This is a genomic window from Streptomyces sp. ITFR-6 (assembly GCF_031844725.1).
Taxonomy (GTDB): domain Bacteria; phylum Actinomycetota; class Actinomycetes; order Streptomycetales; family Streptomycetaceae; genus Streptomyces.
Map to the genome: position 1 here is coordinate 4,335,589 of NZ_CP134612.1, position 230,686 is coordinate 4,566,274.

Below are 230,686 nucleotides of genomic sequence, written 5' to 3' on the forward strand. Positions count from 1 at the left end.
CCGGGGCGTTGTCCACCGACCGGTGGACACCGGGTTCCACCGGCCGGGGCTGCCGGGCGAGGGGCCTCGCGGACGAGCATCTACCGCATGAGAATACGACCCGTACGCATGGCCCGCTGGAGTGCGCGGCACCCGTGGAAAGCGATCGTCGGCTGGTTCGTCTTCGTGGTGCTGTGCCTCGGCGCGGGCATCGCCGCAGGCAACAACCCAGCCACCACCGAGGACTTCTGGGTCGGTGAGGCCGGCCACGCCGAGTCGATGGCCACCGACGCCGGACTCCAGCGCCGGCCCACCGAGCACATCCTGATCCGGTCCGGCTCCGGCCCCCTGGACAGCGCGGAGGCCACCGCCGCCGCCCGCGACGTCACCGCCCGGATGACCGCGCTCCCCGAGGTGGCGGAGGTCGCGCCGCCGGTCCGCTCGAAGGACGGCACGGCGCTCCGGGTGACCGTGGTGATGAAGGGCGCGGAGCTCGACGCCAAGAAGAACGTCGCCCCGCTCCTCGACGCCACCGAGAAGGCGGCCGCCGCCCATCCGGGGCTCATCGTGGCGGAGTCGGGCTCACCCGCCATCTCCCAGGGCGTCAACGACCAGCGCGGCAAGGACCTTTCGCTCTCCGAGCGCCTCACGCTGCCGGTCACGCTCGTCATCCTGCTGATCGTGTTCGGCTCGGTCGTCATGGCGGGCGTGCCGCTGCTGCTGGCGCTCTCCTCGATCGCCGCCACGATGGGCCTCGCCATGCTGGCCTCGCACCTGATGCCCGACCCCGGCGTCGGCACCAACATGATCCTGCTCATCGGGCTCGCGGTCGGCGTCGACTACACGCTCTTCTACCTCAAGCGCGAACGCGAGGAACGGGCCCGCGCCAAGGGCCGGCTCAGCCCGGAGGCGCTGGTGGAGCTCGCGGCGGCGACGGCGGGCCGCGCCATCGTGGTCTCCGGCCTCGCCGTGATCGTCTCCACCGCCACTCTGTACCTCGCCACCGACGTCATCTTCTCCTCGCTGGCGACCGGCACCATCCTGGTCGTCGCCGTCGCCGTGATCAGCTCGCTCACCGTGCTGCCCGCCCTGCTCGTGAAGCTCGGCCACCGCGCCGAACGGCGTGCCGCCAGGAAGGCCGCCCGGCGCGCCGAGCGCGGCGCACCCGCGGTGACGAAGCGCGCCAAGCCGGAGAACGGCCGGGTGTTCGGCGCCCTCATGCGCCCCGCCCGGCGGCACCCGGCGATCACCCTGTGCGTGTCCGTGCTGGTCATGCTCGCCGTCGCGGCGCCCGCACTGGGGCTCAAGCTCATCGACCCCGGCAAGGACACCTTCTCCCGCGACATCCCGGCCATGCGGGTCTACGACCGGATCACCGCCGAATTCCCCGAACTCCTGGTCAAGCACGAGGTGGTGACCCGCTCGGCCCCCGACCGGGCGCCCGAGGTCAGGAAGGCGCTGCTGGAGCTCGGGCGGCGGGCCCAGGCGGACCCGCTCTTCGCGCACGACGCGGAGCCGGTGCTGCTCACCTCCGACGACGGCCGGACCAGCGTGCTGGAACTCCAGGTGCCGCACCCGGCGCCCGCCGACGAGGCGATCGCCTCACTGAACCACCTGCGGAACCAGTACATCCCGTCCACCGTCGGCCAACTGGCGGGCGTGGAAACGGTCGTGAGCGGTGATGTGGCCCGCGGCCAGGACTATGTGCACCACGAGCGGAACAAGCTGCCGCTCGTCCTCGGCTTCCTGCTGCTGCTGACCTTCGTGATGACGGCGGCAGCCTTCCGCTCCTCGGTCATCGGCCTGATCGGCGTCGTACTGAACCTGCTCTCCGCGGCGGCCGCGCTCGGCGCGCTCGTACTGGTCTTCCAGGGCACCTGGGCCGAGAACCTGCTGGACTTCGACTCCCTCGGCGCGATCGCCTCCCGGGTGCCGCTCTTCCTCTTCGTGATCCTCTTCGGCCTGTCGATGGACTACCAGGTCTTCGTCGTCAGCCGGATCAAGGAGGCCATGGACCACGGGATGACGGCCCGCGAGGCGGTACTCGACGGCATCGAGCGGTCCGCGAAGGTGGTCACGAGCGCGGCGCTGGTCATGGTCACGGTGTTCGCCGCCTTCGTCTTCCTGCACCTCACCGAGATGAAGCAGATGGGCTTCTGCCTCGCGGTGGCGGTCCTGCTGGACGCCGTCATCATCCGGATGATGATCCTGCCCTCCGTGCTGCTGCTCCTGGGCGACCGCGCCTGGCGTCCGCTGCGCCCTTCACGGCGGCGTACGCAGCACATCGAACCTGCCGCTCCTTCCGTCCCGCACGTAATCTGACCGCCATGCTTCAACGGCCGCAGCGCCACGATCCGGTCTGGATCTGGGTGCTCCAGGGGTGGGCGGCGCTGTCCTGGGCGCTGGCCGCACTGGTCACCCTGATCACCCTGCTGGGAGGTACGCCTCCGGGACGGAAGCTCGGGCTGCTCGCGCTGATGGCCGTGCTCGCCCTCTGCTGCACGCTGGTGCGGCTGCGCCCCGGCAACCCGGTGCTCAGTCCGTACGGATATCTGGGCGTGCTCGTCGTGGTGCTGGGCGGCGTCTCGTACCTCGGGGACGGCTTCGGGGTGTTCTACACCGTGATGCTCACGCAGTTCATCGTCTTCGCGGACAGCCCGAGGGGCGCGATCCTCCTCACCGGGCTCGGCGCGCTGGCGATCACGGTCGGCGGCAGTCTGCGGGAGGGCGGGCAGGGCGGGGTGTTCCTCACCAACACGGTCTCCTCCCTCGCTGTCTGGGCCGTCGCCGTCGTGATGGCGGTCCTGACTCCGCGGGCGCTGGCCCAGCGCGACGAACGGGCGGCGCTGCGAGCGGAGTTGAAGAGCACCCAGGTCGAACTGGCCGAGGTGTACCAGCGCCAGGGCGCCGCGGAGGAACGGGAACGCCTCGCCCGGGAGATCCACGACACCCTCGCCCAGGGCTTCGCCTCCATCATCGTGCTGGCGGCGGCGGCCAGGTCCCAGCTGGCGGTGGACGTGGACCGCAGCGCCCAGCAGCTCCAGTCCATCGAACAGACGGCCCGGGAGAACCTGGCGGAGGCCCGGGTCCTGGTCGGTGCCGCCCCCAGCAGCGGGGTGGCGGCCGGCTCCGTCGCGACGACGCTCCGCCGCACCCTGGACCGCTTCACCGAGGACACCGGCCTCACGGTCACGGCGGAGCTGGCGGACGTCGAGTGCGACCAGCCGACCCGGATCGCGCTGCTGCGGTGCACCCAGGAGTCGCTGGCCAACATACGCAAGCACGCCGCCGCCCCGCTGCGCATCATCCTGGCCGACGACCACACCGTGATGCGCGCGGGCCTGGTCGCCCTGCTGGGTTCCGAGCCCACCGTCGAGATCGTCGGCGAGGCGGGCGACGGCCGGGAGGCCGTCCGGCTCGTCGAGCGGCTCCGGCCGGACGTCGCCCTGCTCGACCTGCGGATGCCGGTCCTGGACGGGGTGGGCGCCACCACGGAGATCCTCGCGGGCCCCACGTCCACCCGCGTCCTGATCCTGACCACGTACGAGACCGACGCGGACATCGAACGCGGCGTGGAGGCAGGCGCCACCGGCTACCTGCTCAAGGACGCCACCCGGGAACAGCTCTTCGACGCCATCCACGCGGCCTCCCGGGGCGAGACGGTGCTGGCCCCCCGGGTCGCCCAGCGGCTGGTGGCGAAGATGCGCCGGCCGGTGCCCGTCACGCTGACCGCCCGCGAGGCCGAGGTGCTGGACGCGGTCGCGGACGGGCTGTCCAACGGGGAGATCGGCCGGCGGCTGTTCATCGGGGAGGCCACGGTGAAGACCCACCTGCTGCGGATCTTCGCCAAGCTCGACGTCAACGACCGTACGCGGGCGGTCGTCGTCGCGATGAACGGCGGTCTGCTGCAACGTCGTTAGCCCCTCGCCACCGTGCACGGCCGGGTTCCCGCCCCGCCGTGCACTTGTCGTTTATCGATATGCTCCCCTAGGGTGAGCATATCGATATTCGATGGATGGGGGATGCGATGAACAGTCGGCTCACGAGCGTGCTGGCCTCGGTGACCTACTGGCTGGCGGTGCTCAGCGGCCTTGCCTTCCTCGGCAAGGGGGCCTCGCACATGCTGGACGACGGGGCGGTCTGCGTGGAGACGGGCTTCTGGGCCAACGCCCGGCTGGTGCCGGGTCTGCCGGTGGCGAAGGGCGTGGAGGCGGCGGGCAGCCTCACCCGGCTCTGCCGGAACAGCCCCTCGGCGGGTCAGCGCGCGGCGGACCTCGGGGGCGAGCTGCCCTGGCTGCTGTTCGGCGCGGTCACGCTGCTGCTCTTCTCCCGGCTGCTGAAGAGCGTGCTGAAGGAGGGGCCGTTCACCGAGCCGGTGGCCCGGCAGCTCACCGCTCTCGGCTGGGTCGTCGCCGTGGGAACTCCCCTCGCCGGGCTCGTCGTCGGGTGGTCGCGTTCCTGGCTCGTGGGGTCCATGGCGCCGGTGGTGGGTTCCGGTCCCGAGCTCTCCGGACCGATGGTTCTCGTGCTCGCCGGTCTCGCGGGTGTGATCCTTGGGAAGATCATGCGCGAAGGTGTCCGCATGCGGGAGGATCTCGAAGGGACCGTCTGATGCCCGAGGATGAAATCCATTCGATCCGCGTCCATCTCGACCGGCTGCTGGCCGAGCGCGGTATGACGCTCACCGAACTGTCCGCACAGGTGGGGATCACCGTCGTCAACCTGTCCGTGCTCAAGAACGGGCGGGCCAAGGCCATCCGCTTCTCCACCCTGTCGAGGATCTGCGAGATCCTCGGCTGCCAGCCGGGTGACCTGATCACTCACGAGCCCGCCGAGCAGGCCTAGGGCCCGTCGCCGGCCGGGCCTCGGTGGCGAGCGCCGTGCCCTGGCCGAGGGCGCCGTGGTCGTAGGCGCTCTCGGCGTGCAGGGTCTGGTCGAGGCCGGTGAGCTCCTCCTCCGCGGAGGCCCGCAGGCCCATCAGCCGGTCGATCGCCTTGCCGATCCCGTACGTCATGAGGAAGGTGTACGCCGCCACGGCGAGGACGGCGACGGACTGCCGGCCGAGCTGGGCCGCGCCGCCCCCGTAGAACAGTCCCTCCGGGCCGCCGGTCATCGTGGTGGTCGCGAACAGGCCGATGAGCAGGGTGCCGACGATGCCGCCGACGAAGTGGACGCCGACCACGTCCAGCGAGTCGTCGTAGTCGAACCGGAACTTCCAGCCGACCGCGTACGAGCAGACGACGCCCGCCGTGAGCCCGACCGCCGCGCCGCCCACGATGCCGACCGTGCCGCAGGCGGGGGTGATCGCCACCAGTCCGGCGACGGCTCCCGACGCCGCGCCGAAGGTGGTGGGGTGGCCGTCGCGCCGCTGCTCGACGAAGAGCCAGCCGAGCAGTCCGGTGCAGCCCGCGACGAGCGTGTTGAGCATCGAGGCCGCCGCCAGTCCGTTGGCGCCGAGGGCGGAGCCGCCGTTGAAGCCGAGCCAGCCGAACCAGAGCAGTCCGGCGCCGAGCATCACCATGGGCAGGTTGTGCGGGCGCATCGCGTCCTTCTTGAACCCGATGCGCGGGCCGACCACCAGGGCCAGCGCCAGCCCGGACGCCCCGGACGCGATCTCCACCACCAGCCCGCCGGCGAAGTCCAGCGCGCCCAGCGAGTCCTTGATCCAGCCGCCGGGCCCCCACACCCAGTGGGCGACGGGAGCGTATACGAGCAGCGTCCACACCGGTACGAGGACCAGCCAGGCGGCGAACCGCGTACGGTCCGCGATCGCGCCGCTGATCAGGGCGGCCGTGATGATCGCGAACGTCAGCTGGAAGGTGGTGAACAGCAGGGTCGGTACGCTGCCGGTGAGCGTGCCGGGGCCGATGCCCGCCATGCCCAGATGGCCGGGGCCGCCGACCAGGCCGCCGAACGCGTCACCGTCGAAGGCCAGCGAGTAGCCCGCGAGCAGCCAGACGACCGTGACCAGCGCGATCGACACGAAGCTCATCATCAGCATGTTCAGGACGCTCTTCGTGCGGACCATGCCGCCGTAGAACAGCGCCAGGCCCGGAGTCATCAGCAGAACGAGCGCGGTGGCGGCCAGCAGCCAGGCGGTGTCGCCTGTGTCGAGGCCTGCCGCGGCCAGAGTCACGGGGGTCACTCGTAGATCCCTCCTCGGTACGGCGTGCGGTCCGGTCGGCAGCCGGGCGACAGAGAGCTGTCGCGGAGCTGTCGGAGAGCGTGACCGGCGCGCGTTTCGTAACGAGGACCCTGGTGTTTCCGCGATATTTCGTTGCGGGGTGGTTGCCGAAATCTCACCACCCCGGGTACGGCGGGGGCCCGGCTCAGCAGCCGCCGCGGGCCCGCGACAGGCTGTAGACGGAATCCAGCCGGTAGGTGCCGCCCCTGGGCACGGTGAGCTCCGTCCAGTCACCGTGTCGCCGCAGGCAGCCGCTCGCGGCGTGCCCGCCGACCTCGCGGGCCCGCAGCCAGGGCGAGTACGCGAGCCGTACGGTCAGCGAGCCCGACTCCGGCACCCGGACCACCAGATCGGCCTCGCCGCCGCTCACCACGGAGGCCGGGGCCGGCACCAGGGGAACCGCGTCACGCACCCGGTAGACGGTCCAGCCGTCGTCCCGCCACACCCGCCGCAGCCAGGGCTGCCCGCCGCGCACCAGGGCCGCCTCCGCCTCCGCGGGGCCGTCGGGCTTCCCGTGGTGCAGCACGACGTACCCCACGGCCCAGCGGTCCAGCCAGGCACGGTAGGTGGCCGGGGACAGCGTCCCGTCGTAGAAGAGGCGCCCGCGCTCCACGTCGAGCTGCCGGTTCCAGCCGCGTGCCATGTTCACGTGGCGGGCCAGCACCGTCGCCTCGCGGTGGTTGCGGGCGGGGACGACCTCCACCCGGGTCCGGTCGGCGCCGAGCCGGCGCAGTTCGTTGACGACACCGTCGGTGCGGGCGGCCCAGGCGGGCACGTCGTTGGAGACCCGGAGATCGTCCAGGGTCTTGTCGGCCAGCCAGTTGACGGACAGCCCGAGGGCAACGGCGATCACGACCGTGCGCGTCCAGTTCCGTTTCCGGACGAGCTCCAGGAGCGCCGCGAGGAGGACCGGGACGGCGACGAGACCGAGGAGCCGCTCCACGTTCGTCCCGATCGGGGAGGCGACGAGGAAGACCAGGACGACGCCGACGGCGTACACCACGGCGCCGTAGCGCGGGACACGCCACCGCCGGCCAAGGGGCCCCGCGAGGGCCAGCGCGGCGCAGATCATCAGCGGCATCCACAGCCGGCCGCGGTTCATGGGCTGCTCGCCCTCGCCCGGGAAGAGCAGCGCGACCGCGCCCACGACGACGAAGAACGGCACGATGAGGACGACGCCCTTGCGCCACTGCCGGTCCAGGAGGTACGCCGCCCCCGTGACCACGAGGAACAGCCCCGCCACCGGACTGGCCATCGCCGCCAGCGCCCCGGCCGCGAGCGGGACCACGGTGCGGTGCGCGTACAGGCAGGCGACGAGACCGATCGCGACGCCCAGCGCGAACGTCGTACGCCCGGAGGCGACGTTGCACCACAGGGCCAGCGAGGCGAGCACCGCCGGAGCGAGCGGCCGGCGCGTCCCGGTGCGGACGAACAGCAGCGCGATGAGCCACGATCCGGCGATCCCCGCGGCCACCGAGACCGTGCGGACGCCGAGGAAGGCCATCAGGTACGAGGAGAAGACGCTGTACCCGGCGGTGTGGATCCCGCCGTACCAGGAGAGGTTGTACGCGGAGCCCGGGTGCCGGGCGGTAAATCCCGACCAGGCGAGCTGCGCGGCCAGATCGCCGCCTCCGGTGGCCAGTACGGCGGCCCACCACGCGTACAGCGGCACCACGACGGCGACCGCGACGAGCGGCACGAGATGGCGCCGCCACCACGGCGGGGCGGCCGGCTCACCGCCCCCGTCAGCCCGCAGCCGCTCGACGCCGTCACCCCTACCCGCTCGCACTTCCCCGCTGACACCCACCCGGACCACCCTAGAGGGTGCCCCGGGCGGGGTGTCGGCTGTCGGTCAGTCGGTCAGTGCAGGGTCCGCAGCATCGCCGCGTCGAACGGCGTGATGTCACCGGTGCGGCCGGCGAGGGTCTTCGCGGCCCACTCCGGGTCCCCGATCAGCCCCCGGCCGACGGCGACCATGTCGAACTCGTCGCGCTCCATCCGCTCCAGCAGCTGGCCGATGCCGGTGACCGTGGGGCTGTTGCCCTGGAAGGCGCCGAAGAAGTCACCGTCCAGGCCGACCGAGCCGACCGTGATCGTCGGCCTGCCGCTGATCTTCTTCACCCATCCGGCGAGGTTCAGGTCGGAGCCGTCGAACTCCGGCAGCCAGTAGCGGCGGGTGGAGGCGTGGAAGACGTCGACCCCGGCCTCGGTCAACGGCGCGAGCAGGGAGTCCAGTTCCGCGGGCGTCCGGGCGAGCTTCGCCTCGTAAACGTCCGCCTTCCACTGGGACATGCGGAAGACGATCGGGAAGGCGTCGGACACGGCGGCGCGGCAGGCGGCGACGATCTCCGCCGCGAACCGGGTCCGTGCGACGAGGTCGCCGCCGTAGGCGTCGGTACGGCGGTTGCTGCCGGACCAGAGGAACTGGTCGATCAAGTAGCCGTGCGCGCCGTGCAGTTCGATGCCGTCGAAGCCGAGCCGCTCGGCGTCGGCGGCCGCACCGGCGAACGCGGCGATGACGTCGTCGAGGTCCTGCTGCGTCATGGCGCGGCCCTTGGGCTCACCGTTCAGCGAGATCCCCGAGGGCCCGACCGGCTCGGCGTCGGCTACCGGCGGAGCGCCCTCGGTACGGGTGACGCCCACGTGCCACAGCTGCGGGATGATCGCGCCGCCCTCCCGGTGCACGGCGTCCGCGACCCGCGCCCAGCCCGCGAGGGCGTCCTCGCCGTGGAACCGGGGGACCTGGTCGCTGGTGCCCGCGGAGCTGTGGTCGATGTAGGTGCCCTCGGTGACGATCAGCCCGACTCCGCCGGCGGCCCGCCGCGCGTAGTAGTCCGCCACGTTCTCACCCGGGACGCCGCCGGGGGAGAACTGCCGGGTCATCGGTGCCATGGCGATCCGGTTGCGGGAGGCGAGCCCGCGCACGGCGAACGGGCGGGAGAGGGTGTCTGCTGCACGGCCGGCGGTCACGTCTGTCACGGTGTGTCCTGTTCGTAAGCGGAGGGAGTCTCCTCTTCCTCAACAGCCGCGCGTGCCCCCGGCATCCCCGCTCCCGGCCCGATGTGGCCAAGGTCTCCCGCGAGGGCCGGCGGGAGGACGGTGCGTGACCGGTGCGGCTGGACGGCCTCCTACCTGCCCACGTGCAGGTGGGACGCCCAGCGGGTGGGAACCCGTCGGTAGTCCTGGCGGAGTCTGCGCAGGGCGTGGTGCAGGGTGAGCGCGATGTGGTCGGTGTCGGGGGCGCCGTCGGGCCGCTGCGGAAGGTGGTCGTACACGTCGACGGCGATGTCGGCCGCGGCGTCGTCGGCGACCGGCCAGAGGGTGCCGATCACATGGCGGTAGCCCGCGATCTGGAAGGCCGAGGTCAGATGGATGGCCTCGGCCGCGAACCGGGGCCCGGGGGCGGCGCGTCCAGACCGAGGGCGGCCAGGACCGGTTCGGTGACGACATCCCACAGCCAGCCCAGGGCCTCGTGCACCGACTCCTGCGCGGCGCGCCGGCTCAGGCCGCCCGGGGCGACCGCCCGCACTCCGGTGAACTCGGTGTCCGAGGCGTCCAGTCGCAGGCGCGTGGCGCTGAGCCGGTCGGCCAGTCCGGGCCGGGCCGCCCGCAGGCCGGTCATGTCGGTACGGATCTCCAGCGCCTGGTCGAGCGGCAGGCCCCGGCCCGCCTCCAGCAGCCGCAGGGCCCGTTCCGGATCGTCCAGGCGCAGGACGCAGGCGGCCGCGTCCGAGGCGAGCGAGGCGAATCTGCCCAGCCAGTTCTCCTGGCTCCGGCGAAGGCCCGTCGGGTGGCCCGGGGGCTGGACACCGGCGCCCTCGGCCGCGCCCGTGACCTGATCTGCCTGGAGGAGCCGTGTTCCCCGACGTGGTCGGGGGACCGGATGGCCGCAGCCGGTACCCGCGTACTGCGGGCGTACGACCTCGATCTGGAGTCCGCCTGGCCCCGGCTGTGGCTCGTGGTGCCGGAGCGGTCCGGGCCGAACTGGTGGAGGCCCGCGAGAAGGTGGACACCGCGTTCCGGCTTCTCGGCTGGGGGGTGATGTACCTCCTCCTCGGCGTCATGTGGTGGCCGGCCCTGGTCATCGGCGGCTGCACCCTCGCCGTCGCCGGACGCCGTGAACGCGGCGCGCTCGACGCCTTCGCCACGCTGGTCGAGGCCGCGGCGGATGTGCACGGCCGCGACCTCGCGCTCTGCCTGGGCATCCCGTGCGAGGGGGCCTTCACCCGTGAGACGGGAGCGGCTGTCACCCGGGCCCTGCAGAAGCCGCCGCACGGGGGCTGACGGCACTCGGCGGCGTGGGCGGGTGCGCGGCCGGGATCGGGGACGGGATGGGCGTGCATTTCGCGCGACGGCCGCATTGCCTTGTGTTACGGCGAGTTGACGCACCGTCAACAATGTGACGAGGTCATGCCAGCATGCCGGGATCGCTTGCCCGGCCCGAATCCACCCCGTCATCGTCGGTTGCGGTGTACGGACCCCGTACACCGCAACCCGTGGCGCGTGGACCCCCTCGCGCCACCCTTCGAGGAGGACCTCGCGATGGCAGCACTACGCAACACCCGGCGGCGGATCGCCGCGTTGATCGCCACGACGACGACCGTGGCCCTGGCAGCCGCGGTCGGTGCGGCCTTACCCGCCCAGGCCGCCGCGCCCGAGGGCAGAGTCCTGCACGCCGGTTCCGCGGAGGCGGTCCCCGGAAGCTACATCGTCACGCTGAAGCAGTCGGCCGGGCTCAAGGCGTCCGCGGCCGCCGGCAAGCAGCTCATAGCCGGCTACGGCGGCCGGATCGAGCGCACCTACTCATCGGCGCTGAACGGCTACGCCGCGGCTCTCAGCAGCACCGAGGCCAGGCGGCTGGCCGCCGACCCGGCCGTCGCCTCGGTCGAGCAGGACCAGAAGGTCCACGCGACCGCCACCCAGAGCAACGCCCCCTGGGGCCTCGACCGCATCGACCAGCCGAACCTGCCGCTGAGCGGCACGTACACCTACCCGGACTCGGCGGGCGGCGGCACCACCGTCTACGTCCTGGACACCGGGGTGCGCATCACCCACCAGGAGATCAGCGGCCGGGCCTCGTACGGCTACGACTTCGTCGACAACGACACCACCGCGCAGGACGGTTACGGGCACGGCACCCATGTGGCCACGACCGTCGCGGGAAGCACCTACGGGGTGGCGAAGAAGGCGAAGATCGTCGCCGTGCGCGTCCTCGGCAACGACGGCTCCGGCACCACCGCCGGGGTCATCGCCGGGGTCGACTGGATCACCGCCAACCACGTCGCCTCGTCCGTCGCGAACGTGTCGCTCGGCGGCGGTGCCAGCACCACGCTGGACGACGCGGTGCGCAAGTCCATCGCGTCCGGGGTCACGTACTCCATCGCGGCGGGCAATTCCGGTGCTCCGGCGGCCAATTACTCGCCCGCCCGAGTCGCCACCGCGATCACCGTCGGCGCGACGACCCGTACCGACGCCCGCGCGAGCTACTCGAACTACGGCTCGACGGTCGACATCTTCGCGCCGGGCTCCGGCATCACAGCGGGCTGGAACAGCTCGGACACCGCCACCTACACCGGCGACGGCACATCCTTCGCCGCCCCGCACGTCTCCGGTGCGGCAGCGGTCTACCTGACGAACCACCCCGGCGCCTCCCCGGCGGCCGTGGCCTCGGCACTCGTGAACGGCGCGACCTCGGGCGTCCTGACGGGCGTCGGGTCCGGCTCCCCGAACAAGCTGCTCAAGCTCGTCCCGTAACGACCTGACGGCCGGGGGCGCGTGCGGGGCGATCCCCTCGCACGCGCCCTCGGCGCGCGCCGGGCGGTCCGGGCCGTGCCCGGCCGCAGCCCCGGGGTTCCGGCCGGCCCCGGTTGCCGGGCCGCCAGGGGCCGGTCAGCCGGCGTCGGCGCAGCAGGTGGCGCCGTCCAGGGCCGGGCTCTCGCCCATCCGGCCGGCGTCGGCCTTGACGACGTAGACCTCCCACGGCTCCTTGCCGGGGCCGTGGACCCACACCTTGTCCTGGAGGGCGTAGCAGCAGGAGGTGTCGTTCTCCTCGAAGGTGGCGAGCCCGGCGTCCTTGAGCCGGGTGGTGGCGGCGGTGACCTCCTCGGTGGAGTCGACCTCGACGCCGAGGTGGTCCAGGCGGGTCTCCTGGCCGGGTTCGCCCTCGATGAGGACGAGCTTGAGGGGCGGGGCGGCGATCGCGAAGTTCGCGTAGCCGGGGCGCCGCTTGGCGGGCTCGACACCGAACAGCTTGGAGTAGAAGACCACCGACGCTTCGAGGTCGGCGACGTTGAGCGCGAGCTGGGCACGGGACATGACGATCTCCCTGATCAGGCTGTATCGATCTCTGTCGATTCAAGCTTGCGTCGTGAATCGAAAAACGTCAACATAGAAGGATGTCGAAACAAGAGCTTGTGGTCCTCGGTCAGGACGGTGCCGATGACTGCTGCCCCACCCTGCTGACCGCCCCGCTGGCCGAGGACCGGGCGGAGACGCTGGCGAAGGTGTTCAAGGCCCTGGGGGACCCGGTCCGGCTGCGGCTGCTGTCGATGATCGCGTCCCGCGCGGGCGGGGAGATCTGCGTCTGCGACCTCACTCCCGCCTTCGAGCTGTCCCAGCCGACGATCTCCCACCACCTCAAGCTGCTGAAGCAGGCCGGGCTGATCGACTCCGAGCGGCGCGGGACCTGGGTGTACTACCGGCTCCTGCCGGAGACGACCGACCAACTGGCCGCCGTCCTCACCCGCCCCGCCGGGACGCCCTCGTGAGCACGGGTACGGGCACGGGTGCAGGTACGGGTACGGGTGCGGGTCCTGATGTCGGGCGTCGCACCGGCACTTCTGCCGCCGGGCCGGTCGCGGGGCGGCTGTCGTTCCTGGACCGCTTCCTCGCCGGGTGGATCCTCCTCGCGATGGCCGCCGGGCTCGGCCTGGGCCGGCTCGTCCCGGGGCTGGGGGACGCGCTCGCGAGGGTGACGGTCACCGGGGTCTCGCTGCCGATCGCGCTCGGCCTGCTCGTGATGATGTACCCGGTCCTGGCCAAGGTCCGCTACGACCGTCTCGACACCGTCACCCGGGACCGCCGCCTGCTGATCCCGTCGCTCGTCCTGAACTGGGTCGTCGGCCCGGCCCTGATGTTCGCGCTCGCCTGGCTCCTCCTGCCGGACCTGCCGGAGTACCGCACCGGCCTGATCATCGTCGGCCTCGCCCGCTGTATCGCGATGGTCGTCATCTGGAACGACCTGGCCTGCGGCGACCGGGAGGCCGCCGCGGTCCTTGTCGCCCTGAACTCCGTGTTCCAGGTGGCCGCGTTCAGCCTGCTCGGCTGGTTCTACCTGAGCGTGCTGCCCGGACTGCTCGGCCTGGAGCAGACCACCCTGGACGTCTCCGTGTGGGAGATCGCCCGCTCCGTGCTGATCTTCCTGGGCATCCCGCTGCTGGCCGGATACCTCACCCGCCGGATCGGCGAGAAGGCCAGGGGGCGCACCTGGTACGAGGCGCGACTGCTCCCTCGTATCGGACCGTTCGCCCTCTACGGCCTGCTGTTCACGATCGTCGTGCTCTTCGCCCTCCAGGGCGACGCCATCACGTCCGAGCCGCTCGACGTCGTCCGGATCGCGGTGCCGCTGCTGGTGTACTTCGCGGTCATGTGGGCCGGGTCCATGCTGGTCGGGCGGGCCGTCGGGCTGGACTACCCGAGGACGGCGACCCTGGCGTTCACCGCGGCGGGCAACAACTTCGAGCTGGCCATCGCGGTCGCCATCGCCACCTTCGGCGTCACCTCCGGCCAGGCCCTCGCCGGGGTCGTGGGCCCGCTCATCGAAGTGCCCGTCCTGATCGGCCTGGTCCATGTGGCCCTGGCCGCCCGCCGCTTCTTCCCCGGACCGGCCCCGGCGGACGGACAGGCCGACGGACGGGCTGCCGGAGGGGCCGCCGGTCCGGCGCCCCGTCGGTAGCTGACGTACGTCAGTAGATGCCGGTACGTCCGTCGATCGCCTCGCGGATGATGTCGGCATGGCCCGCGTGCCGGGCCGTCTCCTCGATCATGTGGTGCAGGACCCAGCGCAGATTCGGTCCGAGTGGTCGGGGTACGCGCACGGAGTGTCCAGCGGGAGGCCCGCGGCGATCTCCCGCGAAATGGCCGCCTGCTCCTCGAAGTACGCCGTCCAGTGCTTGACCGTGTCCCGCTCGTCGACGCGGAAGTCCTCGTCGAACCAGCCCTCTTCCGCCGTCTCGGGCCACTCACCGGGGAACACCCACCCCGCGACGATGACCTGGAACCACCGGCGCTCCCGGAGCGCCGAATGCTTGAGCAGACCCAGCAGGGACAGCGAACTGACCGTCGGCGTCAGGAGGGCGTCCGCGTCGGACGCCCCCTCGGTCTTCCGGAGGAGACCGGCGCGCTGCTTGTCGAGGAAGCCGCCCAGGGCATCCCGTTCGTTGGATGTGGAGAACTGTCCGGTTGCCATGTCCAACGACGCTACCGGACCGGTAGGACAGCCCGGGGCGGTGCGGCGCGGCCCGCCATGTCCGTTCGCTCGCAGGCGTCTTGCGGGGTTCGCGGGACCCGCGAACCTGTCGCGGATCGCCTGCGTTTGTCGCCGCCCCCCCCCTGCAGCTTTGTCCGCGGTCCGTAACGGAGGGATCTTGCTGGGGCGTTCGTGTGTCTTCATGGGGGCAGGGCATCGGCGAAGACAACAAAGGGGTGGGCGGACATGGCGAAGCACAAGGGAAGGGGATGGCACGGCAGGCTTCTCGCGGCGGCGCTCGGAGTGACGGCGGTGGGCGCGGCCACCTCGGTGTGGACCGCGCAGGCCGACACCACCGGAGGGCGGCAGCCGCAGGCGCGGGCCAGCGCCCCGGCCAACGGGCCCGCCGGCAAGGTCGCGGAGGACATCGCGCACGCCTCCGACCGCGGCGCCCGTGGCGTCAACATCACCATCGACGACGGCCCCGACCCGACCTGGACCCCGCAGGTGCTCCAGCTCCTGAAGGAGAGCGGCGTCAAGGCCACGTTCTGCGTGGTCGGCACCCAGGCCCAGGCCCACCCGGACCTGGTCAAGGCGGTCGTGGCGGGCGGGCACCGGCTGTGCGACCACACCGTCTCGCACGACACCGCCATGGACCACAAGTCCGAGGTCTACCAGTCCCAGCAGATCCTGGACGCCGAGCGCATGATCACCAAGGCGTCCGGCGGTGTCCGGCCGCAGTACTACCGGGCCCCGGGCGGCGCCTTCACCCCGTACAGCCGGCACCTCGCCGCGTCGCGGGGGAGGCGGCCGCTGGGCTGGAACGTCGACACCAAGGACTTCGAGCACCCCGGCGTGGCCGCGATCGTCGCCACCGTGAAGAGCGAGATCTCCAACGGGCCGACCATCCTCTTCCACGACGCCGGCGGGGACCGCGCCGAGACCCTCGCCGCGCTGCGCGAGGTGCTGCCCTGGCTCAAGGAGCAGGGGTACACCTTCGGCTTCCCCGTGCGGTAGCAGCCGAAGCCCTCCGGCACTGACGCTCTGAGCCCGTAGCCCGTAGCCCGTAGCCCGTAGCCCTTGGTCCCTGGCACCCCTGCCCCGCCGTTTTCCGAAGGCCCCGCACGAGTTCCCCCTCGTGCGGGGCCCGCCGCATTTCGCTATGCGGCCGGCAGGCACGGGGGCACCTGCCGGGACAGGGTGGCCTCCACCATCTGCAGGTCGGGGCCGCTGGACGTGACGATGAAGACCAGATGATCTCCCTCGGGGATCGCCGCGGGGTTGATCACGTGGTAGATCCCGCGGGAGTTCCGCTTCACCTCGTCGTTCGGAAGGACCTTGTCGAGCGCCTTGAGATTGGCGTGGTCGCTGTGGAACGTGGCGTGGCACGAGGCCGAGGGCGTCATGACGGCGGCGGGTACGCCGGCCTTGCGCAGCGTGGCCTGGAGCCCGGGGGCGCCCTTGCGGCGGAACAACTGCACGGCGACCGTGCCGCCCGGTCCGGACTTCACGGCGTAGTCGGCGTTGGTGACGTCGAGGCGGGTGCCCTCACCGGTGCGCGGTGTCGCAGTTGCGATGCCCGCGCCCGATTCCTGTGTGGCGGAGGCCTGCGGTGCCGGAGTGGCCTGCGTGGCGTCGTGCGGACCGGGCAGCAACGGCAGGGCGGTCACCACCGCGGCGACGGCGGCGGCCAGGCCCGCGGTGAACGCCACCCGGCGGAGCGGCGGGTGGAACCGGACCGGGGAGCGCCGACCGGTGGCGGCGGGCAGTGTGGCGGCGTGGTCGGCCAGCTCGCGGGCGAGCTCTTCCTTGAAGTGCAGGGGGGCGTTCACTGTGCGGCCTCCAAGAGGGCTTCGCTGGGGGTTCCGCGGTGGGCGGGACGGCTCGGCACGGTGCCGCGCAGCGCCTTGCGGGCGCGGTGCAGCCGTACCCGGGCGGCGGTCACGGTGATGCCGAGCGACTGGGCCGCTTCGCGGACGGTCAGCCCGTCCAGGGCGACCAGGTCCAGCACCTTGCGCAGCGGTTCCGAGAGCGCGGCGTGGGCGGACGCCATGTGCCGGGCGGCGCGGTCGGCGTCGATCCGTGCCTCGATGGCACCGAGGTCCTGCTCGTCCAGCAGCCGGTGCCCGCGGATCCGGGCCACCGCCCGCTGCTCGCGGACGCTGCCCTGGAAGTGGGCGTTCAGGACGTTGCGGGAGATGCCGTAGAGCCAGGCGACCGGTACGCCGCGCCGCGCGTCGTAGGTGTGCGCGCTCTCCAGGGCGGCCACGAAGATGTCCGCCGTCAGGTCGGCGGCGAGGTGGGGGTTGTCGACGCGGCGGGTGACGAACCCGAGCACAGCGTCGAACTGCTGCTCGTAGAACGCGGCGAAACCCGCCGGGTCACGTGCGGGTGGTGCTGCCGTACGGTCCGCTGCCACGGAATGCTCCTCAGGACGGATCGGAAGATGCGATCGCTTACACCTCTTCTTGGGAGCCGTGCCGGAAAACGTTACATCCGCCTCCTGCGGCCCGCCCGCCCCGGCCGTTCGCGCCGTCGTGGTGGGACAGCCGTGAGGGGCCGGGTGCCCTGAGTCATACTGGGGCGCCGGATCGGGAGGGGCGTACAGCGTATGAGGTATGGGGCGGACGGTGCGGGCCTGCCGGAACATATCGGCGGGTACACCGTGGAGCGGGAGTTGGGCGCCGGCGGGATGGGCACCGTCTACCTGGCCCGCTCCCGGGGCGGCCGTGCGGTGGCGGTGAAGGTGGCGCGCCCGGAGCTCGCGTCCGACCCGCACTTCCGGGATCGGTTCCACGCCGAGGTCGCGGCCGCGCGCAGCGTGGGCGGTTTCCACACGGCACCTGTGGTGGACGCGGACCCGGCGGCGGAAGCGCCCTGGCTGGCCACCGCCTACGTACCGGGCCCGACGCTCGCCGGACTGCTCGACGCCGAGGGGCCGATGGGCGAGGCGCGGCTGCGGCAGCTGGGCGCGGCTCTCGCCGAGGCGCTGGAGGCGATCCACCGCTGCGGCCTGGTGCACCGCGACCTGAAGCCCGGAAACATCATCATGGCTTCGGACGGCCCGAGGGTCCTGGACTTCGGCATCGCGAGGGCGCTGGAGTCACCCCGCCTGACGGCCACCGGGATGGCCTTCGGCACCCCGGGGTTCCTGGCGCCGGAACAGGCACAGGGCCAGGAAGTGGGCCCCGCCGCCGATGTGTTCGCCCTGGGCGCCGTGCTCGTGGCGGCGGCGGGCGGCAGCGCGTTCGGTGCGGGTACGCCGATGGGCATGATGTACCGCTCGGTGCACGAGGCCCCCGACCTGACCGCCGTGCCGGAGGGCCTGCGCCCGGTGGTGGCGTCGTGCCTGGCGAAGAGCCCGGACCAACGGCCGACGCTGGGGCACCTGCTGGACCTGATCGCACCGGCCACCGCGCGGTACTCCCCCACGGTGGCCGTTCCCCCTCCGCCGCCCCATGCGCCGCACATCCCCGCCCCGATGCATCAGCCCCCGGCGGGCTACGGAAGCGGAAGCGGAAGCGGATACGGCTACGGATACGGGGGTGGGGGCGGGGCGCCGCCACCCGACGACCTCGCCTTCCTGGCGGTCGCGCCGGACAACGCGCTCATGATCGACGAAATGGGCGTGACGATCGACTTCCGGTTCAGGTCGCTGCAGTTCGGCTGGGACGAGATCAGAACGGTCCAGTACGCGCCCGAGGGCCCCAAGCACCTCAGGGTCGTCGTCCACCTCCACGACGGCACGGCCCACCCGTGTCTGCTGGCCGCCCGCAGGCGGAGCCGCCTCAAGCAGTGGCTCCATGACCTGCCGATGATCCTGGCGTGCTTCACCTAGGATCTTCGGTCCGGGTCCGGCCTGATCCCCACGAAAGCCTCCGGCGGCATCGGGTACGCGTCACACAGCAGGGACCCGGCCCACCTCCGGCATGAGAGCCTCGCAGCGTGGCCACGGAAGCGGAGGCAGGGGAGCTGCTGCACCGGCGCGGCTGGCGGAAGGCGTTCACGGCCACCGGGATGGTGGAGGCGTGGGCCGCCCTGGTGGGCGCCATCGAGCGCGGCTACGAGCTCGACATCTACGAGTACACCAATGACCTCTACAGCCGGAACTGGCTGCACGAGGCATGGCTCCTGCTGGACGAGCACATCGTCCAGCTCCTGACCCCGAGGATCAAGGCTCTGGACGACCGGTACAAGGCCGCCACCGTCGACGACGACGGCCAGGCCCTCGACCACTTCCACCGCCTGCCCGGCCCGACCTGTGGTGGTGGCGACGACACCCCCGCGTCCTCACCGGAGACCTGGGCCACTCGCTCCGCGCGACCGGTGCCATCGGCGTGGCACCGGACACGTCCTGACCTCGGACTGACGGCCCGTCCGCCGGAACAGCCGCCGCTACCCCGCCGCCGCTGTCGCCGCCGATGCCTCGGCCAGCCGCTCGAACGTCTCGTTGAGTACCGTCCTGCGCGCGTCCTTGTACGCGGGCTTCGGCTCCAGCCCGTCGATCGTCCGCTCCCACACCGCGAGGAACGTCTCCCGCCAGGCCCGGATCACCTCGGGCGGCGGCAGGGTCACGCCCACCCAGCCCTGGCGGTGCAGGACGAGCAGCAGTTCAAGGTTGCAGGGGACGGCCACGCCCCAGTACTCGTCCTGCTCCAGCTCCACCGGATCGCCGCCCATCGCCTCCGTCACCTCGGCGACCAGCCGTTCGGCCAGCTCCGCGAGATGGTCCGCCGCCGTGTCGCTGTCGAAGTTGCCCGCGCCCCACGTACCCACTGTTCCGCCTCCGCGTTGTACGTCGTCGATCCCTTCCGCCATCACAGCAGAGGGCACTGACAGCGGGCGCCGCCCTGGAGCCGGCGGACAGCGGACAGGGCTCAACGCGCCGAGCCAGGAGTGCCCTTCGGGTCTGCGGACTCACGGAGGTCATCCTCGAACGCGTGGTGGAGCGTGTACCGCCGACGGCCGACGCCCCCGGAGGCGGGGTGCCGGGAGGCGGCTTCGTGGGCGGCGTCGGTCCATTCCGCGACGACCATGGCCTGTTCACCGTCCGGTGTCAGGTGGACGTGCGCGGCGAGCAGGCCCACCACCGTGTCGGCGGCCAGGCGGGAGCGTTCGGCGGTCCCGGTGAGCCACTCGCTCATCAGGGCTGTTCCGGCGGCAGGGCGGACGAGGTCCAGGAAGCGTGTCATGGACGTCGACCCTCAAGCATCAACCGCACTTGAGGTCAAGGCGCGTGCCGGGACGAGCCGAGCCGTGCGCCGGGACGGGCCGTGCGGTCGGGGACGCCCGCCGGGGGAGACCCGTCAGGCCGATGCCCCGCTGTCGACGACCAGGTCGGTGCCGACCACCGCGCCGGCCATGGGCGAGGCTAGGTAGAGCACGGCGGCCGCCACTTCCCCGGCCTCCGCGACCTGGCCGAGCGGGTTCTGCGACTTCACCCGCTCGGCCCGGTCGGAGTCGCTCTCGCCCGGCAGCAGCGACATGGGAGCGGCGGAAGCACCCGGGCTGACCGCGTTGATGCGGATGCCCTGGTGGATGTGGTCGAGAGCGGCGGCGCGGGTCAGCGCGGAGACCGCTGCCTTCGACGTGATGTACGGGGCGAGGTTCGGGATACGCAGGTGCGCGCCAAGGTTGGAGGAGACGTTGACGATGACCCCGCCACCGTTCTCCTTCATGTGGGCGATCTCGTGCTTCATGGCCAGCCAGACGCCGGTGACGTTGGTCCGCAGTACCGCGTCCCAGTCCTCCTCGCTCACCTCTCCGACAGGAACGGAGCCCCGGAGTATCCCGGCGTTGTTGACCGCGATGTCGAGCCCGCCGAAGCGGGTGACGCTCTCGTGCACGAGGCCCCGGAGCCGGTCCGAGTCGGTGACGTCGGCCGTGACGGCGGCAGCCGTGCCGCCGGCCGCCCCGATGAGGCGGACCGTCTCGTCCAGGGAGGCCGCGGTGCGTCCTGCGGCGACCACGGACGCGCCCTCGGCGGCGAAGGCGAGCGCGATCGCACGCCCGAGACCCGAGCCCGCACCGGTGACGAGCGCGGTCCTGCCAGTGAAGCGGTTCATTGTTCGGCAACTCCTGGGGATGGGAAGGGTGGTGCAGACGGCATATTTTTGACCGCTCATTCCAATATTTGGGCGTCACTATTTGAGCGTCACTATTTGGGCGTCATTACTTGAGCGTCACTATTCGGGCGTGATTTGGGCGTGCGGGAAGGTGCTCGCGGATTGCGGTGTGTGAGTCGGCCGCGCGCGGCTCAGGCGTTGGTGCCCCGGTCCAGCAGGGTCAGGGCCTGCTCTGTCGCGTCCCGCACCCGGGCGGGATCGCCGGACGTCTTGCCGACGATCCTTACGCCCTGCATGAGGACGAGCAGCATGCGGGCCAGCGCGCGCGGATCGCGGTCCTCCGGCAGCTCGCCCTGGGCCCGCGCCCGTGCGAGCGACGACTGCAGCAAGGTCTCGAAGTGTTCCCAGCTGATCTCGACCCGTCGGGCCGCCGCGGGGTCGTGCGGGGCCAGTTCGGCGGCCGTGTTGGTGATGAGGCAGCCGTTCGACCGGTCCGGGGCGGAGGTGGCCTCCGCGGCGAAGCGGCGTACGACCGCGCGCACGGCGGGCAGCGCGGGCCCCGGCCCGGACAGCTCGGAGAGGAGGAGCGGGTCACGCTCCTCCGCGTACCGGTCCAGGGCCTTCAGGTACAGCTCGTGCTTGTTGCCGAAGGTGGCGTAGATGCTGGCGCGACCGATGCCGAGATGCTCGACGAGGTCGGCGACCGACGTCGCTTCGTAGCCGCGCCGCCAGAACAGCTCAAGGGCCGACTGCAGCGCGGTGTCCGGATCGAATTCCTTGGTCCTGGCCACGTCGGAGACCGTAGACGAATACAGAACGACCGGTCAACAATCGCTTCGGGGTCGGCGCCAGGAAAAGCCGGTTGGCCAACGGGTGCCGAGCCGGAATGATCCTGATGCGCGGGGACGGGGGAGAGGGAGAGGGGTGGGCGATGGCTGACGTGTTCGCGTGTGCGCGGTGCGGTGAGGTGCTGACGGACCCGGTGACGCGGGTCGCGCTTCCGTCCCGCGCCCACCAGCGGTACGGACACGAGATGCTTCCGGCGCTGATGGATCCGGGCACGTATGCCGCCGATCCCGAGCCCTCCGGTCCGCCGTGGCGGCCGTGGAGCGAGGTCGGGCCGGAGGAAGCGGAAGCCCGCGGCGTTTTCGCACCGGTCCACGCGCTGTCCTTCGGCGCACCGGGGGCGGTGGCCGTCGCACCCGGCGACACACGGGGCACGGTCCTGATCCCGGAGCGGTGCGACGGCTACTGCCTGGGGCTGGACGGGCGGGACGGCCCGAACCTTGCGTGTGCCCGATGCGGTCAGCCGGTGGCGACCCGTATCGACTGCTGGCGGCCTCGGCGGGCGCTCCCGTATCGGTCCCTGACGGCCTCGTCGCCCAGACGTTCGCCCGCGCACTCGAAGCGCTGCTCCCGCCGGAACCATTGGTTCCGCCAGACCCGTTGGCACCGTCGGCTCCATCGAGTCCGTCACGTTCGTCGGCGAAGCGGGCGGCCCTTGCCGGACCGGGTCTGCCGGCCTCGGGTCCCGTTCCTGACATCGCCCTGGTCCCGCGGCATCCGCGTACGGGCGAACCGTGGCAGCCGCCGGGCGGCGCGGAGACCGTGCCGGTGGACGCCGATGTGTGGCAGGGGATGGCCTTCCCCCGCGAACCGCTGCCGGTCCCCGCGACAGGCGGAATGCCCGACGGAGTCCTCCGCGACGACCCCCTGCCGCCGTACCCCCACGTGCTGTTCCACCCCGACCAAAAGGTGCTCCTCCACACGCTGGCACGTCTGCCCGCCGTCCGTCAGCCGTGGCTGCGCCGGATCTACGACCGCGTGAGGCAGCACCCGTACGACCTCTTCTAGGCAGCCGCACCCGGCCACGGCACGGGGCTGCCCACCCGGTCGACGTGCCGTGCCGGAAGCCGGGGCCGCGTCAGCCGGAGTGGCGGGGAGTATGGCGACGAGGAGACCGCTCGGCCCGAGCCCCGCCCACGGGACGAGGGGGAACCAACATGCCCAGATCCCCAGGGAGTTCGAGGACTCCGCTCACCGTCACGAGCAGCTCCGGCGAGGGCAGTGGCGGCCCGCCCGGTGATCAGGGGTTCCACAATGCTCCTCCGGACATGAACGACGACGACGCCTCGCCGGCCCCGGGTACGGAGGCGATCTGCTGGCTGGATGTCGAACCGTCTGTCCGCACTGCCGGGAATCCTCCACGCGGAGACCGCGCTCACCGCACGCAGAACCAAATGCGCCGGCCCCTCCTCGCACGGCCCCGTGACGCATGGCGGGCACGCCGGTGCGGCCGGTACTGGCGCGGCCGGTGGCGTGTTTCGCCCTTTCAGGGCCACGCGTCACGCGGGTCTTCGCGCTGAGCCCAGGTCCTGCCCGGATCGGGCGGGTTGCCTCAGATCATGATGCAGCCGTTCTGCAGGGCTATCGCCCCGGTTGCCACGACGGCCATACAAACGAGGTGGTGAACGCAAGAACTCTGTGCATGCGCGAGGACCTTCCTGTCGACGATGGAGCGTGCGTCAGTCAGTGCCCGGTCAGCCGCAGGCCCACCGGCCCGAGAATCCGAAATTCAACCAGCGCCTCCGCTGGTTCTTCGGATAGCCCATGAGAATGGCACCAAGCGGCGAATCCCGCCATCACCGGTGCCACACATCGTGCGATCGCTTCCCATTTCTATGACCAACCCGAGCCGCTCCGGGGCAGCACCCGAAAAGGTCCGTTTCATCGGGCAAACCGGGCCCGGCCGGCCGGCCGAGAGCCGAGTGGGAACGCCCCGCCCGGCACGGCATGGCATGGCACGGCAGCAGGGTCCGGACCCCGTACGTCGTGGTCCGGACCCTGCGGCGGCGTCGCGTCAGCTCTGTGCGGTGTCGTCGCCCGTCTGCCCGGAGCGCTCGGCTCCGTCCTCGGCTGCGCTCTCGGCTCCGCCGGTCTTCTCGCGCATCTTGCGCACCAGCTCCGCCTTCTGGTCGGCGGCACCCTTGCGGTCGAGGTTGCGGTGCGGACCGTTGTTCTGCCGTTCGGCGCGGGACAGCCTCTTGCGCTGGCCGCCGCCCATGCCTACGGGGTTGTTGATGTTCTTGCTCACGGTCATGGGTTCTCCCGGAATGGTGTGAAGTGATCTACGGATTCATCGGTGGGGGACGGGCACGGCGACATCGGTGGACGTCAGCGGGAGCCCGTCACGCGCTCACTCGTAAATCGGCGTCTGGAAGAAGATGGCCGTCTGGAAGGACATGCCAAAGACGTTACCCGGTTCCGTCGGCCCCGCACACCAGCTATCGCCGCCCCGGCCCCGGCCGCACTTCCGGTCGGCAGCCGAGGCAGGCAGGGCCCGAACGAGAAGCGGCGCACATCGCGCGCGACGACACACGCCCGCGGCGGCTCCTCCGCCGCAGGGCGCCGTGGAAGGATCGCGGCAAGCCGGACACCACCCGATCAGGCCGGTTCGGGAACTCGGTGCGGGAGAGAAGAGATGTCCTTACCGGAACCTGAGCGCGAGGCCGAAGCGGCGGCGGCCATCGGCTTCGACCTCAGCGAATGCGTCCGGGAACCCATTCACCGGCTGGGCATGATCCAGTCCCACGGGACCCTGCTCGCGGTGGAGGCCGATACCGGCACCGTGGACACCGCGGCACTGAACACGCTCTGCCTGCTGGGGGTCGCCGCCGAGAAGCTGGTCGGAGGGCCCGTCACGCGGGTGCTGTCCCCCGAGCACTGGGCGGAGGCGCTCCAGATCTGCGCCGAGCACGACGCGGCAAGCCTGGTTCTCCCCGTCTCCCTCGATATGGCGGGCGCACCCAGGACGTTCGATGTGACCGCGCACCGGCAGGGGCCTCCGGTCGTTCTGGAGTGTGAGTCGCGCACCGTCGCGGCGCCGCGCTTCTCGCACTTCTACCAGGGGGTCCGGCGAGCTCTGACGCGTCTGCGGTCCTCGACGACAGCGGTCGAATGCTGCCGGGCAGCCACCCGTGAGATCAGGGCGCTGACCGGCTTCGAGCGCGTGGTCGCCTACCGCTTCGACGGGGAGAACGGGCCGGGAGAGGTGGTCGCCGAGGGCCACGAGCCCTGGCTCGGACTCTGGTTCCCCGCCAGCGACATCCCGCCCCAGGCGAGGCGGCTCTACCGCGACAACTGGATCCGGGCCATCGCCGACGTGGACGACATCAGCGTGGGTCTGCACCCTCCCCTCCGAGCCGGTTCGGGCCTGCCACTGGACCTGTCGGACTCCGTGCTGCGCACGGTGTCCGGCTTCCACCTGGAGTACCTGCGGAACATCGGAGTGAAGTCGTCGATGTCGGTGAGCGTCCTCCGGGAGGGCGAACTCCGGGGGCTGATCGCCTGTCACGGCTACACCGCTGTCACCATGCCCCCGGAACTGCGGGCGGCGTGCGAGTTCTTCGGCGTGGCCTTCTCCCTCCAACTCGCGGTCATCGAGGAACGGGAGCAGGTCGAGGCGCTCACCGCGTCCCGCGAGCGCCTCGACCGGATCATCTCCCGGGTCACGTCGGACCTGGAGGACTCACTCCTGGCAGGTGACAACGCCTTGAGGGATCTGCTGGACGCCGACGGCGCGGTGCTCTGCCGCGGTGACCGCAGCACCATCAGCGGGATGAGCGTTGCCCCCGCCCTGCTGGAGAACCTTCAGGCGCGCGCGGCAGGGCCGGCACCCGGCACGGTCTGGAGTACGGACCGCCTGTCCGAGGAGCCGGACCATCCCGACGCCATGATGGACGGCGGTGCGGAAGACGGTGCGGAAGGTGGCGTGGAGGACGGTCCGGCAGGGGCCCTGATGGTGACGCTGAGCCGCTCGGGCGACTTCCTCGCCTGGTTCCGCAGGCCCGTCCGACCGCCCGTCAATGGGCCACCGACCCCTCCAGGCCCGTCCAGGTCGGACCGCGCGGGCGACGCTGCTCCTGATCACCGTGGACGGCGTCAGCATGGAACCCCACTGCCGGCACGGGGACAGGCTGCTGATGCTGCGCCGGCCGGTGGCCAGGCTACGCCGAGGTCGCGTGGTCGTGCTGCGCGGCCCGTTCGGCGCGGCCGGAGCCCAGCGGACCGGCGAGGCGCGCTATGCCGTGAAGCGCCTGGCGGGCACTGGCCGGCCAGCCAGTGCCCGCTGGGACGGCCGGTGCTGGTCCGACAGTGCCACGGCGCCGGGTGGCGGTGCTGGGGGACAACGCTGCGCACAGTTCTGACTCACGGGAATGGGGGCTGCTACGTGCCGACCAGATCGGCGGAGTGGTCGTGGGCCGCGTCCGACGGGCGGCACTGCCGTAGCCCGTACTCCCGCGAAGCCATCGAGGCCCACTGGCTGTTGGATGGGAGCGCGTCGAACAGTGTGCTCCCTGCATTCAGGGCGTGATGGGGGCGCGACTGCTCGCAAGAGGGCCCGACAACAGAGAAGCCCCCCCCGGCTGTTGGCCTGGGGATTGTAGTTTCGAGCTGTGGAGCGGGTGACGAGAACCGAACTCGCGCTCTGAGCTCGGGAATCAAGGGCGCTTGGCAAGCCCAAGTCGATCTGACCTGTGTCTTTCCCCAGGGTGGGGTGGTTGGTCATGGTCCCTGGGATCCGTATCTGACCGGTGTCGTCCGCTCTGCTGGGCACGGACGGGGCACATCGACGGCAGGTCATCAATCTGAGGCCTTGTGCTGGAGTGGGCAGCCAGCCATGGCAGCCGACGGGTGAGTGGCTGTCGCGACGCGGCGCACTCGACTTCAGAAGTGTCGTGGCGGAGGCGGGCGGACTGTGGCCTCGGACCGGTCCGGCTCGGCGCAGGAGCCGTCCACCGGGCCCCCAGGCCGGGTCCGCCGGGGCGCCGTCAGCCGTACCAGAGTGAGCGTCGCCGCGAGGTACACCATCTGAGTGACGGTGCGGGGGAGCAGCTCGTCCCACCATGGGAGGTTCGGCTCCGACAGCGCCCACACCGCGTTGGCGGGGAACACGGCTACGAGCAGGGCGCTCAGCCCCAGCCCCGCCCAGGGGACGAATCTGCTCGCCAGCATGCCCAGTGCACCGGCGAGTTCGAGGATCCCACTCACCGTGACCAGCAGCCCTGCGAAGGGTAGTCGGCTCGGCACCATGTCGACGAGTTCCGCGCGCATGCCGACGAAGTGGACGGTTCCCGTCAGCAGGAACAGAGCGCAGAGCCCTGCGCGAAGGGCGAGCTCAAGGCCCCGATCGCGGTGGAACAGCATGGCGTTCGCCGCAAGAGTGACGCCGGACACGACGAGCAGGGTGATCAGAGGTTCCATGATGCTCCTCTCGACAGAACGGGCTGCGAGGCGTCACAGCAGCGACTGCGCTCGGCGCATGGTGTCGGTATCGATCTCCTGGATCCGGACGACGACGCCGTCCGGATCGGTGACGCGGATGCTGCGCCCGAAGTCCTCCTTGACGAGATCGTGCGCGTAGCCGGCGGCCGTGAGCCGGGCGGCGACATCCTCCAGCTTCTCGTCGGTGGAGAAGCCGAGTTCCACTGTCCCGGCCGGTCGGCCCTTGGAGACGGACGCGTCGTGGAGCCCGACCGCACCGGCCCCCGCGTCGAGGTGCGCCCAGACGGGCACGCTGTCCTCGGAACGAAAGATCAGGCCGAGCCCGGTGTAGAAGCTCCGGGACGCTTCGATGTCGGCGACATAGCGGATGGGCAGGACAGTGAGCATGTTCTCTCCTCGGCAGACTGCTGAGTGCGGCGGGTGGGCGCAGAGGGGGATTGCGCTGCGGGACCGAGCTCTCAGCCTCGCGCGCCGGTCAGCTTTCGAACGTAGAATCGGAGTACATCGGTGGAACAGGTGCATGGAAAGGGATATGACGGGGGATCGCGTCACACTCGACGCCACTGACCGGCGGATCATTCACGCGCTTCAGGTCGACGGGCGGGCTTCGTTCAGCCGCATCGCGGCAGTGCTGGACCTCGGCGAGCGCACGGTGGCCCGGCGCTACCAGCGCCTGCGCTCCCATCTCGCGCTCCGCGTCGTTGGCATTTCCGACGCGCGGCGCCTTGGTCACCTCGACTGGTTCGTCCGGATCCGCTCGATGCCCGAAGTGGTCGACTCGATCGGCGCCGCGCTTGCCGGTCGTGAGGACACCTCCTGGGTCGCCTCCATGGCCCCGGGAACCGAGCTGACATGCATCGTCCAGGCTGACCCGGCGGACGTCGACAGACCTGGCACCGCCTTCGACCAGCTCGGCCGCAGGAGGAATATCTCCTCCCTCACCGCGCAGTGCCTGCTCGCCCCGGTGGCCGGAGTCGGCGGCTGGGGCGGACGTCTCGGCGCACTGACCTTGGACGAGGAGTCCGAACTTGCCCCGAACACCGTCATGTCCCATGAGCGCGACGCCCGGGTCACACCAACTCCGGAGGACCAACGACTCCTGCGCCTGCTCGCCGAGGATGCCCGTACGAGCATCGCTGCACTGGCGCACCTGACAGCCACTCCCGAGTCCACGGTACGGCGCCGCGTCAACGATCTCGCCGAGAACGGCCTGCTGTTGTTCGAGGTCGAGATCGACCCCCGGCTCTACGGCCGCACGGTCGAGGCGATCTGCTGGCTGGATGTTGCACCGGCCCGGCTGGCCGCCGTCGGGAAGCAGCTCGCAACCCACGGCGAAGTGGCCTTTGCCTCCACGACGACCGGGCCGACCAACGTTCTCGCCTTCCTCGAACTCAGCAGTGCCGCAGCCTTGCACGATTACCTGACGGACCGGCTGGGAGCGCTGGAGGGAATCCGCCATGTCGAGACCGCGCTAACCGGCCGCAGAATCAAACGCGCCGGCCCACTCCTCGTGCGGCGTCGAAGCGCATGACATGTACAGGCGCACCGGCCCCTGGGGGCTCCGAAGTATTCGGTTGTTGAAAGGGCACGCCTCAGACCTTCGCGCGAACTTGGGGCGACCCCGGACACGCACACGACGGACCCGCATGGCTCTCGGACGAAGGTCAAGGCCCTGATCACTGACCAGGGGCCTTCATCAAAGAGCGGGTGACGAGAATCGAACTCGCGCTCTGAGCTTGGGAATCACCGGCGCCTACGGTTGCCCCGTGCGCCCTGACCTGCTGATACGTCACTCCGCAGGTGCTCCTGGTGTGGTCTCGCGGGCCCCGTGTTCACCGCTGTTGTCCGTCGGGCTGGGCATGGATGGGGCATGAGTGGCGGGGTGCTGCGGATATCCGTCGGGGTGCGCACCGATGGGCATGCCAGCGGGGATGCCAGTGCGCGCGCACGCTCACGATCTGGGGGAGCACTTCTGCGTGGAGAACTCCGAGACGGTGCGCCCGTGCTGTTCTCAAGGACCGGGCCTCCTCCATGTAGCCGCAGGTGAGCGCGAGGGGGACAACCGCAGCTTTCGGGCTTCAGGGACGCAGGGATCCGCGGCGGACGCCCTGCATACGGGCGCCGGTCAGCACGGCCCCGTCAGTCTTCGCCGAGATGAGGACGGCGTCCGTCAGGTCGGCGTCGGTGAGGTCAGTGCCGGTGAGGTCGGCGCCGACGAGCCTCGCGCCGCGCAGGGAGGCTCCGCAGGCCACGGCACCGGCCAGGCGGGCGCGGGAGAGGACGGAGTCGTCGGCATGAGCCCTCGTCAGGTCGGCGTCGCCGAGGTCGCAGAGGCCGGCGTTCACTCGGGTGAGTACGGCGCCCGCCAGGCTCGCCCCGCGCAGGTCGGCACCGGTCAGGAAGGCGTCGGTGAGGTCGCAGTCGGTGAGGGTGGCGCCACGCAGGTCACGCGTAGCCGAGGTGGACGCCTGACAGGTCCAGACCCGAGAGATTCGCACCGGCCAGTGGGATGCCGCCCAGGTCGTTATCGGTGCCCCACGGCTGCGTCCATGAGCGCACCATCGCGCGCCAGTCGCCGGTGCCCGCGGTCAGGGCGGACCGGAGCTCGACCAGGAAGGGCGCGTTCTCAGACTGAGCCCATCGCCTCCGTAACTCGGTTGCGTGGCTCTCTTCGTCCGGGATGCTGGGGGGAGTGGTCATGCGGCTGGCGTTCCGTCCCTCTTGTCACTGTTGTTTGATCTGGTGCAGGAAGCCCTTTACGCGATCCAGGTGGTAGACTGTTTCGTCGTACTTCTTGATGAGGACTTCGAGTTCTCGATCCGTCATCCCCTCCGGCAGTCGTTCCATCTCCTTCCAGAGGACCTTACGGACGTTCTCCAGTCCCTGCTGTGCCTGAGTGAGGGGATGTCAAGCACCTGGTCGGCCTGCATGCGGGTGAGCTTGCAGATCTCATGCGTGAGCGCCTTGAGCCCCCATACCTCTATGGCGAGTTTCGTTGTCGACGAACTGATCGACCTCGCCGGGCAATGTGTCGGTGGTGAGGAGACGCCACAACTTCGAGACTTGCCCCGTGATGCGGGCCGCCCGCTCGCGGTGCTCCTGCGCCTCCGGGACTTCGCTGTACCGGCGCAGGCGGAGGCGCATGTCTTGGAGGGCGGCCTGCACGTTCACCGAGCGGTTGCCGTCGGCGCAATCGAGGAAGCCGCGCCAGGTGGTCATGGCACCGTCGACGTCGCCTTGGCGTAGGCGTACGCCGCCGAGGTCGGCGAGGAGGAGGACGCGGGTGTCCAGCGCACCCTCACAACCAGGTGGAGCAGTCCTCCGCGGAGAACTCCGCGACCGCGGCGTCCTTCACGCTTTCAAGGTCCGGGATGTAGGGGCGGACGTCGGGAAGGGGTGTGCAGAACGTGATGTTGGAGGTCAGTGGCGCCTCGTCCGTATCAGCGAAGGAGAACGAGACGTAGGACTTCACCGCGGTGTCGCCGAAGTCTTCTTGGGCGCGCTGCAGGCACGCGGCGACGTAGGCCAGGCACCTCCGTACGAGGAGGGGCGCACGTTCGTCCGTCGCGGTGGGCAGGTCGTAGTCCGTCATTCCCCTGCCGTTGACCGTGGTTTCCTCCGCGAGCCGGTCGGAGTATGCCGGCAGGTCCTCGGGGAGGAGATCGGTCAGCACCCGCCCGCCGGCGGGCGTCAATGACCAGCCGCGTCCCACGACTTCACGGAACATAGGTGGGATGTCCTGGGAGCTCAGTCCTGCCGTGTCCGTCTCCTGCAGGAGCGCCCTCATTCGAGCATTGCTTCGCATGTCTAGCCCTCGCCGAGTGCGGCGAGCCCCTTTCTGATTCCTGCAAGGAAGCCTGGACTGCTCCCGACGGACTTCTCGATGCTACGCGGAAGGCCCTCGAACTTACCTGTCTCGAAGTCGTATTGGTACTTCGCGCCCTTATTGCTCTGGTCCTGGAAGTGCAACTGTCCGGCTCGCCCACCGGGATCGAGATTCTCCACGTCGATCCGGTATGGCCCATGATTCCACAACGTCTTGCTGGTGATCTGGGTTCCGTTGGCCCCGATCATGCCCTTCGCGTCGGGGTCCTTGATTCCGTAGAGCTCGCGGTTCGCCTCGATCCGCCGCTCCACGACGTCGGGGTGATACGGATCCTTCTCGAATCCAGGAGACGATGTGTAGCCCTCACGCAGAGGCTCGTACGGCGCCAAACCGAGTGGGTCGGACCACCGATGAGGGTTGGCGACGTAGGCGACAGCGTTCGGAGCCGGTGCCAGTCCGAGGGGATCGGGAGAGAGGTAGCGGGCAGTTTCGGGGTCGTAGTGGCGGCTGACGTTGTAGTGCAACCCGGTTTCAGGGTCGTGGTACTGGCCCGGGAACCGGAGCGGGGTGTAGGCCGTACTCGATCTGGACCAGGTGGTGGTTCCCCAGAGGGTGGCCCGTGTGCTCCAGGCCAGACCGCCTGACTCATCGATCAGCTCGGTGGGGGCACCAATCAGGTCGGTGGCGATGGCGAAGAAGCGTTCGTCGATCGCGGCGTCCGAGGAAGCCGGCGTCAGAATGCGTTCGCTCTGGGCCAGTGGCCGCACCCCGCGGTGGTCCCATGTCAGGGCGACGGTGTGAGGCACAACGTGCGAGGTTGTGGTCTGCTCACACAGCGTGTTGCCGTCCCAGGTGAACCTGGTCTCCTCGACGACCGTGCGCCCGTCCTCGGCGAGCCGTTGCTTCAGAGTGCGGCGCCCCAGAGGGTCGTACGAGTAACGCCACCGAGTGCCGTCCGGAGTGGCGACCCCGATGAGACGGTCCTCCGCGTCCCAGGTGTAGTGCCATGTGTCCGGCTTGCGGGACAGCCTCACCTTCTGGCGCAGGACGATGCGGCCGAGAGCGTCGTGCTCGTAGCGCACCCTGCCGGCCCGGGTTATGGCCGTGCCGTCGTACGAGCGGGGACCGACGGCCTCCGGCCCTGCATGGGAGGCAGGCCATGAGGCAGCTGCCTGGTTACCGGCGGCGTCGTACGTGTACGTCTCTTTCCAGCCGGCCGCGCTGACAGAGGTGACACGTCCGGCACCGTCCAGGTCGAAGTGACATGGACCGCGCAGTGTGTCATCCAGGTCTGTCAGATGCCCGTCCGCCCGGTAGGCGTAGGCGCGGCGGCGGAGAGTCCGGTCCCCGTGGCTGAACTGCTCCGCCGACAGGCGGCCCGCTTGGTCGAAGCTGGAGGTGAGCGTCAGGGCATCGCCAAAGACCCGTTGCTGTTCCCTGCCGGCTGCGTCGTGGGTGAAGGAGACATGGTGTGCCCCGGCGGTCAGGTGGGCCAGGTGGCCTGCGGCATCGTATCCGTACGTGGTTGACCGGCCGGTGGGCGTGACTCGGCGAGTTCGTCGGCCTGCGGCGTCGTAGGCGTACGTCATGACGCGGCCGTCGACCATCTCCGTCTTGACGCGCCCGGCACGGTCGTATCCATAGATGAGCTGGCCCTCGGGCCCGGCGGCCTTGACCATGCGCCCGGCGCTGTCATAGCCATACGTGGTTGTCTCGCCCGCCACCTCCTTCCGGACCACCCGCCCGAGAAGGTCGTGAGCGTAGTCAAGGCGTTCGCCCAAGAGGTTTGTCCGGCCGACAACCTGCCCCGCCGGGTCGGATTCGTACGTGAGGGTGCGCTGGTCGAAGTCTGTCTCGGAAACGAGCCGACCAGCCGCATCGTACGTGTATGACCAGGTCAACCCTTGTGGATTGGTGACCTGTGTCAGGCGTAGCTCGGCGTTGTGGACGAATTCGTGACGGGCGCCGCCCGGGTCCGTGCGGGCCGAAAGCAGATCGAAGTGCGTGTACTCGAAACGGGTGGTGCCGCCCGCGGCATCGGTGTGAGCGAGGCGGTTGCCCTCGCCGTCGTAGGTCCATGTCTCCGTAGCGCTGCCGGGACCCGTACGCGCGGCGAGTTCGCCATCGTCGCTCCACTTGAATTCGGTGATGGCTCCCAGCGGATCCGAGCTGCGGACCGGACGGCCGAAGGCGTCGAGCTGGAAAGAAGTCGTGGCGCCGAGCGGGTCTGTCAGCCGGAGCGGGAGCCCTGCAGGGTCACACAGGACCTCGGTCGTCCCCCCTGCTGCGTCCGTGACGGAGACATATCGACCACGGGCGTCGTAGGAATAGCGGGTCATGAGACCGGACGGACCAGTGAGCGCCGTCCGGTTCCCGCGGTCGTCGAACGTCTGAGAGGGCGGTATGAGACCTGATGCCCGATTCTTCGTTTCGTGCGGGACAAGCGGACAGGTTGTGGCGACGTCGGTCGACTATGGCCGGGGCTGGGTGAACAAGCCTGGCTCGGTCTCGGCCAGGATCCCGCGGTCGGCCAGCCGCTTGAGCTTCAGGCGGACGTTGTTGATGTTGTTGGGCGCGACCGTCAGGTCCATCGCCTCGCACACCTGCCGGGCCCGCAGCGGGTGGTCGGCCGCGGTGAACACCGCCATGATCTGCTGGTAGGCCGGATGATCCGGCAGCTGCGGCGCCGGCGGCGCGGGCGGCCCGGGGTCGGGCAGCTCCAGCAGTGTCTTGCGGGTGATCCGGACTTCCTCGGCGGCCCGGCCGAGTTCGTCGAGCTGTGTGGTCAGCTGCGTGATCTGTTCCCGCATCGTCCCGGCCTGCGCGGTGATCTCCCGTTCCCGCTCCTCCAGCCGCGCCAGTACCGCGCCGAGCGTCAGCTCTCCGCCGGTCATGCGGTGCGCCAGGCCGGCACGGTCGCCCCGGTCAGCCGGTGCAGTATCACCGCGGTCATCGCCCAGTACACCCGCGACTCCGAACTGCGGGGCAGATGCTCGTAGTCACGCACCAGCCTGCGGTGCAGCATCAAGATCCCATACGCGCGCTCCACCACCCACCGCTTGGCCTGGGGAACGAACCCGGTCTGCGCGGGGTTGCGCTCCACGACCTCCACCTCGATGCCTACCTTCTGACCGTGCGCGACGACGGCGTTCTTGAAGCCCTGGTCGACCAGGGCCTTCTCCACGGTGTCGGTGTCGGCGGCGACCTTGTCCAGCAGCGCGAGGCCGACGGCGTTCTCGTGCGCCGACGCGGCCGCAACGACCACTGCGATCACCAGCCCCGACACGTCAACGGCCAGGCCGCGCTTGCGGCCCGGTACTTTTTTTGCCGCGTCACGCCCCGCCGTCTGCGTGGGCACTCCAGCCGCCGCGTGCACGCTCTGGGTATCGAGCACCACCAGGCTCGGGTCCGCCTTCCGACGAGCCATTTCCCGCACTTGCCAGCGCAGCAGGTCGTGAATGGTCTGATCGATGCCGTCGTCACGCCAGGTGTAGAAGTAGTACTTCACCGCGCCGGGCGGCGGAAAGTCGTGCGGGAGCAGCTCCCACTGGCAACCGGTCCGGCCCTGGTAGAGCAATGCGTTGACGATCTCCCGCATCTCGTATCGGCCCTGATGGCCGCTGACCGAGGGATGCGCGGCCTTCCACGCGGTGATCACCGGCTCGACCAGCGCCCACTGCTCGTCGCTCACGTCGGTCTTGTAGGGCTTGCGCTCGCTCACGGCGACCAGCCCAACATGCCAATGACCACCGACCGGCCGGGATGCCCCACCGCCACACGTTCAGGCGACGACAAAACTCCTATGTACTCTCATTCCGCCCTCTGAGGGCCGAGCCCGACGTGTTCGGCCCGGTGGCCTCCGATCCCACCGTCTCTCGCCTCATCGATACCCTGGCCGCGGCCGGGCCCAAGGCGCTCACCGCGATCCGCACGGCCCGAGCGGAAGTGCGCTGCGGAGTCTGGGAGTTGGCCGGGGGCAACGGCCGGGCCGCCGACGGCAGCGTGATCGTGGACATCGACGGAGTGCTGGTCCTGGCGCACTCCGAGAAGCAGGACGCCACCGCGACCTGGAAGAAGACCTTCGGTCATCACCCCCTCGTCGCGTTCGTCGACCACGGCCAGGCCGGGGCCGGAGAGCCCATGGCCGCACTGCTGCGGCCCGGCAATGCGGGCTCCAACACCGCGAGCGATCACATCGAAACCACCCAACTCGCCCTGGCCCAACTGCCCAGGAACCTGCGGCGCGGACGCCAGACACTGATCCGCACCGACTCCGCCGGCGGCACTCACGCCTTCCTCGACTGGCTGACCCGCCGGGGCCGGTGGCTGTCGTATTCCGTCGGCATGACCATCACCGACGCCATCCACCAGGCGGTGCTGAAGATCCCGAAGGAGGCGTGGACGCCGGCCTACGACTCCGGCGGCACGGAGCGGCCCGGCGCCTGGGTCGCGGAGATCACCGACATGCCCGACCTGACCAGCTGGCCGAGGGGGATGCGGCTGATCGTCCGCAAGGGACGGCCTCACCCCGGCGCCCAGTTGCGCTCCACCGACCTCGACGGACTGCGGTTGACCTGCTTCGCGACCAACACCAAAGGCGGCCAGCTCGCCGACCTTGAACTCCGTCACCGAAGGCGGGCCCGCTGCGAGGACCGGATCCGAAACGCCCGCGACACCGGCCTGCGCAACCTGCCCCCGCACGACACCGCACAGAACCGGATCTGGCTGGAGATCATCTCCATCGCCCTCGACCTGCTGGCCTGGATGCCGATGCTCGCCCTGACCGGCGACGCCCGGCGCTGGGAACCCAAACGACTCCGGCTCCGCCTGTTCTCCGCCGCCGCGCAGCTCATCCACACCGGCCGCCGCCGCTGGCTCCGCTTCACCGCCAGATGGCCCTGGACCGAGGTCATCTCCCACGCGATCGACCGGCTCCAAGCCCTCCCGAACCCCGGCTGACCAGCTGGCCCGACCGTCCCGACAACCCGCACCACCACCCGGGAAAGTGGAACCCGGCGCACACCCGACGCGACCGTCGGGCCCTCGGCCCGCCCCGCACCCGAAAAGACTGCACCACCCCAACGCCAAGCAATCATCAGCAAACTGACGGGAACTCACCAATGATGAAGGTAAACGGGGCGAAGGCGGGGATCTCGTTGCTCTTGTCGGCGACTTGGCGCTGGGCCAGGACTTCTCCGGTGTGGGCCATCGCCGCGAGCGGGGTTATGGCCGTGCGGTCGCCGGTGCGCGAGCCGCGCACGGCCTTGCCGTCCACGGCGATCGGCCGCACCCCGCCTCGGGACCCCTTCGGGGGCCCGAGGCGGGGTGCGGCGGGCGTCGAGGAACTCGCCGATCGCGGTGTCCAGGAGGTCGTCGTCGAGGCGGGCCAGCAGGCGGCGGACGGTGCCGGGTTGGGGAACGGGCACGGTGCCGGTGAGCGGGTCGGGCGGGAAGCCCAGACAGCGCAGGGCCCACGCGGGCGCGTCCGCGAGCCACTCACCGATCGCGCTCAGGGACCGGGCCCGGCCAGGACGCCCGCGGCCACCGCGCTCACCAGCGCGTTCAGCGGGTAGCGCCGTCCGCGCGGATCACGTGGATCGGGCACCAGGGCCAGGAATTTGTGCAGGTCAACGGCGTCGGCCAGCGGGGCCGGCCCCTCGGCCAGGGCCAGGTGCTCCAGCGCGGCGGGCATGGGAGAGGATGTCGGGGCAGGCGCGGGCTCGCTCGGTGATCATGGGACGTAGACACTCACATGATCACCGGCCCCGTGCCTGTGCTGCATGCGGCAACAAACCTGTATGACACGGGACATGACACCCCATCACGCATAGACGCCGCAAAACCTCTTCACGCAATGCCCCTGCGACGACCGTGGCGTCAATGGCGTACTTGTGCCCGTGCACCCCAGCGCCTCTGAGGAGCTCAGCCGCCGCCTTCGCCGCCTGCTCGGTGACGGGCTCCACCTTGACACGGGACAGGACCCGAGAAGAGGGAGGTATATGCATCCCTTCGAGTATCACTGAAATTCTCGTGCACCTTCCGAAGAGAGTCGCACGCGGCGGTCATCAAAATCCATCGGTACGCTCCATGGTTTTTCGTACCGCATCCATCAGCTCTTCATCCGATAGGTCGTCAGGATCTTTGAGGGCCGGATCGATGGAATAGTCTTCCAACAGTGAGAAGATCTGATCGAAGGCCGTGAGGAGTGGGTCGCGGAGCCTCTCGCCGTTGTCCTGGGATGTGCGGCGAGCGTCCAGCCAGCCGCGGGCGAAGTCCGCTCCGCTGATGGACCCCGCGGTGAAGGCCTGCATCAGATTCACCTGACGAGCAGCGCCTGTTCCGGCGGGAATTTCCCGTGCGCGGGCCCAGGCGATGTGGCGGGGGGAAAATGACTGCGAGATGTCCTTGAGTTCCGGCCATCGCTTGGCTGCGGTGCGGACGTATCGTCCGAAGCGGGCTCGCCCCCCGTCCACCCCTTCCGGGACAGCGCCCTTCAGAAATCCTGCTGTTCCTGCTACTAGCACGTACCCGGGGCGGGGGAACAGAATCGCACCCTGCCGGTCCGACGAGGCAAGAAGGAGGGGAGGACCGAATCCAACCAATTCCGATGCCGCTATGTCTGGTGCAATCGGACGCCAGGTTCGGCAAGCAGTTTCGGACCCGATCGCCACCATTAGTACAGCGTCCGCTCCTCCCGTGCGGCAGCCTTCGGTGATGCGCTGGACCAGAGCGTCGTCCACGCGCGAGCCGGCAGGCACCGGAACGACGAGCTTGGCGCCGACGGCCAACCAGGCCGAGTTGTAATCCCCGAGGCTGGACAAAATCCCCAGCTGATCGGAGTTCGCTTCGCCCGGGATGTTGTAATCAGTCACCAAAGGAATCCCTTGTCGATGATGTCTTTAAATTGTTTGTCTCCCAATTTCCAGGCCGACCAAAATTTCCCGTCCGCGTGGAGCATCACCATTTTTTGGGTGCCTGGATTGATGAAACCCACGGCTGGTCCCTGGCCTCTGTAATCAAAGCGGTAAATTTTTGTCCCGTCTGCGGTTATATGGGAGCGCATGCTTTCTTCGAACCGTTTCAGGTTTGCTCCATTCAGATTGCCTTTCGCGTCCAAAAAATCGTCGCCATGTGCATGAAACTTCTTGCTCATTACTTTCTGACTCGAGAAGTCTGCCTTCTTTTCCCAGCCGCCGCGAGGGCAGGGGGCGAGGCCGAGTGGGTCGGACGATGAGTGGGGGTTGTGAACATAGGTGAATGCGTTGGGTGCCGGTGTGAGGCCGAGTGGATCCGGGGTGAGATAGCGGGCAGTCTCGGGGTCGTAGTGCCGGTTGAGATTGTAGTGGAGGCCGGTCTCGGGGTCGTGGTATTGGCCGGGGAACCGGAGTGGGGTGTAAGCGGTATTGGTTTTTCCCCAGGCGGTGGTGCCCCAGAGCGTTGTCCGAGAGTGCCAGGCGAGATTTCCGGACTCGTCAACGAGTTCGGCGGGAGCACCAATCAAATCCGTGGCGATCGCGAAGAAGCGTTCGTCTGTCGTCGATGGATCGGTGTCCGCAGCAATGATGCGTTCGTGCTGGGCCATGGGGCGTGTGCCCTGGTGGTCCCAGGTCAGAACGACCGGGCGGGGGAGGCTCGGGGAGGTGGTCGTCTGCTCGCAGAGGGTAGCGTCGTCCCAGGTGAAGCGAGTTTCCTCGACGACGGTCAATCCGTCGTCGCCAAGGCGTTGCTTGGCGGTGCGCCGGCCCAGCGGGTCATACCGGTAACGCCATCGTGTCCCATCCGGTGTAGTGACGGCGGTGAGACGGTCCTCGGCGTCCCACGAGTATCGCCAGGTGTCGGGCCTCCTGGAGAGGCGGGCCTTCTGGCGCAGGGTGATGCGACCAAGAGCATCGTGCTCGTAACGGACCCTTCCGGCACGCGTGATGGTCGTGCCGACGTACGCACGGGGCCCGGTGGCTTCGCTGCCCGGATGAGAAGCCGGCCATGAGGCGGTCGTCTGGTTACCAGCGCCGTCGTAGGAGTACGTCTCCGTCCAGTTCGCAGCAGTGACCTTGGTGACTCGACCGATCGCATCAAGATCGAAATGCCGACGCCCGCGCAGGTTGTCGTCGAGGTCTGTGAGATGTCCGTCGAGCTGGTAGTTGTAGGTGCGGCTCACCAGAGCGCGCGCGCCGTGGGTCAGCCGCTCAGTGGAGAGCTGGCCGGCCTCGTCGAAGGTCGCGGTGAGGGTCAGCGTGTCGCCGAAAGTGCGTGTCAGTTCGCGGCCTGCCGCATCAAGGGTGAAGTTGATGCGTTGGGTGCCCGCGTTCAGATGAGCGAGTCGGCCAGCGGCATCGTAGCCGTAGCTGGTGGACCGACCAGTGGGCGTCACACGTCGCGCACGGCGGCCAAGAGCGTCATACGCGTAGGTCATGACGTGCCCGTCGGTCATCGTTGTTCGGAGGCGTCCACCCCGGTCGTATTGGTGGGTCAGTTCGCCGTCCGGTCCGACAGCCCGGACCATGCGCCCCGCGTCGTCGTAGGCGTAGGTCGTTTCCTTTCCGGCGGAGGATTTGCGGATGACGCGGCCCAGCGCGTCGTGTTCGTAAGCGACGTTCTCGCCGAGCGGGTTCGTACGGGCTATTACCTGCCCTACTGGGTCACGTGTATAGGCATAGGTGCGGCCGCCGAAGTCTGTTTCCGATATGAGCTCACCGGCGGAGTCATAGGTGTACGCCCAGGTCAGCCCCTGAGGGTTGGTGACCTGGGTGACACGGAGTTCACTGTCGTGCTGGAAGGCGTAGCGCGCTCCGTCAGGATCTGTGCGGGTGGTGAGCAGGTCGAAGTCGGTATATTCGAAGTGGGTGGACCGCCCCATAGGGTCGGTGTAACTGGTGCGGTTGCCCTCGCCATCATATGTCCACGATTCCGTTGCGCCGTCGGGGTGCGTACGGCTGGCAAGCTCACCGTCAGGCGTCCACTGGCACACGGTCTCGGACCCCAGCGGGTCCGTGATGTGGACCAGGCGGCCGAAGACGTCGAATTGGAAGTGTGTGGTGGCGCCGAGCGAGTCGGTGACACGGACCGGGAGCCCTGCGGGGTCATGGAGCACTTCGGTCGTAGCTCCGTCCGCCTCGGTGAGAGAGACGAGCCGACCGTAGGTGTCGTATGAGTAGGAAGTGGTGCGGCCGGTTGGGTCGGTCAGTGCTGTGCGGTTGCCACGTTCATCGAATTCCTGATGCCATCGACTGCCGTCCGCATGGGTGAGCGTGGTGATGAGGCCCGATGCGTCCCGCTGAGCCCGCAGCTCGGTGCCGTCCGGCCGCCTGACACCGACGGGTCTGCCGGCCTCGTCGTAGGAGAACGTGGTGGTGTGCCCGAGCGCGTCGGTGTGCGTCAGCCGGTGCCCGTAGGCGTCGAAGGTTTCGCGGGTGGTGTGGCCGAGTGGGTCGGTGGTGGCCAGGACTCGGCACCTGCTGTCGACGAGATGACGGGTGGAGCGGCCGTCGGCGGTGGTGAGGGTAGTGGTCCGGTTGCCCGTGGACGGGTCAGGTTCGGTGTATGTCAGGGTGAGCTGGAAGTGGCCCGTCTCGCCGCCCTCCGCGACGACGCGGTCCCGGTCGTCGTAGGCGTAGCTGTATCGGCTGTTGTTGGAATCGATCCAGGCCGTGACCCTGCGGTGTTCGTCGTAGGCGAAGGTGAGGGCGGCGCCGGATGGTTTGGTGACGTTGGTGAGGTTGCCGTCGGTGTATCCGTAGGTGCGCAGGGGGAGGGCCGCGGTTGGGTCGGCGGTCGTGAGTCCGTTCTCGTCCGTCGTGGGGGTGAGCAGCGCCAGGCTTGTGACGAGTCCGTCTGCCAGTGCCAGCTTCAGGTGGTAGCCGGCGGAGTGGACCAGTGCCAGGGGTGTGCCGTCTTCGGTGCGGTCGAACGTGATGGTGTTGTTGTTGCGGTCGCTGATCTCGCTGAGCCAGGCGGTGCCGTCTTCGCCGGGGTCGATTCCGGGCGGGGCGTCGAAGTAGCGGGTGAGGCCGGTTTCGGGGTCGGTGATCGTGTAGTCGCCGGATGCGTCGCGTTCCAGAGTGTTGCGTGAGGTGCCGGATTCCGGGCGGGTGGGGAGCCCGGGTGCGGGGTGGGGGTAGGTGATGAGGCGGCCGTCGTCGGTGATGTGGATGACGCCGTTCGCGTCGATCTCCAGGTGTTCGTCGACGGTGGAGGACCAGGAGGGGCCGAAGAAGCGGCCTGCGGTGTAGCCGGATTCGACGCGGCGGGTGAAGGCGAGCGGCAGGACGCCGGGCAGGACCACATCGGTCTGGGGCAGGAACATGCGGCCCGAGGCGAGGTCGACCGGGTCGGTGCCCTTGGTGGTGCGTTCCTCGGGGGTGCGGTTGTGGGTGCCTTCGGGGGCGTCGTCGATGAGGCGGCGTGCTTTGTTCGCGTCCTGGGCGAGGTCGGCGAGTTCCTTCGCGGTGCGGGCTCCCTTGACCGCGGCGCCGCCGCCGCCGGTCGCGGCGGTGAGGACGAGGTCGGGGACGAGGCGGCCGAGCCCTTCGGCGGGGTCCTTCATGAACTCGGTGACCATCTGCCTGCCGGTGCCCCAGGGGTCGTTGGCGACCTGGACGAGTCCGGCGGCGGTGTTGTTCAGCGCGAGGGCGTACTCGGCGGGGTGGGTGAGGTTGTACGGGTCCATCGGGTTGACGGTGCGTACGAAGTTGAGGAGCCCGGCCGTGCCCTTGGCGACCCCGCCGACGAAGTGCGCGTTCATGATCTGGGTCTCGGCGAGCCCGTCCATGGCCTGCTCGGCGTAGCTCGGCTTCTTCGGCGCGGCGTCCCGTGCGGCGGCTACCGCGGTGCGGGCCGTCTCGGCTGCGGTGTTGCGCTGCGTACGGGCTTCCGCCAGCAACTGCTGGGCCTCCTCCATACGCGCCTTGCCGGGGTCGGTGAACTCGCCGGGCCTGGGCGGCAGCGTGGAGGGGTCGCGTTTGTCGGAAGGCATGGCGTTGTACGTGTCGACGGCCTTGTTGAACGTGTCGCACTTCTTCTTGTGGGCGTCCATCGCCTCCTCGGAGGCTTTGGTACCCGCTTTCCACTTGTCGATCGCCAACTGGGCCTGACCCTGCGCCCATTCGACTGTCCCGGCGAATGACTCCAGCGCGCCCGCGGCCTTCTCGAAGGCGTCGGAGGCCTTGAACCATTTCGGCGGCTCGATGGACACCGAGTCGCGGAACGCGTCCGCTGTTTTGCCCTTGAGCTCGGAGGCGTCCAGTCCCTTGAGCCCGCCGCCGACCTTGTCGAACGCGCCCTGCAGGGCTTTGAGATGACCGGCCGAGGAGCGGATTTCGGACGGGCTGCCGTAGACCAGCTTCTTCTTGTCCTCGGTCTGTCCGAGGTCCATCTCCTCGACCTCGGCGCCCATCCGGTTCGCGACCGAACGCGACTGTTCACGTACCCAGTCCGCGCCGGAGTCCCAGCCCACGTCCTCCAGCCGGTCGGCCGTCCAGTCCCCGGCGTCCTCGACCCGGTCACCGACCCACTTCGTGCCGTCCTCGACGGCGTCCTCGATGACGTCCGGAGTCAGATCGCTGACAAGATCCCCGAGTCCCATGGGTCAGTTCCCCCCGTTGTCCTGCTGCTGTTGGCGGGCCCGCTCCTCCGGGGAGGGCCCGAACGTCTCGTCGACCTGCCGGTCGAAGGCTTCCTGGTCGACGCCGAGCAACTGGTTCATCAACTCGGTCCGACGGCCGCCGTTGCCCTCGGTCACCAGGGCCCGGCCGGTGTCCTTCCAGGTCTGCCCGGCCTCGTCCCCCGCCCGCTCGAACGACTCGGGGCTGTAGTCGGGGCTCAGGTAGTCCGGGGTGAACACATCACCCCAGCCCTGCTTGACGACGTCGTCCTCGGACGCGTTCGGATTGCCCACACCGGCGTTGACCACGACCTTCAGCGTGCCCTCGATGTACTTCTCCTCCTCCCACAGGACCCCGGCGGACAGGCCCAGCTCCGCCGCGATGGCGTTGGCGTCCTGGACCAGCGCCCGAACCCCCCACTCCCACCGCTCGCAGAAGTCCTCGAACGTCACCGACAACCCGTAATGCCCGGCCTCCATACCGGTCATCGACAGACCCGACACCCCCTTGCCCAGGACCGCCCCGGTGCCGGAACCGATCGCCTCCAGCTCGTCCACCGCCGCCCGCAGACCACTGGTGATCTTCTGGACGCTCCCCGGATCTATGTTCAGATCACCCGCACCACCACCGCTCACAGCCCGCCTCCTTCGCCGTGGCACGGTGCGGCCGCCGAAGCATCCGTGTCCTGCTCGTCGATGGCGACCGCATCCGGAACGATTCCCGCCACTGGCGGGAAGAACATGGACCCGTCCGGATCGGCGATGTTCACCGCGACCCCGGCCGGCACCCCCATCGCCGGAACGATCTCGTCCAGCAACCGGGCACCCCGCAACTCCGCGAACTCCCACGACCGCCCGGCGCCCCCGCCACCATCGAGGGCGTCCCGCGCCTGAGCGAACCGGGCCAACGCCGCCTCGTCCGTGAACCCGCACACCCAGCGCACCCCGCCGGACCCCGCGGTCCACAACCCGCCACCTTCCAACGGCACCAGCACCAGCGCCCGCCGCAACTCCCCCAGCAGCGCCCGCGGATCACCCACCCCGGCCCGCTGATCCGCTATCCGCTCCGCCAGCACCGTCCCCTCGGCCATGAAGCCCCCGTTCACCATCCGCCGATCGGTCCCGAACACCGTAGAACACCACGTCCGCCACGCAGCAGTGGTTCCGTCGGGCTGACTGCTTTCGGCCGGTAGGGGCGTGAAGGTTGAGCGGGGTACACCTGTGTCGGACAGCCTGGCCCACGCGGGCCATCGTGCTGGGTGACGGTTCCGGCGTTCTCAGGGCACACCAGACGCCGGTAGCGCAGCTCACGGGAGAAACACCGTGGGCCAGACAACAAAGAAGCCCCGGCCACTGGCCAGGGCCTTCATTATGGAGCGGGTGACGAGAATCGAACTCGCGCTCTGAGCTTGGGAATCAAGGGACTGTAAAACGTTCGGTGTAACTCCCGATCATGGAAGATGCATCGATGACCAGCAACAACGTGACCGAGGCCGAGACTGTCGAGCCGTCTGAGCCGGTGCCGCCGAAGTCTGTGGATGACCGGCTGATCGACGAGCTCGTGGGCCGGGCTCAGGCCGAGGGCCTGCAGCTGACCGGCGAGGGCGGGCTGCTCCAGCAGCTGACGAAGCGACTCCTGGAGTCCGCTCTCGAGGGTGAGATCACCGACCACCTCGGCTATGACAAGCACGATCCTGCCGGGAAGAACGGCGGCAACAGCCGCAACGGGACCCGAGCCAAGACCGTGCTGACCGACGTCGGCCCGGTGGAGATAACCGTGCCCCGCGACCGCGAGGGTTCCTTCGAGCCGAAGATCGTCAAGAAGCGCCAGAAGCGCCTTTCCGGCGTCGACGAGATGGTCATCTCGCTCGCCGTGAAGGGCCTGACGACCGGTGAGGTCCAGGCCCACCTGTCCGAGGTCTATGGCGCTGAGGTGTCCCGTCAGACGATCTCCACGATCACCGACAAGGTCCTCGAAGGCATGGCCGAATGGCAGAACCGGCCCCTGGACTCGGTCTATCCGGTGGTCTTCATCGACGCTATCCACGTGAAGATCCGCGACGGCGCCGTGGCGAACCGGCCCATCTACGTTGCCCTGGCCGTCACGGCCGAGGGCCGGCGGGACATTCTCGGGCTGTGGGCCTAGCGACGGCGGCGAGGGTGCCAAGCACTGGATGCACATCCTCACCGAGATCAAGAACCGCGGAGTGAACGACGTCCTCATGCCCGTCTGCGACGGGCTCAAGGGCCTGCCCGAGGCAGTCGAGGCCGTCTGGCCCCGCACCACCGTCCAGACCTGCGTGGTCCACCTGCTGCGGAACTCCTTCCGCTATGCAGCCCGCCAGGACCGGGACAAGATCGCCAAGGTACTCAAGCCCGTCTACACCGCGGCGACCGAGGAGGCCGCACTCGAGCGGTTCGCGGAGTTCGCCGACACGTGGGGCAAGAAGTATCCAGCGATCGTCCGGCTCTGGGAGAACGCCTGGGAGGAGTTCACTCCCTTCCTCCGCTTCGACACCGAGATCCGACGCATCGTCTGCACCACCAACGCGATCGAGTCCGTGAACGCGCGGATCCGACGGGCGGTGAAAGCCCGCGGCCACTTCCCGAACGAGCAGGCCGCCCTGAAGTGCGTCTACATGGCGATCATGTCGCTGGACCCGACCGGCAAGGGCCAGGCCCGCTGGACCATGCGCTGGAAGACAGCCTTGAACGCCTTCGACATCACCTTCGACGGCCGACTCTCCGCAGCACGCCAGTAACCCTCAACAACCCGAGTTACACCGCTCGTTTGACAGACCCGGAATCAACGGTTCTTACGTTGTTGGAGGGGCTCTGACCTGCGATTTCGGAACGGGCAGGTGGATGGCTCCCGGTCTCTGGGAGCCGTATCTGGCCGCTGTTGTCCGCTCTGCTGGGCACGGATGGGGCACGAGAGCTGGCAGTGCGACGCGTGCTCCGGGCGGGCCGACTGGTCAGAGGGGGACGATGCGGACTTGGTTGCCGCAGAGCTTGGTCATGTCATCGCTGTCGGAGGTCAGCAGGGCGACGGGTTTCGGCTGGCGGAGCGCGACCTCGGCGACTGTGGCGTCGATGGCGTACTTGTGCCCGTGCAGTCCGGCACCTTTGAGGAGTTCCGCTGCTGCTTTCGCCGCCGCTTCGGTGACGGGCTCCACCTTGACGCGGGACAGGGCCCAGTTCAGGCGAGGCATGTTGGTGCGGGAGTGGCTGACCTCCACGATGGTGTTGGCCCCGATGACCAGGTCGGCTCCCATGTCGTGGAAGACCTGCAGCATGGCGAGGAGCTTGCGGTCCTGCGCGACCCAGGCGGACAGTCCTTCCGAGTCCAGGACGACGGTCTCGATGCGCTCGCTCACGCGGCGTCCGCGTCTTTGGAAGAGCCGGCGGAGCCGAAGATCCTCGCGCGGGCCTCGGCGAGCTCCTCGTCGCTGAAGCCTCCATGCTCTTCCTCGTGGCGGCGGAGGTCGTCGCCCAGAAGCTGGTGCCTGATCTGGCGGGCCACGGCTTCCGCTACATAGCCGGAGACGTTGTCCGTGAGCTTGCGGAGCTCCGCCACCTGGTCGCTGGGGAGCGTGACGGTGATGCGAGTCGTGGAGGACATAGGCCGAGCATACTGGAGTATGCGGGATGTTGCTGTGCGGTGCTTCGGCTGCTCGCGGGGGTAAGCGTCGGTTTCCTGATGGGGAAGCGAAAGGGCGTTTAAGACGCTGTTGTCTTTCCGAGTCTGACGACTGTGTTTTCGCTGGTCAGGGGTAGGGGCGGCGTCGGTGTGGGAGTGATGGGGTGTCGTTTCGTCGCTCTCGTGGAGGCCGTGGATGCCGTCGGTTGTCGGACTGCTGGAACAGCACGAGCTTGCCGCTCGTCGTCGTGTGGACGGGCTGCGTGAGGAAGCGGACCGCATCCAGGCCGAGCTCGCGGTGGCCGAGCAGGAGTGGTCGGAGTGGACGATCGCCCGCGAGCGTGTCGGTGCGGTGCTGTCCGCGCCGGGCGGTGACTCAGCCGGCGTGGGCGCCATTGACGTGCCGGAGGGTGTTGTGACGGGAACCGAGGTGGAGGCGTCTGCACCTCTGGTGGTGAAGGCGAGGTCGCAGGTTCCGATGTGGCGCGAGGGGCTGGCCGGGACGGCACTGTCGGTGGACTACCAGCGCATCCTGGCCGCGATCGAGGATCGGGGCCGTCTCGGTCAAGGGCCGCTGACCTGTCAGGAGATGGCCACTGCGTTCGGCCTGGACGTGGTGCCTGCCAAGGTGGAGGGGCTGCGGTCGAAGGCGAAACGCCTGGTCGCGCGGGGCTGGCTGGCCGAGTCGGCACCGGGCCGGTTCACCCTCGCGCGGAGCGTGAGCGGGCCAGGCGGCGGGTCATGATCATGGTCATCGACCAGTAGATCATCGCCTCGGCGCTGCTAATGGATCGTTCGAAGTCACGCACCAGACGGCGGCTTCGCATCAGGTGGGCGAAGAGCCGCTCGACGATCCACCGCTTGGGCAGCACCACGAAGCCGCGCATGTCGTCGCTCCGCTTGACGATCGCCAGGACCAGCGCGAGCGCGGCCAGGCAGTGCTTGACGAGGCTGCCGGTGTAGCCGCCGTCGGCCCAGACGAGTTCCAGCCGGTGGTGAGCGTCGGTCACCCGCTCAAGCAGCACCTTCGCGGCGGCGCGGTCGCCGATGTCCGCCGCGGTGACCATCACGCCCAGCAGCAGGCCGAGGGTGTCGACCACCACGTGCCGTTTGCGGCCGTTGATCAGCTTGCCGCCGTCGAAGCCGCGGCTGTCGGCGCCGACGACGGCGTCCGCCTTGACGGACTGCGAGTCGATCACGCCGGCCGTCGGTTCCGCATCTCGCCCCGACTCCTCGCGGACCCGGCCGCGCAGCCGGTCGTGGAACTCTCTGACCAGCGCGTGGTCGCGCCAGCGGCGGAAGAACGCATAGACCCGGTCCCACGGCGGGAAGTCGGCCGGCATGGCCCGCCACTTGATCCCGTTGTCGACCAGATAGCGGATCGCGTCCAGCATCGCCCGGTGGCAGTACGCCTCCGGCTGCCCGCCCCGACCTCGCAGCCAGCCCGGCACCGGCAGCAGCGGCCGGACCACGGCCCACTCCGCGTCCGTCATGTCCGAGGGATACCGCCGAACACGCTCCGGATGGTCGGCCGCATTCCCGAACCGGTGAGCGACACAATCACACGACAGAGCAGCCGAGTTGAACTCCACCGGCGCGAGCACGTACAACTGCGGCAACAGGGTCTCCTGGATCTCGGTTGGCTTCGCAACCCCGAGCTACCAAGAGGCCCTGCCTTCATGCCCGCAGCCGGCCACGGTCACCCGATCGAGACTCCCGTTCGACGCCCACCCCGCACGATCGGAACGACAACAGCTACTAAAGCTCCCTCAAAGTCACCACTCCGGCCACCTGGGGCAAGAGGAGACGTGTATCGGTCCTGAGCCGACGCAGCGCGACGGCCCTTGGCGAGGGGGCAGGCGCCACCCCCTGGCAGCTTGAATTTTCAGCACTGACCTCGTGCTCACCCCACCACCGGTAACCTCGCGGCAGCGTTCAGTGTCGAGAAGGGGGTGGGTCGTGACTGAGCAAGCATTCGGGATCGACAAGATTCAGCTGGTCAAACTGCTGCGGCGAGTGGCCGAGGGCGAAGCACAGCTACCGGAGTTCCAGCGCGGCTGGGTGTGGCCGGATCACAACATCATCGGCCTGCTCGCCTCGATCTCTCGTGGATACCCGGTCGGCACCCTCATGTTGTTGCAGACCGGTGGTGACGTCCGTTTCAAGTGTCGCCCGGTTGAGGGCGCCACTCCGCCACCGGGCACCGAACCGGACACCTTGATTCTCGACGGCCAGCAGCGGATGACCTCGCTCTTCCAGTCGCTCATGCTCGGCAAGCCGGTCGAGACACAGAACCAGCGTAAGCAGCGGATCACCGGCTGGTTCTACGTCGACATGGTCAAGGCTCTCGAGCCTCAGGCGGACCGTGAAGACGCAGTCCGCCTTCTGCCGGCGGACCGGGTGGTCCGCAGCTTCCGTGGCGATCTCATCGAGGACTACTCGACCCCGGAGAAGGAATACGCGGCCCGGCTCTTCCCACTCTCCCAGCTCTTTTCCAACCGTGATTGGAGCTACGGTTACGAGGACTACTGGAAGGATCAGGGGCAGGACGGCCGCAAGTGGTGGCGGGACTTCGAGGAGGCGTTCGTCCGCCCCTTCGAGCTCTACCAGGTGCCGGTAATCGAACTGGGGAAGCAGACCGAGAGACAGGCTGTCTGCCAGGTCTTCGAAAAGGTCAACACCGGCGGCGTCACCCTCACAGTCTTCGAGCTACTCACCGCCACATATGCCGCCGAAGAGTTCGACCTGCGCGACCACTGGAACAATGTGGTCCGGGCCGCGTGGAAGGCGCCGGAGTACCGCGTCCTCAAAGAGGTTGCCAACACCGACTTCCTGCAGGCAGTCACCCTGATGGCAACGGCTGCCCGGCGCGCTGATGCCGCTACCGTCGGGATTGACGAAGAGCGTCTGCCGCGAATCGGCTGCAAGCGCAAGGACATTCTAGAACTGGGTCTGGACGAGTACCGCCGCTACGCACCACTGGTCGTCAAAGGCTTCAAGGACGCGGCCAAGTTTCTCCGCCAGCAGTACCTCTTCGACACCAAGTTCCTCCCCTACGGCACCCAGCTGATCCCTCTCGCCGCGATCCTCAGCACGCTCGGCGAACAGGCCGAACCGGCCGGTGCACAGCAGAAGCTGGCCCGTTGGTACTGGTGCGGTGTGTTCGGCGAGCTGTACGGCGGCTCGACGGAGACCAGGTTCAGCCACGACCTCCCCGAAACCGTGGGCTGGGTGCGCGGCACTTGGGCCGAACCTCGCACCATCCGCGACGCCCGGTTCAGTGAGAGCCGCCTGCTGACATTGCGCACCCGCAACAGCGCCGCCTACAAGGGGATCTACGCACTTCTGATGAAGGAAGGCGCCGTCGACTGGCGGACTGGTGAGAAGACCGAGATCACCGAGTACTTCGCGGAGGCCGTGGACATCCACCACATCTTTCCGCAGGCGTGGTGCGAGCGGGAGAACATCGCCCGGGGCACTTACAACTCAATCGTCAACAAGACCCCGCTGACCGGACGCACCAACCGCATCATCGGCGGGACAGCGCCCTCTGCCTACCTCCCCAGGCTCGCGAAGAGCGCCGAGGTGGACGCGGACACCGTGGCCAACCACATTCGTACCCATCTGGTTGATCCTGCGCTGCTCGCCAAGGATGACTTTGCGGGCTTTTTCGAAGCACGGCAGCATGCTCTGGTCGAGGCCATCGAGACGGCCACTGGCAAGGCGGTCGTCACTGAAGACGGATATCCCGCAACCGGTGTGGTGGACGAGGGCGACGAAGACTGAATATCCGCCGGGTGCCGTGGCGGCCTCTCTGCCCGAGCCGTATCGACTACTCGCTGATCGGGCTCCTTGCCGTCAGTCGCAGCCGACGTACGGGCGGGGCCGGCCACGGACAAGAGTGCACGAGACCTGAGTCCGGTAAGCGCGTGGTCGTGCTGCTGAAGTTCCTGCGGAATGACCTTCAGCGGCACATGAGCCGGTACGCCGAGAAGGAGCGGACGGCCTGCTGTTCGTCAAGAGAGTGGCAAGCCGTTCCGCCGGTCCACCTTCGGGCGGAAGTGGCGCGCGGCTCGCTCGAAGGTGGGCCTTCCCGACGGCTTCCGCTTCTACGACCTTCGTCACACCGGGCGCACCCTGACGACTCGGTCCGGGGCCACGCTGAAGGACGCGATGGTGCGCGCGGGGCAGTCGACCGAGGGGGCCGCGCTGATCTATCAGCATTCGGACCTGGAGCGGCAGCGTGAGGTGGCGGCCGGCCTCGACCAGCTCGTGCGGGCCCGGCGTGAAGCGGCGGATGACCGGGCATCTGGCACGGATATGGCACGAGATACCTGAACTGGTCCAGACGACAAAGAAGCCCCCGGCCGCTGGCCTGGGGCTTTTTCATGGAGCGGGTGACGAGAATCGAACTCGCGCTTTGAGCTTGGGAAGCAACGGTTCTTGGACCGCTGAAGGCGCCCCGACCTGCGCTTTCGCATTGCTCGAGATGTAGGGCTAGGGGCTCTGGGGACCGTACCTGACCGCTGTTGTCCGCTCCGCTGGGCACGGATGGGGCACACGGGTGGGCGGTGCGACGATTCAGGCCGAGAGCCGTTCCGAGTCCGGGACGACGGTTTCGACGCGCTCGCTGACACAGCGTCCCAGCCCTTGGGGGGTGCCGGCGGAGCCGAAAATCTTCGCGCGGGCTTCGGCGCAGCACCAGTACAGTCGATCGGACCATGTGACGGTGGCCGTGGGCAGCATTTTCCTTGCGGTGATTATGTCCCGCTCCTCGCGTTCGCTTGGCTTTTCGCCCGGGTCGCGGGTGGCAAGCCGTACGCACTCGCCGACTCATGAGTCCTCATCGTGTCTCGGCTTGGGAGGGTCTCCCTGTGGTGGTGAGTGCGCTTTTGGGATGCTTGTAGGGCCTGCGGCTGTGCTGTGGAATGATTCGGCCCGGCGGATCACGGAGCCGTGCGGTGAGTCTGGTTGGGCAAGGCAGGCGCAGTCCAAAAGTGATCTCTTTGGACGCTCGCGTATATTCAGTGAATGAGCGAACAGCCCTATGTGCACAACGAGTTGCGTGGTCGCGTTGATGGTCCTGTTGTGCAGGCGGGCACTGTACATGGAGACCTCAACGTGAACGTTGCGTCACCCGCCGGGGCGCACGATGCTGACCATGCTGCGTTCCTGGCACGCCTTCGGGGGCGCACGCAGGACCAGTGGGCGGCCGAGGATGCTCAGAGGCGCCGACGCGAGGCTCTAGTGTCCTGAGTCGTTAATTCGTGTGCAGTATGCGGCGAGTGTGTCGAGGATGTCGTCGGCGGTCTTCGTCCAGACGAACGGCTTGGGGTTCTTGTTCCACTCGTTGATCCAGCGGCGGATGTCGCGTTCGAGTTCGATGACGCTGCGGTGGGCCGAGCGGCGGAGTTTGCGGGAGGTCAGCTCGGCGAACCAGCGCTCGACGAGGTTGAGCCAGGACGCCGAGGTGGGGGTGAAGTGCAGGTGGAAGCGGGGGTGCCGCAGCAGCCACTTCTTGACCGGTTCGGTCTTGTGGGTGGCGTAGTTGTCCAGGACCAGGTGAAGTTCGAGGTCCTTGGGGACGGCGGCGTCGATGACCTTCAGGAAGCGGAGGAACTCCTGGTGGCGGTGGCGGCGGTAGTGCTGGGCTATGACTGATCCGGAGGCGATGTCGAGGGCGGCGAACAGGCTGGTCGTGCCGTGCCGGACGTAGTCGTGCGTCATCTTCGCCGGCGTAGTCGGTGCCATCGGCAGGACGGGCTGGGTTCGGTCCAGGGCCTGGATCTGCGACTTCTCGTCCACTGCCAGGACCAGCGCGTTCTCCGGCGGCGACAGGTAAATGCCCACCACGTCACGGACCTTGGTCACGAACTGCGGATCGGTCGACAGCTTCCACGTCTCCACGATGTGGGGCTTGAGGCCGAACGCCCGCCAGATCCGCGAGACGGCCGACTGCGACATGCCCTGGGCCTGGGCCATCGAACGTGTCGACCAGTGCGAATCGCCTGTTGGTGGGCTCTGGCCCAGCGTCCTGGCGACCAAGGCTTCGACCTGCTCATCCGTGATCTTCCGCGGTGCACCCGAACGCGGCCGGTCCACCAGACCCTCCAGCCGGTCCGCGGCGAACCGGGACCGCCACTTGCGCACCGTCTCCCGCGAGACACCCAGGTCGTCCGCGACCCGCGCGTTCGACCGGCCCTCTGCACACGCCAGCACAATCCTCGACCGCAGCACCAGTGCCTGCGACGCCGTCTGCTTGCGTAACCAGCCCCGCAGCACGCTGCGTTCGTGATCGGATAGCTCCAGCGACAACGGCTTCGGACCAGGCATCGCCACACTCTACAACCGCACGCGAACTAACGACTCAGGACACTAGCTGCTCAGCTCGCCCGTTCGCGGAGGAGGTTCCGGCTCCTGTGCTGGGTTGTCCTCTTCGTCGCGATTCCGTCAGGAGCTCTGTGGGCCAGGACCGAGGGCGGGGCCTGGGCAACCGTTGTTCCGGCCTGTCTCGCGGGAATCGGGTTGCTGTCCACCTACGAGCATTGACTCATCATCTGAGGTGGTTGCTGGGGGGGGCAGACTCTCGTGCACAGGGGTGCGGCGCGTTGGGCGCGGGAGGCGCAGTCGTGCGGGGAGGTGCCACGGTCACCAGGATCACTCGTGTACGGCGGGAGGGTACAACGTACGGTAGTTGTCGGTCTGCAATCGTTGAGTGCCACGGGTAGGGTAGCTGACTCGATTGCTAGCAAGGGGGTTGCATGGAAGCCGAGTTGATGGCACTCGCTGCCGCGGGTGCAACGGCATTCGTTCAGCAGATGGCGACTGACTCGTGGGCACAGGCCCGTGATCGGATCGCCTTGTTCTTCGCGCGCCGCGGGGGTGGCGAAGGAATCGTGATCGAAGGCGAGCTGGAGACCTCGCGCGGAGAGCTTACGGCCGCGTTGGAGGCCGGTGACGAGCAGACGGTTCTGGACGTCGAGGCGGGATGGCGCACACGGCTGCGACGTACCTTGATCGCCAACCCGACCGCTGCTTCTGAACTTCAGTCAGTACTCGATGAACTTTCACCAAGGCGAGACGATCCACAGTTTGCGGATGTGCACAACACGATCAGTGGGGGTGTGCAGCATGGTCCCGTGGTCCAGGTCGGGAGTGTGGGTTCGCTCAGCTTCGGGCCGCCTCCCGAAGGAGGCTGGGGCAGTACTCAGGTGTGATTTCGTATTGGGCCTTAACATCTGAGCGTGGACTCATCTCGCAGAGAGCAGCCGGCCGTTCAGCACAAGACGGTCCAAGCGGCGAACGGGCTTGATGGCTCGACAGTGCACGGGCCCGTGGTGCAGGCGCGAGACATCCAGCAGCTAAGGATCACAGCAAGCACCTCAGCGCTGCTCTCGGAGCGGTACCAGGCTTACGAGGGCTTCTGCACCGTGTGGGAAGCACTCCAAGGGCAGATCCTGCGGGTGGCGACCTCGCTCTGGATCGTGAGGAGTTTCCATGAGTACCGGGACATGGTGTATCGCTCGGAGTCCTTGTGTCGCGATCTTGAGCTGCGGCATCGCAGAATCTCGCTTCTGGACGGTGGAGATGCGCCGTCGCTCCCAGTGCTGGAAGCCGCCAAGCAGGCCGTCCAGGCGGTCGGACCCCACATGTACGCTTGGGGCCGAGGCAACGAGGAAGCGGTGTCCAATGCTGAGGCCAGCAACTTTGCGTCATTGATGAGCCTCAATGACGCGGAGGCTGCGTTCGAGAGCTTCATGCAACGTGCGAGCGGCAGGCTCGGCGGTTGGAGTGGCAACAGGTAGTTCGATGCGACCGCTTTGGGCGGAAGCTACCGGTCCGGCCACGGCCAGCGAACAGGTTGGCCGCGCTCGCCCGTGAGTCGAGGGGCCCTCTGTCACTACCAACCGCCTGCAACCCGCCGTGTTCACTGCCGTTGATGTCAGCCACTGGTCACTACCACGACCACTTCCTCTTCCGAAGCTCCTGTTTCTTCGCTTCGGCTACCTACCTCTTACGGTCCGCCTGTGCGCGAGCCGTCCACCCTCCTTGATGTCCCCAGCACTGACCACTTGCCCAGGTCAGCCAGCCGCCTACACCGGCCTCACACCTCGGCTGAGTCATGCTCTCTCCCTTCTCTTCCCAGGCCCGCACAGAACGGGACAGCATCCTGCTGACGGCTCAGGCCGGGAAGGCGCACACAAGCGCACAGCAAGGAACACGACTCGGGAGGGCTCGCACGAAGAAGCCTTCCTCGCAGCTCAGGAGAGTGATGACTGCCCTCAGCGCTCGCCTCGACCACAGTTAGGCTGCGATCTACTCCTTGCGGACCTGCTGCACATGCGATCGGGTTGGCCAGCCGGATGGCTGACATCGTCGACATCCCCATATCGAATGTCAGCGGACCATGCCACGATGGCAGACATGGGAGACAACGATACGGAGAGGGCAGTCAAGGTCCCGCTACTGTGGGTGGGCCTTGATGACTTGCCCCTGCTCAGCTCGAACCAGGTGCTCACTCAGATTGATCAAGATCATGTCTTTCTGAGCTTCGGCACAGCGACGCCTCCTGTCTTGATGGGGGATCAAGAACGGGTTCGCGATCAAGCCAAAAAGATTAGCTACGTTCCCGTACGGGGGATTACCCGCCTTGCGGTTTCCCGGAGGCATCTCGATGAACTAATCGAAGTCCTCCAAAAGACGGCCGCTAAGTTCGATGCTCAGGAGGGAGAGAAGTGACCTCGACGTACGCCGTGTCCCTCGAGTCGACTACGAGCGCCTCCAGCGAATCCCTGGAAGTGTCAGGTAGGCAATCTTCGCTGAACTCTCGAGCGCATCTGGTCGCTATCCTTCCCGAGGTAGTTGAGGTGGACTATGCGGAGGGGGCTGAAATCTTGGATCGAGCCGCACGCAGGAAGCTTGGAATTTCCGGAGAGGAATTTATTCGACGCTGGGATTCAGGGGAGTACTCTGGCGATACGGAAAACGTGAAGGCTCAAGAGGTAGCTGACCTCCTTCCGTTCGTTCGGCCTGCGCAGGAAAAATGCCCGGTAGGACACCTCGCGCCGCCGTTGAGGCGTTTATGGAGCCGTTGAGGGCTGCCTCTTCCTGCATCACGATGTCGCAGTGGGTGTGCAGCTCCTTCAAGGGCGATCCGGTTGGGGAGACTCACACTGTCCTGCTGAACAGGGGGGATCCAGTCGGCTTCAAGATACCGGACAACAAGATCTTCCTTGAAGCGTCCATCAAGTTCACCGTTGCGAGACAGGAGAAGAACGTTCTAGGTCAGCCTGTGGGAACGGCTGATCGGTATAAAGTTTCAACTCAGGGCTACATGTATAGCCTCTCGTCGAGCGAGGATGAGGAGCAAATTGCTTGGCATTGGAACCCGAGTGGCTCCAGTGATGTGGAGTACCCGCACTGTCATATCGGAAGTGCGGCCCTGAATCCTTCTGGCCTGATTAAGAAGAAGCATCACCTCAGGACCGGGCGGATGACATTCGAGAGTGTCGTATTCAATATGATTACCCAATGGGGCGTAACTCCACGAAATCTGAACTACGAGGAGATCCTCGACGAAAATCAGGCCGCATTCGATAAATGGAAATCTTGGGGTTGACAGGCGGGCGCCTTCATGACACTTCGCAGTCTTCTGAACTAAGTTGGTTAGATCCTGTGAGGCGCGGGCGAAGGCTGAGGTGAAACTGCGCGCTCCCCCGACTCTCATCCCATCTGCCGTGGCCCCACGCAGCGCGGTCGCTCGGCTAGCCTGGTTCGACGGCAGACGGCATGAGAGTTCCCTATCGCGGCATCCCACGGCCGGCACTAAGCGCCCACGGAGCCCCTGCCCATCCTGGGCTTATTGCGCCCCCGCCGGAGGCGCGTCGGTGACGGTGAGCAACCGCGGGCATCGGGAACTCGGACTTACGCCTCTGGGCCTATCCCACAGCAGGGGCGGGCGTCGGCGGAGCGGGCCGGAGGCAGCGGCGCCCCAGCGGAGCTGGGAATCCCGCCCGGCGGAGCGCAGCCGGGTGCTTGATGAAGTAGGGAAAGTTCTACCACGCTGGGAGCAGGTGCCCGGCGCAGCTTGTGCGCCGGACGTGGCCGCCGCGCCCGCGTCCAACCGGAGGTCGACGGCCACATCCGGAGGCTGTCAGGCCGCAGCAGCGGCCTCACGGCCCCTTCGCGTCCGGCGGTGGAGGATTTCGTCGAAGGTGGCGCGGGCGCCCGTGGGGTCGATGTAGTGCATGGCCAGGAGCGCTGCGATGACGGAGCCGGCCAGGTCGTTCTGGACTTCGGACCAGGTGTGGTCGTCGTCGCAGGTGGTGAGGTCCTTCAGGCCGTGGAGGGCGTGCATGGCCTCGCCGGCTTCCTCGGCGACCTTGCCGATCTGGAGGGCTTTGAGTTCCTCGTCGGGGAGGTGGGCGCCGGCCGCTCGGCAGACGGCGGAGAGCTTCTCGATGTTGTCCCACAGGGTGTCCACGTCGGACCTCCGATCGATGGGTTCGGCTATTCCTGTGCGGGGCGTCCGAGCTGGCGTACGGTCCATCCGGCCATGCGCCAGGCGTCGGCGTCGATGAGGTTGCGGAGGTCGACGAGGACCTGGTCCGCGACCAGTGGGGCAAGGGCCTCGGGGTCGGCCTCGCGGAAGTGGGGCCATTCGGTGGCCAGGACGATCAGCTCGGCTGCTGCGAGGGAGACTTCGAGGCTTTCGCAGTAGTCGAGTTCGGGGTGGCGGCGCAGTGCGGTGGGCACGGCGTGCGGGTCGTGGACGGTGACGGTCGCGCCGCGCTGGTGCATCAGTGCGGCGATCGCCAGGGCCGGGGATTCGCGGACGTCGTCGGTACCGGCCTTGAAGGAAGCGCCCCAGACGGTGATGCGTACGCCGTCGACGGGGCGGCCGAGCGTCTGCTCGATGAGCTTCAGCGCGGCGGTGGGTCGGGATTCGTTGACCTCCTCTGCCGCACGCAGCATGGTCGCTGCCTCGTTGGCACCCAGGGTGCGGGCGGAGGCGGTGAAGGCGCGGACGTCCTTTGGGAGGCAGCCGCCGCCGTAGCCGGGGCCGGCGTTCAGGCCGCCGCGGCCGATACGGGGATCCAGGCCGATGGCCTCGGTGAGCTGCTGGACGTCGGCTCCGGCTGCGGTGCACATGTCGGCGACGCCGTTGATGAAGGAGATCTTCATGCCGAGGTAGGCGTTGGCGGCGCCCTTGATGAGTTCGGCGGTGGCGGGGTCGGTCACGAACAGCGGGATGCCGCTCGCCAGGAGGGGTGCGTAGACCTGGCGTACCGCGTCCTCGGCGCGGGCCGAGGGGACGCCGACGACGATCCGGTCGGGGCGCAGGGTGTCGTCGATGGCGTGGCCCTCGCGCAGGAACTCGGGGTTCCAGACCACCTCCACGTCCTCACCGGCCGGAGAGAGCCGGGCCAGGAGAGCGCCGAGGTCACGGGAGGTGCCGACGGTGACCGTGGACTTCCCGACGATGACGGTCGGGCGGGTCAGGTGCGGGGCGAGGGCGCGGGCGGCACCGAAGACCTGCCCGGTGTCGTAGCTCCGCCCGTCCGCGTCGATCGGCGTGCCCACGGCCAGGAAGTGGATGTCGGCGAACTCGGCCGCCTCTGCGAGGCTCGTGGTGAACCGCAGCCGTCCAGTGGCGGTGTGGGTGCTGAGGAGTTCGGGCAGGCCGTCCTCGTAGATGGGGCACTCGCCGGCGTTGAGGCGGTCGATCTTCGCCTGGTCCAGGTCCACGCCGATGACCTCGTGGCCGATCTCGGCCATGGCAGCGGCGTGGGGAATGCCCAGGTGACCACAACCGATGACGGATACGCGCATGGGGTCGACGCTCCTTTCCTTGCCTCTCGCCCGCCCAGGGAAGTCCGGGCCGGCCGGGTGCGTCACGCTAGCGCCAACACCCGGCGCGGCCCTCTTCGTGCAGGTGGCTCAACCAGTCTGCTGCTTGAGCAGGTTGACGAGGGCGGGCAGTGCCTCGGCGGCGGTCGCCCGGCACACCAGGTCGCCATCCTGGGGCCCTTCCAGCGGGTACGGCATGAACTGGCCGTCGCGCCAGAAGCCCTCCGGGTCCAGGTAGACGACCTGCATGCCGCGAGCGCGGGCGCGTGCCTGGACCTTGCGTCGGTCGGCGTGCAGGCCGACGACGAGGAGGGCCTTGGCGCCGTCCACCCACTCGACGTCGGGTACGGCCTGGTCGTAGCGGCGCATGAAGCACTCGTCGAGCCCGGCGCGCGCCGCGAGCACGTCGAAGTTGTTGGTGATGACCGGGCCGACGAGGTGACCGGCGTCCTTCAGTTCCTTCAGCGCCCACATTGCCGGAGTCGGTTCGGCCAGGAAGCAGGCGCGGAACATCTCCACGAACTCCGCAGTCTTCTCCTCCGGCTCCGTAAGAACCTCGTGGAGGAGCGTGTCCGCTGTCGGGGAGAGGGTGAAGCGGTGTTCCCGAGGCTCGTGGCCCTGGCGGTCGGTCACCCGGTAGATCTCGTGGAGCCGGTGCAGGGGCGGGATACCCGCCTCGACCGACGTACCGCAGCCGATCTCCACCTGGAACGGCAGCAGGTCCGCGAGGACGGACAGGTCTGGTACGCGGGTCGGTGTACCGGGTCGGTCCTTGCACCTGATCCCGGTGGAGAGGACGTTCCACGGCAGCTGCCGGACAGCGGGCGGCGGTGCGTAGGACACCGAGGCGATCTGCACGTCCAGGCTCCGGTAGCCGACGGGGAGGGTACGGCCCGCCGCCACGTCCTGGGGGTGGGCGTCGTGCTCGGTGATCCGGCACTTCAGATCCCGGCGTGTCCATAAGAATCCGCCAGGAGCCTCCTTCCAGCCGCCGGTGGCGAGCGAGTCCCACAGGGCGTCGTGGTGCGCGTCGATCTCATCCGCTGGAGCGGTAGCGGAGTGGTAGAGGTACAGGTCGGTCAGGCCGATGGCCGGCGCGGCGGTGGTGGGGACCAGGCCGTACCGGTAGCGGTAGTGGATGATCCGCCGCCGGGCGTCGTCGGCGGCCGTCCAGCCGCTCTGTTCGGCCGTGGCCTTCTCCTGCGTACGACGCCAGATGCCTTCCTCGATGTAGCGGGGTCGGTCGGCGTCGCCGAAGTAGGTCTTCCAGACCTGCTGTTGGTCGGGGGTGAGCTGGTCGATGACGATGTACGGGATGTCCATGATCTCTCCCTGGAGAATCACGCCTGGATGTTCCGGGTGCATGGCAGGCTCCGTTGGCCGGGAAGGTGGGGTGAACGACCCGGACAGTGGAGCGGAGTCAGCGGTCGGAGGGCGGGCTCGCGTCCGTTGAGACGGCGGCGGGCTGGTGACCGAGGCCGTTGAGGAGCGGGGCGGCCTGCTCACGCAGTGCCCAGGCCGGGCCCACCAGGCCGGCGACCGCCAGAAGCGTGAGCGCGATGCCTCCGCCTTCGGGGCGTACAGAGCGCGGCGCGGCTTTTCGGGCGTGGCGTCGTCGATCCCCGGTCACGGGGTGCCGCCGATGGCGCGTTCGTGTACGTCGACGAGGCGGCTGATCTGCTGGTGCAGCCACTCCACCTCGGCAGAGGTGAGGATGAGCGCGCCATCGAGGGTCGAGCCGTCATCCAAGTGGAACTCGATGGGAACCGATCCCTGCCTGGCCCGCGCGTCGTAGACCGCGTCCCGTCCGGCCGAGAGCGTGGCGTGGGTGGCCCTCACCGGCACGGGACGGAGCGTCGTTCCGTCGGCGGGCGCGGACCAGGGGACCCCGCCACCAGGCGGACGCAGGTGGAACGTCGTCGCAGAGCCCTCACCAGGGAGAGCGACTACGACACCCACACGGCCATCGCGAGCGCTGTCCGTGGCGAGGTCGCCGAGCAGTGGACGGAAAGGTGCCGCCGTGCCTAACTCGGCTCCCTGCGAAGGAAGATGAGAAGAACGTCGTCGCGTCATGCCCCGAAGTTAGGAACAGGACGAGCCTCGAATATGAGCCGGAGGAATACGACCCCTATCCGTCCAGGTGAAAGCGGTCGGACATGTGCCGCAGCTTCTCCCTCGTGGCTGCTCGTTCCGCGTAGACGATGCTGCGAAGCGTTGAACGGGCGATGGGGTGGTTCCGCACGAGCTGCGGCGCGATCCGCTCAGCCGTCTCCAGCTCGGTGAGGGCCCTTGCCCGGTTTCCGTCCCACAGCCAGGCCCGCGCCACGTCCATGTGGTGGTGACCCTGACGTGAGTTGGGCAGTGCCCCGACCAGGCTCGGGCTGGTGCGGCGGTTTATCTCCAGAGCTTTGCCCTGCTTGCCCATTTCCAGAGCCACGCTGATCGCGTGGATCTGCACGTTCCCGGCGGAGAATGTCAGCGAATGCCGGTCGTACACCGGTGCGCCGACGTACGCGTCCATGCGTTCCGCCGCGTCCTTCGCGTGTCCGATCCGGTCCTCCGCTTCCGCTGGACGGTTGGCCCGAGCGGCGGAGATGGCCGCTCGAAGCTGCAGCGTGCCCCAAGCCCGTACGGCCAGCGGATCACCGTGCTCGTACGGCTGTTGCACCGAGGCGATCGCCTTGTCCGAGAGGGTCAGAGCGTCGGCCCAGTCAGCCGTCGCCCACATGTCCCAGACGCGCATCCAGTCGGCGACGGCAGGCAGCACCGGGTCTCCCGACAACCTGGCTGACCACGCGGCCCGTTCGCACGCCATGGCCACCAGCTCAGGGTGTCCGAGGGCGTGTGCGGCGGTGTGTGCGAACTTGCAGCACACGGCGTAAATGGCGTACGCCTCCTCCCGCTCGTGTCCGTCCGATTCCTCCGCCAGGGCGCGCGCTTCCCGGAACAGGTCCGGGAGAACTCGGAGGATCGCGACGTTGGAGGCGGTGTCCCGCAGGCGGTGCAGCCGGGTCACCTCACGCCATAGCTGTGAGGCCGGTCGGGGAACCCCGCCGAAGACGGGAACGAGGTCGTAGCGACGTAGCTCGCGCAGGATCGACGAGGCGGCGATCTGCCACTGGCTGTCGTCGGGGGAGCTGCTGTACGGGCGTCCGATCAGGTCGTTCGGATGAATGTGCAGCTCTGCGGCCACCTGGTTGAGCAGGCCGACCCGGTCCAGCTCGATCAGTCCACGCTCCATCTTCGACACCCAGCCCTGCGACTTCCCGAGGGCCGTCGCCAGGTCGGCCTGCGGCATGCCCAGCCGCAGCCTCGCCCTGCGAGCGCGCTTGCCGATCTCCTCGGCTTCCTCCAGCATCAGGACACCTCCCGGCCGCCGGACGATCCGGCGCGGCCGCCGGTCTGTCCGTACAGAGTTCGTCTCTTGCACGGTACCCATGACGCGGCTTCAGCGTGAGACGAGCTGCAAGGACCGTCGGGGCCGCGGCCCGTGTACCGCTGTCCCGTCTTGAACGGCGAGTCCGAGACCGGAGGCACTTCTGTCCGCCATCAGTGCCCGGACGGCCATCAGGCATTGATTCCGAAGCCGCCGGTGCCGAACGACAGCGGATCATGGGGGTGAGGAACTTTCCACGTCGCGCACCGCCGGAGGCAGCCAGTGATCACCGTGACCGTCCTCCACCCTGGAACCATGGGCGCGGCGATCACCGCCGAGCTCGTGGCCGGCGGCCATGAGGTGCTGTCGGTGAGCAAGGGCCGCAGTGAGAACACCTGGGTCCGAGGGAGAGAGGCTGGTGCCACGGCGTACGACTCGCTCGCGGAGGCGCTGTCCCGAAGCGCGGTCGTTCTCTCGGTCTGCCCACCACAGGCGGCGGAGGACGTTGCGGCGGCGGTGGCCGCGCACGGTTTCGAGGGGGTGTACGTCGATGTCAACGCCATCAGCCCTCAACGCGTACGGCGCATCGCTGACGAGACCCGCCCCGGCTCCGCAGTTGTCGACGGTGCCGTTTTCGGTCAGCCGCCGGGCGAGGGGCGTGCCACACGGCTCTATCTCGCAGGGGTCGACTCTGCCGTTGAGCTGGTGGCGTCGCTGTTCACGGACTCTGCGCTGCACGTGTGCCGCGTCGGGGACACAGTCGGTTCCGCTTCCGCGCTGAAGATGGCCTTCTCCAGCTACCAGAAGGCCGCCCGCACCCTCGCCGGAGTCGCTCACGCGCTCGCCGACGCCCATGGAGTCGGTGATCAGCTCACAGCCGAAGCCGAGGTCATGATCTCCGCGATCCTCTCCGACCCGGAGTATCTACCGAGAGTGGCAGCCCGAGCCTGGCGCTGGGCGCCCGAGATGGAAGAGGTCGCCGATACGCTCCGCGCGGCTGACCTGCCCACGGACATGGCCGAAGCCACGGCTCGGGTGCTCGCCTACTGGGAGCGGGACAAGGACCAGTTCGACTTGCCGGTCGTGCACACCCTCTCCCAGCTCCGGTCAGAGAAGAGCCGTTGATTTGTTCACGCTGAGGGGTAGCCCCTGGACGATCACCTCCGCCGAGGGCGAGACGCGGAAATGGTGGGTGGGGCCGTCGCCGCAGGTTCGGGCGAGGGCACGTGGCGTAGTCCGGTGCTGCGAGCCTGTGCCGCCAGAGCTCGTCGACTGGGAGCCGGCCTCTGCGAGAGCCGATGTACGCGCCACGTGAGGGTGCGTGCTGGGGAGCGTGCGTCGTCGAGGGCTCGTTCGTCTGCTGCCTGCTGCAGCAGGCGTTTGGGGTCGTGGCCCACTGCCTCTGCTTCGGCCAATGCGGTGGTGAGCGCCTGCGAGGCAGAGTCGGCGAGGATCTGATCGGCGTGCGCCGGGGCGGCCTGGAGGATGAGGCGGACGTATTGGTCCGCAAGATTCTGGGACGGTCGGCGTTGGCCGAGGACCAGGAGGGGCGTGGCTGCCGTGTGGTCGTAGGCGGCCTGGAGGTGGAGCAGGCTCTTGTGGGCTGCGGCCACCTGTTGCTCGTGCTCTCGTCGGTCGTGCCAGCGTGCGGCGGCGATGACGGCGAGGAGCGCAGCGTCGAGGAACATCGCCAAGGCGGCTCCGTCTTTCGGCGCCGGCTCGCGAAGCATCGCCTTGACCGCGCCGCGTAGAGCACGAGCGTGGTGGTGCTCGGCGCGGACGCGCGAACGGGTCGCCCGCTCGAAAGCTGAGGCTGCTGAGCGGAGTTCGGTACGAATGTCCGGCGGTGCGGTCAGAGCTACGGCGTCGAGCGCTTCGCCGAAGGCGGTCAGGTGGGCCTGGGCGGCTCCGGCGTCCGGCTGGTCGAGGTGGTGGGGGATGCGCTCGGTGGCTGCGGTGGCTTGATGCCATGGGTGCGGCCTGAGGCGCCCCTCGGCGGACGATGGAACCTCTGCTGCGGCGAGACGGCTCTGGATCTTCGGGAGGGAGAGATCCGGCGCCAGCGTGGAACCGGAGAACCACACCGGTTCTGCTTTCGCGTTCCGGTCGTTCTCCAGGGCCACCTTGTAGCCGCGTGGTTCTCCTGAGGGGAAGTGCAGGACCTCGACGAGGACTCCCTTGGTGTGGGTGAGCAGACCGAGGAACTCGTCGGTATCGGTGGCGGCAGCCGCCGCTGTGCGGACCACGGTGCGCAAGCGTTCGCGGGCAGCCTTGGCATGGCCGTTCCGCAGGGCCTTCTCCCGTTCGGCGCGCTGGGGCCGTTTGGCGGCAGTGCGGTCACCGCGGATGACCCGTTGCAGCCCGTATTCCTTCTCGATGGCTGCGAGTTCGCGGTCAGCGGTGAGGTAGTCGTTCCAGTGACGTGCTGAGCGGAGGTCACCTCGTACCTTTGTGGCGGCGATGTGGATGTGATCGGGGGCGTGGCGTACGGCGATCCAGCGGCAGCCGTCCGGGTCGTCCGCCGGTGCGATGCCGGTGGCCGCGACGACGCGACGGGCGATGTCCGCCCAGTCGCCGTCTTCGAGGATGCGGTCACCGGGTGCCGCGCGGAGAGAGCAGTGCCACACGTGCTGCTTCGGGGTGCGGCCCAGTCGATCAGCTTGCTTGACGCGCAGGTCGAGGTCGTCGATGAGCTGCTTCCTGGCCGCCGAGCTGTCGTCGGCGCGGCCTGGGTCGGGGGCGTAGCCGTCCCAGGAGGCGACGAGGTGGGGGTCGGTGTGTTCGTTGGCGCGGCCTGGTCCGTAGAGGTAGCGGATGAGGCCGGCCGTGCTCTTGCCGCTGCTGATCTTGGCGATCATCGGTGGCTCTTTGTGGCGACGGCTTGGTTGGTGGCCTCCGCAATGTGGCGGACGGCGGTGCCGACCGCGGCGAGGGTGCGTTCGGCCTGGGCCAGGGTGGCGGTGTCGCCGGAGTGAGGGAGGTCGCCGGAGTTGAGCTTCCTGGCGATCTGGTTGATGTTGTGGCCGATCTTGGCGACCTCGCCACGGATTGTGGTGAGTTCGTCGACGTAGTCGTCGAGCGGGGTGCGTTGACCGGGCAAGGCGAGGTCCCCGTCGAGGTGGGCCATGACGACGGCACCGACGTAGTGGACGGCGGCGATGTTCAGCGAGCGGGCCTTGGCGACGATGTCCGCCTTCTCTTCGGTGCTGTAGCGGACATCGACGCGCGCGGTGCGCTGGGTCTCGTTGCGGTCGCGGCGGCGGGCGACGCGGTGGAGCGCGGCGGCTTCGGAGGCACGCGGTTGCGGCACGGCAGTGCTGGAGGTGTCGATGGGCTGATCCTGCTCGGGCGCCCCCTGGTGCCCGAGACCCTCCGCCACCCCCGGGGCGGAGGAACCTGCGTTGGACCGGCCCTTGGACGGTCCAACGCCATACCTTGCTCCGCCTGGGGCTGGGGTGGAGGTCAGGTGCCGAGAGGCGTGGGGGAGGGGGTGTGTGGACTGTTCGTGCATGAGGGGCTCTCTGACCGTACGAAGGGGAAGCCGTGCTCGCCCCGGCGATTCCGAGGCGAGCAGTTGGCGGGAGGGCGCGGGCCTACGCCGTGGTTCGGGCTTGGCCGAGCTCGGCCTGGAGGAGGTTCTTGACCTCGTCCAGGCGGGACCGCCCGATGCCGAGTCCATTGGCGTGGACGGCCGCCTCGATGTGGCGGCGAGAGATTTGGCCGCCACGTCCCAGGGGAGCCGTACGTCCGATCTCCACTGCCTGCTCGAAGGTGGCGCTCGGTCGGCCACGACGTTTGCCACGAGGCTGGGTGGGCTGAGACACGGACATCGCAGGGGCCTTGGCCACATCAGCGTCGGGCACCTGGGCCGGTGTAGGGGGCACCCCGTCTTCGGGAGAAGTGGCTCCGTCGTTGTGCGGCTCGGGGCGGGGCTTCGTTCGCGTGGGTCGGCGTTGAACGAGGAGGTAGAGGTGGACGGCTCCGGCCAGGGCGAGCGGGGCGATGGCGGAGATGGCCCCGACGGTGAGGTCGTCGAGAGCGAGTGCGCTGCGCCGGTTCTGCTGATTGAGGCGGATGGCGTGCAGGACGTTGGCCCAGATGCTGGTGGCGGTGGCGATGCCGACCAGTGCCGAGACGTAGAGGCGGGCGGACAAGGGCGCGGTCCGTAGGACGAGCAGGGAGCCGATCCCGATGAAAACGTCGATGACGAGCGGGAAGGCGTAGGTGAGCGCGGGATGGATGTGGCTGGCGGCGGCCATCTGACGCAGGGCGTCGTAGGAAAGCGCGAAGGCGGCCACGGCCAGCAGTGCGACACCGGTGCGGATGGCCGGTGCCAAGGGCGGCAGCGCGGTCGACGGTCCTGCGGCGAGAGTGGGTGAAGGCAAGGGGGAGTGCTCCAAGAGGTGCGAGGTTCGGCCCAGGGGCGCGAGGACCCGTCGCGACATGTCGCATGCCTGGTCAGGGCAGATGCGGGTGTGGCGGTGACGTCGAGACGACTCGTCACCGGATCTCGACCTGTCACCGCTTTGACCTGCGCGGAGACGAGTCGTGACGGGTCGTGCAGGGTCAGTCCCCGGTCGCGGCTTCGGGTGCGGGCTCGGGGCAGTAGCGGGCCCAGGCGTCGGCGAAGTGCCGACGGGTGTAGCCCCGAGCCTGGACGTTGCCGTGGAAGCGCTTGGGGGCAGAGCTGATGCCGTACTCGTTGAGCAGGATCTGCAGGCCCCGTGGAGTGAGGCCGTTGGCGGTGTACTCCGGCCAGGGGGTCTCGGCGTCCTGGTTGAGGATGTCCAGGAGCCGACTGGTGCGCAGCGCTGGTGGGTTGCCCTCGGAGGCGAAGGCGCGGCGGACGTCGGCCAGGAGGCGGATGCCCAGGCTGCTCCGGTCTTGGTCCTGTTCGGCCTCGTGCTTTGCCATGACCCGGCAAGCATTGCGGGCGAGAGAAGGCCACGTCCCGCCGGCGAGGTCGGCGACTGCGACCAGTGGCTGCCAGGTGTCGGCCGCCCGGTCTTCGACCGGCATTGAGGGTGTTAGTTCCATCGCGCTGGCGTGGAGCGGGCCCAGCCATGTGGCGAGTCGCTCGCGCAGGGCGTGGAGGGGCGGGGTGTCGCGGAAGGTACGAAATTCGGCGACCTTCTCGCCCGGCATGCGGCGCCGCATGCGGATCACGACCGAGCGGTCCATGATCGTGTCAGGCAGGTCTCCGATTCCGGCGAGGGCTGCCATGGCGAAGGTGGGGAACTTCGACACCTCGTGGTTGGGTCCTGAGACCCGCAGGGTCGGGCGGTTGCGCTGGTGACCGGCGTTGAGCAGGCCGCGCATCTCCTCGTTCTTCTCCGCGACCTTTGCAGACCCGAAGAGGGTGTCGGCCTCGTCGACCAGCAGGGTGGGCGGGGTGTCGGTGATCGATCGGAACACCGCGGCGGCCGAGGCGTTGACCGTGATGAGCGGATCGTGGACGCTCTCGGTGATCACGTCCAGGAGCCGCGACTTACCGCACCGCTTCGCAGGCCCCACCACCGCCAAACGCGGCGCGTGCTGCCATGCGGTCTGCAGGTGCGTCGCCGCAACCCACAAAGTCACCGCCACTGATGCCTCCTCGCTCGGCATCACCACGTACCGCAGGATCTGCTCCCGCAGCGACGTGAGGACTTCTTCGCCTTCGGAGGCGGAGGCGAGGTGGTGCTGTTCGGAGGAGGGCCCGTCCTCGTCGGGACGGGGGCGGCCGGGTACGGCCACGGGCGGCCAGGCGGCCGCGCCGACGGGAAGAGATGGCGTGCTCGGGGCGGGATCGTCCATACTGGACATGTAGCTCCTCTACTTGCAGGCCAATGGGACGGCAATCCCGGCTTGCAGGTCAGTCGTTCAGGGATGGGCGGCATGAGGTTTGCGCGCTGAGCCCCTCGGTGTTGGGTCACCGGGGGGCTTTTTGTGCTCCTGGGCAGGTCGCAGCGCGCGCCAGCGGACCGATGCGGTCTGCTGGGGAGTTTCAACTGTACCACCGCCTATGCCGATCGCATAGCGCTTTGCGATCGGCAGAAGCGATGCTAGCGTTATGACATGCGCCGAAGTGGCGGTGAACGCGGAGAGCGAGAGGAGGCGGCGATGTCGGATGACGAAGAGGGCTCCGAGGGAGTGCTCCTCAGCGGCGAAGAGAACGCCACCGTGCGGATCAAGCTGGAGCGGGAGAAGCGCGGCTGGAGCACCACGACGCTGTCCGACCACATGAACGAGGCCGGCTTCGACATGAACCCGTCCGCGGTGTGGCGTATCGAGAACCGCAAGCGCCGCATCAACCTCGACGAGGCCATCGGCTTCGCCGAGGTCTTCGGCGTCCCGCTCAGCAACTTCGTCGGGCCGCCCAGCCTGGCGACCATGGGTCGCGCCATGGAGTTGATCGACAACGTCGTCGCCACCTACCGGTCCTCCAACCGCGCCAACCACGAGGCGCGGAGAGCCCGCGATCAGCTCGACGCCTACCTCGCCGACCACCCGGACATCCGGGAGGAAGCCGATGTGATGGTCTCCAACGCCATCGCGACCGAGCTGATCAAGATCAACGAAGAGTACGGTCCCGCTTCCGACGCGTAGCGCACCGATCCAGCCGCCGCAGTGGGAACGCAAACCCCCGCTGCGGACGCATCACCCGTCCCATCCCTGAACGACACCAGGCCAGCCCAGGGTTGCCGCCCTGCCCGCCGGCCAGAACCGGAGCACCAACCTTGCGCCCTTCGGCGATACCGCACGTCCCTGCTCAGCGCACCCTCCAGCCGGAGGAGGTGACCACCACCGACCCCCTCCTCACCGTGGAGCAGGCCGCCGAACGCCTCGGCACCGGCGTGCGCTTCATCCGGCGACTCGTCCAGGAGCGCCGTATCCGCTACGTCAAGCTCGGCAAGCCCGTGCGGATACCCGAGAGCGCCATCGCCGCATACATCGAGGAGCGCACCGTGCCGACTCTCCGCGATGAGCGTTCCCGCTACGGGAAGGCCGCCTGATGGCCACCCGCAAGCCGCAGAGGCGGCGTGAATTCGGCACGGTCCGCCAACTGCCTTCGGGGCGCTGGCAGGCACGCTACTGAGCCCCGGACGGCAGCCGCCGTACCGCCCCGGAGACCTTCTCGACGCGCACGGACGCCCAGACCTGGCTCACGCTCACCCAGGCCGACATCGAGCGCAAGCACTGGGTCGACCCGGACGCCGGGGCGCTCAACTTCGCTGCCTACGCGGTCCAGTGGGTCGAGGAGCGCGGCCTCTCGGCCACCACGGAGGAGCTGTACCGCAGGCTTCTCCGGCTGCACCTGCTGCCCACGTTCGCCTCGGTGAACCTGGACGACATCACACCGCCCGGTGTGCGTACCTGGCGGGCCGAGCGGCTGGAAGCAACCGGTGCGACGACCGTCGCTAAGTCGTACCGCCTCCTCAAGGCCATCATGGAGACGGCCGCCGACGACGAATTGATCCGCCGCAACCCCTGCCGGATCAGGGGCGCCGGCAGTGAGAGGGCCAAGGAACGCCCCACCGCCGCCGTCGAACAGGTCGACGCGCTCGCGGATGCCATGGGCCCCAGGTGGCGGCTGATGGTCTACTTCGGCGCCTACGGGCCGATGCGGCCGGAGGAGCAGGCGGCACTGCGGCGGCCCGACGTCACGCTCGAACCGCTCGCGGCCAGGATCAGCGACGCCGCGCCGGAGCTGACTACGGGCCGTCGGGTCGAGGGCGACACGAAGTCGACCGCCGGACGCCGGACCGTCTTCCTCCCGGCCTTCCTGTACATCGAGGTGAAACGCCACCTGGACTGGTACGCGGAGAAGGAGCCCAACGGCCTTCTGTTCGTCGGCGAGCGGGGCGCGCCGTTCCGGCGGTCCACCTTCGGCCGCAAGTGGCGCAGGGCACGCGCCAAGGTGGGCCTGCCGGAGGACTTCCGCTTCTACGACCTCCGCCACACCGGCCACACCTTGTCCACCCAGTCGGGGGCCACGCTGAAGGACACGATGGTCCGCGCCGGCCAGTCCTCGGAGAAGGCGGCCCTGATCTACCAACACTCCGACGGCGAGCGGCAGCGGGAGGTCGCCGGAGGAATCGATGCCAAGGTCCGTCAGCTGCGCGGACGTGCGACTGGTGTCGAGTCCGGTTGAGATCCATTGCGTCCCCGGTCAGAGCGGTTGACGACCGACTCTGACCGGGGATGCTTGAACCCTGGAAGTCGACTGAACAGGAATGCTTCTTGATTTCCCTCCTCAAATGAGGGAGGATTTCCGGAAATCGCACTCTGTGGTCAGGGGCTGAGTATGGCAGTCATGCACGTCGAGGACTCGCGGGGTCAGAGCCGTCTCGCGGACCTGGGGCTCTCGGCCGAAACCATCGAGAACGTGCTGCGGCGCGCCGAGGCGGAGCGCAACTTCTGCACGCCCCTCGACCCTGTCTCGCTCCCAGGCAACATTTTCTGGGGCAGGACCATTCGCTTCCTGCGTGAGGCGTATGTGGCTGATGGGTGGCGCAGCGTGAGCCCCCACAACGTCCCGCTCCTGCTGTCGCCTGAGGAGGACTTCGCCATCACCGCCTCCAGTGGCAACAAAGCCACCGGCTACGCGGCGCTCACCCCCGCCACCCGCTACTCGAAGGGCACGGCGGTCATCCGCCGGGTTGAGACCAACCGGCAGCTGGTGTTCCCTGGCTACGAGGCTGAACCCGAGCCTCATGGAGTCGGAGAGGGGATCGTGACCTGGTTCCTCCTGTACCAGCACGTGAACACTCTGACGGGCACGCGGCTCTGCTACGAGTTGTCTCTGCCGACCAACCCGGGGAGCCGTGGCAAGATCGACAGCTGGCACGAGCGGATCATCTTCCCCTTCATCGACTTCGAGGGCTTCAACCCGTTCCCGAACGACGACGATGGCGAAGGCGGCATCGACATCCCGATCGAGCGCCTGCCCTGATCGTCCAACCCGCAACTCATTGGCACTCCCATGACCACCGCATCCCGGATCATTCTGGCGCGCAAGCGCCGCGGGCTCACCGTCACCCGTCTTGCGCAGATGGTCGGACTCACCGCCCGACGGCTGTCCGACTACGAGAACGGCCGGGCCTACCCTCCCCCGGCCTCCCTGGCCAGCCTTGCTGAGGCTCTTGAGTTTCCAGAATCTTTCTTTGTCGCTGAGGAGGTTGCCGACCTGCCCGTCGAGTCGGTCAGCTTCAGGGCGCTAAGCAAGATGACGGCCTCACAACGAGACATTGCTCTCAGCGGTGGTCGCCTCGCCCGGATCTTGCAGGACTGGATTCGGGCTCGCTTCAAACTGCCGGCGCCAGACCTTCCGTCCTTGACCTCGTTCAGTCGTCTCGGCAGCGACAACGAACCAGTGTTTCCAGGCGAGGCCGGTGTCGAGAACTGTCCAGCCGAGCGCGCGGCCGAACTGGTTCGCACTCGATGGGGGTTGGGGGTCGCCCCGATTCCCAACATGGTTCACCTGCTCGAAGCGCACGGTGTGCGCGTGTTCTCGTTGTCCCGCGACTGCCCGGAAGTGGACGCCTTCTCCTTCTGGGACCGCAGCATCCCGTTCGTGCTGCTGAACACCGAGAAGACCGCCGAGCGTGGACGGTTCGACGCCGCACATGAGCTGGGGCACCTGGTTCTGCATGGCGAGGAACAGGTCCCCCATGGCCCCCAAGCCGAGGGGGAAGCGCATCGCTTCGCTGCTGCTCTGCTCATGCCAGCCGCAGATGTCCTGGCGTACGCCCCTCGTAACCCGAGCACCAACTGGATCCTGCAGGCGAAGCGCCGCTGGAAGGTCGCAGCCATGGCGCTCGCCCACCGCCTGCACGAACTCAACCTCACCACCGAGTGGCAGTACCGCACGCACTGCGTCGAGCTCAGTCGCATGGGCTACCGGAAGGCGGAGCCCCAGAGCACACTCACGCGGGAGACCTCCCAGGTGTTGGGCAAGGTCTTCGCAGCCCTCCGAGCGGAAGGCACCCCTCTGGCGGAAGTCGCTCGTGCTCTCGACCTACGAGCTGCAGACCTTAGTGACCTGATCTTCGGCTTGGTGGTCTTGGCTCAGGAGGGCGGGCGCGGTGGTACCCGTAGTGCAGCCGCCTCCCGGAGGCCGCGACTCTCAGTCGTGCGTTGAGCCTGCCTTTGCACTTGCGGAGGAACGTTCCATCGAGAAGAAGTGGCGCCGATCACAAGGCACCTCGCCTGCATATTGAGATGGCGCTGTCCCCGCACATCTGGGTGGTGCGGGGACAGCGCCATACACAGGGCACATAGGGGAGTTGGGGCATGCAGAGGGCACGGCAGTCCCCGAGAGGTCTAGACAACGATGAACCCCCAGGTCACTGACCTGGGGGTTCATGGAAGAGCGGGTGACGAGAATCGAACTCGCGCTCTGAGCTTGGGAAGCTCATGTTCTACCATTAAACTACACCCGCGTAACGCACTGGCTGACCAGCGACGCATCGTCCCACACTGTACCCCATGGCGGGCCCATCGATGTGCGTGCCCCGGTGGTGGGTGGGGCGGGAGGGGGGCGTGGTGCGGGGTGGATGTGGGTGGGTGGGGCGGGAGTTGGGGGCGTAGCGTGGGTTGTCGGAGTGCCGTGTGGAGTGGCGTCCCGTTCATCCCCTAATGTGGCTTTCTCGTCCACGGCTTGATGGGGAAGGGACTTGATGGAGTCCATGGAGCGCACCGTCGTCCGCTGTGCCGAAGGGCACGTTTTCGCTACCGCCTCGTTCCCGATGCAGCAGCTCGGGTCCGGGCGGATCGGTCCCGGGCGGCTTATCCGCTGTCCTCGTTGCGCCCGGTTGCGGCATGCCGTGCCGGTGGGGTTCGAGGAGCGGTAGGGCTTCCGGGAACGCGGTGACAGGCGCGCGGGGCGGCCCGATGTGGGTGGGTCCGCGCGTTCTGCGTATCCTCGGTGGGTGCTTCTCTCAGACAAGGACATCCGGGCCGAGATCGACGCCGGACGCGTACGTATTGATCCGTTCGATACGTCGATGGTGCAGCCGTCGAGCATCGATGTGCGGCTCGACCGCTACTTCCGGGTGTTCGAGAACCACCGCTATCCGCATATCGATCCCGCGGTCGAGCAGGTCGATCTGACCCGTACCGTCGAGCCGGACGGGGACGAGGCGTTCATCCTGCACCCCGGTGAGTTCGTGCTGGCCTCGACGTACGAGGTCATCTCGTTGCCCGACGATCTGGCGTCGCGGCTGGAGGGCAAGAGTTCGCTCGGCAGGCTCGGGCTGGTGACGCATTCGACGGCCGGGTTCATCGATCCGGGGTTCTCCGGGCACGTGACGCTGGAGCTGTCGAATCTGGCGACGCTGCCGATCAAGCTCTGGCCGGGGATGAAGATCGGGCAGCTGTGCATGTTCCGGCTGACCTCTCCGTCGGAGTTCCCGTACGGCTCCGAGCGGTACGGGTCGCGGTATCAGGGGCAGCGCGGTCCGACCGCCTCGCGCTCCTTCATGAACTTCCACCGGACGCAGGTGTGATGCCCCGTGAGTGATGACGTGCGGGAGAATCTGACGTACGACGGCTTCGGGCACGCCGTGCGGGAGCTGGCGCAGGCCGTGGCCGATGACGGGTACGAGCCGGATGTGGTGCTGTCCATCGCGCGCGGCGGGGTGTTCGTCGCGGGCGGGCTCGCGTACGCGCTGGACTGCAAGAACATTCACCTGGTGAACGTCGAGTTCTACACCGGTGTGGGCACCACGCTGGAGATGCCCGTCATGCTGGCGCCCGTGCCCAACGCCATCGACTTCTCGGACAAGAAGGTCCTGATCGCCGACGATGTCGCCGATACCGGGAAGACGCTGAAGCTGGTCCGTGACTTCTGCATCGATCATGTCGCCGAGGTGCGGTCCGCCGTCATCTACGAGAAGTCGCAGTCGCTCGTGAAGTGCGAGTACGTGTGGAAGAAGACCGATCGCTGGATCAACTTCCCCTGGAGCGTGGAGAAGCCCGTCGTGCGGCGCAGCGGGCAGGTGCTGGACGCCTGAGCGGCGCGGGAGACAGGGAAAGACCCCCGGGGCCGCCGTCAGGCTCCGGGGGTCTTTTTCGCTGCTCGGGTCAGATCGTGCCCAGCTTGAGGATCGACACCAGCGCGATCAGCTGGATCGCGCTCGCGCCCAGCGCCTTCGGCCACGGCAGGTCGTGGGACTTGCTCACCATCGAGGTGAACAGGCCCGCCGCCGCCAGCCAGGTCAGCCAGCCGAGGATCTGCACCAGGGAGTTCTCGCCGCCCAGGAACAGCGCGAAGATCAGGCGCGGGGCGTCCGTGATCGACATGATCAGCATGGAGAGGCCCACCGTGGGCTGCCACGCGCCGTCGCCGCCCAGCTGGCGGGCGAGCGAGTGGGTGACCGCACCGAGCACCAGGCCGCCGATGACGAAGCCGACGCCCGTGATGATGACGTAGGGGATGGCGTTGCCGACCGGGGCGTTGATCGCGTCGTCGCGGGCCTGGTCGAAGCCGAAGAGCGCCAGCAGGCCGTAGAGGAACGTGACGATGAGCGCCGGGCCCCAGACGGGGTAGTCGCGCATCTGCCAGAACGTCGCGGCGGGGCGCGTCACGATGCCGGTCAGCAGCTGCTTCCAGTGCAGGCGCGGGCCCGACGGCTGGACGGGGGCCTGGCCGGCGCGGTAGGTGTTCCCGTCGCCGTAGGGGTCCTCGTTGATGCTGAAGGCCTGCGTGTGGCCCGGGTTGTTCGCGTACGGGTCGCCGCTCTGGTGCGGGTGCTGCTGAGGGTGCTGCGGGTGCTGCTGGGGGTACGGGTCGGCGAAGTACTCCGGCTCGTCCGGTCCGCCGCCCTGGTACCCGCCGCCCTGGTACCCGTCACCGGCCTGGTAGCTGCCGGGGTGATACCCGCCGCCGTTGTGCGGGGCGCCGTTTCCTCCCGTCGGCGGCCATTGCTGCTGTCCGTACGGCGGCGGTGCCTGATTGCCGTACGGCTGCTGCCGCGGTTGCTGCTGCGCTTGCTGCGGGGTGCGGTTGTCCCGGCCGCGTCCGATCCTGAATCCAGCCACGTAATCGAACGTACCTGGTCCGTCCGGGGTGGGTGGGAGGGGCGGGGGAACTGGGCCGCCTTTGAGGCTCAGCTGTGACATCCCCTAAGGGAACCCTGGGGGGTTGTCCGCAGTGGACGGGCAGTGGACGGGGAGTCGGCGCGCTGTGGTGGTCAGTTCGCGTTGAACAGTGCGCTGGTGAACGTGATCAGCGGGCGGTCCGGAGTGGCCGCCGGGTACAGGGCGATCAGGTCGGCCGTCTCGCCGCGGTGGGTGCGCACCACCGTGTCCGGCTTCCGGTCGTCGTCGAAGTCCGCGTAGCGCATGAGCAGGGTCGTTTCCGCGCGGGACGGGGCGCCGGCCCCCGGGCTCCTGCGCAGGGGCGCGGCCGGGAGCTTTCCGGCCGGGGCCCCGAAGCGGTACGGGCCGCCCGGCCGGCCCGGTCCGTCGGGGCTGCCGAGCAGCAGCGTGCCCTTGGCCGGCGTACCCGGCTCGTGGCGGCGGGCGGCGTACACCAGGTCGTCGTAGCCGTCCCCGTTCACGTCCGTCCGGGGCTCGGGCGCCGACAGCGCGGGCCCTGCCCCCGGAATGGTGCCCCCGGCTCTGTGCGGGCGGCCGTCGCGGGTGAAGGGGCCGCGCAGGAAGCTGAGCCGGCCCGCGCTCGCCGTCACGGCCAGATCGGGCTTCCCGTCCCCGTCGAAGTCGCCGCAGACCGGGTGGTCGGGCCACTCGTTGCCGAAGCGGGCCCGGTCCGGGATGCGGAGCGCGACCGCCCTGCCGGTGAGGCCCGCGGGGGAGCCGAAGAGGATCTGCAGCGGTACGGGCGGGCGCCCGATGCCGTTGTACGGGGGGTCGGTGGCCACGACCAGGTCGGTGAAGCCGTCCCGGTCCAGGTCGCAGGAGGCCTCCGCGTCGAACGCGGAGGGGAGGGTGTCGCCGATCTTGGCGGCGTTCGCGTGCGCGCTCAGCAACTGGCGTACCGACGGGTCCAGGCCCCGGGAGGCGGAGCCGTACACGATGCCGATGCCCGCGTCGTCGCCGTGGGCGTCGGCGGCGGGTTTCACCAGGTTGTTCAGGACGAGGTCGCGGTGGCCGTCGCCGTTGAAGTCGTCGGGGGTGTGGCTGCCGGTGCCGCGCGGGACCGGGTGGCGCTGCGCGCCGGCGAGTCCGGACAGGGCGGTGGGCGGGGCGTCGCCGTTCTTGCCCGGTCCGGAGGGGCCGGAGGAGTCCGGGGAGCCCCCGCAGGCCGCCAGCAGGAGGGCGCAGGCGCAGCCGGCCGCGGCGGTGGCCGTCGCCCTCGCGATTCGTATCCGCACTGGAGTAGCCCGCCTGCCCGTCCTCGTTCGTCCCGTGTGCCCTGGGTGCTCGGCGCGAAGCTCTGGTGCCGTCTCACCTGCCGGTGGCCGTCCCACATGATGCGTCACCGGACCGGGAAAGCAGAAGCGGCCGGTCCTGCCCCCGAGGCAGGTCCGGCCGCTTCCGCGACGCCGTGGAGCGTTGGCGGTTACTTCACCGGCTCCGGCTCCGGCGCGTCCGCCGTTTCCGGCTCGCCCGCCGGGTCGGCCGGGGTCTTCACGGAGTCGAGCAGCAGCTGCGAGACGTCGACCACCTGGATCGACTCCTTCGCCTTGCCGTCGTTCTTCTTGCCGTTGACCGAGTCGGTCAGCATGACCAGGCAGAACGGGCAGGCCGTGGAGACGATGTCCGGGTTGAGGGAGAGGGCCTCGTCGACGCGCTCGTTGTTGACGCGCTTGCCGATCCGCTCCTCCATCCACATCCGGGCACCACCGGCGCCGCAGCAGAAGCCGCGCTCCTTGTGGCGGTGCATCTCCTCGTTCCGCAGGCCCGGGACCTTCGCGATGATCTCGCGCGGGGGCGTGTAGATCTTGTTGTGACGGCCCAGGTAGCAGGGGTCGTGGTACGTGATCAGACCCTCGACCGGCGTCACCGGGATCAGCTTGCCCTCGTCCACCAGGTGCTGGAGCAGCTGCGTGTGGTGGATGACCTCGTACTCGCCGCCGAGCTGCGGGTACTCGTTCGCGATGGTGTTGAAGCAGTGCGGGCAGGTCGCGACGATCTTCTTCGTCGCCTTGGCCTTCTTCGTCGAGTCGTCCACGCCTCCGTCCTCGTCGAGGGACTCGCCGAATGCCATGTTCAGCATCGCCACGTTCTCCTGGCCGAGCTGCTGGAACAGCGGCTCGTTGCCCAGGCGGCGGGCCGAGTCACCCGTGCACTTCTCGTCGCCGCCCATGATCGCGAACTTGACGCCCGCGATGTGCAGCAGCTCCGCGAAGGCCTTGGTGGTCTTCTTGGCGCGGTCCTCCAGGGCGCCGGCGCAGCCGACCCAGTAGAGGTAGTCGACCTCGGTGAGGTCCTCGACGTCCTTGCCGACGATCGGGACCTCGAAGTCGACCTCCTTGGTCCACTCGACGCGCTGCTTCTTGGCGAGCCCCCAGGGGTTGCCCTTCTTCTCCAGGTTCTTGAGCATCGTGCCCGCCTCGGACGGGAACGAGGACTCGATCATCACCTGGTAGCGGCGCATGTCGACGATGTGGTCGATGTGCTCGATGTCGACCGGGCACTGCTCCACGCACGCACCGCAGGTGGTGCAGGACCAGAGGACGTCCGGGTCGATGACGCCGTTCTCCTCCGCCGTGCCGATCAGCGGGCGCTCGGCCTCCGCGAGGGCGGCCGCGGGGACGTCCTTGAGCTGCTCCTCCGTCGCCTTCTCGTTGCCCTCCATGTCCTTGCCGCCACCGGCCAGCAGGTACGGGGCCTTGGCGTGCGCGTGGTCGCGCAGGGACATGACCAGGAGCTTCGGGGAGAGCGGCTTGCCGGTGTTCCAGGCGGGGCACTGCGACTGGCAGCGGCCGCACTCGGTGCACGTGGAGAAGTCGAGGATGCCCTTCCAGGAGAACTGCTCGACCTGGGAGACGCCGAAGGTGTCGTCCTCGCCCGGGTCCTCCCAGTCGATCGGCTTGCCGCCCGACGTCATCGGCCGCAGCGCGCCGAGCGCGACCTCGCCGTCGGCGTTGCGCTTGAACCAGATGTTCGGGAAGGCGAGGAAGCGGTGCCAGGCGACACCCATGTTGGTGTTGAGCGAGACCGTGATCATCCAGATCAGCGAGACGCCGATCTTGATCATCGCGGTGAGGTAGATGAGGTTCTGCAGCGTGCCGAGCGCGAGTCCCTTGAAGGCGAGGACCAGCGGGTACGAGACGAAGTACGCCGCCTCGTAGCCGCCGACGTGGTGGATCGCGCCTTCGAGTCCGCGCAGGGTCAGGATCGCCAGGCCGATGACGAGGATGACGTACTCGACGAAGTACGCCTGCCAGGCCTTGGAGCCCGCGAACCGCGACTTGCGGCCGGCCCGGGAGGGCAGGTTCAGCAGCCTGATGGCGATCAGCACGAGAATGCCGACCGTCGTCATCAGGCCGATGAACTCGATGTACAGCTCGAACGGCAGCCATTCACCGATGATCGGCAGGACCCAGTCCGCCTTGAACAGCTGTCCGTACGCCTGGAGCAGCGTCGGCGGCAGTGTCAGGAAGCCGATGGCGACGAACCAGTGCGCGAAGCCGACGATCCCCCACCGGTTCATCCGGGTGTGGCCGAGGAACTCCTTGACCAGGGTGATCGTGCGCTGTTTCGGGTTGTCCGTGCGGCTGCCGGCCGGGACCGGCTGTCCGAGCGTGACGAACCGGTAGATCTGCGCGACGGCTCGGGCGATGAGCGCAACGCCGACCACGGTCAGCACCAGCGACACGATGATCGCGGCGAGTTGCATTGGGGGCTCCTCGGGCCTGCGAGGGTGGGATTCAGCGGTGATCGCTGATTGCTCGGATGTTACTCAGATGCTTACTAAGCAGTAACTTAATCAGTCTGTGCTGACACTATCCACTTATTCCGCCACGCTGTAGTTGGGCAGGCGGTGATCTGTGTCGCTCAGGCATACCTGGCCTCGCCGGGCGAGTCCGCGGACCGTCCGGCGCAGCGGACCGTGCACGGCCTCGGCCAGGATCGCCAGGTCCAGGGCGGTCCCCCGGTGCTCGGCGTAGTGCTGGTCGAGGAGGGCCGCCTCGTCCCACGGCATCGTGGAGCGGCGGCGCACCTGCGCCAGGCCGGTCAGTCCTGGCTTCAGTTCACGCCGCCAGTCTCTCGCACCGGCGGCCGTGCCCCGTTCGTCGCCCGGCGCGAGCGGTTCGGGGCCGACCAGGGAGAGCTCGCCCCGTACGACGTGCGGCAGCCGGGAGAGCACGTCGAGCCGCAGCCGCCGGGTGCGCAGTGACCGCAGTACGAAGGGCCTGCCCGCCGGTCCGGTGCGAGGGGAGCGGTCCAGTACGCCGCCGGGGTGCCGCTGTACGGCGAGGGTGAGGGCGGCCGCCGCGAGGGCGGGGGCGGCCAGCAGCAGGAGGGCCGAGCCGAGGAGCAGGTCCAGGGTGCGTTTGGCGGTGGGGTGCGGCGGGGCGAGGGCTCTCAGGCGGGCGAGGGCCGCGCGGGCGCGCGCTGTGCGGGAGGGGCGCGGTGGCTGCCAGGGCCGCCGTGCCGGGCCCGGCCGCTGAGTCCAGCCCTGCCGCTGCCCTCGCGTCTGCCGCTGAGTCCAGCCCTGCCGCTCTCCCCGCGTCTGCCGCCGGCTCCGGCTCGGCGGCAGCCGTCGTCCCGGCCTCTGTGTCCGCATCGTTCGCACCTGCCTGGTGTCGCTGTCCGGTATCGGATGCCTGGGGTGGTCGAGTGCCTGTTTTGTGTGGCTCACGGCATTTTGTGACAGAACGATCCCATGGCGCGATGATGGTGGGGGGTGCGTCGCCCGCGAGGCGGGCAGGTGTCGTCGGGGAGCGGCTCGGATTCGTCCGATGTGGCGCGTATGAGGCGTGTGCCCGATGCGTGTCCGCCGTCACAGAGATGGGCAATTCGCTGGTGGCGCGAAGTGTGTGCATGTTAGTTGAGTCGCCTCGACTCAGGTCTGTTGACTCCGGGAGCGATGTCATGCATCCTTGAGTCAGATCCACTCAAGTAGTCAGTTGGAGGAATTGAAATGGCACGTGCGGTCGGCATCGACCTGGGCACGACTAACTCCGTCGTCAGCGTTCTCGAAGGCGGCGAGCCCACCGTCATCACCAACGCCGAAGGCGCCAGGACCACGCCGTCCGTCGTCGCCTTCGCGAAGAACGGCGAGGTTCTGGTCGGCGAGGTCGCCAAGCGCCAGGCAGTGACGAACGTCGACAGGACCATCCGCTCCGTCAAGCGCCACATGGGCACTGACTGGAAGATCGACCTGGACGGCAAGAGCTTCAACCCGCAGCAGATGAGCGCCTTCATCCTGCAGAAGCTGAAGCGTGACGCCGAGTCGTACCTGGGCGAGAAGGTCGCCGACGCGGTGATCACCGTTCCGGCGTACTTCAACGACTCCGAGCGTCAGGCGACGAAGGAGGCCGGCGAGATCGCGGGCCTGAACGTCCTGCGTATCGTCAACGAGCCGACGGCCGCCGCGCTGGCGTACGGGCTCGACAAGGACGACCAGACGATCCTCGTCTTCGACCTCGGTGGCGGCACCTTCGACGTGTCGCTCCTGGAGATCGGTGACGGCGTCGTCGAGGTGAAGGCCACCAACGGTGACAACAACCTCGGTGGTGACGACTGGGACCAGCGCGTCGTCGACTACCTGGTGAAGCAGTTCGCCAACGGGCACGGCGTGGACCTGTCCAAGGACAAGATGGCTCTCCAGCGTCTCCGCGAGGCCGCGGAGAAGGCGAAGATCGAGCTGTCGTCCTCGACGGAGACCACGATCAACCTGCCGTACATCACGGCGTCGGCCGAGGGCCCGCTGCACCTGGACGAGAAGCTCACGCGCTCGCAGTTCCAGCAGCTCACCGCGGACCTCCTGGACCGCTGCAAGAACCCGTTCCACAACGTCATCAAGGACGCGGGCATCCAGCTCTCCGAGATCGACCACGTCGTTCTCGTCGGTGGCTCGACCCGTATGCCGGCCGTCGCCGAGCTCGTCAAGGAGCTCACGGGCGGCCAGGACGCCAACAAGGGTGTGAACCCGGACGAGGTCGTCGCCATCGGCGCCTCGCTCCAGGCCGGTGTCCTCAAGGGCGAGGTCAAGGACGTCCTGCTCCTCGACGTGACCCCGCTGTCCCTCGGTATCGAGACCAAGGGAGGGATCATGACGAAGCTCATCGAGCGCAACACCACGATCCCGACCAAGCGTTCCGAGATCTTCACGACGGCCGAGGACAACCAGCCGTCCGTGCAGATCCAGGTCTACCAGGGCGAGCGCGAGATCGCGGCGTACAACAAGAAGCTCGGGATGTTCGAGCTGACCGGTCTGCCGCCGGCCCCGCGCGGCGTGCCGCAGATCGAGGTCGCGTTCGACATCGACGCCAACGGCATCATGCACGTCGCTGCCAAGGACCTCGGCACCGGCAAGGAGCAGAAGATGACCGTCACCGGTGGCTCCTCGCTGCCGAAGGACGAGGTCAACCGGATGCGCGAAGAGGCCGAGCAGTACGCGGACGAGGACCACCGCCGCCGCGAGGCCGCCGAGTCGCGCAACCAGGGCGAGCAGCTCGTCTACCAGACGGAGAAGTTCCTCAAGGACAACGAGGACAAGGTCCCCGGTGACGTGAAGACGGAGGTGGAGACCGCGCTCACCGAGCTGAAGGAGAAGCTCAAGGGCGAGGACACCGCCGAGATCCGTACCGCCACCGAGAAGGTCGCGGCCGTCTCCCAGAAGCTGGGCCAGGCGATGTACGCCAACGCCCAGGCCGAGGGCGGCCCGCAGGCCGAGGGCCAGCCGGGTGCCGAGCAGGCCCAGGCCGACGGCCAGGACGATGTCGTCGACGCCGAGATCGTCGACGACGAGAAGGACACCAAGGGCGGTGCGGCGTGACCGAGGAGACTCCGGGCTTCGAGGAGAAGCCCGACGTCCCCTCCGGCGCCACCCCTGAAGACGCCGGGACGGAGGCCGCCACCCCCTCTTCGGAGGAGGCGGCGGCCCCCGCCGGGGACGCGAACGAGACAGCCGGTCTGACGGCACAGCTGGACCAGGTCCGCACCGCGCTCTCCGAGCGCACCGCAGACCTCCAGCGGCTCCAGGCCGAGTACCAGAACTACCGCCGCCGCGTGGAGCGGGACCGGGTCACGGTCAAGGAGATCGCGGTCGCGGGTCTCCTGTCCGAGCTGCTGCCCGTGCTCGACGACGTCGGCCGGGCCCGGGAGCACGGCGAGCTGCTGGGCGGGTTCAAGTCGGTGGCCGAATCGCTGGAGACGGTCGTCGCCAAGCTCGGCCTCCAGCAGTTCGGCAAGGAGGGCGAGCCCTTCGACCCGACGATCCACGAGGCCCTGATGCACTCGTACGCGCCGGACGTCACGGAGACGACCTGCGTGGCGATCCTGCAGCCCGGGTACCGGATCGGCGAGCGCACCATCCGTCCCGCACGGGTGGCGGTGGCCGAACCCCAGCCGGGGGCGACGCCCGCGGCCGCGAAGGACGCGAAAGAAGAGCAGGCAGCCGACGAGGAGAGCGGTGGCGGCGAGGAGGTCTGACATTCCGTCCGACCACCTGGCAGCACACCGCCCGGCCACCGGGCCTCGCGTACGGATCACGCCGCACAGCGGCCGGATCCGTACGCGAGGCCCCGGGCCGGTCGTCCGGAAGGAGGGACGTCGATGAGTACGAAGGACTTCGTCGAGAAGGACTACTACAAGGTTCTCGGCGTCCCGAAGGACGCCACGGACGCCGAGATCAAGAAGGCGTACCGGAAGCTCGCCCGCGAGTTCCACCCGGACGCCAACAAGGGTGACAACAAGGCGGAGGAGCGCTTCAAGGAGATCTCCGAGGCCAACGACATCCTCGGTGACACCAAGAAGCGCAAGGAGTACGACGAGGCCCGCGCCCTCTTCGGCAACGGCGGCTTCCGCCCCGGACCCGGCAGCGGTGGCGGCAACTTCAACTTCGACCTGGGCGACCTCTTCGGAGGCACCCCGGGCGGCGGCCAGGGCGGCGGAGCCGGCGGCTTCGGCGGCGGTGGCGGCGGCCTGGGCGACGTGTTCGGCGGCCTCTTCAACCGGGGCGGCGGCGCCGGCACCCGGGTGCAGCCGCGCCGCGGCCAGGACATCGAGTCCGAGGTGACGCTCAGCTTCACCGAGGCGGTCGACGGGGCCACGGTCCCGCTGCGGATGTCCAGCCAGGCGCCCTGCAAGGCGTGCTCCGGCACCGGCGACAAGAACGGCACCCCCAGGGTCTGCCCGACCTGCGTCGGCACCGGACAGGTCTCGCGCGGCACCGGCGGCGGATTCTCGCTCACCGATCCCTGCGTGGACTGCAAGGGCCGGGGCCTCATCGCCCAGGACCCCTGCGACGTCTGCAAGGGCAGCGGCCGGGCGAAGTCCTCCCGCACCATGCAGGTGCGGATCCCGGCGGGCGTCTCCGACGGCCAGCGGATCCGGCTGCGCGGCAAGGGCAGTCCGGGCGAGCGCGGCGGACCGGCCGGTGACCTCTACGTCATCGTCCACGTCGACGCCCACCCGGTCTTCGGCCGCAAGGGCGACAACCTCACGGTCACCGTGCCCGTCACCTTCACGGAGGCGGCGCTCGGCGGCGAGGTGAAGGTGCCCACCCTCGGCGGACCTCCGGTCACCCTGAAACTGCCGGCCGGCACGCCCAACGGGCGCACCATGCGCGCCCGGGGCAAGGGCGCGGTGCGCAAGGACGGCAGCCGCGGCGACCTCCTGGTCACCGTGGAGGTCGTGGTCCCCAAGGACCTGGGCACGGACGCCAGGGACGCCCTGGAGGCCTATCGCAAGGCCACCGCGGACCAGGACCCGCGGGCGGAGCTGTTCCAGGCAGCGAAGGGAGCTTGAGATGGACGGCCGCCGACGTAATCCGTACCAGCTGACCGATGAGTCCCCGGTGTACGTGATCTCGATCGCGGCCCAGCTCTCGGGACTGCATCCCCAGACGCTGCGCCAGTACGACCGCCTCGGCCTGGTCTCTCCCGACCGCACGGCCGGGCGCGGCAGGCGCTACTCGGCCCGCGACATCGAGCTGCTGCGCACCGTGCAGCAGCTGTCGCAGGACGAGGGCATCAACCTGGCCGGCATCAAGCGCATCATCGAGCTGGAGAACCAGGTCGCCGCGCTCCAGCAGCGGATCGCCGAGCTCTCGGCGGCCGTGGACGGCGCGGACGCGGCGCTCCAGCAGCGCGAGGCCCAGGTGCACGCCTCCTACCGGCGCGATCTGGTGCCGTACCAGGACGTGCAGCACACCAGCGCACTGGTGGTCTGGCGGCCCAAGCGGCCCAAGGAGTAGTACCTCAGCACTCCCCGAGGCCCGTCGTCCCGCTCGCGCGGGGCGGCGGGCCCTCGCGTTGTCCCGGCCGGGTCCCGGCGATCCCCGAGCGGACGAGCAGGGCGCCGAGCTGGGTGCGGCTGGTGGCGTTGAGCGTCTGCATGAGCTTGGAGACGTGGGCGCGGCAGGTGCGGACGCTGATGCCGAGCTTTCCGGCCACGACCTGGTCGGTGTGGCCCTCGACCAGGAGGCGGGCGACGCTGAGCTGGACGGCGGTGACCGAGGTGCCGGCCGGAGCGGCCGGAAGCGGCTCCGTGAGCGGGATGGCCTGCGCCCACAGGACTTCGTACATCTGGATCAGATAGCGGACCAGCGCGGGGTGCCGGATCTCCAGCGCGACATCACGCGCGGCGTTGGCCGGGATGAAGGCACGGCGGACGGGGTGCTGGTAGATGTGCCGGAGCGGCGTGCCCCGCTCCAGGGTCAGCCTGGCCCGCGACAGGGCCCTCTGGAGCTGGTCGGGCGGTCGGGTGCTGCCCGGCTGCAGCGTCCGGATCTCCTCCGTGGCGCTCTCCGTCGCGTTCTGGACGGCGGCGTCGATCAGGGGCAGGCCTTCGAGGACGGTGATGGCGAGGTTGGGGTCCGTACTGGCCACGGTCGTCAGTGGTGCCAGCGAGTCGGCCAGGGCGGCCGAGAGGCTGAGGCGTTCGTGGATCTCCCGCACGACGGGCTGCAGGAGATGGGCCAGGGCGGCGGAGGGCGGCACGGGACGTACCCAGGCCTCGTCCTGCGGGTCGGGGTGGACCAGCGCCAGCTCGGTGAGACAGGGCGCCGGTTCGATGGCGGTCCGGGGTATCCGTCCCGCGCTCAGCGCCTCGGTGTAGATGTCGACCGCCGTGTCGCACAGCGCACGGTCCTCGTGGGCGTGCGCCGGTGTGTCCTCATCTCCGCCCATTCGTGCCCCCCACTTTCGGCAGTGCAGCAAGATGACGGTGGTGGCAGCGTAGTGCGCGGTCCACTGTGGGTGTTGCGGGGGAGCCGGAAACTCTCCCGCCCGATCGGGATGGTGACCATGGCTCCACGGCCGCGTGGCCACATCTCCGGCCCGGGGTGGGGGCCTCTGGAGTGCCGGCCGGTCAGGAGTCCTGATCGAGGATTCCCGACTGGGCGATCAAGTAGCCGAGTTGGGCGCGGCTCGTGCTTCCCAGCACGGCGGACAGCTTGGCGACATGGGCGCGGCAGGTGCGGACGTTCATGCCGAGCCGACGGGCTATCGCTTCGTCGACGTGCCCCTCGATCAGCAGCGTGGCGATGGCGCGCTGGACGCCTGTGATGCCGTCGCGGGCCGGGTCGTACGGAGCCGCCTCGTCCAGCGGGACGGCCCGGCGCCAGAGTTGTTCGAAGACCTTCGTCAGATAGGCGACCAGTGCCGGATGTCGTAGTTCCAGGGCGACGGGCAGGTCGTCCTGGACCGGGATGAACGCTACGGTCTCGTCGCAGATGATGAGGCGCTCGATGAGCTCTTCGAGCGTGCGGATCTCCATCCGGGCGCCCGCCATGAGGTCGACGTAGGCGAACGTGCGCTGGCTGTGCCGGACCGTGTGCTGGTAGAGGGTGCGGACGCTGATGCCGGAATCTATGAGAGGTTTGCTGCGGGTCAGGGCCTCGCTGAGGACCTCCTCGCTGCGTTTGCCTCCGGGCTGGACGGTCAGCACTTCCGTCCGGCTCTCGGCGATCGCCAGGTCGAGCGCTCCGTTGATCCGGTCAATGCCCTCCAGCACCGTGATCGCGTGCGTGGGCGCGGGACTCTGGGCGCTGATGGCCAGAAACGGTTCGAAGGCTTCGGCCAGCTCGACAGAGGTCCGCCGGCGATCCTGGATCTCGCGTTCCAGCGGGTAGAGGCGCTGCGCCAGAGCGGCCGAAGGCGGAACCGGGCGAAGCCACGAGGCGTCGTCCGGATCAGGCAGCAGAAGGCCGAATTTGACGAGACAGGGCGCGGGCCTGACCTCGGCGCGGGCCAGTCGGCCAACGCTGAGCGCGGCCGCATACAGCCTGGCACCCTCGGTGCACAGGTTCGTGACCTCATGAGTATGTGTCGGTTTCGTGTCCATTATAGGTAAAACTCCACCCCCCAGGGTCCTGAACATTCAGGAACATGATGCATCGCTCCTGTGGCATTGACGCGTCCGAATGAGCCATCGTCTCTGAAGAGCGGGGGAGAGGATCCAACAGGTGAGGACGAAGCCGACTATGTACAAGAGAATGCTTCGGTCAGTGCTTGGCACTGCGTTCGCGGCTGCTGCACTGCTGCTCGTGGCACATGGCTCTACTTCGGACGTTGGCTGGGGCAATGCGCAGGCAAGCGCTGCCGTCGACCATTACCAGGGCGATGTCGGCTGGGGCAATGTGGCGCCCGCTGCCTCCGGTGACCTTAACCAGTCCGACGTGGGCTGGGGGAATTCCGTGGAGAACAGGGCAGACTTGTGACCACCCCGCCGGACGACCGGACCTTCAGGCGCGAAATGGCAACCGCCTACCGCTCAGGGTGGCATTTCATCGACCTCGTCACGGCACTCCCCCACCGTGGTGATTCGTTGATGGTCACTCTGTTCGGCGACCCGGTCGTCGTCGCTCGTGAGGATGACGGGGAGGTTCGCGCCTACCGCTGTCTCCGCAAGCCGCGCGGGGCGCCGCAGCCGGTGCGCTGCGCCATCCGGTACGACATGATTTTTGTGAACCTCGCACAGCGTGACCATCAGCTGTTCGAGCCTGAAGCCATCTCCGCCACCCCCCGCAGTGCCTGAGCGATCCCCCGTCGTTCCACGTCGCTCAGACACTCCCCCACACAACGGCGTCACCGTGACCTGAACACGGTGACGCCGTTGTGCTGTGCCCGGCCGGAGGGACGTCGGACAAGAGCGCCCCGGTCAGCCGCGGCCGAGTGCCCGGTCCAGGGTGATCTCGATGGCGACGCGGTCCGGGTTGGGCTTCGGCGCGCGCCCGTAGCGGGCCGTCTTGCGGCGTTCTGCGTCCTCGACCCTGTCCCGCTCCGTGCGCACCCTGGCGACGCCCTCCAGGGTCGCCCAGCGGCGCCCTTCCGCCTGGCAGACCGCGACCCGTGCGCCCTCCGGTCCCGCGGCCAGGATGTTGGCGACCTTGCGGCTGTGCCTGCCGGTGATGATGCGGGCGAGGCCGGCCTCGGGGTCGTACGTCACGCAGACCGGGACCACGTGCGGGGTGCCGTCGGGGCGGAGCGTGGTGAGGGTGCATACATGGGGCTCGCGCCAGAAGGCCAGGTACTCGGGGCCGGGATCGCGTACGTCGACTGCCATGGGGTCAGCGTAGGCAGCCCGGCGACGCCGCGTGGTGGCGGGCGGGCCGGCCGGCCGGTTCACTCGGACGTAGAGGTGCGCGGCAGCGCGCGAGGGTCGCGGGGGCGTGGGAGCGGTCCAGCTTTTGCCTTGAGTGGAATAGACTCAACTTTGTGCACGTTGAGCGTGTCAGAAGTGAGTACGGGCCAGTCGTCGCAAGGAGGAGAGAGCGCACGTGGACGCCGAGCTGACCAACAGGAGCCGGGACGCCATCAACGCGGCCACCAGCAGGGCCGTGAAGGACGGGCACCCCGATCTGACCCCGGGGCATCTGCTGCTGGCGCTGCTCGCGGGTGAGGACAACGAGAATCTCGTCGACCTGCTGGCCGCCGTCGAGGCGGACCAGATCGCCGTCCGCACCGAGACGGAGCGGCTGCTGTCCGCGCTGCCCAGCGTGACCGGGTCGACCGTCGCACCCCCGCAGCCCAACCGCGAGCTGCTCGCGGTGATCTCCGACGCGGCGCAGCGGGCCAAGGAGCTGGGCGACGACTACATCTCCACCGAGCACCTGCTGATCGGGATCGCGGCCAAGGGCGGCCGCGCCGGTGAGATCCTCGACGGGCAGGGGGCCGGTGCGAAGAAGCTGCTGGACGCGTTCGAGAAGAGCAGGGGAGGGCGCCGGGTGACCACACCCGACCCGGAGGGTCAGTACAAGGCCCTGGAGAAATTCGGTACGGACTTCACCGCGGCCGCCCGCGAGGGCAAGCTCGACCCGGTCATCGGCCGGGACCAGGAGATCCGCCGCGTCGTCCAGGTGCTGTCGCGCCGCACCAAGAACAACCCGGTGCTCATCGGTGAGCCAGGCGTCGGCAAGACCGCCGTCGTCGAGGGGCTCGCCCAGCGCATCGTCAAGGGCGACGTCCCCGAGTCCCTCAAGAACAAGCGGCTCGTCTCGCTGGACCTCGGCGCGATGGTCGCGGGCGCGAAGTACCGCGGCGAGTTCGAGGAGCGGCTGAAGACCGTCCTCTCCGAGATCAAGGAGAGCGACGGCCAGATCATCACGTTCATCGACGAGCTGCACACCGTCGTCGGTGCCGGCGCGGGCGGCGACTCAGCCATGGACGCGGGCAACATGCTCAAGCCCATGCTGGCCCGCGGCGAGCTGCGGATGGTCGGTGCCACCACGCTCGACGAGTACCGCGAGCGGATCGAGAAGGACCCGGCGCTGGAGCGCCGCTTCCAGCAGGTGCTGGTGGCGGAGCCGTCCGTCGAGGACACCATCGCGATCCTGCGCGGGCTCAAGGGCCGCTACGAGGCCCACCACAAGGTACAGATCGCGGACTCCTCGCTGGTCGCGGCCGCGACCCTGTCCGACCGCTACATCACCTCGCGTTTCCTTCCCGACAAGGCCATCGACCTCGTCGACGAGGCGGCCTCCCGGCTGCGCATGGAGATCGACTCCTCGCCCGTCGAGATCGACGAACTCCAGCGCGCCGTCGATCGGTTGCACATGGAGGAGCTGGCCCTCAAGAACGAGGCCGACGCCGCTTCCAAGCAGCGCCTGGAGAAGCTCCGCCGTGACCTCGCCGACAAGGAGGAGGAGCTGCGCGGCCTCAACGCCCGCTGGGAGAAGGAGAAGCAGGGCCTCAACCGGGTCGGTGAGCTGAAGGAGCGCCTCGACGAACTGCGCGGACAGGCCGAACGGGCCCAGCGCGACGGCGACTTCGACAGCGCCTCCAAGCTGCTGTACGGGGAGATCCCGGGTCTTGAACGCGAGCTGGCCGAGGCCACGGAGGCCGAGCAGGAGGCCGCGAAGGAGCCCAAGGAGACGCTGGTCAAGGAGGAGGTCGGCCCGGACGACATCGCTGATGTCGTCGGCGCCTGGACCGGCATCCCGGCCGGCCGGCTGCTGGAGGGCGAGACCCAGAAGCTGCTGCGCATGGAGGAGGAGCTGGGCCGGCGCCTCATCGGGCAGACGGAGGCCGTGCAGGCCGTCTCGGACGCGGTACGCCGCACCCGGGCCGGAATCGCGGACCCCGACCGGCCCACCGGCTCCTTCCTCTTCCTCGGCCCGACCGGCGTCGGCAAGACGGAGCTGGCCAAGGCCCTCGCGGACTTCCTCTTCGACGACGAGCGGGCCATGGTCCGCATCGACATGAGCGAGTACAGCGAGAAGCACAGCGTGGCCCGGCTGGTCGGCGCCCCGCCCGGCTACGTCGGCTACGAGGAGGGCGGCCAGCTCACCGAGGCGGTCCGCCGCCGCCCGTACAGCGTCGTCCTGCTGGACGAGGTCGAGAAGGCTCATCCCGAGGTCTTCGACATCCTGCTCCAGGTCCTGGACGACGGACGGCTCACCGACGGACAGGGCCGGACGGTGGATTTCCGCAACACCATCCTGATCCTGACCTCCAACCTCGGCAGCCAGTACCTGGTCGATCCCCTGACCAAGCCCGAGGAGAAGAAGAACCAGGTCCTGGGCGTGGTGCGGGCCTCCTTCAAGCCGGAGTTCCTGAACCGGCTGGACGATCTGGTGGTGTTCTCCGCGCTGTCCGGCGACGAGCTCGCCCATATCGCGGGGCTCCAGATCGACCGCCTCGCCAAGCGGCTGGCCGACCGCCGGCTCATCCTCGACGTCACCCCGGCCGCCCTGGCCTGGCTGGCGGAGGAGGGCAACGACCCGGCGTACGGCGCCCGGCCGCTGCGCCGGCTCATCCAGACGGCGATCGGTGACCGGCTCGCGAAGGAGATCCTCTCGGGCGAGGTCAAGGAAGGCGACACGGTCCTGGTGGACCGGGACGGCGACGGTCTGGCCGTCGGCGCGGCGACCTGACCGCGGAGCACCTGGCGCAACGGCGGCCCCGGTCCGCACCGGCTGGATATCAGCTTGTGGCGGATCGGGGCCGTTCCCGCTTGCCATGCCCCGCCCGGCATGGGAGAGGATGGCAGCCAACCGCACGAAGGGAAATTACGGTGAGCATCGATCCGTCCTCGATTCCTAACTTCGGGGGCCAGCCCGAACCGCAGGCGGCAGGACCGGAGGGCCCCGTCGTCCCTGACCAGGACCTCGTCAAGCAGCTTCTTGAGCAGATGGAGCTGAAGTACGTCGTCGACGACGAGGGCGACCTCGCGGCGCCGTGGGAAGACTTCCGCACGTACTTCATGTTCCGTGGTGAGGGCGAGCAGCAGGTCTTCTCGGTCCGTACGTTCTACGACCGCCCCCACGACACGGACCAGCGCCCGGTCCTGCTCGACGCGATCGACGACTGGAACCGCCGCACCCTGTGGCCCAAGGTCTACACGCACACGCACGAGCCCGAGGAGGGCGCCGAGGACACCACCACCTCGGTCCGCCTGATCGGTGAGGCGCAGATGCTCATCGGCACCGGCGTCAGCCTGGAGCACTTCGTCTCCTCGACGGTCAGCTGGGTGCGGGCCTCGATCGAGTTCGACAAGTGGCTGCTGGAGCGCCTCGGCCTGGCCCCGGCCGAGGAGAAGGCGGAAGGCGCGGAGCAGGACGCTCCGGAGGCCTGAGCCGCACCCCGTCCCACGAGAGCCCGGTGGGGTGAACGGTCCCGTCCGGACCGTTCACCCCACCGGGCTCTGTCACAGACCCTTGGCGGTCACAGGCCCTTCAGCCGGGAGACCGCCTCCGCCAGCTCCTCGGTGCGCTTGCAGAAGGTCAAGGTGCGCGCACCGAGGGTCGGACGGCCGCACTTGAAATCAGATCGTGATCTGAGTAAGCTCTGATTATGTCTACCGCGCGTCTGGATGCAGAAACGGAATCCGTCTCCTTCACCGATCTGTCCCGTAACCCCAAAGGTGTCGCGGCCAGAGCTGCTGCCCTGGGGCGGCTTCGGGTCACCCATCGGGACGCGCCGGACATGGTGCTGACCACGGCTGTACGCGCGGAGGGTGCGGAGGAGAATCTGACCACCGCCTCGCGGCTTTTCCTCGCACTGATGAAGCAGGACGACGGTGCCAGAGCGCTCCTCCTCGCCCTGCCCGAGGTGTTCCCCTGGGCGCGACACCTGGACGCGGAAGAGGTTCGGGCTTTCACTGTCGAGCTTCTCGAAGCGCTGTCGGACGCCGCCGAACTGGGGGCGGGAGAGGCTGTGCACCGCGCGATCGTCTCCTGGCGCGCCACGGCACGCATCAATGCCGATCCCGAGCAGCTCAGGGAATCGCTGCGTCCGCTCGATGGTGATGACCTCGGTCAGGTCGAGGTGCGTGGGTGAGCCCGAAGAAAGGAGACCGAGTGAGCGTTCCGCCCCTCGACGGGTGGAACGTCGTCTTCGGGACCACAGAGGCGGTGACGGGCTGGGAGGAACTGTGTCGCGTGGCCCTGCCGAACGCGCATCGCTGCCTGGATGCTCTCCGAAGTGACCCCCTGACCCGGTCCAACTGGAATCGCCAGCATCGGTTGCGCGGCAGGCACGCCACCAAAGTGTGGAAGGGTTCCGACCTGGACCAGTGGGAGTACGAGGTCACCAGCGGTGGTCGAGTGCGCTACCTGGTCAGCACGGAGACTGCCACCGTGATTCTCGTGTACGCGTCCCCGCGACACCCCAAGGACACCGAGTGAACCGTGGTCGCTCCGGGAGCAGGGCTTGAGCAGGTTCCGCACCCCGAAGCGACCGGGCGGCGCTCTTTTCGCGCCCTCTGTCAGACCGTCAATCGCTTGAGGCGGGTAACCGCCTCTTCCAAGACACCCGTCCGCTTGCAGAAGGTGAAGCGGACTTGGCTGCGGCCGGCGTCGGGGTCGTCGTAGAAGACCGAGTTGGGGACGGCGACGACGCCGCAGCGTTCGGGAAGCGCGCGGCAGAAGGCGTAGGCGTCCTCCTCGCCCAGGGGTGTGATGTCGGTGGTGATGAAGTACGTGCCCTGGGGCTGGTAGACCTCGAACCCGGCCGCGCGTAGCCCGTCGCCGAGCAGGTCGCGCTTGCGTCGCAGGTCGGCGCGGAAGCCGTCGAAGTACGAGTCCGGCAGTCGGAGGGCTTCGGCGATGGCGTACTGGAACGGACCCGAGCTGACGTAGGTCAGGTACTGCTTGGCGGTCCGGACCGCTGAGACGAGCGGGCCGTTCGCCGTGACCCAGCCAACCTTCCATCCGGTGAACGAGAAGGTCTTGCCGGCGGATGAGATGGAGACGGTGCGCTCATGCATGCCGGGAAGGGCCGCGATGGGGCTATGCGTGCCCTCGTAGACAAGGTGCTCGTACACCTCGTCGGTGACAACGAGCAGGTCGTGCTCAATGGCGAGTGCGGCGATGGCGTCCTGTTCTTCGGCGGAGAGGACCATCCCGGTCGGGTTGTGTGGCGTGTTGAGGAGCAGGAGGCGGGTCTGCGAAGTGATCTTGGCCCGTAGCTCGTCCAGGTCCGGGCGGAAGGACGGGGCGCGCAGGGTGAGCGGCACGCGCTTCGCGCCGGCCATGGCGATGCAGGCGGCGTAGGAGTCATAGAAGGGTTCGAAGGCGATCACCTCGTCGCCCGGCTCCAGGAGCGCCAGCAGGGTGGCGGCGATGGCCTCGGTGGCCCCGGCGGTGACCAGGACCTCGGTGTCGGGGTCGACGGGAAGATCGTAGAAACGCTGCTGGTGTTCGGAGATCGCGGCGCGCAGTTCCGGAACCCCCGGGCCGGGTGGGTACTGGTTTCCCTTGCCTTCCCGCAAGGCGCGGACGGCGGCCTCGCGGATCTCCTCGGGGCCGTCGGTGTCGGGGAAGCCCTGGCCCAGGTTGATCGCGCCCGTCGCGGTGGCCAGTGCCGACATCTCCGCGAAGATCGTTGTCCCGAGTCCGTCCAGCCTTCGGTTCAGCAGTGGCCTGGTGTTCATGTCTCCACCGTTCTCACTCGGGTGCCGTCGAGTCTCTAGCGACCATCCTGACTCATGAGCGCTCTTGCCCCCCGCGTGGTGCGGGAACCGCAGTGGGGTGAGGAGTGTGAGCGCCCTTTTCTCCCGGCTGTGCTGTCGGCTCCCTGAGGACACCGGCCTTTGCCGAGATATCGCGCAGGAGCGCGTCCCGCAGGTTGTGCAACGTAGCGATTTTGGAGACAAGGAGCCGTGCCGTGGCGTGCAGGGGCTCGGCCATCCTGTGGAAGGCGGAGCGCGTGAACTGGTCGGGCCAGGTGACTTTCAGGCGTTTGAGGGCGAGGGCGGAGATCTCCCGGGCGTTCCGCCCCTGCGCAGTCTGCATGATCTCGCCGCTCTTGCCTCTGAGTTCGTGAAGCAGCCACCAACTGTCCGTGTCCTCGACGGGGCGCACAGCCACGACGCTTCGGAGGGCCGTCGCCGGGCGGCGCGTCACCGCGATGTGCGCGCCGTCGGGACGGGTGCTGAGCATGAAGGTGCCGGAAGGATGCGCCCGGCCGGCGTCCGCTGGGCTTCGCAGGCGAAACCTCTCCACGTGGGGCACGGGGAGGTCGAAGAGGTCGCGCGGAGCGATCGCGTCGACGGAGGGTCCTGTCGGCAGTGGAGGGAGCGAGCTTTCGGAACCGTTACCCGTCTTCATTTTGGCGACCTCGGCGAGTGCCCGTGTTTCCCAGGACGGTTCCGCCGATGCCCAGTCGTCGTGGAGGGCGTCGGCCAAGGCAACAGCCTGTCGGGCGCTCTTCTCGTAGAGGGAGGCCATCTCCTCGATGAGGTCGAAGGCCCGGTCGTATGCGGCGACGACGTCCGACGGGGGTAGCGGGAACAGCATTCGGCGGAGGGTGTCGAGGCTGATGGTGGGCTCGACGTGTGCCGTCACGTCCTCGTCGATCCGTGCCTTCGCTGTGGACGTTTGCAGCCAGATGTGCAGCCACCGCACGATGTGCGGCTCAGCGCGGATGATGCCGATCGACCTGGTCGCGGGCCATCCTGCGTGCTCGGAGGTGACCAGCGCGGACTCGCCCACCCGCCTGACGAGTACGACGGCCAAGTCGCCCTCCTTGAGGGTGCGGGTGGCCGGAGGGGCGCCCGGCACGGACTCATTCATGCGGGGTGAGAGGATCCTGCCGTCCCGGACGAACTCCGAGCCGACCACTCCTGGCGCTTGATCGGATGCCTTGTCGTCGACGGCGCCGCAGGTCGTGTAGATATCCCTGCGGACTTGCTCGATCGCGATGGAGGTGGTCGGCCAAGCCGCCGTATCCGAGTCGGGCTGGTGGGTTTCGGCTTCCATCAGATCTCCTCCAAGGCATCCAGCAGCCGGATTTCCAGATCGCGCATCCGGTCGAACGAATCGGCCAGTTCGAGCTTGAGCTCGTCGATCCGGCTTCGTGTGTCGCGTTCGGGGCTGGGAGGCTCCACGGCGTACGAGGTTGGCATCAGGCTGTACTCGTGGCCGGCGATCTCCTCGGTGGAGCAGCTTCGGGACCAGCCGGTCTCGTCTTTGTACGGTGTGGCCGCGACGCCGTGTTCGGAGAGGCCACGCCATGCTGCGAGGGTCTCCAGAATCAGTGCCGCGTTCATCTCGCCCAGCCTGCGCGCTCTTGAGTCCGGGATCTGCTCGAAGGCTCGCCGTGCGTTGATGAAGAGCACCTGACGGCGGCGGTCCCGGATGCCCCAGCCGGGACGCGCGCTCTTGTCCTTGTTGAGCACCCAGAGGCAGGCAGTGGTCTGGGTGTGACCGAACACGCGGGGCGGCAGGGCGATCACGCACTCGACGAGGTCGTCTCGCAGGAGGCGTTCGCGGAGTCTTCGGGTGATGGGCTGGCGGGTGTTGGCCACGGTGTCGGCCATCAGGAAGGCGGCGCGTCCGGCCGGAGCCAGTGCGTGCGCGATGTGCTGAATCCACGCCGAGTTGGCGGATCCTCGGGGCGGCGGTTCCTCCGGCCACCGGGGATCGGCGTTGACCAGGGAAGCCGGCCGGCGGGTGCTCTGCTCCGTCCTGGCTTCCGGCGCCCAGTCGCGCTGGTTGAAGGGGAGGTTGGCCAGGATGATGTCGTGGGGCTCGCGTTCGGGCTCCGCAAGGCTGTCCCCGGGCGGGGAGACGTCGGCGCTGATCCCCCGTACGGCGAAGTTCATGCGAGCCACCTGCGAGGTGTAGGCGTGTTGCTCCCTTCCCTGCAACGACATGGCCGGGTCCACCTCGACGCGGTCGTGGACATAGCGGTGACTCTCGACGAGCAGCCCCCCTGAACCGCAGACAGGGTCCAGCACTCTGTGCCTGTCGCGGGGCACGGCTGCGCCGACCATGAGACGCGCCATATCAACGGGCGTGAAGTAGTGGCTGCCGCCTGCCTGGTCCGCCGAGAGGTCCCGCAGGCACTGGTCGAGCAGGGGGCCGACCCGCTGGGTGGATCCGATGGCCTGGATGAGAGCGTGCAGGTGTTCGTCGGAACGAGGGGGCGGAATGGGGATCAGGCTTCTCGTGCCCGCGTCGATGCCCTGAGCGTCGGTTGTGGGGAGCCAGTGGGCCAGACACTTGCTCACGGCAGCGCGGATTCCCGAACCGCCCGCTGCCGGCTGACCCAGCAACCACGACCATGTCGGTACGCCGGTGCCGGGTGCCGCGTGCGCTTTCCGACTCAGGAACAGCAGTCCGAGGACCAGGCGAGTCGCGTCGTGGGCGTTCATCAGCCGCGAGAGGTACTTGCGGTGTACCTGCACCTTCAGGAGCACCTCGTCGAGGGAGAGGGGATCCTCGGCCTGCACGCGCCTTCGAAGGGCACCTGTATCGCTCATGAGCCCACCACCCCCAGGGCGTCCATGACCACGATGAGCAGCGTCAGGGCGCCGGCGAAGGTGAGTGCTCCTGCCTTGAGGGCCGTCGTGGGGCGCCCTCCCTCGGCTACGGCCACGAAGCTGCCGACAAGAGCAGCGACAAGCGCCGCGAGGACCGCGATGATCACGTACATCAGCGTCTGCTGCACGTGGTTCCTTCCTGAGGTCGAGGGGATCTCCAAGTGGGCGGGTGAGCCGCGTGATCCCCGGTTTCAGGTAGGACAGTAGAAGACGTACGCCACGCACCCATCGGTGCACGCTGTTTGGGATTTACTAAGGCGCGCGCCCGGGTGTGAAGCACTCTCAGCAAGTGCACGCCATTTGGGATTCAAGATAGCGCGTCGGCGAGAGGGAGTGTTCGGGCTGACGCCCCACAATCTGAATAGGTAGGCGAAGAAGCCTTGATCCAGCCGACCTTCCAGCCGGTGAACGAGAGCGTCTTGCCCGCCGAGCTGATGGTGGCCGTCCGCTCGCGCATGCCGGGGAACGAGACGATCGGCAGGTGCTCGCCCTCGAAGACCAGGTGCTCGTAGACCTCGTCGGTGACGACGAGGAGGTCGCGTTCGCACGCCAGAGCGGCGATCGCGGCGAGTTCCTCGCGGGTCAGGACGGTGCCGGTGGGGTTGTGCGGGGTGTTGAGCAGCAGCAGCCGGGTGCGCGGGGTGACGGCGGCGCGCAGCTCGTCGAGGTCCAGCCGGTAGCTGCCGGCCGAGGGTTCCGGGTGCAGGGTGACCGGGACGCGGGTGGCGCCGGCCATCGCGATGCAGGCGGCGTAGGAGTCGTAGTACGGCTCCAGCGCGATCACCTCGTCGCCGGGTTCCAGGAGGGCCGGCATCGAGGCCGCGATGGCCTCTGTGACGCCCGCGGTGACCAGGACCTCGGTGTCGGGGTCGTACGCCAGGGCGTAGCGCCGCAGCTGGTGCTCGGTGATCGCGGTGCGCAGTTCGGGGACCCCGGGCCCCGGCGGGTACTGGTTGCCGTGGCCGGCGCGCAGAGCGCGGACGGCGGCCTCGCGGATCTCCTCCGGTCCGTCGGTGTCCGGGAACCCCTGGCCGAGGTTGATGGCGCCGGTGCGGACGGCCAGCGCGGACATCTCCGCGAAGATCGTCGTGCCGAACTCGGCGAGGCGGCGGTTGAGCAGCGGTCGTCCCTGTGCCATGACCGCCATCCTGCGCGGAAGCTCTGGAGTTGCTCAAGTCTGCTTTGGCCGAACGGGGGCGGGGGCATCCCTCCTGCACGCAGGAACCGGTGAGAAGCGGGGGACTCGCTTCGGGGGACGGAAGGACGTGAGGTCGGTGGAGCTGGCGATCGGTGCGGTACTCGTGCTCGTGGTCATGGCGGTGGCGATTCTCGTCGCGTCGATGGCGGACACGGCGAAGCGCAACAAGTCACTGACCGGGAACAAGGGCCGCCGCGGTGCGGTCGGCGGCGGCGCGGCGGGCGGCAGCTGGTGGGCGGGCGACGGGGGCGGCTCCTCGTGCGGCAGCGGCAGCGGTCACTCGGGCGGCCACTCCGGAGGCCATTCGTGCGGAGGCGGCCATTCCTGCGGGGGCGGGTCCTCCTGCGGTGGCGGCGGGGGCGGATGCGGCGGAGGCAGCTGACACGGGGCAGCTGGTCCGCGGGCCGGACGGAGTGCACGCGGGCCCGGTGCCGGTGGAGGTGTCCGGCGGGAGCGGGGGTGGGCAGACCCCTAAGTCCCGCCGGACACCTTTTTGTTGGGCCGGACGGCGAGTCGCCGGTGAACAGGTGAACCGGAGGGCCCCCGAGGGGATGGAAACCACGTCAAGTTGGGTAAAAACACTGCGAGTACGGCTTAGTTCGTGATTCCCTCAGTAGAGAGAACATTCAGCCCTCGGACCCCAGTTGGACCTGATCGGGCGCTTCCCACCTCCCACGTGCATCACGCTCGGGGGCGCCCCCCTGTCCATGTGTCCATGTGTGTTTTGCGGAGCCGACCCATGCTCACGACCCTCCATACGGCCTATTCCGACACCCGTGCCGCCGATCTGGCCTGGGCGCTGGGGCGTGAACCGCTCCCGGCGCTCGCCGTGCTCGATCTCCATCTCGCCGGTGCGCAACTCCAGTTGCGCCTGCTCGGCGCCTCTCATCAGGTCCTCCTGGAGGAGGACAACGGCAGCTGTTCAGAGACCGTCGCCTGTATGCCGGGCAGCAGCACCCCACTGCCCCTCGGCGTCTCCAAGCGCCTCGGGGACTGGGAGTACGAGTTCGCGGCCCGGGTGGAGACGCTCGGCGCGGGCTCGTTCGCGGGGCGCGCGCAGGAGCTCCTCGCGCTCGTCTCCGACCATCCCCACGGGCTGGCCGGGACGTTCCCCGGCAGCCCGCACGCCTTCACCGCCATGCTCGCCCAGCGGACCGAGGGGCAGGTGCGGTGGCGCACCTGGCACGCGTACCCGCAGGAGGGGCAGTTGGTGGTGACGCGCACCCGGGTGGGTGTGCGGATGCCGGCGGCTGTGCTGTGACGGGGCCCAACTCCGTTGCGGATCAACCACTTACACCCTTGTGGGTGACAAGCGGCGACACTCCAGTGACGTAGCGTTCGCGGCATGATCGACCAGCAGGTGTCGCTGCGAGGGGGCGCGGCGCGGCTTCCCGTACGGCCGAGGACCGGCCGGTACCTCGTGCTGGCCGCGGTCTTCGTCTGCGCCGCGTGCGGTCTGGTGTACGAGCTCGAACTGGTCGCACTCGCCTCCTACCTGATCGGTGACTCCGTCACCCAGGCGTCCGTCGTGCTCTCCGTGATGGTGTTCGCCATGGGCATCGGTTCGTTGCTCGCGAAACGTTTATGCAGCCGGGCCGCGGTCGGCTTCGGACTGATCGAGGCGGCGCTGGCCCTGGTCGGCGGTTCCTCCGCGCTGGTGCTCTACGCGACGTTCGCCTGGATCGGGGAGTCGCGGTACGCCCTGGTCGGCTTCTCGCTGGCGATCGGGGTGCTGATCGGTGCGGAGATCCCGCTGCTGATGACGCTGATCCAGCGCGTCGACCGGCAGGACGCGGGCGGGGCCGTCGCCGATCTGTTCGCCGCGGACTACGTGGGGGCCCTGGTCGGCGGACTGGCGTTCCCGTTCCTGCTGCTGCCGATGCTCGGACAGCTCACCGGGGCGCTGCTCACCGGCGCGGTCAACGCGGCGGCGGGCGGGGCGCTGGTGATGTGGGTGTTCCGGCGGGATCTCAGCTGCCGGTCCCGGTGGCTGCTCATCGTCGCCAACGTGACGGTGATCGCCCTGCTGGCCACGGTCGCGGTGCTGGCCGACGACTTCGAGCGGGCGGCGCGGCGGGCGGTGTACGGGGACCGGGTGCGGGTCGCCATGCAGACCGACGTCCAGGAGGTGGTGCTGACCGGTGCGGGCCGCAGCTCCCTCGACCTCTACCTGGACGGGCGGCTGCGGGTCAGCTCGCGCGACGAGTACCGGTACCACGAGGCACTGGTGCACCCGGTGATGAACGGGCCGCACGCCCGGGTGCTGATCCTGGGCGGCGGCGACGGTCTGGCGGCCCGCGAGGTGCTGCGCTACCCCGGGGTGCGGAGCGTCACGGTGGTCGAGCTGGACCCGGCCGTCACCCGGTTGGCCCGTACGGACCGGGCTCTCTCCGCGCTGAACGCGCACGCGTACCGGGATCCCCGGCTGACAGCCGTCACGGGGGACGCGTTCACCTGGCTGCGGGCGGCGCACGGCCGCTACGACGCGGTGATCTCCGACCTGCCGGACCCGGGGATCTCGGCCAGTACGAAGCTCTACTCGGCGGAGTTCTACGGACTGGTCGCCGAGGCCCTCGCGCCGGGCGGCCGGCTGGTGGTGCACGGCGGGCCGCCGATCGGCCGGCCGCACACCTACTGGACGGTCGAGGCGTCGATGAGGGCGGCCGGGCTGCGCACCCGCCCCTACCGGATCGGTGGCCGGTACGCCGGTTTCGAGTCGGGCCCCGACCGCGCGACGGGCGGCGGCGCACAGGTGCACGGCTGGGGGTTCGTCCTGGCCGGGCTGGGCCGGACCCCGGCGCTCGGCCTTGCTCCGCAGGCGCCTCGGCTGAGGTCTCTGACGGAACCGGCGCTCCAGGAGGCGGGGCGGCAGGCGGAGTCCCGCCGACTGCCGGGGATGGCGCCCTCGACCCTGGTGCACCCGAGGTACTGGGACGAACCGTGAGCGGGGGAGCCGGCGCCTGCGACGGGCTGTGGGCGGGGTTCCGGAGGGGGCGAAGCGCTGACGGGACGGCCGGGGCTGAGTAGGCTCGGTTTCCATGGAGCATGAGGTGTTCGTTCCGGTTCCGGTCCCCGTCCTGCGGCGGACGCTGGGCGATCCTGCCCGGGTCGCGCGCTGTGTGCCGGGGCTTCGGCAGGACGCCGACGCGTCCGCGGACCCGCTGGCCGGCCGGATCAAGGTACGGGTCGGCGGCCACACCATCACCTACCGGGGCGCGCTGCGGATCACCGCGCCGGCGGACGGCCCGGCGGGCGACGCCGCGTACGGCGTCTCCGTGACGGGCGAGGGCGTGGAGGCGCGCGGCACCGGCTCGGTGAAGCTGGCCCTGGCCGTCCGGCTGGCCGGACGGGACGGCGGTACGGCGATCACGTTCGAGGGCACGGTGAGCGGCGACGGCCGCCTGGTGGAGCTGGACCCGGCGGCAGCGCTCGCCGCCGCCCAACGCCTGCTGGACCGGTTCGCGCAGCAGCTGGTGACCGAGGCGCTCGCCGCGCACGGGGACGCTGCGGACGGCTCGGGGGGCTCGGACGGCTCGGGCGGCGGGTCCGTGGGCGAGCCCGGTGGCGGCTCCGCGGCCGGTGCCGACGAGCGGTCAGGCCTGGACGACTCCGGGGGCGGCTCCGCGACCGGCGCCGATGAGCGGTCCGTCGGGGACGCGGTGGAGAAGGCCATCGAGGAGGCCGCGGAGGAGGCGGACGACACCGGTGTCGGTGAGGCCCCGACCCGGCATGACGCCGCTGCCGACGAGGCACCCTCCGGTGATCCGTCGTCGGACGGGGCCTCGGTCTTCGACGCGGCGGTGCCGCCGTCCTCGCTGGACCCGGTGGCCGGTATCGAGTTCACCGTTCCGGATTCCCCGGCCGAGGCCGCCCACGCCCGGCGCACCATGATCGGGCGCAGCGCAGAAGAGGTCGACCACGCCCCGCCGCGCGGCCGGTACGCACCCGTGCCGGCGCTCGGCTCCGCCGGTGCGGGCGCCACGCTGTGCTGGGTGGCCCCGGCCGCCGCGCTCGCCCTCGCCTCGGCCGTGGTGGTGGGCCGGGCGCTGCGGCGCCGGAGGTAGCCGCGCCAGTAGTGTCGTCGTGTGAGCAGCAGCGAGAAGGACGTCCGGCTGTCCGCCGGCGACGCAGAGTTGACCGTGAGCCCCGCCAACGGCTGCCGTATCAGCAGCCTCCGGATCGGTGGCACCGAACTGTTGCGGCAGGGGGAGCGGTACGGCTGCTTCCCGATGGTGCCGTGGTGCGGGCGCATGGAGAACGGGCAGTTCCGCAACGGCGGTGTGCCGCACCGGATGCCGCTGACCGCCCCGCCGCACGCCATCCACGGCACGGGCCGTGACACGGTCTGGCAGACCGACCGGGAGACCGGGACGGAGGCCTCGTTCCACTACGACCTGGCGGAGCCGTGGCCGTACCCGGGCCGGGTGACGCAGACTTTCGAACTGTCGGAGGAGTCCGTCACGTTGGCGTTCGGCATCGAGACGTACGGGGACTCCTTCCCGGCGCAGGCCGGCTGGCACCCGTGGTTCCGGCGCAGTCTCGGCAGCGGCGAGGACGTCCGGATCGGCTTCGACGCCGCCTGGCAGGAGGAGCGGGGCGAGGACCACCTGCCGACCGGCCGCCGGATCCCGCCCCTGGACGGACCGTGGGACGACGCCTTCGGGATGCCCGACGGCGTCGAGGTGACCCTCACCTGGCCGGAGCAGCTGGAGCTGACGGTGAAGAGCCGGACCGAGTGGGTCGTGGTCTACGACGAGCAGGCCGAGGCGGTCTGCGTGGAGCCGCAGTCGGGCCCGCCGAACGGGCTGAACACCGAGCCCCGCTACGTCACCCCGATCGAGCCCCTGGAGATCGCGACGACATGGAGCTGGCGCACGTTCTGAGGCGACGGCGAGGAGCGACAGCGAAGAAAAAAGGCCGAACGATCTTCCGGCACCACCTCGTTCCGGTTTCTGCCTCTGTCGCCCCGTCAGTTCTGGTCGAAGGAGAGCCAGGTGCCGGCGAGGCCCTGCTGACCTGCCCCGGGCGTGGACCAGTCGCAGACACCGTCGCGGAAGACCGCCTTCAGGTCGTCGAGCTGGGCGTCGGTCACCGGCACCTGGTAGTCGGAACGGTCCACCGGGCGCTTGCGGCACTTGACGATGTCGTTCGCCACATCGGCCCCGGCGACCATCCGCGGCGACGTCCACACCGGGTAGAGGGTGTTGCACTCGGTGGTGCCGATGCCCTCGACCTGGGGCTCCGTGATCTTCTTCGCGCCGGTGCCACGGGTCCAGCAGGCGTCCGCGAGACCCTCCGGCCGGTGGCGGACGATCTTCTCGATGGGCGCGTCGTCACCGGAGTCCCCCTTGATGCCGGTGAGCCAGTGGTCCATGTCGGCCACCATCCCGGCGAGCGTGAATCCGTGCCCGTCGGCGCGGGTGAGCATGACCTGGTTGGCGTGGGTGCCGTTGGCCTTGTCCAGGCGCGCCCGGGTGGAGAAGGACTGGAAGCGCATGTGCATGTCGCCGGTCGCGGCGTCGTCCGTGTAGTCGCGGTAGTCGATGATCGGCACGTCGGCGAGGCCGCCGCCGCCGTTCAGCAGGCGTCCCGTGCGGTAGGCCGTCCGTACCGCCTGGAGATCGGCGGCGGTACGCTGCGCGGCGGGCTGGGCGTCGTCGTCCAGGCCGCCGATGCGCCGGTTCAGGTCGATGAACTGGTCCACGCCGATGGCGCTCTTGTTCAGGGCCGCCAGTCCGTACTGGATCCCGGTGTTGTCGAGCGGCCTGCGCGGCTTTCCGGTCGCCGGGACCTTGCCGTAGACGTTCACGGTGTGGCTGTAGACGTCACAGCGGGCGCCGTCCGGGTTGGTGTCGGGGTCGTAGCGCTGGGCTTGTGGCAGCTGGGCCGGGCAGAATCCCGTGGGATCGATCCGGCCGGCGGCCCGTGCCAGACTGCCGATGCTCTCCCACTTCCCGAATCCGGAGACCGCCCTCTGCTGCTCCTGGGTGAACGTGTCCGGCGCGACGTTCTTGAAGTACCGGTTCAGGAGCAGCGCGTCGCTGAGCGTCTGAATCGTCCCGAAGCCGACGTCGGGGAAGCTGCACCCGGAGAGGATGCCGTCCAGCAGGCCCGGGTAGTTGTCAGCGATCTGGTGGGTCTGGTACGAGCCGCCGGAGCAGCCGTTCCCGATGGTGAAGGCGGGTTCGCCGTACGTCTCCACGAAGCGTTCCTTGACCATGCTCATGGTCTCGGCGGCCAGCAGGTCGTTGCAGTTGTTGCCGAAGACGTTCAGCGTGGACGACGCGACGCCGTAACCCTTGCTGAGATAGGCGTCGTTCATGATGCCGACGGTCTTGCGGCCCTGGACGTACCAGCCGTTGTCGCAGCCGCCGCCGAAGCCGTACACGAGGCGCCCGTTCCAGCCCGGCCCGCGTTCCAGCGGGTCGGGGGTACCGGACTCCGGGTCGAGCAGCACGGCCGTCTCGTAGATGCCGCGGTTGATGGTGCCGGTCTCGACGCGGACGATGTAGGGCACCGCCTTGCCCTCGCTCGTCGTGGCGGTCGCCAGGTCGGCGGGGCGGGTGTTCTCGTCGGGCAGCGGGACGAACGTGCCCGCCGTGGTGCGGTACATGTAATCGATACGGGTCTCGACCGAGCAGTCCTGGTCGGTCGGCTGCCCGAGGGTGGCGCCGGTGACCGTCTTGAACGCGGCGGTGTCACAGACGAACGGCTGCTCGTGCGGCCCGGCGAACACCGGACCCGTGACGGGGTGGTTCTTCAGGGTCAGTTGTCCGGCGCCCGCGCCGGGGGCTCTGGCCGTGAGCTTGTTGGCGCCCTCGGTCAGGTCCTTCACCAGGCCCATCAGCGCATGGTCGCCGACGGGCCGGAAGCTCGACGTCAGGTCCCGGCCGTCCGCCTCGACCCGGACTCCGCCGCGCGGTACGGAAGCGGGTACCTCGACGCGGATCAGGGCGTCGCCTCCCGACACCGTGCCGGCCCGCGACGACACGGCCGTCACCGTCAGCTTCCCGGCCTCCTGGCTGCCGGCCGGCGTCGCCGTCACACCGGCCAGCACGCTGATGAACGCCGTACCGGCGAGACCCAGTCGGACCGGTCTCGCGGCTCCTGTGAACAACACGACGGAGCTCGCCTCACTTTCTTGGGGTCGGGGATCGTGCTCGGTGGGCGGGGCGGGCGCGCGGCCGATCGGCCGGTCCGGTCCGGCTACCAGTTCGTGAACGCCCCGTCCGCCGTGCGCAGGTGGGGACGCTCGGCCCCCTTTGCCTGGAACCGGCGCGCCGCCTCCCGGTCGATGTCGACGCCGATGCCCGGCAGTTCGCTCAGCTCGACCCGGCCCGGCAGGACCGTCGGCCGTGCGGTGAAGAGCGCGGCGATGGCCGGCTCGGGGTCGGTTTGGTGCTCCTGGATCGCCACATTCGGGCAGGCCAGGTTGAGTTGCAGCGAGGAGGCGGCGGTGACCGGGCCGAGCGGATTGTGCGTGGCGAGCCTGATGTGGTGGGCCTCCGCCATCGCAGCGATCTTCTTCGCCTCGGTGAGGCCCGCCGCGACCCCGACGTCCACGCGTGCGTAGTCGATGAGCTCTCCCTCGATGAGTGACCTGAACTCCCATTTGGAGCCGTACTGTTCGCCCGCGGCGAGCGGTACGCCGGTGCGGGCCCGGAGCATGCGGTAGCTGTCCGCGTTCTCGCAGCGCAGCGGGTCCTCGACGAAGTACGGGCGGGCTGCCTCGATCTCCCGGCACAGGGTCAGCGCCTCCGGCGGATCCAGGCGCGTGTGGACGTCGAGGATCAGCTCCACCTCGTCGCCGACCGTGTCCCGCACCTGGTGGAAGAGGTCGACCGAGTCGCGCAGGCACCGGCGGGCGTCGAGCGTCCCGTCGGCGTCGTGCGGCGAGGCGAACCGCAGATGGCCCCAGCCCTGGGCGACCAGATCGCGGCAGCGGTCCAGGAACCCCGCGCGGTCGTGGTAGCCGTCACCGACATGGACATAGGCGGGTACGTGATCCCGCACCCGGCCCCCGAGGAGCTCGTGCACGGGGACGCCGAGCGCCTTGCCGCGGATGTCCCACAGGGCCACGTCCACCGCCGCGATGGCGGCGGCGAGTATCCGGTCGGCGGGAAAGAACCCGCGCCGGAACATCACTTGCCAGAGGTGCTCGATCTGTCGGGGGTCCTCGCCGACGATCAGCTCCGCGAGGTGTTCGAGACCGCCCGCGACCGCCCGTTGGCGCGACCTGATGCCGACCTCGCCCAGGCCGTGGATGCCCTCGTTGGTGTCGACGACGACCAGCATCATGCTGTCGCCGTGGTCCGGAAGAGTCAGCACTTCCAGGCCGGTGATCCTCATGGCACTCCTCTATGAAAACGTTCCCGCAATTTCAGTGCTGTTCGTGAGAGCACATCATCAACAGCAGTCGAAGTGCAGCGCAAGACCCTGTATCCAGCAGGTTTTTCTCGACGTAACAGTCACGACACGTGTCTTGACAGGCGATGGGAACGTTCGCAAGCATCAGCCGCATCCGCAGGTTCGGGTGGCAAGACCGGTGTCCCCGGCCGCAGACGATGAGGAGGCCCGCCCGTGGCAGTCACGATCCGGGAGGTGGCGAGCGCCGCGGGTGTTTCGGTGTCGACGGTGTCCCGTGCGTTCACCGCACCCGACCAGGTGCAGCCGGCGACCCGGCAGCGCATCCTGGACGCCGCGGCCGGGCTGGGATACTCCGCCAACCCGGCGGCCCGTTCACTGCGCGGCGGCGGCACCGGAACGCTCGGCCTGATCGTCCCGGACATCGCCAACCCGTTCTTCCCGCCGATCATCAAGGCGATGCAGGCCCGCGCCCGGCGCCTGGGCTACACCGTCCTGGTCGCCGACAGCGACGAGCGCGAGGCGGACGAGCTGGCAGCCATCGCCGCCGTGTCGAAGCGGGTCGACGGCCTGATCCTCTGGGCCTCCACCCTCACCGAGGGCCGGCTCCACGAACTCGCGGGGCAGATGCCGCTGGTGGTGGTGAACCGGCGCGTGCCGGGCATCCCCGAGGTCCGGATCTCGCTTTCGGCCGGCATCGCGCAGGCCGCGGAGCAGTTGAAGGCGTACGGGCATCGGCGCTGCGTCTTCATCAACGCGTCCCGCGTCGAGCTGAGCCGGGGCAAGTCCATCCAGGAGTCCTTCGAGGCGCTCGACCTCTCCCTGACGGAACTCGGCCCGTACGAGCCGCGGTTCGAGACGGGGGTGCACGCCGCCACCCTGGTCGCCGCCCATGACGCGACGGCGGTGATCGCCCACAACGACCTGGTCGCCCTCGGGGTGCTGCACCAGATGGCCAACCTCGGCGTCGGCGTGCCGCGCGACGTCAGCGTCATCGGCATCGACGACACGCTGCTCGCCTCCGTCTCCACTCCCAGCCTCACCACGATCAGGATCGACCCCGAGGAGATCGCCACGCGTGCGGGCGACCTCCTGATCGAGACGATCGCGAGCACCCGAGGCCGTACCGGACAGGTCGCCGGAGCCGATACGCCCTTCGTGGAGATCGGCTCCCGCCTGATCCCGCGCGCCTCGACGGGACGCGCCCCCGCCCGCTGATCCACGACGCACACCACCACAACGAACAAGGCACCTCACCGAGCCCCACCCTGCCCTTCTTGGAGACGTTATGCCCGGAAAAACCCGTTGTGCGGCCATAGTTGGCTGCATGACGCTGACCGCGACCCTCGCGGGCTGTTCCTCCCTCACTCCCAGCAGCGCGGCCGGGGACGGCGATCTCGTGCTGCGGGTACAGGGCATGCCGCCGGCCACCGACAAGCCGGGGATCGCCCTTTTCAAGAGACAGGTGGCCGACTTCGAGAAGGCCAACCCGGGTGTCAGGGTCAAGGGCTCGACCACGGTGTTCGACCCGCTGACGTTCTCCGCGAAGCTGTCCGGCGGCAATGTCGAGGACGTCATCAGGGTGCCGCTGACCGAACCGCAGCGGCTCATCCAGCAGAAGCAGGTGCAGCCGATCACCGGGCAGCTCAAGGAGTGGCAGCACTTCAAGGAGTTCAACCCGCAGGTCCTCCGGCCGCTGACCGACAGCGCCGGCGACGTGTACGGGGTGCCGCAGAATCCGTACGCCCAGGGCCTGGTCTACAACCGGGAGCTGTTCGAGAGGGCCGGGCTCGACCCCGACAAGCCGCCGGCCACCTGGGCGCAGGTGCGGGCCGCCGCCAAGCGGATCAGCGACCGGACCGGGAAGGCCGGCTTCGTCCACGAGTCCAAGGACAACCAGGGCGGCTGGCAGCTGACGATGCTCTCGTACGCCTTCGGCGGCGAACTGGAGAAGGAGCAGGGCGGCACGTACACCGCCACGCTCGCCGGCGAGCCGACGAAGAAGGCACTGCGGCTGCTCAAGGACATGCGCTGGAAGGACGACTCGCTCGGCAAGACCCTGCTCAACGACCAGAACGACGTGATCAAGCAGTTCGCGGCCGGCCAGGTCGGCATGTTCATGGGCAGCCCCGGGACGTACCGGCTGGCGAAGATGCAGTTCGGCATGGAGAACCCCGACGCCTTCGGAGCGGCCCCGATGCCGCAGTCCGGCGGCGACGCGACCCTCACCGGCGGCGACATCTACCTGGTTCCGAAGTCCGTCGACAAGAAGCACGCGGCGGCCGCCGTCAAGTGGCTGACCTTCGCCTACGCCGAGCCGCAGTACAGCACCGAGACCGCCGCCCAGCAGGCCAAGACGCTCTCCACCGACCCGAAATCCGCGGTGGGCGTGCCAACGCTGCCGGTCTTCGACGAGACGCGGCAGAAGGAGATCGACGCCGCGATCAAGCCGTACGTCAATGTGAAGCTGCGGAACTTCAAGCCGTACATCGACGGTCTCTCCGCCCTGGAGCTGAAGCCGGAGCCGCTGTACCAGGCCCAGAAGCTCTACACCGCGCTCGACCCCGTGGTGCAGGCGGTGCTCACCAAGCGCGACGCCGACATTGACGCCCTGCTGGCCTCGGCCGACAAGGACGTCAATGCCAAGCTCGCCGCGGACCAGAAGTAGCCGGCCCATGGCCCTGCTCACTCCGCCCCGGCGCCCGGCCGATGTGTCCAAGGAGCACGCGCCGCGAGTCCTTCAGCCGTCGCGGCGTGGCACCGGCGTCCGCAGACAGCTCACGGCCTGGCTGTTCCTCGTCCCCACGCTGCTGGTCTTCGGGCTCTTCGCCTGGTGGCCGATCGTGCGCGGCCTGCTGATCAGCTTCCAGAAGACCAACCTGGTCGAGCCCGCGGTCTGGGTCGGCCTGGACAACTTCCGCTCTCTCTTCGACGATCCGCTGCTCGGCACGGCCGTCGGCAACACCCTGATCTTCGTGGGGCTCGGCCTGCTGATCGGCTTCCCCGCGCCGCTGATCCTGGCCGCCGTCATGTCGACCGTGCGGCGCGGCGCGGGCGTCTACCGCTTCCTGGTGTACCTGCCCGTGGTGATCCCGCCGGTCGTGGCGATCCTGCTCTGGAAATGGTTCTACGATCCCGGCAGCGGGCTCTTCAACAACGTCCTCGGCAAGGTCGGGCTCGGCCCGTACTCCTGGCTGGAGTCCTCCGACAGCGCCATGCTCTCGCTGATCCTGGAGTCCACCTGGGCGGGCATGGGCGGTGCCGTGCTGATCTACCTCGCGGCGATGGTCGGCATCCCCGGCGAACTCTACGAGGCCACCGAGGTGGACGGCGCCGGGATCTGGCGGCGGATCTGGCATGTGATGCTGCCGCAACTGCGCTCGGTCATCGGCCTGTTGCTGCTCGTCCAGCTGATCAACACGGTCCAGGTCTTCACCGAGCCGTACATCTTCACCGGCGGCGGCCCCGAGAACTCCACCCTCACGGTCCTGCTGCTGATCTTCCGGTACGCCTTCCAGGACGGCGAGTACGGGCAGGCCGCCGCGCTCTCCTTCCTGATGGTGTCCGCCCTCGCCCTGCTCTCCGCGGTCTATCTGCGGGCCACCCGCAGCTGGAGCACGTCATGACCACACCCGTCACCTTCGTCTCCGCCCATGACCGTCAGCGTCCCGGCGTACGTGCCGCGGTGCGTTCCATCCAGGTGTTCACCCTGATCCTGCTGCTGCTCATCGGCATCGGACCGCTCTACTGGATGATCAAGGGCGCGGTCTCGCCGCCCACCGAGCTCACCACGCAGCCCCTGGCGCTCTGGCCGGACCGGCCGGCCCTGGGCAACTTCGCCACGGCGTACACCGATCTGGGTGTCGGCCGCTACCTGATGAACACCTTCCTGGTGGTCGGCGGGTCGTGGTTCGTCCAGCTCTTCGTCTCGGCCACGGCGGGCTTCGCCCTGTCGGTGCTCAGGCCGAAGTTCGGCAAGGTCGTCTACGGGGCGATCCTCGCCACGATGTTCGTGCCGTACACGGTGAACATGGTCAGCCTCTTCATGACGGTGATCGACGTCCCCTTTTTGCACCTCAACCTGGGCGACACCTACTGGGCGATCTGGCTGCCCGCCGGCACCAACGCCTTCACGGTGCTGCTCGCCAAGCAGTTCTTCGACGCCCTGCCGAAGGAGCTGTTCGACGCGGCCCGGGTGGACGGGGCGAGCACCCGGCAACTGCTCACGAAGATCGTGCTGCCCATGAGCAAGCCGGTGCTCGCCGTGATCAGTCTGCTCGCGGTGATGCACTCGTGGAAGGACTTCATCTGGCCGCTGGTGGCCATCACCGACCCCGAGAAGCAGCCGATCAGCGTCGCCCTCGCCCAGCTCGCCACACAGGCGCCGCAGGACCAGCTGATCGCCGCGATGGTGCTCGCCGTCGCCCCGCCGGTGCTCGTCTTCGTCGTCTGCCAGAAGTACATCGTCGCCGGGCTCGGCTTCACCGGGGTCAAGGGCTGAGCCCCACCGCTCCCCTGCGGACTCCATCGAATATTCGAGGCACTTCACCACACCCAGGACAAGAGAAGGGCACCTCCATGTCAGTCGCCCGCCGCAGATTCATCGAGGGCACGGCCGTCGTCACCGGCGCCGCGCTGCTGCCGGCCGTTCCCGCGCACGCCGCCGACCCGGTCACCATCGACGCCGAAGGCATCACCCTGATCGGCCGGAGCGACGGCAGCGTCCTCCTTCAGGACGGTGCGGGCGCCGACCGCATCCTGCTCAGCCACTTCATGATCAAGGACACCGCGCTCGGCCAGCAGCGCACCTTCGGCGGTACGCCAGCCCGGATCACCCTCCCCGACGGGCGGCCCGCGATCCAGGTCACGTACACGATGGCGAGCGGCGCCTCCGCAGTCACGGTGCGCGGCATCTTCGACGTCACCCCGCACCGGGCCCACCTGAAGTGGGAGGTGAGCGGCTCCGGCACGCTCGCACCGGCCGGCTTCATGTTCTCCCGCACGGTGTACGGCGCGAGCGCTGCGGAGTCGTACGAGCCGCTGACCGTCTGGGAACGGGACGCCCGGGGCGGCATTCCGTACGAGGTGAACGCGGGCGGCGCGTACGTGGAGACATGGGCCGGGACGAAGGGCTTCCTCTGCCTCTCGTCCACCACCCCCGCGAACACCGACGCCACCTGGGTCCACGCTCCCGGCACCTCGACCGGGGCGAGCACCGCGGTCACCGAGGCCGATGTGGTCCTCGGCGATCTGCGGCCGCGCGGGGCGGGAGCGCTCGCCGCCGGGAGGCCCCTCGGCGTGGAGGTGTGGACCGACCAGCCGTTCAACCTCTACAAGGCGGCCGGGCAGACGATGACGCTCAAGGCGCAGGTCGTCAACGGCTCCGCCGCCACCAGGACGGTGCGGCTCACCTGGTGGGCGCGGGACTTCGGCGGCGAGAGGATCGCCGGCGGCACGCTCTCCAGGAGCCTCGCGGCGGGCGCCGCCTGGAACGCCTCCTTCCCGCTCACCTCGCCGTCGCAGAACATCGTGTTCACCGAGGTGGAGGTGGTAAGCGGCAGCGACAAGGCGCTGGCCCGCACGAATCTGAGCGTGCTCCCGGAGTTCACGTACAAGGCGGGCAAGGAGTCGATGTTCGGCCTCGCCAACTACCCCTGGCTGCTCCGGCCCGGCAAAGAGGCCGTACTCGGGCTGGTCAGGACACTCGGCATCAAATGGATCCGCATCGCCTACGCGGGCGCTCCCGGCATCGACACCGCGACCCTGGACGCGAACGGCATCGGGCACAACGTGGAGCTGAGCGGCATTCCCGTCGGCGGCAGTCCGGAGCAGATCGCGGCCTGGGCCGACACGAACGTCGCCAAGGCCCTTAACGCTGAGGCCGCGTACTTCGAGGTGAGCAACGAGGTCAACCAGCCCTGGATGTCGGGCCGCGGCGCCGACGCCTACGTGCGGGACGGTCTGCGCCAGGTCACCACGCGCCTGGACGCGGCGGGCTCGCGGATGAAGGTCATGAACGCCGGCCTCGGCGGCATGGACTACGTGTGGACCGAGAACTTCCGTGCCGCGGGCGGCTGGGACCTCATCGACGCCTTCGCCTTCCACCCCGGACGCGGCAACTTCACGCCCGACTTCGCGCCGCCGCCCGAGGAGTGGACCCAGGGGCCGTCCGGCTCGTACTGGAACTTCCTCGGCGCACTGCGCAAGGCGAACCAGGTCCTGGCGGAGTACGGCGGCGACAAGGAGCTGTGGCTCACCGAGGCGTACGCCCCGACCCGGCCCAACGCGTGGTGGAGCGACACCTACCGGCACGCCGCGGAGAACACGCTGCTCACGCTCGCCCTCGCCAAGTCCGAGAACGTGCGCGCCGTCAACTGGTACCAGCTCCACGACTCGGTCCTCTACCACCCCCAGGAGGCCGACCCGGCGAACCCCGAGTACCACTACGGCCTGATGAACCGCGACACCAGCGCCAAGCCCTCGCTTCTGGCCTTCGCGACCGCCGCCCGGGTCCTGGACGAGGCCGCGTTCGTGCGGCACCTCGCCTTCCCGGACCAGGACATCAAGGGGCTCCTCTTCACCACTCCCGCCGGACCGGTGTCGATCATCTGGAGCCGCAAGGACGGCTACCTCCTCAACTCCGAGCACGGCGAGGACTCCTGGTACGCGTCGCCCGAACCCTGGGTCGACACCTGGACGACCAGGACCGCGGTCGTCGCCCACGCGGGGACGGCCGAGGGCACGGTGCGGGAGCTCAACTGCATCGGCCAGGAACGCACGCTGAAGGCCTCCGGCGGCAAGATCACCCTCACCCTCGACGGTGCCCCGCGCGTCTACTACGGCCTCGCCGCCAATCCCGACTGGAAGTAAGTGGAGTACGACATGAGGAACGAAACCGCACGGCACGACATCACCGTCGTCGGCGGAGGCCTGGCCGGGGTCTGCGCGGCGATCGCCGCGGCCAGGCTCGGCCGGAGCGTCGCACTGATCAACAACCGGCCGGTGCTCGGCGGCAACGCGAGCAGCGAGGTCCGGGTCTGGGTGTGCGGCGCGACCGGCCACGGCAAGAACCACCATGCCCGTGAGGGCGGCATCATGGGCGAGCTGCTCGTGGAGAACCAGTTCCGCAACCCGGACGGGAACCCCTACTACTGGGACGCCGTGGTCCTGGACGCCGTGCGCGCCGAGCCCGGCATCACGCTCTACCTCAACACCGATGTGCGCGAGCTCGAGGCCGAGGGCCCGGACGAGGCCCGGCGGATCACGTCGGTCACCGGCTGGATGATGGGCTCGGAGCGGCGGATACGGTTCGAGAGCCCCCTCTTCCTCGACTGCACGGGGGACGGCCTGATCGGCCACCTGGCGGGCGCCCACCACCGCATCGGCCGGGAGTCGCGTGCCGAGTACCAGGAGCCCTGGGCGCCGGAGACGGCCGACGACATCACCCTGGGCTCGACGCTCCTCTTCTACACGAAGGACGCCGGTCACCCCGTCAAGTTCGTGCCGCCGGACTTCGCCAAGGACATCTCCCGGACCTCCATCCCGCAGCGCCGCATCATCAAGGCGGGCGACAACGGCTGCGCGTACTGGTGGATCGAGTTCGGCGGCGAGCTCGACACCGTCCACGACAACGAACGCATTCGCGACGAGCTCTGGTCCGTCATCCACGGCATCTGGGACCAAATCAAGAACTCCGGCGAGTTCGACGCGGCGAACATGACCCTGGAGTGGGTGGGATCGGTCCCCGGGAAACGGGAGTACCGGCGCTTCCTCGGCGACTACGTCCTGCACCAGGGCGACATCCTCGGCCAGACCGAGTTCGCCGACCGGGTGGCCTTCGGCGGCTGGTCGATCGACCTGCACCCGTCGCAGGGGATGTTCGCGACCGAGGCCGCCGCCAAACAGCGCTACGCGGACGGCATTTACCACATTCCGTACCGCAGCCTCTACTCGGTGAACACCACGAACCTGCTCTTCGCCGGGCGCAACATCTCCGCCAGCCACGTCGCCTTCGGATCGACCCGCGTCATGGCGACCTGCGCCACGATCGGTCAGGCGGCCGGCACGGCCGCGGCACTCTGCGCCGCCGGGGACGTCACCCCGCGCGAACTCCCGGTACCCGAGCTGCACCGGGCGCTGCTGCGCCAGGACGCCTCGCTCATCGGCCTCGCCTCGACGGACCCGGAGGACCTGGCCCTGCGGGCGACGGTCACGGCCTCGTCCACCCTGAGCGCCCTGGCGGTCGAGGAGTCCGACGAGCGATGGCCGCTCGCGGCGGACGCCGGGATCGTCCTCCCCGCGGACCCGGGCCTCTCGGGGGTGGAGCTGCTGGTCGACGCCGACCGCGACACCGAGATCGTGATCGACCTGTACGACCCCGAACTCGGCCAGAACTACGTGCCGCGCCGACTCGTCACCTCCATCACCCTGCCCGTCACCGCCGGCGACCGGCAGTGGCTCAAGACAGGCCTGGACTGGTCTCCCGAGACCCCGCGCAACGCCTTCCTGGTCGTCCGCGCCAACGACGCCGTCACCCTGCACAGCTCCGACCGTCCGACCCCCGGCGTCCTGTGCTTCACGCGCGTCCCGCTGCGACCGGTGGACGAATCACCGCAGCCGCTGCGCGAGTGGACGGACGCGGGTCTGCTGCGCCGCACCTTCTGCCTCCGTACCGGAGAGACCGCGGCCTACACCCCCGCCAAGGCCACCGACGGCTACGCCCGCCCGTACGCGGGACCGCACATGTGGGTCTCCGCACCTCTGGCGGACGCCCCCGCCGCCTGGCTCGAACTGGCCTGGCCCGAGCCGGTCGCGCTGGGCCGGATCGAGGTGATCGCCGACGACGACGTCAACGAGGACCTGATCAACCTGCACCACCACCGCACGCCCTTCGACACCCTGCCCACCCTCCTGCGTGACTACCGCGTCGAGGCGCTGGATCGTGACGGGACCTGGCGCGTCGTCGGCCGCGCGGCGCAGAACCGGCGGCGCCGCGTGGCGCACACGCCGACGGAACCGGTCGTCACCTCGGCGATCCGGGTGGTCGTCGAAGCCACCAACGGGGCGGCGTCGGCGCACGTCGTGGCCGTGCGTGCCTACAAGCCGTCCGCGCCCACCAGCAGAAGCACCGACGCAGGGGAGTGACCGGATGGTCAGCAGGGCATTGGTCACCGGGGCCGCCGGGCGGATCGGGCGGGCGGTCCTCGCGCTGCTCGCCGAGCGCGGTATCGAGGCGAACGCCCTGGTCCTCGACGACCCCGGCGACCTCGCGGCACGCCTGGTCGTGGCGGGGGACGCCGCCGACGCACAGACCGTCCGGGCGGCGCTGGAGGGCGCCGACGCGGTCATCCACCTGGCGGCGATCCCGACTCCCGAGCGCAACACCGCGTTCGAGGTCTTCGCGGGCAACAGCCTCGCCACCTTCACCGTCCTGGAGGAGGCCGGCCTGGCCGGGGTCCGGCAGGTGGCGGTGGCGAGCTCCTGGGGAGTCACGGGCCTGCCCTGGACACACGTCGAGGAACCGCATCCGCCGTACGCGCCGGTCGACGAGTCGATGGCCTCCCAGGTGGCCGACCCCTACGGCCTCTCCAAACAGACCGACGAACTGACCGCGCGGATGATGGCGCGGCGGCACAAGATGAGCGTGGTCTGCCTGCGCTATCCGTACGTGGGCGGCTTCGAGGAACGGCTGCTCGCGCACGCCGCCCGCCTCACGGAGGACCCGGCCGCGGGAGCGAGGGACCTGTGGACGTACCTGGAGGTTCATGACGCGGCGCGGGCCGCGCTGCTGGCCCTGGACGTGCCCGGCCGTGCGGCGCACGCGGTCCACCTCTGCGCCCCCGAGATCATCGTGCCGTACCCGACGGAGGAACTGCTGCGCCGCTACCACCCGACCACCGTGCTGCGGCGCCCGCTGCCCGGCCGTACGGCCCCGGTCGACACCTCGGCCGCGCACAGGCTGCTGGGGTTCACGGCACGGAACCTCCTCGGTCATGGGGCCGCGTGAGGGCGCCCCGGGGCCGGTGCGGGCGGTGCGTACGGGCCGCTGCCGCGCGAACGGGTCGCCGCCGGGCGCCTTATCCTCGTAGCCATGACAGACGTACGCGCTGACCTGCTGCAGCAGATCAAGGACAAGGCCGTCGTTCACGGCAAGGTGACGCTCTCCTCCGGCCTGGAGGCCGACTGGTACATCGACCTGCGTCGCATCACGCTGGACGGCAAGGCTGCTCCGATGGTCGGTCAGGTCATGCTCGACGCGACCGCCGAGCTGGACTACGACTGCGTGGGCGGGCTGACGCTGGGGGCAGACCCGGTCGCCACCTCGATGCTGCACGCCTCCGCCGCTCGCGGTCAGGAGCTGGACGCGTTCGTCGTCCGCAAGGCGCAGAAGGCCCACGGGATGCAGCGCCGGATCGAGGGCGCCGAGGTCAAGGGCCGTCGCTGCCTGGTCGTCGAGGACACCTCGACGACGGGCGGCTCGCCGCTGACCGCCGTCGAGGCGGTGCGTGAGGCGGGCGGCGAGGTCGTCGCCGTCGCCGTGATCGTGGAGCGGGGCGCGGCTCCGGCCATCGCCGAGGCCGGTCTCCCGTATGTCCACGTGTACTCGGTCGCGGACCTCGGCCTGTCCTGACCTGCGATTTTCTTCAAGGGCGGCCGGTTTCACGTGAAACCGGCCGCCCTTGTCGCAGGTCCGCAGCCGGTGGCCCCGAACGCTGGGGGAGTGCGCCGGGTGGAGCCGAAGCCAGAGTCTGGGAAGATGGGGGCGACGATGACGTCGCCCCCAGGTCAGGGAACCAGCAACGCACACCCGCACATCCCAAGGAGCGGACAGATGCCCATCGCAACCCCCGAGGTCTACGCCGAGATGCTCGACCGGGCGAAGGCAGGCAAGTTCGCCTACCCGGCCATCAACGTGACCTCGACCCAGACCCTGCACGCTGCGCTGCGCGGTTTCGCGGAGGCCGAGAGCGACGGCATCATCCAGATGTCCACCGGTGGGGCGGAGTTCCTGGGCGGCCAGTACAACAAGGACATGGTCACGGGCGCCGTCGCCCTGGCCGAGTTCGCGCACATCGTCGCCGCCAAGTACGACATCACGGTCGCGCTGCACACCGACCACTGCCCCAAGGACAAGCTGGACACGTACGTCCGTCCGCTGATCGAGGTCTCCGCGGAGCGCGTCGCCAAGGGTCTGAACCCGCTGTTCCAGTCTCACATGTGGGACGGTTCGGCCGAGACGCTGGCCGACAACCTCGCCATCGGCCAGGAGCTGCTGGCCAAGGCCGCCGCCGCCAAGATCATCCTTGAGGTCGAGATCACCCCGACCGGCGGTGAGGAGGACGGCGTCACGCACGAGATCAACGACGAGCTGTACACGACCGTCGACGACGCGCTGCGTACCGCCGAGGCGCTCGGTCTGGGCGAGAAGGGCCGCTACCTGCTGGCCGCGTCCTTCGGCAACGTGCACGGTGTCTACAAGCCGGGCAACGTCGTGCTCCGCCCCGAGCTCCTGAAGGACCTCCAGGTGGGTGTCGCCGACAAGTACGGCAAGCCGGCCGGCAGCCAGCCGTTCGACTTCGTCTTCCACGGCGGCTCCGGCTCCACCGCCGAGGAGATCGCCACCGCGCTGGAGAACGGCGTCGTGAAGATGAACCTCGACACCGACACCCAGTACGCCTTCACCCGCCCGGTCGCGGACCACATGTTCCGCAACTACGACGGCGTGCTGAAGGTCGACGGCGAGGTCGGCAACAAGAAGACCTACGACCCGCGCACCTGGGGCAAGGCCGCCGAGGCGGGCATGGCCAAGCGCGTCACGGAGGCCTGCGCCAACCTGCGGTCCACCGGCACCAAGCTGAAGTAGTCCCGGACAGCTGTGTGCGTGGGCCCGGCATCCCTTGGGGTGCCGGGCCCACGGCATGTCCGCACCCGGCAGGAACGACGATCCGAGGTAACGGCTGTGAGCACTCCCTACGACTTCGACACCGTCATCGACCGCCGCGGCACCTGGTGTGTCCAGTGGGACGGGGTGGCGGACCGGTTCGGGGTGGACGGGCTGCTGCCGTTCACCATCTCGGACATGGACTTCGCGACGGCCCCCGAGGTGCTGGCCGCCCTGCGGACCCGCCTCGACCACGGCGTGTTCGGATACACCGACTGGGACCATGAGGACTTCAGGTCTGCGATCGCCCACTGGTACGAGACCCGGTACGGCACCAAGATCGACACCGGTCGGCTGGTCTACGCGCCGTCCGTGCTCAGCCAGCTGTCGCAGCTGCTCCAGATGTGGACGGCGGAGGGAGAGGGCGTCGTCGTCCACACCCCCACGTACGACGGGTTCCGCAAGGCGATCACCGGGCTCGGCCGGGAGCTGCGCGGGGTGCCGCTGGGGGACCCGGACGCGCTGGAGCGGGAGCTGGCCCGAGCGGACAGCAAGGTGCTGCTGCTCTGCTCGCCGCACAACCCCAGCGGGCGGGTGTGGACGGAGTCCGAGCTCGCGGAGATGGCCTCGCTCGCCGCCCGGCACGGGGTCGCGGTGATCAGCGACGAGATCCACGCGGACTTCGTGCACGGCGGGCGGCGGCACGTGCCGTGGACACGGGTGACGGGTGACGGGCGCTGGGCCCTCATCACGTCCGCGTCGAAGTCGTTCAACTTCCCGGCGCTGTCGGGCTCCTACGGGCTCATAGGCAGGCCGGACGACCGGACGGAGTTCCTGCGCCGGATGGAGACCGCGGAGGGGCTCGCCTCGCCCGCGGTGCTCTCGCTGACCGCGCACATCGCCGCGTACCGGGAGGGCGGGGACTGGCTGGACGCGGTCCGCGCGTACGTCACCGGGAACCTGGCGTTCGTCGCGGAACGCCTGAACGCGGCCTTCCCCGAGCTGGAGTGGGAGCCGCCGCAGGCCGGCTACCTGGCCTGGATCGACCTGCGGAAGGCGGGCGTCGAGGACGAGGCGGAGCTCCAGCGGGTGCTGATCGAGCGGGAGCGGGTCGCGGTGATGCCGGGGAGCGTGTACGGGGCGGAGGGCTTCGTGCGGCTGAACGTGGGGTGTGCGCGGAGCAAGGTGGAGGCGGGGGCGGAGGCGTTGATTCGGGGGGTGGAGACGGTGCGGGGCGCCGCGTAGCGGCGGGGGCGCGGGTGGCGCGGGGCGTTTCGGGGGCGCTGCCCCGGGCCCCCGCTCCTCAATCGCCGGAGGGGCTTGGGTTGGCCGGCCGGAGTTGATTCGGTGGGCTGAGTGGCTTGAGCGGTGGGGTGATTCGGGGCTGCCCGGTGGCCTCTTGGGGCAGTGGCGTCGATGCTGGGGGCATGGAGAAGTCAGAGGCGGACGGGCCCGGGATCCGGGTAGTTTCCGCCGCCGGGCGGTGGGTCGTTCTCACGACCGTGCTCGGGTCGAGCATGGCCATGTTGGACTCCACCGTCATCAATGTCGCCCTGCCCCGGATCGGTGAGGACCTCGGCACCGACCTGGCCGCGCTCCAGTGGACCGTCAACGCGTACATGCTGACGCTCGCCGGGCTGATCCTGCTCGGCGGGGCGCTCGGGGACCGATACGGGCGGCGGCGGGTCTTCGTCGTCGGGGTCGTGTGGTTCGCGCTCGCCTCGCTGCTCTGCGGCATCGCGCCCAACGCCTTCGTGCTCATCGCCGCCCGCGCCCTCCAGGGCGTCGGCGGGGCGCTCCTCACCCCCGGCTCGCTGGCCTTGATCCAGGCGAGCTTCCACCCGGACGACCGGGCCCGCGCGGTCGGGCTCTGGTCCGGGTTCGGCGGGGTCGGGGCCGCTGTCGGGCCGTTCGTGGGCGGCTGGCTCGTCGACGGGCCCGGCTGGCGGTGGGTGTTCCTGCTCAACCTGCCGCTCGCCGCCGTCTGCGTGCCCATCGCACTGCGCCACGTACCGGAGTCCCGCGACCCGTACGCCCGAGGGCGCTTCGACGTCCTCGGGGCCGCGCTCGGCGCGCTCTCCCTCGCGCTGGTGACGTACGCGCTGATCGAGGCGCCGGGGGCCGGCGCCTCCCCGGCGGTGATCGGGTCCGCGGTGGGCGGGGTGCTGCTCGGCGCCGTGTTCGTCCAGGTCGAGCGGCGGCGGGCGCACCCGATGCTGCCGCCTTCGGTGTTCGCGTCCCGGCAGTTCACCACCGTCAACATCGTCACCCTCTGCGTGTACGCGGCGCTCGGCGGCTACTTCTTCCTCTCCGCGATCCAGCTCCAGGTCGTCGCCGGGTACTCGGCGCTCGGCGCGGGCACCGCGCTGCTGCCGACGACCGTCCTGATGCTGCTCTTCTCCGCCAGATCGGGCGAGCTGGGACAGCGCATCGGCCCCCGCATCCCGCTCACCGCGGGCCCGCTGATCGCCGCCACCGGCATGCTGCTGATGCTGCGCGTGGGGCCGGGCTCCAACACCGTCTCCGGGTACCTGACCGACGTGCTGCCGGCCGTCGCCGTGCTCGGCGTCGGGCTGGTCACCGTGGTGGCCCCGCTCACCGCGACCGTCCTGGCCTCCGTGGACACCGGCCGGGCCGGTCTCGCCAGCGGGATCAACAACGCCGCGGCCCGTGCCGCCGGGCTGATCGCGGTGGCCGCGCTGCCGCTGCTCGCCGGGATGGGGCCGGAGGCCTACCGGGACGCCGGGGAGTTCGCCGCGACCTTCCGGCGCGCGATGCCGATGTGCGCCGGGCTGCTGGTGGTGGGCGCCGCGATCGCCTGGGCGACCGTCCGCACACCCCACGCGGCCGTACAGGACGCCGCGCGCCCCGAGTGCACGGTGAACTGCGGCGTCACCGCCCCGCCGCTGGAACCGGCCCCCGAAACGGCACACCGGACGGACGACAGCTGAGCGGCTGCCGGCCGCCGTACGCCCGGTGCCCGCCGTTTGTGCACCGGCGGCGCCGGTGCCAGGCACACTTGGACCATGTCGATCCACGAGAACCTGCTCGGGGGCCCCGCCCCGACCCACCTGCCCGACGAACCGGGACCGCGCGAACTGCTCGCCGCGGACGTCGCTCCCGCCGAGGTCGCCGCGGAGTACCCGACCTCCTCCCTGGCCTGGGCCCAGCTCGCCGACGAGGCGTTCGAGGGCGGCCGGGTCATCGAGTCGTACGCGTACGCCCGCACCGGCTACCACCGCGGCCTGGACGCCCTGCGCCGGGCCGGCTGGAAGGGCCACGGCCCCGTACCGTTCGAGCACGAGCCGAACCGCGGATTCCTGCGCGCCCTGCACGCCCTGGCGCGCGCCGCGCAGGCGATCGGTGAGCAGGAGGAGTACGAGCGCTGCTCGTCGTTCCTCCGGGACTCCTCCCCGACCGCCGCCGAGACCCTCGGCTAGCCCACTCCGTACCGCAGGCCCCGCAGCTCCGCGTCAGCGGCTGCGGGGCCTGCGCGTCTTCCGGGGTGGCGTTTAGTATGCGAACAGGGGACCGGAGCTCCACTTCCTCATGGAAGGGGCGGACCGCTACCCGGAAGCTCGTGTCGAGGAGACAGCGATGTCGACGATTCCCCCCGACCCCGAAGCCACCGGTGCGGCGACCCCGCACCTCGACTTCGCGGGCACGACTCCGTACGAGGACTATGTCCAGGCGGATGTCCTGACCCACCTCCAGCACCTCCGCTCGGACGATCCCGGCGAGATGGTCTTCCTGGTCACCACCCAGGTCATGGAGTTGTGGTTCACCGTCATCGTCCATGAGTGGGAGACCGCCGCGCACGCCCTGCGCGAGGACCGCCTGGACGTCGCGCAGGACGCGCTGAAGCGGTCCCTGCGCCAACTGGAGGCCCTCAACGCCTCCTGGACGCCGCTCGCCCAGCTCACCCCCGCCCAGTTCAACTCCTACCGCTCCTCGCTCGGCGAGGGTTCCGGTTTCCAGTCGGCGATGTACCGGCGGATGGAGTTCCTGCTCGGCGACAAGTCCGCGTCCATGCTGGTACCGCACCGGGGCGCGCCCCGCGTCCACGCGGAGCTGGAGAAGGCGCTCGCGGAGCCCGGCCTGTACGACGAGGCCCTCGCCCTGCTCGCCCGGCGCGGGTACGCGATCCCCGAGGCCGTGCTCGGCCGGGACCTGACCAAGAAGTACGAGCCGTCGCCCGAGGCCGAGGCCGTCTGGGCGGAGATCTACGCCAACCCCGACCAGAACGACGAGCTGGTCCGCCTCGGTGAGGTGCTCACCGATGTGGGCGAGCTGGTGTGGCGATGGCGCAACGACCATCTGCTCGCCACCCGGCGGGCCATGGGCTCCAAGACCGGCACCGGCGGTTCGGCCGGCGTCGCCTGGCTGGAGAAGCGCGCCACCAAGAACGTCTTCCCCGAACTCTGGACGGCCCGCAGCCATGTCTGACCTCCAGGAGCGCGCACGGGCGCTCGACACCGCCGACGAACTGGCACCGCTGCGCGAGCTGTTCACGCTCGACGACACCGTCTACCTGGACGGCAACTCTCTGGGCGCGCTGCCCCGCCACGTACCCGCCCGGATGCGGGAGGTCCTCACCCGCGAGTGGGGCGAGCTGCGCATCCGGTCCTGGGGCGAGAGCGGCTGGTGGACCGCGCCGGAGCGGATCGGTGACCGGATCGCGCCGATCGTCGGGGCCGCCGCCGGGCAGATCGTCGTCGGGGACTCCACCAGCGTCAACGTCTTCAAGGCCGTCGTCGCCGCGACCCGGCTGGCGCCGGAGGGCCGCGACGAGATCCTGGTCGACGCGAACACCTTCCCCACGGACGGGTACATCGCCGCATCCGCCGCCCGGATGACCGGCCACCGGATCGTCCCCGTGGCCCCCGCGGAGGTGCCGGACGCCCTCGGTCCGCGTACCTCGGCCGTCCTGCTCAACCACGTCGACTACCGCTCCGGCAGGCTCCACGACCTGCCCGCGCTCACCGCCGCCGTGCACGCGGCGGGCGCCGTCGCGGTCTGGGACCTGTGCCACAGCGCGGGCGCCCTGCCCGTGGACCTGGACCGGCACGGGGTGGACCTGGCGGTCGGCTGCACGTACAAGTACCTCAACGGCGGGCCCGGTTCGCCCGCCTACCTGTACGTCGCCGCCCGCCACCAGCCGGTGTTCGACTCGCCCCTGCCGGGGTGGACGTCGCACGCCGACCCGTTCGCGATGACCCCCGGCTACGAGGCGGCGGAAGGTGCCGCACGGGGCCGGGTCGGGACCCCCGACATCCTGTCGATGCTGGCCCTGGAGTCGTCCCTCGACGTGTGGGACGGGGTCGGGGTCGAGGCGGTACGGGCCAAGTCCCTGGCGCTGACGGACTTCTTCCTGGAGTGCGTCGCGGAGTACGTCCCCGCAGGACGCGTCACCTCGGTCACCCCGGCCGCCCACGCCGAACGCGGCAGCCAGGTCGCGCTGCGGTGCGAGGACGCCGAACCGGTGATGGCCGCGCTGATCGCACGCGGAGTCGTCGGGGATCTGCGCCGCCCCGATGTGCTGCGGTTCGGATTCACCCCGCTGTACGTGGGATTCGCGGACGCGGAACGCGCGGCGCGGCTCCTCGCGGACGTGTTGCACAGCTCGTCAGCTCCGGTGGCGTAGGCTCCCGGGTCAGTCCGGCGACCGGCTCGCCCCGGTCGCCGGACGGGCTGCGGGCCCGTCGCGGGGCGGGAACGCGAGCGCACCGGCCCCCTCGTCCTTCCCTCGCCGCAGGCCGGACCCGGCCGGTGCGCCGACCGGATACGGGCCGAGTCCGACGGCTCCGACCCGCTTGTGTTCTCGGGGGGACAGCCCCAGGGAGAGCCTTGGGGGCTGCGGGTGGTCGCGGTGGCCGCCGCCGGGGCAGGGAACGCCTCCATACTGATACCGTCCCCGCAGGTCAGCCCAGTTGGGCATTGTCAGGGACGGTTGGAGCAGCATGTCGGATTCTGCCGCGCGTGATCAGGACGCAGCCGAGACCGAGTCCGCGTTCTCGCATCCGGTCGTCGCCCCCGACGCCTCCGCCGCCTACGGCAGCCACCCGGACCAGACGATCGACTTCTACGCCCCGCACGACGGCCGCACCGGCGCGCCCGTCGTGGTCGTCCTGCACGGCGGGGCGTGGCGGGCCCCGTACGACCGGCTCCACATGTCCCCGTTCGCGGGCTTCCTGGCCCGGCGCGGGTTCGCCGTCGCCAGCGTCGAGTACCGGCGCGGGAGCGAGCTCCCGCAGCAGCGCGGCTCGGGCCCGGTCGCCGGTCGCTGGCCGGAGACCTTCGACGACGTCGCGGCGGCGATGGACGCGCTGCCCGAGCTGCTGGCGCGGGGACTGCCCGCGGCGGACGCCCGGCGGATCGTGGTCACCGGCCACTCGGCGGGCGGGCAGCTCGCTCTGTGGGCCGCCGCCCGGCACGTACTGCCGGAGGGCTCGCCGTGGCGGCTGCCGCGACCGCCCGCGCTGCGCGGTGTGGTGGCGCTCGCACCGATCGCGGACTTCGCCTCCGCCGTCGGGCTCGATGTGTGTTCCGGCGCGATCGGACAGTTCCTGGGGACCGAGGAGGACTTCGCCGTACGGAGCGCGCAGGCCGACCCGGCGCGGCTGCTGCCCACCGGCATCGCGACCGCCGTGGTGCAGGGCACCACGGACCTCACCGTTCCGCAGGCGGTCGTGGAGGCGTTCGTCGACGCGGCGGCCAAGGAGGGCGAGACCGTGATGCTGACCCTGCTCCCCGGCGTCGGGCACTTCCCGCTGATCGATCCGGCGGCCGAAGCGTGCGCGGTGGTGGCCGAGGAGATCGCCCAGCTCGCCTGGTGAACCGCGCGGTGGGTGACCTGGACGGACCCGGGTAGTACTTGCGACGGACGGCCCAGGATCCGTATCTGTGCTGACGACCCCGCCCACCGCGCCGCCTACCGTGGAAACGTGACCGAGACCAAGACCACGAACCCTGAGCTCCGGGCTGCCGCAGGAGCGATGGCAGGCCTGCGGCAGGACCTGATACACGACGCCTTCGCCTACCGCCCGCTGCCGCCCATGCGGACCGACGGGCCGCTGACCCGGCGGCTGCCGGCGCGGCTCCGGGCCCGTGCTGGGTGGACCCCGCACGCGATAGTGCTGGGCGCCGCGCTGATCGCGTTCATGGAGGGTTTCGCCGGCACGGGCAACGCCGGTGTCCTGCTGTCCGGGCTGCTGCCCGCCGTCTGTATCGCGATGACGCTGATCAGGCCGGTCGGGGCGTTCTGGCTGTCGATGGCGGTGATCCCGGTGACCTCGCTCCTCAACGGCGGGCCGTGGGGGCCGAGCTCCTTCTTCGCCCACCTGGTCGTGCTGAACGTCGTCGCGGCCCGGACCCGGCCACGCACCGCCGTCTGGATGTGGGGGCTGACCCTGCTGCTCGGCACGCTCGTGGAGAACGTCGCAGGCCGGGGCTCCTCCTCGGACACCGCCGCCATGGCCGTGTCCTCCGCGTTCGCCCTGCTCGTCGTGAGCCTGGTGCACGTCCGCCGTGAGGCGGAGCGCGAGGTCACCGTGCAGCGCACCGTCACCGCCGTCGAGCGCGACCGCCGCACCCAGCTGGAGGAGCGCACCACCATCGCCCGCGAACTGCACGACGTGGTCGCCCACCACATGTCCGTCGTTGCGATCCAGGCCGAGGCCGCCCCGTACCGGGTGGAGAATCCGCCGCCCGAGCTGGAGCAGGCCTTCGTCACGATCCGGGAGAACGCCGTCGCGGCGCTCACCGAACTGCGCCGGGTGCTCGGCGTCGTACGGGCCGAGGGCTACGAGGCGCCTGACGCGCCCCAGCCCACCCTGGCCGAGCTGGACGGGCTCCTCGCCAATGTCGGGGAGGCGGGACTGACGACGAGCAAGACGGTGACCGGTGCGGTGCGCGAACTGCCGCAGGGCGTCGAGCTGTCGGCGTACCGGATCATTCAGGAGGCCCTCAGCAACACCCTGCGGCACGCGCCGGGCGCCACCGCCGGGGTCGAGATCAGCTATGTGCTGGGCGGGCTCGGGCTGCGCGTGGTCAACGGCCCGCCGACCGGCCCGGTGAAACCCTCGCCGGGGGCCGGACACGGGATCACCGGGATGCGGGAGCGGGTCGGGATGCTGAACGGCGAGATGACCGCGGAGGCGACCGCGGACGGCGGCTACGAGGTCACCGCCTTCATCCCCGTCCAGCACATCCCCTCCGATGCCCCCGTGGAGCAGTCATGACGACCCCTACCGCCCCGGACGCGGTGATCCGGGTCCTGATCGTCGACGACCAGATGATGGTCCGCGAGGGGTTCTCCGTGCTGCTCAACGCGATGCCGGGCATCGAGGTCGTGGGCGAGGCGGTCAACGGCCGCGAGGCGGTCTCGCAGGTCGCCGCCCTCCGCCCCGACGTGGTGCTGATGGACATCCGGATGCCGGAGCTGAACGGGATCGAGGCGACCCGCGAGATCGTCGCCGCCGACCGGGACGCCAAGGTGCTGGTGCTGACCACCTTCGACCTCGACGAGTACGTCTACCAGGCGCTGCGCGCCGGCGCGTCCGGCTTCCTCCTCAAGGACGCCTCGGCCCGGCAGCTCGCGGACGGCGTACGGGTGGTGGCCTCCGGCGAGGCGCTGCTCGCCCCCACCGTCACCAAGCGGCTGATCAACGAGTTCTCCAAGCTCGCGGCCGCCCCGCGCCCGCCCGCGCTCGCCCGGATCGGTGACCTCACCGAACGCGAGACGGAGGTGCTGGTCCTCATCGCCCAGGGCCTGTCGAACGGGGAGATCGCCTCGCACCTGGTGGTCGCGGAGTCCACCATCAAGACCCATGTGAGCCGCATCCTGGTCAAGCTCGGCCTGCGCGACCGCACCCAGGCGGCCGTCTTCGCCTACGAGGCCCGGCTGGTCACGCCGTCCTGAGGGGGTGTGCCGGGGCGGGCCGGGCTCCGGTTTCGGCAGGTGGGGGCTGGTCCGGTGGCGGGGGGCCGGTTAGCGTCGGTTCATGAACCAGCCCCCGCGTGCCGCCGCAGGCTCCGCCGCCCCCTTCGATCCGTGGTCGGCGGCGTTCGTCGCCGACCCGTATCCAGCCTACGCCGAGCTGCGCGCCACCGGCCGGGTCCACTACTTCGAGCCCACCGACCAGTGGCTCGTCCCGCACCACGCCGATGTGTCCGCGCTGCTGCGCGACCGGAGGCTGGGGCGGACGTACCTGCACCGGTTCACCCACGAGGAGTTCGGCCGGACCGCCCCGCCCGCGGAGCACGAGCCGTTCGAGACGCTCAACGGGCAGGGGCTGCTGGACCTGGAGCCCCCGGACCACACCCGGATCCGGCGGCTGGTCTCCAAGGCGTTCACCCCGCGTACCGTCGAGCAGCTCGCGCCGACCGTGCGGCGGCTGGCCGCCGGGCTCGTCGACGACTTCGTCGCGCGGGGCGGGGGCGATCTGCTCACGGCGGTGGCCGAGCCGCTGCCCGTCGCCGTGATCGCCGAGATGCTCGGCATCCCGGAGTCCGACCGCGCACCGCTGCGGCCCTGGTCCGCGGCGATCTGCGGGATGTACGAGCTGAACCCGTCCGAGGAGACCGCCCGCGCCGCCGTGCGTGCCTCGGTCGACTTCTCCGCGTACCTGCGCGAACTGATCGCCCAACGGCGCGGCAACCCGGGTACGGACCTGATCTCCGCGCTCATCGCCGCCCACGACGAGGGCGAGCGGCTGACCGAGCAGGAGATGGTCTCCACCTGCGTGCTGCTGCTGAACGCGGGACACGAGGCGACCGTCAACACCACGGTGAACGGCTGGTGGACGCTGCTGCGCCACCCCCGGCAGCTGGCCGCGCTACGGGCCGACCACGGGCTGCTGCCGTCCGCGATCGAGGAGCTGATGCGGTACGACACCCCGCTCCAGATGTTCGAGCGCTGGGTCCTCGACGACATCGAGATCGGCGGTACGGTCATCCCGCGCGGTTCCGAGGTGGCGCTGCTCTTCGGCTCCGCCAACCGCGACCCGGCCCGCTTCCCCGAGCCGGACACCCTGGACCTCTCCCGGCAGGAGAACCCGCACATCACGTTCGGCGCCGGCATCCACTTCTGCCTGGGCGCCCCACTGGCCCGGGTGGAACTGGCCGCCTCCTTCGGGGAGTTGCTGCGCAAGGCGCCGGACATGCGGCTGGCGCGGGAACCGGAGTGGAATCCCGGGTACGTGATCCGCGGCGTGAAGGAGCTGCGCGTCGAGCTGTGAACGGCGGAGGAGCGGGGCCCCCGGGGTGCCCGGTCCTGGGGCGCCCCGACCCGGGGTGCGGGCCGCTCCGCTCAGTTCAGCATGTCGCGCCGCCGCAGCGCCGCCAGCCCTCCCGCGGTCAGGGCCGCCGCGAGCACGGTGAGCAGCACCGCCGGACCCCACACCAGCTCCGTCCCCGGCAGCTTCGGCAGGTGCGTGAACGGCGACAGGTCCATCACCGGCCGCGGCAGATCCAGGGCCGGGCCGATCCAGCCCGGGGCCAGACAGATCCCCACCAGCCCCCAGGCGGCCGGGGCGGCCTTGGGCAGCGCCCCGTACAGCAGGGCCGTCACCCCCGCCCAGCAGCCAGACGGCGGGCAGTTGTATCAGCGCGGCGCCGAGCACGGCGGGCAGTTCGTGCCCGTATCCGGCGGCGAGGCCGAGGCCGCCGGCCGCCATGATCAGGGTGGCGCCGCCGAAGGCGATGAGCAGATGGCCGGCCATCCGCTCGAAGATCTCCCTGGTCTTCTCGTTGTCCCCCACGAGATCGGCCGCTCCGCCGGTCAGCCCGCCGAAGACGGCGCCGACCGCGGCGAACGACACCGTCCAGCCCAGCAGCGCACCGCGCTGGAGCCGCACGGCGAGCCTGAAGGCGGTGGAGATCCGGCCCCGGGCGGGCCCCGGCCGCGTCGCCAGGAAGCTCATGCCGACATCGCGCCGCCCGGTCAGCGCGTACGCCGCGGCGCACTGCACCGCCACGGCCCCGGCGATCACCAGGAGCACCCACCCCCGCTCGTCCGCGTACGGCCGGACATTCTCCGCCCAGCCGATCGGGGAGAGCCAGGTGAACACGGACGAACCGTCGTCCGTCGCGGAGTCGCCCGCCGCTTTCAGGACGAACGCGGCGCCGATCACCGCGGCCGTCAGCCCCTTCGCGAGCCGGGCGCTCTCGGTGAACTGCGCGGCGATCGCGGCGGTGCAGGCGAACAGCACACCGACCCCGGCGACGGCCGACGCGATCGCCACCGCCCCCGCGCCGCCCGCCCCGGAGCCCGCCATCCCGGCCATGATCACCAAGGCCAGCGCGACGTTCGCGACGACGGCCGCGAGCAGCGCGGCGGTCAGCGGGGCGCGGCGGCCCACCATGGCTGAGGAGAGCATCTCCTGACGGCCGGTCTCCTCCTCCTCGCGGGTGTGCCGCACGACGACCACCAGGCTCATCACCGCGGCCAGTGCGGCGCCGAAGGCGATCATGCGCCAGCTGACGAGCCCCCCGACGGAGTCGCTGAACACCGGCCCGTACATCGCCCGCAGGGAGCTGTTGCCGTTCATCGAGGCGGCCAGCTCGGCGCGCTGGGCCCCGGTGTCGTAGAGCGAGGAGATGGACTTCCCGACGGAGGAGAACGAGCTGCCGAGCACGATGACCCAGAGCGGCATGATGATCCGGTCGCGCCGCAGGGCGAGCCTCAGCAGGGCCCAGGTCCCCGCGAGCTGTCCGGTGCCGGTCCCGGTCCGGCGCCCGGTGCCGGCCGGTGCGGTCATGGTCACGGCAGCCACCGCGCCGCCACCCCCGTATCGGCGCCCGCACCCGCGGCGTCCACGTCTGAGCCGTCCGCGTCGGCGGTGTAGTGCCGCAGGAACAGCTCCTCCAGCGTGGGCGGGGTACTGGTCAGCGACCTGACCCCGGCCGCGGTGAGCGATCTCAGGACGGCGTCGAGCCGGTCCGTGTCGACCTGGAGCGAGACCTCGTGCCCCCGCACGTCCAGGTCGTGCACCCCGGGCAGCGCGGACAGCCCGGCGGGCTCACCGGCCAGCTCGGCCCTGATGTTCGTCCGCGTCAGGTGACGCATCCCGGCCAGCGAGCCCGTCTCCACCGTCCGCCCCTGGCGGATGATGGAGACCCGGTCGCAGAGCGACTCGACCTCGCTGAGGATGTGGCTGGAGAGCAGCACCGTGCGCCCGCGCTCGCGCTCCTCGGTGACGCAGCTCTGGAAGACCTCCTCCATCAACGGATCGAGCCCGCTCGTCGGCTCGTCCAGGATCAGCAGGTCCACATCGGAGGTGAACGCGGCGATCAGCGCGACCTTCTGCCGGTTGCCCTTGGAGTACGTACGCCCCTTCTTGGTCGGGTCGAGCTCGAACCGCTCCACGAGCTCCGCACGGCGGGCGTCGTCCAGCCCGCCGCGCAGCCGCCCGTACAGATCGATCACCTCGCCGCCGGAGAGGTTGCGCCACAGCGTGTCGTCACCGGGGACGTACGCCACCCGCCGGTGCAGCTCCACCGCATCGCGCCAGGGGTCGCGGCCGAGCAGCTGGGCGGCGCCCGAATCGGCCCGCAGCAGGCCCAGCAGGACCCTGATGGTGGTGGACTTCCCCGATCCGTTGGGCCCGAGGAAGCCATGGACCTCACCGGACTCGACGGTCAGGTCGAGCCCGTCCAGCGCATGCGTCCGGCCGAACGACTTGTGCAGTCCGGCCACGGTGATTGCCTTCGTCATGATTTTGAACGTACGCTACTTTCACAAACTTGTGAAGATAAGGAAGCGTATAAACTCGGACGAGTGACGGGGCCGGGATGAGGCCGGGACGAGGATGGGCACGCAGGGAGACGATGGGCTGATGAGCAGCGAATCCGCGGAGAAGGAGAAGGCAGAGGACCGGCAGGACGCCGCCGGGGCGCCCGTGCAGCGGGATGCGGAGGCGGTCTCGCGCTTCGTCGAGCGGTTCGCGTCCGAGATGACAGAGGCGGGGATGCAGCGGATGGCCTCCCGGGTCTTCGCCGCCCTGCTCGCGGACGACGACGCCTCGATGACCTCGGCCGAGCTCGCCCTTGCGCTGCAGATCAGCCCGGCTGCCGTGTCCGGCGCGGTTAATTACCTCACCCAGGTCAGCATGGTCGGCCGGGAGCGCGAACCGGGCTCGCGCCGCGACCGCTACCGCCTGCACAACGAGATCTGGTACACCACCTTCGCCAGCCGCGACCAAGTGCTGACCCGCTGGGAGCGCACCCTCAGGGACGGGGCCCGCACGCTCGGCGAGCACACGCCCGCCGGCGCCCGGATCGCGGAGACGGCGGCGTTCTTCGAGTTCCTCCAGTCGGAGCTGGAGGGGCTGATGGCCCGCTGGCACGACCACCGCAAGACGCTCGATCTCCCGGCGGCGGGCGGATACGCGGGCCCCTGAGCGCCGCCCGGGGCGGCCCGCCCCGGGGGGCCTACGCCGCCGGGACCGGCAGCATCAGCCCCCACGCCCCCGCCCGCACCGTCCAGGTGCGCGTCCGTACCGGCCCGCCGACCTGTATGTCCGCGCGGTACCGGAAGTCGGGCCCCGAGACCGTGACGGCCTTGGCCCCGGTGCTCACCGGGTCACCGTCCGGCGGGTGGATCGTGACCTCCGCGAGGCCGCCGACGCCACCGGCGCCGCCCCCCGAGGTCACCGTCACCGCTTCGACGGGCTGGTCCAGATCGTTCAGCAGGACCCCGTCCGCCTCGATCCGCAGCCGGTGCGTGCGCAGCGGCGCGGGCAGGGCGGAGGGCGCCGGGTGCACCAGGGTCCGGACCAGGGAGCGGCAGGTGTCCCAGACCGCCGTGACGCCCGAGTGGGAGCCCTCCGTGCCCGGGGCGCTGCTCGGGGCCGGGATGCGCAGCGCGCCCAGGACCACGCCGTCGCTGTCGTCGACCATCAGGTCCAGCCGCCGCACGGCGCCGTCCAGCGCGGTGCGGGCCGCCTCCACCGCACTCGGCGGCACGCCGAGGGAGACGGCCAGTTCCAGGGCCGCCGCCGCGCCGACCGGGATCAGCGAAAGGGCGCTTCCGGCCGGTTCCCGCTCCCGGTGCAGCTGGGCCACCGCCCGCCGCAGCGCTCGGTCGTCACCGATCACCACCGGCCGCCGGCCGCCCCTGCGGGAGAGGGCGCGGGCGAATTCCTCGGGTCCGTCCGGGAGGCAGATCTTGGCGTGCGAGCCCGCGCTCAGCACGTCCTTCGCGATACGGACGGACTCGCCGTCCGTCCGGCGGGCGACCGGATCGATCACCACCAGCAGATGGGGCGCACCGTTACCGGGGGGCTGGGCAGCCGACACCTCGGTCCTTCCTCGGGTAGCATCTTGGTGCAAGAGCCCCTTGCGCTATTGCGCCAGGGGCTTGGTCTATTCCGGGGCACCCGGTTCGACGGTTCAGGCCTTGTCGTACAACGTCGTACGGCATGTACGACGTTTACGTACGCCCCCTGACCTTGGACATGCCCCGCCCGGAAGGGGTGTACGCCTGTGCCCGCACTTGTGCTGCTCGGTGCTCAGTGGGGTGACGAGGGCAAGGGGAAGGCCACCGACCTCCTCGGTGGATCCGTGGACTATGTGGTGCGATACCAGGGCGGCAACAATGCCGGCCACACGGTGGTCGTCGGCGACCAGAAGTACGCACTGCATCTCCTCCCCTCCGGAATCCTGTCACCGGGGTGTACCCCGGTCATCGGAAACGGTGTCGTGGTCGACCCGGCCGTCCTGCTCTCCGAGCTGAGTGGGCTGAACGACCGCGGTGTGGACACGTCCAAGCTGCTGATCAGCGGTAACGCCCATTTGATCACCCCGTACAACGTCACCGTCGACAAGGTGACGGAACGGTTCCTCGGAAAGCGCAAGATCGGCACGACCGGGCGCGGTATCGGCCCGACGTACGCCGACAAGATCAACCGGGTCGGCATCCGCGTCCAGGACCTCTACGACGAGTCGATCCTGGAGCAGAAGGTCGAGGCGGCCCTGGAGCAGAAGAACCAGCTGCTGGCCAAGGTCTTCAACCGGCGCGCGATCGAGGCCCCCAAGGTCGTCGAGGACATGCTCCAGTACGCGGAGCAGATCAAGCCCTTCGTCGCTGACACCTCGCTGATCCTGAACGACGCCATCGACGCGGGCAAGGTCGTCCTCTTCGAGGGCGGTCAGGGAACGCTGCTCGACGTCGACCACGGCACGTACCCCTTCGTCACCTCGTCGAACCCGACCGCGGGCGGCGCCTGCACCGGCTCCGGTGTGGGACCGACGAAGATCAGCCGGGTCATCGGCATCCTCAAGGCCTATACGACGCGCGTCGGCGCCGGTCCGTTCCCGACGGAGCTGCTCGACGAGGACGGCGAGGCGCTGCGCAGGATCGGTGGCGAGCGCGGTGTCACCACCGGCCGTGACCGCCGCTGCGGCTGGTTCGACGCCCCGATCGCGCGGTACGCGACCCGGGTCAACGGCCTCACCGACTTCTTCCTCACCAAGCTCGACGTCCTCACCGGCTGGGAGCAGATCCCGGTCTGCGTGGCGTACGAGATCGACGGCAAGCGCGTCGAGGAGCTCCCGTACAACCAGACGGACTTCCACCACGCGAAGCCGGTCTACGAGATGCTGCCGGGCTGGTCGGAGGACATCACCAAGGCGAAGACCTTCTCCGACCTGCCGAAGAACGCGCAGGGTTACGTGAAGGCGCTGGAGGAGATGTCCGGCGCCCCGATCTCCGCGATCGGTGTCGGCCCCGGCCGGACCGAGACGATCGAGATCAACTCGTTCCTGTAGGGAACACCGTGAGGGGGCGGCCTGCGTCGCGAGTGCCGGCCGCCCCCGAACACCCGCACCCGCGGGCCGGGTGGTGTGACTAATGTGTCCGCCATGAAGGAGCCAGGATGCTGCTGAGATTCCGGGTGGCGAACGTCCGGTCACTGCGCGACGAGCAGGAGCTGTCGTTCGTCGCGTCCGAGGGGACCGGGAGGGAGCTGGCCGCGGCCCGCGAGACGGTGCTGTCCGACGGGCAGCACCTTCCTGTCCACACCGTGCTCGGAATCTTCGGCGCCAACGCTTCCGGTAAGTCCAATGTGATCGCCGCTCTGAAGAGCATGAAGCACGCCGTCATGCGCTCCTACGCCGATTGGACCTCCTACGATGGCATCCCTCGCGACGAGTTCGCCCTCGATCCCGAAGCGGCATCGCAAACGTCCCTGTACGAGGCGGACTTCGTCCTTGCCGACGGTGTCCGCTGGACATACGGATTCGAGCTCGGCGCGCGCCGAGTCGAGGCGGAGTGGCTTTACGCCTACCCCAAAGGCCGTCGCCAGGTCTGGTTCGAGCGGGACGCCGGTCGTGACAAGGACTTCGACTTCCCCGGTGAGCGGCTCCACGACCGCGCCCGGCTGGCCCGCACGACGCGGCCGGACGCACTCCTTCTGACGCGAGCGGCCAACGACGGGCACGAGCAGCTCACCCCGGTCTTCGACTGGTTCAAGAACAACCTGTGGGATGTCACTCCCGAGACAGAGCGCAGCCAGCGCGAGGACTACACGGCCGGGAAGCTGCTGCGGAGCGAAGACTTCCGGCGCCGGGCCGAGGAACTGCTCCGGGTTGCCGATCTCGGAATCGCGGGCGTGGAGGTCGAGCGGTCGGCCTCCGGACGCCCGGTCATCCAGCTGATCCATACGAGCGGCGGAGAACGCACGGCGTTGGACTGGGCCTCGGAGTCCTGGGGCACCCGCTCCTGGTTTGCGTTGATCGGCCCGCTCCTGCTCGCCCTCGATACCGGCGCGGTCCTGCTCGTCGACGAGCTGGACGCGAGCTTGCATTCGCGCTTCGCGGCAGAGGTCGTACGTCTCTTCCAGACGGCGTGGGTGAACCCCAAGGGTGCCCAGCTGATCTTCACAGGCCACGACCCCTCGCTCCTGCGGACGCCCGGCGGCGGCCGCCTCCTGGAGCCGGGGCAGCTGTGGCTCACGGAGAAGGACGAGAGCGGGGCCACGGAGCTGTCATCGGTCGCCGACTGGGAGCCGACGGATGAGGAGGACCTCATGGCGTCGTATCTCGCGGGCTCCTTCGGCGCGGTGCCGAAGGTCTCCGAGGGGCAGATCGGGCGGCGGCTGGCGCGGACGGACGACATGGCGCGGATGGAGGCGGAAGAGGGCTGATGGCGAGGCAAAGGGGAGGGGACAGCATTTCCCGCAAGAAGGATGGCGGGAAGGGGCGCGCGAACCGCGCTCGTCAGGTGTACATCTTCACCGAGGGCGAGGTCACCGAGCCCGAGTACATCGACATCATCCTGAAGCACGGCACACCGGCCACTGCGGGCCGCAGTGTGGATCACCACTTCGAGAACGACAAGGCCGTGGGCAAGCACCGCAAGCCGTACCCCATGGTCAAGGACGCCGTCATCACCCTGCGCAAGGTTCGCCGCGAGGCCAAGGACGCCGGGCTGACGGCCAAGGACTGGAACTATCCCGAGGTGTGGGTCCTCTTCGACCGCGACGACCACCTGAACATCCGCGAGGCCATACAGCTCGCGGACAAGGAAGGCATCAAGGTCGCCTACTCGCATCCCTGCTTCGAACTCTGGCGGCTCCTGCACTACACGAACTACACCAGCAGTTTCGGCGGCGTATGCACCGACGCCAATGGCCGGCTCCGCTCCCGCCCCGGCTTCGCGGCGACGTACGGCCGCAACGTCCGCACCGTTTCGGAGCAGCAGTCGAAGCACATGCGCGAGGAGCAGGTGCTGACCAAGGAAACAGACAAGGCCGGGCAGCGGTACAAGGACGCCAAGAAGTACGCAAAGGCGATCAACGCTCGGGTCGAAACGACCAATCCCGAAAAGTGGGACCCGTTCACCGACGTCTGGAAGTTCGTTGAGGAAGGCCTTCTCCTCAGCGGCTACTAGGCTGCGTGGAGATACGTCTTCGTCGGTCACGGCGGGGCGGCTCGCCGCCCCGCGTCCCCCTTTTTCAGCTGCACAGCGCAGGCACCACCACACCTTGGAGTCCGTCCGTGGCCAAGCTCACGCTCGATCAACTGGAGCGTCACCTCTTCGCTGCCGCGGACATCCTGCGCGGCACCATGGACGCCGCCGAGTACCGCGACTTCCTCCTGGTGCTGCTGTTCCTGAAGCGGGTGAACGACGAGTTCGACGCTGCCCACGACCGGATCGTCGCCGAGGAGCGCGACGCGGGCGCGAGCGAGGAAGAGGCCCAGGAGGAAGCGGAGGAGCCCAACCGCTACACGGCCGACCGGATCATGTACGTCCCGGAGGAGGCCCGCTGGTCCCGGCTGGCCGGGGCGGTGGACGACGTGGCCACGAGCTACCTCCAGCCCGCACTGGATGCCCTGGAGGGGCAGAAGGGCAACGAGGGGCTTCGTGGCCTGTTCAGTCAGGTCAACTTCAACCGGATCGGTGGCGGCGGCGGTACCGGCACGTCGGCGGCCAAGCTCGCGGACAAGCGCCTCTCCGCACTCATCGGTCACTTCGGAACCTTGCGGCTGCGGGGCGAGGATTTCGAGTTCCCGGACGTCATCGGCGCCGCGTACGAGTACCTGCTGAAGGACTTCGCCGACTCGGCGGGTTCCAAGGGCGGTGAGTTCTACACCCCACGTGCGGTGGTTCGGATGATGGTCGAGCTGGCGCGTCCGCAGGCCAACCAGCATGTGTACGACCCATGTGTAGGTTCCGGCGGAATGCTCATCCACACCAAGGAGTACATCGAGGAGCACGGCGGTGACACCGAGGACCTGGCCCTGGCCGGTCAGGACGCCAACAACGGCTCCTGGGTGATGGCCACGATGAACATGCTGTTCCACGGCGCCAGCGACTTCGATCTGCGGACCGGGGACACGCTCACCAACCCGCTGCACCTCGACAAGTCGTACGACGTGGTGCTCAGCAACCCGCCGTTCTCCATGGACTACAAGGTGGAGGACCTGCCGCCCGGCCTCGAAGACCGCATGAAGTACGGCCACACCTCGGAAAAGGGCAAGGCCGACCTCATGTTCCTTCAGCACATGCTGTACATGGTGGAGGGGCGCGGCGGCTCCGTCTTCACCGTGATGCCGCACGGCGTGCTGTTCCGCAGCGGTACGGAGGGGGACATCCGGGCCAAGCTCATCGAGGACGACCTGCTGGAGGCCGTGATCGGTCTGCCGTCCAACATCTTCTACGGCACCGGCATCCCCGCCTGCGTGCTGGTGCTGCGTGCCAAGGGCCGGAAGCACGCGGACCGGCATGGCCAGGTGCTCTTCATCAACGCCGACCGCGAGTACCACTCGGAGCGTGCGCAGAACGTGCTGCTGCCTGAGCATGTGGAGAAGATCGTCTCCACGTTCCACGAAGAGGTGGGGGACGGTACTGGAGTACCCCGGTTCGCCCGCTGGGTGAAGCGGGAGGAGCTGGCGGAGAACGCGTACAACCTCAACATCCGCCGCTACGTCGACAACACCCCGCCGCCCGAGCCGCAGGACGTCCGCGCGCACCTGACGGGCGGGGTACCGAGGTCGGAGATCGAGGCCGAGGACAAGACGAAGGTGCTGGAGGCGTACGGGGTCGGGGTGACCGATCTGTTCGCGGAGCGGGAGAACGACTCCGCGTACGTCGACTTCCTGCCGGAGGGCGAACGACCGGACGCCGACCGACTGACCGCGCTGGCCGAGGGCCGGGAGCGGGAGTTGTGGGACGCGTTCGACAAGTGGTGGGCGGCGGAGACGGAACAGATCGCGTCCCTGGCCCCGCATGAGGGCGACGACCGCACGGAGTTCGAGAAGCGGTCGCAGCTCGCCCGGCTGCGCGCCGACCTGATCGCCTCGTTCCGCCAGCTGCTGCTCGGGGTGAACCTGCTGGACCGCTACGCCCTGTCGGGGGCGGTCGCCGGGTGGTGGCAGGACGCCAGGAACGAGCTGAAGGCCCTGGCCGGCAACGGCTTCAAGGGGGTCGTCGAGGGCTGGGTCGACACGGTCGAGACGCTGCTCGAACCGGAGCCGAACCCCTGGACGGGCGGCGCACGCAAACGCTCGGGCACGGAGCGCCGCCAGGCGTACGGCCACAAGGTGGTGGCCCGGATCGCCCCGGACTTCCTGCGGGAGCTGGCCGAGGCGGACAAGGTCAAGGCGAAGCTGGACGTGAAGGTGAGGGCGGCCGAAGAGGCAGAGGCGGCGCGAGCCGCTGCCGCGGCGGGCGTGGCGGGGGAGGACAGCGAGGAGCCGGGGGGCCTTGATCCTGCGGTGGCGGATGCGCTGCTGAGTGAGCCCGAGCTGAAGAAGCTCAAGAAGGAGCGGACGGCGGCGGGCAAGGCGGTGAAGGCGCTGGAGGAGGCGTTCTATCCGTTGGACGGGATGGGGGGCGCGCTGCGGAGGCGGCGGGCGAAGGTTGTGGAGCCTGCTTCGACCGCTGGGCAGACCGCGCTTGCGGTCATGGTCGCCCCTGAAGCCGATGAGGAGAAGCCCACGCCTGGTCTGCACAAGGTGCGGGACGCTCTGACGGAGTCGGCGGCAGGCGAGATCGTCCTCGGCATCCTCCGGGACGATTTGTCGTCGAAGCTGGAGGGCCATGTGGTGCGTCGACGAAGGGAGTTGGTCGACGTGTACCTGGGTTGGGAGCGGAAGTACCTGGTGTCTTTGCGGGATATCGAGGCACGGCGTGAGGCTGCGTCGAAGCGGCTGGAAGGGTTTCTGGAGGAGCTGGGCTATGTCGGCTGAACTCGAATGGGAGACCGCGCCCCTGAGTAGTCGACTTGTTCGCATTGATGCTGGGCATAGTCCTGACTTGCCTGATGCGCCTGCTGGAGCCGGCGATTGGGGGGTTCTGAAGGTCAGCGCCGTCCACAAGGATGGTTTTCGGCCGAGGGAGAACAAAGCTGTTGGGCTGGCCTCAGGGCTTATCGACTCTCGCTACGAAGTTCACCCTGGCGATCTTCTTTTCTCTCGCGCGAACACTCCGGAACTCGTTGGTGCGTCTTGTATTGCGGTTGAGACACCTGAGCATTTGATGCTCTCGGACAAGACGCTGCGTCTGGTACTTGATCCGGATGCTGCAGACGCCCATTTCGTGAACATCTACCTGGCTAGTCCTTCCCTGCGACGTCAGATCGGGTTGGCTTCATCAGGTAGCAGTCAAAGCATGCAAAATATCTCTCAGCGGGCGATTGGGAATTTTCTTCTCAAATGGCCGTCGCTGAAAGTTCAGCGCCACATTGTTGAGATTTTTGTTGCGGTACATGAGTTGGAGCAGGCCGCTCGTGCAGCAATCGAAAAATTGCGAGTCTTGCGCCACAATGCGGCAGCGGCAGAGTTTGCGACTCTGATGGAACTCCGAGAATCCGATCAGGTTCGTTGGGTTCCTGTCAGAGAGGCGGGATCTGTGCGTATGGGTAAGCAGTTGTCGCCTGATGGTGTGAATTCTCCGATGCAGTATCCGTACCTCAGAGTTGCCAATGTTCTGGATAGTCGAATCGACTACTCGGATGTCAAGAGCATGGGCTTCACGGATTCTGAGCGACAGGTATATGGTCTTCGCCCTGGTGATATTCTTCTGAATGAGGGGCAGAGTCTTAACCTTGTAGGGCGCAGTGCAATCTATGACCGAGAAGCTGGAAATTTCTGTTTTCAGAACACGCTGGTACGGTTTCGATCTGGCAAAGAACTGTTGCCGCAGTATGCGCAAGCGGTATTCGGAGTTTGGCTGAGAGCGGGTAAATTTGCTCAGATTGCTAAGCAGACCACCAGTATTGCGCATCTGGGCGGTGAGCGGTTCGGTGCGCTTCAATTTCCTTTGCTTCCGATCTGCGAGCAGCGCCGAATTGTTGACCTGCTTGGTCGTTGGGATGCCAGGATCTCCAGCGAAGAAGGTGCGCTGGGGAAGCTGTGGGATTTGAAGCAAGGGCTTCTGGGTGACGTGCTGGCTGGAAGGGTCCAGGTTGGTGAACGAGCACCACGAGCTCGTCGGTCCGTCGGAGAATAGGAAGGCTTGGAGTCTGGCCAAGGTGAGCCGGAGTGGAGGGGGAGGTTGATGCCCGTCAGAAAGCCGTCCACCGAGCGGCAGCGCCGCCTCGGTGCCGAGCTCCGCAGGATGCGCGAGCACATCGGGATGACGATCAACGAGGCCGCCACCCTCCACCGCACCGACCGCACCACGGTCAGCAACACCGAGTCCGCACGCTCCGGTGTCAGCAGTGACCGCGTCCGGGTCTGGGCGACGAACTACCGTTGCCCGGACGCGCAGTACGTCGACGGCCTCGTCGCGATGGCCAGGGAGCGTGGGCCCAACTGGTGGGATGACTACCGGGGCTTGTTGCCCGCCGGCCTTCTGGACATCGCCGAGATGGAACACCATGCCGCGAGGTTGCTGTCGGCGCAGATCATGCATGTGCCGGGCATGCTCCAACTGCCCGACTACATGCGCGGAATCTTCGCTGAAGCGGTGCCGACCATGGACCCCGCAGATCTGGAACGGCACATCGAGTTCCGCGTACGGCGCTCTGCGCTTCTCGATCGTCCTGACCCGCCCGCGTGTGAGTTCCTGGTTCACGAGTCCGCATTGCGGATGCGGTTCGGTGATCGCCACGTACTGCGTCGGCAGTTGGAGTACTTGCTCGCACAGGCGGAGCGGCCCAACGTCACGCTTCGCGTAGTTCCGTTCGATGCAGGTGGGTTTGCGAACGCGGGAAGCTCGACTCTCTACGCCTGCGGCCCGGTAGCCGCGCTGGACACGGTTCAGATCGATGTCCCTACTGGGGTGACCTTCCTTCACGCGGAGACGCACCTCGTGAACTACCGTGCGGTTCTTGATCGTATGCGTGCGCGAGCCATTGAGCCGGAGGAGTCGATCGGCTTCATTCGACGGCTGGCCAAGGGGATCTGAGGGTGGGAATCAGTGGAACGTCAGTGGCGTAAGGCGTCGTTCTCCGCAGACACGGGGAGCTGCGTCGAGCTGGCCGAGGAAGACGGGAGCATCCTCCTTCGCGAGAGCGATGACCCGGAGGTGATTGTCCGTACCACGCGCAAGAAGCTGCGGGCTTTCCTGGCGGGTGCCAAGGCCGGGGAGTTCGACGACTTCGCGTAGGCGGGATGAGCGCTTCGGCGTATGTCACTCCATCGAGTTTACGCAACATGTTGTCTCGTGCCACATGTGGGCCGTACTGTTGGTGCTGCGTCGCTAACACGGTGTGACGGAAGCCGGGTTGGGTGACGCAAAAGTGCCCCGGCGGTGTGCAACCACCCCGGGGCATGGCCAACGCCTCGAAGGAGCGTCAGCATGTTCCACCGTATCCGCACCCACCTCGCACGAACACTCGTGCATGTGGTTCTGCCCCTCCTGGCGCGCGTTCTGCGCGCCTTCCGCCACCCCGGACCCGTACCGCAGCCCGCACCGGCACCCGTGCCCTTCACCGCATCCCAACCCCCGTCCCCCCACCGCCCCCTGCGCCTCGTCCCCCGCTCCCGCCCCCACCACCCCCTCGACCCCGAACGCCGCGCCCGCCGCACCGCCCTGCGGCTCGCGCTCGACGGGTTCGTGGTCACCGCCGGGGCCGCCCAGGCGTACAGCGCGGGCACCCTCGTGCTCGCGACCACGGGGAGGGCGGCCTGATGGGCGGCAGGGAACAGGTTCGCGTCAGCCGGGTGCCCAGTAAGCCCGTGCGACGGGAGGCGGACGGGTCGCTCGCCATCGACCTCTGGTTCCGCCGGGAAGGAGCCTTCGAGGCGGATGCCTCGCTGCGGCTGACGCCCGCCGAGGCCGAGACGCTGCACGCCCAGCTCTGCTACGCGCTCGACGACGACACCGCCGCCCTCGTCAGCCCGGCCGGCAGTCTCCCGGACTGCCGGAAGAGCATCCTCACCACCCGCCGCCAGGTCTGACGGAAGGCAGGCTCCCTTCCCGCCAGGCCCCGCATCGTCGCTGCGGGGCCTGGCCCGCATGCCCGAACCACCCCTGGCGCACAATGGACCCTCGCACGGGTTCACGAGTACGTCGGTCGGTACGCGGGGGAGGCACGGGGATGGTTGCCGAAGGGGTCGAGGGAACGACCGAGCAGGTCGAGGCGGAGTGGCCGTTGCTGGAGCACCTCAAGGCGATGGGGTGGCAGCACATCGAGGGTGCCCGGCTGGCGGCCGCAGGTGAGCGTGACGACTTCAGGGACGTACTGCTGGAGCGGCGGCTGCGGGCCGCAGTGCGCCGGTGCTCCCCGTGGATGACGGATGACGCGCACACCAACCCCGCCGTCCTTGCCCTGCGGGCCGCCGCACGCCACGTGTCGGCCGCGTCGCTGCCGCAGGCCAACCGTGACGCGACCGATCTGATCCTGGGCGGCATCCTGCAAGCCGGGCCGGACGACAAGGACGTCAAGACGCGGTTCATCGACTGGTCGTACGAGGCATTGGAGGGCAGCCGGGAAGAGCGATTGGTCCGCAACGACTATCTCGTCGTCGATCAGCTCCGGGTCTGCGACGCAGACGGCAAGCCGGCCGTGCTGGATCTCGTGCTCTTCGTCAACGGCATCCCGCTTGTCGTCATCGAGTGCAAGTCGCCGCACGTGCGCGACCCGCTCGGCAAGGCCATCCGTGATCTGCGCGCCTACACCGGGCGCCCCGTGGACGACGACACCCGCAGCGGGCCCGGCGCTTTGCGTGGTGTCCCGCACCTGTTCGCGCCCGCCCAGCTGCTGGTCGCCGCCGACGGAACGGACGCCGCGCTCGGCACGTACTCCTCCTCCGAGGAGCACTACGCCCTGTGGCGCAGCATCAGCCCGGACTACGCGAAGACGGAACACCTCCGACAGGAGCTGCGCGGCTGGGGGCTGCTGGAGGCGAAGGCGGCGCCCACGCTTCAGCAGCAGCTGACCGCGATCGTCCTCAGGCCCGGCAACCTGCTCAACATCGTCCGGCATTATGTCTTCGAGAAGCCGCTCGGTGACGACAAGAAGACCACCGGGACCGCATCCCGGAGCCGGGCCGCGCAGCCCCGGACGGCGAAGGTGGTCTGCCGGCACCAGCAGTACCGTGCCACCGAGAAGATCGTCGACCGGCTCCGTAACCGAGGCAGCCGCCTCCTCACCGGTGGGGACCGCGACGAGCGCGGCGGGGTCATTTGGCACACCCAGGGCGCGGGCAAGAGCTTCACCATGCAGTTCCTCGCCCGGCGGCTGCATGCCAGCCCGGACCCCGCCCTGAACCGCATCACGATCGTCGCCGTCACGGACCGCATCGACCTCCAGCGGCAGTTGCGCAAGGCCGTCGCGCTGAGCGATTCCGAGGTCCGCGAGGCAAAGTCCCGGACCGACCTGGAGAGCCTGCTGGGCCGGGCCGGGCGCGACGGTGGACGTGCGGTCGTCTTCGCGACCATTCAGAAGTTCCTCGGGGATCTGGTCGGCGGCAAGGACGGGGCGGGTGACACTGCGGGCGGCGAGGAGCGCTCGCTCGACGGGGAGTTCGAGGCCGGCCGGGCGAAGGCCGCGGCGGGGCTGAGCGCGCAGGAGGTTGCCGATCCGACGCCGGACGAGGAGACCCTGCGCAAGGCCGCACGGATCTTCCCCGAGTGCAGCGACTCCGACCAGGTCCTCGTCCTGGTCGACGAGGCCCACCGCTCCCACACCTCCGTGCTCCACGCCTGCCTGCGCAAGGCGCTGCCCAACGCGACACGGGTCGGCTTCACCGGCACCCCGCTCATGGAGGGCAGGCTCACCGACACCGGGCGCATCTTCGGGCTGGAGCCGAGCACCACGCCAGGAGGAGAGCCGGAGTTCCTCGACACGTACCGGATGACAGAGGCCGAACGCGACAAGGTTGTCGTGCCGGTGCGCTACTCGGGCCGCGCGACCACCGCCGAGGTCCGCGACAGCGAGCACTTGGACGACTGCTTCGAAGACCTGATCGAGCCGCTGGAGGACAGCGAAAGGGCCCGTGTACGGGCGAAGTACAGCACCCCGTCCAAGCGGGCCGTGGCGGAGTCGCCGCCGCTGATCTGGCGCAAGGCCGCCGACATGCTGGAGCACTACGTCACCGGCCCGCTGACGGGCGGTTTCAAGGCCCAGGTGGCGGTGGTCAGCCGGAAGGCGGCGGTTCTCTACCGCAACGCTTTCCAGGAGGCGCGCACCGAACTGTTGAGGCGGGTAGCGGAGTTCGACGGGACCGGGCGGCGGGAAGCCCTGCGAGGGCGGCCGCCGGAGAGCTACACCCGCGAGGAATCGCTTCTCCTGCGCGCCTGGCAGTTCCAGGAACTGTTGCGGCGGATCGACTTCGTTCCCGTGATCTCGGCCGGCACGGAGCAGAAGGATGGGAGGTGGTGCGAGTGGACCGACGAGGACAACAGGCGCGATCACATCGCCCGGTTCCTCCAGCCGTTCCCCGAGCTGCCCCCCGACAACCCCTGGGCGTTCACTCCCCCCGCCGAGCCCGACCCGGTTCCCGCAGGGGCGGTCGGGGGGATGAATCCGTGGAGCGACCTGGTATGGGGTGAGGAGGCGGCCGACCCGCCGCCGATCGCGTTCCTGATCGTGAAGTCCATGCTGCTCACCGGCTTCGACGCCCCCATCGAGCAGGCGCTCTACCTGGACCGCCCGATCCGTGACGCCGAACTGCTCCAGGCGATCGCCCGCGTCAACCGGCCCGCCCGGCGCAAGACCGAGGGGCTGGTGGTCGACTACTACGGCGTACTGAACAACCTCGCCGTGACCCTGGCCGCGTACCAGGGCAATCCGCGTGCTCTCGATTCGCTGCGGGACATGTCGGAAGAACTGCCGGAGCTCGGCCGGACGGCCGGGGAGTTCCGTGCGTTCCTTGCGGCCGAGGGAATCGGCGTGGGGGGCCTCACCACCCGAGCGGGACTCGCGGCGGCCGTGCTCGCCCTCTCGAACCCCGCACGGCGGGCCGACTTCGACCAGAAGCTCGGCGAGTTCCTGGGCGCGGTGGACCGAGTCCTGCCGCACGAGGACGCTCTGGAGTTCATGCCGGACGCGCGGGCGTGGAGCGTGCTCCAGATGCGTGTGCGCCGTCACTACCGGGACGACACCGGCGGCGGTTTCGCGATGCGCGGCTACGGCCGTAAGGTGCGGGCGCTGATCGCCGACCACCTTGAGGCGTACGAGGTGAACGAGGCCGTTCCGCCCGTGTCGATCCTCGCCCCCGACTTCGACGAGGTGGTCAGCAGGCTGCCGGTGCGCGAGGCGGCGGCCGAACAGATCCAGGGGCTGCGCTACCACCTGGAGGAGCGGCAGGCGGTGGAGGATCGGGCGGTGTACCGGCAGCTGTCCGCGGAGCTGGAACGGGTCCTGGAGGAGTTCGCCGGACGATGGGAAGACATCGTCCGGGAGCTTGGACCGCTGGTCGAGCGGGCCGTCCGAGCGGAAGAGGCCGACCCCGCCGTCGCCGACCTCACCCCCATGGAGCAGCGGCTCTACGTCCTTATCGGCGAGAAGCTGGCGGAGAGCGAACTGCTGGAGACCGCTGATCCTCAGGAGCTGCGTCGGGTCGTGGCCGAGGTGTACGACGAGATCACCAGCCGGGTGGGTCTGGCTTCCTTCGGAGGTGAGGCCAGGCATGTGGCGAGGTTGGAGGCACGCCTCTCCAATCGTCTCCGTGACGCCGGGTACCGCCTGCGGGGTGAGGGGCGCCAGGAAGTGAACCGGCTCGCCTCGACACTCGCGGGCTATGCGGCACAGCACCTGGAAGCGTTCCGGTCCGAAGCGCGGCGAGAATAGGCGTATGTCGTCTCCGCGTCCCGATCCAGACATCGTCATCGGTGAGCCCGAGCTCACCGATGACGATGTGCTGGTCGTCGACGGGCGGGAACTGGGCGTACGGATCAGTGCCCGCCGCCGGCGAATCGGCCTGACGGTCGAGCGGGACAGATCGCTCACGCTGCACGTGCCCAAGGGGTGCGGTGTCCGGCGGGCCGAGGACTTCGTACGTTCCAGCGCGGGCTGGATCGCGGCCAAAGCACGTCTCAGCGAGGAACGTCGGCAGCTCCATCCCACCCGCTCCCTCAGGGACGGTGAAATTCACCGGTACCTGGGGCGGGACTACCGGATTCTCGTCGTTGACGACGTGCTGGACGAAGGCCGCCCGGTCCCCGCTGTCCGTCTTGTCGCGGGGCGGCTGAGGCTGGACAGTGCGGTCGCGGTGGACCCGGTTCTCGCACGCAAGGCGCTGGCCGACTGGTATGGCCGGGCGGGGCAGCGCTGGATGCAGGGGCGTCTGCAACCTTGGGCGGCCCGGATGGATCTACCCGAGCCCACGGTACGGGTGAGGGATCTGGGGCATCGGTGGGGCAGCTACCGGGCGGGTGCGAACGGTGGCGGAACGATTTCGCTGCACTGGGCTGTCTTCCAGCTTCCGATGCATCTCGTCGACTATGTGGTGGCCCACGAACTAGCCCATGTCCGAGTGTCGGGGCACGGCTCCGACTACTGGCGCCTCCTGGGACGGGCACTGCCGGAAAGCCGCCGGCTGAAGACCGAGCTGGATGAGCTGGGCCGTCGCGTCTGGATGGGTGACCTTGCCTGACTCGGTCGGTGGGCGGGGTACGAGAGGATGGCGCCAGGCGCTGAGGTTGGTGCTGGTCTAGACCTTGACAGGTCCAGACCAGCGGGGGTTGGGTGTCGGGATGCCCGGACGCATGCCGGAGCCCGTCGCCGTGCCCCTGTCGAAGGAGTGAGCAGCGCTGAACCGCATCAAGAGCCTTCTGACCGCACTGAGTGCCGTCGTCGCGACGGCCGCCTTCCTTCCCGCCGCGGCGCACGCGGCGGCTCCGGCGCCCGCTCCCGCCGCCGTGTGCGCGCCCCTCTGGAGCTCCTCGACCGCCTACACGGCCGGCGGCGCCGTCTCGCACCACGGCCGCAACTGGACGGCCAAGTGGTGGACGCAGAACGAGAATCCGGGCGCCACCACCGTCTGGGCCGACGCCGGGGCCTGTACGGGAGGGGTCTCCGACTTCGTCATCAGCGAGGCGGAGTTCGACCGGATCTTCCCGGACCGCGACCCCTTCTACACGTACCAGGGGCTGATCGACGCCCTGCACGCCTACCCGCGCTTCGCGAACACCGGGACCGAGGCGATGCGGAGCCGGGAGGCGGCGGCGTTCCTGACCCATGCCGACTTCGAGTCGGTCGGGCTCCAGTACGTGAAGGAGATCAACGAGGCCAACTACTGGATCAAGTGCGACTACAGCCAGCCCTTCGGCTGTCCGGCCGGTCAGTCCGCGTACTACGGGCGCGGCCCGATCATGTTCAGCTGGAACTTCAACTACAAGGCCGCCGGTGACGCGCTCGGCCTCGACCTGCTGAACGATCCGTGGCTGGTCGAGCAGGACCCGTCGGTCGCCTGGCAGACCGCGCTCTGGTACTGGAACACCCAGAACGGCCCCGGCACCATGACCTCGCACGAGGCCATGGTCGGCGGCGCCGGATTCGGTGAGACGATCCGCTCGCTCAACGGCGCGCTGGAGTGCGACGGCGGCAACCCCGATTCGGTACGGGCGCGGGTCGACAAGTACGAGCGGATCACCGGGATCATCGGGACAGACCCCGGCTCCGGGCTGACCTGCTGATCGCTCATCAGCTGTCGTCGCGGCTGACCGGTCGGACAGTAGAGCGTCCCGCATGCTGGACGGACCCGAAGGATTTACCTTCGGGTCCGTCGCCGTCCGCGGGCCGGGCGCGGAGTGACTCCCTGCGGAATCCGCCCTGTTGGGGATGTGTGTCGGCTGGATGTCCGATGGGCGGCGTGCGTGGGGGGCGGGGGAGTGGAAGGATTCCCAACGATGGTCTAGACCTTGACAGGTCCAGACCAGGGCGCTTGAGTGTCGGCACCCCCCATGGCGGCGCACCGATGAGCTCGGTGCGCCGCGCCGAAGGAGTGTTCACATGATCAGACGCATCATGGGCCTGCTCACCGCGCTGGGCGCGGTCGTCGCGACGCTTGTCATCCTCCCCGCCACCACCGCGTCGGCAGCAGACTGCGCGGCCGCCTGGAACTCCTCGTCCGTCTACACGGGCGGCGGCTCCGCCTCGTACAACGGGCACAACTGGTCCGCCAAGTGGTGGACCCAGAACGAGACGCCGGGCAGCTCCGACGTCTGGGCCGACCAGGGCAGTTGCGGAAGCGGCGGCGGCACGGATCCGGGCGACCCGGGTTCGTCCGCGGGCTTCATCGTCAGCGAGGCCCAGTTCAACCAGATGTTCCCGGGCCGCAACCCCTTCTACACGTACAGCGGGCTGACCGCCGCGCTGGACGCCTACCCCGGCTTCGCCAACACCGGCAGCGACACGGTGAAGAAGCAGGAGGCGGCCGCGTTCCTGGCCAACGTCAGCCACGAGACCGGCGGTCTGGTGTACGTGGTCGAGCAGAACACGGCCAACTACCCCCACTACTGCGACAGCACGCAGCCCTACGGCTGCCCCGCGGGCCAGGCCGCGTACTACGGGCGCGGCCCGATCCAGCTCAGCTGGAACTTCAACTACAAGGCCGCCGGTGACGCCCTCGGCATCGACCTGCTGGGCAACCCCTACCTGGTCGAGCAGGACGCGGCCGTGGCCTGGAAGACCGGCCTCTGGTACTGGAACACCCAGAACGGCCCCGGCACCATGACGGCCCACAACGCCATGGTGAACGGCGCCGGTTTCGGTGAGACGATCCGCTCGATCAACGGCTCCATCGAGTGCAACGGCGGCAACCCCGCCCAGGTGCAGAGCCGGATCGACCGGTACCAGTCGTTCGTGTCGATCCTCGGCACCACGCCCGGATCCAACCTGAGCTGCTGACGCGCGGGCTCCCGTGGACGGGGGGAACCGGCGGCCTCATGGCCGCGGGTGCCCCCCGTCCGGCTGTCCGCCCCCGGTGAGGTCCAGCGCCCGGAACGCCAGCCACAGGTCGTAGCGGGCGCTCGGCGTCCGCAGGAGCGAGCGTCGCAGTACGGTCTCCAGCCGGGTGAGACGCTTGCGCACCGCCGGTACGGAGATGGACAAGGCCTCTGCCGTCGCACCGAGTTGGGCCTCGCACTCCAGCCAGGTGCGCAGGGTGGTGTACGGGTCGGCGGTGCGGCCGGCCGCACCGGGGGCGCCGAGCGGGCGCAGCTCCTGGGCCGCCCATGCACGGACCGCCGGGGTGCGCAGGATCTCGTCCAGCGAGGGGGCGGGCGTCTGCGGGCCGCCGGCCGGACGGCCCGGCAGGGTGGGTGTGGCGCGGACGGCCAGGGCCAGATCGAGCGCGGCCTGGTCGGCGACCCGGTCCAGATCCAGGCCCAGCAGCTCACCGATCAGGCGCAGCCGTGCGGCCAGGGTGTTGCGGTGGATCTTCAGGTGCGCGGTCGCGTGCGAGGAGAACGCCAGCCAGGACGCGAGGGTCGCCGCGAGCTCCTGACTGCCCGGGTCCTGGCCGCGCCTCGGCAGGTGGCCGAGGAGCGGCGCCAGCAAGGCGTCGGCCCACCGCGCCCCCTCTGCGCCGACCACCAGCGCGGGCTCCGGCGCCGAGCCGAACCCCGCGTGCCGGCCGGGCAGTCCGCGGGCGACGGCCAGCGCGTGGAACGCCTGGCGGTAGGCGGTCGCCGTGTCGGACAGCGGTACGTCCTCGCTGATGCCCACCACGCAGTCGTCCACCACCGCGGCCACCTCAGGGCCGAGCCGCCCGTCCGGCGGCTCCGGTCCGGCCGGCGCGACGAGGATCAGATGGCGCGCGTACACCGAGCACCGCACGATCCAGGACCTGCCGCCGGAGAGGTCCGTACAGATCCGGGCCACCTCGTCCCTGCTGTCGCCGGGGCACTCGACGACGCAGACCCGGACGGGGTCGGGCAGGGCGGGTTTCAGCGCGCCGGCCACCTGGTGCGCGACCGACAGCTGGCCGGTCATGAGCAGGTGCAGTACGGCCTCGCGGCCGCGGGACTCGGCCAGATCGACCCGGCGCCGCTTGCGCTCCACGGTCTCGGCCGCCCAGCACATGGAGAGCGGCAGGGCCGCGTCGGAGAGGAGCACCGCCAGCCGTTCCGGGAGCGGGCGGCGGGCGATCACGGCGAGAACGGGTGCGGCGCTGTCCGCCGGCCCGTCCAGGGCGAACATCAACGCGGTGTGCCCGCCCCGGTCGAGGGCGAGGGAGCGGGCGCCGAGCGCCGTCAGCTCCCGTACCCCCTCGGCCGCGATCGCGGCCGAGCCGGCGCTCGCGGCGTCGGGGTCCCGGGCGACGCCGTACAGCACGGTCCCGTCGCCGCCGAGCAGTCCCGCCCAGCCGGCGGCCCGGCCGGACACCCAGCGCAGCAGCTCCCGTGAGCCACCGGCACGGGCGAGTCCGTGCATCCGTATGACGTCGTCGGCGCGACTCCGCGCGTGCACACCGCCCCCGCTCCCTGCCCTGTTCCCGCCCGGCTGCTCCGCCTTGCCTGCTGCCCGGTCCTGCCCTGCTCGTGCCCGGTCCTGCTGCTGCCCGGCCCTGTTCTTGTCCGGCCTGCCCTGCTCCCGCCGAAAACCGGAACGCAGAGTACCGGTTTGGCTGTGCGAACTGATACCCCTCACCGGCCACACAGTGCGAACCGAATCTTTACCGCCCCCTACCCCGCGGCCTACAGTCCGAACGCGGTTGCGGGCCTTTCGGGGGAGAGGCACGGGGGACGACGGCAGCGGCCCACGGGGGTGGCCGCTGTCGTCGGCGCAGCCGCCCTTCTCCGCCGAGAACCGCGTTGTCAGTGGTGACCCTTAGCGTCGGAACCAGAGATGGTCGTCGGCGCACGAGGAGAGGTCACCACCATGGAGTTCCGGATCGAGCGCGGCGCACTGGCCGACGCCGTCGGCTGGGCGGCCCGGGTGCTGCCCACGAGGTCACCCGTTCCCGTGCTGGGCGGTCTGCTGCTGGAAGCGGCGGACGGCCGGCTGTGCGTCTCCGGGCTCGACTACGAGGCGTCCGCCCGGATCGAGGTGGACGCCGAGATCCTGCGGCCCGGCAAGGTGCTGGTGATGGGCCGCCGGCTGCTGGACGTGTGCCGGGTGCTGCCCGAGGGCGCGGTGGAGTGCGCGGTGGAGGGTTCCCGCTTCACGGTCACGGGCAGCGGCGCCGGATTCGGCCTGTCGGTGCTGCCGCTCGACGACTACCCCTCGCTGCCGCCGCTGCCGGAGGTCCTCGGCGCGGTGGACAGCGCGGAGTTCGCGGCGGCCGTCGCGGATGTGACGGTGGCGGCGGGCCGGGACGACACCCTGCCGACGCTCACCGGGATCCGGCTGGGGCTGGACGGCGACCGGATGACCCTGGCGGCGACGGACCGCTACCGCTTCGCGGTCCGCACCCTCGGCTGGAAGCCCGAAGCCGCCAACGTCTCCGCCGATGTCGTGGTCTCGGCCCGCCGGCTCACCGAGATCGCCCGCTCCTTCGGCCGCGCGGGCATGGTCAGCCTCGCGCTGGACAGCGGCTCCGCCGGATTCGAACTGGCCGGGATGCGCACCACGGTCCGGCTCCTGGACGGCCGGCTGCCGCGCCACGACAAGCTGTTCACGATGCGGGACCCGGTCACGGCGGTCACCGAGCGCGAACCCCTGGCCGATGCGGTGAAGCGGGTCTCGGTGGTGGCGGACAACGACAGCCCGCTCCAATTCGCCTTCCAGGGCGACTCGGTGCTGCTCCAGGCCGGTTACGAGGACGACGTGGCGTCCCAGCGGCTGCCCGCCGCGCTGGCGGGCGTGGAGGAGATGGTGGTCGCCTTCAACCCCTCCTACCTGATGGACGCGCTGGCCTCGTTCGACGCGCCGGTCGTCCGGTTCCGGCTGATGGGCCCGGGGCAGCGCGCCATGCTCACCGGGCACGACACCCAGGAGGACGCGCTGGACACGGCGGAAGGGGCGTTGCCGCCCGCGCACCAGCATCTGCTGATGTCGGTGCGGCCGCTGGTCTGAGGGCGGTTCGGCCTCGGCTCCGGGCTTCAGCCGGGCTTCAGTCGGACTTCGTGTACGTGAGCGTCTCGCCGGTGTCCGTGTTCTCGCGGCTCAGGGTGCCGTCCGAGAGCAGGGTGAGCGTGGTCGGGCCGCCCGGGGTGCAGGACGACATCGGCTCGCCGAGCGTCACCTTGGAGGGGCCGATCCGGAGCGGGGTGCCACCGGTGACGGAGTCCGTCAGTTCCGCCTGGAAGACGCAGCGGTAGGTGCCGCCGGTATCGGTCGGGCCCTCCGCGGTGAGGCTGAGGACGGTGTCACCGACCCCGCCCTGCTGGATGACGAGCTGGCGGGTGGAGTGGCCGACGGCGTTGTCGATGCCGGTGGACCAGGTGCCCAGATACCCGTCGGGGATGCCGTCCTCGTCGCCGTTCCCCCCGTCGTCGGTGGGGGAAGGATCCTGGCTGCCGTCGGGGGAACCGGAGTTGGCCCCGGAGGAGCCCTTCGCGGGAGAGGGCGTGCTGGAGTGCTTCGGGGCGGCCGTGGTGTCGCCGCTGCCGCTCATCAGCGCGTAGACGGAGCCGCCGGCCCCTATCGCGACGAGCACCGCGATCGCCACGAGAGCGATGGTCGAGCCGGTCCGCCGCCGGGCCGGCCCGGCGGCGGGCGGCTGGCTGCCGGGGGGATACCGGGGGTCGTACGGGGGCGTGGCGCCGGAATCGGGCTGCTGCGGATAGCCGTACGCCTGGTTCTGGGCGGGGGCCGGGGCCGGCTGCGGCTGGGGGTATCCGTACGCCTGGCCCTGGTCGGGGGCGGGTTGTTGCGGATAGCCGTATCCCGGGGCGGGGGTTGCTCCGTATCCCGGCGGGGGAGTCGCTCCGTACCCCGGAGCCGGGGGCGACGTCGGATACGCGGCCGGGTACGGCTGGGCGGGCTGCGGATGGCCGGCCACGGTGGGCGGTATCGGGGCCGGGGGCGGCGTCTCCTGCGGGACCGCGTCCTGCGGGGCGGTGCTCTGCGGGCTCTCCGGGCGCGCACCGGGCGCCGCGTCCGCACGGGTCTCCGCTTCGGCCGCTTCCGCAGCCCTCCCCGGCTCCTCCGGCCCCATGGGCTCGGCCGCGTCTGCCGCGTCCGTCGCCTCCGTCGCGTCCTCCGGGTCTTCCGAGTCGAGCAGTTCCACGGCGTGCCGGCCGAGTTGGGCGATGAGCGCGCCCGGGAGCCAGGGTTCCGGGGTGTCGTCCTCGGCCAGCCGGTCCAATATCTCGTCGGGCGTCGGTCTGGCCGCCGGGTCCTTGCTCAGACAGTCCCGGATCAGCTCCACCAGGTCCACCGGCACCCCGGTCAGATCCGGGTCCTCCTGCGCGATCCGGAACAGCATCGCGTGCACCCCGCTGGCCGAGTCACCGAACGGGAGCCGCCCGGTCGACGCGTACGCCAGCACCGAGCCCAGACAGAACACATCGCACGCCGTGGTCACCGGCTCGCCCCGCACCTGCTCCGGCGACATGAAGCCGGGGGAGCCGACCAGCGCCCCGGTGCGGGTGAGACCGCCGTCGGTGACGGTGTCGAGGGCCCGTGCGATGCCGAAGTCGATGACCCTGGGGCCGTCGATCGTCAGCAGGATGTTGGACGGCTTCAGGTCGCGGTGGATGAGCCCGGCGGCGTGGATGGCCCCCAGGGCGTGCGCGAGACCGTTGCCCAGGATGTGGACCGAGCGCTCCGGCAGTGGCCCGAACGCGCCGGGGGCGGGGCCCGCCGAGATGATCGTGCGGCCGGAGACGGTGGTCTGGAGGGACGGCCCCGCGATGTATCCGGTGGCCACCCACGGCACGTTGGCGTCGGTGTCGGCGTCCAGCACGGGGGCGGTCCAACTGGAGCCGAGGCGGCGAGCGGCCATCACCTCCCGGCGGAACCGGTCGCGGAACTCCTGCTGCTCGGCGAGCTCCTCGCGTACGAGCTTGATCGCGACGGTGCGCCCACGGTCCGAGCGGGCCAGATAGACCTGGCCCATGCCGCCCGCGCCGAGTCGGCCCAGCAGTCGGTAGGCGCCGATGCGCTGCGGATCTACGGAGCCGAGCATTTCCATGGTGTGCAGTCCTCCCCCGTACGGCCACACGCGAACGGGTCGAGAATAGCCGCGCGGTGGTGCCCCGGCGGGGGCGGTGGCCGGTACGTGCCCGGAGTCAGGGCCTTTCGCCCGGATCAGGACGGGCTGTGCACCGCGTCCATGGCGCGGGACAGGCGTTCCAGTACGTGCACCGTCTCCGCGAACGCCTCCGGGCCCAGCTCCTGGCTGAGCCGCGCCGCGAACTCCGCGTGGCCGGGGCCGATCCGGGACATCGCGGTGCGGCCCTCCCGCGTCGGGCGCAGGAGCTTGGCGCGGCGGTGGGCCGGATTCGGCACGTACTCCGCGAGCCCCTTGCCCACCAGCAGATCGGCGATGCGCTGCACGGCCTGCCGGGTGATGCCCATGGAGCGGGCGATCCCGGAGACCGGCAGCGGCTCGGCCAGCACCGCCCCGAGCACCTGCCACCGCGCGGCGGTCAGCCCGGCCGGGCGGGCCAGCTCCGCGGAGAGGGAGAGGAACTGGCCGTTCAGCCGGAAGACGCCGAGAGCGGTCCGGCTCAGCCGGTCCTGTTCGGTGCGGCTCTTCCCTGGAGCACCTCGTACGCGCTCGGGTCCGAATCGTGGAAGAGGCGGTACCAGGCGTCGAGCTTCTCGCCCTCGAACACCCCTAGAAGGGCGAAGATCTCGCGGGCGAACGCGACCGGCTCGGTCGGCCCCGCCGGTGACCAGCACGCCTTCCTCGTCCGTCACCGCGTCCGCGTCGACGTAGTGCGCCCCGCCCCCGTAGCCGGTGGCCGCCAGATAGAAGGACACCGCGCTCGTGTGCGCCCGCTCGTCGAGCAGCCCCTCGCGGGCCAGCCCCGCCGTCGCCCCGCAGATCGCGGCGACCGGCACGCCCGCGTCCAGGAAGGTCCTGGCGGCGCGGGCGAAGGGGGCCAGCTCGTCGCCCGCGTCCCACAGCCCGGCGCCCGGCAGGATCAGGAGTGCGCCGCCCTCGGGGCGCAGCTCGGGGAGGGCCAGATCGGGGCGCACGGTGAGCCCGCCCATGCCGGTGACCGGCCCGGTCGTCGGGCCCACCGTCCGCACCGTGAAGCCGTGCTGGGCGAGGTGGGCGGTGGTGTGCCCGGTCTCCCAGCCCGCGTACGTGTCGTACACGGCCAGATATACGGTCCCGCGAGTCATGGCGCTCTCCTCGGAGGTGTGAGGCGGAGGTACGGGTCGAAGGTACGAGTCGGAGGTACTGGGTCGAAGGTGTGAGGCGGACGTACGGGTCGGAGGCGTGAATCCAGGTGTGACAACTCGCTGTCACTATGACCACATGCTGTCAATGGTTCGAGGCCTCGCGGCGACCCGACACCCTGCCGAACCACCCGCCCCCCTCCATATACAAGGTGGCCATACCGGGCCGTGCCCGACGATGCCTACGCTCGCCGTATGACCCCTCATCCCCGTCATGCCGCCGCTGACCCCGCCGCCGGCGCGGCCGTGAAGGCCGCCGACCGCGCGCACGTGTTCCACTCCTGGTCCGCCCAGGGCCTGATCGACCCGCTCGCCGTCGCCGGCGCCGAGGGGGCGTACTTCTGGGACTACGACGGCAATCGCTACCTGGACTTCACCAGCGGTCTCGTCTACACCAACATCGGCTACCAGCACCCCACCGTCGTCGCCGCGATCCAGGAGCAGGCGGGGCGGATGACGACCTTCGCGCCCGCCTTCGCGATCGAGTCGCGCTCCGAGGCCGCCCGCCTCATCGCGGAGCGCACGCCGGGCGACCTGGACAAGATCTTCTTCACCAACGGCGGTGCGGAGGCCGTCGAGAACGCCGTCCGGATGGCCCGGCTGCACACCGGCCGTGCGAAGGTGCTCTCCGCCTACCGCTCGTACCACGGCGCCACCTCCACCGCGATCAACCTGACCGGTGACCCGCGCCGCTGGGCGTCGGACAACGGCTCTGCCGGTGTCGTCCGGTTCTGGGCCCCGTTCCTCTACCGCTCGCCGTTCTACGCGCAGACCGAGGCGGAGGAGTGCGCCCGCGCACTCCAGCACCTGGAGGACACCCTCGCCTACGAGGGCCCCTCGACCATCGCCGCGATCATCCTGGAGACCATCCCGGGCACGGCCGGCATCATGACCCCGCCGCCCGGCTACCTCGCCGGTGTCCGCGAGATCTGCGACCGGTACGGGATCGTCTTCGTCCTCGACGAGGTGATGGCGGGCTTCGGGCGCACCGGCAAGTGGTTCGCCGCCGACCACTTCGACGTCACCCCCGACCTGCTGACCTTCGCCAAGGGTGTCAACTCCGGTTACGTACCGCTCGGCGGCGTCGCCATCTCCGCCGAGATCGCCGCCACCTTCGAGACCCGCCCCTACCCGGGCGGGCTGACCTACTCCGGTCACCCGCTGGCCTGCGCGGCGGCCGTCGCCACCATCCACGTGATGGAGGACGAGAAGGTCATCGAGAACGCCGCGCACATCGGCGAGACGGTCCTCGGTCCCGGTCTGCGCGAGCTCGCCGCCAACCACCCCTCCGTCGGTGAGGTCCGCGGACTCGGCGCGTTCTGGGCGCTGGAGCTGGTCCGCGACAAGGAGACCCGCGAGCCGCTCGTCCCGTACAACGCGACCGGCGCCGCCAACGCCCCGATGGCGGCCTTCGGGGCGGCGGCCAAGAAGCACGGCCTGTGGCCCTTCATCAACATGAACCGCACCCACGCCGTGCCGGCCTGCAACGTCACTGAGACCGAGGCCAAGGAGGGCCTGGCGGCACTGGACGCCGCACTGGCGGTGGCCGACGGGTACACCGCGTAGCACCACCGCCCCCGCGCGGTGCCCCTCCCCCCGTCCCCTCCCCCCGTCCCCTCCCCACCGGACCGGCCGGCGGGCTCGGTCTAAGGTGGCCGAAACCGAAACAGGGGAGGGGCGCTCATGCGCGCGAGCGGAGCTGTCACCCGCAGTACGCTGCGGCAGCAGATCGCGGACGCGCTGCGTGACGAGGTGCTCTCGGGGCGTCTTCAGCCGGGCCGGGAATTCACCGTCAAGCAGATCGCGGAGCAGTACGGCGTCTCCGCGACGCCGGTCCGCGAAGCGCTGTTCGACCTCTCCGCGCAGGGCCTGCTCGAATCGGACCAGCACCGCGGATTCAGGGTGCACCAGTTCTCCGTCGCGGACTACCGGGCGATGGTGGAGGCCCGCGCCCTGGTCATGGACGGGGTGATCCGGGGCGTCTTCCGCGAGCAGCCCCCGTCCCCGGAACGGCAGGCCAGGTACCGGGAGGCGCTCGTCTCGGTGCGCCGCCGGGCCGAGGAGGCCGCCCGCGCGGCCCGCGCCGGCGACCTGGACATCCTGATCGGCTACGACCTGCGGTTCTGGCGGGAGCTGGGCGCGCTCGCCGGCAACGCGTACATCGGTGACTTCCTGCACCGGCTGCGCGTCCAGGCCTGGGTGTTCGCCGTCCCGTACCTGCGCGGCGACGCGGACGTACGGGACTGGCTCTGGCAGGGGCACTCCGACCTCGTCGCCGCGGTCACCCTCCGGGACCGCGAGGCGCTGCGCGCGGTGGTCGACCACTACAACGGCCACGCGCTGAACTGGGCGGACCGGCTGGCGGCCGGTGACCCGGACCGCCTCGGTCAGGCACCGCGGCCGCCCGGGGCGGCAGAGGACCCGGATCCGGCGGCGCCGGAGTCCTGAGCGGGGCCGGTCCCCGAAGTCGCTCATGGGGGACCACTGTCCGCGACGTGGCGACCGCATTACGCTGTCCGGAATTACGCTGTCCCGACCATCACACGCACCCGTTGGAGAGCGAGACTTCGTGGCCTGTGACCTGTGGCTGGTCCCCCTCGTCGATGTGCTGTGCCACAGCCCCGACAACCCCTTCGCCGAAGAGATAGCCGTCTTCGACCAGGCGCTGGGCGAGGCGGGGCTGCCGCCCGTACCCGTCTACGCCTATATGCCGGGCCTGACCGGAGACGTGGCCCCGGTCGCGGGCTTCGACTACGACGCCCTGCACTTCCTGCGCCGCGCCTACCTGCTCCAGATCAGCGGCCTCGCCGTCACGCCCGTGGACGAACTGGGCGGTGACTACGAGCAGTTGCTGGAGATGTTCGAGCCGACGGCCCTGCAGTCGCATCTGGTGTGGCATTACGACCACGCGGGCGCGTACGTCCCCCTGGACTTCGCGTACCCGATCTCCAGCGACGACCTGCTGGCGGGCGGCGGCCCGCTCGGCTCCGCGCACGGGCTGCTCAGGGAGCTGGAGTTCGTCGCCCCGTCCATCGGCATCGATCCGGCCAATCCACCGGCCGCCCCGCTGCCGCCCGCCGCCCCCACCGAGCTGGAGGAACCGGCGGTCCCGATCCCGTACGACGACAACCCGTTCGCCCGGGAACGCCACGTCTGGCTCGGCCTGCACGCGGCCGTCACCCGCAGTCTCGCCCAGGGCTCGATGATCATCTTCAGCTGACGGACCACAGGGCGGGCGCCCCCGGACGCCCCGACGCCCGAGGAGCCCGCCGGACCCCGCACCGGTGACCGGACCGGTGACCGGTGACCGGTCGTTGATGTCCGGTGCTTGATGTCATCGCGGGGACTCCGGCGGGCGCTGCCGGGGCATGTTCGGCCGGCCCATCGACTGCAGCGGGAACCTCGGCTGCGCACCCGGCTCCGCCCGCCCGCCGCCCGTACCGCCGGACACCAGCGCCTGCATCCCCATCGGCGCGGGGCCGGCCCGGAACTCCACCATCCAGTCCGCCGTCTCCGACCGGACAAGCTCCGTTACGTCCTCCGAGAACCGCCGCAGCACACCGAGGCACCGCTCGGCGGCCTCGCTCGCCGTCCCCTCGGTCGGGCCGAGCACCTCCCGTACGCACTCCGAGGCCCAGTCGAACTGGAGCACCTGGAGCCTGCGCTGCACGGCCTGCGCCGTGGCGAGATTCCTTATCCAGCCGGATGTCAGGCCGAAGTACCGGTCGCACGCCATGCACGCGGCGCCCAGCAGCAGCGACAGATAGCCCCAGCCCGCGGCGCCGTGCAGTGCCCCCGTCAGATCGAGCAGCGGCAGCGCGGCGCCCGCCACCGCGCCGACCGCGGTCCCCATCCGCAGCACCCTGGCCGCACGCCGCTTCCACACCCGGTCGCCCAGATACCAGTCGGCGGTGCGCAGCGCGTCGGCCTCGATCCAGCGGTACAGCTCGTCGAGCCGCTGGGCGGGTTCGCCCCAGTCGCCGAGCGGGAAGGGCGTACCGGTCAGATCCCGGCCCGGTGCGCCGGAGCCCGTACCGGAAGGAGCGGCGGAACCGGCCGGACCGGGCGCACCGGAATCGTTGCGGGGCGGCCCTTCGGGCTGCATCTCCGGCTGACTCACCGGGGTACTCCTCTGCATGCTGCATTGCGACGCGTGATGTCGACCGCGTCCTCGACGATGGGCGGATCTCTGCCCTCTGCTCACTGACGCTCGCTGCGACCGACAGTGCCCCATGCGTAACCTTGCGTGACGGCTGGTGCACGTGCGCGTACCGGGACGCATGCCCTTCCTACCGCCGAATGGTGGGCCGCGGGGTCGGAATCGCGGTATTCCCGGGTGTGCGGGGCCTGTGATCAGGTATAGGAGTCCTGCCTTCACTGACTCGATCTCACTCGAAAGAGTTGCTCGCCAGTGGGTGGAGCGCGCCGCCCGGGGACAACGTAGGCTCGGCGTACCGAAACATTTGTCGTCGAAATGCCTGGAGTGACCGTGATTCCCGGTGGTGGTCAGCCCAATATGCAGCAGTTGCTGCAGCAGGCCCAGAAGATGCAGCAGGATCTCGCGGAGGCTCAGGAGGAACTGGCCAGGACCGAGGTCGACGGCCAGGCGGGCGGCGGTCTCGTCAAGGCGACCGTCAACGGCTCCGGCGAGCTGCGCGGCCTCGTGATCGACCCGAAGGCGGTGGACCCGGAGGACACCGAGACGCTCGCGGACCTCGTCGTCGCGGCGGTCCAGGCGGCGAACGAGAACGCCCAGGCGCTGCAGCAGCAGAAGCTGGGCCCGCTGGCCCAGGGTCTGGGCGGCATGCCCGGTCTCCCCTTCTGACCCAGGACTCACCGAAGGACATGGCGGGGGTACGTCCGAGGACATACCCAAGACGGTACGTACCCCCTACGGTACGTACCACGACGCGGCCGACCAGGCGGCAGGAAAGGCTCTCCGTTGTACGAAGGCGTGGTTCAGGACCTCATCGACGAGTTGGGCAGGCTGCCCGGCGTCGGTCCCAAGAGCGCGCAGCGGATCGCCTTCCACATCCTCCAGGCGGAGCCCACGGATGTGCGCCGCCTGGCCCACGCCCTCCTTGAGGTCAAGGACAAGGTCCGCTTCTGCGCGATCTGCGGCAACGTCGCGCAGCAGGAGCAGTGCGGGATCTGCCGCGACCCGCGCCGCGACCTGACGGTCATCTGCGTCGTGGAGGAGCCGAAGGACGTCGTCGCGATCGAGCGGACCCGGGAGTTCCGGGGCCGATACCACGTACTCGGCGGGGCGATCAGCCCCATCGAGGGCGTCGGTCCGGACGATCTGCGCATCCGTGAGCTGCTGGCCCGGCTGGCCGACGGCTCCATCACCGAGCTGATCCTGGCGACCGACCCCAACCTGGAGGGCGAGGCCACCGCGACGTACCTGGCGCGGATGATCAAGCCGATGGGCCTGCGGGTCACCCGGCTGGCCAGCGGTCTCCCGGTGGGCGGCGACCTGGAGTACGCGGACGAGGTCACGCTCGGCCGCGCCTTCGAGGGGAGGCGTCTGCTCGATGTCTGACACCGGCCCGGCCCCTCACGACGGCCTTACGTTCAGCGCGACCATGTTCAACCCACCGTCTGCGACCCTGCCCACGGGAGGTTTCCTCGATGTCTGACGCCACGCTGAACACTGTCACCCAGGACCCCGACGACTTCGCGGTCCAGATCGCCGACCAGATCAAGACGTTCATCGTCGCGGTCACCGAGGTGTCCAAGGTCGAGGAGCCGGAAGAAGCCGTTCCGGTGCTGCTGCTCCAGGTCTCCCAACTCCTCCTCGCGGGCGGCCGGCTGGGCGCGTACGAGGACATCCTCCCGGACGAGCGCTACGAGCCGGACCTCGGCGCGGAGCCGGACGCGGACGGCCTGCGCGAGCGCTTCGCGGCCCTGCTGGAGCCGATCGACGTCTACTCCGAGGTCTTCGACCCCTACGAGCCCCGCAAGGCCCCGGTCCCGGCCCGCATCTCCGACGACCTGGCCGACCTGGTCACGGACCTGCGCCACGGCCTGGCCCACTACGAGGAGGACCGCACCACGGAGGCCCTGTGGTGGTGGCAGTTCTCCTACTTCTCCAACTGGGGCTCCACCGCCTCCGCCGCCCTGCGCGCCCTCCAGTCCCTGATCGCCCACATCCGCCTGAACCAGCCCCTCCAGGCCCTCGACGGCCTGGACACCGACCAGGACGCCGGCGACGACGACCTGGCCGAGGAGGCGGGCCGCGTGATGGCCGAGGAGATCGCGGGCCCGCTGGGGCTGCGTCCGGTCAAGTAGCGGGGCGCGCAGCGGCCCGGCGGTCCGGCTGACAGCGCGCCCCGGCGGCGGCGTCGCTGTCGGCGCACGCTGCTAGCCTCCCCTCGCTCGTGATCATCACGGGCCTTGCAGGGGAGGGGATCCGTAAGCATGGCAAGAGGGATAAGACGCAGGGGCTTGTTCTTTATCTAACGGCCTCGAACGGCGTCTCGAACTGAGTCGCTCACCTGGGGATTCGCCGGACGTAGGGGCGGCCTTCGTCTGATCATGTGCTCCGACCAAGGTGCACTGACCAAGACGAAGGCCGTGAGGGTGAGTCTGCTGCCTGATGCTGTGCGGAGGGAAGCGTTTGCGGAGGCGTCACGCTTCCGGGGTGAGTTCTACGAGTGTCTGACCGCTCGGCGCGATGAACTGTTCGAGCTGTCGGACGCGGTGCTGTGTGCGGACGGTGCGGTGAAGTCCCCGGTCGACCTGACGTTGTTGCCCGAGCATCGTCGTGGACACGGAACGATGTACGGCGGCCTGAACCACGGCCGGATCGACGTCGATCGGCTGCGGACAGTGCCGGCGGGGCTGCCACTGCCTCGATTCGATGGCGGGCGCTTGGTGCTGGCGGTCGACGTGTCGCCCTGGCTTCGATCGGACGCGCCGTGCTCGGCCGATCGGCTGTTCTGCCACGTCTACGGCCGTACGAAAACCGCGTCGCAGTTCATTCCGGGCTGGCCCTACTCCTTCGTCGCCGTGCTGGAGCCGGGCGCCACGTCCTGGACTGCGATCCTGGACGCGGTCCGACTCGGACCGGTCGACGACGCGACTGCGGTCACCGCCGCCCAACTGCGAGGAGTCGTTGAAAAGCTCGTCGCCACGGAGCAGTGGCAGGCAGGCGACCCGGACATCGTGATCGTCAGTGATGCCGGCTACGACGTCACCCGCCTGGCCTGGGTTCTGCGGGACCTGCCCGTCGAGCTGGTCGGCCGCGTCCGCTCCGACCGGGTCATGCGGCTACCGAAACCACCCAGGCTACGCGGCGTCAACGGCCGGCCGCCCAAGCACGGCCCGGAATTCCGCCTCACCAAGCCGGAGACCTGGCCGGAGCCCGCGATCACCACCGCCACCGCCACCACGAACTACGGGAAAGCCGAGACCCAGGCATGGGACCGGGTCCACCCCCGGCTCACCCACCGCGCGGCCTGGCTCGACCACGAAGGCGAACTCCCCCTGATCGAAGGCACGTTGGTCCGGCTGAAGGTCGAGCACTTATCAAAGGGCCGGGACGCGCCACCGGTGTGGTTGTGGTCCTCGAAGACCGGCGCCGCCCCGGACGACGTCGACCGTTTCTGGCAGGCCTACCTGCGCAGATTCGACCTTGAGCACACGTTCAGGTTCGCGAAGCAGACCCTTGGCTGGACGACCCCGAAATTCCGCACTCCCGAGGCCGCGGACCGCTGGACCTGGATCCTGATCGTCGCCCACACCCAGCTCCGGCTCGCCCGCCCTCTCGCCGAGGATCTCCGCCGGCCGTGGGAGAAACCCGCCACCCCCGGCCGGCTCACCCCGGCCCGGGTCCGCCGGGGGTTCAGGAACATCCGCGCTCACCTCGCCTGCCCGGCCCGTGTTCCCAAACCCCGCGGCGTCGGCCCCGGACGGCCACCCGGCGCCAAGAACAGACACCGGGCACCCCGCTACGACGTCGGCAAGACCGTCAAACGCCCCGAAACCCTCAAGGCCATCGGCAGACCTGACAGGTCCTGGTAGATAAAGAACAAGTAGGAGTCCGTACCGGCGGCAGTGATCCGGTCTGGATCGTTCGGCATCGGGGGCGCGCGCGTCAGCGGCGGCCGTCCGGAGGCCGGCGAATGGGCCCAGGTGATCGGGTTGTTCGACGCCGAGACCGGGATGGCGCACCTGTACGTGAACGGTCAGGAGGCGGGTACAGCCGTCGCGGCCACCCCCGCGACGGTGGCCGGTGCCTTCCAGATCGGCCGGGCGCGTGGCGCGGCAGGCTACCGGGACCGCTGGCACGGCGAAGTCGGAGACGTCCGTACCTACGACCGGGTCGTCGTTCCCGAGGAGGCCGCCGAGCTGGCCCGTCGCATCCCGCGGCAGCGCGGCCACTGGTCCCTGGAGTCCGCACCGGGCGGACTCAGCCCGGAGGCGAACGGCGGTGAGCCGCTGAGGCTCGCGGCAGGCACCTCGGTCGACAACCGCCCGGCCGACGCGTGCGATCCGGGCGCCGATCCGGACTGCGTCCCGGTCGCCGACCCCCTCGTCGGCTCCGGGCACCTGGTACTCGACGGGGCCGGAGGGTACGCCGCCACGGAGGGGCCGGTCGTCGATACCGGAGACAGCTTCACCATCGGCGCGGTGGTCCACCTGGCGGGCCGGGAACCGGCACATCCCATGACAGTGCTGTCACAGGGCGGACAGCACGGAGACGCCTTCAAGGTGCGGTACGTGCTTTCGACGCTGACGTTCGAGCTCGTGATGGACCACGCGGCCGCGCGGGGCGCCGACGAGACGATGGTGGGCATCCGGGCCCTGCCGGACGGCGACTCGGGGCAGGGATACGGCGTCGCGGTCGTTCACGACGCCGCCTCCGACCGGATCACGCTGTACCCGGACGGCCGGGCAAGCACCGCGGTGGACTTTTCATTCGTCCTGGTCCAGCACCGGTGGTCTCCAGATGGGGCGCAGCCGTACGGGTGCCGGCTGGGGCGAGTACCTGCACGGTTCGGTCGACGAGGTGCAGGCCTTCTCCGGAGCGCTGAGCGAGAGCTCCGTCAACCAGCTCGGGTTCGGCGCGGCCCCCTGCCTCGGCTGCTGATTCCGGCGCCGGATGTGTCCCGGCCCACCTGTGTGGGTTGGGACACATCCGGGAGTGCCCGGCCGATCGGCGGGCAACAGCCTCGTACGAGCAGTTCGGAATGACACGTCGGTGATCACGTGCTGAGCGGGACATCTCAGCATCTGATATCAGCGAGGCGTTTCCGGACTGCTCGTTAAACTGAGCCGACAGCAATGGATTGAGCGAGGAGCGCACGTGGGCCTTGTCGTGCAGAAGTACGGGGGTTCCTCCGTAGCCGATGCCGAGGGCATCAAGCGCGTCGCCAAGCGAGTCGTCGATGCCAAGAAGAACGGCAACCAGGTGGTTGTCGTGGTGTCTGCGATGGGCGACACGACGGACGAGTTGATCGATCTCGCGGAGCAGGTGTCACCGATGCCCGCCGGGCGCGAGTTCGACATGCTGCTGACCGCCGGAGAGCGGATCTCCATGGCGCTGCTTGCCATGGCGATCAAGAACCTGGGCCACGAGGCCCAGTCGTTCACGGGCAGCCAGGCCGGTGTCATCACCGACTCGGTCCACAACAAAGCGCGGATCATCGACGTCACGCCGGGCCGCATCCGGACCTCGATCGACGAGGGCAACATCGCCATCGTCGCCGGGTTCCAGGGGGTGAGCCAGGAGGGCAAGAACATCACCACCCTGGGTCGCGGCGGGTCCGACACCACCGCAGTGGCCCTCGCCGCCGCGCTGGACGCCGAGGTCTGTGAGATCTATACCGATGTGGACGGTGTCTTCACCGCCGACCCGCGGGTCGTCAAGAAGGCCCAGAAGATCGACTGGATCTCGTTCGAGGACATGCTGGAGCTGGCCGCGTCCGGCTCCAAGGTGCTGCTGCACCGGTGCGTGGAATACGCACGCCGTTACAACATCCCGATCCACGTCCGCTCGTCCTTCTCGGGACTGCGCGGAACCTGGGTCAGCAACGAGCCGCTAGGGGACCAGCAGGTGGAGCACGCGATCATCTCCGGAGTCGCCCATGACGTCTCCGAGGCCAAGGTCACCGTCGTCGGTGTACCCGACAAGCCGGGCGAGGCAGCAGCGATCTTCCGGGCGATCGCGGACGCCGAGATCAACATGGACATGGTGGTGCAGAACGTCTCCGCCGCGTCGACCGGTCTGACCGACATCACGTTCACGCTCCCGAAGACGGAGGGCCGCAAGGCCATCGACGCGCTGGAGCGCAACCGCGGCGGCATCGGCTTCGAGTCGCTGCGCTACGACGACCAGATCGCGAAGATCTCCCTGGTCGGCGCCGGGATGAAGACGAACCCGGGCGTCACCGCGGGCTTCTTCGAGGCGCTGTCCAACGTCGGTGTGAACATCGAGCTGATCTCGACCTCCGAAATCCGTATCTCGGTGGTCACCCGCGCCGACGACGTCAACGAGGCCGTGCGCGCCGTGCACACCGCCTTCGGCCTCGACAGCGACTCCGACGAGGCAGTCGTGTACGGGGGCACCGGCCGATGACCGCACGCCGCCCTTCGCTCGCGGTCGTCGGCGCGACCGGGGCGATCGGCGGCGTCATGCTCCAGATCCTTTCCGAACACGCGGATGTCTGGGGCGAGGTGAAACTCATCGCCTCACCGCGCTCGGCCGGCGGCAAGCTGGTCGTGCGCGGTGAGGAGACCGAGGTCCTCGAACTCTCCGAGGACATCTTCGACGACGTGGACGTGGCGCTGTTCCTGACACCCGACGCGGTGTCCGAACGGTGGGCGCCGCTCGCCGCGTCCAGGGGCGCGGTCGTCATCGACGACTCCGCGGCCTTCCGGATGGACGGCGACGTTCCGCTCGTCGTCCCCGAGATCAACCCCCACGCCGCCCGGATCAGGCAGCGCGGCATCGTCGCGAGCCCGAACTCCACGACCCTGGCCCTGATCGTCGCGGTCGGCGCGCTGCACGCCGAATTCGGGCTGCGGGAACTCGTCGTGTCCTCGTACCAGGCGGTGAGCGGGGCCGGGCGCGACGGCGTCGCGGCCCTGCGCGAGCAGCTGTCGCTGGTGGCCGGCAGTGAGCTGGGCACGAAGCCGGGTGACGTACGCCGGGTCGTGGGGGACACGCACGGCGGCCCGTTCGCCGCACCCGTCGCCCTCAACGTCGTGCCGTGGGCCGGGACGGACGCCGGGGACGGCTGGTCGTCCGAGGAGCTGGCGATCCGCGACGAGTGCCGCAAGATCCTCGATCTGCCGAGCCTGCGGGTGGCGGCGACCTGTGTGTACGTCCCCGTGCTCACCTCCCACTCGATGTCCGTGCACGCCCGCTTCGAGAACGAGGTCACGGTCGACCGGGCGCACGAGATCCTGGCGACCGCTCCCGGCGTGGTGCTGTACGACAGCCCCGGTGCGGACGACTTCCCGACCCCGTCCGACGTGGTGGGCACCGATCCGACCTGGGTCGGCCGGGTCCGCCGGTCGATGGACGAGCCGACGGCGCTGGAGCTCTTCGTCTGCGGCGACAACCTCCGCAAGGGCGCCGCGCTCAACGTGGCGCAGATCGCCGAAGCCGTGGCGGCCGAATTCCGCGTGTTCTGAATTTCCCGGTCCTGATCGAACCTGTTTTGTACGGTCTGTGAAGCACCTGTGAGCAACTTGCTGGTCTGAACCTCTTGAGCTGGGACGCAGCGGTGTCCGACGATGACCTTTCGGCCCGCTGCAACCGCCGGTCGGGCAGCACGCGTCTAAGCCGTCACTTCTTGCGCGGCGGGGCGCACATTCGGGGTATTCGGGGAAGAGCGGTTACGTATGAAGGCATATCGCATGGTGTCAAACGCGGTGCCGTATGCGTACAACCCTGACGGGGGGAAACGTGTCCAACTGGCGTGGCAGAGGTACTCGATATCACAGTGGTGGGCCCCTTGCGCGGCGCTTCGGTGCGGCCGCTCAGACGGCCCCGTACGCCCGGCGGCATGCCGGTGATCGCGCCCATGCCCGCCGCGCGCCAGGCGGGGCTGCCGTCACAGCGCGAGGGCGCTGAAGAGAGCGTGGCGGCCGGAACTACAGTTGACCATCTCACCGAAACCTATCGCGCCCACTACCGTTCGCTGCTCGGCCTCGCGGCCCTGCTCCTGGACGACACGGCCTCCTGTGAGGACGTCGTGCAGGAGGCGTTCATCCGCGTGCATTCGGCGCGCAACCGGGTACGGGAGCCCGAGAAGACACTCGCGTACCTGCGCCAGACCGTCGTCAACCTCTCCCGCTCCGCACTTCGCCGCCGCATCCTCGGGCTGAAGCTGCTCTCGAAGCCCATGCCGGACATGGCGAGCGCGGAGGAGGGGGCGTACGACCAGCTGGAGCGGGACGCGCTGATCAAGGCGATGCGGGGGCTGCAACGGCGCCAGCGGGAGGTGCTGGTGCTGCGCTACTTCGCGGACATGACCGAGACTCAGGTCGCCACGACCCTGGGGATATCCCTGGGCTCGGTGAAGGCGTACGGTTCCCGCGGCATCGCGGCGCTGCGCGTGGTGATGGAGGCGCAGGCATGAGCCGGCGCGACGGCCACGAGCACGGACACCGGCACGGGCCCTCATTCGGACATCGGAATGACCGGACTGGAAACGGAATTGTGAATCACGGGCCGGACAGCACTCCGGGATACACCCCGGACAGCACCCCGGACAGCACCCCGGGTACGGACCGCGACCCGCTGGCCGCCCTCTTCGGCGCCGGGTCCGGTGCCGGATTCGGAGCCGGCATGGGTGCGGATGCCGACGAGGACGCCCTGCGCCGGATGATGCGCGGCGCCGTGCAGGGGCTCGAACCCCGCGACGGCACCCTCGACCACCTGTACCGCGCGGTGCCCGCCCGTCGGGCCCGGCGGCGGCAGGCGCTCGTGGGCGCGGCGGCGGCGGCCCTGCTCATCGGCACCGCGGTCCCCGCGTTCCTCCATGTCGCGCACTCCGAGGGGTCGAATGCCGCCAGCCCCGCGATCGCCGGTCACGGCGAGCAGGCGCAGGGCGGCAGCGGCGAGGAGCCGGGTCCGGGCTCCGGCGGTGCGGCCGACGGCGGTGCGAGCGAGGGGCACAAGGACGCCGGCTCCGGCGGTGTCCCGGACACCTCGGCCAGCCCGTCCGCCAGCAGCGGCCAGGGTGTGGAGGGCACGGCGGTCGGCAGTTCGGCCGATCCGAGGGCCAGCGTCGCCGCCGATATGCCGGTCTGCTCGCCCGACCAGCTCGGGGTCGCCTCCGCCAGGACCGGCGCGACCGGCGCCGACGGCACGGTGTACGGAACGTTCCGGATCGCCAATGTCTCGGGCAAGGACTGCTCGGTGAGCAGCGGCGGCACGGTGGGCTTCGAGGCGATGGGCGCGGCGGATCCGGCCAAGATCGCGGTCGTCCGGCACACCCAGGGGGACGCCGCGTCGGGGCTGCCCGATCCCGCTGAGGAGGAGGCGACGGTGCTGCTGGCGCCGGAGATGGCCTACGAGGTGCAGTTCGCCTGGGTTCCGGAGGACACCTGTCCGACGACCGGCGGTTCCCCTTCACCGACCCCGACGGACGGTACGGCCGGCAGCGCGGTGGGCTCGGCCGGGTCCAGCACGGGCGACAGCGGGACCTGGGACACCGAAACGGGTACGGACACGCAGCTCGGCAGTGAGGACGAGCCGGGGAAGGCGGAGGGCAGCGTCGCCGTGAAGCACACGGCGGAGCCGGGAGCGCCGGTCGCGGAGACGAAGATCAGCAATGCCTGCGCGGGCACGATCTACCGGACGGGCGCGCTGGAGCCTTCGCCGCAGGGGTAGCCGAGGGAGCGGTCGCGGGATCAGTCGCGGGAGCCGTTCAAAGGACGACGTGCGTGCCGGCTTCCCGGTCCGGGGCCGCTTCCGGGCCCGAGGCCCCCGTGTCCGGGTCCGCTGTGTCGGGGTCGGTTGTGTCGGGGTCCACTGCGGCCGGGTCCACCACGAGGCCCAGGCGCACGTCGCGGACGGCTTCCGCTTCGCGCCGGACCAGCCGGAACCACATGAACAGCACGAACGCCGCGAAGACGAACCACTCGCACAGGTAGCCCAGATTCTGGAAGGCCTTCAGGTCGAGCCCGGTGCCCTGCGCCGCGGCGGCCGGTACGGGACGCAGCGCGGTGGCGGCGCCTGTGCCCTTTTCGCCCTTACCCGCTGTCTCCGCGCCGCCGGTACGGACGTCGGAGCGCTGGAGCGTCACCCACGCGTCGTACACGTCGTACGGCACGAGGTTGACGAGTGACGCGGCGCTGATCATGCCGACCTGCCCGTCGGGCAGCCCGCCCGTCGCGTCGACCCCGGCCGTGCCCGTGCTCTCCGAGGCCTGGAGGTCGCCCGTCACGGTGACATCGCCGGTCGGCGCGGGCGGTACGGAGGTGTGTCCGGCCTTCCCGGGGAGCCAGCCGCGCACCACGGGAAGCGCCTTGCCGCTGTCGGTGCGCAGCATGCCCACGACGTAGAAGCCGGTCCGGTCGTCCAGCTTCCGGCCGGGCACCAGGAACTGGTCGGCGTACCGGCCGGTCGCGGTGGCGGGACGGCCGGAGGTCACCGTGTCGACGGGCAGCAGCTCATCGATCGGCTTGGCGGCCCTCGTGCCCGGAGCGGGCTGCTTCTCGGCGGCCTCGTGCGTCTGCACGCGGTCCTCGAAGCGGCCGAGCTGCCAGGTGCCCATGAACACGCAGAACGGGATGGCCAGCACGACGAAGAGGTTGATCCCCCACCATCGCGGGGTCAGCAGGAACCGGTACACCCCTCCACGGTACGGTCCCCGCTCCGGCCGCCCGGAGCGGGGGCACCCGTGGCGCCGCCCCTTATACGGCCCCTACGCGGCTCAGGAGCCCTGTCCTGCGGGGCCGTCGGGCGGTCCCAGATGGCGGGCGGCGAAGTCGAGCTCCAGGCGCACCTGCTTGATCCGCTCCTCCACGACGAGCGAGCCGTGGCCCGCGTCGTAGCGGTAGACCTCGTGCACCGCGTCGCGGCTCTTCAGCCGGTCCACGTAGTTCTCCACCTGGCGGATCGGGCAGCGCGGGTCGTTGACGCCCGCCGAGATGTAGACCGGGGCCCGTACGGCGTCGACGTACGTCAGGGGCGACGAGGCCTCGAAGCGCTCGGGCACCTCCTCCGGCGTCCCGCCCAGCAGGGTGCGGTCCATCGCCTTCAGCGCCTCCATCTCGTCGTGGTACGCCGTGACGTAGTCCGCGACCGGGACGGCGGCCAGGCCCACGGCCCAGTCACCGGGCTGGGTACCGAGGCCGAGCAGTGTCAGGTAGCCGCCCCAGGAGCCGCCGGCCAGGACGAGCCTCGCCGGATCCGCGAGGCCCGACTTCACCGCCCACTCCCGCACCGCCGCGATGTCCTCCAGCTCGATCAGGCCGATCCGGTGCTTGAGCGCGTCCGTCCAGGCCCGCCCGTAGCCGGTCGAGCCGCGGTAGTTGACCCGGACGACCGCGTAGCCGTGGTCCACCCAGGCCGCGGGGCCGCCCGCGAAGGCGTCGCTGTCGTGCCAGGTCGGGCCGCCGTGGATCTCGAAGACGGTCGGGAACGGGCCCTCCGCCGGGGCCGCGGGACGCTGGACGAGCGCGTGGACCCGGCCCCCGGGACCGTCCACCCAGACGTCCTCGACGGGCACGGACCGAGGGGCCTTCGCACCCGGCGGATCGAGCACCACCGCACCACTCGTGGACCGGACGACGGGCGGCTCCGCGGCCGAGGACCAGAGGTACTCCACCGTGCCGTCCGGGCGGGCGGTGGCCCCGGAGACCGAACCGGTGGGCGTCTCCACCCGCACCAGGGTGCCGTCGCCCGCCGCAGGACCGTACCGCCACAGCTCGCTGCGGGCCTCGAAGCCGTGCTCGATCAGCAGCGCGGAACCGTCCGGATACCACTCCGCCCCCACATCGCCGGGCAGCTCGATGGCGAGGTCCGTCTCGGTGCCCGCCACCGGGTCCCAGATCATCGGCTCCCAGCGGCCGCGCCGCTGATGCCCGACCAGCAGCCGGCTGTCCCCGGCCACCGGGGCGAAGCCGAGAACCGCGAGACCCAGCTCCTTCGTGCCCCCTTCGGTGTCGTCCAGCTCCGCGACCGTGCTGCCGTCCGGCCGCACCACGCGCAGCGCGGAGTGCATCGCGTCACCGTGCTCGGTGTGCTCCAGCGCGATCAGCGTCCCGTCGTGCGACAGGTCACCGACCCCCGCCGACTCGCGGTGACGGTAGATCTCGACGGGCTCGGCCGCCCCCGGCCGTACGACGTGGACCGTCGTCCCGTCCTCGTCCGTCGAACGGCCTACCACCGCCGTCCCGTCCCGGCCGATCGCGAGCCCGGCGGGGTAGGAGGCCTCAAGACCGGGCACCGCCGGTTCGTCCTTCGCGCCCTCGCCGTCAGCCCCGGCGTCGTTGAACGGCCGGCGCATCCACACCCCGAACTCGTCGCCGTCGGTGTCGTTGAACCACCAGATGGCCTCGCCGTCCGGCGTCAGCGTGCCGTCCGTCGTCCCATTGGGGCGGTCGGTCACCCGGCGCTGCTCGCCGGTGGCCCGGTCCCAGGCGTACAGCTCGTACGTCCCCGTCGCGTTGGAGACGAACAGCGCGCGGTCCGGCGCGTCCTCCGCCCAGTCGGGCAGGGACACCCGGGGAGCCCGGAAACGCTGCTCCCACTCCGGAACGGAATCGGTCGTCGAACCAGTGGTCTCAGTCATGCCCACCATTCTGCGCCGGACCGGCGACAATTCGTTCGCCCCGTCCTCGGCCTGTGGATAACCTCGCCGGCATGCATACACCGATACCCGCCGACTGGCGCGAAGCCAACCGCGCCATGTGGGATGAACGTGTGCCCATCCACTACGGCAGTGACTTCTACGACCTGGACTCCTTCCGCGCGGGCAAGGACGCCCTGCGGGCCTTCGAGCTGGCGGAGGTCGGGGACGTGACGGGCCGGTCGCTGCTCCACCTCCAGTGCCACATCGGGCTCGACACCCTCTCCTGGGCCCGGCACGGCGCCGCCCAGGTCGTCGGCCTCGACTTCTCCGAGCCGGCCGTCGAGACCGCGCGCTCGCTGGCCCGGGAAATCGGCCTGCCCCCTGACCGGGCGGCGTTCGTCGCCGCCGACGTCTACGACGCGGCGGAGGCCGTCCCGGACTCCTCGTACGACATCGTCTACACCGGCATCGGCGCGCTGAACTGGCTGCCGGACATCGACCGCTGGGCCGACACGGCCGCCTCGCTCGTGGCGCCCGGAGGGTTCCTCTACCTCGCGGAGTTCCACCCGCTGACCGACTGCCTCGACGACGCGACCGGTGAACGGATCGTGCACGACTACTTCAGCCGCGAAGCCTGGGTGGACGAGACGCCGGGCACGTACGCGGACTTCGACGCGCCGACCGTCCACAACCGCAGCGTCGAATGGCAGCACCCGGTGGGCAGCGTGGTCTCGGCACTGGCCGCCGCCGGGCTGCGGATCGAGTTTTTGCACGAGCACGACACCTCACTCTTCGCACGTTTTCCCGTGCTGGAGCGGCAGCCGGACGGCGGCTACCGCTTCCCGACGGAGCGGCCGCGCATCCCGCTGATGTACTCGATCAAGGCGACCCGCCCGCAACGGCTTCCCTGACGGCAGCGGCGCGGCAGGGCCTCGGAGCCGGGGCTCCTGAGCCACTGCCGCGCCGCCGCTGCTTCCCGTGGGCCCTACGCTGCCGAGCTGAAGGCGGGCAGATAGCCGCCCGACTGTCCCTCGGCCTTGGGGTGATACGAGTTCTCGATGGGGATCGAGACGCTGTGGAGCCACGGGTCGCCGGAGCACAGCTCGTGCCCGGTGAACTCGTCCGCGACACCGGAGAAAGTGAATCCGGCGTCAGCGGCCTGCTTGGCGATCACGTCGTTCAGCACGTCGGACGCGTTGTTGATGGCCGTGCGCTCCGCTTCCGTCAGCCCGGCGATGCAGCTTCCGCCGATCCGGTAGAAGCGCGGGTAGCCGAGCACCACGACACGTGCCTGCGGGGCCTTCGAGTGGATGGATCCGTAGAGGGAGCTCAGACCGGCCGGCAGTGAGCCGTTCATCTGCGACACGGCCGAGTCCACGCTTGAGAGGCAGGCGGCCTCACCGGACAGCACGCAGTCCTGCATGACGTCCGCGAACCCGACGTCGTTACCGCCCGCGGTCACGCTGACCAGGGAGGTGGACGAGTTCAGCGGGCCGAGCTGGCTGCTCGCCACCGAGCTCGTGGTGGCGCCCGAACAGGCGACGAAGTCGAACGAGGACGGTGAGTTCGCCGCCGCCCAGAGATAGGCGTAGGCGTTGGTGCTGCGCCGGCAGTCACCGCTGTCGGAGAGGTAGTTCCCCGCTCCGACGCCGGACGAGTACGAGTCGCCCAGAGCGACGTACCCGCCGGCGGCGGCCGAGGAGGATGCCGAGGCCGGCTGGGCCATACCCAGAGCAGCCGCGGCGGCGAGGAGCAGAGTGGATGCGGACGCCCAGAATCTCCGTACTGACATAGCTGTCAGCCCTCCGAAGTGTGGGGGGGTGGGTGGGGGGTTGATGGAGCGTCAACTGTTGTAGCAGCTATCGGTACCAGTCGGTAATAGGCAGGCGGGAACCTGTCGGAATTGCCCGAATGATCGTTCGGTACCCGTAGCTCCGCGCGTAGATATTCCTCGAACTCCACCCGAAACAAGGGGTTTACGTCCGCCTGGTCGCCACTTCGCAGGTTCTCGCGCCACGGCCCGACGCATGCTTGAGGAGCGGTTCAGGGGAGCGGTTCATCCGGCGGGCTTCCCGCAGGCTGGTGTCCGGGGTGGATGTCCGAATGTGACAGACACCTGTCATTGCGGCCGTGTGTTCGGGCGGTCACGATGGACGCATGCCCTCCAGCACCCACCGCGTCGTGATCGCGGTCTTCGCCGATGTCGACCTCCTCGACGTCACCGGTCCGGCCGAGGTGTTCGCCCTGGCCAACCGGGAGACCGGCGGCGACGCGGGGTACGAGGTCAGGCTGGCCGGGCCCGAGCGGGGCCCCGTCGTCACGTCGGCGGGGGTTCGTCTGGTGGCGGATCTGGCGTTCGCGGAGGTGGCGGGTGCGGTGGACACCCTGCTGGTGCCCGGCGCCGTCGATATGCGCCCCGAAGGTCCGGTGGCCCGGGTCGACGATGACGTGGTCGCCTGGGTACGGGACACGGCTCCGCACGCCCGCCGTATCGCGTCGGTGTGCGTGGGCGCCCACGTACTGGCGGCGGCCGGTCTCCTGGACGGGCGGCGGGCGACCACTCACTGGTCGACCGCCGCACAGCTGGCGGCCGACCACCCCGAGGTACGGGTGGACCCCGACCCGATCTTCGTCCGCTCCGGCAAGGTGTGGACGGGTGCGGGCATCAGCACCTGCATGGACCTCGCGCTGGCGCTGGTGGCGGAGGACCACAGCGAGGAACTGGCGCTGATGGTGGCCAGGCAGCTGGTGATGTACCTCAGGCGGCTGGGCGGCCAGAGCCAGTTCAGCGTCCCGCTGAGCAGGCCGGCTGCGAGCCGTCGGGACATCGACGAGCTGCGGGTGTTCATCACCGGACACCTGGACGCCGACCTCTCGGCGCCCGCGCTGGCGGAACGCATGTGCCTGAGCGAGCGGCACTTCGCCCGGGTCTTCCATCAGGAGACCGGCACCAGTCCGGCCGCGTATGTGGAAGCGGCCAGGGTCGAGGCGGCGCGCCGATTGCTCGAAGCCACCGATGAGCCGCTGGAGCGGGTCGCGGCGGCGGCCGGTCTGGGCTCGGTGGAGACGTTGCACCGAGCGTTCCGCAAGCAGATCAGCACCACCCCGGCGGCCTACCGCCGCCGCTTCCGCACCACGGCCTGACCTGCTCTATCTCTGCTCGGCCGACGCGCGACCGCGCCCGGTCCGACCCTGCGTGTCCCAACAGAGCCCGGTTGGGACAGATCTCTGTCCGTTCGGTCCGAACGGCCCTGCCCGAAAAGGAATCTTCTGCAATGAGCGTCTCCACGACCCTGCGCGACGTCATCGGTCTCGACGACACGCTGCCCGGCCTCGGCTCGGCCACCCTGCTCATGATCGACTTCCAGAACACCTACCGCACCGGCGTCATGGCGCTGGAGGGCGCCGAACCCGCCCTGGCCGCCGGAGCGCGCCTGCTGGCCGCCGCGCGTGAGGCGGGGGCGACGGTCATCCACATCGTCAACGACGGCGGTGAGGGCGGTCCGTACGACATTCGTGCGGAGATCGGCGCCATCAGCCCGGAGGTGGCCCCGGTCGCGGGTGAGCCGGTCGTCGTCAAGCAGTTCCCCGACGCCTTCCGCGGTACAGACCTGGAGGCGGTCCTGCGGGAGCGGGGCGCCGGTCCGGAGCTGGTGCTGGCCGGGTTCATGACCCACATGTGCGTCACGTTCACCGCGCAGGGCGCCTTCAACCACGGCTACCGGCCCACGGTCGTGGCCGAGGCCACCGCCACCCGCTCGCTGCCCGCCCCGGACGGCGGCGCACTGCCGGCTGCCGCCCTTCAGGCCGCCGCCCTGACCACCGTCGCGGACCTCTTCGGCACGGTGGCCCCGACGGTCGGCCACCTCACGAACTCACACAGGTAAATGTTCAAACGAACATAGTCATGTTAGAAATGGGGGTATGGGTGTCGCCAACCGTCTTGACCTGACCTTGCGGCTGGTGCAGGGCTCCGACCGGGTTTCCGTGTCGGAGCTCTCGCATCGCCTGGGGGTCTCCGAAATGACCGTGCGCAGAGACCTCGACGCACTTGAGCGCCAGGGGCTGGTGCGCCGGGTGCACGGAGGTGCCGTCGCCACGCGGTCCCGTGAGGAAGGGGCGGGGTTCTCGGCGCGCGAGCCGTGGCAGGCCGCGACCAAGGACCGGCTCGGGGCGGCGGTGGCCGCGATGGTGGAGCCGGGTTCCAGGGTGCTGCTGGACGCGGGCACCACCACCGTCCACGTCGCGGAGCACCTCGCGGAACGGGCCCCGCTCACGGTGGCGGTCCTCAGCCTGCAAGCCGCGGTGAGCCTGGCGGACCGGCCCGGGATCGACCTGTTGGTCGTGGGCGGCCGGTCCCGGCCCGGCGAGCGGTCCTTCGTCGGGCCGCTGGCCCTGCGCACGCTGGAGGCGCTGGCCTTCGACTGCTTCGTACTGTCCATCGGCGGTGTGCACGCCGAGTACGGGTGGTCGGAATTCTCGCTGGACGACGCGGCGGTCAAGCAGTCCGCGCTCGCGGGAGCCACCCGGACGATCGCGGTGGCGGACGCGACCAAGCTCGGGGTGCGCGCGTTCAGCCGGGTCGCCCCGCTGGGCGCGGTCGACGACTTCGTCACCGACGCCGCGGCCGAGGACCCGGCCACCCATCCCAACGGCCCCCAGACCCTCACGGCCCTGTGCGACGAGGGTGTCCGCACCACCCTGGCCTGAACCCGGCCCACTCCGAGGAGCACCCGTCATGACTGCTGCCGTTCCGCGCCCCCTGATGATCCTGGTCGCCGGTCCCTACCGTTCTGGGACCGGGGGCGACCCGGCCAAGCTCGACGCCCATGTACGCGCGATGAACCTGACCGCACTGGCGCTCTTCCGCGCGGGCCACCTGCCGCTCACCGGGGAGGCGCTGGCCCTTCCGCTGGTGGAGGCCGCAGGGAGCACGGGGCCGGGCGACCCGGTCTTCCAGGAGATCTTCCACCCCGTCGCCGAGCGCCTGCTGACGCGCTGCGACGCCGTACTGCGCATCGGAGGCCCCTCGGAGGGCGCGGACCGGATGGTGACGACGGCCCAGGGCCTGGGCCTGGACGTCTGCACCGGCATCGACGACATCCCGGCCGCGCGGTGACCGCCGGCCTGGACACCCCGGACCGGCGCGGGCGCACGGGCCTGGACCGGCAAGGCCGTGACCTGACCGGGAACCCGAGGGTGCGCGTCAGGGACGTGGACGTGCTCTCCTGCGACTGGTACGTCCTGCGCAGGACGACCTTCGACTACCGGCACAGTGACGGGCATTGGAGCCGGGAGCAGCGCGAGACGTACGACCGGGGCGACGGCGCCACGGTCCTGCTCCACAACTCCGAACGTCGCACCGTGCTGCTCACCCGGCAGTTCCGCCTGCCCGCGTACGTGAACGGGCACCCGGACGGGATGCTGATCGAGGCAGCTGCCGGGCTGCTGGACGGTGATGCCCCTGAGGAAGCCATTCGCCGGGAGGCGGCCGAGGAGACCGGACACGTCATCGGAGCTCCCGAGCCGGTGTTCACCGTCTACATGAGCCCGGGGTCGGTCACCGAGCGCCTGCATTTCTACGCTGCCCCCTACGATCCCGTGACCGAGGCGACCGAGGCGAACGGCGGGTACGGGGTCGCGGAGGAGGGCGAGGACATCGCGACCGTGGAACTCCCCTTCGACGAGGCGCTCGCGATGATCCGGAGCGGGGACATCGCAGACGCCAAGACCATCATGCTGCTCCAGTGGGCAGCTCTGGACGGACCGTTCAGGCACCCCGGTCCGGCGGCCCGCCCCTACTGACCGCTGTTGTCGCCGGCCGTCTGCTCGCGCAGCACGGTGCTCATGCCGATGGGCTCCCGCCCGAGCAGTTCGGCCAGCGTCGGGTCGACCGCGGCGAATTCACCGGCGCGGGCGGCCGCGAAGATGCCGAGCAGCTGGTCCGCGACCTCTGCGGGGGTGCCGTGGCCCACCAGCTGTTCCCGGAATTCGGCGTCGGGCACGGTGGTCCTGGTGGTGGTGCGGCCCGTGATCCCGGCGGCGATGCCCGCGATGTCGTCGAACGTGAGCGCCTGGGTGCCGGTGAGCGGTGGTGTGGGCCCCTCGAAGCGGCCCTCGTCGGCCAGGATGGCCGCCGCCGCGTCCGCGAGGTCGGCGTGCGTGGTCCAGGCCACCGGCCCGTCCGCGGGGAGCGCGATGTCACCGGACTCCAGACCCTGGGCGGCGAACTGCACCGCGCTGGCGGCGTAGAAGCCGTTGCGCAGGGAGGTGAACGGTATGCCGGAGGCGCGCAACGCGTCCTCGGTGGCGGCGTGGTCGCGACAGGCCTGGAAGTGCGAGGCGTGGCCGGCGCCCATCTGGCTGGTGTAGAGGATGCGCCCGACGCCCGCTGCCACCGCCCCGGCGATCGCGGCGCGGTGCTGCCGCACACATTCCTCGCCCATCTTGTCCACGGAGACGATGAGCACCTGGGAGGCGCCCTCGAAGGCGTGGGCGAGGCTGTCGGGGTCGGTGAAGCTGCCCTGCCGCACCCGTACGCCCCGGTCCGCGAACGTCTTCGCCTTCTGCGGGTCGCGGACGCTGACGCCGATCCGGTCCGCCGGTAGGCGCGCCAGCAGCCTCTCGACGATCTGACGCCCGAGCTTTCCGGTGGCTCCGGTCACGATGATCATGATGTGCTCCAATGTCGTGTTTCCAGTGGAATCACTTGCACAGTAACATTGGAATTATCGATGGAACCAGTCAGGCTGTATCATCGATATATGGCACCACGTTCACGCGACACCGACACCGACACCGACGCCGCCAGAGGTATCGCCGCCGCCGCTGATGTCGACGGCGACGGCGACGTCGATACGCATGCGCATGGGCAGCCCAGGCAGCGGATCGTCGAGGCGGCGGCCGGTCTGCTGGCGCGCGAGGGGCGCGATGCCGTCACCACCCGCGCCGTCGCGGTCGCGGCGGGCGTTCAGCCACCGGCGATCTACCGCATGTTCGGCGACAAGGGCGGGCTGCTCGACGCGGTGGCCGAGTACGGCTTCGCCACGTTCCTCGCGACCAAGCACGTGGACCCCGACCCGCCGGACCTCATAGAGGACCTGCGGGGCGGATGGGATCTGGCGGTCGAGTTCGGCCTCGCCAATCCGGCGTTGTTCACGCTGATGTACAGCGATCCCACGAGGCCCGCGTCTGCGGCCTTCAGGGCGGGCCTGGAGATCCTCATGGGGCGGATCAGGCGGCTTGCCGCCGGGGGCTGGCTCCGGGTCGACGAGGAGCTCGCGGCGATGCTCATCCACGCCACGGCGCGGGGCGCGGTGCTCACCTGGCTGTCCCTGCCGGAGGACCGGCGCAACCCCGCGCTGTTGACGACGCTCCGGGAGTCCATGGTCGACGCGGTGACCAACCGGGAGCCGGCGGTACGGGACGCGGGTCCGGCCGGTGCCGCCCGCGCCCTGCGCGCCGCGCTGCCGGAGCAGACGGTTCTCAGTGGCGCGGAGCAGCACCTGCTGAGGGAGTGGCTGGACCGCGTGGCCTCCGACGGCTGAGCCGCACGGCACCGACCGGGCCGGGCCCGACGCACCGCACCGACCGGGCGCTACACCGCCGCCACCGCCGCAGCCGTCACATCGCCGCAGCCGTCACACCGCCTCAGCCGCGTCCGCTGTTGTCGCGCTCGAAGGTGGCGAAGGCAGCCTCCTGGCGCCACTCCGTCGCGGCCTTCGGGCTGGCGGCGAGGTAGCGGGAGCAGCGCGGCCCCGGACGTCCGGCGCCGGGCCGGTCGCCGCGGCAGGCCGGGACCAGCCGGTAGCCGGAGGGAGCGGAGCCGTCGGCCCACAGACTGCGGCCGTCGCGGAACGCGTACTCCAGCGAGGCGCGGGCCAGGTCCTTCAGCTCGGTGTAGCCGAGTCCGTAGGTCCGGGCGGCGTACTGGTACTCGTGGCTGACGTCGATCCGCGAGACCCCCGGGTCGTCGGTGGCCAGGATCACGGGGACGCCGTAGCTGCGGTAGGCGTTGAACGGGTGGTCGTCGCCCGCGATGCCGAGGATCTGCTTGTTGCTGGAGAACGGCACCTCGACGGCGACCTTGCGCTGAGCCATGGTCCGGGCGAGCTGCCGCCAGTTGTTCTCGTGGACCAGGTCCACGCCGTGCCCGATGCGCTCGGCACCGGCGACGAGCACGGCCTCGCGGATGTGGAAGGTCAGGTCCTCGGGCTTGACCAGGCCGGGGGCCAGCTCACCGGCGTGCAGGGTGAGGTGGGCGCCGGGGTACTGGCCTCGCAGGTACTTCAGCATCCGCATCTGGAGCCGGTAGTCGGCCAGCGCGCTCTCCCCGTCCTCGGGCTGTACGAGGTTGACCGCGACGAACCTCGGGTCGCGCTCCGCCAGCCGCATGCCCACCGCGATCTGTGTGAACACCCGCGCCGGGGAGCTGCCCCGGGAGACCTGGGAGATCCACCGGACGGGCAGCCGGCAGCCCGGGTCGGGGCGCGCGGTGTCGCAGTGCGCGGCAGCCCGGAACTGCACGTCGGCGTCATCGGCCTCCTGGACCGCGTCGTCGACGACCCGGTCGAGCTGCCCTCCGGCCAGCAGCTTGCGGTGGAAGGCGGCGAGGTCGGCGTCGTAACCCACCTTGTCGGCGAGCTGCTTGGCGCTGTCGGAGGCCGGGGTGACCATGGTCTCCAGGTAGAACTGGTTCTGCTTGACCACGGTGTCGGCCACATTGGCGAGGAGCTTGCCGCGGTCCCAGGTCGCCCGCCCGAACTTGCCGAACGTGTCGAAGAAGTGGTCGTGCCCGGACTGGTCGGCCGGGAAGTCCTGCATGGACCAGGCCCTGACGATCTGCTGCCGGAACGCGGCGTCCGTCCGGGCGTCCGACGCGGGCCGCGTGCCCGTCCCGCACGGCGGTGCGACAGCCGTCATCGTCGCGTCGATGCAGAGGCCCTGCTCGATCGCGAGCTTGATCAGGAACTCGGTGGTGGCCGCGCCGGACAGGTGGTTGTGGAGGTCACCGCCCTTGGGCAGGTCCTCGAAGAAGGCCTTCAGCCGCGCGGGCCTGTTCCGCAACGAGCCGAGGTACGCGGCGGTCCTGCGCTCGGCCGGGGTCACCGCACGGGGCGGGGCCTGCCTGACGCTCTGTGGCGACGCGTCGTTCGTGGGCGTGGCCGCGGCGGTGGCCGGGAGCGACGGGAGCAGGGTCAGCGCGGCGAGTGCGCCGAGCCCGGCCAGCAGGCGGGGCTTGGGACGGTGTGCCGTCCGGGTTGTTGAGATCACGGCCGAATGATCGCTTCCGATCCGGGAGTTCCTCCCCCGAACCGCATGTATGGACTGAAACTTCCACCCGATCGAGTGCCTGACCAGCAGCTCGGACAGAAGGCGGCAAGCCGCTCCGGGACAGTGGCACCACCCTGAACCAGGACGGTTCGGCCGCCGTCATCGTTCTACGTCACCGGCTCCGTCTACGCGGCCCGGCTCGTGCGCGACACGGTTGAATGACCTGGGCGGCCGGCACCGGCCGCACCCCCGACCGGGGCCCGCCGAGGCACAGCCGCGGGCGCCGTACGTACGGAATGGAGCATCCAAGGATGGCTCGACACCTGGTAACCAGCGCGCTTCCCTACATCAACGGGATCAAGCACCTGGGCAACATGGTCGGGTCGATGCTTCCGGCGGATGTGTACTCCCGGTACCTCCGCCAGCGTGGCCATGACGTCCTGTACATCTGCGCGACGGACGAGCACGGCACGCCCGCCGAGTTGGCGGCGAAGGCGGCCGGACTGCCGGTGGCGGAGTTCTGCGCCCAGGCCCACGACGCGCAGAGGGCGGTCTACGACGGCTTCCAGCTGGCCTTCGACCATTTCGGCCGCAGCTCCTCACCGCAGAACGCCGAGATCACACAGCACTTCGCACGCCGGCTGCGGCAGAACGGCTTCATCGAGGAGCGGGCGATCCGCCAGGTCTACTCGCCCGCCGACGGCCGCTTCCTGCCCGACCGGTACGTCGAAGGAACCTGCCCGCACTGCGGATACGACAAGGCGCGCGGCGACCAGTGCGAGAACTGCACCCGCGTACTGGATCCGACGGACCTGCTGAGCCCGCGCTCGGCGATCAGCGGTTCCACGGAGCTGGAGGTCCGCGAGACCACGCACCTGTTCCTGCTCCAGTCGAAGCTTCAGCACGAGGTCGAGGCGTGGGTGGCCGCGCACGAGGCCGAGTGGCCGCAACTGTCCTCGTCCATCGCCCGCAAGTGGCTCACCGAGGGCCTGCACGACCGCGCCATCACCCGTGACCTGGACTGGGGCGTCCGCGTCCCGGCCGACACCTGGCCGGAGCTGGCGGCCGACGGCAAGGTCTTCTACGTCTGGTTCGACGCCCCGATCGAGTACATCGGTGCGACGAAGGAGTGGTCGGACGCCGCCCCGTCAGGCGAGCACCGTGACTGGAGGTCATGGTGGTACGAGGCCGAAGACACCGTCCACTACACGCAGTTCATGGCCAAGGACAACGTCCCGTTCCACACGGTGATGTTCCCGGCCACCGAACTCGGCGTGCGGGAGCCGTGGAAGAAGGTCGACGTCGTCAAGGGCTTCAACTGGCTGACGTACTACGGCGGCAAGTTCTCCACCTCCCAGCGACGGGGCATCTTCACCGACGCCGCCCTGGAGACCCTGCCGGCCGACTACTGGCGCTACTTCCTGATCGCCAACGCTCCCGAGTCCGACGACTCCTCCTTCACCTGGGAGCACTTCGCCGCCACCGTCAACAAGGACCTCGCCGACACCCTCGGCAACTTCGTCAACCGCGTGCTGTCCTTCTCCCGCAAGCGGTTCGGTGACGACGTCCCGGCGGGAAGCCAGGCAGGAGAGGCGGAGGCGCGGCTCGGTGAGGAGTGCGCGCGCCTCCTCACCGAGTACGAGGAACACATGGACGCCCTCCAGTACCGCAAGGCCGCCGCCGCGCTGCGCGCCCTGTGGTCGGCGGGCAACTCCTACCTGGAGGGCAAGGCCCCCTGGCTGGAGATCAAGACAGACCCGGAGGGCGCGGCCCTGACCCTGCGCACGGCGATGAACCTCATCCACCTCTACGCGATCGTCTCCGAACCGCTGATCCCGGCCGCGGCCGCCGCCATGCGCGGCGCCTTCGTGGTCGAGGGCGACACCGCGAACTGGGTGACCGCCGAACAGGCGGCTTCCCTGAACGCCGTCCCGGCCGGTACACCGTTCACCGTGCCGCCGGTGCTCTTCGCGAAGATCTCCGAGGAGGACCTGGAGTCCTTCCGGGCGCGCTTCGGCGGAGCCGACGCCTGACGGGACGGCCCCGTACCCGCGTACCCGTACTCGTATGCCGTGCGCCGACCGTCCAACTGCCCGCCGAATCCCGCGTCGAGGCGAACGCGGCGGCCGCCGAGTTCCGGGGCGTCGGGCGGCTCGGTGACGTCGCCTTCGAAAGCGCTCAGGGCTCGGTCAAGCTCGACCGGGTCGTCGGCGCACACATCAGCCTCCTCGCCGGTGACATCTCGGTCGGCCACCTGGGCGGCCCCGCGGAGATCAGCACCCAGAAGGGCGACCTGCGGATCGTCGAGGCCGTGCGCGGCACGGTGGTCCTGCGCACCCTGTCCGGCGACGTGTCGGTCGGCGCCGCCCGCGGCGTCTCCGCGTCCCTGGACGTCGGCACCGGCTACGGCCGGATCGAGAACGCGCTGAAGAACACCGGGGGCGCCGCCGCCGGTCTGAACATCCGCGCGACCACCACCCAGGGCGACATCGTCGCCCGCAGCCTCTGAGGAGCAACTGTCATGAAGAACCTGGCCGTTGAGGCGAGCGGACTGCGCAATACCTGCGGGGAGAAGGCCGTTTTCGACGGGATCGACCTGGCGGTCCCGGCCGGCACGGTCTTGGCGCTGCTCGGCCCGAACGGTGCGGGAAAGACCACCGCCGTGAAGATCCTCTCCACGCTCGTGCCGCCCGACCCCGGCGCCGGCCCCATCCGGGTCGGCGGCCACGACCTGGCCACGGAGCGGCAGGCGGTACGTGCGGCGATCGGCGTCACCGGCCAGTTCTCCGCCGTCGACGGCCTGATCACCGGCGAGGAGAACATGCTGCTGATGGCCGACCTGCACCACCTGTCCCGTACCGAGGGCCGCCGCGCCACCGCAGAACTACTGGAACGCTTCGACCTCACCGACGCCGCGAAGAAGCCCGCCTCCACCTACTCCGGGGGCATGAAGCGCCGTCTCGACATCGCGATGACCCTGGTGGGCGGCCCCAGGATCATCTTCCTCGACGAACCCACCACCGGCCTGGACCCCCGCAGCCGCCACAACATGTGGCAGATCATCCGGGAACTCGTCTCCGACGGCGTGACCATCTTCCTCACCACCCAGTACCTCGAAGAGGCCGACGAACTCGCCGACCGTATCGCCGTACTCAACGACGGAAAGATCGCCGCCGAAGGCACCGCCAAGGAACTCAAACGCCTCATCCCCGGCGGACACATCCGACTCCGCTTCACCGACCCCGCCACCTACCGCCACACCGCGACCACCCTGCCCGACGCCACCCACGACGACGAAGGGCTCTCCCTGCAGATCCTCAGCAACGGCAGCCAGCAGGAACTGCGCACCATCCTGGACCGCCTCGACGCCGCCGACATCCGGGCCGACGAGCTGACCGCCCCCACCCCCGACCTCGATGACGTGTTCTTCGCCCTCACCGCATCGGCCAACGCCCACGAGATCCCAGGCCAGTTGAAGGAGACAGCCCGGTGAGCACCCTGCCCCTCGCACGCGACTGCACCACCATGCTGCGCCGCAACCTCCTGCACGCCCGCCGCTATCCCTCCCTCACCCTCAACCTCCTCCTCACCCCGAGATGCTGCTCCTGCTCTTCGTCTACATCTTCGGCGGCGTGATGAGCGCCGGCCTCGGTGGCGGCGGCGGGGACCGCTCCGACTACATCGCCTACATCGTTCCCGGCATCCTGCTCATGACCATCGGCAGCACCGTCGTCGGAACCGCCGTGTCCGTCTCCACCGACATGACCGAAGGCATCATCGCCGGCTTCCGCACCATGGCCATCCACCGCGGCTCCGTACTCGTCGGACACGTCGTCGGCAGCGTTCCGCAGGCAGTCATGAGCGTCGTCCTCGTCGGCGCCGTGGCCGTGGCGATCGGCTTCCGCTCCACCGACGCCGCCCCCCTGGAGTGGCTCGCCGCCTTCGCCCTGCTCGTCCTCTTCGCCACCGCGCTCACCTGGATCGCCGTCGGCATGGGCCTCATCAGCCCGAACGCCGAAGCCGCCAGCGACAAGGCCCTGCCGATGATCCCGCTGCCCCTGCTCTCCAGCGCCTTCATCCCCGTCGACACCGTGCCCGCCTGGTTCCGGCCCATCGCCGAGTACCTGCCCTTCACCCCCGCGATCGAGACCCTGCGTGGGCTCCTCCTCGGCACCGAGATCGGCAACAACGGCTGGCTCACCATCGCCTGGTCCCTCGCCGCCCTCGGCTACCGCTGGTCGACATCGACCTTCAACCGCCACCCGAAGTAGCGGCCGCGGCGCCGCACAGCACCTCACCTCAGCAAGCCCGCATCCCCGGCCTCACCGAACCCGTGACCGCGGCAGCTCAGTCCGCGTCCGCGCTGGACAACGCTTCGGTGATCAGACGGGTGGCGAAGTCGGGGTCGTCGGCGATCCGGTTGATGTGTTCCGCGAGCAGGAACGCGGTGGCCTCAAGGGGAGTCATCTCCGCTTCGGTCCAGTCCCCGTACTGCTGGCGCCACAGATTGGGGCTCAGGCCGGTGCCCGCGGCGATGACGAGGCCGGCCATGGTGGGAATGACCTCGCGCGGGCAGCTCCTGGGCATCATGCGCATCGAGGCGACCAGAGTCGGCACCACGTACTCGATGACGTCCTTGTCGACCTGCTCGTGGGTCATCCGCAGCCACTTCATGAACATGAAGATGAGCGTGCACGCGCCGTCCAGCAGATCCTGAGCCCCCTCCGGACCCAGTGACTCGGCGAACCGGTCGACCATCTCCTGCTGTTCGGAGTCGCTCGCGGCCTCGCCCGCATGGACACGTCTGAGCCTGGAGTCGATCATCATGATCGCCGTCCCCACATCGCCGGCCGGAGCGTTCTGGGGGTCGCAGGGCGATGACACAGGGTTCCTCCTCAGTTGCCCACGGTGGGCGGCGCGGCGGATTCGACAGTAGACCGCCGACGGGGCGCGGGTCCCGGAAATTCCGGCGCAGGGCCCGATCGTGGCCGAGACCCCGCGATCGTGCCCGGCCCCCGGCCGTCAGCGGTCGGTGTCCGGGGGCAGGTGGAAGCTGAGGCCGGAGACGTCACGGGCCTGGATCACCGGGGCGGACTGCGTCCCCCCGCTGATGCTGTTATGCGCCTCACCGCCGGCGCCCGACTGGGCGGCCCGCCACCACGCGTCAAGGAGTGCGCGAAACTCCGCGTCCAGGGCGGCCCGTACGCCCAGAGCCGTCACCAGCGCCTGTGCGTGCAGCGGGTCGGCGGGATCGCCCGCCAGGGCGGCGGCCTCCGGCTCGCCCGAGCGGACCACGGCCGCTCCGCCCCCTTCCGGGACCTGTGCCGTACCGCGCCGGGACGGACGCCTCACCAGCGCGGTGAGCCCCTGTCAGCTCTGACGGCCTGCCTCGCCGCCCGCACTTGAGGCAGGTGCCGCGAGCGCCGCCGCTGTGATCGGGTCCATGAGAGCACTCCCCTGAGTCACGATCCGTACGGAACACCTTAGATCCGGGGCGCGGAGCGGTACAGGACGCCCAACCGGGGGCTACGTCCACACGGCAGCCACGACGGCTGCGGCTGCCGTGAACGACCCGACGGCAGAAGGCCCACTGCTGCTTGTCGCGCAGGCCCGCCGAAGCGGTCACCGCCGCCTTCGCCGATATGTGATCCAGGTGACTCAATGCGTGTGAGTGTGCGGACCTGCACCCCGCCTTGCTCCTCGGGCGCACAACGAATCAGGCCCGGTACCGAGTGAGCGGGACCGAGCTAGGTCGGGCACCTTGTCTCCCTACGGGGGACCCCACAGATCGTTCACCAGCAGGTCAAGCGTTGCCTCCTCATGGAGCACCACCCCGAGCGCTGCCATGGCAGGGGCGAGACCGGCGTCCCACACCGCGCTGACGGGCTCACCGACCAGCGGCAGTGGGGGGATTCCTTCGGCCTGGCTGCGCGTGGCCAGGTGTTCATAGTCGTCAGCGCCCATGCGCCAAGGCCGGGCTCCGTAACGGCGCATGATCCGGTTCGCCAGAGCGATGCCCGGCCAGTCGAAGTCGCCGTGGTAGGCGAAGCGGCAGCCGCCCGAGGCGAGGGCGTCGAGAAGGGTGAGGACCACCGTCGCGGCGCTGCCGGAGGTGCAGACCAGGGCCTGCGAACAGCCCGCGTCCGCTGCGGCCTCCACCACACGCGGGTTCTCGCAGATGTGGACGACGGAGCCGGCCGGCAGGTGAAGTCGCACGTCACGCAGGTCCCGGGACGTCAGGTGGGTCTCCGCATGGTGATCGGCTCGCTCCCGCAGCGACCTCGCGTGCCAGTCCTCGCCGAGGGGCCGGAGGCCGTACGTCAGCACTGTGCTGGAGACCTCGTCCGGGGTGACCGCGACCAGCCGCCACAGTGACCGTCGGCCGACCGCGTCACCGGGAAGATCCGTGTCGTGGGCCAGCGCGATACCTCGGTGGACGAGACGGGCGAGCCAGGTGCCGTCGTCAAGCCCGTGCGCCGAGCCTGTAACCGAAGCGGCCAGCTCGCCGCGGCCCCGTGTGCCCGTACGGCGTGGGTCGAGCAGCATGCCGAGCACCTGGACTGCCTGCTGAAGCGTGCGTACGGCCACTTCCGTTGCCACACCTTTCGGGACGCCTGTGCGGCGCAGCACATCCGACCACTCCTCAACCCACTCCAGCCCAGCCAGCGGCGACGCGTCGAGGGACGAGGCGAGCGCGGCCCAGACGCGCTGACGCTCTGCCGCCTTCTGCTCGCGGGCCGCGCGGCGGTCGACGAGCGAGGGGCCGAGTTCCTCCAGGACCTGCCTGAGCCCGAGCCCCGCGGCCGAGGCCCGCAGGCGTTCGTCGAGCACGTCGAGCCTCACCGTCACCGCCGTACCGGTGAGGGGCTTGCCCAGCAGGAGCGACAGGTCGTTCCGCTCCTGGGAACTCACCGCCGTCAGCCGGAGGGAGCCGGTGGACCGCACCCCGTTGCTCTCCAGCCGTTTGCGTGCCGCGCTCCAGAGCTGGACGAGGCCGGGACCGGCCAGCCAGTCGCGCGTGGCGGGCGGGAGGGCGCTCATACCGACGCCAGCCGCCGGTGGCGGCCGTTCCACGTGTAGTGCAACGTGGCCACTCCGCGTACGTGCGGGTCGCGCAGGCACTCGTAGATGTGCAGGGAAGGGACCTCGGCCCAATTGCCCATCAGCCGCTCGCTCGTGAGGACGAAGTCGAGGTCCAGATCGACCAGGATGCGGCCCAGCCGCCCATGTGTGGGTTCGTCGACCTTGGCGAAGGCGTCGTCCAGGAAGATCAGCCGGGGCGCGTGCGGGGCTGAGTCGGCGAGGCTGGTGAAGTGGGCGGCAGCGGCGGCGAAGAGCACGAGGTAGGAGAGCACGCGCTGCTCGCCCTGGCTCAGGCCCGTGCGGCCGGTCAGCTTCCTTCTGCGCCCGGGGGCGGCGTCCTCGACGACGAACGTGTGGAAGGTGAACCAGGAGCGGTAGTCCAGTGCGGTGCGGAGGTGGGCGGTGTAGCCGGCGGACGGCTCGGCGCGGCGGGCGTCCTCGATGCGTCGCTGCAGTACGTCGCGGAGCTGCTCGGTCTGCTCGCGCGTCCGGAGGCCCGACGGGCTGCGCAGCAGTTCGACGGCCACCCGCACATCGGTGTCGGCGTCATCGTTCAGTTTCCAGAGAAGTTCCACGCCGAGGCCGTGCGAGGTCCGTACGGTCTTCAGCGTCTCGTTGAGTGCCGCGACCAGATTGGCCGCCGTGACGACCTGAGTGGAGAGGTGGTCGCCGAGCTCGCCGGTCAGGAAGCGCTGGAAAACGTGGCTCTCGCGTTCGGTGAGCCGTCCTCGCGCCTCGGCGGCTTCCACGGCGATCCGCTCGCCCACGACCGCGACGTCATGCGAGCCGTGGTCGTCGAGCAGGCGGCACACCTTGATGCCGTCGTGCTCGTCGAGCTGCGCGTCGTAGCCGCCCGCCAGTTGATCACGCAGTGTTGTGTGCCGTTTGAGGAGAAGGCTGTCGGACACCTCTTCCCGGTGACGGCCGAGACTCCGATCCACCGCTTCCGCCAGCGTTCGCAGTGCGCGCAGGCGGTCGCGCGCGTTGGAGCCCGGGTCGTCCGGTACCTGATCGGGGAGGGACGTACGATCCAACCCCGCTCCGATGACGACTTCCGGACGGCTGAGAGCACCGCGCAGTGCGCGGCCGGTATCGATCACGGCTGCTTCTTGGTCTGCCAGTTCCTCGCGTAGGCGCTCCTCCTTCTCCTCCGCCCGCACACGTCGGTCGCGCAATCCGTTGTGGTCGCGCTCTCTCGCCGGGATGGCCCTCACGGCGTTCGCGATACGGTCCTTGGCCGCCTGTTCGTCGGCGAGGATCTCTTCCTCGGACGATCCGAGAGCGGCCTCCCGGATTCGCAGATCCTGCTGCGCGGCTAGTAGTTGCCGGTGGCGGAGCCGGTAGCCCTCTTCCGCCTCCGTCCGCTTCTCGCGGGCCGCCGCGTACCGCCGGTCGTCCGCCTGGCTTCCGCTGAGCCGCGCGACCGTACCGTTGACCGCCCTGCGCAGGTGGCCGACGCCAGTGAACAGCGAGGCCAGGGCGGTGCGCACACGGTCCAGTGCGACGATGTCGGTGGGCAGGCCATGGGCGGTCGCGGTGGCGTCCGCCTCGGAGCGCGTCGAAACGGCCAGGGCACGGGCCTCCTCCGCCTGGCGTGCCGCCTCGGCCGCCTTGGCGGACAGCGCTCGTGCCGCCCTCTCCTCCGAGGCATAGGTGTTCCAGGCGTCGGAGAGCCGCTGCGCCCGCGGGAAGTCGCGTTCCGCTTGCGCGAGGGCCCGTCGCCGGGAATCGGCTGCGGCGAGCTCGGTACGGGCTTCGGCCAACTGTCCTTCCACCCACCCGAGCCGGTCTTCCAGCTCGGCCAGCGCCCTCCGTCGGGTCTCGGCCCGCACCGCTGCGCCCACGTACTCGGCGGCGCTCTTGTGGTGCTGCCCTCGGAGGGCTCCCAGCCGCCAGCTACCGTCGAAGTGGACCGTACTCGCGGCCGCCGTCCCTGCGGCCGGTGCGAGCGCGATGGCTGACAGCAAGTGCTCCACCTGGTCGGATGTGATGCCACTGTCCGGCTGCGTGACCGGTCGCAGCGCCGAGGCGAGGCTCTGTGCCACCGGCAGCGGGTCGTGGGCCGGAGCCGGGTCGAGAAGGGTGTCGCCGGAGAGCGGGTCGAGAAGGGCGCCGCCCGTGCTGACCCACGCGTCGAGAAGGCCACTCGCCTCCAACGCCGCCTCCAGACCGGCCCGTTCGGCGGAGTTCAGGTGCTCGGCGAAGTTTACCAACCGGTAGAACGGTGCCCCGTTGGCAGGGTTTCGCACCGCGCTTCGGTGGTACGGGGCCGGAGGCTCCGGGTCCGTACGGCGTTCCCAAGCCCGCCTCTCCTCCGCCAGGCGGTCCATCTCCTCACCGAGTCGGCCGACGCCGACCGCGAGGGTGTCGCGATGCCGGGTGAGGGCGTCCGCGTACGGCTCAAGAACCAGATGTGCCGTCTGCCGCGCGACGGTGTCGATGCCGGCCGGGAGCGTGCGGGAGGAGAACGCCGCGTCGGAGTCGGCCGCGCAGGCCACTTCGGAGAGGACGGTGTCCAGCGGCGGGCACTCGGGCCCCGTTGCGGCCCGCGTCTCGCGCACCCACGCGGCGACCTCGTCAGCGTACTCCCGGCTCTCCTCGGCGACCTTCTGACGGCTGGCTTCGAGGCGGTCAGCGGCCTCCTCCGCCTCGCCCTCCAGCCGTTCCCGCACCTCGTCGGCCCGCACCGCGCCGCCTCGCGCTTCGACGGCCCGCGCGAAGAGACGGGTCAAGTCCTGGACGGTCCGCTGCCGGTTCCGTACGACGGTCTCGGCGGCCCCCAGTTGCTGCTGCCAGGACCGCAGTCCGGCCTCCGTCGTCGCCAGGTCCACCCGCACCACAGGTCGGTGCCGTACGGTCGGCGATTCCCCGTCCGGGCCGGTCAGCTCCGTCCGTGCCGACGGGGAACGCACGGTGTGCAGCAGAGCGACCGCCTCGCCGAGATGTGCGGCGGGAAGTACCGCCCGCTCCGCCTGGACCAGTAGCTCCCGGTGCTCCGTGGCCAGTTCGGTGAGCCGGGCGCCCAACTCCTGGCCGCCCTCGTCCAGCCGTTCGGCCGCGCTCTCCTCCGCCTCGTGCGCGCCGCGCAACGCGGCGAATGCGGTCATGGCCGCAGTGTGCAGGGCTTCCACCGTGCTGCGGCGCTCCGACAGCTCGCGCAGGCTGCGGTAGGCGTGGCTGTCGTGCAGAGCGGCGAGTTCCGTCCGGGCGGCCTTTTCCTCCTCGCGGAGTGTCTTCAGCCCCTCCTCCGATTCCTTCTCACGTTCCCTCAGGACGCTCGTCTGCTGGGCGGCGTCCCCGGCGTTCCGGCGGCGCTCGGCGAGCGTATCCAGTTCCTGGCTCACGTCCCGCGCCGCGGTGCGCAGGACTCCGGCGAGGTAGTGGCGGTAGTCGGAGAGGAAGGTGCGCAAGGCCGCGTCGGTGCGTTCCAGGCGGCCCAGTTCGGCCCGCACGGTGTCAAGATCGTGGAGGTTGCGCGCCACCTTCTCGACCACGTCCTCGTCGAGTCCGGGCAGGGTCTCGCCCAGCAGGACGGCGAGACCGCCGTGCTCGATGCGGTCCCCGACCGTGGGCCGCCGCAGCCGGTGCAGGAGCTGGGTGAGGTTGCGGTAGCGCGTCGCGTCCGTGATCCCGAAGAGGTCCCGGGCCACGCGGGCCCGGTGTTCGACCGGTCGGTCCGTCGTGTTGCCGGAGCCGACGATCTCCTTGAGCCGGTCGACGGCAAGGGGTTTGCCCGCCTCGACGAGGTGCAGGTCCTCGCCGACGCGCAGCGGGGTGATGAAGAAGGTCGGCACCGCCTTCTGCGCTGACTTCGAGGCGCGGATCGCGGCGCCGACTGTCAGACAGCGGTGGTCGCCTGCCTCGTCGGTACCTCGGAATTCCACCCACAGATAACCGAGGCGGTTGGTCTGCTCGAAGCCGTCCAGCATCAGCCAGGCGAGCGTCGTCCGCCCGGTGCCGGTGGCGTCGAGGGCCCGGGAGTCGCCGTCCAAGAGGTACGGGAGCAGCATCTCCAGGGCCTTGGACTTGCCCGCCCCGTTCTTGCCGCGCAGCAGCAGCCGCCCGTCGCCGAAGGCGAACTCCTGCTCGTCGTACTGCCAGACGTTCTGGATGCCCGCCCGGTGCAGCCGGAAGCGCGTACGCGCCGCCTGCGTGTGACCTGAACGTGGAAGGGGGACGAGACCACGAGCATCGGCGGTCATAGTGGCAACTCCTGCTGTGCGTCGGTGGATTTGTTCCGTCCGCCCGTCGTCGGCACGGTGACCTGGGTGGCGTAACGGGCCGCTGGGGCGAGCAGGACCCAGCCCTCGCCGCCGCTGGGGCGGGCCGCCCGGACGTCGGTGACCTGGCGTCCCTCCGGCAGCTCGTCGGCGTACTCCTCCGGCAGCCCCGCTCCCCCGGATCGCAGCGGGCCGGCCGGGGCGATCAAGCGCATGCGGGAGAGCAGGTCCAGCACGGCTTCGCGCAGGGCGTCGGGGTCTTCCAGGTAACCGCGCTGCCAGTTGCCGCGCTGTCCGTACTCGGTGATCAGCTCGGCCAGCAGCTCATCCACCACACCGTCCGGAACAGCGACCCCGACGACGAGGGCACCCCCGGTCGCGGGATGTCCGGGTTCAGATGGGCGGAGCCGCTGCACCAGCCTCTCCACCAGGAGCAACGCCGCCTGGGCGACAGTCCCCGTCCCCGGCAGGTGGAGATCGGTCAGCTCCTCCTCGGGGTCGACCAGGGCCACTCCCTCGGCCCGGATCTCCGTCTCCAGGCCCAGGAGTTCGAGGAACGCCTGGGCCTCCCGGCGCTGGCGGGTGCGGAGCCAGTCACGTTCGGTGTCGGTCAGTTCGTCGAGGTGGACGACAGGGGTCTCGACGAGCATTCGGCGCACATAGGTGCGCGGCCCTCCGAACCCCGGGTCCGCCGCCCGCCTGACCAGGTCGGCGCCGTCCCGCGACTGGGCGAGCGGTCCGGCCACGATGACACGGGCGAGCTCCCGGTCGACCGTGATCAGCGCCTCCCCGTCGGCCTCCTGGGCGATGACGCCCACGTGGCCGTGGGTCTCGATCAGGACGCCCCACTCGACCAGCTGCCGCAGCGCCGCGACCAGCGTCCGCTTCCCGGCCGCCCGTCCGGTCTCCTCCAGCTCGATGTCCGCGTCGGCCGCCGCGGCCCGGATGTCGGCGACGAGCTGCGACAGCAGTACCTGCTCCGGCGCGGTGACCAGCACTGACAGGGCCAGAGCCAGACACGCGTAGGTGTGCGGGGTGAAGGGCGTGCCGGTGGATCGTACGAGCCGGTGCCCCGACCGGGCTCCGAGCCCGGCCTTGAACAGCCGGGCGTAGGAGCTGTCGACCAGGAGGCGGTAGCCGAGCACTTGCTGGAACCGGCCGCCCAGCCAATCGGCGTGCCTGCGGACCAGGGGGAAGAGGTCGGCGTGCGGGCCGTCCGATGTGACCAGTGGGTGGGTGAGCAACAGCCGTGCCGCGGTGCGGCGTTCGGTGGCCAGAGCCGCGTCGTGGGCGGAGGGAAGTGTCATGGCGCGCTCATCTCTCGCTGTCGCCGACGGACGCGTCGTGCGACCGCGTGGGAAGCGCCTCGCTGCCGGTCGGCTCCGCTCCTTCCGCCGAGCCGGCCGTCCTGTGGACCGCCGGCTCCAGGTCGTCCAGCAGCAGATCCCCGTCGGCCGAGCGCAGAAGCGTGCGCGCTCCCGCCGTTCGGTGCACCGTGAGCCGGATGCCCAGATCGACGTCCTCGCTCCACGCCGCGTCCAGCCCGAAGCCCCGCTCCTCCTGCCCGGCCTCCGCGGTCCGCTGCCTGAGCTGGGCGTTCCCGAGCGCCGTGGCCAGCAGCTCCAGGAGCAGGCTGAGCGCCGCCGACGTCAGCCGTACGCCGTCGAAACGGCCGGACGCGCTGCACAGCTCGTCCGCGGCGGCGCTTCTCTCGGCGGCCCGCAGACGCGCCGCCTCCCGCAGTCGTGCCTTCTGCGCGGAATGGTCCTCCACCGATGCTGTCCGGCCCCGCTGGGCGCGGCTGCCCCGCTCGCGCAGTGCGACCGGCACCTCGACCACCGGGCCGGTCCACCAGCTGGTGTATGCGGGCACCACCTCGTCGGAGGCGGGCGGTATGCCCAGGTGGCGGGCGCCGTACAGTCCGAAGGCGGCGACGGCGATGTCGTGCGCGTCCTGCGGCGCGGCCTCGTCGAACCACCGGGCCAGCCGCAGCAGGTCCCGGCGCCGTGACATCTCGCCGGTGGCCGAGCGCAGCATCCGCTTGGCGTTGGCCAGCAGCGACTGAAGCGCCCGCAGAGTGGCGTCGCGCAGCTGGTCGACCTGGCTGCCCTGCCCGTCGGTGTCCCTGAACCAGCCCCGCAGCCCCTCCCAGTCCGCGAACTCGCGGCCTCGGCTGCGCTGTACACGGGTCTCCGTACGGCTCTCGCTCCGTGTCGGCAGCCCGGCGAGACCCTGGGCGTGAGCGTCCAGCTGCGCCAGCAGGCCCGAGAGGTGGGGCCAGAGTGAGTCCAGGGCTGCCGAGATGCGGGGGGCGCGGAAGGACACGTCCTCCGTGATCGCCTCGACGTAGTCCAGGAGGAGTTCCTTGAAGCCCTGGTACTCGCCGCCGTCCAGGTCGTACCGGGCGAGCACCTGGCCGAGATAGGCGTAGAAGTCCCGGACGGAGTCCGCGAACCCGGTGAACTGTACGAACAGCGTGCTGATCCGCTCCAGCCCGTCCTGCGGGGCGATGCCGCCCGGCTCTGCGACCAGCTCGGCCAGCTCCCGCAGCCCCCGCTCGACCAGAGCCAGCAGTTCGTTGCTCACCTCGCGGGCGGCGTCGGCCTCGGTCAGCACCCCGTCGGCGTCCCGCTGGACCCGCTCGCCCAGCCGCGACAGCTGGTAGCGGGCCCGCGAACGCTGGTACTCCGTGATGCTGGACGCCTTCACCGTGTGGCTGCCCCGCAGCAGGTTCCCCCACTTCACCAGCTGTTCCAGCCGCGCGGTGAGGGGGTCGGCGTCGAGCCCCGAGGCGGGCCCGCCGCCCTCGCTCAGCTTCGCCATCACGTCCGGGACGGCCAGATCGGCCAGGAGGGTGCCGCAGAAGACCCGCATGATCGCGAGGTACTCCAGCCGCTCCGGCGCGCTGAGGTACGCGTACGCGTCAAGGCGGCGGCGCGTCTCGTCGGCGTCGGGGGCCGAGGGCGCGTCGCCGAGTTCCGGCGGTGTGCCGGGCATGGAGTCCTCCATGTTCGCGAGGTTACGTGGAGGGGCTGACAGGCGGTGTGGGGTGGCTGGAACTGGTCGCGGGGCCGCTGATGCAGTGCTCGGGTCAGGGCGTGGTTCGTGGTTCGCTCCGAGCTGGTAGGCAGCGGCGATGGGGCAGCCGCGTGCCCGTGGCGGCGTGCGTGCACGCCGTCGTGGCGGGCGAGCCGGTTGCGGGAGGAACTGACGCCCGCCCCGTCGTCCCCAGGGGCCGGCGCCGTCACCCGGGCTACTGCGACAGCAACCAATCCTGGGCGTCGCTCAGGAACTCGCCCATGGCGCCCATCGACCCCGGCGCCTTCTCGAACTGGATCGACAGGTTGACCTCGTACAACTTGTACGCGGCTTCGGTCTCCCGCCCGGCGGAGTTCGCGGCGGCCAGCGCCCGGACGGCACGGTCACGATCGCCGAGCTCCACCGCCTCCACGACCTCGGGCCAGAGGGTGTCGCCGATGTGGTCGACGAGAGCCATGAGGTGGGCTCCGGCTCGTGCCGCCCGCTCCTTGACGGCCTCCAGCTCGGCCTCGGCCCGGTGCTGCTCCCTGTGCGTGTCCCGCTCGTTCTCGTCGTCCCAGACGTGATCGCCCCAGATCTCCTGCCACTGCTCCTCGGCTCGGACCAGCGCGGCTTCGAAGACGCGGTCCAGGTCGCCCTGCGTGAGTCGAGGGTGGTCCCAGGAGTTGTCGGCGAAGGACGCGAGGGGCAGGGTGAGATCCGGAATGGCCCCGTCGTCCCGCAGGGCGGTGAGAAGGAGAACGGCGTCGATCGCGGGAAGAACGGTCTCCACGTCCACGAGTCCCCGAACGGACGCGGCGGATTGTTCGACGGCCATGTAGTCGTGTTCGGCGATCTGGTCGTCGAGAGAGCCGTGGAGTTCGAGAAGTTCCCCGCCGACCTCCTGGACGGTCTCCGTGCGGAAGGAGATCTCCGTGTCGAGCCGTTCCACGATGCTTCGCAGTTCGCGGCTTTCCGCCGCTTCTTCTTCGAGTTTCGCCACGGTGTTGGCCAGATCGCCCATGTTCTGTCTCCATTTCGGCTGCGATGATCTGCGTGCCCGTCGTACCCGGCGCCTTCGTCGGCCCGGGGCGACATGCATGGGGCCGTTCCCGACCGGGGCACGCCGGCACCTCAAGCGCCCGACGGGCACACTATCAATAGTGTGTTGACGATGTCAACGCATTTAAGTTTTGCGTTTACGCCTCGCGCCGTGTACGTTTCCCCCTGGGGTGCCGTCTGTCACGATGGACGCCCCCGCCACACGGGGAAGCAACAGGCCCTCTCGCGGGGCCGTACGGGGAGGCAGCGGGATGAGCGAGGACGCCGGGATGATCGCGGGGCGGTTTCGCCTGCTGGGCCCCCTGGACTCCGGGAACATGGGCGAGGTGCACCGGGCCGAGGACCTGCGCGAGGCCGAGGACTCTCCCGCGCGCACCGTCGCCGTCAAGCTCATCCGCCGCCGTCGTTCGGGTGCGCTCGTGCAGACCCAGGCCGACCCGCACGCGGTGGAGAGGTTCGCGCGCGAAGTGCACATCATGCACCTGCTGAACCATGCGAACCTGCCCCGCACCATCGACGGCGGGGTGGACGAGACCAACGACGATCTTCCGTTCCTTGCCATGGAGTTCCTGGATGGTCACACCCTCGACGTCCTGATCGATGACGAGGGGCAGCTCCCGGTCTCCTGGGCCGCTGCCCTGGGGGTGCAGATGGCGGCGGCCCTGGCCGCCGCTCACGCCGCCGACGTGGTCCATCGCGACCTCAAGCCCCGCAACGTCATGCTCACCCGTGGTGGCGTGGTCAAGGTTCTGGATTTCGGCATCGGGCGCATCGTCGACGATCCCGACGGAACCAAACTGACCAGCACGGGCATGACGATCGGTACGGCGCGCTATATGGCGCCGGAGCAGTTCGAGGCCAGTCTCGTCACCCGTGCCGCCGACCTGTACGCCCTCGGCTGCGTGCTGCACGAGATGCTTCTGGGTGTCCCGCCCTTCGTCGGCAACACGCCCTTCGACTTCCGTGACAAGCACTGCAATCAGGCGCCCGCGCCGGTGAGGTCCGTCCGTCCGGAGGTGCCGGAGGCGCTGGCCCGCCTCGTGGACCACCTCCTCGCCAAGAATCCGGCTGACCGCCCGGCCGACGCCGTCGCGGTGCGGGACGCCCTGCTGCCGTACGTGAAGGAAGAAGCCTCCCTCCCCGTGTGGCAGGACTTCGACCCCGTGAAGCGCCTGCTCCGGCCGACCGGACAGGCTGCCACGGAGGCCGGGCTTCAGCTCGCCGACCCAGCGGTACCGGAGATCGCGAAGCGCCCTCTGTCCGGCTCCGCCATGGATGTCTTCGGCGTACACGCCAAGCTCATCGACGACTACCGCTCGTTCACCGAGGCGGGCACGGTCATCCGCGACGAGCGCGTGAAGGACTTCGTCAAGAAGGACCTCGACGCCAAATCCCAGTGGCCCAACCCCTGGCTGTCGCTCAACCCCTTCTTCGCCGCCGCCGGCACGGTCGCCGAACTGGCCGCCCAGCAGGTCCTCCACGACGAGTGCGCGAGGATCTTCCAGGCGGGTAAGTCCGAGGGCTCCACCGTGTGCGACGGCCGCCCGCTCACCCTGCACCGGCACCAGCGCGCGGCGATCGACGCGGCGGCGGCCGGCGTCTCCTACGTACTGACCACGGGAACAGGGTCGGGGAAGTCCCTCGCCTACATGGTCCCGATCGTCAACCAGGTGCTCAAGGAGCGGCAGGCAGCCGGCCCCGACGCACCCAAGCGTGTGCGGGCGATCATCGTCTACCCGATGAACGCCCTCGCCAACAGCCAGCTCAAGGAGTTGGAGAAGTACCTGCGCCACGGGTACGGCGAGGGTGCCGAGCCCGTCACCTTCGCCCGTTACACCGGCCAGGAGGACGACGAGACCCGGCGGAAGATCCGCAAGAACCCGCCGGACATCCTGCTCACCAACTACGTGATGCTGGAGCTGATGCTCACCCGGCCCGACGACCGGGACAGCCTCGTCGCCATGGCCGAGGGGCTGCAGTTCCTCGTCTTCGACGAACTGCACACCTACCGCGGCCGCCAGGGCGCGGACGTGGCGCTCCTCATCCGCCGGGTGCGCGACGCCTGCCGCGCCGAGGACGTGCAGTGCATCGGCACCTCCGCCACCATGTCCACCGAGGGCAGCCTGGAACAGCAGAAGGCCGCGGTGGCCGACATGGCCTCCAAGCTCTTCGGCACCGGGGTCGACCCCGAGCACGTCATCGGTGAGACGCTCGTCCGGGCCACGGGCGAGGCCCCGGCCACGGTGACCGCCGAGCGGCTCGCCCGCACCGCGCCCAGCGCCTACGCGGACCTCGTCACCGATCCCCTCGCCCGCTGGATCGAGACGTACTTCGGTCTCGCGGCCGACGAGGCGACCGGACTGCTCGTACGGCAGAAGCCCCGGAGGATCGAGGACGCGGCCACCGAACTCCACCGGCTGAGCGGTGTCGCGGAGGAGGACTGCGCGGCCGCCCTGCGGGACACCCTGGAGGCCGGCTCGCAGGCGTACCACCCGGTCACCGAGCGCCCCCTGTTCGCCTTCCGGCTGCACCAGTTCCTGTCCAAGGGCGACACCGTCTACGTCACCCTGGAGAGCAAGGCCGACCGGCATGTCACCCGTGACTACCAGCGGGTGCGACCCGGCACCGACGGGCACGCCCTGATGCCGCTCGCCTTCTGCCGCGAGTGCGGTCAGGACTACCTCACCGTGTGGCGTACCGAGAAGGACGGCGAGATCCGCTACGAGCCGCGCCGCGACGCCGTCGCCACCGGCGGGCGGGCGGGTGACGGCTATCTCTACATCGACACCGACCGTTTCCCCGGCTCCTCGCCCTGGCCGCCGACCTCGGAGGAGGCCATAGCGGACCGCAGGCTGCCCGAGTCCTGGCTGGAGATCGACGACCGGGGGCAGGAGGTCGTCAAGAAGTCCTACCGGGACCGGCTGCCCCGAGCCGTCACCGTCGACCCGTACGGAAACGAGGGCAGGGGCGAACTGCACGCCGCCTTCATCCCCGCGCCCTTCCTGTTCTGCCCGCAGTGCTCCATCTCCTACGAGCAGACCCGCGGCAAGGACTTCGCGAAGCTGGCGACCCTGGACCAGGAGGGCCGTTCCTCGGCGACGTCGCTGATCTCCGCCTCCGTCGTCCGCTCCCTCGACAGCGTGCCGGAGGCGGCCCTGCCCAAGGAGGCCCGCAAGCTCCTCACGTTCGTCGACAACCGCCAGGACGCCTCCCTCCAGGCCGGACACTTCAACGACTTCGTCCAGGTCACCGAGTTGCGCGGGGCGCTGTACCGGGCGGCGCTGGACGCCGGTAATGACGGCATCCAGCACGAGGAGCTGGCCACGCGGGTCGCCAACGCGCTGGCCCTCCACCCGGCCGTGTACACGGGGGAGAGCGACCTGCCGCCGCGCCTGGCGGCAGCCGCCGCGAAGACCCTGCGGGAGGTGATCGCCTTCCGCCTCTACCTCGACCTGGAACGCGGCTGGCGCGTGACCATGCCGAACCTGGAGCAGACCGGCCTCCTGGAGATCGACTACGCGGACCTCCCGTGGCTGGCCGAGCGGGACGACCGCTGGGAGCGGGCCCACCCGGCGCTGCGCCAGGCGGACGCCCCGCTGCGCACCGAGATCATGAAGGTGCTGCTCGACGAGATGCGCCGGTCGCTCGCCATCGACGTGCAGTACTTCCGCGACGACTTCGACTCCCTCCAGAGCGCCAGCGAGGAGCGGCTCGTCGACCCCTGGCGGCTCGGCAAGAGCGACAGCCCCAAGGTCGCCACCGCCTACCCGCAGCCCTCCAGGCCCGGAATGGACCGCGCGGGACTGTTCCTCTCGGCACGCGGCAAGTACGGCAAGTACCTCCGGCGTACACACCGCGGGTTCCGTGACGACCTGGACAACGCCGGACTCCAGACGGTCATCGCGGACCTGCTCAAGGTTCTCCGCGACGCCGGAATCGTGACCGAGGTGTCCCTCGCCCCGCAGAAGGCCGGCCACTTCCGCCGGTCCTCGCCGACCGCCACGGGCTACCGGGTGACCGCCGCCGCCATCATCTGGCGCGCCGGCACCGGGGAGACCGGCGCGCACGACCCGCTCACGCGTACGTACGCCAGTGGTGAGGGCCCCCGCGTCAACACCTTCTTCCGGCAGCTCTACCGCGAGGCGGCCGACGGTCTCTCCGGGCTCCTCGCCCGGGAGCACACCGCGCAGGTCGACCCCGTGGACCGGCAGCGCCGGGAGGAGGACTTCAGCAAGGCCGACCTGAAGCTGCTCTACTGCTCCCCGACGATGGAGCTGGGCGTCGACATCTCCTCGCTCAACGCCGTCATGATGCGCAACGTCCCGCCCACCCCGGCCAACTACGCCCAGCGCAGCGGCCGGGCCGGGCGGAGCGGGCAGCCTGCCCTCGTCACCACGTACTGCGCCACCGGCAACAGCCACGACCAGTACTACTTCCGCCGCTCGCACCGGATGGTCGCCGGAGCCGTCGCCCCGCCGCGCCTGGACCTGGCCAACGAGGACCTGGTCCGTTCGCACCTCCAGGCCATCTGGCTCGCCGAGGCCGGTCTCGTCCTGGGCCGGGCCATCCCACAGGTCCTGGACATCGCGCACGACGAGACCTCCGGCACCCCCGCCCCCGCACTCGCCCTCCTCGACGACATCCGTGCCGCCTCCCACGACCCCGGCGCCCAGGCCCGTACGGTGGCCGCCGCGCGGCGCGTCCTCGGCCCGCTGCTGCCCCGGTTCGGCGAGACGACCTGGTGGGACGAGCGGTGGATCGAGGAGGCCGTGGCCAAGGCCCCGCGCAGCTTCGACCGGGCCTTCGACCGCTGGCGCGAGCTGTACCGCACCGCCCTCCTCGACCAGTACGTGCAGAACAGGAGGGTTCTCGACCACAGCCTGACCGAAGGCGACCGCAGGCGCGCCTTCCGCCGCCGTACGCAGGCCGAGACCCAGCTCAACCTGCTCAAGAACGAGAGCGCGGACAACCGTTCCGTCCTCTCCGACTTCAACCCCTACCGCTACCTGGCGTCCGAGGGTTTCCTGCCCGGCTACTCCTTCCCCCGGCTTCCGCTGGCCGCCTACATCCCCAGCCCCGGAGGCCGCCACGGCGACGGCGACTACCTCCAGCGCCCCCGCTTCCTCGCGATCCGCGAGTTCGGCCCGGGTGCGCTCATCTACCACGAGGGCGCCCGCTACCAGGTCACCCGCATCCAGCTCCCGCCCGACTCCACCGGCGACATCTCCACCGGCGAGGCGCGTCGCTGCGCCCACTGCGGCTACCTGGACGACCCCGAGCAGCGCCGGGACACCTGCGAGATGTGCGAGAAGCCGCTGGGCGCGCCGACCTACGGCCTCCTCCACCTGCACACCGTCTTCACCCAGCGCCGCGAGCGCATCTCCTCCGACGAGGAGGAGCGCCGCCGGGCCGGCTACCGGCTGGAGACGTCGTACCGCTTCCGCCGGCACGGCTCGCGCACGGGGCGCCAGGACGCGACCCTCGCGGACGCCGACGGCGGACTCGCCACGCTCACCTACGGCGATTCCGCCACGGTCCGCATCACCAACGTCGGCAGGCTCCGCGCCAAGGACAACGAGCCGCCCGGCTACTGGCTCGACCCGGCCGACGGACGGTGGCTGAACGAGCGCGACGCGTCCGACGCGTCGGGCGACTCCAGCGAGATGCCCGTCGTCGACGCGGACGGCAAGGAGAAGCGCCGTAAGAAAAGGGTCATCCCGTTCGTCGAGGACCGCCGCAACATCCTGGTCCTCACCCTGGACCGGCCGCTGCCGGAGCCGGTGGCCCTGACCCTCATGTACGCGCTGGAGCGCGGTATCGAGACCGCCTTCGAGCTGGAGGACTCCGAGCTGACCAGCGAACTGCTCCCGCCTGCCGACGGCTCGCGCGACCGGCTGCTGTTCACCGAGGCGGCGGAGGGCGGCGCCGGTGTCCTGCGCCGCCTCCAGGCCGAACCGGGCGCCCTCGCGGAGGCCGCCCGGCAGGCTCTGGCCCTCTGCCACTTCGACGAGCACGGTGTGGACGAGGCGGGGCCGGGCTCCGAGCGTCCCTGCGCGCGAGGCTGCTACGACTGCCTGCTCACCTACGGCAACCAGCTGCACCACGGCGCGATCAACCGCCACGACGTGGCCGACCTGCTGGTGCGGCTCGCCTCCGCCGTGGCGACGAGAGAGAAGCGCGGGGAGAACACCACGGAGCAGCACCTCAGGCTCACGACCGCCGCCGCCTCGGCTACCGGCCCCGTCGCTCCCGCACCGGCCGCCGAGCCCGGCAGCGGTCCGGGCGGTGCCCTGACCCCGGTCGAGAAGCAGTTCCTGGACTGGCTCAGGGACCGCGGTCTGCGGCTCCCCGACGAGGCGGCGGTCGCTGTCCCGGAGGCGGACGCCCGCCCCGACTTCGTCTACCGGATGCCCGGGGTCAGGCTCGCCGTCTTCGTCGGGGGCGAGGACGACCCGGCCCGGGACGAGGAGGCCGAGGACCGGCTCTTCCTGGCCCGCTGGGACGTGATCCGCTTCCCGGAGGGGGGAGACTGGGAAGCCATCGCGGCCGAGCACGCCCGTTACTTCGGCCGGGGCTCGTCCTGACGGACCCGCGCCCCGTCGCGGCTCCCTCGCACCGTGCCGTCCCTGCTCCCGACCACCCCGCCCGCCCCGATCCACCGATCCCACCCTCCCGGCCCCCGCCCCGGCCGGGACCGCCCGGAGGAAGACCCGATGACGCGCACCTACACCCCCGGCTCGCTGGTCACCGCCCGTGGCCGGGAGTGGGTCGTTCTCCCGGAGAGCGAGCCCGACCTGCTCGTGCTGCGTCCTCTGGGCGGGTCCGACGACGGCATCTCCGCCGTCTTCCCCTCGTTCGAGGAAGTGCGCGACGCGCAGTTCGCGCCCCCGTCACCGGCCGACCTCGGCGACCAGCGGGCGGCCGGGCTGCTGCGCTCCGCCCTGCGCATCGGCTTCCGCTCCGGTGCCGGCCCCTTCCGCTCCCTCGCGGGCATCGCGGTCGAACCCCGCGCCTACCAGCTCGTACCCCTGCTGATGGCGCTGCGGCAGCAGACCGTACGGATGCTGATCTCCGACGACGTCGGCATCGGCAAGACCGTTGAGGCGGGCCTGATCGCGAAGGAACTCCTCACCCAGGGCGAGGCCAGGGGCCTGGCCGTCCTCTGCTCGCCCGCGCTGGCCGAGCAGTGGCAGGAGGAGCTGCGCACCAAGTTCGGCATCGACGCCGAACTCGTCCTCGCCTCCACCGTCTCCCGCCTGGAACGCGGACTGGACTTCGGCCAGTCCCTCTTCGACCGCTACCCGCACGTCATCATCTCCACCGACTTCATCAAGTCCACCCGCCACCGTGACGACTTCGTGCGCCACTGCCCCGACCTCGTCATCGTCGACGAGGCCCATACGTGCGTGGCCGCCGACGACACCGTCTCCACGCAGAACCAGCTCCGCTACGAACTCCTGCGCCGTATCGCCGAGGACACCCAGCGCCACCTGCTGCTGGTCACCGCGACCCCGCACAGCGGCAAGGAGTCGGGCTTCCGCAACCTGCTCGGCCTGGTCCGGCCGGAGCTGGCCGACGTGGACCTGGAGACGGACCGCGGCCGGCGGCTGCTCGCCCAGCACTTCGTGCAGCGCAAGCGCGCCGACGTACGCCAGTACCTGACCAAGGAGAGCGGGCTGGCCGACGACAGCCTCACCGAGAAGACCGTCTTCCCCTCCGACCGCGAGTCCAAGGACGAGAAGTACAAGCTGTCGCCCGCCTACCGCGCGCTGCTCGACGACGCCATCGCCTACGCGAGCGAACGCGTCCGGGCCGCCGGTGAACAGGGCCGGCGCGAGGCCCGTATCGCCTGGTGGTCGGCGATCGCCCTGCTGCGCTCGCTGGTCTCCTCGCCCCGGGCCGCCGCCCAGACCCTCTCGACCCGGTCGGCCGCGGCCGTCGCCGCCAGCGCGGAGGAGGCCGACCGGCTCGCCGCCCCCCTGACCCGCGACTTTGCCGACAGCGACGCCCTCGAAGGGCTCGACGCCGCCCCCGGTGCGGAGACCGAGGGCGCGGGGGCCCGGCTCGCGGACCTCGCCGAGCGGGCCGCCGCCCTGGAGGGTTTGGAGGAGGACCTCAAGCTCGCCGCCCTCGTCCGGCACCTCAAGGCCCTCCTCAAGGACGGCTACCACCCGATCGTCTTCTGCCGGTACATCCCCACCGCCGAATACGTGGCGGAGCACCTGGCGAAGAAGCTCGGCTCCAAGACGGTGGTCAAGGCCGTCACCGGCAGCCTCTCCCCGCAGCAGCGCCTGGGCCGGATCGAGGAACTGGCCGCGCTCGCCGGGGACGACCCGGCGGCCCGACGGGTCCTCGTCGCTACCGACTGCCTCTCCGAGGGCGTCAACCTCCAGCACCACTTCGACGCCGTCGTCCACTACGACCTGGCGTGGAACCCCACCCGCCACGACCAGCGCGAAGGCCGGGTGGACCGCTACGGGCAGAAGCGCGACAAGGTCCGCGTCATCACCCTGTACGGCATCGACAACGGCATCGACGGCAAGGTCCTGGAAGTCCTCATCGCCAAGCACCGCCAGATCCGCAAGGACCTCGGCATCTCCGTCTCCGTCCCCGACGAGGCGTCCTCCGGAGTCACCGACGCCATCGTCGAATGGCTCCTCCTGCGCGGCCGGCAGCCCGAACAGGAAGGGCTGTTCGGCGTCGAGGACCTGAAGACCGTGGACGAGCGGGCCGCCGAGCTGGAGAGCCGGTGGGTCTCCGCCGCCGAACGCGAGACCGCCTCACGCTCCCGGTTCGCCCAGCGCGCCATCCACCCCGAGGAGGTCGCCCGCGAGGTGGCCGCCGTCCGCGACGCCCTGGGCCGGGCGGACGAGGTGACCGGCTTCGTCCGCCACGCGCTGGAGGCGTTCGAAGCACATGTCGTCGAAGCGGACGACGGCACGGGCGACTTCACCGCCGAGGTCAGCGGTGTGCCCGCCGGGCTGCGCGACGCCCTCGCCCCGGTGGCCGGTGCCGACGCCGTCGAGTCCGGGCGGCCCGTCCCGTTCCGGACCACGGCGGCCGTGGCCCGGGGCGAGGCCGCCCTCGTCCGCACGGACCCCGTGGTCGGCGCCATCGCCGCCCACGTCCTCAACACGGCCCTCGACGCGAAGGTCCCGGGCCGCCGGCCCGCCCGGCGCTGCGGTGTGGTCTCCACGGCCGCCGTGACCACCCCCACCACACTCCTTCTGCTCCGCTACCGCTTCCACCTCACCCTGCCCTCCCGCCAGGGCACCCGCAGGATCGTCGCCGAGGACGCCCGCCTCCTCGCCTACGAAGGCTCGGCGAAGAACCCCCGCTGGCTCCCCGAGGACCAGGCGCACGCCCTGCTGACCGCGCGGGCCGCCGAGAGCACCGACGACTACTTCCAGGAACGCACCATGAGCCGCACTCTGGGGCAACTGGACGCCGTCCAGGACCACATGGGCGCCTACGGTGATCGCCTGGCCGAGGAACTGCACGAGTCCCACCGCCGGGTCCGGCGCGCCTCCGACGAGATCGTGCAGGGCCTCAAGGTGACCGCCCAGCAGCCCGCCGACATCCTCGGCGTCTACGTCTACCTGCCCCCGATCACCGCAGACGGAGAGGCCGCCTGATGTCCGCCACCACCCGCAACCAGGTCTTCTCCGCCGTCCACACCGTCGGCGGCCTGCTCCCCGCCGACATGCTCGTCCGTATCTCGGAGAGCAAGGAGGGCAAGGACGTCCCCGGGTCCGGCCCCGCCGACTACCACGTCATCGGCCCCCGCCGGTCGGTCCGCGACGAGGCCGAACGCCACTGGGACTACCTCAAGTCGATCTGGCGCGAGCTCCGCGACAAGCTCCCCGTCAGCCCCGAGGCCGATCTGCCGGCGGACCCGACCGGGCTCGCGATCGGCCAGTGGCTCGAACCGCTCTTCAACGAGCTGGGGTTCGGCCGCCTGACGACGGTGGCCCCCGGGGAGTACCGGGCCGACAGCGACCCGGAGCGCGTCTTCCCCGTCAGCCACCGCTGGCACCACGTGCCCGTACACCTGGCCGCCTGGAACTCCGTGCTGGACAAGCGCCCCGGCGGCATCGGCACCGTACCCCCGCACTCCCTGGTCCAGGAGTGCCTGAACCGCCGGGACTCCCACCTCTGGGGCGTACTCACCAACGGCCGCCAGCTCCGCCTGCTGCGGGACTCCAACGCCCTGGCCACCGCCTCGTACGTCGAGTTCGACCTCGAAGCGATCTTCGACGGCGAACTGTTCAGTGAGTTCGTCCTGCTCTACCGGCTGCTGCACGTCTCCCGCTTCGAGACCGGGGAGACGGGCGTCCCCTCCGCGTGCTGGCTGGAGAAGTGGCGTACGGAGGCCATCGCCTCGGGCACCCGGGCACTGGACCACCACCGCGACGGCGTCCAGCGGGCCATCACCGCACTCGGCACCGGGTTCCTGCGCCACCCGGACAACACCGCCCTGCGCGAGGACCTGGACGCCGACCTCTTCCACAAGTCCCTGCTCCGCCTCGCCTACCGGATGATCTTCCTCTTCGTCGCCGAGGACCGCGACGCCCTGCACAGCCCGGACGCGAGTGCCGAGACCCGCAAGCGTTACGCCACGTACTTCGGCTCCGCCCGCCTGCGCCGCCTCGCCCTGCGCAGGCAGGGGACGGCCCACGCCGACCAGTACGCGGTCCTCCGCATCGTCCTGGACGCGCTCGGCCGCGAGGACGGCCGCCCCGAACTGGGCCTCCCGGGCCTCGGCGGCCTCTACGACGACACCGAGGCCGACGCCCCGCTGCGCGACTGCGTCCTGACCAACGCCTCCCTGTTCGAAGCGGTACGCCACCTCGCACGCGTCCGGGACGAGAAGACGGCCCGCTGGCGGCCGGTCGACTACCGCAACATGGGCTCGGAGGAACTGGGCTCCATCTACGAGTCCCTGCTCGAACTGGTGCCCAAGCACAGCGCCACCGACCGCTCCTTCGAACTGGTCAACCGCCTCGGCAACGACCGCAAGAAGACCGGCTCCTACTACACGCCGGCTTCCCTCATCGAGACCCTGCTCGACTCCACCCTCGACCCGGTGATAGACGACGCCCAGAAGCGCGGCGAGCGCGCGGCGGCGGAGGCGGGCGAGCAGGACCCGAGGGAGGCGATCATCGGTGAACTGCTGTCGCTGACGGTCTGCGACCCGGCCTGCGGTTCGGGTCACTTCCTGGTCGCGGCGGCCCGTCGTATCGCCAAACGGGTGGCGGCGGTGGACGAGAACAATCCCGAGCCGCCCCCCGTGGCCGTACGCAGTGCGCTGCACAAGGTCGTCGCCCGCTGCCTCTACGGGGTGGACCTCAACCCGATGGCGGTCGAACTGGCCAAGGTCTCCCTGTGGTTGGAGGCCCTGGAGCCGGGAAAGGCTTTGGGCTTCCTGGACGCGCACATCAAGCACGGCAACGGCCTGGTCGGCACGACGCCGAGCCTGATGCTGGACGGCATCCCGAACAAGGCGTTCAAGGCGGTGGAGGGGGACGACGACAAGTTCGCCCGATTCCTGGAGAAGCGGAACGACCACGAACGCAAGGGCCAGCGCGGGCTGTTCGACGTGGAGCTCGACCCGAAGGTCTCCAACACCGCGTTCGCCTCGGGCCTGCGGAGCATCATCGCGGCCCCCTCCGACGAACTGCGCGAGGTGCGCGCCCAGCAGGCGGCGTACGAGGACTGGCGCGGCCAGGAGGAGTACGTCCACGCCCGCCACCTGGCCGACGCATGGTGCGCCGCGTTCATGTGGCGGAAGACGAAGGACGCCCCTCCACCGGTCACCCACGAGGTCTTCCAGTCCCTGCGCGACCCGGAGGGCAGCGCGGCCTCGCAGGCCACGCACAGGGAGATTCGGGAGCTGCGGGACCGGTACCGCTTCTTCCACTGGCACCTGGAGTTCCCGGAGGTGTTCACGGTCCCGGAGAGGGCGGGGAAGCCGGGGAAGCCGGGTGCCTCGGGGGAGGGGGAGCCCGCGGAGGGGGTGGACCCGGCTACGGGGTGGTCGGGTGGGTTCTCGTGTGTGGTGGGGAATCCGCCGTGGGACAAGGTCGACTTCGAGGACAAGAAGTACTTCAGCGTGGTCGAGCCGTCGATCGCGGCCATCGCGGGCACGGCCCGGCGTACGAGGATCGCGGAGTGGGAGGCCGAGAACGAGCGGGCCGGGAACCCGGAGGCGGGACGGCGGTACCGGCTCGCGCGGCGGATGGTGAAGTCGACGTTCCTGTTCGCGGGGGCGTCGGGGGCGTTTCCGTTGTGTGGGAAGGGGTTGACTCTGCCCGGTGTGACGATGCTCCAGTTCGACCAGCTTTTCGCCGAGCGGTTTGCGATCATCGCCGCACCCAGGAGCCGCTTCGGCTGCATCATTCCCACGGCCATCGCGACAGGGGCGGGTGCACAGTATCTGTTCAGCGACTTCACCCGGCGGGGCGCGGTGGCGGCGCTGTACGACTTCGAGAACCGGAAGCCGCTGTTTGCGGGGGTGCACTCCAGCTACAAGTTCTGCCTGCTGGCGCTGGCCGGTCGCGAGCTGCGGGAGCCTGCGGCGCGCTTCGCATTTTTCCTTGAGGACACGGCGGACCTGGGAAACGCGGAGCGAGTGTTTGCGTTGAGCCCGGAGGAGATCGCGCTGATCAACCCGAATACGGGTACGCTGCCGATTTTCCGTACGCGACGGGACGCCGACCTCACGGCGGGGATCTACCGGAAGGTCCCGGTCTTGTTCAACGAGGCGGAAAGGGAAGGAAACCCCTGGAAAATCTCGTTCAAGGCGACGTTCTTCCACATGACCGATGACTCCGACCTGTTCCGCACTCGTGAAGACCTTGAGCGGGACGGCTGGGAGCTGCACGGCAACGTGTTCTCGCGCGACGGCAAGCGGATGCTCCCCCTGTACGAGGGGAAGATGGCCCACCATTTCGACCACCGGTGGAACACCTACTACGACACGGGCAACGAGGACCGTCGGCGGCTCAGTCTGCGCGAGAAACAGGACGCCGGTGTGGCCGCGATGCCTCGGTATTGGATCGCAGAAGGGGGATCTATCTCGACTGAGCGCAAAGGCAAGCCTGTCGATGTGCCCGGTGTCGCCTTGCGTTTGGAGGAACTCGGCTGGGAGAACAAGTGGCTCTACGGGTGGCGGGATGTGTGCCGCACTACCGATGAACGCACGGCCATCGCTGCGTTGTTGCCGATCAGCTCGGTGGGCCACACCTATCCTTTGATGATGCCTCGCGTGTCTGCCGAGCTCGTGGCGGTTCTTGCGGCGGTGCAGAGTTCTCTGGTCTTCGACTTCGTGAGTCGCCAGAAGATCGGCGGCATCCACATGGCGCTGATGACGTGGAAGCAGCTTCCCGTGCCGCCACCAGGCGATATGGAGCGCCATGCGGCGTTCGTTGCCGCACGTTGCAGGGAGCTTGTCTTCACAGCCGAGGACATGATTCCCCTCGCTCAGGACCTGGGAGACGACGGAGCCCCCTTCCGCTGGGATGAGCCCCGCCGCGCCCAGATCCGCGCCGAACTCGACGCCTACTTCTTCCACCTCTACGGCATCAGCCGCGACGACACGGACTACATCCTGGAGACCTTCCAGTCGGAGACCGGCGGCCTCAAGAACAACGAGATTGCCAAGTACGGCCAATACCGCACGAAGGATCTCGTCCTCGCCGAGTACGACCGTATGGCCGTCGCCGGTCTGAGTCTCACCGTGCCTCTCGTGGACGGGGAGAGCTACACCTCCACGCTCACCCCGCCGCCGGGCCAGGGGCCGCGTCATCCGGCCGAGCTGGCGGCTGGCTGAAGCGGAAAGCAGTTTCGGGCTGGGGCAGGGGGCGCGCCTTCTGTCCCCGCCCCGGGCTGTTACAGCAGGTGATCGGCCTTGCCCGCCTTGATGTCCTGGATGAGCGCGCGCAGTGCCTCGCGGGTGTCCGTGAGGTAGGCGTCCTCCTGGCCGGCCACGGCGATGTACGCGTTGCCGTCTGCGTCGGTCCCTATGCGGAAGCAGTTCGAGCTTTCTGCGCAGTAGGGGGCCTCCCAGGCGATGTCCGGCACGTTGAAATCTCCCATCAAGCGTTCGCAAGGGTGAGTATGAAGTCCCGTGACTTGCCGGGGTCGAAGGACACCGTCTGCATCCAGTCCAGCTGCGCACGGTACTTGTCGAGCTGAGCGGGGGCGTGAGTGAACCCGGGGCCGTGCGCCGAATCGAGTTGGACCGTGTCCAGCTGGGGGACCACACCCGTCGCATACATGAGGGCTTGACCAGCGCCGGGAAACGCACCGGAGGAGAACGGCACGACTCTCACCTCCACGTTGCGGAGCTCGCTCATCTCGCACAAATGATGCAACTGGGCGCGCATGACCTTCATTCCGCCGAACTCGATTCGCAGGGCCGCCTCGTGGATGTAGGCGGTGTACGAGATCGGGGTGGGGCGGTGCAGGACCTGCTGCCGCTGCATGCGCATGGCGACCCGCAGTTCGATCTCATGCTCTGACAGGGGCGGCAGGGCTGCGCTGCCAACGGCTCTGACGTATCCGTCGGTCTGGAGGAGCCCTGGTGCGTGCAGGAAGGCTCCGGCTCGCACTGCTGATGCGTGCCACTCCATCTCGGTGATGTCGAGTAGCCCAGCTGGCAACTGACCTCGGTAGGTCTCCCACCAGTCTTTGGGGCGGGGCTTGGCCATGGCGACCAGCGCTTCGACGTACTGCTCGTCGTTGCAACCGTAGTTGGTGGCAAGGGTACGTACCCGCTCAGGGGTGACCGCCCGAACACCTGCTTCCATGTTCGAGATTTTCGCTCTGTCCAGCCCGAGTAGCCGAGCGGCGTAGTCGGTGCTCTCGCCCGCGTCGTTCCGCATTCTTCGCAGCTCAGCCCCGAGACGTTTCTGGCGCTCGCTGGGGACACTCCGTGGTGGCATGCCGTGATTCTCCCCGGCCCGAACCGTGTGTGGTGCACCGGGCGGTTGCGGCAGGTGGCAAAGTCCTTGAGTGGGTGGCAATTGCCACCGTACTGCCCTACCTTAAGTCACGCGACGCTCACGCAAGGCGAACGAGAAGAGCATCGCGCGAGCCTGCCCGCGTCCTCCTGCCCTGGGAGGGGTGCGCTCGCGCCAGGGAGACGGGCCACTGCCTCGCTGCGTCGTCGAACCGTTCCGACCTGACTCGACCCGCCCCGTACCGCATCGGGGCCGTATCTCCGTAGTCGCATCACCTCGTCAACGACGCGTTCGCGTCCCGGCGTTCACAGCCGAATGGAGTCGCCATGTCCGAAAGTCTGCCCACGGTGCCCGCGAAGCCCCCCGCCACCCTCTCTGCCGATTCCCTCCCCGTCCGGCCCGCGCCCCGCACGTCCGCGCCCCGCCCGAACGGTGAACTCCCCCTGGAGACAGGGGGCTCCGCCCTGCCCGCCTACGCCTTCGGCTCCCCGTACGCCCTCCAGGTCGCGTCCCGGATCACGCAGTGCCCGCCGCCCCCGCCGGACCTCCGGGACCCCGCTGCGTCCCCCTTCGTCTACGGGTTGACGCTGCCTTCGGCCGCCGCGACTCCGCTGATCGCGCACGAGACGGCGGACGCGGTGCTCGACGTGCATGAGGTCGAGGACGAGCTGGTCGAGCCGGCTCTTGAGCTGGTACATGAACTGGCCGTCCACGCATGCCGGTTCACCGGAGCCGGGGAAATGATCCACCTCGTGCTGCGTCGCTCCGACGGCGTCCTCCAGGTGGTCGCGCACGACACCCACGCCCCGCACCTCAACTCGCGCCTGGCGCGGCAGTGCGCCGAGCGCCGCCGGGTGTCGCTCACGGCGGTACGGGAGTTGGCGGAGGGGCGGGGCGGCGAGTGCGGGTTCGCCGCCGCACATCCGCCCGCGACAGGTGTCTGCACCTGGGCGTCGATCGGTGCCGGCCTGACCGGCGCGTCGGACCCGGGAGGTGCCCAGGGGGAGGCTGCCTGACGGTGTGCGGCTACCGGGCGCTCGCGCCGTGGGCGCCCGGAGTGGGCTGCGGGGTGGTGGAGTCGGGCGGATGTTCCATGGACGTAATCGTGAGCGATAGTGCAGCCGGTAAATGTCCGTTGACAGCGCCAACGTGTGTACGTGATGATTCTGGAGTGAACGGTCCGGCGATCCTGCTGCGACCGCCGACCACTCCCGTGAGGAACACGTCATGCACCACGACAAGACCCCCCTGCGCCAGCTGATCGCCGAGCGCATCGACAGCGCGGAGCTGTCCGGGCTGTCCCCCGAGGCCGCCGCCCTGCTGCGCGACACGCTCCCGGCCCCGGCTCCGGAGGAGGCGGGCCGGGCCGGTCCCGTCTACCTCCGGTCGATCGCGGCGGCCGGCTGGCGGGGCGTCGGCCCCGAGACGAGGCTCGACCTCCCGTACGGCCCCGGCCTCACCGTGGTCACGGGCGGCAACGGCACCGGGAAGTCGAGCCTCGCGGAGGCCGCCGAGATCGCGCTCACCGGATTCAACGCGCGCTGGGACGGCAGCAACGGCGGGAAGCGGCGCGCGGTGACGTGGCGGAAGGGGTGGCGCAACCTGCACGAGGCCACAGCTCCCCAGGTCTCCGTGAGCCTCACCCTGGACGCCGCCGCCGAGCCGGTCACGGTTCGCCGGACCTGGTACGGAAAGGAGGTCGAGGAGGCGCGCACGACGGTGGTCCGGGAGGACGGCACCGAGCTGAAGCTGGACGAGTGCGTGAACGCCGACATGCTCGACGTCTACCGGCCGTTCCTGCCCTACAGCGAGCTGGGCTCGATGGTGGACGGCACGATGAGCGATCTGTACCGCAAGATCTCCACGTTCATCGGGCTCGGCCGGCTCGGCGAGATGGACATCCGTCTCGCGGCCCGGGTCAAGGAGTACGAGGACATCGAGGCGAGGCCCCGCCCGCTGAGGGCTGCGGCGGTCGAGGCGTTGACCGGTCTGGACGACCCGCGTGCCGTCGACGCGATGGCGGCTCTCGGCGGGCGCGTCCCCGATGTCGACGCCGTACGGGCCTTGCTCGACCAGGACGCGGTCGCCGACCAGGGCGAAGCGGCCCGCCTCCGGGCGCGCGCCTCCCTGACCGGACCCGACGAGACGGAAGTGGCGGGGGCGCTGGTCCGGCTCAGGGAGGCCATCGCGGCCTTCGAGGACGTACGGCACTCCGACGCGGAGGACGCGCGCCGTCTGGCCGCCCTGCTGGAGGCGGCCTTCGAGCAGCGTCGCCGGTCGGGGAGTCCGCACTGCCCGGTCTGTGGCACCGAGGACCGTCTCGACCAGGCGTGGGCCGAGGCTACCCGGGCCGAGATCGAACGGCTCCAGGCGGAGGCGGCTGAGGCCGATGCCGTACGCCGTACTCTCAGCGGCGCCAAGCGCGCCGTGCACGATGTGGTGCAGCCCGTTCCCGACCTGCTGCGGACGGAGGATTCCGAACTGGCGGAGCTGTGGCGCGAGTGGTCGCTCTGTCGGAGCCTCACGGACCCCGCCGAACTGGCCGAGTGCGTCGGACGCCTCGCGCCGAGGCTGGCGGCCGGCTGCCGTCAGTCCGGGGAGGAGGCCGCGCGTCGGCTGACCGACCGCGACACCGCCTGGCGGCCCGTGGCCGTGCGGCTCGCGGAGTGGGTCGAGGCGGCCGAGAAGGCGGCGGACGCGACCGGGCTGCGCAAGACGGCCGAAGCGGCCCGCAAGTGGTTCAGGAAGCTGACGGACGAGCTGCGGGACGACCGGATGCGGCGCTTCGACGCGCACGCCCAGGAGGTGTGGACGAAGCTCTGCGAGAGCAGCAGTGTCTCCCTCGGCCGCGTCAAGCTCAAGGGGACGGCGAAGACGGGCGGAGTGGAGCTCGACGTCTCGGTCGACGACCACGAGGCTGCGGCGTACAGCGTGATGAGCCAGGGCGAACTGCACTCGCTCGCCCTGTCGTTGTTCATCCCCCGGGCCACGCACGAGGCCAGCCCGTTCGGCTTCCTCGTCATCGACGACCCGGTGCAGTCGATGGACACCCAGAAGGTGGAGGGACTGGCCACCGTCCTCAGCGAGTGCGCCCGGCACCGCCAGGTCGTCGTCTTCACCCACGACACCCGCCTCGAACAGGCCATCACCCACCTCGGGATCGAGGCGACGGTCCACCGCATCTCCCGCGAGGAGAAGTCGCGGGTGACCGTCCAGCGGACGAGGGACCCCTTCCAGCAGGCGCTCGGCGAGGCCAAGGATGTCTCCAAGGACCCGTCCGTGCCCCGCAGCGTGGCCGACCGGGTCATCCCGGCGATGTGCCGCGCCGCGCTGGAGGCCGCCTGCGTGGAGACCGCCCGCCGCTCCGTGCGGGACGAGCGGGGGAACCGCCTCAGCCTCGCGGAGTTCGAGAAGCGGGTACCCGCACAGGCGCGGACCAGGGAGTACGTGGCCTTCGCGCTGCTGGGGGACCCCAAGGGCGACGCCCGTGCGGCCGTAGAGCGCCTGCAGCCCGGAGGCGGGGCGCTGATCCGCGAGCTGAACAGCGGTGCGCACGGGGACCTGGCGACCGTCACGGAACGTGGGAGGCTGGTGGAGCGTACGGAAGAGCTGGCCGAGGCCGTCCTGAGCTTCGGCCGGGGCACCGTCGGCCCGCAGGGCGGTGCCCGATGACGGACGACACCGCGCGGGCGGACGTGAACGCCGCCCGGTCCCTCCTGCGCCCCGCCGCCGGCACGATGACCTCGCTCGGCCCCGCAGTGCGGGCCCGTGCCGCGGCCCTGCTGCTGCGCCAGGCCCTCGAACACGGCCTGGACGACTTCTGGCAGGGCGTGACCCCGGACATGACGCACGTGCGGAAGCACGGCATCCTGTGCCTGGGTCCGTACACCGGCCGGGAGACCGCCAGGCGTTGCTACCTCACCTGGTCCGCGCTCAGCACGGCCTGCCACTACCGGGTGCACGAACTGCCCCCGGCGCCGACGGAGATCCAGAGCCGCCTGCTGGAGGTGGAGGCCCTGCTGGACATGCTGGACAGGGGCCCGACGGTCCCGTACGCCGTGCCGTCCCCGCTTTCGGCCCCGGAGGACGCGGCGGGGTCGTCCGCCACCCCCGTGACACCCCCGGCGGCGGTCCGTTCCGTTCCGAAGCCCGGCCCGCCGCCGGGACGGCGGGCCGCGCTTCCGCCCGCTGTCGGCCCGTGAGCATCCGTGACGTGGTGCCGTCCGCACGCCTCACGGTCGTCGGCGGACGGCGCTCCTCACGACCGTACGGGCATCCGCAGGACCGGCTTCGGCAGCCACCCGATGCGCCTCAGCGTCGGCACGACCCGGCTGAGCAGGAAGAAGACGGTTGGCCAGCGGCGCGGGCATCTCCGGCACCACGGCGGGCTGGTAGAGGACGAGATCGCGTTCGCCGTTCTCCCACCGGGTGTCGTGGACCGCGAGATCCGGGCGGCCCTCCAGCTTCACCTTCCACACGGCCGCCGTACCTCCGTACCGCTCACCGGAACAGGTGGCCGCGACGCCTTTCGGCACCAGGCCGTCCCGGCGCAGAACGAACTGATCCATGATGGCCATGACGACCACGCCCCTCCCCTGTGAGGTGGCGCACACCGCGCCCCCCTGTGTGGAGATCATGCGATGAACCAGTAAGAAAAGAACGGCTGTGGGAAAAGGTGGCGATGCGGTTTTCACCCCGAACGGGAAGAGGACGATGAGCAGCACGGGGGAAGTTCTGAACAGCCCGGACAGGACGTCCGAGTTCCTGCTCCGGCTGCCCGGCGCGGGCGATGTCGACCGCGCCCGGGGCGTACTGCTGGATGCCGTCGGGACCAACGGGAGCCGGAAGTTCCGCATCCTGGCCGGCTCACCCGCACGAGACCGTGAGATGCCGTCCTTCAAGAAGCACTTCAGCGCCACGGCCAGGATGCGCGCACGGCTGAAGCAGCGGGGTGTACTGCGCCCGTCCACGCGGTGGCCCGGCTGGCTGGAGGCGGCCGAGGACATCGACTGCGGCTCACCCTCCTTCGCGGCCGGTGTCCTGGTGGGGTCACCGCGCAACGGGTGGATCGACTGGAAGACCGAGGACGACGTGCCGCTCTCGGACTTCATGGAGGGCGTCTGGTCCGGCCCCGCCCGGTCCTGGCTGATACGCGGCAACAACGTCTCCGGTACCGACCTCGTCCAGCAACTCTGGCTGCCCGAGGGACGCGTCTCCCTCGCCGCCCCCCGGCTGCGGCAGGGGGTCGGCCAGGGCGTCAGCAAGGAACGGCTGCGCGCCATGGTCGAGGAGGACTGGGGCACCACCGCCACGTACAGCCAGAAACTCGAACTGGTCGAGGAGCTGCATGCCTTCCTGTCCCGGATGAAGCCCGGAGACACCGTGTGCACCTTCTCCGGCGGGCGGTTCTACGTCGGGCAGATCTCCGGGTCGGCCGAGCAGACGGCGTCCGAGAACAGCCTGTCGAACCTCCGGCGGCCCGCGGAGTGGCAGAGCACCGGCCACCCCTACGACACCCTGCCGGAGGAGATCCAGCAGCGGCTCGCAGCCCAGCACGATGTCGTGGACCTGACGGCGGTGCAGGCGCACATCGACGGGCTCGGCCGCTCCGACGAGGAGCTGGAGGACGAGGCCGTCGAGTCGGAGAGCGGCCCCGGCGGCACGACACCCGCTCTCGCCGCCCGCCGCGAGCTGGAACTGCCCGTCCCGGACCAGGCCCTTGCCGACGAACTCTTGACCCACGACGTGGACTGGCTCCAGGAGGTCCGCGAACTGATCCGGGACGAGAAGCAGTTGATCCTGTACGGGCCGCCGGGCACGGGCAAGACGTACACCGCCATCAAGCTGGCCGAATACCTCAGCGGCGGGGCCGAGCGCGTCAAGCTCGTCCAGTTCCACCCGTCCTACTCCTACGAGGACTTCTTCGAGGGCTTCCGGCCCCGCGAGCACCCGAAGACGGGCGAGGTCGCCTTCCGGCTCACCCCCGGCCCGCTGCGCGACCTGGCCGACCTGGCCACCCGCGAGGGCAGCCACCACATCCCGCACTTCCTGATCATCGACGAGATCAACCGGGCCAACCTGGCCAAGGTCTTCGGCGAGCTGTACTTCCTCCTGGAGTACCGCAACAGGTCGGTGCGGCTCACCTACTCCGGCGACGACTTCCCCCTCCCGCCCAACCTGTTCGTCATCGGCACGATGAACACCGCCGACCGTTCGATCGCCCTGGTCGACGCCGCCATGCGCCGCCGCTTCGCCTTCGTCGAACTGTCACCCCGCACCGAACCGACCCGCGGCCTGTTGCGGCGCTGGCTGCAGCGGGAAGGGCTCGGCAGCCGCGCGGCGGACCTCCTGGACGCCCTCAACGCACGCATCGACGACGAGGACTTCCTCATCGGTCCCTCGTACTTGATGAAGGAGAGCGTGCACCGGGAAGGCGGCCTGGACCGGACCTGGCGGACCAAGATCCTGCCGCTCCTGGAGGAGCACCACTACGGGGAGTCCCTCGACATCGCGAAGCGGTACGGACTCGACGCCCTGTCCCGCTCCCTCGGCGACGGCGACGGCGGGGGAGGAGGCGGATCGGGAGCGGACGGCGGCGACGGCGGCACGGGCGCGGCGGCTCCGTGACGACCGTCGAGCTGGACGAGCACGGGGCCGCCGTCAGCGTGCCGCTCCCCGACGAGGTGGGCCGGGCGCTCGCCGCCGCCCGCATCGTGGAGGCGGCACCGGACCCGTACCGCCCCGGCGCCTGGCGGCTGCGGGCCGGAGGCAAGGTCGGAGCGGTGGCCCTGAAGGCGGCGGGGCGGGAACCCGTGATCCTGCGCATCGCGCCCAAGGTGCCGGTGCGCAGGCTGTTCTTCCTCATCGGCTACGCCGCCGACCCCCGGGTCCACCGGGACGGTGAGGTGGACGTGAGCGAACACGAGGAGATCGTTCCGGCACTGGCCCAGGGGTTCGAGCGGGCCCTCGAACGCGCGCTGCGCCAAGGAGTACTCCAGGGCTACCGTCACACCGAGGAGGCATCACCCGTCGTCCGTGGGCGCGTCCGGGAGGCCGACCAGGTCAACCGCCACCACGGGCGGGCCTTCCCCGTCGAGATCGCCTACGACGACTACGGCACCGACATCGCGGAGAACCGCCTCCTGAGGGGCGCGGTGGAGCGGCTGCTCCCCTTGCATCGCGTCCCGGGCGACGTACGCCGCCGACTCCGCCACCACCGGGCCCGCCTGCTGGACGCCGAACCGCTGGGGCGAGGAATGCGGGACCTGCCGCAGTGGCAGCCCAGCCGGCTCAACCACCGCTACCTGCCCGCGCTGAGGCTGGCCGAGACGATCCTGCGCGGGGCGTCGGTGGAGCACGGCACGGGCGGAGCCTCGGTCGACGGGTACCTCATCGACACACACAAGATCTTCGAGGACTTCGTCTGCGTCGCTCTGCGTGAGGCACTGGCGCGGTACGGCGGACGCACGGCCCTCCAGGCCCGCGGGGTGTACCTGGACGACGCCGGGGAGATCAGCATGCGCCCCGACCTGGTCTGGTACGGCGAGGACGGGACTCCTCGGGCCGTGGCGGACGCCAAGTACAAGGCGGAGAAGCCGGAAGGATTCCCGGACGCCGACCTCTACCAGATGCTCGCCTACTGCACGGCGCTCGGTCTCCGGGAGGGCCACCTGGTCTACGCGCGGGGGTACGAGCCGACCGTGACGCACCGGGTACGCCACTCCCCAATCCGCATCCACCAGCACGCGCTGACCCTGGACCGCCCCCCGGGAGAGCTGCTCGCCGAGATCGCCGCCCTCGCCCGCGCGATGATCTGTGGCACGTCCGGCACCGCGTCCGGAGCCACGTCCGGCATTGCTGCGGGGACGGACACCGGCGACGTCGCCGTCAGGCGGAATCCTCGGGAGGCGTGAGCGCCCCGCTGGTGAGACCGTCACGGGCGAGCGCGCCCGCCTGCTCCGTGAGCCGGGCGACCTCGGCCACGTACTCCTCGAACTCCCGCAGTGCGCGGAAGGCGGCACCGTAGCGGCGCTGCTCCTCCACGGCCATCCGCGGCACGCGCGCTCCCTTCGCGTCGAGGCGGAAGGAGCCGCTGCCGCTGGTCGAGCGGCGGTTGTTGGACGCGCTGCGCAGGAACCCCCGCAGATAGTCGGTGTCCAACTGGTCGCTCGTCGAACGGGGTTCGCCGTCGGCCAGTTCGACGAGCCCGGCGCGGGAGAGGTCGGCCATGCTGACGGTCGCGCCGTCCAGCGTTCCCGGCCCCTCGCCCGCCGAGAGCGCGGGCAGCAGCGCGTTCAACCGCTCCAGCCGTTCCTCGATCCGCTGCCGGAGAGCGCGGTACTCGGCCGGCAGATCCTCGCGCGCCGCGTCCACATGGGCACTCGGGGTGAGGTCGACGGCGTCGTTGAGCAGATCGATGAGGGGTACGTCGACGGCTTGCCCAGCCGCCGGTTCCATCGGACCGTCAGGCGAGTTGGAGGTCAGATCCACCATGCGCACGGACTGCGAGCCACCGGACGCGCCGGCCGGGCGGCGCAGTATCCACAGATGGACGGGTTGTGCGTGGGAAACCACCATCCCGGGTGGCAGGGCCACGACATCCGTGAGGATGCCCCGGCGCACCATCTCCGCCCGGATACGGCGTCCGGCCTTCCGGTAGGCCACGGAGGCCGGCATGACGGCGACGACCCTGCCGCCGGGCGCAGTGTGCGCGTAGCAGTGCTGGAGCCAGGCAAGGTCCCCCTCCGCCTTCGAGGGCGTGCCCAGCTCCCACCGGGAGTCGAGGAGCAGTTCCTCCCGGCCCCAGTCCGGACCGGCGGTCGGGGGGTCGCACAGGACCAGGTCCGCATGGAGGTCCGGCCAGTGGTCGTGTCGCAGGGAGTCCCCTGTCTCGATCACGGTGTCCTGCTGCCCGGCCAGCTCGGCCCGTGCCCCTGCCAGCCCGGCCGCCGCCGGATCGATGTCCTGGCCGCGTCGTATCGGCCCTTCGGCGGGCCCGACGGACAGGAGAAGCGTCCCGATGCCGCATGCGGGGTCGAGGACGACGGAGCCACCGGACACCGGACCCGCGAAGTGACTGACCGCCTTGACCAGGCGCGACGAAGTGACCTGGTCGGAGCCGACGCGTCGTGAGGAGTCGCGGAACCGCCCCACCAGCTGCTCGACGACCTGGGCCGGCGATTCCTGGTCGGCCAGCCGGGTGGCCAGGCCGACCAGGGTCTCGTCCAGCCCGTCGGCGTCGCCACGGGCCAGCATCCGGGCGACGCCGGCGACCCCCGTGATGATGTCGTCGCCGAAGGCGCCACGTAGCGCTTGCCAGAGGCGGACGTCGTCCGAGACGTCGGTGCCCTTCTGCTGCTGGGCGAGCCAGGAACGGACCTCGGAGAGAGAGAAGAGCGGAGTGCTCGCCCCGGCATCGGCAGGGGCGGGAAAGTCGTTGTACCGCCGTCGCCAATTGGAGACGGCGGCCCGGGTCACCCCCGCCAGCCTGGCGATCTCTGCTCCGGTGATCAGTGATTCGGAAGCCGCAGGAGCCGATTCCTTCATGACCTCATCGTACACGCAGGCGCACTCAAACCGACACCTGTCACGTTGACGACGTCAACAAAACAAAGGGTGGGTCCTCGCCGGTGTATTGAATTCATCGCGCCGACATCGGCCAAGTGAAGTTTCCCCGTGATCTTGGACACTCGATGGTCATGCCGCGAGGGTGTGCCGCTGCCGGGTCTCGGCCGGGGTGAGGCAGCCGAAGATCTTGTGTCCGCGTAGACGGCGGCGGTTGTAGAACGTCTCGATGAAGTCGAAGACGTCGGCACGGGCGGTGATCCGGTCGGGCCGGACACGGGTGCCGACTCTTCTCTGAGCAGGGCCCAGAAACTCTCTGCGGCGGCGTTGTCGAAGCGGGATCCGGTGCGTCCGCAGCTCTGGCGAAGTCCCAACTCCCGTAATCAAGCACGAAATCGGGTCGAGGTGTATTCGCTGCCGCGGTCGCTGCGGATCACGCAGCCGGGTTGCAGTCCGCCGCGGCCGCAGGCCATGTCGAGTGCGTCGACGACGGGTTCGGCGCGGTGGTTGTCGGCCATCGAGCAGCCGACGGCCTCGCGGGTGGCCAGGTCCAGCCGGCAGGCGAGGTAGAGCCGGCCCTCGGCGGTGGGCAGGTAGGTGATGTCGCCGACCAGTACGGTTCCGGGCGTATCGGCGTGAAGTCGCGGCCGATCGGGTCCGGGGCCGGCTTCGCCTTCTTGTCCGGCCGGGTCAGTGAGCGGTGCTCGCGGCGGGTGACGCCACGGATGTCGCGCTCGCGCATCACGCGGGCTACACGCTTGCGGTTCACCGGCCGCCCGAGGCGACGCAGCTCGGCGTGGACGCTCGGGACACCGTAGGTACGGTGGGAGGCGAGGTGCGGCACGGTGATTTCGTGCGCGAGTGCGTCGTCGGCGGCCTGGCGCCTGCGACGGGCGGCTACGCCCTCGCGCCAGGCGTAGCAGGAGGAGCGGGCCACATGCGGGACCCGGCACAGCAGGCGGATCGGGCAGTTCGCCTTCTCCGCATGGATGAACCGGTACAACTCGCTCACCCATCGTTCTCCTTCACGAAGAAGGCGGTCATTTTTTCAGGATCTCGATCGTCTGCCGCTGTTCGCGGTTCTCCTTGCGCAGCCGGCGCAGTTCGTCGCGTTCGGCGTTGGTCAGCTCGCCCGGGGCGCCCTCGCCCCGGTCGGCTTTGGCCCGGCGGTACCAACCGCGCAAGGGCTCCGAGCTGATGCCCAGCTCCCGGGCGACCGCGGTGACCGTCTCACCCGAGGAGTCGACGAGCGCGATCGCGTCCCGCTTGAACTCCTCGGTGTACCGCTTCGTGTAATCGCTTCCCACCTGGTGCTATTTCCTCTGTAACCTCAAGTCCCAGTTTCCAGGTGTCCACGATCGAGGGGAAGCTTCAAGGGGGAACTGTCCCCAGTGACGGTAGTGGCGGGCTCTGGCAACGGGGGCGCCGATACGGGAGCCGGAATCCGAAGTCGGCTCTTAAACGGCTCCCCAGGCGCCTCCGGAAACCACTCAGGGGCCTGATCCACAAAGTGGATCAGGCCCCTGACCTGGTCTTACGGCTGTCGGGGTGGCGGGATTTGAACCCACGACCTCTTCGTCCCGAACGAAGCGCGCTGCCAAGCTGCGCTACACCCCGATCGCCGCCAGTGTCCCGGCGACATCGATTACTTTAGCCCACCTGCGGCCGGAGACGAAATCCGGTTTTTATCCCGATCGAGTTGTGGGTGAGGGGTACCGGGGTGGGGTAGGTCTGTTGGGGTACGCGCGAGGGCCGGAGGGGGAAGGTGAGCGGGGGATGCGCGAGGGGTTACACGTCCCGGGCCGTCAGGGTCAGCAGTGTCGCCTCGGGAGGGCAGGCGAAGCGGACCGGGGTGTAGCGGTTGGTGCCGCAGCCGGCCGAGACGTGGAGGTAGGCGCGGTTGCCGTCCACCGAGTGGGAGGAGAGGCCCTTCACGCGGTCCGTGTCCAGGTCGCAGTTGGTGACCAGGGCTCCGTAGAAGGGGATGCAGAGCTGGCCGCCGTGGGTGTGGCCGGCCAGGATCAGCGGGTAGCCGTCCGAGGTGAAGGCGTCCAGGGAGCGCAGGTAGGGGGCGTGGACCACGCCGATGGAGAGGTCGGCGCCCGTCTCCGGGCCGCCCGAGACCTCCGCGTAGCGGTCGCGCTTGATGTGCGGGTCGTCGAGGCCGGTGAAGGCGAGCTCCAGGCCGTCGAGCTTGAGGCGGCCGCGGGTGTTGGAGAGGTTCAGCCAGCCCGCCTCGTCGAAGGCGTCCCGCATGGGTTCCCACGGGTTGTGGACGACGTTGACCGCCGGGGCGTTCCCGTTGAGACCGTGCTTGCCCGCGGTCTTCTCGAAGAGGTAGCGGACGGGGTTGCGGAGCTTGGGCCCGTAGTAGTCGTTGGAGCCGAAGACGTACACGCCCGGGAGCTCCATCAGCGGGCCCAGTGCGTCCAGCAGCTCCGGTACCGCCTCCGGGTCGGAGAGGTTGTCGCCGGTGTTCACGACGAAGTCCGGCCGCAGGCCCGCGAGTGACTGCAGCCAGGCGCGCTTCTTCCGCTGGCCGCTCACCATGTGGACGTCGGAGATCTGCAGCACGCGCAACGGACGTGCTCCGTGCGGGAGTACGGGGACGGTGACCCTTCGCAGGCGGAACGAGCGGGCCTCGAATCCGGCTGCGTAGGCGAGACCGGCGGCGCCGGCCGCGGCGGTGACCGCCGCGATTTTCAGGGGTACTCCGTAGCGTGCGCGCATGCGCCCATCGTCGCAGACGGTTCGTGTCCACGGGAAAACCGGCGGGCGGCGGGCGCCCCGCACCTGCCACAATCACCACATGACCACGCTCAAGTCCAAGCTCAAGGAAGACCTCACCACGGCCATGAAGGCGCGCGACGAGCTGACCTCGTCCACGCTCCGACTGACCCTCACCGCGATCACCAAGGAGGAGGTCAGCGGCAAGTCGGCCCGCGAACTCTCCGACGACGAGGTGCAGAAGGTGATCGCCAGGGAGGCGAAGAAGCGTCGCGAGGCGGCCGAGGCCTTCTCGCAGGGCGGCCGGACCGAGCAGGCCGAGCGGGAGAAGAAGGAGGGCGAGCTGCTCGACGCCTACCTCCCGCAGCAGCTGAGCGACGAAGAGCTGGCCGCGATCGTGGCGTCCGCCGTCGATGAGGCGAAGGCCGGCGGCGCCGAGGGGCCGCGTGCGATGGGCGCCGTCATGAAGATCGTGAACCCGAAGGTCGCGGGGCGTGCGGAGGGCGGCCGGGTGGCCGCTCAGGTCAAGAAGCTCCTCGCGGGCTGAGACCGGGCCTCGGGAGTCACCCGGGCGGCCGGGCCCGGCCGCCCGGGTGGCGCTGTGGGGTCTGCGGAGTCTGTGGGGCCAGTGCGTCCAGCGGTCCCGTTGCCGGTCGCGGTGTTCTGGACATGAAGGTGGGGCGCCCCCGGCCCGGGGGCGCCCCACCTTCATGTCCAGAACACCGCGACCGCTACTGCGGCAGGTCAGGGACCTTGCGTGCCGTTGTTGCCCTGGCCGCGGCCGTGGCCGTTGTTGCCGCCGATCAGGTCCGGCGGAATGCTGATGCCGGGGAAGGGGCTGTCGCCGCCGGGCTTGTCGTCGCCGTCGCCCGGCTTCTTCTTGTCGTTGTCCTTCTTGCCCTTGTCTTCCTTCGGCTTCGCCCGTGGTACGTCCACCGCGTTGAAGGCCGGCGTCTCGGAGGCGTTCAGGGAGCCGGTCATCGCGGTCTTCCAGATCGGACCGGGCAGACAGCCACCGCAGACGTCGTCGTAGTACTGACCGCCGATGGTGATGTTGCTCATCGGGATCTGCTTGGCACCGTCACTGCCGACCCACACCGCCGTGGACAGGTTCGGCGTGTAGCCGACGAACCAGGCGTTCTTGCGCTCGTCGGTGGTACCGGTCTTGCCCGCGTTGTCACGGTCACTGAGACCGGCCTGCTGCCCGGTGCCGTCCGCCACGACGCCCTTGAGCATCTGGTTGATGGTGTCCGCGGTGTGCTCGCTCATGGCCTGCGTGCACTTCGACTTCGGTACGCCGATCTGCTTTCCGTCCGGCTTCGTCACCGAGAGGATCGCGATGGGGGAGCAGTACTTGCCGCGGTTGGCGAAGGTGGCGTACACCGAGGCCATCGCCAGCGGCGTCGACTCCTGGCCACCGAGGGTGGTGGAGGCGACGGGCTGCAGCGGCTTGTTGTTGCCGCGGATGTAGCCGACCTTGTCCGCCATCGAGAGGGTCTCGCAGAGACCGGCCTTCTGCTCCAGCTTCGCGAAGTAGGTGTTGATCGACTTGCCCAGCGCGCTGGTCATGTCGAAGGTGCCCTTCTCCGTCTCCAGCTCGTTCGACACCTCCCAGGGGCGGTTGTCGGCAGGCCGGTTGTCGCAGGTCCGGAAGCTCTCGCCGGGCAGCGAGATCTGGTGGTCGGAGGTGAAGTCCTGCGCCGGACTGATCCCCTTCTCCAGGGCCGCCGCCGCGGTGATCGGCTTGAAGGTCGAACCGACCTGGAAGCCGGCGTAGCTGCCGCCCATCTTGTGGTCGACGTTCAGGTTCAGCACGGTCTGGTGCTTGGACTGGTCCAGTCCGTACGGGCGGGACTGGGCCATCGCCGTGATCTGGCCCGTACCCGGCTTCACCTGCACGACCGCGTCAGCGATCTTGTCGTCCTTGTTGACCCGGGAGGTCGCGGCCTCGTTGGAGGCGGCCTGCGAGCGCGGGTCGAGCGTCGTCTTGATCGTGAGACCGCCGGTCGCCCAGAGCTTGGCGCGGTCCTTCGCGGTCTTCCCGAAGGCGGGATCGCCCGTGACGATCTGCCGTACGTAGTCGCAGAAGAAGCCGGAGCCGCTGACCGCGGTGATGCAGCCGTTCTGCGGCCGCTTGACCTTCAGCTTGATCGGCGTCGCCTGAGCCTTGGCGGCCTCGGCCTTCGAGATGTCCCCGACATCCGCCATCCGCTGGAGCACGGTGTTGCGACGCTTGGTCGCCTCCTCCGTGTCGTTCACGGGGTCGTAGCGGCTGGGCGACTGCACGATGCCGGCCAGCAGCGCCGCCTCCTCCACCTTCAGGTCCTTCGCCGACTTCGAGAAGTAGCGCTGCGAGGCCGCCTCGACCCCGTACGCCTGCTGTCCGAAGAACGTGATGTTGAGGTAGTTCTCCAGGATCTTCTTCTTGCCGAGCTCTTCCTCGACCTGGATCGCGTACTTCAGCTCCTGGACCTTGCGGCCGAGCGTCTGCTGGGTGGCCTCGGCGACCTTGGCCGGGTCGTCGCCCGCCTCCTCGACGAAGACGTTCTTCACGTACTGCTGGGTGAGGGTCGACGCGCCCTGCGCGGTCCCGCCCGACTGAACGTTTCGGTTCATCGCGCGCAGGATGCCCTTGAGGTCGACCGCGCCGTGCTCGTAGAAGCGGGCGTCCTCGATCGCGATGATCGCCTTCTGCATGTACGGCGAGATGTCCTTCAGCGGCACAACGGTGCGGTCGCGGGAGTAGACCGTGGCGATCTGGCCGCCCTTGTTGTCCAGAATGGTGGTTCGCTGCATCAGCGGCGGCGTCTTCAGATTGGCCGGGATCTCGTCGAACCCGTCGACCGTCCCCTTGGCGGCGAGACCCAGTGCTCCGGCGGCCGGCAGCGCGATGCCCGCCAGGACCACTCCGGAGAGTGCGGCGACACCGAGGAACTTGGCGGCCTGCTGGGTCGTCGTGAGACCCCCGCCCGAGCGCTTCTTTGGCATGGGGGCAGCCTACGTTCTCATTCGCCGGACACACGTATATGCCTTGGCCTAAGCTGCTCTCAACTGTCACAGCAGTCCGGTTTCGTATCAACCCCCCTGCATGACCCTGTGGATGGCCCGACCACGATTCAGGCGCTCCCGAAAACGCCTCGTGTGTCATCGAACGTCCGTTGTGTCTCAGATGGTCTGTCCCGATTCTCTCGGGATAGTCGCGGATGTCCTCACCTCACTCCCCTGGGTGATCTGCCGCATACGCATAGTCCGTTCGGGCCATTCAAGATTGGGCCCGAAGGGGGTGTTGTGCTGTCGCCACCTTCCGTAACGTCCTCAACTGGCAGCGGTGAATATGCCGCTGTCGCCGTGGGGGAGCCTCGATTCGGGAGAGGACGGCGCCGGGATGGGCTGGGTAACCGACTGGAGTGCGCAGGCAGCCTGCCGCACTACCGATCCGGATGAACTGTTCGTACAAGGGGCAGCGCAGAACAGGGCCAAGGCGGTGTGCACCGGATGTCCGGTGCGGACCGAGTGCCTGGCCGATGCGCTGGACAATCGCGTCGAGTTCGGCGTGTGGGGCGGGATGACCGAGCGGGAGCGCCGCGCACTGCTGCGCAGGCGTCCGACCGTCACGTCCTGGCGCCGGCTGCTGGAGACCGCACGCAGTGAGTACGAGCGGTCCACGGGCATCCTGCCCGTGGCGATCGGGCTGGAGGACGACGAGCTGCACGAGACGCTCGCCGCCGTGGGGTAACCCCGGGACGGCGGGTGAGCGGTCCGGCCCCGCGGTGCGGACCACGTGGTGCGGGCGGGGTCCCTGACGTGCACTTCGGACGACGTGGACTTCGGACGAGGTGGAGTGGGGGACGACGTCTCGTACGGCCGACGTCCACAGCTACGGCCGACGTCTACTACGGATGCCGACGTCTACTACGGATGACGTGTGCTTCGGATACCGACGCGCACGGCGGATTTACGAGGTGGCTAGGCAGCCCCGGCCGGCGCGGAACCGGTCGCGAGCCGGTCCCCGATGGCTCGCAGCCCTGCGAGGTCATGCACATCTCCGGGCAGCGCGGCCACCGCCGTCACGGCCACCTCGGGATGCTGCGCGGTGAAACGGTCGCGTGTGTGCTGTTCGCGCGCGACCACCTGCATCCTTTCGGCGTGCAGACGCAGCAGACCGGCGGTCAGCTGCTCGACGGAGACAGCCGGGGCAGCGGAGGTATCCGCGTCTGCGTCTGCGTCTCTGTCTGCGTCTCTGTCTGCGCCGGCCTTCGGTGTGGCCTCTGGTACGTCGGCGGGCTCGTGCTCATGGTTGTGCTCGTGTTCGTGTTCGTGCTCCGAGGCGTGCTCGGACAGGTCGGGGGTGACGGCTCCAGTGGTGTCTGTGGTCTGTGCGATCCCGGCCGCGGGGGAGTCGGCGGGCTCACGAAGTCCAGCCTTCCCGGCCCCCTGATCCACAATGCCGGCCGCATCAAGATTTTCTGCGGCGGCCAGCGCCTGCCCGGCCGAGAGCCGGGCGGCCTCACTGTCGTGCACCCGGTTGAGGACCAGTCCCGCCAGCGGCATGTCCTCCGCGGCCAGCCGCTCCACGAAGTACGCCGCCTCGCGGAGCGCGTCCCGCTCCGGCGTCGCGACGACGAGGAACGCCGTGCCGGGTGCCTGGAGCAGCTTGAACGTGGCATCGGCGCGGGTGCGGAACCCGCCGAACATGGTGTCCATCGCGGCGACGAAGGTCTGTACGTCCCTCAGGAACTGGCCACCGAGCAGCTTCCCGAGTGTCCCGGTCATCATCGACATGCCCACATTGAGGAACTTCATCCCGGCCCGGCCGCCCATTTTGGCCGGGGCCATCAGCAGCTTGATGAACTTCCCGTCCAGGAACGAGCCGAGCCGCTTCGGCGCGTCCAGGAAATCAAGCGCGGAACGCGACGGCGGGGTGTCGACGACGATCAGGTCCCACTCCTCGCGCGCCCTGAGCTGACCGAGCTTCTCCATAGCCATGTACTCCTGCGTGCCCGCGAAGCCGGCCGACAGGGACTGGTAGAAGGGGTTCTCCAGGATCGCGCGGGCCCGCTCACCGTCCGCGTGCGCCTCGACGATCTCGTCGAAGGTCCGCTTCATGTCGAGCATCATGGCGTGCAGTTCGCCGGAGCCCCGGGTCTCGATGCCCTTCACCTGGCGGGGGACGTTGTCCAGCGAGTCGATGCCCATGGACTGGGCGAGCCTGCGGGCCGGGTCGATGGTGAGGACGACGACCTTGCGGCCGCGCTCGGCCGCGCGTACGCCGAGCGCCGCGGCGGTCGTGGTCTTGCCGACACCGCCCGAGCCGCAGCACACGATGATCCGGATGTCCGGGTCGTCGAGGAGGGCGTCGGTGTCCAGGGCGGGGGCGGTCGCCGCCGAGGGACCGGCGTGGTTGCCGCCGCCGCCGCCGTCGCGGTCGCTGCTCGCGTCGTGGTTCCTGTCCGATGTCATGAACCCACTCCTTGTCCCGCCGCCCCTTCGCCCACGCCTTGCTTACGGAGCTCCGTCGCGAGCTCGTACAGTCCGGCCGGGTCCACACCCTCACCGATCAGCGGGAGTTCGTACCCCGGAAGTCCGAGGCCTGCCAGCACCGCGCGCTGTTCACGCTCCAGCTCGACCCGCTGGGCGTGCTCGGCGGCCTGCGCGAGCAGCGGGCGCACGAGGGCCGCGGAGCCGGTCACGCCGGCCCGGGTGAGCGTTTTGGCGATCTCCTTGCGGCGGCCGCCCGCGGCGGTGCGCAGCGCGTCCTCGTCCAGCAGATGCGGGCGCACCATGTTCACGATGACCCGGCCCACCGGCAGCTCGGCCGCCCGGAGCTCGGTGATGCCGTCGGCGGTCTCCTGGACCGGCATCTCCTCCAGGAGGGTCACCAGATGGACCGCGGTCTCGGGCGACTTCAGCACCCTCATCACGGCCTGCGCCTGATTGTGTATCGGGCCTATCCGGGCCAGCCCCGCCACCTCGTCGTTCACGTTGAGGAAGCGGGTGATGCGGCCGGTCGGCGGCGCGTCCATGATCACGTAGTCGTAGACGAACCGGTTCTGCTTGTCCTTGCGGCGCACCGCCTCGCAGGCCTTGCCGGTCAGCAGGACGTCCCGGACGCCGGGCGCGATCGTGGTGGCGAAGTCGATCGCGCCGAGCTTCTTGAGCGCCCGGCCCGCGCTGCCGAGCTTGTAGAACATCTGGAGGTAGTCGAGGAGGGCGCGCTCGGCGTCGATCGCGAGGGCGTACACCTCCCCGCCGCCCGGTGCGACGGCGATCTTGCGTTCCTCGTAGGGGAGGGAGTCCGCCTCGAAGAGCTGGGCGATGCCCTGTCTGCCCTCGACCTCGACGAGGAGGGTGCGCTTGCCCTCGGTCGCGAGGGCAAGCGCGAGGGCGGCGGCGACCGTGGTCTTACCGGTACCGCCCTTGCCGCTGACGACCTGGAACCTGCTCACGTATTCGAGCCTAACCAGTCGTACCGCAGGCTACGCACGAGGCTGCGCGTCTCGTGGATTGCACAGGCATTACAGTCGGGCCATGACCAAGTGGGAATACGCGACCGTGCCCCTTCTCGTGCACGCGACCAAGCAGATTCTGGACACCTGGGGCGAGGACGGCTGGGAGCTGGTCCAGGTCGTTCCCGGCCCGAACAACCCCGAGCAGCTCGTGGCCTACCTGAAGCGGGAGAAGCAGTAGTGGCGGGCGTCGTCGAGGCGAAGCTCATCGAGCTCGGACTGCCCCTGCCGGCCGTCGTGCCGCCGCTGGCCTCGTACCAGCCGGCCGTGCAGTCCGGGGTGTACGTGTACACCTCGGGCCAGCTGCCGATGGTGGACGGCAAGCTCGCCGTCACCGGCAAGGTCGGCGCGGAGGTCACGCCCGACGAGGCCAAGGAGCTGGCGAAGACCTGCGCCCTCAACGCGCTCGCCGCGGTGAAGTCGGTCGCGGGCGACCTGGACCGGATCGCGCGTGTCGTGAAGGTCGTCGGCTTCGTCGCCTCGGCCACCGACTTCACCGGCCAGCCCGCCGTGATCAACGGTGCGAGTGAACTGCTCGGTGCCGTTCTCGGAGACAAGGGCGTGCACGCGCGCAGCGCCGTGGGCGTCGCGGTGCTGCCGCTGGACGCACCGGTCGAGGTCGAGATCCAGGTCGAACTGACCGGGGTCTGAGCCGGTCCCCTCCCGACGCTGACGTCGCCGGCTGCGCCGACGTAGCCGACTTCCTCCGATCCCGTCCGGTCACGACGACCGGGCGGGATCTTCTGTGTGCGGGGGCCGGTTGTCGTTGTGCCGGTGGCGATCATCTGTGTACGGGACATGTACGGATCTCGGCCCCCTCGAACATCCTCGCGGTTCCGGATAGCCTCCGGCCATGTCCAATGGTCAGTGGTACCCACCGGAATGGCCCGACCGGATCCGGGCCCTCGCCACCGGCGAACTGACGGCCGCCACGCCCCGGCGGGCCGCCACCGTGATGCTGCTCCGGGACGCCGTCGCCGGTACCGGGGGCGGGCCCACTGTCCACATGTTGCGCCGGCGCACGTCGATGGCCTTTGCCGGAGGGGCGTACGCCTATCCGGGTGGCGGGGTCGACCCGCGCGACGACGACCGGCTCGTCGGCTGGGCCGGGCCCGCGCCGGAGAGCTGGGCGCGGCGGCTCGGGGTCGGCACCCCCGCCGAGGCGCAGGCGATCCTCTGCGCGGCGGTCCGGGAGACGTACGAGGAGGCGGGCGTCCTGCTCGCGGGCCCGACCCCGGACACCGTCGTCTCGGACACCACCGGCGCGGACTGGGAGGCCGATCGCGAGGCGCTGGTCGCACGGGAGCTGTCGTTCGCGGAGTTCCTGGAGCGCC

Annotated in this window: 187 protein-coding genes, 2 tRNA genes and 17 pseudogenes (1 of these 206 cut by a window edge); 115 read left to right on the forward strand and 91 right to left on the reverse strand. The window is 69.8% G+C overall.

Features of this window, described 5'->3' with window-relative positions; genetic code table 11:
• Positions 1-87 precede the first annotated feature (87 nt).
• The 5 genes and pseudogenes from RLT59_RS19675 (at position 88) to RLT59_RS19695 (ending at position 4,824) form a co-directional block, all read left to right on the forward strand.
• Positions 88-2,301: an MMPL family transporter gene (locus RLT59_RS19675; RefSeq protein ID WP_311304605.1), complete on the forward strand. Its 2,214-nt coding sequence runs from the start codon at positions 88-90 to the stop codon at positions 2,299-2,301.
• Positions 2,302-2,774: 473 nt separating this feature from the next.
• Positions 2,775-3,068 (forward strand): annotated as a pseudogene (locus RLT59_RS19680) (histidine kinase); the annotation flags it as partial.
• Positions 3,069-3,251: 183 nt separating this feature from the next.
• Entirely contained in the window at positions 3,252-3,899 is a 648-nt protein-coding gene (locus RLT59_RS19685) for a response regulator (protein WP_311307788.1), read from the forward strand.
• A 107-nt stretch (positions 3,900-4,006) separates the two neighbouring features.
• Positions 4,007-4,591 carry a DUF2975 domain-containing protein gene (locus tag RLT59_RS19690; RefSeq protein WP_311304606.1) on the forward strand — a complete coding sequence of 195 codons (585 nt, stop codon included), beginning with the start codon at positions 4,007-4,009 and terminating at the stop codon, positions 4,589-4,591.
• The gene (locus tag RLT59_RS19695; RefSeq protein ID WP_311304607.1) at positions 4,591-4,824 is read left to right on the forward strand and encodes a helix-turn-helix domain-containing protein; all 234 of its coding nucleotides are present in this window, start codon (positions 4,591-4,593) and stop codon (positions 4,822-4,824) included. Before RLT59_RS19690 ends, RLT59_RS19695 begins: the two co-directional genes overlap by 1 nt.
• On the opposite strand, the gene RLT59_RS19700 is transcribed toward RLT59_RS19695, so the two are convergent.
• From RLT59_RS19700 to RLT59_RS19720, 5 genes are all read right to left on the reverse strand, one after another.
• Positions 4,796-6,124, reverse strand: coding sequence for an ammonium transporter (locus tag RLT59_RS19700; protein WP_311304608.1), 1,329 nt, complete (start codon positions 6,122-6,124; stop codon positions 4,796-4,798). The genes RLT59_RS19695 and RLT59_RS19700 overlap by 29 nt on opposite strands.
• A 184-nt stretch (positions 6,125-6,308) precedes the next feature.
• Complete coding sequence (locus RLT59_RS19705; RefSeq protein ID WP_311307789.1) at positions 6,309-7,862, reverse strand: DUF8823 domain-containing protein; 1,554 nt, start codon at positions 7,860-7,862, stop codon at positions 6,309-6,311.
• A gap of 161 nt (positions 7,863-8,023) precedes the next feature.
• Positions 8,024-9,142, reverse strand: a complete 1,119-nt coding sequence (locus RLT59_RS19710; RefSeq protein ID WP_311304609.1) for an NADH:flavin oxidoreductase — start codon at positions 9,140-9,142, stop codon at positions 8,024-8,026.
• 149 nt (positions 9,143-9,291) lie between these two features.
• Positions 9,292-9,495 (reverse strand): CHAT domain-containing protein, encoded by a 204-nt coding sequence (locus tag RLT59_RS19715; protein ID WP_311304610.1) that lies wholly within the window; start codon positions 9,493-9,495, stop codon positions 9,292-9,294.
• Between the two features lie 32 nt (positions 9,496-9,527).
• Entirely contained in the window at positions 9,528-9,785 is a 258-nt protein-coding gene (locus RLT59_RS19720; RefSeq protein WP_311304611.1) for a hypothetical protein, read from the reverse strand.
• A gap of 329 nt (positions 9,786-10,114) precedes the next feature.
• On the opposite strand from RLT59_RS19720, the gene RLT59_RS19725 reads away from it, so the two are divergent.
• Both RLT59_RS19725 and RLT59_RS19730 read left to right on the forward strand, forming a co-directional pair.
• On the forward strand, positions 10,115-10,447 hold the full coding sequence (locus tag RLT59_RS19725) for a hypothetical protein (protein WP_311304612.1): 333 nt from the start codon (positions 10,115-10,117) through the stop codon (positions 10,445-10,447).
• Between the two features lie 258 nt (positions 10,448-10,705).
• Positions 10,706-11,917 carry a S8 family peptidase gene (locus tag RLT59_RS19730; RefSeq protein WP_311304613.1) on the forward strand — a complete coding sequence of 404 codons (1,212 nt, stop codon included), beginning with the start codon at positions 10,706-10,708 and terminating at the stop codon, positions 11,915-11,917.
• A 135-nt stretch (positions 11,918-12,052) separates the two neighbouring features.
• Here RLT59_RS19730 and RLT59_RS19735 read toward each other — a convergent pair whose 3' ends face one another.
• Positions 12,053-12,478, reverse strand: a complete 426-nt coding sequence (locus RLT59_RS19735) for an ArsI/CadI family heavy metal resistance metalloenzyme (protein ID WP_311304614.1) — start codon at positions 12,476-12,478, stop codon at positions 12,053-12,055.
• 80 nt (positions 12,479-12,558) lie between these two features.
• Here RLT59_RS19735 and RLT59_RS19740 point away from each other — a divergent pair, with 80 nt between their 5' ends.
• Positions 12,559-12,930 carry an ArsR/SmtB family transcription factor gene (locus tag RLT59_RS19740; RefSeq protein WP_311304615.1) on the forward strand — a complete coding sequence of 124 codons (372 nt, stop codon included), beginning with the start codon at positions 12,559-12,561 and terminating at the stop codon, positions 12,928-12,930.
• Positions 12,931-13,028: 98 nt separating this feature from the next.
• Positions 13,029-14,117, forward strand: coding sequence for an ACR3 family arsenite efflux transporter (gene arsB / locus RLT59_RS19745; protein ID WP_311307790.1), 1,089 nt, complete (start codon positions 13,029-13,031; stop codon positions 14,115-14,117).
• A 10-nt stretch (positions 14,118-14,127) separates the two neighbouring features.
• Here arsB and RLT59_RS19755 read toward each other — a convergent pair.
• Positions 14,128-14,834, reverse strand: a pseudogene (locus RLT59_RS19755) (DinB family protein).
• Positions 14,835-14,876: 42 nt separating this feature from the next.
• On the opposite strand from RLT59_RS19755, the gene RLT59_RS19760 reads away from it, so the two are divergent.
• Positions 14,877-15,647: a polysaccharide deacetylase family protein gene (locus tag RLT59_RS19760; protein ID WP_311304617.1), complete on the forward strand. Its 771-nt coding sequence runs from the start codon at positions 14,877-14,879 to the stop codon at positions 15,645-15,647.
• Between the two features lie 143 nt (positions 15,648-15,790).
• On the opposite strand, the gene RLT59_RS19765 is transcribed toward RLT59_RS19760, so the two are convergent.
• Together RLT59_RS19765 and RLT59_RS19770 are read right to left on the reverse strand one after the other, a co-directional pair.
• A complete protein-coding gene (locus RLT59_RS19765; RefSeq protein WP_311304618.1) occupies positions 15,791-16,462 on the reverse strand; it encodes a hypothetical protein in 672 nt (223 codons plus the stop codon).
• Entirely contained in the window at positions 16,459-17,049 is a 591-nt protein-coding gene (locus RLT59_RS19770) for an RNA polymerase sigma factor (RefSeq protein ID WP_311304619.1), read from the reverse strand. The genes RLT59_RS19765 and RLT59_RS19770 overlap by 4 nt, the downstream gene beginning before the upstream one ends.
• A gap of 192 nt (positions 17,050-17,241) precedes the next feature.
• On the opposite strand from RLT59_RS19770, the gene RLT59_RS19775 reads away from it, so the two are divergent.
• Positions 17,242-18,468, forward strand: coding sequence for a serine/threonine-protein kinase (locus RLT59_RS19775; RefSeq protein WP_311304620.1), 1,227 nt, complete (start codon positions 17,242-17,244; stop codon positions 18,466-18,468).
• Between the two features lie 557 nt (positions 18,469-19,025).
• On the opposite strand, the gene RLT59_RS19780 is transcribed toward RLT59_RS19775, so the two are convergent.
• From RLT59_RS19780 to RLT59_RS19795, 4 genes are all read right to left on the reverse strand, one after another.
• Positions 19,026-19,406 carry a DUF4259 domain-containing protein gene (locus tag RLT59_RS19780; RefSeq protein WP_311304621.1) on the reverse strand — a complete coding sequence of 127 codons (381 nt, stop codon included), beginning with the start codon at positions 19,404-19,406 and terminating at the stop codon, positions 19,026-19,028.
• A gap of 101 nt (positions 19,407-19,507) precedes the next feature.
• Entirely contained in the window at positions 19,508-19,822 is a 315-nt protein-coding gene (locus RLT59_RS19785) for a hypothetical protein (protein ID WP_311304622.1), read from the reverse strand.
• Positions 19,823-19,936: 114 nt separating this feature from the next.
• Positions 19,937-20,695, reverse strand: a complete 759-nt coding sequence (locus RLT59_RS19790; protein WP_311304623.1) for an SDR family NAD(P)-dependent oxidoreductase — start codon at positions 20,693-20,695, stop codon at positions 19,937-19,939.
• 191 nt (positions 20,696-20,886) lie between these two features.
• Positions 20,887-21,486 (reverse strand): TetR/AcrR family transcriptional regulator, encoded by a 600-nt coding sequence (locus RLT59_RS19795; RefSeq protein ID WP_311304624.1) that lies wholly within the window; start codon positions 21,484-21,486, stop codon positions 20,887-20,889.
• 140 nt (positions 21,487-21,626) lie between these two features.
• Here RLT59_RS19795 and RLT59_RS19800 point away from each other — a divergent pair.
• Positions 21,627-22,549, forward strand: a pseudogene (locus tag RLT59_RS19800) (hypothetical protein).
• A 1,006-nt stretch (positions 22,550-23,555) separates the two neighbouring features.
• On the opposite strand, the gene RLT59_RS19805 reads toward RLT59_RS19800, so the two are convergent.
• The gene (locus tag RLT59_RS19805; protein WP_311304625.1) at positions 23,556-23,795 is read right to left on the reverse strand and encodes a DUF6243 family protein; all 240 of its coding nucleotides are present in this window, start codon (positions 23,793-23,795) and stop codon (positions 23,556-23,558) included.
• 477 nt (positions 23,796-24,272) lie between these two features.
• On the opposite strand from RLT59_RS19805, the pseudogene RLT59_RS19810 reads away from it, so the two are divergent.
• A pseudogene (locus RLT59_RS19810) lies at positions 24,273-25,499 on the forward strand (GAF domain-containing protein); the annotation flags it as partial.
• 371 nt (positions 25,500-25,870) lie between these two features.
• A complete protein-coding gene (locus RLT59_RS19815; RefSeq protein ID WP_311307791.1) occupies positions 25,871-25,984 on the forward strand; it encodes a S26 family signal peptidase in 114 nt (37 codons plus the stop codon).
• 438 nt (positions 25,985-26,422) lie between these two features.
• Here RLT59_RS19815 and RLT59_RS19820 read toward each other — a convergent pair whose 3' ends face one another.
• Both RLT59_RS19820 and RLT59_RS19825 read right to left on the reverse strand, forming a co-directional pair.
• Positions 26,423-26,959: a DoxX family protein gene (locus RLT59_RS19820; RefSeq protein ID WP_311304626.1), complete on the reverse strand. Its 537-nt coding sequence runs from the start codon at positions 26,957-26,959 to the stop codon at positions 26,423-26,425.
• Positions 26,960-26,992: 33 nt separating this feature from the next.
• Positions 26,993-27,367: a VOC family protein gene (locus RLT59_RS19825; protein WP_311304627.1), complete on the reverse strand. Its 375-nt coding sequence runs from the start codon at positions 27,365-27,367 to the stop codon at positions 26,993-26,995.
• A gap of 133 nt (positions 27,368-27,500) precedes the next feature.
• Here RLT59_RS19825 and RLT59_RS19830 point away from each other — a divergent pair, with 133 nt between their 5' ends.
• Entirely contained in the window at positions 27,501-28,511 is a 1,011-nt protein-coding gene (locus RLT59_RS19830; RefSeq protein WP_311304628.1) for an Lrp/AsnC family transcriptional regulator, read from the forward strand.
• Positions 28,512-29,058: 547 nt separating this feature from the next.
• Here RLT59_RS19830 and RLT59_RS19835 read toward each other — a convergent pair.
• The 8 genes and pseudogenes from RLT59_RS19835 to RLT59_RS19870 form a co-directional block, all read right to left on the reverse strand.
• A complete protein-coding gene (locus tag RLT59_RS19835; RefSeq protein ID WP_311304629.1) occupies positions 29,059-29,478 on the reverse strand; it encodes a pentapeptide repeat-containing protein in 420 nt (139 codons plus the stop codon).
• Entirely contained in the window at positions 29,426-29,680 is a 255-nt protein-coding gene (locus RLT59_RS19840; protein ID WP_311304630.1) for a hypothetical protein, read from the reverse strand. Before RLT59_RS19840 ends, RLT59_RS19835 begins: the two co-directional genes overlap by 53 nt.
• 24 nt (positions 29,681-29,704) lie before the next feature.
• Positions 29,705-29,869: pseudogene (locus RLT59_RS19845) on the reverse strand (polymorphic toxin type 28 domain-containing protein); the annotation flags it as partial.
• 60 nt (positions 29,870-29,929) lie between these two features.
• Positions 29,930-30,199 carry a hypothetical protein gene (locus RLT59_RS19850; RefSeq protein ID WP_311304631.1) on the reverse strand — a complete coding sequence of 90 codons (270 nt, stop codon included), beginning with the start codon at positions 30,197-30,199 and terminating at the stop codon, positions 29,930-29,932.
• A 79-nt stretch (positions 30,200-30,278) separates the two neighbouring features.
• A complete protein-coding gene (locus RLT59_RS19855; RefSeq protein ID WP_311304632.1) occupies positions 30,279-30,707 on the reverse strand; it encodes a hypothetical protein in 429 nt (142 codons plus the stop codon).
• 80 nt (positions 30,708-30,787) lie between these two features.
• A pseudogene (locus tag RLT59_RS19860) lies at positions 30,788-33,199 on the reverse strand (RHS repeat-associated core domain-containing protein); the annotation flags it as partial.
• 78 nt (positions 33,200-33,277) lie between these two features.
• The gene (locus RLT59_RS19865; protein WP_311304633.1) at positions 33,278-33,700 is read right to left on the reverse strand and encodes a hypothetical protein; all 423 of its coding nucleotides are present in this window, start codon (positions 33,698-33,700) and stop codon (positions 33,278-33,280) included.
• Complete coding sequence (locus RLT59_RS19870) at positions 33,697-34,527, reverse strand: IS5 family transposase (protein WP_311304634.1); 831 nt, start codon at positions 34,525-34,527, stop codon at positions 33,697-33,699. Before RLT59_RS19870 ends, RLT59_RS19865 begins: the two co-directional genes overlap by 4 nt.
• Positions 34,528-34,628: 101 nt before the next feature.
• Here RLT59_RS19870 and RLT59_RS19875 point away from each other — a divergent pair.
• Positions 34,629-35,765, forward strand: a pseudogene (locus tag RLT59_RS19875) (IS1380 family transposase); the annotation flags it as partial.
• Positions 35,766-35,901: 136 nt separating this feature from the next.
• On the opposite strand, the gene RLT59_RS19880 reads toward RLT59_RS19875, so the two are convergent.
• The 7 genes and pseudogenes from RLT59_RS19880 to RLT59_RS19910 form a co-directional block, all read right to left on the reverse strand.
• Positions 35,902-36,081: a hypothetical protein gene (locus RLT59_RS19880; RefSeq protein WP_311304635.1), complete on the reverse strand. Its 180-nt coding sequence runs from the start codon at positions 36,079-36,081 to the stop codon at positions 35,902-35,904.
• Positions 36,082-36,315: 234 nt separating this feature from the next.
• Positions 36,316-36,498: a hypothetical protein gene (locus tag RLT59_RS19885; protein ID WP_311304636.1), complete on the reverse strand. Its 183-nt coding sequence runs from the start codon at positions 36,496-36,498 to the stop codon at positions 36,316-36,318.
• Positions 36,499-36,652: 154 nt separating this feature from the next.
• A pseudogene (locus tag RLT59_RS19890) lies at positions 36,653-36,787 on the reverse strand (DNA-binding protein); the annotation flags it as partial.
• An 84-nt stretch (positions 36,788-36,871) separates the two neighbouring features.
• Complete coding sequence (locus RLT59_RS19895; protein ID WP_311304637.1) at positions 36,872-37,678, reverse strand: colicin immunity domain-containing protein; 807 nt, start codon at positions 37,676-37,678, stop codon at positions 36,872-36,874.
• Entirely contained in the window at positions 37,675-42,387 is a 4,713-nt protein-coding gene (locus RLT59_RS19900; RefSeq protein WP_311304638.1) for a putative T7SS-secreted protein, read from the reverse strand. The genes RLT59_RS19895 and RLT59_RS19900 overlap by 4 nt, the downstream gene beginning before the upstream one ends.
• Positions 42,388-42,390: 3 nt before the next feature.
• Entirely contained in the window at positions 42,391-43,041 is a 651-nt protein-coding gene (locus RLT59_RS19905) for a hypothetical protein (protein ID WP_311304639.1), read from the reverse strand.
• The gene (locus RLT59_RS19910; RefSeq protein WP_311307792.1) at positions 43,038-43,496 is read right to left on the reverse strand and encodes a hypothetical protein; all 459 of its coding nucleotides are present in this window, start codon (positions 43,494-43,496) and stop codon (positions 43,038-43,040) included. Before RLT59_RS19910 ends, RLT59_RS19905 begins: the two co-directional genes overlap by 4 nt.
• Before the next feature lie 377 nt (positions 43,497-43,873).
• Between RLT59_RS19910 and RLT59_RS19915 the strand changes: the two are divergent.
• Positions 43,874-45,167 (forward strand): annotated as a pseudogene (locus RLT59_RS19915) (IS256 family transposase).
• 213 nt (positions 45,168-45,380) lie between these two features.
• Here the strand turns inward: RLT59_RS19915 and RLT59_RS19920 are convergent.
• Together RLT59_RS19920 and RLT59_RS19925 are read right to left on the reverse strand one after the other, a co-directional pair.
• Positions 45,381-45,782, reverse strand: a complete 402-nt coding sequence (locus RLT59_RS19920; RefSeq protein ID WP_311304640.1) for a DNA-binding protein — start codon at positions 45,780-45,782, stop codon at positions 45,381-45,383.
• Entirely contained in the window at positions 45,779-46,027 is a 249-nt protein-coding gene (locus RLT59_RS19925; protein ID WP_073787485.1) for a type II toxin-antitoxin system CcdA family antitoxin, read from the reverse strand. The genes RLT59_RS19920 and RLT59_RS19925 overlap by 4 nt, the downstream gene beginning before the upstream one ends.
• A gap of 214 nt (positions 46,028-46,241) precedes the next feature.
• Here RLT59_RS19925 and RLT59_RS19930 point away from each other — a divergent pair, with 214 nt between their 5' ends.
• On the forward strand, positions 46,242-46,790 hold the full coding sequence (locus RLT59_RS19930; protein ID WP_311304304.1) for a hypothetical protein: 549 nt from the start codon (positions 46,242-46,244) through the stop codon (positions 46,788-46,790).
• Here RLT59_RS19930 and RLT59_RS19935 read toward each other — a convergent pair.
• Positions 46,747-47,538 (reverse strand): IS5 family transposase, encoded by a 792-nt coding sequence (locus RLT59_RS19935; RefSeq protein WP_311304303.1) that lies wholly within the window; start codon positions 47,536-47,538, stop codon positions 46,747-46,749. The genes RLT59_RS19930 and RLT59_RS19935 overlap by 44 nt on opposite strands.
• A 466-nt stretch (positions 47,539-48,004) precedes the next feature.
• Here RLT59_RS19935 and RLT59_RS19940 point away from each other — a divergent pair, with 466 nt between their 5' ends.
• The gene (locus tag RLT59_RS19940) at positions 48,005-49,831 is read left to right on the forward strand and encodes a GmrSD restriction endonuclease domain-containing protein (protein WP_311304641.1); all 1,827 of its coding nucleotides are present in this window, start codon (positions 48,005-48,007) and stop codon (positions 49,829-49,831) included.
• Between the two features lie 119 nt (positions 49,832-49,950).
• Positions 49,951-50,383 (forward strand): annotated as a pseudogene (locus RLT59_RS19945) (tyrosine-type recombinase/integrase); the annotation flags it as partial.
• Between the two features lie 906 nt (positions 50,384-51,289).
• On the opposite strand, the gene RLT59_RS19950 reads toward RLT59_RS19945, so the two are convergent.
• Complete coding sequence (locus RLT59_RS19950) at positions 51,290-52,378, reverse strand: IS630 family transposase (protein WP_311304418.1); 1,089 nt, start codon at positions 52,376-52,378, stop codon at positions 51,290-51,292.
• Between the two features lie 428 nt (positions 52,379-52,806).
• Here RLT59_RS19950 and RLT59_RS19955 point away from each other — a divergent pair, with 428 nt between their 5' ends.
• The 4 genes from RLT59_RS19955 (at position 52,807) to RLT59_RS19970 (ending at position 55,664) form a co-directional block, all read left to right on the forward strand.
• Positions 52,807-53,262, forward strand: a complete 456-nt coding sequence (locus RLT59_RS19955; RefSeq protein ID WP_037659046.1) for a hypothetical protein — start codon at positions 52,807-52,809, stop codon at positions 53,260-53,262.
• 27 nt (positions 53,263-53,289) lie between these two features.
• Positions 53,290-53,850, forward strand: coding sequence for a hypothetical protein (locus RLT59_RS19960; RefSeq protein ID WP_311304642.1), 561 nt, complete (start codon positions 53,290-53,292; stop codon positions 53,848-53,850).
• A 619-nt stretch (positions 53,851-54,469) separates the two neighbouring features.
• Positions 54,470-54,784: a hypothetical protein gene (locus tag RLT59_RS19965; protein ID WP_311304643.1), complete on the forward strand. Its 315-nt coding sequence runs from the start codon at positions 54,470-54,472 to the stop codon at positions 54,782-54,784.
• 304 nt (positions 54,785-55,088) lie between these two features.
• Positions 55,089-55,664 (forward strand): hypothetical protein, encoded by a 576-nt coding sequence (locus RLT59_RS19970; protein ID WP_311304644.1) that lies wholly within the window; start codon positions 55,089-55,091, stop codon positions 55,662-55,664.
• Between the two features lie 534 nt (positions 55,665-56,198).
• Here the strand turns inward: RLT59_RS19970 and RLT59_RS19975 are convergent.
• From RLT59_RS19975 to RLT59_RS19995, 5 genes are all read right to left on the reverse strand, one after another.
• Positions 56,199-56,528 (reverse strand): MazG-like family protein, encoded by a 330-nt coding sequence (locus RLT59_RS19975; RefSeq protein ID WP_311304645.1) that lies wholly within the window; start codon positions 56,526-56,528, stop codon positions 56,199-56,201.
• Positions 56,529-56,554: 26 nt separating this feature from the next.
• A complete protein-coding gene (locus RLT59_RS19980; RefSeq protein ID WP_311304646.1) occupies positions 56,555-57,877 on the reverse strand; it encodes a UDP-glucose dehydrogenase family protein in 1,323 nt (440 codons plus the stop codon).
• Positions 57,878-57,985: 108 nt separating this feature from the next.
• The gene (locus RLT59_RS19985; protein ID WP_311307793.1) at positions 57,986-59,218 is read right to left on the reverse strand and encodes an SIR2 family protein; all 1,233 of its coding nucleotides are present in this window, start codon (positions 59,216-59,218) and stop codon (positions 57,986-57,988) included.
• A 303-nt stretch (positions 59,219-59,521) separates the two neighbouring features.
• The gene (locus tag RLT59_RS19990; protein WP_030578825.1) at positions 59,522-59,740 is read right to left on the reverse strand and encodes a hypothetical protein; all 219 of its coding nucleotides are present in this window, start codon (positions 59,738-59,740) and stop codon (positions 59,522-59,524) included.
• A 283-nt stretch (positions 59,741-60,023) separates the two neighbouring features.
• The gene (locus tag RLT59_RS19995) at positions 60,024-61,253 is read right to left on the reverse strand and encodes a helix-turn-helix domain-containing protein (protein WP_311304647.1); all 1,230 of its coding nucleotides are present in this window, start codon (positions 61,251-61,253) and stop codon (positions 60,024-60,026) included.
• A gap of 300 nt (positions 61,254-61,553) precedes the next feature.
• On the opposite strand from RLT59_RS19995, the gene RLT59_RS20000 reads away from it, so the two are divergent.
• A complete protein-coding gene (locus RLT59_RS20000; protein ID WP_311304648.1) occupies positions 61,554-62,396 on the forward strand; it encodes an NAD(P)-dependent oxidoreductase in 843 nt (280 codons plus the stop codon).
• 32 nt (positions 62,397-62,428) lie between these two features.
• Here RLT59_RS20000 and RLT59_RS20005 read toward each other — a convergent pair whose 3' ends face one another.
• From RLT59_RS20005 to RLT59_RS20020, 4 genes are all read right to left on the reverse strand, one after another.
• The gene (locus tag RLT59_RS20005) at positions 62,429-64,129 is read right to left on the reverse strand and encodes a relaxase/mobilization nuclease domain-containing protein (protein ID WP_311304649.1); all 1,701 of its coding nucleotides are present in this window, start codon (positions 64,127-64,129) and stop codon (positions 62,429-62,431) included.
• Positions 64,126-64,782: a MobC family plasmid mobilization relaxosome protein gene (locus tag RLT59_RS20010; protein ID WP_399125749.1), complete on the reverse strand. Its 657-nt coding sequence runs from the start codon at positions 64,780-64,782 to the stop codon at positions 64,126-64,128. Before RLT59_RS20010 ends, RLT59_RS20005 begins: the two co-directional genes overlap by 4 nt.
• An 82-nt stretch (positions 64,783-64,864) precedes the next feature.
• A complete protein-coding gene (locus tag RLT59_RS20015; protein WP_311304651.1) occupies positions 64,865-65,656 on the reverse strand; it encodes a DUF2637 domain-containing protein in 792 nt (263 codons plus the stop codon).
• Positions 65,657-65,837: 181 nt separating this feature from the next.
• Positions 65,838-67,067, reverse strand: coding sequence for a DUF3631 domain-containing protein (locus RLT59_RS20020; RefSeq protein ID WP_311307794.1), 1,230 nt, complete (start codon positions 67,065-67,067; stop codon positions 65,838-65,840).
• Between the two features lie 306 nt (positions 67,068-67,373).
• On the opposite strand from RLT59_RS20020, the gene RLT59_RS20025 reads away from it, so the two are divergent.
• The 5 genes and pseudogenes from RLT59_RS20025 to RLT59_RS20045 all read left to right on the forward strand — a co-directional run bounded on the left by RLT59_RS20025 (position 67,374) and on the right by RLT59_RS20045 (position 71,394).
• The gene (locus tag RLT59_RS20025) at positions 67,374-67,859 is read left to right on the forward strand and encodes a helix-turn-helix domain-containing protein (protein ID WP_311304652.1); all 486 of its coding nucleotides are present in this window, start codon (positions 67,374-67,376) and stop codon (positions 67,857-67,859) included.
• Between the two features lie 188 nt (positions 67,860-68,047).
• Complete coding sequence (locus RLT59_RS20030; RefSeq protein ID WP_010071525.1) at positions 68,048-68,266, forward strand: helix-turn-helix domain-containing protein; 219 nt, start codon at positions 68,048-68,050, stop codon at positions 68,264-68,266.
• A pseudogene (locus RLT59_RS20035) lies at positions 68,266-69,405 on the forward strand (tyrosine-type recombinase/integrase). The gene RLT59_RS20030 and the pseudogene RLT59_RS20035 overlap by 1 nt, the downstream one beginning before the upstream one ends.
• A 162-nt stretch (positions 69,406-69,567) precedes the next feature.
• Positions 69,568-70,206 (forward strand): hypothetical protein, encoded by a 639-nt coding sequence (locus RLT59_RS20040; protein ID WP_311304653.1) that lies wholly within the window; start codon positions 69,568-69,570, stop codon positions 70,204-70,206.
• Positions 70,207-70,236: 30 nt separating this feature from the next.
• Positions 70,237-71,394 (forward strand): helix-turn-helix domain-containing protein, encoded by a 1,158-nt coding sequence (locus RLT59_RS20045; protein ID WP_311304654.1) that lies wholly within the window; start codon positions 70,237-70,239, stop codon positions 71,392-71,394.
• A 230-nt stretch (positions 71,395-71,624) separates the two neighbouring features.
• Here RLT59_RS20045 and RLT59_RS20050 read toward each other — a convergent pair.
• Positions 71,625-71,695 (reverse strand) — tRNA-Gly (locus RLT59_RS20050).
• Positions 71,696-72,184: 489 nt separating this feature from the next.
• Here RLT59_RS20050 and dcd point away from each other — a divergent pair.
• Positions 72,185-72,760 (forward strand): dCTP deaminase, encoded by a 576-nt coding sequence (gene dcd / locus RLT59_RS20055; protein WP_073733490.1) that lies wholly within the window; start codon positions 72,185-72,187, stop codon positions 72,758-72,760.
• Between the two features lie 6 nt (positions 72,761-72,766).
• The gene (locus RLT59_RS20060; RefSeq protein WP_311304655.1) at positions 72,767-73,267 is read left to right on the forward strand and encodes a phosphoribosyltransferase; all 501 of its coding nucleotides are present in this window, start codon (positions 72,767-72,769) and stop codon (positions 73,265-73,267) included.
• 70 nt (positions 73,268-73,337) lie between these two features.
• Here RLT59_RS20060 and RLT59_RS20065 read toward each other — a convergent pair whose 3' ends face one another.
• The 4 genes from RLT59_RS20065 to RLT59_RS20080 form a co-directional block, all read right to left on the reverse strand.
• A complete protein-coding gene (locus tag RLT59_RS20065) occupies positions 73,338-74,294 on the reverse strand; it encodes a Yip1 family protein (RefSeq protein ID WP_311304656.1) in 957 nt (318 codons plus the stop codon).
• 152 nt (positions 74,295-74,446) lie between these two features.
• Positions 74,447-75,589 carry an FG-GAP repeat domain-containing protein gene (locus tag RLT59_RS20070; RefSeq protein WP_399125754.1) on the reverse strand — a complete coding sequence of 381 codons (1,143 nt, stop codon included), beginning with the start codon at positions 75,587-75,589 and terminating at the stop codon, positions 74,447-74,449.
• A gap of 188 nt (positions 75,590-75,777) precedes the next feature.
• Positions 75,778-78,060: a (Fe-S)-binding protein gene (locus RLT59_RS20075; protein WP_311304657.1), complete on the reverse strand. Its 2,283-nt coding sequence runs from the start codon at positions 78,058-78,060 to the stop codon at positions 75,778-75,780.
• 114 nt (positions 78,061-78,174) lie between these two features.
• Positions 78,175-78,951 (reverse strand): sugar transferase, encoded by a 777-nt coding sequence (locus tag RLT59_RS20080; RefSeq protein WP_311304658.1) that lies wholly within the window; start codon positions 78,949-78,951, stop codon positions 78,175-78,177.
• Between the two features lie 357 nt (positions 78,952-79,308).
• Between RLT59_RS20080 and dnaK the strand changes: the two genes are divergently transcribed.
• From dnaK to RLT59_RS20100, 4 genes are all read left to right on the forward strand, one after another.
• On the forward strand, positions 79,309-81,168 hold the full coding sequence (dnaK, locus tag RLT59_RS20085) for a molecular chaperone DnaK (RefSeq protein WP_311304659.1): 1,860 nt from the start codon (positions 79,309-79,311) through the stop codon (positions 81,166-81,168).
• Entirely contained in the window at positions 81,165-81,824 is a 660-nt protein-coding gene (grpE, locus tag RLT59_RS20090; RefSeq protein ID WP_311304660.1) for a nucleotide exchange factor GrpE, read from the forward strand. Before dnaK ends, grpE begins: the two co-directional genes overlap by 4 nt.
• Positions 81,825-81,947: 123 nt before the next feature.
• The gene (gene dnaJ / locus RLT59_RS20095; RefSeq protein WP_311304661.1) at positions 81,948-83,141 is read left to right on the forward strand and encodes a molecular chaperone DnaJ; all 1,194 of its coding nucleotides are present in this window, start codon (positions 81,948-81,950) and stop codon (positions 83,139-83,141) included.
• A gap of 1 nt (position 83,142) precedes the next feature.
• Positions 83,143-83,589: a heat shock protein transcriptional repressor HspR gene (locus RLT59_RS20100; protein WP_311304662.1), complete on the forward strand. Its 447-nt coding sequence runs from the start codon at positions 83,143-83,145 to the stop codon at positions 83,587-83,589.
• Between the two features lie 4 nt (positions 83,590-83,593).
• Here the strand turns inward: RLT59_RS20100 and RLT59_RS20105 are convergent, their stop codons facing one another.
• Positions 83,594-84,523 carry a helix-turn-helix transcriptional regulator gene (locus tag RLT59_RS20105; RefSeq protein WP_311304663.1) on the reverse strand — a complete coding sequence of 310 codons (930 nt, stop codon included), beginning with the start codon at positions 84,521-84,523 and terminating at the stop codon, positions 83,594-83,596.
• 181 nt (positions 84,524-84,704) lie between these two features.
• Positions 84,705-85,679 (reverse strand): helix-turn-helix transcriptional regulator, encoded by a 975-nt coding sequence (locus RLT59_RS20110; protein WP_399125758.1) that lies wholly within the window; start codon positions 85,677-85,679, stop codon positions 84,705-84,707.
• A 372-nt stretch (positions 85,680-86,051) separates the two neighbouring features.
• Here RLT59_RS20110 and RLT59_RS20115 point away from each other — a divergent pair, with 372 nt between their 5' ends.
• Positions 86,052-86,372: a Rieske (2Fe-2S) protein gene (locus tag RLT59_RS20115; protein WP_018522262.1), complete on the forward strand. Its 321-nt coding sequence runs from the start codon at positions 86,052-86,054 to the stop codon at positions 86,370-86,372.
• Positions 86,373-86,495: 123 nt separating this feature from the next.
• On the opposite strand, the gene RLT59_RS20120 is transcribed toward RLT59_RS20115, so the two are convergent.
• Positions 86,496-86,900, reverse strand: a complete 405-nt coding sequence (locus tag RLT59_RS20120; RefSeq protein WP_311304665.1) for a pyridoxamine 5'-phosphate oxidase family protein — start codon at positions 86,898-86,900, stop codon at positions 86,496-86,498.
• 214 nt (positions 86,901-87,114) lie between these two features.
• Here RLT59_RS20120 and clpB point away from each other — a divergent pair, with 214 nt between their 5' ends.
• From clpB to RLT59_RS20140, 4 genes are all read left to right on the forward strand, one after another.
• Positions 87,115-89,709, forward strand: a complete 2,595-nt coding sequence (clpB, locus tag RLT59_RS20125) for an ATP-dependent chaperone ClpB (protein WP_311304666.1) — start codon at positions 87,115-87,117, stop codon at positions 89,707-89,709.
• Positions 89,710-89,849: 140 nt separating this feature from the next.
• Positions 89,850-90,410 (forward strand): YbjN domain-containing protein, encoded by a 561-nt coding sequence (locus tag RLT59_RS20130; RefSeq protein WP_311304667.1) that lies wholly within the window; start codon positions 89,850-89,852, stop codon positions 90,408-90,410.
• Positions 90,411-90,628: 218 nt separating this feature from the next.
• Complete coding sequence (locus tag RLT59_RS20135) at positions 90,629-91,114, forward strand: prevent-host-death family protein (protein ID WP_311304668.1); 486 nt, start codon at positions 90,629-90,631, stop codon at positions 91,112-91,114.
• A 20-nt stretch (positions 91,115-91,134) separates the two neighbouring features.
• Positions 91,135-91,461 (forward strand): hypothetical protein, encoded by a 327-nt coding sequence (locus RLT59_RS20140; protein WP_311304669.1) that lies wholly within the window; start codon positions 91,135-91,137, stop codon positions 91,459-91,461.
• Between the two features lie 80 nt (positions 91,462-91,541).
• Here the strand turns inward: RLT59_RS20140 and RLT59_RS20145 are convergent, their stop codons facing one another.
• The 5 genes and pseudogenes from RLT59_RS20145 to RLT59_RS20165 all read right to left on the reverse strand — a co-directional run.
• Positions 91,542-92,708, reverse strand: a complete 1,167-nt coding sequence (locus tag RLT59_RS20145) for a pyridoxal phosphate-dependent aminotransferase (RefSeq protein WP_311304670.1) — start codon at positions 92,706-92,708, stop codon at positions 91,542-91,544.
• A 52-nt stretch (positions 92,709-92,760) separates the two neighbouring features.
• Positions 92,761-93,792: a restriction endonuclease subunit S domain-containing protein gene (locus tag RLT59_RS20150; RefSeq protein WP_311304671.1), complete on the reverse strand. Its 1,032-nt coding sequence runs from the start codon at positions 93,790-93,792 to the stop codon at positions 92,761-92,763.
• 242 nt (positions 93,793-94,034) lie between these two features.
• The gene (locus RLT59_RS20155) at positions 94,035-95,540 is read right to left on the reverse strand and encodes an N-6 DNA methylase (protein ID WP_311304672.1); all 1,506 of its coding nucleotides are present in this window, start codon (positions 95,538-95,540) and stop codon (positions 94,035-94,037) included.
• On the reverse strand, positions 95,537-95,728 hold the full coding sequence (locus tag RLT59_RS20160) for a hypothetical protein (protein WP_311304673.1): 192 nt from the start codon (positions 95,726-95,728) through the stop codon (positions 95,537-95,539). The genes RLT59_RS20155 and RLT59_RS20160 overlap by 4 nt, the downstream gene beginning before the upstream one ends.
• Before the next feature lie 245 nt (positions 95,729-95,973).
• A pseudogene (locus tag RLT59_RS20165) lies at positions 95,974-96,738 on the reverse strand (aminotransferase class I/II-fold pyridoxal phosphate-dependent enzyme); the annotation flags it as partial.
• 136 nt (positions 96,739-96,874) lie between these two features.
• Between RLT59_RS20165 and RLT59_RS20170 the strand changes: the two are divergent.
• From RLT59_RS20170 to RLT59_RS20190, 5 genes are all read left to right on the forward strand, one after another.
• Positions 96,875-97,180, forward strand: a complete 306-nt coding sequence (locus RLT59_RS20170) for a hypothetical protein (RefSeq protein ID WP_311304674.1) — start codon at positions 96,875-96,877, stop codon at positions 97,178-97,180.
• A 357-nt stretch (positions 97,181-97,537) separates the two neighbouring features.
• Positions 97,538-98,059 (forward strand): DUF2617 family protein, encoded by a 522-nt coding sequence (locus tag RLT59_RS20175; protein ID WP_073733506.1) that lies wholly within the window; start codon positions 97,538-97,540, stop codon positions 98,057-98,059.
• A gap of 84 nt (positions 98,060-98,143) precedes the next feature.
• Positions 98,144-99,742: a polyamine aminopropyltransferase gene (locus RLT59_RS20180; protein WP_311304675.1), complete on the forward strand. Its 1,599-nt coding sequence runs from the start codon at positions 98,144-98,146 to the stop codon at positions 99,740-99,742.
• A gap of 94 nt (positions 99,743-99,836) precedes the next feature.
• Entirely contained in the window at positions 99,837-100,862 is a 1,026-nt protein-coding gene (locus tag RLT59_RS20185) for an SRPBCC domain-containing protein (RefSeq protein ID WP_311304676.1), read from the forward strand.
• A 21-nt stretch (positions 100,863-100,883) separates the two neighbouring features.
• Entirely contained in the window at positions 100,884-101,681 is a 798-nt protein-coding gene (locus RLT59_RS20190) for an aldose epimerase family protein (protein ID WP_311304677.1), read from the forward strand.
• Positions 101,682-101,767: 86 nt separating this feature from the next.
• Here RLT59_RS20190 and RLT59_RS20195 read toward each other — a convergent pair whose 3' ends face one another.
• Both RLT59_RS20195 and RLT59_RS20200 read right to left on the reverse strand, forming a co-directional pair.
• On the reverse strand, positions 101,768-103,918 hold the full coding sequence (locus tag RLT59_RS20195; RefSeq protein WP_311304678.1) for a DUF6351 family protein: 2,151 nt from the start codon (positions 103,916-103,918) through the stop codon (positions 101,768-101,770).
• Positions 103,919-104,004: 86 nt separating this feature from the next.
• A complete protein-coding gene (locus RLT59_RS20200; RefSeq protein WP_311304679.1) occupies positions 104,005-105,147 on the reverse strand; it encodes a mandelate racemase/muconate lactonizing enzyme family protein in 1,143 nt (380 codons plus the stop codon).
• A gap of 231 nt (positions 105,148-105,378) precedes the next feature.
• Between RLT59_RS20200 and RLT59_RS20205 the strand changes: the two genes are divergently transcribed.
• The 18 genes from RLT59_RS20205 to RLT59_RS20290 all read left to right on the forward strand — a co-directional run bounded on the left by RLT59_RS20205 (position 105,379) and on the right by RLT59_RS20290 (position 127,281).
• Positions 105,379-106,380 (forward strand): LacI family DNA-binding transcriptional regulator, encoded by a 1,002-nt coding sequence (locus RLT59_RS20205; protein WP_311304680.1) that lies wholly within the window; start codon positions 105,379-105,381, stop codon positions 106,378-106,380.
• Positions 106,381-106,489: 109 nt separating this feature from the next.
• Positions 106,490-107,830: an ABC transporter substrate-binding protein gene (locus RLT59_RS20210; RefSeq protein ID WP_311304681.1), complete on the forward strand. Its 1,341-nt coding sequence runs from the start codon at positions 106,490-106,492 to the stop codon at positions 107,828-107,830.
• Between the two features lie 7 nt (positions 107,831-107,837).
• On the forward strand, positions 107,838-108,788 hold the full coding sequence (locus RLT59_RS20215) for a carbohydrate ABC transporter permease (protein ID WP_311304682.1): 951 nt from the start codon (positions 107,838-107,840) through the stop codon (positions 108,786-108,788).
• Positions 108,785-109,663 carry a carbohydrate ABC transporter permease gene (locus tag RLT59_RS20220; protein WP_311304683.1) on the forward strand — a complete coding sequence of 293 codons (879 nt, stop codon included), beginning with the start codon at positions 108,785-108,787 and terminating at the stop codon, positions 109,661-109,663. The genes RLT59_RS20215 and RLT59_RS20220 overlap by 4 nt, the downstream gene beginning before the upstream one ends.
• Before the next feature lie 77 nt (positions 109,664-109,740).
• A complete protein-coding gene (locus tag RLT59_RS20225) occupies positions 109,741-112,032 on the forward strand; it encodes a hypothetical protein (RefSeq protein ID WP_311304684.1) in 2,292 nt (763 codons plus the stop codon).
• A 12-nt stretch (positions 112,033-112,044) separates the two neighbouring features.
• Entirely contained in the window at positions 112,045-114,306 is a 2,262-nt protein-coding gene (locus tag RLT59_RS20230; RefSeq protein WP_311304685.1) for an FAD-dependent oxidoreductase, read from the forward strand.
• Positions 114,307-114,310: 4 nt separating this feature from the next.
• Complete coding sequence (locus RLT59_RS20235; protein ID WP_311304686.1) at positions 114,311-115,168, forward strand: NAD-dependent epimerase/dehydratase family protein; 858 nt, start codon at positions 114,311-114,313, stop codon at positions 115,166-115,168.
• Positions 115,169-115,252: 84 nt separating this feature from the next.
• Positions 115,253-115,792 carry an orotate phosphoribosyltransferase gene (gene pyrE / locus RLT59_RS20240; RefSeq protein ID WP_311304687.1) on the forward strand — a complete coding sequence of 180 codons (540 nt, stop codon included), beginning with the start codon at positions 115,253-115,255 and terminating at the stop codon, positions 115,790-115,792.
• Positions 115,793-115,993: 201 nt separating this feature from the next.
• Positions 115,994-117,025: a class II fructose-bisphosphate aldolase gene (gene fbaA, locus RLT59_RS20245; RefSeq protein ID WP_311304688.1), complete on the forward strand. Its 1,032-nt coding sequence runs from the start codon at positions 115,994-115,996 to the stop codon at positions 117,023-117,025.
• Between the two features lie 96 nt (positions 117,026-117,121).
• On the forward strand, positions 117,122-118,288 hold the full coding sequence (locus RLT59_RS20250; RefSeq protein ID WP_311304689.1) for a MalY/PatB family protein: 1,167 nt from the start codon (positions 117,122-117,124) through the stop codon (positions 118,286-118,288).
• 182 nt (positions 118,289-118,470) lie between these two features.
• Positions 118,471-119,994, forward strand: coding sequence for an MFS transporter (locus RLT59_RS20255; protein ID WP_311304690.1), 1,524 nt, complete (start codon positions 118,471-118,473; stop codon positions 119,992-119,994).
• A gap of 75 nt (positions 119,995-120,069) precedes the next feature.
• Positions 120,070-120,483 carry a DUF3151 domain-containing protein gene (locus RLT59_RS20260; RefSeq protein WP_311304691.1) on the forward strand — a complete coding sequence of 138 codons (414 nt, stop codon included), beginning with the start codon at positions 120,070-120,072 and terminating at the stop codon, positions 120,481-120,483.
• 157 nt (positions 120,484-120,640) lie between these two features.
• A complete protein-coding gene (locus tag RLT59_RS20265) occupies positions 120,641-121,489 on the forward strand; it encodes a tryptophan 2,3-dioxygenase family protein (protein ID WP_311304692.1) in 849 nt (282 codons plus the stop codon).
• Positions 121,482-122,687, forward strand: coding sequence for a kynureninase (gene kynU, locus RLT59_RS20270; RefSeq protein ID WP_311304693.1), 1,206 nt, complete (start codon positions 121,482-121,484; stop codon positions 122,685-122,687). The genes RLT59_RS20265 and kynU overlap by 8 nt, the downstream gene beginning before the upstream one ends.
• Positions 122,688-123,003: 316 nt before the next feature.
• On the forward strand, positions 123,004-123,879 hold the full coding sequence (locus RLT59_RS20275; RefSeq protein ID WP_311304694.1) for an alpha/beta hydrolase family protein: 876 nt from the start codon (positions 123,004-123,006) through the stop codon (positions 123,877-123,879).
• A gap of 159 nt (positions 123,880-124,038) precedes the next feature.
• Positions 124,039-125,283: a sensor histidine kinase gene (locus RLT59_RS20280; RefSeq protein WP_311307796.1), complete on the forward strand. Its 1,245-nt coding sequence runs from the start codon at positions 124,039-124,041 to the stop codon at positions 125,281-125,283.
• Positions 125,280-125,963 carry a response regulator gene (locus RLT59_RS20285; RefSeq protein ID WP_311304695.1) on the forward strand — a complete coding sequence of 228 codons (684 nt, stop codon included), beginning with the start codon at positions 125,280-125,282 and terminating at the stop codon, positions 125,961-125,963. Before RLT59_RS20280 ends, RLT59_RS20285 begins: the two co-directional genes overlap by 4 nt.
• A gap of 82 nt (positions 125,964-126,045) precedes the next feature.
• Positions 126,046-127,281 carry a cytochrome P450 gene (locus RLT59_RS20290; RefSeq protein WP_311304696.1) on the forward strand — a complete coding sequence of 412 codons (1,236 nt, stop codon included), beginning with the start codon at positions 126,046-126,048 and terminating at the stop codon, positions 127,279-127,281.
• A gap of 71 nt (positions 127,282-127,352) precedes the next feature.
• On the opposite strand, the pseudogene RLT59_RS20295 reads toward RLT59_RS20290, so the two are convergent.
• Both RLT59_RS20295 and RLT59_RS20300 read right to left on the reverse strand, forming a co-directional pair.
• A pseudogene (locus tag RLT59_RS20295) lies at positions 127,353-128,802 on the reverse strand (ABC transporter permease).
• Positions 128,803-128,804: 2 nt separating this feature from the next.
• Positions 128,805-129,758 carry an ABC transporter ATP-binding protein gene (locus RLT59_RS20300; protein WP_311304697.1) on the reverse strand — a complete coding sequence of 318 codons (954 nt, stop codon included), beginning with the start codon at positions 129,756-129,758 and terminating at the stop codon, positions 128,805-128,807.
• A gap of 121 nt (positions 129,759-129,879) precedes the next feature.
• Between RLT59_RS20300 and RLT59_RS20305 the strand changes: the two genes are divergently transcribed.
• Complete coding sequence (locus tag RLT59_RS20305; RefSeq protein WP_311304698.1) at positions 129,880-130,443, forward strand: GbsR/MarR family transcriptional regulator; 564 nt, start codon at positions 129,880-129,882, stop codon at positions 130,441-130,443.
• Positions 130,444-130,474: 31 nt separating this feature from the next.
• Here the strand turns inward: RLT59_RS20305 and RLT59_RS20310 are convergent, their stop codons facing one another.
• Positions 130,475-131,341 (reverse strand): diacylglycerol kinase catalytic domain-containing protein, encoded by an 867-nt coding sequence (locus tag RLT59_RS20310; RefSeq protein ID WP_311304699.1) that lies wholly within the window; start codon positions 131,339-131,341, stop codon positions 130,475-130,477.
• 186 nt (positions 131,342-131,527) lie between these two features.
• Here RLT59_RS20310 and RLT59_RS20315 point away from each other — a divergent pair, with 186 nt between their 5' ends.
• From RLT59_RS20315 to RLT59_RS20375, 13 genes are all read left to right on the forward strand, one after another.
• A complete protein-coding gene (locus tag RLT59_RS20315; protein WP_311304700.1) occupies positions 131,528-132,811 on the forward strand; it encodes an adenylosuccinate synthase in 1,284 nt (427 codons plus the stop codon).
• Positions 132,812-132,918: 107 nt separating this feature from the next.
• A complete protein-coding gene (locus RLT59_RS20320) occupies positions 132,919-134,187 on the forward strand; it encodes an AAA family ATPase (RefSeq protein WP_311304701.1) in 1,269 nt (422 codons plus the stop codon).
• Between the two features lie 77 nt (positions 134,188-134,264).
• On the forward strand, positions 134,265-134,933 hold the full coding sequence (locus RLT59_RS20325) for an RloB family protein (protein WP_311304702.1): 669 nt from the start codon (positions 134,265-134,267) through the stop codon (positions 134,931-134,933).
• A gap of 107 nt (positions 134,934-135,040) precedes the next feature.
• A complete protein-coding gene (locus RLT59_RS20330) occupies positions 135,041-137,734 on the forward strand; it encodes a type I restriction-modification system subunit M (protein WP_311304703.1) in 2,694 nt (897 codons plus the stop codon).
• Positions 137,724-138,995, forward strand: a complete 1,272-nt coding sequence (locus RLT59_RS20335; RefSeq protein ID WP_311304704.1) for a restriction endonuclease subunit S — start codon at positions 137,724-137,726, stop codon at positions 138,993-138,995. Before RLT59_RS20330 ends, RLT59_RS20335 begins: the two co-directional genes overlap by 11 nt.
• A gap of 48 nt (positions 138,996-139,043) precedes the next feature.
• Positions 139,044-139,895, forward strand: a complete 852-nt coding sequence (locus tag RLT59_RS20340) for a Scr1 family TA system antitoxin-like transcriptional regulator (RefSeq protein WP_311304705.1) — start codon at positions 139,044-139,046, stop codon at positions 139,893-139,895.
• Between the two features lie 12 nt (positions 139,896-139,907).
• Positions 139,908-140,096: a DUF397 domain-containing protein gene (locus tag RLT59_RS20345; RefSeq protein ID WP_311304706.1), complete on the forward strand. Its 189-nt coding sequence runs from the start codon at positions 139,908-139,910 to the stop codon at positions 140,094-140,096.
• A 192-nt stretch (positions 140,097-140,288) separates the two neighbouring features.
• Positions 140,289-140,621, forward strand: coding sequence for a hypothetical protein (locus RLT59_RS20350; RefSeq protein ID WP_311304707.1), 333 nt, complete (start codon positions 140,289-140,291; stop codon positions 140,619-140,621).
• Between the two features lie 32 nt (positions 140,622-140,653).
• Complete coding sequence (locus RLT59_RS20355) at positions 140,654-140,890, forward strand: hypothetical protein (protein WP_311304708.1); 237 nt, start codon at positions 140,654-140,656, stop codon at positions 140,888-140,890.
• A gap of 140 nt (positions 140,891-141,030) precedes the next feature.
• Complete coding sequence (locus RLT59_RS20360) at positions 141,031-144,726, forward strand: type I restriction endonuclease subunit R (RefSeq protein ID WP_311304709.1); 3,696 nt, start codon at positions 141,031-141,033, stop codon at positions 144,724-144,726.
• 4 nt (positions 144,727-144,730) lie between these two features.
• Positions 144,731-145,531, forward strand: coding sequence for a M48 family metallopeptidase (locus tag RLT59_RS20365; protein WP_311304710.1), 801 nt, complete (start codon positions 144,731-144,733; stop codon positions 145,529-145,531).
• A 166-nt stretch (positions 145,532-145,697) separates the two neighbouring features.
• Positions 145,698-146,573 (forward strand): glycoside hydrolase family 19 protein, encoded by an 876-nt coding sequence (locus RLT59_RS20370; RefSeq protein ID WP_399126932.1) that lies wholly within the window; start codon positions 145,698-145,700, stop codon positions 146,571-146,573.
• Between the two features lie 316 nt (positions 146,574-146,889).
• Positions 146,890-147,786 carry a glycoside hydrolase family 19 protein gene (locus RLT59_RS20375; RefSeq protein WP_311304711.1) on the forward strand — a complete coding sequence of 299 codons (897 nt, stop codon included), beginning with the start codon at positions 146,890-146,892 and terminating at the stop codon, positions 147,784-147,786.
• 36 nt (positions 147,787-147,822) lie between these two features.
• Here RLT59_RS20375 and RLT59_RS20380 read toward each other — a convergent pair whose 3' ends face one another.
• On the reverse strand, positions 147,823-149,313 hold the full coding sequence (locus tag RLT59_RS20380) for a helix-turn-helix domain-containing protein (protein ID WP_311307798.1): 1,491 nt from the start codon (positions 149,311-149,313) through the stop codon (positions 147,823-147,825).
• Positions 149,314-149,760: 447 nt separating this feature from the next.
• Here RLT59_RS20380 and dnaN point away from each other — a divergent pair, with 447 nt between their 5' ends.
• On the forward strand, positions 149,761-150,897 hold the full coding sequence (gene dnaN, locus RLT59_RS20385; protein WP_311304712.1) for a DNA polymerase III subunit beta: 1,137 nt from the start codon (positions 149,761-149,763) through the stop codon (positions 150,895-150,897).
• A gap of 37 nt (positions 150,898-150,934) precedes the next feature.
• On the opposite strand, the gene RLT59_RS20390 is transcribed toward dnaN, so the two are convergent.
• The 3 genes and pseudogenes from RLT59_RS20390 to RLT59_RS20400 all read right to left on the reverse strand — a co-directional run bounded on the left by RLT59_RS20390 (position 150,935) and on the right by RLT59_RS20400 (position 154,122).
• Positions 150,935-152,959 (reverse strand): serine/threonine-protein kinase, encoded by a 2,025-nt coding sequence (locus RLT59_RS20390; protein ID WP_311304713.1) that lies wholly within the window; start codon positions 152,957-152,959, stop codon positions 150,935-150,937.
• 116 nt (positions 152,960-153,075) lie between these two features.
• Entirely contained in the window at positions 153,076-153,501 is a 426-nt protein-coding gene (locus RLT59_RS20395) for a MarR family winged helix-turn-helix transcriptional regulator (RefSeq protein WP_311307799.1), read from the reverse strand.
• Positions 153,498-154,122: pseudogene (locus tag RLT59_RS20400) on the reverse strand (DJ-1/PfpI family protein). The gene RLT59_RS20395 and the pseudogene RLT59_RS20400 overlap by 4 nt, the downstream one beginning before the upstream one ends.
• Positions 154,123-154,374: 252 nt before the next feature.
• Here RLT59_RS20400 and RLT59_RS20405 point away from each other — a divergent pair.
• The 3 genes from RLT59_RS20405 to RLT59_RS20415 all read left to right on the forward strand — a co-directional run bounded on the left by RLT59_RS20405 (position 154,375) and on the right by RLT59_RS20415 (position 157,399).
• On the forward strand, positions 154,375-155,745 hold the full coding sequence (locus RLT59_RS20405; RefSeq protein WP_311304714.1) for an aspartate aminotransferase family protein: 1,371 nt from the start codon (positions 154,375-154,377) through the stop codon (positions 155,743-155,745).
• A 117-nt stretch (positions 155,746-155,862) separates the two neighbouring features.
• Entirely contained in the window at positions 155,863-156,627 is a 765-nt protein-coding gene (locus RLT59_RS20410; RefSeq protein ID WP_311304715.1) for a GntR family transcriptional regulator, read from the forward strand.
• Positions 156,628-156,748: 121 nt separating this feature from the next.
• Entirely contained in the window at positions 156,749-157,399 is a 651-nt protein-coding gene (locus tag RLT59_RS20415; protein WP_311304716.1) for a putative DNA-mimic protein, read from the forward strand.
• Positions 157,400-157,513: 114 nt separating this feature from the next.
• Here the strand turns inward: RLT59_RS20415 and RLT59_RS20420 are convergent, their stop codons facing one another.
• Positions 157,514-158,284, reverse strand: a complete 771-nt coding sequence (locus tag RLT59_RS20420) for an SLATT domain-containing protein (RefSeq protein ID WP_399126934.1) — start codon at positions 158,282-158,284, stop codon at positions 157,514-157,516.
• A gap of 384 nt (positions 158,285-158,668) precedes the next feature.
• Between RLT59_RS20420 and RLT59_RS20425 the strand changes: the two genes are divergently transcribed.
• From RLT59_RS20425 to RLT59_RS20465, 9 genes are all read left to right on the forward strand, one after another.
• Positions 158,669-159,004, forward strand: coding sequence for a YbaB/EbfC family nucleoid-associated protein (locus RLT59_RS20425; RefSeq protein WP_311307800.1), 336 nt, complete (start codon positions 158,669-158,671; stop codon positions 159,002-159,004).
• 117 nt (positions 159,005-159,121) lie between these two features.
• Complete coding sequence (gene recR / locus RLT59_RS20430; RefSeq protein ID WP_024492454.1) at positions 159,122-159,721, forward strand: recombination mediator RecR; 600 nt, start codon at positions 159,122-159,124, stop codon at positions 159,719-159,721.
• Between the two features lie 89 nt (positions 159,722-159,810).
• A complete protein-coding gene (locus RLT59_RS20435; RefSeq protein WP_311304718.1) occupies positions 159,811-160,470 on the forward strand; it encodes a DUF5063 domain-containing protein in 660 nt (219 codons plus the stop codon).
• Between the two features lie 291 nt (positions 160,471-160,761).
• Positions 160,762-162,204: an NF041680 family putative transposase gene (locus RLT59_RS20440; protein WP_311304719.1), complete on the forward strand. Its 1,443-nt coding sequence runs from the start codon at positions 160,762-160,764 to the stop codon at positions 162,202-162,204.
• A 120-nt stretch (positions 162,205-162,324) separates the two neighbouring features.
• Positions 162,325-163,377 (forward strand): LamG-like jellyroll fold domain-containing protein, encoded by a 1,053-nt coding sequence (locus RLT59_RS20445; RefSeq protein WP_311304720.1) that lies wholly within the window; start codon positions 162,325-162,327, stop codon positions 163,375-163,377.
• Between the two features lie 112 nt (positions 163,378-163,489).
• Positions 163,490-164,761 (forward strand): aspartate kinase, encoded by a 1,272-nt coding sequence (locus RLT59_RS20450; RefSeq protein ID WP_073733546.1) that lies wholly within the window; start codon positions 163,490-163,492, stop codon positions 164,759-164,761.
• Complete coding sequence (locus RLT59_RS20455) at positions 164,758-165,822, forward strand: aspartate-semialdehyde dehydrogenase (RefSeq protein ID WP_311304721.1); 1,065 nt, start codon at positions 164,758-164,760, stop codon at positions 165,820-165,822. The genes RLT59_RS20450 and RLT59_RS20455 overlap by 4 nt, the downstream gene beginning before the upstream one ends.
• Before the next feature lie 374 nt (positions 165,823-166,196).
• Entirely contained in the window at positions 166,197-166,772 is a 576-nt protein-coding gene (locus RLT59_RS20460; protein ID WP_311304722.1) for a SigE family RNA polymerase sigma factor, read from the forward strand.
• 80 nt (positions 166,773-166,852) lie between these two features.
• The gene (locus RLT59_RS20465; protein WP_311304723.1) at positions 166,853-168,028 is read left to right on the forward strand and encodes a hypothetical protein; all 1,176 of its coding nucleotides are present in this window, start codon (positions 166,853-166,855) and stop codon (positions 168,026-168,028) included.
• 37 nt (positions 168,029-168,065) lie between these two features.
• Here RLT59_RS20465 and RLT59_RS20470 read toward each other — a convergent pair whose 3' ends face one another.
• Entirely contained in the window at positions 168,066-168,992 is a 927-nt protein-coding gene (locus RLT59_RS20470) for an SURF1 family protein (protein ID WP_311304724.1), read from the reverse strand.
• An 81-nt stretch (positions 168,993-169,073) separates the two neighbouring features.
• Positions 169,074-170,945, reverse strand: a complete 1,872-nt coding sequence (locus tag RLT59_RS20475) for a prolyl oligopeptidase family serine peptidase (protein WP_311304725.1) — start codon at positions 170,943-170,945, stop codon at positions 169,074-169,076.
• A 62-nt stretch (positions 170,946-171,007) separates the two neighbouring features.
• Between RLT59_RS20475 and RLT59_RS20480 the strand changes: the two genes are divergently transcribed.
• Positions 171,008-171,847: a class I SAM-dependent methyltransferase gene (locus tag RLT59_RS20480; RefSeq protein ID WP_311304726.1), complete on the forward strand. Its 840-nt coding sequence runs from the start codon at positions 171,008-171,010 to the stop codon at positions 171,845-171,847.
• A 74-nt stretch (positions 171,848-171,921) separates the two neighbouring features.
• Here RLT59_RS20480 and RLT59_RS20485 read toward each other — a convergent pair whose 3' ends face one another.
• Entirely contained in the window at positions 171,922-172,728 is an 807-nt protein-coding gene (locus RLT59_RS20485; protein ID WP_311304727.1) for an SGNH/GDSL hydrolase family protein, read from the reverse strand.
• Between the two features lie 365 nt (positions 172,729-173,093).
• Here RLT59_RS20485 and RLT59_RS20490 point away from each other — a divergent pair, with 365 nt between their 5' ends.
• From RLT59_RS20490 to RLT59_RS20510, 5 genes are all read left to right on the forward strand, one after another.
• The gene (locus tag RLT59_RS20490; RefSeq protein WP_311304728.1) at positions 173,094-174,080 is read left to right on the forward strand and encodes a GlxA family transcriptional regulator; all 987 of its coding nucleotides are present in this window, start codon (positions 173,094-173,096) and stop codon (positions 174,078-174,080) included.
• A gap of 131 nt (positions 174,081-174,211) precedes the next feature.
• Positions 174,212-174,823: an isochorismatase family protein gene (locus tag RLT59_RS20495; RefSeq protein WP_311304729.1), complete on the forward strand. Its 612-nt coding sequence runs from the start codon at positions 174,212-174,214 to the stop codon at positions 174,821-174,823.
• Between the two features lie 37 nt (positions 174,824-174,860).
• The gene (locus tag RLT59_RS20500) at positions 174,861-175,646 is read left to right on the forward strand and encodes a DeoR/GlpR family DNA-binding transcription regulator (RefSeq protein ID WP_311304730.1); all 786 of its coding nucleotides are present in this window, start codon (positions 174,861-174,863) and stop codon (positions 175,644-175,646) included.
• Positions 175,647-175,674: 28 nt separating this feature from the next.
• The gene (locus RLT59_RS20505) at positions 175,675-176,055 is read left to right on the forward strand and encodes a DUF4406 domain-containing protein (RefSeq protein WP_311304731.1); all 381 of its coding nucleotides are present in this window, start codon (positions 175,675-175,677) and stop codon (positions 176,053-176,055) included.
• A complete protein-coding gene (locus RLT59_RS20510; RefSeq protein WP_311304732.1) occupies positions 176,052-176,741 on the forward strand; it encodes an NUDIX domain-containing protein in 690 nt (229 codons plus the stop codon). Before RLT59_RS20505 ends, RLT59_RS20510 begins: the two co-directional genes overlap by 4 nt.
• On the opposite strand, the gene RLT59_RS20515 is transcribed toward RLT59_RS20510, so the two are convergent.
• Positions 176,735-177,610 carry an NmrA family NAD(P)-binding protein gene (locus RLT59_RS20515; protein ID WP_311304733.1) on the reverse strand — a complete coding sequence of 292 codons (876 nt, stop codon included), beginning with the start codon at positions 177,608-177,610 and terminating at the stop codon, positions 176,735-176,737. The genes RLT59_RS20510 and RLT59_RS20515 overlap by 7 nt on opposite strands.
• A 90-nt stretch (positions 177,611-177,700) precedes the next feature.
• On the opposite strand from RLT59_RS20515, the gene RLT59_RS20520 reads away from it, so the two are divergent.
• Complete coding sequence (locus RLT59_RS20520; RefSeq protein ID WP_311304734.1) at positions 177,701-178,483, forward strand: TetR/AcrR family transcriptional regulator; 783 nt, start codon at positions 177,701-177,703, stop codon at positions 178,481-178,483.
• A 103-nt stretch (positions 178,484-178,586) separates the two neighbouring features.
• Here RLT59_RS20520 and RLT59_RS20525 read toward each other — a convergent pair whose 3' ends face one another.
• Positions 178,587-180,209 carry an adenosine deaminase family protein gene (locus tag RLT59_RS20525; RefSeq protein WP_311304735.1) on the reverse strand — a complete coding sequence of 541 codons (1,623 nt, stop codon included), beginning with the start codon at positions 180,207-180,209 and terminating at the stop codon, positions 178,587-178,589.
• A 311-nt stretch (positions 180,210-180,520) separates the two neighbouring features.
• Between RLT59_RS20525 and metG the strand changes: the two genes are divergently transcribed.
• The 4 genes and pseudogenes from metG to RLT59_RS20545 all read left to right on the forward strand — a co-directional run bounded on the left by metG (position 180,521) and on the right by RLT59_RS20545 (position 184,480).
• Positions 180,521-182,242 carry a methionine--tRNA ligase gene (gene metG, locus RLT59_RS20530; protein ID WP_311304736.1) on the forward strand — a complete coding sequence of 574 codons (1,722 nt, stop codon included), beginning with the start codon at positions 180,521-180,523 and terminating at the stop codon, positions 182,240-182,242.
• Between the two features lie 47 nt (positions 182,243-182,289).
• A pseudogene (locus RLT59_RS20535) lies at positions 182,290-182,718 on the forward strand (DUF4097 family beta strand repeat-containing protein); the annotation flags it as partial.
• Between the two features lie 12 nt (positions 182,719-182,730).
• Positions 182,731-183,702 (forward strand): ATP-binding cassette domain-containing protein, encoded by a 972-nt coding sequence (locus RLT59_RS20540; protein WP_311304737.1) that lies wholly within the window; start codon positions 182,731-182,733, stop codon positions 183,700-183,702.
• Positions 183,699-184,480, forward strand: a pseudogene (locus RLT59_RS20545) (ABC transporter permease). The gene RLT59_RS20540 and the pseudogene RLT59_RS20545 overlap by 4 nt, the downstream one beginning before the upstream one ends.
• A gap of 76 nt (positions 184,481-184,556) precedes the next feature.
• Here RLT59_RS20545 and RLT59_RS20550 read toward each other — a convergent pair.
• The 7 genes from RLT59_RS20550 to RLT59_RS20580 form a co-directional block, all read right to left on the reverse strand.
• On the reverse strand, positions 184,557-185,093 hold the full coding sequence (locus tag RLT59_RS20550) for a hypothetical protein (protein WP_311304738.1): 537 nt from the start codon (positions 185,091-185,093) through the stop codon (positions 184,557-184,559).
• 138 nt (positions 185,094-185,231) lie between these two features.
• Entirely contained in the window at positions 185,232-185,561 is a 330-nt protein-coding gene (locus RLT59_RS20555; RefSeq protein WP_311304739.1) for a hypothetical protein, read from the reverse strand.
• A 417-nt stretch (positions 185,562-185,978) separates the two neighbouring features.
• Positions 185,979-187,250 (reverse strand): TIGR02679 family protein, encoded by a 1,272-nt coding sequence (locus RLT59_RS20560; RefSeq protein ID WP_311304740.1) that lies wholly within the window; start codon positions 187,248-187,250, stop codon positions 185,979-185,981.
• On the reverse strand, positions 187,247-191,494 hold the full coding sequence (locus RLT59_RS20565) for a TIGR02680 family protein (protein ID WP_311304741.1): 4,248 nt from the start codon (positions 191,492-191,494) through the stop codon (positions 187,247-187,249). The genes RLT59_RS20560 and RLT59_RS20565 overlap by 4 nt, the downstream gene beginning before the upstream one ends.
• Positions 191,491-192,819, reverse strand: coding sequence for a TIGR02678 family protein (locus RLT59_RS20570; protein WP_311304742.1), 1,329 nt, complete (start codon positions 192,817-192,819; stop codon positions 191,491-191,493). Before RLT59_RS20570 ends, RLT59_RS20565 begins: the two co-directional genes overlap by 4 nt.
• A gap of 7 nt (positions 192,820-192,826) precedes the next feature.
• Entirely contained in the window at positions 192,827-194,521 is a 1,695-nt protein-coding gene (locus tag RLT59_RS20575; RefSeq protein WP_311304743.1) for a TIGR02677 family protein, read from the reverse strand.
• Between the two features lie 244 nt (positions 194,522-194,765).
• Positions 194,766-195,554 (reverse strand): hypothetical protein, encoded by a 789-nt coding sequence (locus RLT59_RS20580; protein ID WP_311304744.1) that lies wholly within the window; start codon positions 195,552-195,554, stop codon positions 194,766-194,768.
• Between the two features lie 289 nt (positions 195,555-195,843).
• Here RLT59_RS20580 and RLT59_RS20585 point away from each other — a divergent pair, with 289 nt between their 5' ends.
• From RLT59_RS20585 to RLT59_RS20595, 3 genes are all read left to right on the forward strand, one after another.
• Complete coding sequence (locus RLT59_RS20585) at positions 195,844-202,176, forward strand: protein kinase domain-containing protein (RefSeq protein WP_311304745.1); 6,333 nt, start codon at positions 195,844-195,846, stop codon at positions 202,174-202,176.
• A gap of 129 nt (positions 202,177-202,305) precedes the next feature.
• A complete protein-coding gene (locus RLT59_RS20590; RefSeq protein ID WP_311304746.1) occupies positions 202,306-205,227 on the forward strand; it encodes a DUF8741 domain-containing protein in 2,922 nt (973 codons plus the stop codon).
• The gene (locus RLT59_RS20595) at positions 205,227-209,423 is read left to right on the forward strand and encodes an Eco57I restriction-modification methylase domain-containing protein (protein WP_311304747.1); all 4,197 of its coding nucleotides are present in this window, start codon (positions 205,227-205,229) and stop codon (positions 209,421-209,423) included. Before RLT59_RS20590 ends, RLT59_RS20595 begins: the two co-directional genes overlap by 1 nt.
• A 59-nt stretch (positions 209,424-209,482) precedes the next feature.
• Here RLT59_RS20595 and RLT59_RS20600 read toward each other — a convergent pair whose 3' ends face one another.
• Complete coding sequence (locus RLT59_RS20600) at positions 209,483-209,674, reverse strand: hypothetical protein (RefSeq protein ID WP_311307801.1); 192 nt, start codon at positions 209,672-209,674, stop codon at positions 209,483-209,485.
• 14 nt (positions 209,675-209,688) lie between these two features.
• The gene (locus tag RLT59_RS20605; protein ID WP_053560574.1) at positions 209,689-210,537 is read right to left on the reverse strand and encodes a helix-turn-helix domain-containing protein; all 849 of its coding nucleotides are present in this window, start codon (positions 210,535-210,537) and stop codon (positions 209,689-209,691) included.
• Between the two features lie 344 nt (positions 210,538-210,881).
• On the opposite strand from RLT59_RS20605, the gene RLT59_RS20610 reads away from it, so the two are divergent.
• From RLT59_RS20610 to RLT59_RS20620, 3 genes are all read left to right on the forward strand, one after another.
• Positions 210,882-211,571: an ATP-binding protein gene (locus RLT59_RS20610; protein WP_311304748.1), complete on the forward strand. Its 690-nt coding sequence runs from the start codon at positions 210,882-210,884 to the stop codon at positions 211,569-211,571.
• Between the two features lie 211 nt (positions 211,572-211,782).
• Entirely contained in the window at positions 211,783-214,227 is a 2,445-nt protein-coding gene (locus tag RLT59_RS20615; RefSeq protein ID WP_311304749.1) for an AAA family ATPase, read from the forward strand.
• A complete protein-coding gene (locus RLT59_RS20620; RefSeq protein WP_311304750.1) occupies positions 214,224-214,757 on the forward strand; it encodes a hypothetical protein in 534 nt (177 codons plus the stop codon). Before RLT59_RS20615 ends, RLT59_RS20620 begins: the two co-directional genes overlap by 4 nt.
• 30 nt (positions 214,758-214,787) lie before the next feature.
• Here the strand turns inward: RLT59_RS20620 and RLT59_RS20625 are convergent, their stop codons facing one another.
• Positions 214,788-215,279 carry a hypothetical protein gene (locus RLT59_RS20625; RefSeq protein WP_311304751.1) on the reverse strand — a complete coding sequence of 164 codons (492 nt, stop codon included), beginning with the start codon at positions 215,277-215,279 and terminating at the stop codon, positions 214,788-214,790.
• Here RLT59_RS20625 and RLT59_RS20630 point away from each other — a divergent pair.
• Together RLT59_RS20630 and RLT59_RS20635 are read left to right on the forward strand one after the other, a co-directional pair.
• On the forward strand, positions 215,269-217,182 hold the full coding sequence (locus RLT59_RS20630) for a DUF4357 domain-containing protein (RefSeq protein WP_311304752.1): 1,914 nt from the start codon (positions 215,269-215,271) through the stop codon (positions 217,180-217,182). The two genes, RLT59_RS20625 and RLT59_RS20630, sit on opposite strands and share 11 nt — an antisense overlap.
• Positions 217,179-218,468, forward strand: coding sequence for an McrC family protein (locus tag RLT59_RS20635; protein WP_311304753.1), 1,290 nt, complete (start codon positions 217,179-217,181; stop codon positions 218,466-218,468). Before RLT59_RS20630 ends, RLT59_RS20635 begins: the two co-directional genes overlap by 4 nt.
• On the opposite strand, the gene RLT59_RS20640 is transcribed toward RLT59_RS20635, so the two are convergent.
• From RLT59_RS20640 to RLT59_RS20660, 6 genes and pseudogenes are all read right to left on the reverse strand, one after another.
• Entirely contained in the window at positions 218,443-220,101 is a 1,659-nt protein-coding gene (locus RLT59_RS20640; RefSeq protein ID WP_311304754.1) for an N-6 DNA methylase, read from the reverse strand. The genes RLT59_RS20635 and RLT59_RS20640 overlap by 26 nt on opposite strands.
• Positions 220,102-220,502: 401 nt before the next feature.
• Positions 220,503-220,733, reverse strand: a complete 231-nt coding sequence (locus RLT59_RS39390) for a DDE-type integrase/transposase/recombinase (RefSeq protein WP_399126937.1) — start codon at positions 220,731-220,733, stop codon at positions 220,503-220,505.
• A gap of 101 nt (positions 220,734-220,834) precedes the next feature.
• A pseudogene (locus tag RLT59_RS39395) lies at positions 220,835-221,131 on the reverse strand (IS3 family transposase); the annotation flags it as partial.
• 28 nt (positions 221,132-221,159) lie between these two features.
• Positions 221,160-221,426: a transposase gene (locus tag RLT59_RS20650; RefSeq protein WP_311304756.1), complete on the reverse strand. Its 267-nt coding sequence runs from the start codon at positions 221,424-221,426 to the stop codon at positions 221,160-221,162.
• Positions 221,427-221,662: 236 nt separating this feature from the next.
• Positions 221,663-221,736 (reverse strand) — tRNA-Pro (locus RLT59_RS20655).
• Positions 221,737-221,907: 171 nt separating this feature from the next.
• On the reverse strand, positions 221,908-222,849 hold the full coding sequence (locus RLT59_RS20660; protein WP_311304757.1) for a metallophosphoesterase: 942 nt from the start codon (positions 222,847-222,849) through the stop codon (positions 221,908-221,910).
• A gap of 79 nt (positions 222,850-222,928) precedes the next feature.
• Between RLT59_RS20660 and RLT59_RS20665 the strand changes: the two genes are divergently transcribed.
• Complete coding sequence (locus tag RLT59_RS20665) at positions 222,929-223,393, forward strand: GatB/YqeY domain-containing protein (RefSeq protein WP_311304758.1); 465 nt, start codon at positions 222,929-222,931, stop codon at positions 223,391-223,393.
• Positions 223,394-223,590: 197 nt separating this feature from the next.
• Here RLT59_RS20665 and RLT59_RS20670 read toward each other — a convergent pair whose 3' ends face one another.
• Positions 223,591-225,834 (reverse strand): transglycosylase domain-containing protein, encoded by a 2,244-nt coding sequence (locus tag RLT59_RS20670; RefSeq protein WP_311304759.1) that lies wholly within the window; start codon positions 225,832-225,834, stop codon positions 223,591-223,593.
• Positions 225,835-226,231: 397 nt separating this feature from the next.
• On the opposite strand from RLT59_RS20670, the gene RLT59_RS20675 reads away from it, so the two are divergent.
• The gene (locus RLT59_RS20675; protein ID WP_185092287.1) at positions 226,232-226,582 is read left to right on the forward strand and encodes a WhiB family transcriptional regulator; all 351 of its coding nucleotides are present in this window, start codon (positions 226,232-226,234) and stop codon (positions 226,580-226,582) included.
• Between the two features lie 230 nt (positions 226,583-226,812).
• On the opposite strand, the gene RLT59_RS20680 is transcribed toward RLT59_RS20675, so the two are convergent.
• Complete coding sequence (locus RLT59_RS20680) at positions 226,813-228,306, reverse strand: ATPase BagB (RefSeq protein ID WP_311304760.1); 1,494 nt, start codon at positions 228,304-228,306, stop codon at positions 226,813-226,815.
• On the reverse strand, positions 228,303-229,292 hold the full coding sequence (locus tag RLT59_RS20685; protein ID WP_311304761.1) for an ATPase BagA: 990 nt from the start codon (positions 229,290-229,292) through the stop codon (positions 228,303-228,305). The genes RLT59_RS20680 and RLT59_RS20685 overlap by 4 nt, the downstream gene beginning before the upstream one ends.
• Before the next feature lie 82 nt (positions 229,293-229,374).
• Here RLT59_RS20685 and RLT59_RS20690 point away from each other — a divergent pair, with 82 nt between their 5' ends.
• The 3 genes from RLT59_RS20690 to RLT59_RS20700 all read left to right on the forward strand — a co-directional run.
• Positions 229,375-229,533, forward strand: a complete 159-nt coding sequence (locus tag RLT59_RS20690) for a Sp36 family protein (RefSeq protein ID WP_003991873.1) — start codon at positions 229,375-229,377, stop codon at positions 229,531-229,533.
• Complete coding sequence (locus RLT59_RS20695) at positions 229,533-230,003, forward strand: RidA family protein (protein ID WP_311304762.1); 471 nt, start codon at positions 229,533-229,535, stop codon at positions 230,001-230,003. The genes RLT59_RS20690 and RLT59_RS20695 overlap by 1 nt, the downstream gene beginning before the upstream one ends.
• Before the next feature lie 202 nt (positions 230,004-230,205).
• Positions 230,206-230,686, forward strand: the start of a protein-coding gene (locus RLT59_RS20700) for an NUDIX hydrolase (protein ID WP_311304763.1). It continues 482 nt past the right edge of the window; 481 of the gene's 963 nt are visible here — the first part of the coding sequence; the start codon lies at positions 230,206-230,208; its stop codon lies beyond the right edge, outside the window.

What these genes read in the sequence shown, in the direction of transcription:
- RLT59_RS19790 (WP_311304623.1), bottom strand. Translation starts at nt 20,695, where the DNA reads ATGAACCGCTTCACTGGCAGGACCGCGCTCGTCACCGGTGCGGGCTCG.
- RLT59_RS20045 (WP_311304654.1), top strand. Translation starts at nt 70,237, where the DNA reads ATGACCACCGCATCCCGGATCATTCTGGCGCGCAAGCGCCGCGGGCTC.
- RLT59_RS19695 (WP_311304607.1), top strand. Translation starts at nt 4,591, where the DNA reads ATGCCCGAGGATGAAATCCATTCGATCCGCGTCCATCTCGACCGGCTG.
- RLT59_RS19775 (WP_311304620.1), top strand. Translation starts at nt 17,242, where the DNA reads ATGAGGTATGGGGCGGACGGTGCGGGCCTGCCGGAACATATCGGCGGG.
- kynU (WP_311304693.1), top strand. Translation starts at nt 121,482, where the DNA reads ATGTCTGACCTCCAGGAGCGCGCACGGGCGCTCGACACCGCCGACGAA.
- RLT59_RS20225 (WP_311304684.1), top strand. Translation starts at nt 109,741, where the DNA reads ATGTCAGTCGCCCGCCGCAGATTCATCGAGGGCACGGCCGTCGTCACC.
- RLT59_RS20495 (WP_311304729.1), top strand. Translation starts at nt 174,212, where the DNA reads ATGAGCGTCTCCACGACCCTGCGCGACGTCATCGGTCTCGACGACACG.
- RLT59_RS20480 (WP_311304726.1), top strand. Translation starts at nt 171,008, where the DNA reads ATGCATACACCGATACCCGCCGACTGGCGCGAAGCCAACCGCGCCATG.
- RLT59_RS20615 (WP_311304749.1), top strand. Translation starts at nt 211,783, where the DNA reads ATGCACCACGACAAGACCCCCCTGCGCCAGCTGATCGCCGAGCGCATC.
- RLT59_RS20475 (WP_311304725.1), bottom strand. Translation starts at nt 170,945, where the DNA reads ATGGTGGGCATGACTGAGACCACTGGTTCGACGACCGATTCCGTTCCG.
- RLT59_RS20350 (WP_311304707.1), top strand. Translation starts at nt 140,289, where the DNA reads ATGTTCCACCGTATCCGCACCCACCTCGCACGAACACTCGTGCATGTG.
- RLT59_RS20375 (WP_311304711.1), top strand. Translation starts at nt 146,890, where the DNA reads ATGATCAGACGCATCATGGGCCTGCTCACCGCGCTGGGCGCGGTCGTC.
- RLT59_RS20380 (WP_311307798.1), bottom strand. Translation starts at nt 149,313, where the DNA reads ATGCACGGACTCGCCCGTGCCGGTGGCTCACGGGAGCTGCTGCGCTGG.
- RLT59_RS20305 (WP_311304698.1), top strand. Translation starts at nt 129,880, where the DNA reads ATGAGCAGCGAATCCGCGGAGAAGGAGAAGGCAGAGGACCGGCAGGAC.
- RLT59_RS20515 (WP_311304733.1), bottom strand. Translation starts at nt 177,610, where the DNA reads ATGATCATCGTGACCGGAGCCACCGGAAAGCTCGGGCGTCAGATCGTC.
- RLT59_RS20405 (WP_311304714.1), top strand. Translation starts at nt 154,375, where the DNA reads ATGACCCCTCATCCCCGTCATGCCGCCGCTGACCCCGCCGCCGGCGCG.
- RLT59_RS20670 (WP_311304759.1), bottom strand. Translation starts at nt 225,834, where the DNA reads ATGCCAAAGAAGCGCTCGGGCGGGGGTCTCACGACGACCCAGCAGGCC.
- RLT59_RS19855 (WP_311304632.1), bottom strand. Translation starts at nt 30,707, where the DNA reads ATGTTCCGTGAAGTCGTGGGACGCGGCTGGTCATTGACGCCCGCCGGC.
- RLT59_RS20690 (WP_003991873.1), top strand. Translation starts at nt 229,375, where the DNA reads ATGACCAAGTGGGAATACGCGACCGTGCCCCTTCTCGTGCACGCGACC.
- RLT59_RS20505 (WP_311304731.1), top strand. Translation starts at nt 175,675, where the DNA reads ATGACTGCTGCCGTTCCGCGCCCCCTGATGATCCTGGTCGCCGGTCCC.
- RLT59_RS19980 (WP_311304646.1), bottom strand. Translation starts at nt 57,877, where the DNA reads ATGCGCGTATCCGTCATCGGTTGTGGTCACCTGGGCATTCCCCACGCC.
- RLT59_RS20675 (WP_185092287.1), top strand. Translation starts at nt 226,232, where the DNA reads ATGGGCTGGGTAACCGACTGGAGTGCGCAGGCAGCCTGCCGCACTACC.
- RLT59_RS20595 (WP_311304747.1), top strand. Translation starts at nt 205,227, where the DNA reads ATGTCCGCCACCACCCGCAACCAGGTCTTCTCCGCCGTCCACACCGTC.
- RLT59_RS19760 (WP_311304617.1), top strand. Translation starts at nt 14,877, where the DNA reads ATGGCGAAGCACAAGGGAAGGGGATGGCACGGCAGGCTTCTCGCGGCG.
- RLT59_RS19740 (WP_311304615.1), top strand. Translation starts at nt 12,559, where the DNA reads ATGTCGAAACAAGAGCTTGTGGTCCTCGGTCAGGACGGTGCCGATGAC.
- RLT59_RS19970 (WP_311304644.1), top strand. Translation starts at nt 55,089, where the DNA reads ATGCCCGGTAGGACACCTCGCGCCGCCGTTGAGGCGTTTATGGAGCCG.
- RLT59_RS20265 (WP_311304692.1), top strand. Translation starts at nt 120,641, where the DNA reads ATGTCGACGATTCCCCCCGACCCCGAAGCCACCGGTGCGGCGACCCCG.
- dnaJ (WP_311304661.1), top strand. Translation starts at nt 81,948, where the DNA reads ATGAGTACGAAGGACTTCGTCGAGAAGGACTACTACAAGGTTCTCGGC.
- RLT59_RS19885 (WP_311304636.1), bottom strand. Translation starts at nt 36,498, where the DNA reads ATGCCCGCCGCGCTGGAGCACCTGGCCCTGGCCGAGGGGCCGGCCCCG.
- RLT59_RS19955 (WP_037659046.1), top strand. Translation starts at nt 52,807, where the DNA reads ATGGAAGCCGAGTTGATGGCACTCGCTGCCGCGGGTGCAACGGCATTC.
- RLT59_RS20300 (WP_311304697.1), bottom strand. Translation starts at nt 129,758, where the DNA reads ATGACGAAGGCAATCACCGTGGCCGGACTGCACAAGTCGTTCGGCCGG.
- fbaA (WP_311304688.1), top strand. Translation starts at nt 115,994, where the DNA reads ATGCCCATCGCAACCCCCGAGGTCTACGCCGAGATGCTCGACCGGGCG.
- RLT59_RS19930 (WP_311304304.1), top strand. Translation starts at nt 46,242, where the DNA reads ATGCCGTCGGTTGTCGGACTGCTGGAACAGCACGAGCTTGCCGCTCGT.
- RLT59_RS20040 (WP_311304653.1), top strand. Translation starts at nt 69,568, where the DNA reads ATGCACGTCGAGGACTCGCGGGGTCAGAGCCGTCTCGCGGACCTGGGG.
- RLT59_RS20580 (WP_311304744.1), bottom strand. Translation starts at nt 195,554, where the DNA reads ATGGGCGATCTGGCCAACACCGTGGCGAAACTCGAAGAAGAAGCGGCG.
- RLT59_RS20025 (WP_311304652.1), top strand. Translation starts at nt 67,374, where the DNA reads ATGTCGGATGACGAAGAGGGCTCCGAGGGAGTGCTCCTCAGCGGCGAA.
- RLT59_RS20630 (WP_311304752.1), top strand. Translation starts at nt 215,269, where the DNA reads ATGAGCAGCACGGGGGAAGTTCTGAACAGCCCGGACAGGACGTCCGAG.
- RLT59_RS20390 (WP_311304713.1), bottom strand. Translation starts at nt 152,959, where the DNA reads ATGGAAATGCTCGGCTCCGTAGATCCGCAGCGCATCGGCGCCTACCGA.
- RLT59_RS19995 (WP_311304647.1), bottom strand. Translation starts at nt 61,253, where the DNA reads ATGCTGGAGGAAGCCGAGGAGATCGGCAAGCGCGCTCGCAGGGCGAGG.
- dnaK (WP_311304659.1), top strand. Translation starts at nt 79,309, where the DNA reads ATGGCACGTGCGGTCGGCATCGACCTGGGCACGACTAACTCCGTCGTC.
- RLT59_RS20340 (WP_311304705.1), top strand. Translation starts at nt 139,044, where the DNA reads ATGCCCGTCAGAAAGCCGTCCACCGAGCGGCAGCGCCGCCTCGGTGCC.
- RLT59_RS20540 (WP_311304737.1), top strand. Translation starts at nt 182,731, where the DNA reads ATGAAGAACCTGGCCGTTGAGGCGAGCGGACTGCGCAATACCTGCGGG.
- RLT59_RS20455 (WP_311304721.1), top strand. Translation starts at nt 164,758, where the DNA reads ATGACCGCACGCCGCCCTTCGCTCGCGGTCGTCGGCGCGACCGGGGCG.
- RLT59_RS20290 (WP_311304696.1), top strand. Translation starts at nt 126,046, where the DNA reads ATGAACCAGCCCCCGCGTGCCGCCGCAGGCTCCGCCGCCCCCTTCGAT.
- RLT59_RS20460 (WP_311304722.1), top strand. Translation starts at nt 166,197, where the DNA reads ATGCCGGTGATCGCGCCCATGCCCGCCGCGCGCCAGGCGGGGCTGCCG.
- RLT59_RS19820 (WP_311304626.1), bottom strand. Translation starts at nt 26,959, where the DNA reads ATGGAACCTCTGATCACCCTGCTCGTCGTGTCCGGCGTCACTCTTGCG.
- RLT59_RS20590 (WP_311304746.1), top strand. Translation starts at nt 202,306, where the DNA reads ATGACGCGCACCTACACCCCCGGCTCGCTGGTCACCGCCCGTGGCCGG.
- pyrE (WP_311304687.1), top strand. Translation starts at nt 115,253, where the DNA reads ATGACAGACGTACGCGCTGACCTGCTGCAGCAGATCAAGGACAAGGCC.
- metG (WP_311304736.1), top strand. Translation starts at nt 180,521, where the DNA reads ATGGCTCGACACCTGGTAACCAGCGCGCTTCCCTACATCAACGGGATC.
- RLT59_RS19935 (WP_311304303.1), bottom strand. Translation starts at nt 47,538, where the DNA reads ATGACGGACGCGGAGTGGGCCGTGGTCCGGCCGCTGCTGCCGGTGCCG.
- RLT59_RS20215 (WP_311304682.1), top strand. Translation starts at nt 107,838, where the DNA reads ATGGCCCTGCTCACTCCGCCCCGGCGCCCGGCCGATGTGTCCAAGGAG.
- RLT59_RS20100 (WP_311304662.1), top strand. Translation starts at nt 83,143, where the DNA reads ATGGACGGCCGCCGACGTAATCCGTACCAGCTGACCGATGAGTCCCCG.
- RLT59_RS20500 (WP_311304730.1), top strand. Translation starts at nt 174,861, where the DNA reads ATGGGTGTCGCCAACCGTCTTGACCTGACCTTGCGGCTGGTGCAGGGC.
- RLT59_RS20335 (WP_311304704.1), top strand. Translation starts at nt 137,724, where the DNA reads ATGTCGGCTGAACTCGAATGGGAGACCGCGCCCCTGAGTAGTCGACTT.
- RLT59_RS20235 (WP_311304686.1), top strand. Translation starts at nt 114,311, where the DNA reads ATGGTCAGCAGGGCATTGGTCACCGGGGCCGCCGGGCGGATCGGGCGG.
- RLT59_RS20020 (WP_311307794.1), bottom strand. Translation starts at nt 67,067, where the DNA reads ATGGACGATCCCGCCCCGAGCACGCCATCTCTTCCCGTCGGCGCGGCC.
- RLT59_RS20640 (WP_311304754.1), bottom strand. Translation starts at nt 220,101, where the DNA reads ATGAAGGAATCGGCTCCTGCGGCTTCCGAATCACTGATCACCGGAGCA.
- RLT59_RS20660 (WP_311304757.1), bottom strand. Translation starts at nt 222,849, where the DNA reads ATGCGCGCACGCTACGGAGTACCCCTGAAAATCGCGGCGGTCACCGCC.
- RLT59_RS19675 (WP_311304605.1), top strand. Translation starts at nt 88, where the DNA reads ATGAGAATACGACCCGTACGCATGGCCCGCTGGAGTGCGCGGCACCCG.
- RLT59_RS19950 (WP_311304418.1), bottom strand. Translation starts at nt 52,378, where the DNA reads ATGCCTGGTCCGAAGCCGTTGTCGCTGGAGCTATCCGATCACGAACGC.
- RLT59_RS20210 (WP_311304681.1), top strand. Translation starts at nt 106,490, where the DNA reads ATGACGCTGACCGCGACCCTCGCGGGCTGTTCCTCCCTCACTCCCAGC.
- RLT59_RS20105 (WP_311304663.1), bottom strand. Translation starts at nt 84,523, where the DNA reads ATGGGCGGAGATGAGGACACACCGGCGCACGCCCACGAGGACCGTGCG.
- RLT59_RS20420 (WP_399126934.1), bottom strand. Translation starts at nt 158,284, where the DNA reads ATGCAGCCCGAAGGGCCGCCCCGCAACGATTCCGGTGCGCCCGGTCCG.
- RLT59_RS20010 (WP_399125749.1), bottom strand. Translation starts at nt 64,782, where the DNA reads ATGCACGAACAGTCCACACACCCCCTCCCCCACGCCTCTCGGCACCTG.
- RLT59_RS19900 (WP_311304638.1), bottom strand. Translation starts at nt 42,387, where the DNA reads ATGGGACTCGGGGATCTTGTCAGCGATCTGACTCCGGACGTCATCGAG.
- RLT59_RS20410 (WP_311304715.1), top strand. Translation starts at nt 155,863, where the DNA reads ATGCGCGCGAGCGGAGCTGTCACCCGCAGTACGCTGCGGCAGCAGATC.
- RLT59_RS19825 (WP_311304627.1), bottom strand. Translation starts at nt 27,367, where the DNA reads ATGCTCACTGTCCTGCCCATCCGCTATGTCGCCGACATCGAAGCGTCC.
- RLT59_RS19830 (WP_311304628.1), top strand. Translation starts at nt 27,501, where the DNA reads ATGGAAAGGGATATGACGGGGGATCGCGTCACACTCGACGCCACTGAC.
- RLT59_RS20680 (WP_311304760.1), bottom strand. Translation starts at nt 228,306, where the DNA reads ATGACATCGGACAGGAACCACGACGCGAGCAGCGACCGCGACGGCGGC.
- RLT59_RS19690 (WP_311304606.1), top strand. Translation starts at nt 4,007, where the DNA reads ATGAACAGTCGGCTCACGAGCGTGCTGGCCTCGGTGACCTACTGGCTG.
- RLT59_RS20135 (WP_311304668.1), top strand. Translation starts at nt 90,629, where the DNA reads ATGTCTACCGCGCGTCTGGATGCAGAAACGGAATCCGTCTCCTTCACC.
- RLT59_RS20365 (WP_311304710.1), top strand. Translation starts at nt 144,731, where the DNA reads ATGTCGTCTCCGCGTCCCGATCCAGACATCGTCATCGGTGAGCCCGAG.
- RLT59_RS20110 (WP_399125758.1), bottom strand. Translation starts at nt 85,679, where the DNA reads ATGGACACGAAACCGACACATACTCATGAGGTCACGAACCTGTGCACC.
- dnaN (WP_311304712.1), top strand. Translation starts at nt 149,761, where the DNA reads ATGGAGTTCCGGATCGAGCGCGGCGCACTGGCCGACGCCGTCGGCTGG.
- RLT59_RS20120 (WP_311304665.1), bottom strand. Translation starts at nt 86,900, where the DNA reads ATGGCAGTCGACGTACGCGATCCCGGCCCCGAGTACCTGGCCTTCTGG.
- RLT59_RS20145 (WP_311304670.1), bottom strand. Translation starts at nt 92,708, where the DNA reads ATGAACACCAGGCCACTGCTGAACCGAAGGCTGGACGGACTCGGGACA.
- RLT59_RS19965 (WP_311304643.1), top strand. Translation starts at nt 54,470, where the DNA reads ATGGGAGACAACGATACGGAGAGGGCAGTCAAGGTCCCGCTACTGTGG.
- RLT59_RS20275 (WP_311304694.1), top strand. Translation starts at nt 123,004, where the DNA reads ATGTCGGATTCTGCCGCGCGTGATCAGGACGCAGCCGAGACCGAGTCC.
- RLT59_RS19730 (WP_311304613.1), top strand. Translation starts at nt 10,706, where the DNA reads ATGGCAGCACTACGCAACACCCGGCGGCGGATCGCCGCGTTGATCGCC.
- RLT59_RS20005 (WP_311304649.1), bottom strand. Translation starts at nt 64,129, where the DNA reads ATGATCGCCAAGATCAGCAGCGGCAAGAGCACGGCCGGCCTCATCCGC.
- RLT59_RS19985 (WP_311307793.1), bottom strand. Translation starts at nt 59,218, where the DNA reads ATGGACATCCCGTACATCGTCATCGACCAGCTCACCCCCGACCAACAG.
- RLT59_RS19910 (WP_311307792.1), bottom strand. Translation starts at nt 43,496, where the DNA reads ATGGCCGAGGGGACGGTGCTGGCGGAGCGGATAGCGGATCAGCGGGCC.
- RLT59_RS20520 (WP_311304734.1), top strand. Translation starts at nt 177,701, where the DNA reads ATGGCACCACGTTCACGCGACACCGACACCGACACCGACGCCGCCAGA.
- RLT59_RS19850 (WP_311304631.1), bottom strand. Translation starts at nt 30,199, where the DNA reads ATGACCACCTGGCGCGGCTTCCTCGATTGCGCCGACGGCAACCGCTCG.
- RLT59_RS19925 (WP_073787485.1), bottom strand. Translation starts at nt 46,027, where the DNA reads ATGTCCTCCACGACTCGCATCACCGTCACGCTCCCCAGCGACCAGGTG.
- RLT59_RS19865 (WP_311304633.1), bottom strand. Translation starts at nt 33,700, where the DNA reads ATGACCGGCGGAGAGCTGACGCTCGGCGCGGTACTGGCGCGGCTGGAG.
- RLT59_RS19735 (WP_311304614.1), bottom strand. Translation starts at nt 12,478, where the DNA reads ATGTCCCGTGCCCAGCTCGCGCTCAACGTCGCCGACCTCGAAGCGTCG.
- RLT59_RS19720 (WP_311304611.1), bottom strand. Translation starts at nt 9,785, where the DNA reads ATGACCGGCCTGCGGGCGGCCCGGCCCGGACTGGCCGACCGGCTCAGC.
- RLT59_RS20360 (WP_311304709.1), top strand. Translation starts at nt 141,031, where the DNA reads ATGGTTGCCGAAGGGGTCGAGGGAACGACCGAGCAGGTCGAGGCGGAG.
- RLT59_RS20320 (WP_311304701.1), top strand. Translation starts at nt 132,919, where the DNA reads ATGCTGCTGAGATTCCGGGTGGCGAACGTCCGGTCACTGCGCGACGAG.
- RLT59_RS20585 (WP_311304745.1), top strand. Translation starts at nt 195,844, where the DNA reads ATGAGCGAGGACGCCGGGATGATCGCGGGGCGGTTTCGCCTGCTGGGC.
- RLT59_RS19805 (WP_311304625.1), bottom strand. Translation starts at nt 23,795, where the DNA reads ATGACCGTGAGCAAGAACATCAACAACCCCGTAGGCATGGGCGGCGGC.
- RLT59_RS20570 (WP_311304742.1), bottom strand. Translation starts at nt 192,819, where the DNA reads ATGACACTTCCCTCCGCCCACGACGCGGCTCTGGCCACCGAACGCCGC.
- RLT59_RS20485 (WP_311304727.1), bottom strand. Translation starts at nt 172,728, where the DNA reads ATGTCAGTACGGAGATTCTGGGCGTCCGCATCCACTCTGCTCCTCGCC.
- RLT59_RS20620 (WP_311304750.1), top strand. Translation starts at nt 214,224, where the DNA reads ATGACGGACGACACCGCGCGGGCGGACGTGAACGCCGCCCGGTCCCTC.
- RLT59_RS20260 (WP_311304691.1), top strand. Translation starts at nt 120,070, where the DNA reads ATGTCGATCCACGAGAACCTGCTCGGGGGCCCCGCCCCGACCCACCTG.
- RLT59_RS20610 (WP_311304748.1), top strand. Translation starts at nt 210,882, where the DNA reads ATGTCCGAAAGTCTGCCCACGGTGCCCGCGAAGCCCCCCGCCACCCTC.
- RLT59_RS20080 (WP_311304658.1), bottom strand. Translation starts at nt 78,951, where the DNA reads ATGCGGACACAGAGGCCGGGACGACGGCTGCCGCCGAGCCGGAGCCGG.
- RLT59_RS20435 (WP_311304718.1), top strand. Translation starts at nt 159,811, where the DNA reads ATGTCTGACGCCACGCTGAACACTGTCACCCAGGACCCCGACGACTTC.
- RLT59_RS20575 (WP_311304743.1), bottom strand. Translation starts at nt 194,521, where the DNA reads ATGGAGGACTCCATGCCCGGCACACCGCCGGAACTCGGCGACGCGCCC.
- RLT59_RS20075 (WP_311304657.1), bottom strand. Translation starts at nt 78,060, where the DNA reads ATGCAACTCGCCGCGATCATCGTGTCGCTGGTGCTGACCGTGGTCGGC.
- RLT59_RS20560 (WP_311304740.1), bottom strand. Translation starts at nt 187,250, where the DNA reads ATGAGCGCCCTCCCGCCCGCCACGCGCGACTGGCTGGCCGGTCCCGGC.
- RLT59_RS19785 (WP_311304622.1), bottom strand. Translation starts at nt 19,822, where the DNA reads ATGACACGCTTCCTGGACCTCGTCCGCCCTGCCGCCGGAACAGCCCTG.
- RLT59_RS20665 (WP_311304758.1), top strand. Translation starts at nt 222,929, where the DNA reads ATGACCACGCTCAAGTCCAAGCTCAAGGAAGACCTCACCACGGCCATG.
- RLT59_RS20180 (WP_311304675.1), top strand. Translation starts at nt 98,144, where the DNA reads ATGATCGACCAGCAGGTGTCGCTGCGAGGGGGCGCGGCGCGGCTTCCC.
- RLT59_RS20155 (WP_311304672.1), bottom strand. Translation starts at nt 95,540, where the DNA reads ATGAGCGATACAGGTGCCCTTCGAAGGCGCGTGCAGGCCGAGGATCCC.
- RLT59_RS20285 (WP_311304695.1), top strand. Translation starts at nt 125,280, where the DNA reads ATGACGACCCCTACCGCCCCGGACGCGGTGATCCGGGTCCTGATCGTC.
- RLT59_RS19840 (WP_311304630.1), bottom strand. Translation starts at nt 29,680, where the DNA reads ATGACCACTCCCCCCAGCATCCCGGACGAAGAGAGCCACGCAACCGAG.
- RLT59_RS20280 (WP_311307796.1), top strand. Translation starts at nt 124,039, where the DNA reads ATGGCAGGCCTGCGGCAGGACCTGATACACGACGCCTTCGCCTACCGC.
- RLT59_RS20230 (WP_311304685.1), top strand. Translation starts at nt 112,045, where the DNA reads ATGAGGAACGAAACCGCACGGCACGACATCACCGTCGTCGGCGGAGGC.
- RLT59_RS20565 (WP_311304741.1), bottom strand. Translation starts at nt 191,494, where the DNA reads ATGACCGCCGATGCTCGTGGTCTCGTCCCCCTTCCACGTTCAGGTCAC.
- RLT59_RS20185 (WP_311304676.1), top strand. Translation starts at nt 99,837, where the DNA reads ATGGAGCATGAGGTGTTCGTTCCGGTTCCGGTCCCCGTCCTGCGGCGG.
- RLT59_RS20490 (WP_311304728.1), top strand. Translation starts at nt 173,094, where the DNA reads ATGCCCTCCAGCACCCACCGCGTCGTGATCGCGGTCTTCGCCGATGTC.
- RLT59_RS20175 (WP_073733506.1), top strand. Translation starts at nt 97,538, where the DNA reads ATGCTCACGACCCTCCATACGGCCTATTCCGACACCCGTGCCGCCGAT.
- RLT59_RS20605 (WP_053560574.1), bottom strand. Translation starts at nt 210,537, where the DNA reads ATGCCACCACGGAGTGTCCCCAGCGAGCGCCAGAAACGTCTCGGGGCT.
- RLT59_RS20255 (WP_311304690.1), top strand. Translation starts at nt 118,471, where the DNA reads ATGGAGAAGTCAGAGGCGGACGGGCCCGGGATCCGGGTAGTTTCCGCC.
- RLT59_RS20200 (WP_311304679.1), bottom strand. Translation starts at nt 105,147, where the DNA reads ATGAGGATCACCGGCCTGGAAGTGCTGACTCTTCCGGACCACGGCGAC.
- RLT59_RS20220 (WP_311304683.1), top strand. Translation starts at nt 108,785, where the DNA reads ATGACCACACCCGTCACCTTCGTCTCCGCCCATGACCGTCAGCGTCCC.